Origin of the sequence: Rhizobium sp. S163 (genome assembly GCF_030380805.1) — a bacterium.
Taxonomy (GTDB): Bacteria; Pseudomonadota; Alphaproteobacteria; order Rhizobiales; family Rhizobiaceae; genus Rhizobium.
In genome coordinates, this window is the sequence record NZ_JAUDSA010000012.1 from 461,152 (window position 1) to 673,375 (window position 212,224).

The 212,224-nt window shown below is 61.1% G+C and carries 189 protein-coding genes and 1 riboswitch; of the genes, 133 read left to right on the forward strand and 56 right to left on the reverse strand.

Translation table 11 applies throughout. From position 1 onward, the window contains the following. Positions 1–21 precede the first annotated feature (21 nt). Positions 22–930, reverse strand: coding sequence for a LysR family transcriptional regulator (locus QTL96_RS11845; RefSeq protein ID WP_113198454.1), 909 nt, complete (start codon positions 928–930; stop codon positions 22–24). Positions 931–1,149: 219 nt separating this feature from the next. On the opposite strand from QTL96_RS11845, the gene QTL96_RS11850 reads away from it, so the two are divergent. From QTL96_RS11850 to QTL96_RS11870, 5 genes are all read left to right on the forward strand, one after another. Beyond that, on the forward strand, positions 1,150–3,555 hold the full coding sequence (locus QTL96_RS11850) for a membrane-bound PQQ-dependent dehydrogenase, glucose/quinate/shikimate family (protein WP_113198453.1): 2,406 nt from the start codon (positions 1,150–1,152) through the stop codon (positions 3,553–3,555). Positions 3,556–4,032: 477 nt separating this feature from the next. Next, complete coding sequence (gene repA, locus QTL96_RS11855; protein WP_162725020.1) at positions 4,033–5,256, forward strand: plasmid partitioning protein RepA; 1,224 nt, start codon at positions 4,033–4,035, stop codon at positions 5,254–5,256. Then, a complete protein-coding gene (gene repB, locus QTL96_RS11860; protein WP_289727821.1) occupies positions 5,253–6,290 on the forward strand; it encodes a plasmid partitioning protein RepB in 1,038 nt (345 codons plus the stop codon). The genes repA and repB overlap by 4 nt, the downstream gene beginning before the upstream one ends. A gap of 191 nt (positions 6,291–6,481) precedes the next feature. After that, a complete protein-coding gene (repC, locus tag QTL96_RS11865) occupies positions 6,482–7,693 on the forward strand; it encodes a plasmid replication protein RepC (protein ID WP_289727822.1) in 1,212 nt (403 codons plus the stop codon). Between the two features lie 1,168 nt (positions 7,694–8,861). Further along, positions 8,862–9,995 (forward strand): RHE_PE00001 family protein, encoded by a 1,134-nt coding sequence (locus tag QTL96_RS11870; protein WP_289727823.1) that lies wholly within the window; start codon positions 8,862–8,864, stop codon positions 9,993–9,995. Positions 9,996–10,013: 18 nt separating this feature from the next. Here the strand turns inward: QTL96_RS11870 and QTL96_RS11875 are convergent, their stop codons facing one another. After that, complete coding sequence (locus QTL96_RS11875) at positions 10,014–10,916, reverse strand: LysR family transcriptional regulator (protein ID WP_210297120.1); 903 nt, start codon at positions 10,914–10,916, stop codon at positions 10,014–10,016. A gap of 126 nt (positions 10,917–11,042) precedes the next feature. Here QTL96_RS11875 and QTL96_RS11880 point away from each other — a divergent pair, with 126 nt between their 5' ends. Both QTL96_RS11880 and QTL96_RS11885 read left to right on the forward strand, forming a co-directional pair. After that, complete coding sequence (locus QTL96_RS11880; protein ID WP_112943448.1) at positions 11,043–11,795, forward strand: glucose 1-dehydrogenase; 753 nt, start codon at positions 11,043–11,045, stop codon at positions 11,793–11,795. Positions 11,796–11,819: 24 nt separating this feature from the next. Then, on the forward strand, positions 11,820–12,197 hold the full coding sequence (locus QTL96_RS11885) for a nuclear transport factor 2 family protein (RefSeq protein WP_113168287.1): 378 nt from the start codon (positions 11,820–11,822) through the stop codon (positions 12,195–12,197). On the opposite strand, the gene QTL96_RS11890 is transcribed toward QTL96_RS11885, so the two are convergent. Continuing rightward, positions 12,177–12,491: a hypothetical protein gene (locus tag QTL96_RS11890; protein WP_289727824.1), complete on the reverse strand. Its 315-nt coding sequence runs from the start codon at positions 12,489–12,491 to the stop codon at positions 12,177–12,179. The two genes, QTL96_RS11885 and QTL96_RS11890, sit on opposite strands and share 21 nt — an antisense overlap. Here QTL96_RS11890 and QTL96_RS11895 point away from each other — a divergent pair. The 14 genes from QTL96_RS11895 to QTL96_RS11960 all read left to right on the forward strand — a co-directional run bounded on the left by QTL96_RS11895 (position 12,472) and on the right by QTL96_RS11960 (position 24,089). Further along, positions 12,472–13,308 (forward strand): alpha/beta hydrolase, encoded by an 837-nt coding sequence (locus QTL96_RS11895; protein ID WP_289727825.1) that lies wholly within the window; start codon positions 12,472–12,474, stop codon positions 13,306–13,308. The genes QTL96_RS11890 and QTL96_RS11895 overlap by 20 nt on opposite strands. Before the next feature lie 78 nt (positions 13,309–13,386). After that, the gene (locus tag QTL96_RS11900; RefSeq protein ID WP_113168364.1) at positions 13,387–14,064 is read left to right on the forward strand and encodes a gamma-glutamylcyclotransferase; all 678 of its coding nucleotides are present in this window, start codon (positions 13,387–13,389) and stop codon (positions 14,062–14,064) included. A gap of 105 nt (positions 14,065–14,169) precedes the next feature. Further along, positions 14,170–15,333, forward strand: coding sequence for an isovaleryl-CoA dehydrogenase (locus QTL96_RS11905; protein WP_112943451.1), 1,164 nt, complete (start codon positions 14,170–14,172; stop codon positions 15,331–15,333). Further along, positions 15,333–16,928: a carboxyl transferase domain-containing protein gene (locus tag QTL96_RS11910; RefSeq protein ID WP_112943452.1), complete on the forward strand. Its 1,596-nt coding sequence runs from the start codon at positions 15,333–15,335 to the stop codon at positions 16,926–16,928. The genes QTL96_RS11905 and QTL96_RS11910 overlap by 1 nt, the downstream gene beginning before the upstream one ends. A 26-nt stretch (positions 16,929–16,954) precedes the next feature. Then, the gene (locus tag QTL96_RS11915; protein ID WP_289727826.1) at positions 16,955–18,811 is read left to right on the forward strand and encodes a biotin carboxylase N-terminal domain-containing protein; all 1,857 of its coding nucleotides are present in this window, start codon (positions 16,955–16,957) and stop codon (positions 18,809–18,811) included. Further along, complete coding sequence (locus QTL96_RS11920) at positions 18,811–19,263, forward strand: MaoC family dehydratase (protein WP_112818866.1); 453 nt, start codon at positions 18,811–18,813, stop codon at positions 19,261–19,263. Before QTL96_RS11915 ends, QTL96_RS11920 begins: the two co-directional genes overlap by 1 nt. Then, positions 19,260–20,102, forward strand: a complete 843-nt coding sequence (locus QTL96_RS11925; protein WP_112943455.1) for a CoA ester lyase — start codon at positions 19,260–19,262, stop codon at positions 20,100–20,102. Before QTL96_RS11920 ends, QTL96_RS11925 begins: the two co-directional genes overlap by 4 nt. A 255-nt stretch (positions 20,103–20,357) precedes the next feature. After that, positions 20,358–21,083: a hypothetical protein gene (locus tag QTL96_RS11930; protein WP_289727827.1), complete on the forward strand. Its 726-nt coding sequence runs from the start codon at positions 20,358–20,360 to the stop codon at positions 21,081–21,083. A 161-nt stretch (positions 21,084–21,244) separates the two neighbouring features. Next, complete coding sequence (locus tag QTL96_RS11935) at positions 21,245–21,643, forward strand: DUF1236 domain-containing protein (protein ID WP_112943457.1); 399 nt, start codon at positions 21,245–21,247, stop codon at positions 21,641–21,643. Between the two features lie 111 nt (positions 21,644–21,754). After that, positions 21,755–22,351, forward strand: a complete 597-nt coding sequence (locus tag QTL96_RS11940; RefSeq protein WP_289727828.1) for a BA14K family protein — start codon at positions 21,755–21,757, stop codon at positions 22,349–22,351. 80 nt (positions 22,352–22,431) lie between these two features. After that, a complete protein-coding gene (locus QTL96_RS11945; RefSeq protein ID WP_112434214.1) occupies positions 22,432–22,749 on the forward strand; it encodes a hypothetical protein in 318 nt (105 codons plus the stop codon). A gap of 8 nt (positions 22,750–22,757) precedes the next feature. Beyond that, positions 22,758–23,183, forward strand: a complete 426-nt coding sequence (locus QTL96_RS11950) for a response regulator (protein WP_112943460.1) — start codon at positions 22,758–22,760, stop codon at positions 23,181–23,183. Beyond that, on the forward strand, positions 23,180–23,467 hold the full coding sequence (locus tag QTL96_RS11955) for a hypothetical protein (RefSeq protein ID WP_112943461.1): 288 nt from the start codon (positions 23,180–23,182) through the stop codon (positions 23,465–23,467). Before QTL96_RS11950 ends, QTL96_RS11955 begins: the two co-directional genes overlap by 4 nt. A gap of 79 nt (positions 23,468–23,546) precedes the next feature. Further along, positions 23,547–24,089, forward strand: coding sequence for a hypothetical protein (locus tag QTL96_RS11960; RefSeq protein ID WP_112943612.1), 543 nt, complete (start codon positions 23,547–23,549; stop codon positions 24,087–24,089). 12 nt (positions 24,090–24,101) lie between these two features. Here the strand turns inward: QTL96_RS11960 and QTL96_RS11965 are convergent, their stop codons facing one another. The 9 genes from QTL96_RS11965 to QTL96_RS12005 all read right to left on the reverse strand — a co-directional run bounded on the left by QTL96_RS11965 (position 24,102) and on the right by QTL96_RS12005 (position 32,879). Further along, the gene (locus tag QTL96_RS11965; protein WP_289727829.1) at positions 24,102–24,722 is read right to left on the reverse strand and encodes a response regulator transcription factor; all 621 of its coding nucleotides are present in this window, start codon (positions 24,720–24,722) and stop codon (positions 24,102–24,104) included. After that, complete coding sequence (locus tag QTL96_RS11970) at positions 24,719–26,113, reverse strand: sensor histidine kinase (RefSeq protein ID WP_112943463.1); 1,395 nt, start codon at positions 26,111–26,113, stop codon at positions 24,719–24,721. Before QTL96_RS11970 ends, QTL96_RS11965 begins: the two co-directional genes overlap by 4 nt. A 91-nt stretch (positions 26,114–26,204) precedes the next feature. Then, the gene (locus tag QTL96_RS11975; RefSeq protein WP_289727830.1) at positions 26,205–26,507 is read right to left on the reverse strand and encodes a BA14K family protein; all 303 of its coding nucleotides are present in this window, start codon (positions 26,505–26,507) and stop codon (positions 26,205–26,207) included. Positions 26,508–26,675: 168 nt separating this feature from the next. Further along, on the reverse strand, positions 26,676–28,109 hold the full coding sequence (locus QTL96_RS11980; protein ID WP_113198447.1) for an NAD(P)(+) transhydrogenase (Re/Si-specific) subunit beta: 1,434 nt from the start codon (positions 28,107–28,109) through the stop codon (positions 26,676–26,678). Between the two features lie 30 nt (positions 28,110–28,139). Further along, positions 28,140–29,714, reverse strand: a complete 1,575-nt coding sequence (locus tag QTL96_RS11985; protein ID WP_289727897.1) for a Re/Si-specific NAD(P)(+) transhydrogenase subunit alpha — start codon at positions 29,712–29,714, stop codon at positions 28,140–28,142. A gap of 62 nt (positions 29,715–29,776) precedes the next feature. After that, a complete protein-coding gene (locus tag QTL96_RS11990; protein WP_162735102.1) occupies positions 29,777–30,052 on the reverse strand; it encodes a hypothetical protein in 276 nt (91 codons plus the stop codon). A gap of 44 nt (positions 30,053–30,096) precedes the next feature. Beyond that, the gene (locus tag QTL96_RS11995) at positions 30,097–31,236 is read right to left on the reverse strand and encodes a mandelate racemase/muconate lactonizing enzyme family protein (RefSeq protein ID WP_112943466.1); all 1,140 of its coding nucleotides are present in this window, start codon (positions 31,234–31,236) and stop codon (positions 30,097–30,099) included. Between the two features lie 10 nt (positions 31,237–31,246). After that, complete coding sequence (locus tag QTL96_RS12000) at positions 31,247–32,155, reverse strand: dihydrodipicolinate synthase family protein (protein ID WP_112943614.1); 909 nt, start codon at positions 32,153–32,155, stop codon at positions 31,247–31,249. Positions 32,156–32,168: 13 nt separating this feature from the next. Then, the gene (locus QTL96_RS12005) at positions 32,169–32,879 is read right to left on the reverse strand and encodes a GntR family transcriptional regulator (RefSeq protein ID WP_289727831.1); all 711 of its coding nucleotides are present in this window, start codon (positions 32,877–32,879) and stop codon (positions 32,169–32,171) included. A gap of 128 nt (positions 32,880–33,007) precedes the next feature. On the opposite strand from QTL96_RS12005, the gene QTL96_RS12010 reads away from it, so the two are divergent. From QTL96_RS12010 to QTL96_RS12070, 13 genes are all read left to right on the forward strand, one after another. Then, entirely contained in the window at positions 33,008–34,603 is a 1,596-nt protein-coding gene (locus QTL96_RS12010) for an ABC transporter substrate-binding protein (protein ID WP_112943468.1), read from the forward strand. 84 nt (positions 34,604–34,687) lie between these two features. Then, entirely contained in the window at positions 34,688–35,689 is a 1,002-nt protein-coding gene (locus QTL96_RS12015; protein WP_245206549.1) for an ABC transporter permease, read from the forward strand. A gap of 4 nt (positions 35,690–35,693) precedes the next feature. Then, entirely contained in the window at positions 35,694–36,605 is a 912-nt protein-coding gene (locus QTL96_RS12020) for an ABC transporter permease (RefSeq protein ID WP_047511480.1), read from the forward strand. Continuing rightward, the gene (locus QTL96_RS12025) at positions 36,598–37,446 is read left to right on the forward strand and encodes an ABC transporter ATP-binding protein (protein ID WP_112943470.1); all 849 of its coding nucleotides are present in this window, start codon (positions 36,598–36,600) and stop codon (positions 37,444–37,446) included. The genes QTL96_RS12020 and QTL96_RS12025 overlap by 8 nt, the downstream gene beginning before the upstream one ends. Before the next feature lies 1 nt (position 37,447). Then, entirely contained in the window at positions 37,448–38,218 is a 771-nt protein-coding gene (locus QTL96_RS12030) for an ABC transporter ATP-binding protein (protein WP_112943471.1), read from the forward strand. 89 nt (positions 38,219–38,307) lie between these two features. Then, a complete protein-coding gene (locus QTL96_RS12035) occupies positions 38,308–39,672 on the forward strand; it encodes an FAD/NAD(P)-binding protein (protein WP_183794328.1) in 1,365 nt (454 codons plus the stop codon). Positions 39,673–39,798: 126 nt separating this feature from the next. Next, positions 39,799–41,433 (forward strand): TIGR04028 family ABC transporter substrate-binding protein, encoded by a 1,635-nt coding sequence (locus QTL96_RS12040; protein ID WP_112943472.1) that lies wholly within the window; start codon positions 39,799–39,801, stop codon positions 41,431–41,433. 50 nt (positions 41,434–41,483) lie between these two features. Then, entirely contained in the window at positions 41,484–42,428 is a 945-nt protein-coding gene (locus QTL96_RS12045) for an ABC transporter permease (protein WP_112943473.1), read from the forward strand. Continuing rightward, positions 42,425–43,309 (forward strand): ABC transporter permease, encoded by an 885-nt coding sequence (locus QTL96_RS12050; RefSeq protein WP_112943474.1) that lies wholly within the window; start codon positions 42,425–42,427, stop codon positions 43,307–43,309. Before QTL96_RS12045 ends, QTL96_RS12050 begins: the two co-directional genes overlap by 4 nt. After that, positions 43,306–44,994: an ABC transporter ATP-binding protein gene (locus QTL96_RS12055; protein ID WP_112943475.1), complete on the forward strand. Its 1,689-nt coding sequence runs from the start codon at positions 43,306–43,308 to the stop codon at positions 44,992–44,994. The genes QTL96_RS12050 and QTL96_RS12055 overlap by 4 nt, the downstream gene beginning before the upstream one ends. Then, complete coding sequence (locus QTL96_RS12060) at positions 44,994–46,055, forward strand: putative FMN-dependent luciferase-like monooxygenase (RefSeq protein ID WP_289727832.1); 1,062 nt, start codon at positions 44,994–44,996, stop codon at positions 46,053–46,055. Before QTL96_RS12055 ends, QTL96_RS12060 begins: the two co-directional genes overlap by 1 nt. A 24-nt stretch (positions 46,056–46,079) precedes the next feature. Then, on the forward strand, positions 46,080–46,712 hold the full coding sequence (locus QTL96_RS12065; RefSeq protein ID WP_289727833.1) for a CMD domain protein: 633 nt from the start codon (positions 46,080–46,082) through the stop codon (positions 46,710–46,712). 9 nt (positions 46,713–46,721) lie between these two features. Then, positions 46,722–47,327, forward strand: a complete 606-nt coding sequence (locus QTL96_RS12070) for an alkylhydroperoxidase domain protein (protein ID WP_113168299.1) — start codon at positions 46,722–46,724, stop codon at positions 47,325–47,327. 33 nt (positions 47,328–47,360) lie between these two features. Here the strand turns inward: QTL96_RS12070 and QTL96_RS12075 are convergent, their stop codons facing one another. Continuing rightward, on the reverse strand, positions 47,361–48,215 hold the full coding sequence (locus QTL96_RS12075; protein WP_162725019.1) for a D-amino-acid transaminase: 855 nt from the start codon (positions 48,213–48,215) through the stop codon (positions 47,361–47,363). Between the two features lie 196 nt (positions 48,216–48,411). Then, a complete protein-coding gene (locus tag QTL96_RS12080; protein ID WP_162725018.1) occupies positions 48,412–48,741 on the reverse strand; it encodes a hypothetical protein in 330 nt (109 codons plus the stop codon). A gap of 11 nt (positions 48,742–48,752) precedes the next feature. On the opposite strand from QTL96_RS12080, the gene QTL96_RS12085 reads away from it, so the two are divergent. The 9 genes from QTL96_RS12085 (at position 48,753) to QTL96_RS12125 (ending at position 64,443) form a co-directional block, all read left to right on the forward strand. Continuing rightward, positions 48,753–50,699, forward strand: a complete 1,947-nt coding sequence (locus QTL96_RS12085; protein WP_289727834.1) for a methyl-accepting chemotaxis protein — start codon at positions 48,753–48,755, stop codon at positions 50,697–50,699. Positions 50,700–50,951: 252 nt separating this feature from the next. Next, positions 50,952–52,457 carry a L,D-transpeptidase family protein gene (locus QTL96_RS12090; RefSeq protein ID WP_289727835.1) on the forward strand — a complete coding sequence of 502 codons (1,506 nt, stop codon included), beginning with the start codon at positions 50,952–50,954 and terminating at the stop codon, positions 52,455–52,457. Positions 52,458–52,659: 202 nt separating this feature from the next. Further along, a complete protein-coding gene (locus QTL96_RS12095) occupies positions 52,660–53,685 on the forward strand; it encodes a glyceraldehyde 3-phosphate dehydrogenase NAD-binding domain-containing protein (protein WP_289727836.1) in 1,026 nt (341 codons plus the stop codon). Between the two features lie 44 nt (positions 53,686–53,729). Beyond that, complete coding sequence (locus QTL96_RS12100; protein ID WP_112818840.1) at positions 53,730–54,629, forward strand: hypothetical protein; 900 nt, start codon at positions 53,730–53,732, stop codon at positions 54,627–54,629. 67 nt (positions 54,630–54,696) lie between these two features. After that, positions 54,697–55,668 (forward strand): quinolinate synthase NadA, encoded by a 972-nt coding sequence (nadA, locus tag QTL96_RS12105; RefSeq protein ID WP_113168301.1) that lies wholly within the window; start codon positions 54,697–54,699, stop codon positions 55,666–55,668. Beyond that, positions 55,665–57,203: an L-aspartate oxidase gene (locus tag QTL96_RS12110; RefSeq protein WP_289727837.1), complete on the forward strand. Its 1,539-nt coding sequence runs from the start codon at positions 55,665–55,667 to the stop codon at positions 57,201–57,203. Before nadA ends, QTL96_RS12110 begins: the two co-directional genes overlap by 4 nt. Before the next feature lies 1 nt (position 57,204). Continuing rightward, entirely contained in the window at positions 57,205–58,056 is an 852-nt protein-coding gene (gene nadC, locus QTL96_RS12115; RefSeq protein WP_289727838.1) for a carboxylating nicotinate-nucleotide diphosphorylase, read from the forward strand. A gap of 111 nt (positions 58,057–58,167) precedes the next feature. Beyond that, positions 58,168–60,321, forward strand: coding sequence for a methylmalonyl-CoA mutase (gene scpA / locus QTL96_RS12120; protein WP_289727839.1), 2,154 nt, complete (start codon positions 58,168–58,170; stop codon positions 60,319–60,321). Positions 60,322–60,444: 123 nt separating this feature from the next. Then, the gene (locus QTL96_RS12125) at positions 60,445–64,443 is read left to right on the forward strand and encodes a PAS domain S-box protein (protein WP_289727840.1); all 3,999 of its coding nucleotides are present in this window, start codon (positions 60,445–60,447) and stop codon (positions 64,441–64,443) included. Between the two features lie 64 nt (positions 64,444–64,507). Here the strand turns inward: QTL96_RS12125 and QTL96_RS12130 are convergent, their stop codons facing one another. The 4 genes from QTL96_RS12130 to QTL96_RS12145 form a co-directional block, all read right to left on the reverse strand. Beyond that, on the reverse strand, positions 64,508–65,347 hold the full coding sequence (locus QTL96_RS12130) for a sugar phosphate isomerase/epimerase family protein (protein ID WP_162726862.1): 840 nt from the start codon (positions 65,345–65,347) through the stop codon (positions 64,508–64,510). A gap of 23 nt (positions 65,348–65,370) precedes the next feature. Next, positions 65,371–66,150 carry an ATP-binding cassette domain-containing protein gene (locus tag QTL96_RS12135; RefSeq protein WP_112943488.1) on the reverse strand — a complete coding sequence of 260 codons (780 nt, stop codon included), beginning with the start codon at positions 66,148–66,150 and terminating at the stop codon, positions 65,371–65,373. Then, positions 66,147–67,223: an ABC transporter permease gene (locus QTL96_RS12140; RefSeq protein WP_112943489.1), complete on the reverse strand. Its 1,077-nt coding sequence runs from the start codon at positions 67,221–67,223 to the stop codon at positions 66,147–66,149. Before QTL96_RS12140 ends, QTL96_RS12135 begins: the two co-directional genes overlap by 4 nt. 138 nt (positions 67,224–67,361) lie before the next feature. Next, positions 67,362–68,384: a substrate-binding domain-containing protein gene (locus QTL96_RS12145; protein ID WP_113008933.1), complete on the reverse strand. Its 1,023-nt coding sequence runs from the start codon at positions 68,382–68,384 to the stop codon at positions 67,362–67,364. Between the two features lie 378 nt (positions 68,385–68,762). On the opposite strand from QTL96_RS12145, the gene QTL96_RS12150 reads away from it, so the two are divergent. The 4 genes from QTL96_RS12150 (at position 68,763) to QTL96_RS12165 (ending at position 72,498) form a co-directional block, all read left to right on the forward strand. Next, positions 68,763–69,989, forward strand: a complete 1,227-nt coding sequence (locus QTL96_RS12150; RefSeq protein WP_289727898.1) for an ROK family transcriptional regulator — start codon at positions 68,763–68,765, stop codon at positions 69,987–69,989. A 50-nt stretch (positions 69,990–70,039) separates the two neighbouring features. Further along, positions 70,040–70,936, forward strand: a complete 897-nt coding sequence (locus tag QTL96_RS12155) for an ROK family protein (protein ID WP_113008931.1) — start codon at positions 70,040–70,042, stop codon at positions 70,934–70,936. A 29-nt stretch (positions 70,937–70,965) separates the two neighbouring features. Continuing rightward, positions 70,966–71,754: an inositol monophosphatase gene (locus tag QTL96_RS12160; RefSeq protein ID WP_162735100.1), complete on the forward strand. Its 789-nt coding sequence runs from the start codon at positions 70,966–70,968 to the stop codon at positions 71,752–71,754. Between the two features lie 75 nt (positions 71,755–71,829). After that, positions 71,830–72,498, forward strand: coding sequence for an HAD-IA family hydrolase (locus QTL96_RS12165; protein ID WP_289727841.1), 669 nt, complete (start codon positions 71,830–71,832; stop codon positions 72,496–72,498). An 88-nt stretch (positions 72,499–72,586) separates the two neighbouring features. Here the strand turns inward: QTL96_RS12165 and QTL96_RS12170 are convergent, their stop codons facing one another. From QTL96_RS12170 to QTL96_RS12190, 5 genes are all read right to left on the reverse strand, one after another. Continuing rightward, positions 72,587–74,668: a carboxy terminal-processing peptidase gene (locus QTL96_RS12170; RefSeq protein WP_289727842.1), complete on the reverse strand. Its 2,082-nt coding sequence runs from the start codon at positions 74,666–74,668 to the stop codon at positions 72,587–72,589. A 171-nt stretch (positions 74,669–74,839) separates the two neighbouring features. Further along, a complete protein-coding gene (locus tag QTL96_RS12175; protein ID WP_112973042.1) occupies positions 74,840–75,622 on the reverse strand; it encodes a 3-methyl-2-oxobutanoate hydroxymethyltransferase in 783 nt (260 codons plus the stop codon). Next, positions 75,619–76,647 carry a sterol desaturase family protein gene (locus QTL96_RS12180; protein WP_112943496.1) on the reverse strand — a complete coding sequence of 343 codons (1,029 nt, stop codon included), beginning with the start codon at positions 76,645–76,647 and terminating at the stop codon, positions 75,619–75,621. The genes QTL96_RS12175 and QTL96_RS12180 overlap by 4 nt, the downstream gene beginning before the upstream one ends. A gap of 67 nt (positions 76,648–76,714) precedes the next feature. Further along, a complete protein-coding gene (locus QTL96_RS12185) occupies positions 76,715–77,941 on the reverse strand; it encodes an FAD-dependent oxidoreductase (RefSeq protein ID WP_112943497.1) in 1,227 nt (408 codons plus the stop codon). 31 nt (positions 77,942–77,972) lie between these two features. Further along, positions 77,973–78,287 carry a MocE family 2Fe-2S type ferredoxin gene (locus tag QTL96_RS12190; RefSeq protein ID WP_112943619.1) on the reverse strand — a complete coding sequence of 105 codons (315 nt, stop codon included), beginning with the start codon at positions 78,285–78,287 and terminating at the stop codon, positions 77,973–77,975. Between the two features lie 145 nt (positions 78,288–78,432). Between QTL96_RS12190 and QTL96_RS12195 the strand changes: the two genes are divergently transcribed. The 7 genes from QTL96_RS12195 to ugpC (QTL96_RS12225) all read left to right on the forward strand — a co-directional run bounded on the left by QTL96_RS12195 (position 78,433) and on the right by ugpC (QTL96_RS12225) (position 86,757). Further along, positions 78,433–79,434: a LacI family DNA-binding transcriptional regulator gene (locus QTL96_RS12195; RefSeq protein ID WP_289727843.1), complete on the forward strand. Its 1,002-nt coding sequence runs from the start codon at positions 78,433–78,435 to the stop codon at positions 79,432–79,434. A gap of 145 nt (positions 79,435–79,579) precedes the next feature. Continuing rightward, positions 79,580–80,590, forward strand: coding sequence for a LacI family DNA-binding transcriptional regulator (locus QTL96_RS12200; RefSeq protein WP_112943499.1), 1,011 nt, complete (start codon positions 79,580–79,582; stop codon positions 80,588–80,590). 41 nt (positions 80,591–80,631) lie between these two features. Next, on the forward strand, positions 80,632–81,870 hold the full coding sequence (locus QTL96_RS12205) for a sugar ABC transporter substrate-binding protein (protein ID WP_113198433.1): 1,239 nt from the start codon (positions 80,632–80,634) through the stop codon (positions 81,868–81,870). 82 nt (positions 81,871–81,952) lie between these two features. Further along, complete coding sequence (locus tag QTL96_RS12210) at positions 81,953–82,867, forward strand: sugar ABC transporter permease (protein ID WP_113198432.1); 915 nt, start codon at positions 81,953–81,955, stop codon at positions 82,865–82,867. After that, positions 82,864–83,727: a carbohydrate ABC transporter permease gene (locus QTL96_RS12215; protein ID WP_113238465.1), complete on the forward strand. Its 864-nt coding sequence runs from the start codon at positions 82,864–82,866 to the stop codon at positions 83,725–83,727. Before QTL96_RS12210 ends, QTL96_RS12215 begins: the two co-directional genes overlap by 4 nt. 20 nt (positions 83,728–83,747) lie before the next feature. Beyond that, positions 83,748–85,667 carry a glycoside hydrolase family 127 protein gene (locus QTL96_RS12220; protein ID WP_289727844.1) on the forward strand — a complete coding sequence of 640 codons (1,920 nt, stop codon included), beginning with the start codon at positions 83,748–83,750 and terminating at the stop codon, positions 85,665–85,667. 13 nt (positions 85,668–85,680) lie between these two features. Beyond that, the gene (gene ugpC / locus QTL96_RS12225) at positions 85,681–86,757 is read left to right on the forward strand and encodes a sn-glycerol-3-phosphate ABC transporter ATP-binding protein UgpC (protein ID WP_289727899.1); all 1,077 of its coding nucleotides are present in this window, start codon (positions 85,681–85,683) and stop codon (positions 86,755–86,757) included. Here the strand turns inward: ugpC (QTL96_RS12225) and tehA are convergent. Then, positions 86,754–87,758: a dicarboxylate transporter/tellurite-resistance protein TehA gene (tehA, locus tag QTL96_RS12230; protein ID WP_289727845.1), complete on the reverse strand. Its 1,005-nt coding sequence runs from the start codon at positions 87,756–87,758 to the stop codon at positions 86,754–86,756. The two genes, ugpC (QTL96_RS12225) and tehA, sit on opposite strands and share 4 nt — an antisense overlap. 189 nt (positions 87,759–87,947) lie before the next feature. After that, positions 87,948–88,847, reverse strand: coding sequence for a LysR family transcriptional regulator (locus QTL96_RS12235; protein WP_289727846.1), 900 nt, complete (start codon positions 88,845–88,847; stop codon positions 87,948–87,950). Between the two features lie 119 nt (positions 88,848–88,966). Between QTL96_RS12235 and QTL96_RS12240 the strand changes: the two genes are divergently transcribed. From QTL96_RS12240 to QTL96_RS12265, 6 genes are all read left to right on the forward strand, one after another. Continuing rightward, complete coding sequence (locus QTL96_RS12240; protein ID WP_112943505.1) at positions 88,967–89,899, forward strand: VOC family protein; 933 nt, start codon at positions 88,967–88,969, stop codon at positions 89,897–89,899. Between the two features lie 142 nt (positions 89,900–90,041). After that, positions 90,042–90,731: a hydrolase gene (locus QTL96_RS12245; protein ID WP_111560831.1), complete on the forward strand. Its 690-nt coding sequence runs from the start codon at positions 90,042–90,044 to the stop codon at positions 90,729–90,731. A gap of 79 nt (positions 90,732–90,810) precedes the next feature. Then, a complete protein-coding gene (locus QTL96_RS12250; protein WP_112435380.1) occupies positions 90,811–91,098 on the forward strand; it encodes a XapX domain-containing protein in 288 nt (95 codons plus the stop codon). Positions 91,099–91,197: 99 nt separating this feature from the next. Further along, positions 91,198–93,075 carry an amidohydrolase gene (locus QTL96_RS12255; protein WP_289727847.1) on the forward strand — a complete coding sequence of 626 codons (1,878 nt, stop codon included), beginning with the start codon at positions 91,198–91,200 and terminating at the stop codon, positions 93,073–93,075. Between the two features lie 220 nt (positions 93,076–93,295). Next, on the forward strand, positions 93,296–93,733 hold the full coding sequence (locus QTL96_RS12260; protein WP_112943507.1) for a DoxX family protein: 438 nt from the start codon (positions 93,296–93,298) through the stop codon (positions 93,731–93,733). Continuing rightward, positions 93,730–95,328: an MFS transporter gene (locus QTL96_RS12265; RefSeq protein ID WP_112943508.1), complete on the forward strand. Its 1,599-nt coding sequence runs from the start codon at positions 93,730–93,732 to the stop codon at positions 95,326–95,328. Before QTL96_RS12260 ends, QTL96_RS12265 begins: the two co-directional genes overlap by 4 nt. A gap of 75 nt (positions 95,329–95,403) precedes the next feature. Here QTL96_RS12265 and QTL96_RS12270 read toward each other — a convergent pair whose 3' ends face one another. Next, positions 95,404–95,886: an Lrp/AsnC family transcriptional regulator gene (locus QTL96_RS12270; RefSeq protein ID WP_026282647.1), complete on the reverse strand. Its 483-nt coding sequence runs from the start codon at positions 95,884–95,886 to the stop codon at positions 95,404–95,406. 328 nt (positions 95,887–96,214) lie between these two features. Here QTL96_RS12270 and QTL96_RS12275 point away from each other — a divergent pair, with 328 nt between their 5' ends. The 5 genes from QTL96_RS12275 to ugpC (QTL96_RS12295) all read left to right on the forward strand — a co-directional run bounded on the left by QTL96_RS12275 (position 96,215) and on the right by ugpC (QTL96_RS12295) (position 101,616). Beyond that, entirely contained in the window at positions 96,215–97,372 is a 1,158-nt protein-coding gene (locus tag QTL96_RS12275; RefSeq protein ID WP_112943509.1) for a Gfo/Idh/MocA family oxidoreductase, read from the forward strand. A 13-nt stretch (positions 97,373–97,385) separates the two neighbouring features. Further along, positions 97,386–98,270: a sugar ABC transporter permease gene (locus QTL96_RS12280; RefSeq protein ID WP_289727848.1), complete on the forward strand. Its 885-nt coding sequence runs from the start codon at positions 97,386–97,388 to the stop codon at positions 98,268–98,270. After that, positions 98,267–99,124, forward strand: a complete 858-nt coding sequence (locus tag QTL96_RS12285; RefSeq protein ID WP_018896582.1) for a carbohydrate ABC transporter permease — start codon at positions 98,267–98,269, stop codon at positions 99,122–99,124. The genes QTL96_RS12280 and QTL96_RS12285 overlap by 4 nt, the downstream gene beginning before the upstream one ends. 59 nt (positions 99,125–99,183) lie before the next feature. Next, positions 99,184–100,389 (forward strand): extracellular solute-binding protein, encoded by a 1,206-nt coding sequence (locus QTL96_RS12290; protein WP_162705034.1) that lies wholly within the window; start codon positions 99,184–99,186, stop codon positions 100,387–100,389. A gap of 90 nt (positions 100,390–100,479) precedes the next feature. Continuing rightward, positions 100,480–101,616, forward strand: coding sequence for a sn-glycerol-3-phosphate ABC transporter ATP-binding protein UgpC (gene ugpC / locus QTL96_RS12295; RefSeq protein WP_112943510.1), 1,137 nt, complete (start codon positions 100,480–100,482; stop codon positions 101,614–101,616). Between the two features lie 20 nt (positions 101,617–101,636). Here the strand turns inward: ugpC (QTL96_RS12295) and QTL96_RS12300 are convergent, their stop codons facing one another. The 4 genes from QTL96_RS12300 to QTL96_RS12315 all read right to left on the reverse strand — a co-directional run bounded on the left by QTL96_RS12300 (position 101,637) and on the right by QTL96_RS12315 (position 105,150). Next, positions 101,637–101,939 (reverse strand): hypothetical protein, encoded by a 303-nt coding sequence (locus tag QTL96_RS12300; protein WP_112818818.1) that lies wholly within the window; start codon positions 101,937–101,939, stop codon positions 101,637–101,639. 127 nt (positions 101,940–102,066) lie between these two features. Further along, positions 102,067–103,167: a D-TA family PLP-dependent enzyme gene (locus tag QTL96_RS12305; RefSeq protein ID WP_112818817.1), complete on the reverse strand. Its 1,101-nt coding sequence runs from the start codon at positions 103,165–103,167 to the stop codon at positions 102,067–102,069. A gap of 16 nt (positions 103,168–103,183) precedes the next feature. Continuing rightward, positions 103,184–104,644, reverse strand: coding sequence for a M81 family metallopeptidase (locus tag QTL96_RS12310; RefSeq protein ID WP_289727849.1), 1,461 nt, complete (start codon positions 104,642–104,644; stop codon positions 103,184–103,186). A gap of 20 nt (positions 104,645–104,664) precedes the next feature. After that, positions 104,665–105,150: a hypothetical protein gene (locus tag QTL96_RS12315; RefSeq protein WP_289727900.1), complete on the reverse strand. Its 486-nt coding sequence runs from the start codon at positions 105,148–105,150 to the stop codon at positions 104,665–104,667. Between the two features lie 110 nt (positions 105,151–105,260). Between QTL96_RS12315 and QTL96_RS12320 the strand changes: the two genes are divergently transcribed. The 7 genes from QTL96_RS12320 to yghX all read left to right on the forward strand — a co-directional run bounded on the left by QTL96_RS12320 (position 105,261) and on the right by yghX (position 113,009). Then, positions 105,261–105,650, forward strand: a complete 390-nt coding sequence (locus QTL96_RS12320) for a Rid family hydrolase (RefSeq protein WP_112424839.1) — start codon at positions 105,261–105,263, stop codon at positions 105,648–105,650. A gap of 25 nt (positions 105,651–105,675) precedes the next feature. Continuing rightward, positions 105,676–106,536, forward strand: coding sequence for a MurR/RpiR family transcriptional regulator (locus QTL96_RS12325; protein WP_112943513.1), 861 nt, complete (start codon positions 105,676–105,678; stop codon positions 106,534–106,536). A gap of 27 nt (positions 106,537–106,563) precedes the next feature. Beyond that, positions 106,564–107,340 carry an SDR family oxidoreductase gene (locus QTL96_RS12330; RefSeq protein ID WP_289727850.1) on the forward strand — a complete coding sequence of 259 codons (777 nt, stop codon included), beginning with the start codon at positions 106,564–106,566 and terminating at the stop codon, positions 107,338–107,340. A 29-nt stretch (positions 107,341–107,369) separates the two neighbouring features. Continuing rightward, the gene (locus QTL96_RS12335) at positions 107,370–109,289 is read left to right on the forward strand and encodes a beta-N-acetylhexosaminidase (protein ID WP_289727851.1); all 1,920 of its coding nucleotides are present in this window, start codon (positions 107,370–107,372) and stop codon (positions 109,287–109,289) included. Between the two features lie 10 nt (positions 109,290–109,299). Next, positions 109,300–110,736 carry a M81 family metallopeptidase gene (locus tag QTL96_RS12340; protein ID WP_289727852.1) on the forward strand — a complete coding sequence of 479 codons (1,437 nt, stop codon included), beginning with the start codon at positions 109,300–109,302 and terminating at the stop codon, positions 110,734–110,736. Positions 110,737–110,746: 10 nt separating this feature from the next. Further along, on the forward strand, positions 110,747–112,036 hold the full coding sequence (locus tag QTL96_RS12345) for an MFS transporter (protein WP_354669131.1): 1,290 nt from the start codon (positions 110,747–110,749) through the stop codon (positions 112,034–112,036). Between the two features lie 85 nt (positions 112,037–112,121). Further along, positions 112,122–113,009 (forward strand): YghX family hydrolase, encoded by an 888-nt coding sequence (gene yghX, locus QTL96_RS12350; RefSeq protein ID WP_289727855.1) that lies wholly within the window; start codon positions 112,122–112,124, stop codon positions 113,007–113,009. Between the two features lie 58 nt (positions 113,010–113,067). Here the strand turns inward: yghX and QTL96_RS12355 are convergent, their stop codons facing one another. Beyond that, a complete protein-coding gene (locus QTL96_RS12355; RefSeq protein ID WP_112973054.1) occupies positions 113,068–114,795 on the reverse strand; it encodes a penicillin-binding protein 2 in 1,728 nt (575 codons plus the stop codon). A 218-nt stretch (positions 114,796–115,013) separates the two neighbouring features. After that, the gene (gene putA, locus QTL96_RS12360; RefSeq protein WP_289727856.1) at positions 115,014–118,724 is read right to left on the reverse strand and encodes a trifunctional transcriptional regulator/proline dehydrogenase/L-glutamate gamma-semialdehyde dehydrogenase; all 3,711 of its coding nucleotides are present in this window, start codon (positions 118,722–118,724) and stop codon (positions 115,014–115,016) included. 120 nt (positions 118,725–118,844) lie between these two features. On the opposite strand from putA, the gene QTL96_RS12365 reads away from it, so the two are divergent. The 5 genes from QTL96_RS12365 to QTL96_RS12385 all read left to right on the forward strand — a co-directional run bounded on the left by QTL96_RS12365 (position 118,845) and on the right by QTL96_RS12385 (position 122,551). Next, the gene (locus QTL96_RS12365) at positions 118,845–119,315 is read left to right on the forward strand and encodes an Lrp/AsnC ligand binding domain-containing protein (protein WP_112818942.1); all 471 of its coding nucleotides are present in this window, start codon (positions 118,845–118,847) and stop codon (positions 119,313–119,315) included. Positions 119,316–119,392: 77 nt separating this feature from the next. Beyond that, positions 119,393–119,488: riboswitch (TPP riboswitch) on the forward strand. A gap of 48 nt (positions 119,489–119,536) precedes the next feature. Continuing rightward, positions 119,537–120,340, forward strand: coding sequence for a hydroxyethylthiazole kinase (gene thiM, locus QTL96_RS12370; protein WP_289727857.1), 804 nt, complete (start codon positions 119,537–119,539; stop codon positions 120,338–120,340). Beyond that, positions 120,337–120,972, forward strand: coding sequence for a thiamine phosphate synthase (gene thiE / locus QTL96_RS12375; RefSeq protein ID WP_289727858.1), 636 nt, complete (start codon positions 120,337–120,339; stop codon positions 120,970–120,972). The genes thiM and thiE overlap by 4 nt, the downstream gene beginning before the upstream one ends. Continuing rightward, entirely contained in the window at positions 120,969–121,790 is an 822-nt protein-coding gene (gene thiD, locus QTL96_RS12380; protein ID WP_112818800.1) for a bifunctional hydroxymethylpyrimidine kinase/phosphomethylpyrimidine kinase, read from the forward strand. The genes thiE and thiD overlap by 4 nt, the downstream gene beginning before the upstream one ends. Further along, positions 121,787–122,551 (forward strand): 3-oxoacyl-ACP reductase, encoded by a 765-nt coding sequence (locus tag QTL96_RS12385; protein ID WP_289727859.1) that lies wholly within the window; start codon positions 121,787–121,789, stop codon positions 122,549–122,551. The genes thiD and QTL96_RS12385 overlap by 4 nt, the downstream gene beginning before the upstream one ends. A 17-nt stretch (positions 122,552–122,568) precedes the next feature. Here the strand turns inward: QTL96_RS12385 and QTL96_RS12390 are convergent, their stop codons facing one another. The 3 genes from QTL96_RS12390 to QTL96_RS12400 all read right to left on the reverse strand — a co-directional run bounded on the left by QTL96_RS12390 (position 122,569) and on the right by QTL96_RS12400 (position 125,728). Beyond that, complete coding sequence (locus tag QTL96_RS12390) at positions 122,569–123,417, reverse strand: carbohydrate ABC transporter permease (protein WP_018896552.1); 849 nt, start codon at positions 123,415–123,417, stop codon at positions 122,569–122,571. After that, positions 123,410–124,351, reverse strand: coding sequence for a sugar ABC transporter permease (locus QTL96_RS12395; protein WP_289727860.1), 942 nt, complete (start codon positions 124,349–124,351; stop codon positions 123,410–123,412). Before QTL96_RS12395 ends, QTL96_RS12390 begins: the two co-directional genes overlap by 8 nt. 66 nt (positions 124,352–124,417) lie before the next feature. Next, the gene (locus QTL96_RS12400; protein ID WP_112943524.1) at positions 124,418–125,728 is read right to left on the reverse strand and encodes an extracellular solute-binding protein; all 1,311 of its coding nucleotides are present in this window, start codon (positions 125,726–125,728) and stop codon (positions 124,418–124,420) included. Positions 125,729–125,938: 210 nt separating this feature from the next. Here QTL96_RS12400 and QTL96_RS12405 point away from each other — a divergent pair, with 210 nt between their 5' ends. From QTL96_RS12405 to QTL96_RS12425, 5 genes are all read left to right on the forward strand, one after another. Next, positions 125,939–127,138 carry an ROK family transcriptional regulator gene (locus QTL96_RS12405; RefSeq protein ID WP_112818796.1) on the forward strand — a complete coding sequence of 400 codons (1,200 nt, stop codon included), beginning with the start codon at positions 125,939–125,941 and terminating at the stop codon, positions 127,136–127,138. Between the two features lie 33 nt (positions 127,139–127,171). Continuing rightward, positions 127,172–128,272 carry a Gfo/Idh/MocA family oxidoreductase gene (locus QTL96_RS12410; protein ID WP_112943525.1) on the forward strand — a complete coding sequence of 367 codons (1,101 nt, stop codon included), beginning with the start codon at positions 127,172–127,174 and terminating at the stop codon, positions 128,270–128,272. 19 nt (positions 128,273–128,291) lie between these two features. Further along, positions 128,292–128,933 carry a ThuA domain-containing protein gene (locus QTL96_RS12415; protein WP_112818794.1) on the forward strand — a complete coding sequence of 214 codons (642 nt, stop codon included), beginning with the start codon at positions 128,292–128,294 and terminating at the stop codon, positions 128,931–128,933. 90 nt (positions 128,934–129,023) lie between these two features. Beyond that, entirely contained in the window at positions 129,024–129,311 is a 288-nt protein-coding gene (locus QTL96_RS12420; protein ID WP_113198413.1) for a hypothetical protein, read from the forward strand. Between the two features lie 91 nt (positions 129,312–129,402). Continuing rightward, on the forward strand, positions 129,403–130,077 hold the full coding sequence (locus QTL96_RS12425) for a hypothetical protein (protein WP_112973059.1): 675 nt from the start codon (positions 129,403–129,405) through the stop codon (positions 130,075–130,077). Between the two features lies 1 nt (position 130,078). Here QTL96_RS12425 and QTL96_RS12430 read toward each other — a convergent pair whose 3' ends face one another. Genes QTL96_RS12430 through QTL96_RS12440 form a run of 3 tightly spaced genes read right to left on the reverse strand, consistent with a single transcriptional unit; the run spans position 130,079 to position 133,179 of the window. Next, complete coding sequence (locus tag QTL96_RS12430; protein WP_289727861.1) at positions 130,079–130,876, reverse strand: aldolase/citrate lyase family protein; 798 nt, start codon at positions 130,874–130,876, stop codon at positions 130,079–130,081. A 19-nt stretch (positions 130,877–130,895) separates the two neighbouring features. Then, on the reverse strand, positions 130,896–131,753 hold the full coding sequence (locus tag QTL96_RS12435; protein ID WP_112973076.1) for a TIM barrel protein: 858 nt from the start codon (positions 131,751–131,753) through the stop codon (positions 130,896–130,898). A gap of 52 nt (positions 131,754–131,805) precedes the next feature. Continuing rightward, on the reverse strand, positions 131,806–133,179 hold the full coding sequence (locus tag QTL96_RS12440) for an amidase (RefSeq protein ID WP_289727862.1): 1,374 nt from the start codon (positions 133,177–133,179) through the stop codon (positions 131,806–131,808). Between the two features lie 223 nt (positions 133,180–133,402). On the opposite strand from QTL96_RS12440, the gene QTL96_RS12445 reads away from it, so the two are divergent. Then, a complete protein-coding gene (locus QTL96_RS12445) occupies positions 133,403–133,714 on the forward strand; it encodes a hypothetical protein (protein WP_112973062.1) in 312 nt (103 codons plus the stop codon). An 86-nt stretch (positions 133,715–133,800) separates the two neighbouring features. Further along, on the forward strand, positions 133,801–134,238 hold the full coding sequence (locus tag QTL96_RS12450; RefSeq protein ID WP_112973063.1) for a DUF1810 domain-containing protein: 438 nt from the start codon (positions 133,801–133,803) through the stop codon (positions 134,236–134,238). Between the two features lie 9 nt (positions 134,239–134,247). On the opposite strand, the gene QTL96_RS12455 is transcribed toward QTL96_RS12450, so the two are convergent. Together QTL96_RS12455 and QTL96_RS12460 are read right to left on the reverse strand one after the other, a co-directional pair. Further along, positions 134,248–134,436 carry a hypothetical protein gene (locus QTL96_RS12455; protein WP_047505429.1) on the reverse strand — a complete coding sequence of 63 codons (189 nt, stop codon included), beginning with the start codon at positions 134,434–134,436 and terminating at the stop codon, positions 134,248–134,250. Between the two features lie 78 nt (positions 134,437–134,514). Continuing rightward, positions 134,515–135,138 carry a TetR/AcrR family transcriptional regulator gene (locus tag QTL96_RS12460; RefSeq protein WP_113198409.1) on the reverse strand — a complete coding sequence of 208 codons (624 nt, stop codon included), beginning with the start codon at positions 135,136–135,138 and terminating at the stop codon, positions 134,515–134,517. Between the two features lie 131 nt (positions 135,139–135,269). Here QTL96_RS12460 and QTL96_RS12465 point away from each other — a divergent pair, with 131 nt between their 5' ends. Next, positions 135,270–135,479 (forward strand): hypothetical protein, encoded by a 210-nt coding sequence (locus QTL96_RS12465; RefSeq protein ID WP_112943534.1) that lies wholly within the window; start codon positions 135,270–135,272, stop codon positions 135,477–135,479. 137 nt (positions 135,480–135,616) lie between these two features. On the opposite strand, the gene QTL96_RS12470 is transcribed toward QTL96_RS12465, so the two are convergent. Further along, entirely contained in the window at positions 135,617–137,560 is a 1,944-nt protein-coding gene (locus QTL96_RS12470) for a methyl-accepting chemotaxis protein (RefSeq protein ID WP_289727863.1), read from the reverse strand. A gap of 470 nt (positions 137,561–138,030) precedes the next feature. Between QTL96_RS12470 and QTL96_RS12475 the strand changes: the two genes are divergently transcribed. Next, the gene (locus QTL96_RS12475) at positions 138,031–139,074 is read left to right on the forward strand and encodes an SMP-30/gluconolactonase/LRE family protein (protein ID WP_289727864.1); all 1,044 of its coding nucleotides are present in this window, start codon (positions 138,031–138,033) and stop codon (positions 139,072–139,074) included. Between the two features lie 52 nt (positions 139,075–139,126). On the opposite strand, the gene rhaI is transcribed toward QTL96_RS12475, so the two are convergent. Beyond that, the gene (rhaI, locus tag QTL96_RS12480) at positions 139,127–140,419 is read right to left on the reverse strand and encodes an L-rhamnose catabolism isomerase (protein ID WP_112943537.1); all 1,293 of its coding nucleotides are present in this window, start codon (positions 140,417–140,419) and stop codon (positions 139,127–139,129) included. An 84-nt stretch (positions 140,420–140,503) separates the two neighbouring features. Here rhaI and QTL96_RS12485 point away from each other — a divergent pair, with 84 nt between their 5' ends. Then, entirely contained in the window at positions 140,504–140,662 is a 159-nt protein-coding gene (locus tag QTL96_RS12485) for a YqaE/Pmp3 family membrane protein (protein ID WP_018896533.1), read from the forward strand. 3 nt (positions 140,663–140,665) lie between these two features. Here QTL96_RS12485 and QTL96_RS12490 read toward each other — a convergent pair whose 3' ends face one another. Then, positions 140,666–142,762, reverse strand: coding sequence for a bifunctional rhamnulose-1-phosphate aldolase/short-chain dehydrogenase (locus QTL96_RS12490; protein ID WP_289727865.1), 2,097 nt, complete (start codon positions 142,760–142,762; stop codon positions 140,666–140,668). A gap of 198 nt (positions 142,763–142,960) precedes the next feature. Between QTL96_RS12490 and QTL96_RS12495 the strand changes: the two genes are divergently transcribed. The 9 genes from QTL96_RS12495 (at position 142,961) to QTL96_RS12535 (ending at position 151,601) form a co-directional block, all read left to right on the forward strand. Continuing rightward, the gene (locus tag QTL96_RS12495) at positions 142,961–143,770 is read left to right on the forward strand and encodes a DeoR/GlpR family DNA-binding transcription regulator (RefSeq protein ID WP_289727866.1); all 810 of its coding nucleotides are present in this window, start codon (positions 142,961–142,963) and stop codon (positions 143,768–143,770) included. Between the two features lie 50 nt (positions 143,771–143,820). Continuing rightward, positions 143,821–144,816 carry a rhamnose ABC transporter substrate-binding protein gene (gene rhaS / locus QTL96_RS12500; protein WP_112943540.1) on the forward strand — a complete coding sequence of 332 codons (996 nt, stop codon included), beginning with the start codon at positions 143,821–143,823 and terminating at the stop codon, positions 144,814–144,816. Positions 144,817–144,887: 71 nt separating this feature from the next. Continuing rightward, complete coding sequence (locus tag QTL96_RS12505) at positions 144,888–146,423, forward strand: sugar ABC transporter ATP-binding protein (RefSeq protein WP_289727867.1); 1,536 nt, start codon at positions 144,888–144,890, stop codon at positions 146,421–146,423. Between the two features lie 9 nt (positions 146,424–146,432). After that, positions 146,433–147,434, forward strand: a complete 1,002-nt coding sequence (locus QTL96_RS12510) for an ABC transporter permease (protein ID WP_112973070.1) — start codon at positions 146,433–146,435, stop codon at positions 147,432–147,434. Beyond that, positions 147,431–148,444 (forward strand): ABC transporter permease, encoded by a 1,014-nt coding sequence (locus tag QTL96_RS12515; protein ID WP_112943543.1) that lies wholly within the window; start codon positions 147,431–147,433, stop codon positions 148,442–148,444. Before QTL96_RS12510 ends, QTL96_RS12515 begins: the two co-directional genes overlap by 4 nt. Continuing rightward, complete coding sequence (gene rhaM / locus QTL96_RS12520; RefSeq protein WP_113198401.1) at positions 148,441–148,761, forward strand: L-rhamnose mutarotase; 321 nt, start codon at positions 148,441–148,443, stop codon at positions 148,759–148,761. The genes QTL96_RS12515 and rhaM overlap by 4 nt, the downstream gene beginning before the upstream one ends. Further along, entirely contained in the window at positions 148,758–150,140 is a 1,383-nt protein-coding gene (locus QTL96_RS12525; RefSeq protein WP_289727868.1) for an FGGY-family carbohydrate kinase, read from the forward strand. Before rhaM ends, QTL96_RS12525 begins: the two co-directional genes overlap by 4 nt. Positions 150,141–150,225: 85 nt before the next feature. After that, positions 150,226–150,993 carry a 2-keto-4-pentenoate hydratase gene (locus QTL96_RS12530; RefSeq protein WP_113198399.1) on the forward strand — a complete coding sequence of 256 codons (768 nt, stop codon included), beginning with the start codon at positions 150,226–150,228 and terminating at the stop codon, positions 150,991–150,993. A gap of 104 nt (positions 150,994–151,097) precedes the next feature. Then, positions 151,098–151,601: a hypothetical protein gene (locus QTL96_RS12535; protein WP_112818775.1), complete on the forward strand. Its 504-nt coding sequence runs from the start codon at positions 151,098–151,100 to the stop codon at positions 151,599–151,601. 39 nt (positions 151,602–151,640) lie between these two features. Here QTL96_RS12535 and QTL96_RS12540 read toward each other — a convergent pair whose 3' ends face one another. Together QTL96_RS12540 and QTL96_RS12545 are read right to left on the reverse strand one after the other, a co-directional pair. After that, complete coding sequence (locus tag QTL96_RS12540; RefSeq protein ID WP_112943547.1) at positions 151,641–152,426, reverse strand: CpsD/CapB family tyrosine-protein kinase; 786 nt, start codon at positions 152,424–152,426, stop codon at positions 151,641–151,643. A gap of 56 nt (positions 152,427–152,482) precedes the next feature. Beyond that, on the reverse strand, positions 152,483–154,018 hold the full coding sequence (locus tag QTL96_RS12545; RefSeq protein ID WP_113008907.1) for a Wzz/FepE/Etk N-terminal domain-containing protein: 1,536 nt from the start codon (positions 154,016–154,018) through the stop codon (positions 152,483–152,485). Positions 154,019–154,502: 484 nt separating this feature from the next. Here QTL96_RS12545 and QTL96_RS12550 point away from each other — a divergent pair, with 484 nt between their 5' ends. The 7 genes from QTL96_RS12550 to QTL96_RS12580 all read left to right on the forward strand — a co-directional run bounded on the left by QTL96_RS12550 (position 154,503) and on the right by QTL96_RS12580 (position 160,625). Further along, the gene (locus QTL96_RS12550) at positions 154,503–155,816 is read left to right on the forward strand and encodes a polysaccharide biosynthesis/export family protein (RefSeq protein WP_289727869.1); all 1,314 of its coding nucleotides are present in this window, start codon (positions 154,503–154,505) and stop codon (positions 155,814–155,816) included. Positions 155,817–155,907: 91 nt separating this feature from the next. Continuing rightward, complete coding sequence (locus tag QTL96_RS12555; protein ID WP_113168311.1) at positions 155,908–157,449, forward strand: O-antigen translocase; 1,542 nt, start codon at positions 155,908–155,910, stop codon at positions 157,447–157,449. Positions 157,450–157,551: 102 nt separating this feature from the next. Further along, on the forward strand, positions 157,552–157,956 hold the full coding sequence (locus tag QTL96_RS12560; RefSeq protein WP_289727870.1) for a hypothetical protein: 405 nt from the start codon (positions 157,552–157,554) through the stop codon (positions 157,954–157,956). Between the two features lie 139 nt (positions 157,957–158,095). After that, positions 158,096–158,599 carry a copper chaperone PCu(A)C gene (locus tag QTL96_RS12565; protein ID WP_112818936.1) on the forward strand — a complete coding sequence of 168 codons (504 nt, stop codon included), beginning with the start codon at positions 158,096–158,098 and terminating at the stop codon, positions 158,597–158,599. A gap of 56 nt (positions 158,600–158,655) precedes the next feature. Then, the gene (gene copC, locus QTL96_RS12570) at positions 158,656–159,024 is read left to right on the forward strand and encodes a copper homeostasis periplasmic binding protein CopC (protein WP_112818769.1); all 369 of its coding nucleotides are present in this window, start codon (positions 158,656–158,658) and stop codon (positions 159,022–159,024) included. Then, a complete protein-coding gene (gene copD / locus QTL96_RS12575) occupies positions 159,021–159,899 on the forward strand; it encodes a copper homeostasis membrane protein CopD (RefSeq protein WP_289727871.1) in 879 nt (292 codons plus the stop codon). The genes copC and copD overlap by 4 nt, the downstream gene beginning before the upstream one ends. A gap of 123 nt (positions 159,900–160,022) precedes the next feature. Continuing rightward, positions 160,023–160,625: a HupE/UreJ family protein gene (locus QTL96_RS12580; protein ID WP_112818935.1), complete on the forward strand. Its 603-nt coding sequence runs from the start codon at positions 160,023–160,025 to the stop codon at positions 160,623–160,625. 73 nt (positions 160,626–160,698) lie between these two features. On the opposite strand, the gene QTL96_RS12585 is transcribed toward QTL96_RS12580, so the two are convergent. Continuing rightward, the gene (locus QTL96_RS12585; RefSeq protein ID WP_113198392.1) at positions 160,699–161,106 is read right to left on the reverse strand and encodes a response regulator; all 408 of its coding nucleotides are present in this window, start codon (positions 161,104–161,106) and stop codon (positions 160,699–160,701) included. A 292-nt stretch (positions 161,107–161,398) separates the two neighbouring features. Here QTL96_RS12585 and QTL96_RS12590 point away from each other — a divergent pair, with 292 nt between their 5' ends. The 12 genes from QTL96_RS12590 (at position 161,399) to QTL96_RS12645 (ending at position 178,728) form a co-directional block, all read left to right on the forward strand. Next, entirely contained in the window at positions 161,399–166,873 is a 5,475-nt protein-coding gene (locus tag QTL96_RS12590) for an alpha-2-macroglobulin family protein (protein WP_289727872.1), read from the forward strand. Further along, complete coding sequence (pbpC, locus tag QTL96_RS12595) at positions 166,870–168,960, forward strand: penicillin-binding protein 1C (RefSeq protein WP_289727873.1); 2,091 nt, start codon at positions 166,870–166,872, stop codon at positions 168,958–168,960. The genes QTL96_RS12590 and pbpC overlap by 4 nt, the downstream gene beginning before the upstream one ends. Before the next feature lie 105 nt (positions 168,961–169,065). Further along, on the forward strand, positions 169,066–171,561 hold the full coding sequence (locus QTL96_RS12600; protein ID WP_289727874.1) for a heavy metal translocating P-type ATPase: 2,496 nt from the start codon (positions 169,066–169,068) through the stop codon (positions 171,559–171,561). Between the two features lie 9 nt (positions 171,562–171,570). After that, entirely contained in the window at positions 171,571–171,966 is a 396-nt protein-coding gene (gene cueR / locus QTL96_RS12605) for a Cu(I)-responsive transcriptional regulator (protein ID WP_018896509.1), read from the forward strand. 161 nt (positions 171,967–172,127) lie between these two features. Next, positions 172,128–172,667 (forward strand): sigma-70 family RNA polymerase sigma factor, encoded by a 540-nt coding sequence (locus QTL96_RS12610; RefSeq protein ID WP_018896508.1) that lies wholly within the window; start codon positions 172,128–172,130, stop codon positions 172,665–172,667. Then, on the forward strand, positions 172,654–173,418 hold the full coding sequence (locus QTL96_RS12615) for an anti-sigma factor (RefSeq protein WP_112818763.1): 765 nt from the start codon (positions 172,654–172,656) through the stop codon (positions 173,416–173,418). The genes QTL96_RS12610 and QTL96_RS12615 overlap by 14 nt, the downstream gene beginning before the upstream one ends. Before the next feature lie 19 nt (positions 173,419–173,437). Then, the gene (locus QTL96_RS12620; protein ID WP_018896506.1) at positions 173,438–174,151 is read left to right on the forward strand and encodes a Bax inhibitor-1/YccA family protein; all 714 of its coding nucleotides are present in this window, start codon (positions 173,438–173,440) and stop codon (positions 174,149–174,151) included. 255 nt (positions 174,152–174,406) lie between these two features. After that, the gene (cobF, locus tag QTL96_RS12625) at positions 174,407–175,174 is read left to right on the forward strand and encodes a precorrin-6A synthase (deacetylating) (RefSeq protein WP_112818934.1); all 768 of its coding nucleotides are present in this window, start codon (positions 174,407–174,409) and stop codon (positions 175,172–175,174) included. A 65-nt stretch (positions 175,175–175,239) separates the two neighbouring features. Beyond that, entirely contained in the window at positions 175,240–176,601 is a 1,362-nt protein-coding gene (cobG, locus tag QTL96_RS12630; protein ID WP_289727875.1) for a precorrin-3B synthase, read from the forward strand. Between the two features lie 2 nt (positions 176,602–176,603). After that, positions 176,604–177,236: a precorrin-8X methylmutase gene (locus QTL96_RS12635; protein WP_289727876.1), complete on the forward strand. Its 633-nt coding sequence runs from the start codon at positions 176,604–176,606 to the stop codon at positions 177,234–177,236. Continuing rightward, complete coding sequence (locus QTL96_RS12640; RefSeq protein WP_289727877.1) at positions 177,233–177,964, forward strand: precorrin-2 C(20)-methyltransferase; 732 nt, start codon at positions 177,233–177,235, stop codon at positions 177,962–177,964. Before QTL96_RS12635 ends, QTL96_RS12640 begins: the two co-directional genes overlap by 4 nt. Continuing rightward, on the forward strand, positions 177,961–178,728 hold the full coding sequence (locus tag QTL96_RS12645) for a precorrin-3B C(17)-methyltransferase (RefSeq protein ID WP_113198384.1): 768 nt from the start codon (positions 177,961–177,963) through the stop codon (positions 178,726–178,728). Before QTL96_RS12640 ends, QTL96_RS12645 begins: the two co-directional genes overlap by 4 nt. Here the strand turns inward: QTL96_RS12645 and QTL96_RS12650 are convergent. After that, positions 178,703–179,458 (reverse strand): cobalt-precorrin-6A reductase, encoded by a 756-nt coding sequence (locus tag QTL96_RS12650; protein ID WP_289727878.1) that lies wholly within the window; start codon positions 179,456–179,458, stop codon positions 178,703–178,705. The genes QTL96_RS12645 and QTL96_RS12650 overlap by 26 nt on opposite strands. On the opposite strand from QTL96_RS12650, the gene cbiE reads away from it, so the two are divergent. From cbiE to QTL96_RS12665, 3 genes are all read left to right on the forward strand, one after another. Further along, positions 179,457–180,689: a precorrin-6y C5,15-methyltransferase (decarboxylating) subunit CbiE gene (gene cbiE / locus QTL96_RS12655; RefSeq protein WP_289727879.1), complete on the forward strand. Its 1,233-nt coding sequence runs from the start codon at positions 179,457–179,459 to the stop codon at positions 180,687–180,689. The two genes, QTL96_RS12650 and cbiE, sit on opposite strands and share 2 nt — an antisense overlap. A 10-nt stretch (positions 180,690–180,699) precedes the next feature. Then, positions 180,700–181,458, forward strand: coding sequence for a precorrin-4 C(11)-methyltransferase (cobM, locus tag QTL96_RS12660; RefSeq protein ID WP_112943565.1), 759 nt, complete (start codon positions 180,700–180,702; stop codon positions 181,456–181,458). A gap of 622 nt (positions 181,459–182,080) precedes the next feature. Beyond that, complete coding sequence (locus QTL96_RS12665) at positions 182,081–182,869, forward strand: response regulator transcription factor (RefSeq protein WP_112943566.1); 789 nt, start codon at positions 182,081–182,083, stop codon at positions 182,867–182,869. A 6-nt stretch (positions 182,870–182,875) separates the two neighbouring features. Here the strand turns inward: QTL96_RS12665 and QTL96_RS12670 are convergent, their stop codons facing one another. After that, the gene (locus QTL96_RS12670) at positions 182,876–183,886 is read right to left on the reverse strand and encodes a sterol desaturase family protein (RefSeq protein ID WP_113198381.1); all 1,011 of its coding nucleotides are present in this window, start codon (positions 183,884–183,886) and stop codon (positions 182,876–182,878) included. A gap of 1,411 nt (positions 183,887–185,297) precedes the next feature. Between QTL96_RS12670 and QTL96_RS12675 the strand changes: the two genes are divergently transcribed. The 14 genes from QTL96_RS12675 to QTL96_RS12740 all read left to right on the forward strand — a co-directional run bounded on the left by QTL96_RS12675 (position 185,298) and on the right by QTL96_RS12740 (position 199,842). Further along, positions 185,298–185,585, forward strand: a complete 288-nt coding sequence (locus QTL96_RS12675; RefSeq protein WP_289727880.1) for a hypothetical protein — start codon at positions 185,298–185,300, stop codon at positions 185,583–185,585. Positions 185,586–186,056: 471 nt separating this feature from the next. Then, complete coding sequence (locus tag QTL96_RS12680) at positions 186,057–187,496, forward strand: exopolysaccharide biosynthesis polyprenyl glycosylphosphotransferase (protein ID WP_112943570.1); 1,440 nt, start codon at positions 186,057–186,059, stop codon at positions 187,494–187,496. A 50-nt stretch (positions 187,497–187,546) separates the two neighbouring features. Next, positions 187,547–188,596 (forward strand): dTDP-glucose 4,6-dehydratase, encoded by a 1,050-nt coding sequence (gene rfbB / locus QTL96_RS12685; protein ID WP_113168324.1) that lies wholly within the window; start codon positions 187,547–187,549, stop codon positions 188,594–188,596. After that, positions 188,593–189,489, forward strand: a complete 897-nt coding sequence (gene rfbD / locus QTL96_RS12690) for a dTDP-4-dehydrorhamnose reductase (protein ID WP_289727881.1) — start codon at positions 188,593–188,595, stop codon at positions 189,487–189,489. Before rfbB ends, rfbD begins: the two co-directional genes overlap by 4 nt. Beyond that, complete coding sequence (gene rfbA / locus QTL96_RS12695) at positions 189,486–190,364, forward strand: glucose-1-phosphate thymidylyltransferase RfbA (RefSeq protein ID WP_112943624.1); 879 nt, start codon at positions 189,486–189,488, stop codon at positions 190,362–190,364. The genes rfbD and rfbA overlap by 4 nt, the downstream gene beginning before the upstream one ends. Positions 190,365–190,367: 3 nt before the next feature. Further along, complete coding sequence (gene rfbC / locus QTL96_RS12700; RefSeq protein ID WP_112943573.1) at positions 190,368–190,913, forward strand: dTDP-4-dehydrorhamnose 3,5-epimerase; 546 nt, start codon at positions 190,368–190,370, stop codon at positions 190,911–190,913. A gap of 184 nt (positions 190,914–191,097) precedes the next feature. Then, positions 191,098–192,135, forward strand: coding sequence for a substrate-binding domain-containing protein (locus QTL96_RS12705; protein WP_113168326.1), 1,038 nt, complete (start codon positions 191,098–191,100; stop codon positions 192,133–192,135). A 20-nt stretch (positions 192,136–192,155) separates the two neighbouring features. After that, entirely contained in the window at positions 192,156–193,409 is a 1,254-nt protein-coding gene (locus tag QTL96_RS12710; RefSeq protein ID WP_289727882.1) for a glycerate kinase, read from the forward strand. Positions 193,410–193,656: 247 nt separating this feature from the next. Then, positions 193,657–194,691 carry a Gfo/Idh/MocA family oxidoreductase gene (locus tag QTL96_RS12715; protein ID WP_112943575.1) on the forward strand — a complete coding sequence of 345 codons (1,035 nt, stop codon included), beginning with the start codon at positions 193,657–193,659 and terminating at the stop codon, positions 194,689–194,691. Positions 194,692–194,702: 11 nt separating this feature from the next. Further along, positions 194,703–195,605 carry a sugar phosphate isomerase/epimerase gene (locus QTL96_RS12720; RefSeq protein ID WP_018896483.1) on the forward strand — a complete coding sequence of 301 codons (903 nt, stop codon included), beginning with the start codon at positions 194,703–194,705 and terminating at the stop codon, positions 195,603–195,605. A gap of 67 nt (positions 195,606–195,672) precedes the next feature. Continuing rightward, a complete protein-coding gene (locus tag QTL96_RS12725) occupies positions 195,673–196,905 on the forward strand; it encodes a sugar ABC transporter substrate-binding protein (RefSeq protein WP_112943576.1) in 1,233 nt (410 codons plus the stop codon). Between the two features lie 143 nt (positions 196,906–197,048). Next, complete coding sequence (locus QTL96_RS12730; protein ID WP_018896481.1) at positions 197,049–197,951, forward strand: sugar ABC transporter permease; 903 nt, start codon at positions 197,049–197,051, stop codon at positions 197,949–197,951. Then, complete coding sequence (locus QTL96_RS12735; protein ID WP_112818745.1) at positions 197,948–198,775, forward strand: carbohydrate ABC transporter permease; 828 nt, start codon at positions 197,948–197,950, stop codon at positions 198,773–198,775. The genes QTL96_RS12730 and QTL96_RS12735 overlap by 4 nt, the downstream gene beginning before the upstream one ends. Then, entirely contained in the window at positions 198,772–199,842 is a 1,071-nt protein-coding gene (locus QTL96_RS12740) for an ABC transporter ATP-binding protein (RefSeq protein ID WP_112818744.1), read from the forward strand. Before QTL96_RS12735 ends, QTL96_RS12740 begins: the two co-directional genes overlap by 4 nt. A 43-nt stretch (positions 199,843–199,885) precedes the next feature. On the opposite strand, the gene QTL96_RS12745 is transcribed toward QTL96_RS12740, so the two are convergent. The 8 genes from QTL96_RS12745 to QTL96_RS12780 form a co-directional block, all read right to left on the reverse strand. After that, on the reverse strand, positions 199,886–200,917 hold the full coding sequence (locus tag QTL96_RS12745) for an aldo/keto reductase (RefSeq protein ID WP_112943577.1): 1,032 nt from the start codon (positions 200,915–200,917) through the stop codon (positions 199,886–199,888). A gap of 50 nt (positions 200,918–200,967) precedes the next feature. Continuing rightward, a complete protein-coding gene (locus QTL96_RS12750) occupies positions 200,968–202,866 on the reverse strand; it encodes an ABC transporter ATP-binding protein (protein ID WP_112943578.1) in 1,899 nt (632 codons plus the stop codon). Positions 202,867–202,876: 10 nt separating this feature from the next. Then, positions 202,877–204,685 (reverse strand): ABC transporter ATP-binding protein, encoded by a 1,809-nt coding sequence (locus QTL96_RS12755; protein WP_289727901.1) that lies wholly within the window; start codon positions 204,683–204,685, stop codon positions 202,877–202,879. Positions 204,686–204,959: 274 nt separating this feature from the next. Beyond that, positions 204,960–205,919 (reverse strand): bile acid:sodium symporter family protein, encoded by a 960-nt coding sequence (locus QTL96_RS12760; protein ID WP_112943626.1) that lies wholly within the window; start codon positions 205,917–205,919, stop codon positions 204,960–204,962. A gap of 299 nt (positions 205,920–206,218) precedes the next feature. After that, on the reverse strand, positions 206,219–206,452 hold the full coding sequence (locus QTL96_RS12765; RefSeq protein ID WP_112943580.1) for a BrnA antitoxin family protein: 234 nt from the start codon (positions 206,450–206,452) through the stop codon (positions 206,219–206,221). 47 nt (positions 206,453–206,499) lie between these two features. Beyond that, positions 206,500–206,742, reverse strand: a complete 243-nt coding sequence (locus tag QTL96_RS12770) for a DUF2188 domain-containing protein (protein ID WP_112943581.1) — start codon at positions 206,740–206,742, stop codon at positions 206,500–206,502. A gap of 114 nt (positions 206,743–206,856) precedes the next feature. Continuing rightward, the gene (locus QTL96_RS12775) at positions 206,857–210,330 is read right to left on the reverse strand and encodes an AAA family ATPase (RefSeq protein ID WP_113200439.1); all 3,474 of its coding nucleotides are present in this window, start codon (positions 210,328–210,330) and stop codon (positions 206,857–206,859) included. Further along, on the reverse strand, positions 210,330–211,595 hold the full coding sequence (locus tag QTL96_RS12780) for a DNA repair exonuclease (protein WP_113012377.1): 1,266 nt from the start codon (positions 211,593–211,595) through the stop codon (positions 210,330–210,332). Before QTL96_RS12780 ends, QTL96_RS12775 begins: the two co-directional genes overlap by 1 nt. Before the next feature lie 10 nt (positions 211,596–211,605). Here QTL96_RS12780 and QTL96_RS12785 point away from each other — a divergent pair, with 10 nt between their 5' ends. Next, positions 211,606–211,803 (forward strand): hypothetical protein, encoded by a 198-nt coding sequence (locus tag QTL96_RS12785; protein ID WP_289727883.1) that lies wholly within the window; start codon positions 211,606–211,608, stop codon positions 211,801–211,803. Positions 211,804–212,224: the final 421 nt, after the last annotated feature.

Consider the following 212,224-nt stretch of genomic DNA (forward strand, 5'->3'; position numbering starts at 1 on the left):
GCGGTAGGCGCCTCGTTCAGCCTAGAACGTTGCGTTCTGAACTAGGCCATCGTCCCCAGTTCTGCATCGGTCACGAATAAGTTTAGCGACGTTCAACGCGCGAGGACGGCGAGTTGCATTGTCAGTCACGTGCAGGAATGTGAGGTCTTGAACGACCGGTTGCGTGCCCGGTGGGGCACAGATTGCGAGCTCACCCCGTGCGATTTGTGGCGACAAGAGCCTCAGAGCTTCAAGACCGACACCGCCGCCTTTGATAAGCGTTGGGACAATGTAGCTGATCCGGTTGTAACTGAGCCGTCGAATGCTCGCATCATCGAAGCCGTTGAAATCGAACCAATGCTTCCAAGTCACCGCGTTCGTCTCATTGGCCAGAAGCAAATGTGACTTGAGGTCGGCAATCGTCCTGATATGTTCTGCGAGATGCGTGGCGCAAACCGGTACAAAAGTATCCGGACCCAACGGTTCGATATCGGGAATTGCCCGCGCGCCCGCGCCATAGACAATTGCGACATCAAAGCCGCGATAAGACTGAAAGTCGGGTGTTTCATCTGCCGTAATTCTAATGTCAGTCGCTTGTTCGCTCATCAAATCCACAAGAGCGGGGCCGAGCAGTTGCGCGGCTATACCCGGTGGGCTGGAGAAGGATAACGGGCGCCCACTGTCCGGAGTGATCGCGTTCAAGCCGTGCCTAATGTGATCGAAGCCATCCTCAATGTGTCGAAGCAAGAGCCTGCCTGCGGGCGTCAGAGCCAGTCTATTGTTGGATCTCAAAAACAACTGGCAATCCAGACGATCCTCCAGCTTGCGAATCGACTGGCTGACAGCGCTGGTCGTCAAAGCCAGATTGTCGGCCGCCAGCTTAAACGAGCTCAGCCTGCCCGCTTCGGCAAAGACTTCAAGATTGGCTAAGGGCACGGAAAGGCGCGGCATTGGTTTAGACTAGCTTCATCACGATTTAGAACCTATTGTTTGTATGCGGCGGAATGCCCCATTAATCAAGCTGCGTAAGTGGCAGTTGGGGCAGCCACTTTCCTTGTTCCTTTCTCACGGCATCCCAATCCAGTAGACGGGTAACTCATTTAGCGCAGCTATACTGAGCGATGCATCCCTGTCGCTTGCGTGCCGTGTGCCAGGGGCATTTCCTCCCAAATGTGCCCCAGGAGCGAGAACTTGACGTCTGAATTTAAACCACGATCCGTGGGCGTCTCATTGGCGACGCGGATAGCATCTTGGCTTGTTGCCCTGATACTCTTTGCGATCGGCGCATATTTCATCTACGGTGGGAGCGAACTCCTCAAGGTTGGCGGCTCGCCTTATTACGTCGCCGCCGGTATTGTCTTGCTGGTCACGGCTTTCCTGCTGGTCAGGTTGCGCGTTCAGGCAGCCTATCTTTACGCGGCCTTCTTCCTTGCCACAGCGCTTTGGTCTTTCTGGGAAGTCGGCTTTAAGTTTTGGCCGCTTGCCGCGCGCCTCGGAATGTTCGCCGTTGGCGGTCTGTTGATCGCGCTGGTCGTTCCTCGCTTCCCGAAGACGTCGGGTGCCTTCCGCAAGGCATCTTATCTGTTGGCAGGGATTTCCGCCGTGGGGTTGGCTGCTGCCTTTATCAGCGCTTTCTTCCCCATCTGGATCGTAAAACCCGACCACAGCCCGGAGATTGCAGCCGACTACAAATCGTCCACCGAGCCTACCAACTCGGTTGGCTTTGGTCGTACACCATCGGGTGAACAGTTCGCGCCCTATGACCAGATTACCCGCGAGAACGTCGGCAAGCTTCAGGTGGCCTGGACTTTCCGCAGCGGCGACGTCACCGGAAACGGCCGGGAAAATCAAAATACGCCGCTTCAGATCGGCAATACGCTCTACGCCTGCACGCCTACCAACCAGGTATTTGCGTTGCGTGGTGATACCGGAGAAGAACTCTGGCACTACAACCCGGAAGTGACAGTCAAGGATACAGCCAACTGGAGCCGCTGCCGCTCGCTGGCCTATCTTGAGGTGCCGGCACTCCCGGCTGACGCCATTGGAAAGAAGCGCATCTACCTGACAACTGGCACCATGCGCCTCATTGCATTGGATGCGAATACCGGCAAGCCGGTTCCAGGCTTTGGCGAGAACGGTATAGTTTCCCTCGCTGAAGGGATGGGCAAGGTCGATCCCGGCTTCTACAATCCGACATCGGGGCCGCTGCTTGCCGGAGGCAATCTCATTGTCGGCGGCTGGGTTATGGACAATCAGTCCACGGATGAACCCTCCGGCGTAGTGCGCGCGTTCGACGCCGTAACAGGCAAGTTCTCATGGGCATGGGATGTCGGCCGCCCGGGTCAACCGAACCCGCCGGCGGAAGGCGAACATTATACCCGCGGCACTCCGAACACCTGGGCAACACCTAGCTATGACGCGGCGCTAAACATGGTCTACCTGCCTACGGGCAATGGCACGCCGGATCTTTTCGGCGGAATGCGCTCGCCCGAGACGGAGCGGGTCAGCTCGTCGGTTGTCGCGGTCGATGCGACGACCGGTGAACAGAAGTGGAGCTACCAGTTCGTTCATCATGACGTCTGGGACTACGACATGCCGTCGAAGCCAGTGCTCTATGACATGCCAGATGGCAAGGGCGGACGTATACCTGCTCTGATCCAGGCCGGCAAGAACGGCGAGATCTATGTGCTGGACCGTCGCACTGGAAAGCCACTCACTGCGGTAGAGGAACGCTCTGTTCCGACCGAAGGGGTCAATGGTGAGTTTCTTTCCAAGACGCAGCCTTACTCTGTGGGCATGCCTTCGATGCGCGACGCGGTTCTCACTGAAGCTTCGATGTGGGGTATCACACCCATCGACCAGCTCAATTGCCGCATCCAGTTCAAGGAACTCTACTACAAGGGCGATTACACGCCACCGCAATTGCAATGGTATCTTCAGAACCCGTCCTGGTACGGCACCACCAATTGGGGTGGCCAGTCCATCGACAAGCAGCACGACATCATGATCGTCAACGATATGCGTGTTGCAATGAGGGGACGCCTTCTCAAGCGTGAAGACGAAATCCGCCGCACTGCCGAAACCGGCAAGACGCAAGCCGGCGTCGGCGGTGTCGTGCCTCTCAGCAACACGCCCTACGGCGCAGAGCGCGGCATGGTGCAGTCCTTCCTCGGCGTTCCCTGCACGACACCGCCTTTCGGAACCATCGGCGCAATCGATATGCGCACGAAAAAAATGCTTTGGCACCGCTCCATCGGCACGCCGGAGCAGTTTGGACCGCTCGGCATGAAAACGCATCTCCCGATCGAGCTGGGGATGCCGTCATTGGGTGGCACGGTCCCGACGGCTTCTGGATTGGTCTTCTTCTCCGCCACGTCTGATTATTATCTCCGCGCTCTCGACGTATTAACGGGTGAAGTCGTGTGGAAAAGCCCGCTTCCAGTCGGCGGGGGCTCGACGCCTCTTATTTATCTTTCGCCAGAAGATGGACGCCAGTATGTTGTTGTTACCGCGGGTGGCGCACGGTCCTCCCCGGACTACGGTGACTACATCATCGCCTTTGCCTTGCCGAAATGACAATGGCGGGCCCCGTTCAGGCGGGGCCTACCACCCGTTCGAGTGGTTTCACTTGCTCAAATCGCCCTCCCTTTGCCAAACAGCCGGATCTTTATTGCGCGTGCGCGTCTGAGCTGGCTGGGGTTGCAATCAAGAGAAACATCGCGTCGACTGGGCGCAGTTTTCTATCATCCGCGCACGGATTTGATCGCCTAGATCGCCGCGTTGATCCCGCGTTAGGTAGCTGGTTAAAAGATATCAAGGATACGGCTGTCGGCGGCTCGGGCTTCGCGCGCTGGCGAGCCAAAACGGTGGTGAGAAATCTCGGCAGCGAGAAGTTCGAGCGATTTCGTTGTGTTAGCCTTGATTGAGTGAACCCTGCCCCTCCCTCCTTAAGCTTTCGTTAACCCTATAGTTCTGGACGATTTTCGAGAATCGTGGTCTACCATTTGGCGGGCAATGGCCGGTAAATCGGCTTGGAGCCGCCAAGAGGGTAAAATGGCAATAGCACAACGGACGGAATCGGTGGTCGCTTCGAAGGAAGATGCTGGCAGCAAGATCTTGCGCCACGCAAGTCTTCTCTCTGGGCAGCTCCAGCAACTGCGTATGCGGATGTACCCGCCCAAATCTGAAAAGATGCTTCGTCAGTTCCTGACCAACGAGGTCTCCAAGCTCACTTCAATCCCTGATTCGACATTGAAGCTGATGTCGAGTGAAGGGCGTGGTCCGGTGCCCAGCAGGCTCGAGAACAATCACCGCGTCTATACGCTCTCCCAGATCAATGAGTTGCGCGAGCTTTTCGCGGAACAGAAACCGGCGGATGCGCTGCGCTTTCTTCCTCGCCGGCGGAAAGGCGAGCATCTTCAGGTTCTGGCGATCGCCAACTTCAAGGGCGGCAGCGCCAAGACCACCACCTGCGTTCATCTTGCGCATTATCTCGCCATGCACGGCTACCGCGTCCTGGCTCTAGACCTGGACCCGCAGGCTTCTCTGTCGGCGCTTTTCGGCGCCCAGCCTGAGATGGATGTCGGTGCCAACGAGACTATTTATGCAGCACTCCGATACGACGAAGCGGAGCGCCGGCCCATTCGCGATATCATTCGCAAGACCTATTTCGATGGTGTCGATCTTATTCCAGGCAACTTGGAGGTCATGGAATACGAGCACGAAACGCCTCGTGTTCTTGCCAACCGCTCCGGATCGGGCGCTATATTCTTCGAACGCCTGAAGCTTGCCCTTGCCGAGGTCGAGAACGACTACGATGTCGTCATTCTCGATACGCCACCATCGCTCGGCTTTCTAACGCTGAGCGCGATCTATGCCGCGACGAGCATGATTATCACCGTTCACCCGGCCATGCTCGATGTCGCCTCGATGAGCCAGTTCCTTCTCATGATGGGTGACCTGATCAGCGTGTTGAACGAAAGCGGTGCCAAGCTGGACCAGGACTTCATTCGCTACCTCGTGACCCGCCACAATCCGAACGATGCACCACAGTCGCAGGTCGTGGCAATGATGCGCCACCTGTTCGGTCCCGACGTCCTTTTGCCCACGGCCATCGAGAGCACCGCAGTGGAGGCAGCCGGCCTGGCTAAGCGCTCCATTTATGAGCTCGAAATGGGCCAACTCGGACGCGACACCCACAAGCGTGCGCGCGAAGCGGTTGACGCGGTCAATGAGGCGATTGTCGGGCTTCTCAACAAGAGCTGGGGGCGTCCATGAGCAAGTCTCCGCGCAAATCCATTGTCGCGAGTTTCGGCCTTCTTTCTGCCGAACTGGAAAGCGGCAAGACGACCGACGTCAGCCATGAAGCCCCCCCTGCCCCGTCGCCCGCGACGGGCAATCGTGTTGGTGCAGGCGTCATCGGCGCCGCGCATCGCGCGATCGATGACATTCGTACGGAACGCGATCGCCTGAAGGCACTTGTGGAATCGGGCGGAGCGACCGTGCGTGACGTGGATGCGTCTTTGATCGACCCATCGCCCTACCCTGACCGTCTCCCTGACGACGATGCCGCGAGCTTTGACGCGTTCAAGCGCTCGATCGAGACCGATGGGCAGAAGGTTCCTATCCAGATCCGGAAGCATCCCTCCGATCAGGGGCGTTTTCAGATTGTCTACGGACATCGGCGCTGGCGTGCAGCCAAGGAGCTCAACAAGTCCGTCAGGGCTGTCGAAGTCGATATGTCCGACCTCGATCTCGTCGTGGCCCAAGGCATCGAGAATGCCAGCAGGCAAGACCTGACCTGGATCGAGCGCGCATTGTTTGCATCACGCATGGACGATGCCGGTATCAAGGCGCGCGAGATCTATGCCGCCTTGTCGATCGAGGCGGCCGAGCTTGCGCGCATGCGTAGCGTCTATCGCGCCGTGCCTGCCGACATTATCGAAGCAATCGGCCGTGCCCCCAAGATCGGCCGGCCACGATGGCTGGACCTGGCGAAGCTGATTTCCGGTGAGCCTGGATCTTTGGAGATCGCCAGAGAGACGCTGGCGCTCAAGGGTGATCCTGCGGAGTTCTCTGACCAGAGGTTCCAGCGTGTATTGGTCAGCCTGAAGCCCAGTGCTGAACCGCGACCGACACCAACGCCGATCGTCGACAGCAATGGCACGCGTCACGGTACGTACGTGGTCACTCCGAAGGAAATCCGGCTTGTGGCCGAGAATGCCCGCGAGCGGGACTTTTTGAAATTCATTGGAACGGAGCTGCCGGCGCTTGTCGAGCGGTTTGCGGCCATGCGGGAAACAAAGCTCTGATCGCTATCAAAGCTGTCAGCTGATGCAGGAAAGGACAACTAGCAAAAGAAAAAGGCCCCCAAACGTTGCCGTCGTGGAAGCCTCTCTCTCTGTGTAGCAACTAGAGAATCGCATTTCCCCGAATCACAGTCAAGACACTTTGGCACCTAATTTGGTGGACAGCTTTCTTTTGCCTTTTGAAAGGTGAAAAAATGCATGTTCGAGATATAACGACGCCCTTTGGGCGGCGGCCAATGACGCTTGCGTTGATGAAACGTCAGGCCGCATCGGCAAAAATCGAATCGGGATCATCCGTCGATAAGTGGAAAGTGTTCCGCGATGCATCCGAGGCCAGGAATTTGCTTGGCATTCAGGACAGAGCACTCGCGGTTTTGAATGCACTTCTGACATTCTATCCCGAGAGCGAGTTGGCTTCGGACCGCGCGATGATCGTGTTCCCGTCCAATGCGCAGCTTTCAATCCGCGCTCACGGCATTACGGGCACCACTTTGCGTCGTCATCTTGCAGCGCTCGTTGATGCGGGACTGATCCTGCGCAGGGATAGTGCGAATGGAAAGCGTTATGCTCGAAAGGATCGCGCGGGCGATATTGAGCAGGCCTACGGTTTTGACTTGTCGCCTTTGCTTGCCCGCTCATCGGAATTGGCCGTGCTATCGGACCGAATTGCGACCGAGCGAGCGCTGTTTCGGCGAACGAAAGAGACCTTGTCGATCTGCCGTCGCGATGTGCGCAAGCTGATTTCGGCCGCCATCGTCGAAGACGTTTCCGGCGATTGGGAGGCCATTGAATTGCGCTACGTGGAACTCGTCGGCGCCATTCCGCGTACGCCGTCGCTTCATGATCTTCAGAACAGCCTCGAAAGTATAGAGGCCCTTCGTCAAACCGTGCTTAATCTTTTGGAAAATAAGTTGAATTCCGAAAATATGGGCACCGATGACATCGGATTTGGCTGCCACATACAGAATTCAAATACAGAATCCATTATTGAAATTGAACCACGCGGCGAAGAGCAAGATGCAAATGTTGTGGTTCGCGCTGAGGGGCAGCATGAGCCAACAAGAACCTTTCCGCTGAGCATGGTGCTGCGGGCCTGCCCGGAGATAAGGAGCTATGGACCAGGTGGTGCGGTTTCTACGTGGCGAGAGCTCATGGAGGCTGCGGTACTTGTTCGGTCAATGCTCGGCGTGACGCCTGGCGCTTATCGAAACGCCTGTGAGATCATGGGGCCAGAGAACGCCGCCGTGATGATGGCCTGCATCTTGCAGCGGGCTGGGCATATCAATTCGGCGGGCGGCTACCTCAGGGATTTGACGGCAAGGGCGCAAAGACAACAGTTTTCGCTCGGCCCGGTTTTGATGGCTCTCCTGCGGGCAAATGGCGGAACGGAGAAGGAGGCGTCGTGAGACGGGCGAAAGGAATATTGCCAGCTGTCAAGGTTTTGAGATTTGCGTGAGCTTGGATAGGGCGAGTGCCTGGTTCGTTTAATGGATGGCAGATGTTCAGCATGCTTCATCGCAATTGTTCTGAGAGTAGCCGATCTAGGCAGGTATGGTGGGGACTGGTCCGGGGCCCGGGCTATCAGGCTTAGGACACCGAGTGAGCGTCAGGAATGTTGACAGCTGTCAATGTTTTGGAATGGAGTTTGATGGTCTACAAACAGAGGCGCCCGTTTCTAGCTGTGTCGATGCTCAGCGGCAAAGTTGAGACTAAGCGCACGGTTGATGATGCCAAGTAGGTGAGAACAGGGCGCCAGATACCGCGTCGTAGATTATCTGTAAGGAGCGAGCCTCGGAGTGGCTTTCATCCAGGCCAAAAACGGGGGAGGGGATAGTAGATCGAACCTGCACTCAGTTGAAACCGAGTGCAGGTTCGATTGCCGCGATCGCGTCGAACTCGGCTCTGCTCTGCTCGATAAGAAGACGGAGAGGGCGCTAGAGGTTCGTATCGTGGCTCGTCCCGATATCGTTGAGTGACGAAGAAAGCTGGCTGGGTGCTTCCTGGTTTCGACGTCTGGAAGGGAAATCTCGCCGACATGTTCTGATGAACTCAGTTGCTAGACGCCATGATGAGTGCCCGCGATTACGCCAGACGCAATTGCGCTGTGCTCGGCGAAATGGTTCAGACAAGCAAGACGTAGGCTTTGGGTTCGTCAATACCGACTCGCCGACAAAGTGTTCGGCGAGCCTCCTGTAGAAAGAGCGGTGCCCGCTCACTTGCACGCTCGATCAGATAGGTACGGTCCGAAGTGTCCCGGGCAAGCGTCGAGCGAAGACCCGCAGTAGTCTGGTTCACGGCGCTTAGGCCGTCTGACCACATCCGCCATTGGTACTCTCGTCGTAGAAACTCTGTCATTTCGCCGAGATCCCTGGGGCTTGTGCGACGATGATCACATGCTTTTACATCTGTTGATTTCTCCGCTCGGCTGCGGAAAATCGCGGCAAACATCGAGAGAATCGTGTAAGATTCTTTAGTAGCAGCGGCCCACTATATGAGTTCGCAATGCTGCTTCGTCCCCATACGCAGTGAGGAACGCTAACTCCGATATGGAGTTCCTTAAGGAAATCATTTACCATGATTTCAATGCGTTACGATTCCACTAAATTATCCATCCAGAGCCTGCTCAGACCGGTTTCAGAAGCAGGCATTGGCTTGGCGCGGCTGGATGAACGGATCGGGCGATCGCCGGTTGGACAAGGCTGGATCGAACGCTCCCATTTCACTGACGCTTGTGCCTCTCTATGGATCGATGGTGAGCTTGTTCATCTGGAGGATCTCGTACTCCACGACGCCGGACAAGATATTCGCGCACCGAGCCACGAACTGACCATCGCGCGCGACGTATTGCGTACGCGCAGAAGGATTGCGTCGCAATCGCCCGCCTGGGCGTTAAGTCCCGAAGGGATGCGCAGCTTGCGCGGTGCTAGTCCAATGAAGGGCAATGCCTATTCTCAGGATCGCCACGAAGCCGAAAACGACCCGATGCCTCCCTTGGAAACGAAGGGAAATGACAACGGTGCCTTCTCCAACGCGTTCGACGCGGAGCTCGCCGAGATCGACGCCGTGCTGGCACGAAGCGAAGCGGTGTTGGCGAATGTAACAGGTCCGGCACGCTCATCCGCCCGCGAGCGCGAATCGTTGGCCTATGATCTCGATTGGAATGAGGACGAGCGGCTCGATGAATGGAGGGGCGTCTTGCGGCAGAACCACAATCTGCCGCCGGTGCTGCAAGCGTTGATCGCGTTGGATGCTTGGACAGAGCTCGCCGTCTTGCAACATGCCCCGTGGCTCGGCCGGTTGCTGGCCGCGTCGATCCTGCGAGAAGAGGGCGTGACCGCCGCGGCTCATCTCGTGGCCTTCAATCTCGGCCTCAAATCCATAGCCGTTGATCGTCGACGGCATCGGGACCGGGAGACGCGATTGTTGGCCAGTGCCCAGGGGCTGATCGCGGCTACGGAAACAGGACTAAAGGAACACGATCGGCTGGCGTTGGCGCGGCAGATGATGGAGCGGAAACTCGTTGGCCGTCGATCGTCCTCAAAACTTCCCGAGCTTGTTGAACTCGTCGTCGCGAAGCCGATCGTCTCATCGGGCATGGTGAGCAAGATCTTGGGTGTCACACCCCAGGCCGCGCGGCGCATCCTCGCGGAACTCGGCCTTCGCGAGATGACGGGCCGGGGAAGATTTCAGGCGTGGGGTATCATCTAGCCGTAACCACGTGGCCGGCTATTCCGCAAGTGCGTCCTTCGGAAAGCTGGCGGCCAGAGCGTTGATGAAGTTGCGTACCGCCGGAGGCAGTCCTCGGCGCGTCGTGAAGACGATATGTACCAGTCCCCGCATTCCCCGCCATGCCGGCAAGACGCGCACGAGTTTTCCGTCCTGCAGCGCCTGCTTGCAGGTGTGATCAGGCAACAGCGCGACCCCCAACCCGGCGAGCGCTGCGGTCCTTACCGCGGTGAAGTCGGCGCAGCCGATCCTCGGTTCGTGTCGAACCGTTTGCCTTTGGCCGTCGTCAGTTTCAAGAAGCCAGTTCACTTCACTCTGATCGTCTGTTGTCGACAGCGTCGGATGGTTGGCTAGGTCGTTGATGCTGCCGATACGGCTGGCAAGCTGGGGGGTCGCGACGAGGATGCGAATGGAATTCCCGAGCGAGCGCATCGTCAGCGATGCGTCACCCTCCAGCGCGGTGCGCACACGAAGCGCCACATCGATCCGCTCTTCGATGAGATCGACAGGGCGATCCACGGCAACGAGCTGAAGCCGCACTCGCGGATACTGGGCCAGGAACTTGGTCACGAGAGCTGAGATAGGTTCAACCAGCCCGGTTGGGCAGCTCATGCGAATAAGACCGTGCGGTTCCGACTGCGCTTCCGCGACCAGTGCTTCCGCCCGTTCCGCTTCGGCGACCATCGCCTTGCAGCGTTCATAGAAGGCCTGGCCGACATCGGTCACCCTGAAGCGTCGGCTGGAGCGCTCGATCAGACGAACCCCAAGCCGAGCTTCCAGCCCCGCGACGCGACGACTAAGCTTCGACTTCGGCTCGCGCAACGCTCGTCCCGCTGCCGCAAAGCCACCGTGGGCCACCACTCCGGCAAAATAGACGAGGTCGTTCAGGTCAGACTGCATCATCGTTCTCCATATGGAACGATGGGTAGCATTTTTGCCGACTATTTGCATCAGCGTTCTGATGGCATGTTCTTCTCAACGGCAACGGGCCGCGAAACACAGGGCCAAACACAGAGAAGGGCAAAGACAATGAGCAAGACATTCGAAAACAAGGTCGTCGTGGTCACCGGCGGTACCAGCGGCATCGGACTGGCCACCGCAAAGGCCTTCTCGAACGAAGGCGCTTCGGTCTTCATCACCGGCCGCCGCAAGGATGCGCTCGATGCAGCCGTCAAGGAAATCGGCGGCCGGGTGACAGGCGTTCAGGGAGACATGGCCAAGCTCGTGGATATCGACCGCCTTTATGATGCCGTCCAGCAGAAGCACTCGCAAATCGACGTGGTCTTCGCCAATGCCGGCGGCGGTGAATTCGCACCGCTCGGTGCCATCACCGAGGAGCACTACGAGAAGACCTTCGACACGAACGTGAAGGGCGTGCTGTTCACGGTTCAGAAGGCGCTGCCTCTGCTGCGCGATGGCGCTTCGATCGTGCTGACCTCGTCGACCACGAGCATCTCGGGAACGCCAGCACTCAGCGTCTACTCGGCGACAAAGGCGGCGGTCCGCAATTTCGCACGCAACTGGATCCTCGATCTCAAGGATCGCCATATCCGCGTCAATGCCGTCAGCCCGGGCGTTACCGAGACGGCTGGCTTGAACGAGCTCTTCGGTAACGGCGACAACGCCGAAAACACGAAGAACTATCTCGCCGGCCTGATCCCGGCCGGTCGGATCGGACAGCCGGAGGAAATTGCCAAGGCAGTTCTCTTCCTGGCATCGGATCAAGCCTCTTTCGTCAACGGCGTCGAATTGTTTGTCGATGGCGGTCAGGTTCAGATCTAAGGATCGGTCTCAAGGAGAAAAGTCATGGCAGACATTGCAACGCTGTTGGAGCGGAACCTGCACGAGATCTTCGGGGAGGGCGATGCCGTCCTCCGCCAGAAGGCCGCGGAGGAGATCCTCCACGAGGACGCCGTCTTCACAGAGCCGCACGGCATCTATCGGGGCCGGGAGGAGATCGTTCGCATCGCCGGCGTGATCCGCGCCATGCACCCGGATTTCAAATATACGCCGATCGCACCGGCAGAGGTTCTTCAAGATCAGGCCGGCCGGCTCAGATGGTCCGCCGGTGCACCGGGCCAGCCACCGGCCTATGCCGGCACCGATTTCATTGTGGCGCGGGATGGCAAGATTGCAGCCATCTATCTCTTCTTCGATGGGTCTCTAGACACGACGCATCAATAATTGCGGGAAGTGCAATAAACTAGAAATTATTGATGCAATTGTTGGCGCGAGTGTTTCGCGGCAATATCTCCCCATCAGCCGAGCAACAGCGTCGTCTGACGCTTGAAACGACAAAATTGCAGGATATGACATGACCGAGAATTTTTCTTCCATGACGCGCCGCAGCGCACTGCTCTCCGCTGGTGCAGCCGCAGCGACCATGGCAATTTCACCCGCCTTTACCTTTGCGGCAAACGCTGCATCCACAAGCTCTACAAAAGAAGGAAATACTGAAATGTCTACAATCACCACCAAGGACGGCGTCGAAATCTTCTACAAGGATTGGGGTTCGAAGGACGCGCAGCCGATCGTCTTCCACCACGGCTGGCCGCTGTCGTCGGATGACTGGGATGCGCAGATGCTGTTCTTCCTCTCGAAGGGCTATCGCGTCGTTGCCCACGACCGCCGTGGCCACGGCCGTTCGGCCCAGGTCGCCGACGGTCATGATATGGACCACTATGCCGCTGACGCTTTTGCCGTCGTCGAAGCACTGGACCTGAAGAATGCCGTGCACATCGGCCATTCCACCGGTGGCGGCGAAGTTGCCCGCTACGTTGCCAAGTTCGGCCAGCCGGCCGGCCGTGTCGCCAAGGCCGTTCTGGTGTCGGCGGTTCCGCCGCTGATGCTGAAGACCGAAAACAACCCCGAGGGCCTGCCGATCGAAGTGTTCGATGGCTTCCGTGCAGCGCTCGCCGCCAACCGCGCGCAGTTCTTCCGCGATGTCCCAGCCGGCCCCTTCTACGGTTTCAACCGTGATGGCGCGAAGGTTCAGGAAGGCGTGATCCAGAATTGGTGGCGCCAGGGCATGATGGGCGGCGCCAAGGCACACTATGACGGCATCAAGGCCTTCTCCGAAACGGACCAGACGGAAGACTTGAAGGCGATCACCGTTCCGACGCTTGTCCTGCACGGCGAAGACGACCAGATCGTGCCGATCGCGGACTCCGCACTGAAGTCGGCCAAGCTTCTGAAGAGCGGCTCGCTGAAGACCTACCCGGGCTTCTCGCACGGCATGCTGACTGTCAATGCCGACGTGCTGAACGCCGACCTGCTCGCTTTCGTGCAGTCCTAACGAAAAGATCTGGCCGTGGCAGACATCTGCCGCGGCCAGTTACTCCATTTCCTTGACCTGATACAGATCGATACCACCATGCAGCTGACGCCCGAACTTGTTGCCCTGACCATCCGAGATGTCCGTGATGATGGACCGGAGCCGGGCTGGACGCCGCTTTCGGAAGCTGAGCTTGACGATCTCGTCGACAGGATCGAACGTGAAGCGGCAGGTGAGCCTCTTCTGGTCTTTGCCTATGGCTCCCTGATCTGGAACCCGGAGTTCGAACCAGCCAGCCGCGAGCGCGCGACTGCATTCGGCTGGCACAGGTCTTTCTCACTGAAAATCCAGCGCTGGCGCGCAACCAGCGACCAGCCCGGGCTGATGATGGCGCTTGAGCGCGGCGGCCAGTGCGATGGTATCGTCTTCGAGCTTTCAGCCGATCGCCGCCGCCAGGATCTGCGTGCTCTCGTCGCGCGCGAGATCAAGTATAGCGAAGTGATCGACATGGTGCGGTGGCTTCCGGTGAGAACCGAAAGCGGCGTCAGAAAAGCGCTGACATTCTGGGCCAGCACCAAGCGGGCCGGACTGACAAAACAATTGCCCGCAGCGGAAGCGTCTTCGCTGATCGCGGCGGCGTGCGGTGAGGGCGGCTCCTGCGCCGAGTATCTGCACAATACGATCGTCGATCTTCAAGCCGAGGGCATCCGCGACCGCAACCTGTGGCGCCTGCAGGCGCTGGTCGCGACCGAGATCTTGGCGCGCCAGAAGGCGTAGCCCATCGTGCTCCCCGGCGATCTGCCGGAAGACCATAGCGTTGATACGATTTTACTAATCGCATTCGTCGCGGTAGCATGATCGCAGTCTGGGAGGACTGGCGACATGCTGGAGTTGGATTTCGGGTTATCCGAAATGGCGGAGGCGATCCGTGAGACGACGCATCGGTTTGCGACAGATCGTATTGCCCCGCTTGCCGCGAGGATAGACGAAGAAGACTGGTTCCCGGTCGAGATCTGGCCCGAGATGGGAGCGCTTGGCCTTCATGGCGTGACCGTACCCGAAGACTCTGGCGGGCTTGGGCTGGGTTATGTCGAACATGTCATCGCCTGCGAGGAAATCAGCCGCGCCTCGGCATCGGTCGGCCTGTCCTACGGCGCGCACTCCAATCTCTGCATCAACCAAATCTCGCGCTGGGGATCGGCCGAACAGAAGCAGCGATACCTTCCTTCTTTAATATCGGGCGCGCATGTCGGCAGCCTTGCCATGTCGGAAGTCGGAGCGGGATCTGATGTTGTCTCGATGCGCCTGCGCGCCGATAGGGTCGATGGCGGTTATCGCCTGAACGGCACCAAATTCTGGATCACCAACGCGCCCTACGCCGAGACGCTGGTCGTCTATGCCAAGACCGTGCCAGATGGCGGCTCGAAAGGCATTACCGCCTTTCTGGTTGAGAAGGGCTTTCCGGGCTTCTCGATCGGTCAGAAGATCAACAAGGTCGGCATGCGGGGCTCGCCGACGGCGGAACTGGTCTTCGATGATTGCTTCGTTCCGGAAGAAAACATCATGGGCCAGCTGAACGGCGGCGTTAAAGTGCTGATGTCCGGGCTCGACTACGAGCGAGTGGTGCTTTCCGGCATCCAGCTCGGCATCATGCAGGCCTGCCTGGATGTGGTGCTACCTTATGTCAGGGAGCGCAAGCAGTTCGGTGCGCCGATCGGCAGTTTCCAGCTGATCCAGGCAAAGGTGGCGGACATGGTCGTGGCGCTGAATTCGGCTCGCGCCTATGTCTATGCGGTGGCGAGAGCCTGCGATGCCGGCAAGACGACGCGGCATGATGCGGCCGGGGCCATTCTCTACGCGTCGGAGAGTGCGGTCAAAGTGGCCGAGCAGGCGATCCAGGCGCTGGGCGGCGCGGGATATACGAAAGACTGGCCGGTCGAGCGCTACTGGCGGGATTCCAAGCTGCTCGACATCGGCGCCGGCACCAACGAAGTGCGCCGCATGCTGATCGGTCGCGAAGTCATAGGCGCTGAGGGGAGGGGCTGATGCCGGCGCTGCAGACGATGGTCGATCCCAGCTCGCAAGCGTTCGCGGCCAATCAAGCGCACAATCTGGCTCTGGTGGAGGCACTTCGATCCAAGGCGGCGCAGGCAGCTTTGGGCGGCTCTGCGAAACATCGCGAGCGGCATGTCGAACGTGGCAAGCTTCTTCCGCGTGACCGCGTCCAGCGCCTTCTCGACCCCGGCTCGCCGTTTCTTGAGATCGGACAGCTTGCCGCCAATGGCATGTATGACGACGAGGCGCCCGGCGCGGGCATGATCGCCGGCATCGGCCGTGTCTCAGGCGTCGAATGCATGATCGTGGCGCACGACCCGACCGTGAAGGGTGGCGCCTATTTTCCGATGACGGTGAAGAAGCACCTGCGGGCGCAGGAAATAGCCTCGGAGAACCGGCTGCCCTGTATCTATCTCGTGGACTCTGGCGGTGCCAACCTGCCGCATCAGGCGGAAGTCTTTCCGGATCGCGATCATTTCGGGCGCATCTTCTACAATCAGGCGCAGATGTCGGCGGCGGGCATCGCCCAGATCGCCTGCGTCATGGGCAGTTGCACCGCGGGTGGCGCTTACGTACCCGCGATGTCCGATGAAACCGTCATCGTGCGCAACCAGGGAACGATCTTCCTCGCCGGCCCGCCGCTGGTGAAAGCGGCGACGGGTGAGATCATATCCGCCGAGGAACTCGGCGGCGCCGATACGCACGGCCGGAAATCCGGCGTCGTCGACCATGTCGCCGAGAACGACGAGCATGCGCTTCTGATCGTTCGCGACATCGTCGCCACGCTCAATCGGCAGAAGCGGGTTGATATCGAGGTGGCCGAGCCACAGCCGCCGAAGCTCGATCCGCAGGAGCTATACGGCATCGTTCCGCGCGATGTTCGCACGCCCTATGACGTCCGCGAGGTCATCGCCCGTATCGTCGACGGTTCGGAGCTGCAGGAATTCAAGGCACTCTACGGCACCACGCTGGTCTGCGGCTTTGCGCGGATCTGGGGCATACCCGTTGCCATTCTCGCCAATAATGGCGTGCTCTTCTCCGAGAGCGCGCTGAAGGGCGCCCATTTCATCGAGCTTGCCTGCCAGCGGCGCATCCCGCTGCTCTTCCTGCAGAACATCTCGGGCTTCATGGTCGGCGGGAAGTATGAGGCCGAGGGGATCGCCAAGAACGGCGCGAAACTGGTGACGGCGGTGGCGACGGCATCGGTGCCGAAGGTAACAGTTTTGATCGGCGGCAGCTTCGGCGCCGGCAATTACGGCATGTGCGGCCGCGCCTATCAGCCGCGCTTTCTGTTCACATGGCCGAATGCGCGCATCTCCGTCATGGGCGGCGAGCAAGCCGCCTCGGTGCTGGCGACCGTGCATCGTGATGCAGAGAGCTGGAGCGTCGAAGAGGCCGAAGCCTTCAAGGCGCCGATCAGGCAGAAATACGAGGACGAGGGCAACCCCTACTACGCAACCGCGCGGCTATGGGACGATGGCATCATCGACCCCGCGCAGACACGCGATGTGCTCGGCCTCGCCTTTGCGGCGACGCTGAATGCGTCGATACCGGAGCGCGCCCAGTTCGGGCTGTTTCGCATGTAGCCGTAAGGGCAGGGAGAGGAGAGACCGTGATAGACAGCCTGCTGATCGCCAATCGCGGCGAGATCGCGAGGAGGATCATTAGAACGGTGAAACGGCTCGGGATCCGCACCATCGCCGTCCATTCCGAGATCGATGGCGACATGCCCTTCGTTCGCGAGGCGGATGAGGCGGTGTGCATCGGGCCGGCATCGGCCAAGGACAGCTATCTCAACGTCGACAGGATTATCGAGGCCGCGATGCGGACCGGCGCGAAGGCGATCCATCCGGGCTACGGCTTTCTGTCGGAAAATGCCGAATTCGCAGAACGGGTCACGGCCTCCGGCTTGATCTGGGTCGGGGCGCCTGCGGCTTCGATACGGGCCATGGGCCTCAAGGATGCGGCCAAGAAACGGATGATCGCGGCGGGCGTCCCGGTCACGCCAGGCTATCTCGGAGAGGACCAGGCGGACGAGCGGTTGCAGCGGGAAGCGGATGCGATCGGTTATCCTGTTCTCATCAAGGCCGTCGCCGGTGGTGGTGGCAAGGGGATGCGTCGGGTCGGTAGCACCGCGGAATTTCCGGCCGCGCTCGCCAGCTGCCGGCGTGAAGCCGTTGCCGCCTTTGGCGATGACCGGGTGCTGCTGGAGAAATATATCCTGGCGCCCCGTCACATCGAGGTCCAGGTGTTCGGCGACAAACACGGAAACGTCGTCCACCTGTTCGAGCGCGATTGTTCGCTGCAGCGTCGCCACCAAAAGGTCATCGAGGAAGCGCCGGCGCCGGGCATGGATACGTCGACGCGAGAGGCGGTCTGCCAGGCCGCGGTTCAGGCGGCGCGCGCGGTCGATTATGTCGGCGCGGGGACGATCGAGTTCATCGCGGATGCGTCAGACAGGCTTCGCGCCGATCGTATCTGGTTCATGGAGATGAATACCCGGCTGCAGGTCGAACATCCTGTGACCGAGGCCATCACCGGTCAGGATCTGGTCGAATGGCAAATCCTGGTCGCATCCGGCGAGCCGCTGCCTCTGCGGCAGGATGAACTGTCCATTAACGGATGGGCGATGGAGGCGAGGCTCTACGCCGAGAACCCGTCCACCGGCTTTCTTCCATCGACCGGGTGGCTGAACCATCTCAAGTTTCCGATGGGCGTCAGGGTCGACAGCGGTGTCGAAGAGGGCAACGAGATCAGCGCCTATTACGATCCGATGATCGCCAAGCTGATCAGCCACGGCGCAACGCGACAGGACGCGGCGCGGCGATTGGCCCAGGCGGCAGCTGACGTCGAGATCTGGCCCGTGCGCACCAACGCCGCCTTTCTCGCGCGCACGCTCAATCACCCCGATTTTCGCGCCGGCACGGTCGACACCGGCTTCATCGAAAGGCACGCGACCGATCTCATCCCGCCGGCCGAGCCCAGCGAGCGCGTGTTGCAAGCAGCCGCGCGGGCGATCCTGCCGAAACCGGGCGGCGACATATGGACTGCGGTAAGTGGATTCCGGTTGAACGCACCGCCGTCGCGGGAGGTCGGTGTCGAGATCGGCGGTGCAGCCTATCGCGTGGAACTGCGCGATGGCGGCGATCCGGCCGTGACCGATGCTGGCGTACTCTTTGTGGATGGCGAAGCCTGGGCTTATGGGCCGCTACGCGCAGGCCATGCCGGCGGAAGCGCCGGCCATTCCGACGGCGCGATTATCGCGCCGATGCCGGGCAGGGTGATCGCGCTCATGGTCGCCAAGGGAGATCGGGTGACCAGAGGGCAACCTCTTGTCGTCATCGAGGCAATGAAGATGGAGCAGACGCTGAGCGCGCCCTTCAATGGTGTCGTTTCGGAGATGAAGGTCCTTGCCGAGGCACAAGTCGTCGAAGGCAGTGTCCTCATGCAGCTGGAAGGAGACCCATGATGGCTGGCCGTCATTTCGAGGACTGGACCATCGGCGACAGGGTTGTGCACGAAATCCGTCGCACGGTCACCGAAACAGACAACCTCCTCTTCTCCGCCATGACCCACAATCCGCAGCCGCTGCACATCGATGCGGAAGCGGCAAAGGCAAGCGAATTCGGCCAGATACTCGTCAACGGCACCTTCACTTTCGCGCTGATGGTCGGGCTCTCGGTCGGCGATACGACTATGGGGACGCTGGTCGCGAATTTGGGCTACGACAAGCTGGTCATGCCGAAACCGGTCTTTATCGGCGATACGATGCGTGCAGAAACCGAGATCGCCGATCTAAGGGAGAGCCGATCGAGGCCGACGGCCGGCATCGTCACCTTCCAGCACGAATTGATCAATCAGCGCAGCGAAGTGGTTTGCCGGTGCCTGCGTAGTGCACTGGTACAAAGGAGGTCGGCATGAGACTGCGCTCACTGCTCTTTGTGCCAGGAGATCGTCCAGATCGGATGCAGAAGGCGCTCGGGCTTTCCGCTGATGCCCTGATTCTCGATCTGGAAGATGCCGTTGCGCTTGCCGAGAAGCCAGCAGCGAGAGAGGCTGTCGCTAATTTCCTGCGATCGGCCGAACGGCGGGCCAAACTGTTCGTGCGGGTCAACGCGCTTGAGGGTGGCCTCCTGGAACAGGATCTCGCGATCATTCTCGATGCCCGGCCTGACGCACTTGTCTTGCCGAAGGCCGAGGGCGGCGCAAGTGTCGAGGCCTTGGCGGCGCTCGCCCCCGGTGTGCCGATCATGCCGATCGCGACGGAAACGCCTGCCGCAATCTTTCAGCTCGGAAGCTATGCGGCCGTTCGCCACCTGATGCTGGGATTGACCTGGGGGGCAGAGGACCTTCCGGCGGCAATCGGCGCGGCAAGTTCGCGGAATGAGGATGGCAGCTATACCCATCCTTATGAAATGGTGCGTTCGCTGACATTGTTTGCCGGTCACGCTGCCGGTGCCGCTGTTATCGAGACGGTCTACCCGGCATTCGGTGACCTTGAGGGCTTGCGACGCTATGCAAGCCGGGCGCGCAGCGATGGCTTTACGGGAATGATGGCAATTCATCCATCACAGGTGTCCGTCATCAACGAGGCCTTCTCGCCAACGGAAGCGGAAATCGAGAGAGCTCAGGCCATCGTCGCTGCATTCGAAGCTAACCCGGAAAAAGGTGTGCTTCAACTTGACGGCCAGATGATCGACGCCCCGCATCTGCGGCATGCCCGCCGCATATTGGGGCTCGCGGACGCACACTTTACATGACGCTGTTTCACGGTCTCGAGCTTCGAGCGGCGGGTTTTCTGCGTTAGCTTACTTGCGCGGCACGTAGGAGAACCAGAAGCTGTATTCTCATCAACATTAAATACTGCTAATATAGCAAATCGGCGTGACGGTGTTCGGGGTTGGGTCCGCCTGATGCTTCAGCGGCACAACAGATTTGTTACTGAGAGGGAGGGAGCAATGCGAAGTTTGCAGGCCTTTTTCACAGCCCGTTTAGATGTGAGCTTGATCCCGGCAATGACGAACATCTCGGTTGTCGGGTTCCTTTCGGTGCTATGCCTCGCTGCCGGCGCGCAGGCGCAGCAGCCGACCGATGCGCAGCGCAATGCAGTTCGATCCGCCTGCCGGTCGGATTTCATCGCGCAATGCTCCGGTGTGACGCCGGGGGGCATGGAAGCCCTGACCTGCCTTCAGCAGCACAATGCTTCGCTGTCAAAGCCGTGTCGCGAAGCGATCTCGAACCTTGAAGGACCGAAGAAGAGTTCGAACGAGGCCCCGCCGCAATCGGATGTGACACCGCCGACAACGACGGCAGCCGCTGCACAGAAACAGCCGACCGCCGCGCAGCGCGATGCCGTCAAATCGTCCTGCCGATCTGACTTCATGACGCAATGCTCGGGCGTAACACCTGGGGGAACGCAGGCACTTGCCTGTCTGCAGCAACACAGCGCAACGCTCTCGCCATCATGCCAGGCCGCGGTCGGCGCGCTTGGTGGAGACGGGGCAGCCCACGTGACTAATCCTGCCAAGCCGCCTGCCGGCGGTGGGGCGGCGGTTGCTACGCCGATGGCGTCTTTCACGCCGCGAGAAGAGCTGGTCGTCGTGCGCCGCAGCTGCGGTCCAGATTTCCGGGCGCTCTGTCACTCCGTGCCGCTTGGTGGCGGTCGCGGCATCAATTGTCTGCGCGATAACTTCGCGCGCCTGGCGCCCGCATGCCAGCGGGTGCTCAGCAACGGTCTTTAGTGGCGCCGACGGATTGCATTTCAGGTTCTCGGCACTACAGGTTCAAGCCGTATCAGACCAAGGTCTGACGTGTCTCCGACTGAGGTCCGACCCCGGAACCTGCAGCAATTACAGCCGTTTGTCTCCCAGCGACAGAGCGTCGCAAAGAAGAGGAGATGAAAATGTCTTTCAAACTTGCAGCGACTGCAATCGCAGCCATCACCCTCATGTCCGGCGTCGCCATGGCACAGTCGGGTACCGTTAATGGCGCGGCTGGCGGAGCCGTTACCGGTGCCATCGTCGGTGGTCCCGTTGGTGCGGCTGTTGGCGGCGTCACGGGCGCCGTGGTCGGTACCATCATCGATCCGCCGCCGGCAAAGGTCGTCACCTACGTTCGCGAAGCGCCGGCTCCGGCAGCGCCTGTTGTCGTGCAGGAAAAGGTCGTCGTCGGCCATGCCTTGCCGGAAACAGTCGTCGTCACGCCGATTCCCGAAAACCCGGAATACGGCTACGCGATCGTCAACAACGAGCGGGTCATCATCGAACCTTCGTCCCGCAAGGTGATCCAGGTCATCAATTGATCGCGCTCGGTTGGGCGGCTTGGCGCATGCCGTGCCGCCTGACCCATCGATCCGGCGCCGACGATATGACGGCAGACGAATGTCCCCACACAATAACAACGGATGACGACAATGAACGGGCTCGCAAGCGTTGCGTTTGGAATAGCCACGGTCGTGGGCACGGTTACGCTCGCCGCATCCGTGGCCTCGATCGGCATGGCGGAGAACACGGAGCACGGCTTGCGCGGTCTGAGGGACGCCGATCTCTGGACGGCAGAGCCCACGCGTGTCGATCCCGCGCTTCAAACCTATGAGCGGTTGCCTCCCGCACTTTCGACATATGCGATGGCTGACAACCGGAGGGTCGCCGCAAAGCGACCGGCCGCGGCCGCACCTGTGGTCGCCGATATCCCGCCGCCAGCAATTGAAATTTCGGCCGAACATCTAAATTGGTGCGCGTCGCACTACCGGTCGTTTGACCCGGCGACGAACTCCTATCGCTCATTCCAGGGCCAAGTTCGCGTCTGCCAGCCCCCATCGGAAACGAGCGGTGCCGCCATGACGTCCACGTCATCAACTGCCGCCGACCCATTGGCAAACGCTGCGATGTGGTGTGCCAATCGCTACAAATCCTATCGCGCGGACGACAATACCTATCAGCCCTACGATGGCCCCCGTATCAAGTGCACGCCGCCGGCTGAAGCCCAGACGGTCGCCGCAAACGAATAGTCGAGCCATCTGGGACCAAAGCCCGTGTTGTCGGCTGGTTCGTCGTGGTTAGCTTCATCGATACGACAGGAGGGCGGGTTATGCCGTCGAGAATGACAGCCGAGATTCGGCAAGCCCGAAACGGCCTGCAGTGGATGGGTCACGATGAGCGCATTGAACTGGTGTCTCGCATTCTGTCTGAGTTGCGAGATATCAGGAAGGACGTGCTGGGCCGTATCCGAGCGGACAAATGCGTCTGGCTAGACACGCTGATCGCGCGGGCGTCTTCGGAGCTTATCCAGATCGCTGCCATGGATGATGTGGAATTTCAGCTGGTGCTGATTGAGTTCGAGAAACTGCTCGGAATTTTTGACGCGCCGGACCCCGACCTTCGCCATTTGTCACCGACGATACATTAGGAGCGATCATGCGTGTTCTGATTGTCGAGGACGAGCCGGCTTTTGCGCTGATGGTGGAAGACATCGCGATGGCCGAAGGTTTCGAAATCGCGGGTATCGCCCGAAACACCGCCGAAGCGATGGAGTTGGCTCCCGAGGCCGATATCGCCATTCTGGACGTGCGCCTCGCCGATGGGCTGACAGGGCCGGAAATCGCAAGGCATCTGGTCGAGCATTTCAACGTCGGCATCGTCTACCTGACCGGCAATCCTGATCTTGTTGGAGACCGGGACGGGGTGCACGTCGTCGTCAAACCACCGAGTGTACCGAGCGTTGTCGATGGCTTGCGCCAGGCCGCAGCGTGGCACAGCCGCCGCGCGCGGCAACAGAATGCACAAGACGGCGCGGGAAATGTCACGCCAAACCGCAACAGCACTGACAGGAGCATATCGTGACAAACATTCGAGCCAGGCACGCTGGCGGTTTGGTCGCCGAGATCATGTTGGCGGACCGGACGTCGTTGCGGACCAGTTCGCCTGATACCAACGACGCATCCGCCGAACTCGAACGTGGCTTCGACCTGCTGTTCTTCCTCCGGGAGATGGACATCCTGGCCGATGAGCTCGCCAAGCTTGCCCCATCGATGGATAGAACCGCACTTGAACTCCGGCTGGCGCAGATGCGGCAGGTGTTTGAATTTCGCCACAAGCAGCGGACCGATCAGCCGGAGGTCGAATAAACGACGCGAAAGATCGGTGCCGCGCAGATCCATGCGCCGTCATCTGCGTAGACAAGGGCACAAGGCCGGAAGGGGCGCAATCATGCTTTCAAGGCGCTGCCTGTTGAAATTGGGATGCGGGGCGACTGTCGCCCTTGTTATCTCGGTGATGCCACTGACGCTGAGCTTCGGGCCGTTTCAAGCGCCGACGACGAATGCCGCGCATGCGAAGGATGGCAATAACGGCAACGGCGGCGGAAACGGCAATGGGGGCAACAATGGACACGGTTCCAGTAATGGGAACGGCAACGGCTCAAGCAACGGAAATGGCGCGGGCAGCGCCGGAAACAGCTCCGGTAACGCGGGTGGCAACGGAAACGGCAATGGCAACGGAGGTGCAGGCGCAAGCGGCAACTCTGCCAGGGCAGGCAGTTCTTCGCCGTCGTCTCCCTCCGCATCATCAGCCTCAGGCGTTAAGGCCACGGAACGTTCAGACGGCAGTGTCGATGTCCGCCACGGCAATGGCATAACCGAAACGCTGCGGCGCGGTCGCTACATCATGCGCGATTCGAAAGGCCGCACCATCGTTGACAGGCAGGCGACAGCCAACGATGTTCGGCGGCTGAACCGGTTCGTTCGCTAGAGCGTGTAGACCCTAACCCTTCCCGCGCCAGCGCAGAGCTGCCTCGGTTCGATTGGAAACGCCTAATTTCGTCAGGATTTGCGTCATGTGGTGCTTGACGGTCTTTTCCTGCAGATCAAGCCGCAGGCCGATATGCTTGTTGGAGAGGCCTTCGCCCACAAGGTCCATCACCTCGCGTTCGCGCGGCGTCAGGCTGTTCTTGGATGGCTCCTTGTCCAGCGAGACATCCACCACCTTCGCGGACATGGCTGGTGACACATAGCGAGCTCCCTTGAGGATCATCCTGATCGCCTCTGCGAGCCCCCTGGAGCCGACGCCCTTTAGAACATATCCCATCGCGCCCCTCTGAAGCGCGCCCAGCAGCGTGTCGATCTCCTCCGACGCGGTCAGCATCAACACCTTCGTCGATGGGCTGTGTTGCAATATCTCGCCTATCGCGCTCAAGCCGCCGCCCGGCATGGACACATCGACCAGCATGACATCGGGATGTTTGTCGGCTGCGATCATCGCCGCGTCGTCGCTGGTTGCGCCTTCTCCCACCACCAGGAAGTCCTTGATTTCGGAAAGGCTTCGCGTCACACCTTCGCGAAATAGCGGATGGTCATCCACGATCCCAACAGTAATGGACGTCATCTCTGCTCTCCCGTTTCCATCGGTTCGAAGGTCATGGTCAGGATCGTGCCCTTGTCCCCGGTCTTCACTTCAAACGTTCCGCCAAGACTATCGACCCGCTCGCGGAGCCCGACAAGCCCGAGGCTCGATGGCCTGACATGGTTCGGATCGAAGCCCTCGCCTCGATCACTGACCTCAATCGTGACATGCCCGCGATGAAGGGTGGCCCAAACGGCCTGCTGAATGCCGCCGGCGTGGCGATGGGCGTTGTTCAAGGCTTCCTGAATAAACCGGTAGATGCAGATCTTGACCGCCGCTACCGGCTCTGAGCCGTCCTGCTCGATCACCGTGTTGACGGTCGTGTCGGTTCTCATTTGGTGGGCCTCGGTGACGCGGTTGACGATTTCGGCAAACGAAGCCTTTTCGATCTCCGGAAGCACCAGTCCCTTGCAGATATCCCGGATCTCGGTCATCGCCTCGGCGAGGCTGGAGCGGATCCAGGTGAGCTCCTTCTCACGCTCGTCGGGCAGCGTTTCCGCGCTGATCAGCAATTCGCTATCCAGCCGCAGCGAGGCATAGGCGATGTGTTGTGCAGGCCCGTCGTGGAGATCGGCGCCTATGCTGCGCAGATATGTCTCGTTCAGCGATGCGGCGCGTTGGGATGCGCGCTGTAGCCTACCCTGCAGCCCCTTGTTCTCGGCGAGCAATGCGGAGAGTTCCGCAACGCGTTTGGCGAGATCCCTTTGCTGGTCCTCGATCGTTCGACTCCCGCGAAAAACCAGTCCTGACAGGACGGCGAAGAATACGGATGTGAGACCTGCGACGCCAAACCAGCTCCACAATCTCGCCCGCGTCAGGCTTTCACCCAGCCCTTCGGCCGTCTCGTAAAATTCGAGAACCGCAACAGCTTGGCCCGACCAGGGCTGGAGCACGGGGTTGTAAATCTCCATCAATGGCTTGCCGAGAGAACGTTCGGTGGTGCTTTCGGGGTCGTCGGCGATCTCATAGCGCGCAACCAGCGTTCCGGCGAATGCCTGGCGAAGCTTGTCGTTGACGGCAAACTGCTTTCCGACAAGCGCCTTGTCGTTGGAGTAGAGAATTGTCCCGTCCGCGCGCCACAGCTTGAACGACACCAATCGCTTTCCAAGCGCTCCTTGCCCAAGCGTCTCATCGAGCGCCAGCGCGCTCGCCTCGTCGAGCAGTGCAGCCCTCTGCATGTCGGGAAGGAGCGGAGCAACGACACTGTCGACATAAAGGGCGGTCGCGGCGCCGGAATTATGAATCACGGCATCTTCGATGACCTTCGACACCAGATAGCCGACGATGAACATCGCCGCCAAACTGACAAGTCCACCAACCACGACAAATCGCAGGGCGAGAGAGCGGGCCGTCCAGCGGGAAATCCAGTTCATGATCAACCAGTTGTAATGTGACCCCCGATACCTATCGCGCATTAAGAGTTTTTCTAGGCGTTCACTATGCCATGCGCATATGGATATGCCCTCAAGGGGAAACACAGGCCGAGCGCTTGCCGGCCGAGCTCTCGTAGGTGTTGTCGGTCGCGTGATAGGAGAGATAGCGCTCGGCGCACCAGCGGATATGGCTGATTTCGGCGGGTGACAGGACGGAATTGTCTCCATCCCCGACGGCACCTTCTTGGGTATACGCAGCAACGGCGCCTTGCGAGCGAGCCTGCATTCCATCGGCGGCACCGGCCATGCTGAAGGCGTAGGCCGTTCCAATGGACGACGCGACCAACACAGCGGTCGCAACAAGAGGTGCTACTATTTTAAAGGTTATGGCCATCGCCGCCTCCGGAATATATCTCGGGGTAACAACGATAGGCGTTAACTTTTGTTCCGTGCGGCCTGTCTAACCGGGAAACACGTACGGGTTACCAGGGTAACGTTGTCTGTGGTCTTGCTGCTATTCTGCCAGCGGACGAGTAAGCCGCCCGCTGGCTTCTTGGATAGACTATTGGATTTGGGAGACGAGCTCTGTCACCGACTTCTTCGCATCGCCGTAGAACATGCGTGTGTTCTCCTTATAGAAGAGCGGGTTTTCGATGCCGGAATAACCGGTGCCCTGTCCACGCTTGGAGACGAAGACCTGCTTGGCCTTCCAGACTTCGAGAACCGGCATGCCCGCGATCGGCGAGTTCGGATCTTCCTGGGCAGCCGGATTGACGATGTCGTTGGAGCCGATGACGATGACGACGTCGGTCTCGGGGAAGTCGTCGTTGATCTCGTCCATTTCGAGCACGATGTCGTAAGGCACCTTGGCTTCGGCAAGCAGCACGTTCATATGGCCCGGCAGACGGCCGGCGACCGGATGGATCGCGAAGCGAACCGTCTTGCCGGTAGCCCTGAGCTTGCGGGTTAGCTCGGAGACGGCCTGCTGCGCCTGCGCCACCGCCATGCCGTAGCCGGGCACGATGACGACGCTATCGGCATCGTTGAGCGCGGATGCGACGCCCTCGGCATCGACGGCGATCTGCTCGCCTTCGATTTCCATCGCGGGACCCGTGGTGCCGCCGAAGCCGCCCAAGATGACGGAGACAAACGAGCGGTTCATCGCCTTACACATGATGTAGGATAAGATCGCGCCCGAGGAGCCGACCAGCGCGCCGGTGACGATCAGGAGATCGTTGCCGAGCGTGAAGCCGATGGCGGCGGCCGCCCAGCCGGAATAGCTGTTCAGCATCGAAACCACGACCGGCATGTCGGCGCCGCCGATGCCCATGATCAGATGGTAGCCGATGAAGAAGGCGAGCAGCGTCATCAGGATCAGCGTCCAGACGCCAGCATCGTTGGCGTACATCAGGAGCAGGATCAGCGACAGGATCGCGGCGGCGGCATTGAGAAAATGCCCGCCCGGCAGCTTCTTCGCCTTGCCGTCGACCTTGCCGGCCAGCTTGCCGAAGGCGACGACCGAGCCGGTGAAGGTGATCGCACCGATGAAGACGCCGAGGAAGACCTCGACCTTCATGATCGCGAGCTCGACCGGGGTCTTGTGCGCGAGAATACCGGCGAAGCCATCGAGTGCAGCGCGTGCCGCCTCATCCATGCCGGCAACGCGCCATGCTTCGATGTGGGCGTTGTAGCCGATGAAGACGGCGGCGAGGCCGACGAAGGAGTGAAGTGCCGCCACGAGCTGCGGCATCTCGGTCATCTGCACGCGGTTGGCCACGTAGTAGCCGGCGATGGAGCCGGCCAGGATCATCGGAAGAATGATGAACCAGTTGCTCACACCGGGGCCGAAGATGGTCGCGACAATGGCAAGCGCCATGCCGACGATGCCGTACCAGGCGGCGCGCTTGGCGCTTTCCTGGCCCGACAGGCCGCCGAGCGAGAGGATGAAAAGCACAGCCGCGGAGATATAGGCGGCCGAAACGATACCAATCGTCATATTGAAAATCCCTTGATATCCCTGGCCCGATCAGGACTTCTGGAACATGGCGAGCATGCGCCGCGTGACAAGAAAACCGCCCACGATGTTGATCGTCGCGACCAGAACCGACAGAGCGGCCAGGATGACGACCAGCCAGTTGCCCGAACCGACCTGCAGCAGCGCGCCGAGAATGACGATGCCCGAGATCGCGTTGGTCACCGCCATCAGCGGCGTATGCAGCGAGTGCGAGACGTTCCAGATCACTTGGAAACCGATGAAGCAGGCGAGCATGAAGACCACGAAATGGTTCATGAAGCTTGCCGGGGCATAAGCGCCGACCAGGAGCAGCAGCGCGGTGCCGATCAAAAGCAGGAAGCCCTGGCTCTTGGTCTGCGCCTTGAAGGCGGCCGCCTCGCGGGCCTTCTTTTCCTCAGCCGTCGGCTCCTTGTTCTTTTCCCTTGGCTTCTGGGCGGCGATCGCCTGGATCTTCGGCGGCGGTGGTGGATAGGTCACGGCGCCCTCGAAGGCTACGGTTGCGCCACGGATGACGTCGTCTTCCATGTTGTGGACGAGCTTGCCATCCTTGGCGGGCGTCAGGTCCGTCATCATGTGGCGGATGTTGGTGGCGTAGAGCGTGGAGGACTGCGCGGCCATGCGGCTCGGGAAATCGGTATAGCCGATGACGATCACGCCGTTGTCGGAGACGAACTTTTGGTCGGCGACCGTCAGGTCACAGTTGCCGCCACGCTCCGCCGCGAGGTCGACGATAACAGAACCCGGCTTCATCAGCGCCACCATGTCTGACAGCCACAGCTTTGGCGCATCGCGGCCGGGGATCAGCGCCGTGGTGATGACGATATCGATCTCGGGCGCCAGCTCGCGGAACTTCTCCAGCTGCTTTTCGCGAAACTCCGGAGACGACGGGGCTGCATAGCCACCGGTGGCGGCGCCATCCTGCTGGCTCTCCTTGAAATCCAGGAAGACGAACTCGGCACCCATGGATTCGATCTGTTCGGCGACTTCGGGGCGAACGTCGAAGGCATAGGTGATGGCGCCGAGCGAGGTCGCGGTGCCGATGGCGGCAAGACCAGCAACGCCGGCGCCGATGACGAGCACCTTGGCAGGCGGCACCTTACCGGCGGCCGTGACCTGGCCAGTGAAGAAGCGGCCGAAATTGTTGCCTGCCTCGATGACGGCGCGATAGCCGGCGATGTTGGCCATCGACGACAGGGCGTCCATCTTCTGCGCGCGGCTGATGCGCGGCACCATGTCCATGGCGATGACATTGGCGCCGGTCGCCTTCACCTTTTCCAGCAGAGCGGCGTTCTGGCCGGGATAGAAGAAGGCGATCAGTGTCTTGCCGGTCGACAGCAGACGCGCCTCGGCATCAGTCGGCGGGCGGACCTTGACGATCACGTTGGCCGACGACCAGAGGGCATCCGCCGATGGAGCGATCTCGACGCCTGCGGCGCGGTAGGCGTCGTCGGAAAAGCCGGCACCGACCCCGGCGCCTGTCTCAACCAGACAGCGGTAACCCAACTTGTGCAACTGCTCGGCCGAAGACGGCGTCAACGCCACCCGACTTTCCCCAGAGAAGAGCTCCTTCGGACTGCCGATAATCACTGTCATCTTTACTTCATCCCTCATGGCGGATCGAACCTTAAGCCGGAAACCTGCGTAGCCGGCTATGATGGGGGTTGATGAACCAAAGAGATCGGGAACTGTCCAGTACCGAAAAGTGCTAATCCAGCCAGTTCTGCCGCGTTGGAAAGACTGCTAATCGATTTTAATTTTGAGATTGCTTTGTCAGGCGCGGCTAACATCCAGCCACCGTTTTCTTTGACGGTATGATCGGCCTGAGCTGATTGTTTCAATAAATGCCGCCGATAAGGCGGCTGCTTGCTCAAAGAGATCCCGCGCAAGGCAGGAAAAAGGGGGCGGTATTTCGAGGTGGACGGCATTAGCGCCGTCTACCTCGTCAATCGCGTGTGGGCGTGCCGAGAGATTAGGGGTAGGCGGTCGCTCCGTCGGGCTTACGCGTGATCTTCCGCTCCCAGTGAATGTAGTCCTCCGTCTGCAGCGCTTTCTCGTCGATTTCCAGACCCCAACCGGGGCGATCCGGCCGAAGCTCCATGTGGCCATCGACGGGCATGTAGGGATCGGCTGCCCACGGCGCGTGAACGTGTGGCTTGAATTCCAGCACCTTGAAGTTCGGCTGGGCCGCGCAGAAGTGGATGTTGACAGCAGTTGCGAGCGGACCCATCGGGTTATGCGGCGCGACCGTCACATAGTGCGCCTCGGCGATCGCCGCGATACGCCGCATCTCGCTGACGCCACCGACTACGCAGATATCGGGCTGGATGATATCGGCGCCACGGGCAGACAGTAGCGACAGGAACTCAAAGCGCGAATAGAGCGATTCACCGGTTGCGAGCGGAACGGTCACCTTCGACTTCAGCTCCGTCCATGCCGGGATGTGTTCCGGCCGGATCGGCTCTTCGTAGAAAAGCGGATCGTTTGGCGCGATGGCGGCTGCAAGCTGGACGGCCTGATACGGTTCGAAAATCTTCGCATGAGCGTCGAACGCGTAGTCAAAATGCGATGGCGTGATCTCGCGGATCTTGCCGAACCAGTCGCCCGTCTCCTTGACGAGTTCGCCCCAGCGGCCGGTATGAAGATCGCGGCGATAGGGGCTGAGCTTGAAGGCGGTGTAGCCGTATTTCTCGTTCAGCTCGAGCGACTGGTCGCGCGCGGCTTCCGGGTCCGGCGCCGTATAGACGCCGCAATAGACCTTGACGCGATCGCGCACATTGCCGCCGAGCAGCATGTAAACGGGCAGGCCGGCGGCCTTGCCGGCGATATCCCAGAGCGCGTGATCGATCGCCGAAATTGCCGCGAGGCCAAGTGCACCCGGCGGGAATCGGCATTGCTGGTTGAGCTTGAGGACGAGGAATTCCACGCGGCGCGGATCTTCGCCCTCAATCTGGTGAAAGAGGTAGTCGAGAAGCGGCGGCAGCGCCCAGTCCGGGCCGTGGTTGTAGCATTCGCCCCAGCCGGAGATGCCTTCGCTGGTTTCGATCTTGAGAAGCAGGCGAGGGCGGTCGTCCACGCGCTGCATGTAGGTCTTGATGCCGGTGATATGCATGGGATCTTCCTCAGGCCGCGCGGCTCTTTTCGGCGACATTGTCGACGATGGCGCGCAGGTCCGCGCGTTCGGCTTCGGTCAGGCTCTCGACGCCGGGCACGCGCACGGGGCCAACCTCGGTTCCAAGCATGCCAAGCGCTTCCTTGACGACGGTGACATTGGCGCCGTTGAGATATTTGGTGCGCAGCGCCTCGAAGCCGGCGATATCGTCGATGAGCGCGCGTGCGGCCGTGTAGTCACCGGTCTCCAGCGCCTGGTGGATGGCGTGCGAGCGTTCCGGGAAGACATTGACGAGGCCGGAAGTGAAGCCACGGGCGCCCATCGCGTAAAAGGCCGGCGCCCAACCTTCCGCCAGGCCGCAAACCCAGATCGCCGGCGCATCCTTGGTCGCGCGGATCACTTCGGCGAGCAGCATGAGATTACCGGATGCAAACTTGATGCCGGCGATATTCGGGTGCAGCGCCAGCTTGCGGAAATCGGTGACGGAGAAAGTGTCGCTGCGCACATAGGCGATGACGGGAACAGTGCTGGCGTCGGCAAGCTCCAGGAAGTAGCGCGCCTGGTAGCTTGGGCCGGCGAAGGGGTCCATCGGGTGATGGCCCATGATCGCATCGGCGCCTTCTGCGATGGCATCGCGGGCAAGCGCCTTTGCTTCGGTCAGCGAACGACCGACAGCTGCGCTAACCAGCGATTTGCCGCCGGCGGCCTTGATCGTCGCGACGTGGACAGCGCGCACTTCGTCCATGGTGAGGGTGAAGAACTCACCGGTGTTGCCGGCCGCCATTAGATTGTGGACCCGCGCATGAGCGAGGCCGGTGATCAGAGCCGAGAGCTTGGCGATATCGACGCTGCCATCTGCTTTGTAGGGGGTCACGGGCACGCCCGATATGCCCGTCAGGGCCTTGCGGATCTTTTCCATTGCCTCGGTCACGTCAGATGTCCTCCTTCTTCTTGAACACGATGTTGAGGTAGGTTTCGCCGGAGCGGACGACGTGGTCGCGCATCACGCGTTCGGCCTTGTCGCTGTCGCTGGAGATGATGGCGGCGGCGATCGCGGCATGTTCGGCCAGCGCCTTGCCGCGCTCGAGCGGATCGGAATGGATGACGCGGCGGATGCTGCCGTCGTAGAATTGCTGCCGTTCGATCATCCGCGAGAGATACTGGCATCGCGAGGCGATGTGGATCTGCTCATGAAACGTCTCGTTGAGCGAAATCAGGTCGTCTGCCACGCCGTCCTGGGTCGCCTTGCGCATCAGATTGACGATGTCTTCCAGCTTGGCTGCTTCGGCCTTCTCGATGCGCTTGGCGGCAAGGTGGGCGATCATCGATTCCAGCGCGGCGCGCGCCAGGATCATCTCTTCGGCCCAGCCTGCGTTGAAACGGATCAGCACGCCGCGGCGCGGCAGTGTTTCGACGAGACCCTCGGTCTCAAGCTGACGCAGGGCTTCCTTGATGGGTGTCGTACTGACACCGAGCTGCTCGGCCAGCTGCCGCTCGTTGACGCGCTCATCCGGTGCAAAGCGGCCGGAGAGGATCGCGGTGCGCAGCGTCTTGTGCACGTGGTCGCGCAATGTCGTCAGAAGGCGCGGGTCGATCTTCTCGATGCGGTCTGCGCCAGGCTGCGTCGATGCCTCTTTTTGCATGTCCCGAAAATTCCCCCGTTGACGACAAAATCGTTTTGTGAGATCTGATATACCAGATTTCAGATCGATGTCGATATGAAAATTCGCGCTCGGGGCGAGGTCCGGCGCACCAGGGAGGAGATAGGACGATGAAAAGACGCAGTTTTCTGATGGCATCGGCTATGGTGGCGTCGACGCTCGCCATGCCGCTCGCAGTGCAGGCGGCAACGCCCAAGGACCAGCTGGTGATCGCCACCAACATGTCCTCGATGCGCGGTCTGGATCCGAACGAGCTCAACCAGCTGGAATCGGCGGAAATCGTCGCCAACCTTTACGAGCGCCTGATCGTGCTCGCCGCCGATGACATTACCAAGCCGCAGCCGGGCATTGCGGAGAGCTGGACAGTATCCGAAGACGGCAAGACCTTCACCTTCAAGATCCGCTCCGGGGTTACCTTCCATTCCGGCAACGCGCTGACCGCCAAGGATGTCGAGTGGTCGCTGCGCCGCCTGGTGAAGCTCGGGCTGGCGCCCTCCGTCGATCTTCGCCAGTGGGGCATTACCGACAAGAATGTCGATGAGCTGATCAAGGCGACGGATGATTCAACTGTCGTGCTGCAGACGCCCGAGGTCTGGAACCCGAACCTGATCCTTTTCTCGCTCGCCAGCTTCTCGACCTCGATCCTGGATAGCCAGCTTCTCGCCAAGAACGAGAAGAACGGCGACATGGGCCGCGAATTTCTGCAGACCAACGATGCCGGGTCCGGTCCCTATTCGCTGCGGACCTGGCGCGTCAACGACCTTTTGATCGCCGAGGCCTTCAAGGATTACTGGCAGGGCGCGCCGAAGATGCGCCGGGTTATCCTTCGCCATATGCCGGAATCGTCAGGCCAGCGACTGCAGCTGGAAGCCGGCGACGTCGATGTCGCGACGCGTCTTTCCTCCACCGATCTGGCGGCGATCGAGGCCGGCGGCAAGGCCGATATCCAGAAGACGCCGGGCTTCGGCTTCTACTATCTGGCGCTCAATCAGAAGGATGAAATCCTCTCCAAGCCGAAGGTCCGCGAGGCTTTCCGTTATCTCATCGATTATGACGGCCTCGCCAACACCGTCATGAAATACTACGGCATCAAGCAGCAGACGATCATTCCGGGCGGTCTGCCAGGTGCCAGCACCGAGAACCCGTACAAGCTCGATATCGACAAGGCCAAGCAGTTGCTTGCGGAAGCCGGCTATCCCGATGGCTTCTCCAAGGTCTATTACGCAACGCCCGTGACGCCGGAGTATGAAGTTGCCCAGTCGCTGCAAGCCAATGCAGCCAAGGCCGGCATCAAGCTCGACCTGCAGGGCGGCGATCATATCGGCAAGTTCCGCAACCGCGAATTCGAAATCTTCTCGGCGCGCACCGGCGAACGCCTGCCCGACCCGCATGCGGTTCTGGCGTCCTATGCGACGAACCCGAACAATGCCGACGATGCGAAACTCTCCGGCCTGATCGCCTGGCGCTCTGCCTGGGAGGTTCCGAAGGACATCCAGGAAATGGTCACGGCGGCCGCGCACGAGACCGACCAGCAGAAGCGCGCCGATCTCTACGCCAAGATCAACAAGGCCTATCTGGATGCTTCACCGGCCCTGATCACCTCCTTCCAGCGCACGGACGCGAAGGCGGTCAGAAAAGAAGTCAAGGGCTATGTCGGCCATTCGACCTGGCTCACCCGTTGGGACACCGTCTCGAAGGGCGAATAAGCCCTTCCTGTCGAGGAGAATGACGTGAGTATCTCACAGACATCTGGAAACGCGCCGGCAGGCGCACGGGCGGCTCTTGGCGCACTGCGCAAGGTGACGGCATCCTTTGCCGTCATCCTGACAACGCTGCTCGGCCTGCTCGTGATCACCTTCGTTGTCGGCCGCATGGTTCCCGCCGATCCTGTCATCGCCGTGATCGGCGATCAGGCCGATCACGAGACCTACGAGCGCGTCTACAAGGAAATGGGGCTCGATCAGCCGCTCTACGTGCAGTTCGCCACCTATCTCGGCAATGTCGCGCACCTGGATTTCGGCCAGTCGCATGTGACGAAAAACCCCGTCGCCAGCGATCTCGCCCGCGTCTTCCCGGCGACGCTTGAACTCGCCACGCTCGCAACGATCATCGGCGCCGGCTTCGGCATCCCGCTCGGCATCATCTCCGCTGTGCGCAAAGGCACCTGGGTCGATCACCTTGCGCGTGTCGTCGGCCTGCTGGGCCACTCGACGCCGATTTTCTGGCTGGGCACGATTGTCATCCTCGTGTTCTATGCAAAGTTCGGCCTCATACCAGGCAGCGGCCGCCTCGATGTCTATAATGAAGGGCTGGTCGAAGGGCCGACCAACTCCATCCTCGTCGACGCGATCCTTGCCGGCGAGTGGGAAGTCTTCCGGGATGCGCTGCTGCATGTTGCGGCTCCCGCACTGATCCTCGGCTATGCCGCGATGGCCTATCTAAGCCGCATGAGCCGCAGCTTCATGCTTGAGCAGCTGCGTCAGGAATATGTGCTGACCGCCAAGGCCAAGGGCCTCGGTCAGCGGGCGATCGTCTGGCGACACGCGTTTCGCAACATTCGCGTGCAACTGCTGACGATCGTGGCTCTCGCCTATTGCGGCCTGCTCGACGGAACGGTCCTGATCGAGACGGTTTTCGCGTGGCCCGGCCTTGGCCAGTATCTCACGTCGGCGCTGTTCTTCGCTGACATGAACGCGGTGCTTGGCAGCGTGCTCCTCATCGGCATCATCTCGATTGCCATCAATCTCCTGTCGGACCTGACCTATCGGTTCCTCGATCCGCGTACCCGGTGACATCATGGCGACACGTTACTTCAACGACCTGCACAATTGGCTGATCAACGAGGAGTTTTCCTCGACGCGTCAGGCGCGGCTCCACAAGGCCTATGTCCTGTGGCTGAACCTGATCGCCAATCCGTTGGCATTCGCCGGCTTCGTCGTCGTGCTGATGCTCGTCTTGATCGCGACCTTCGCGCCGCTGCTCGCCAACCATGATCCGATCCTCCAGGATTTGACCATGGCGCTAAAGCCGCCGTCATCCGCCAACTGGTTCGGCACCGACGAATTCGGCCGGGACGTCTATTCGCGCCTCGTCTATGGCGCGCGTACGACGCTCTATATCAGCATCCTGGTCACGGTCATCGTGGCGCCCATCGGCTTTGCGATCGGCGCGACCGCCGGCTATCTCGGCGGCTGGGTCGATGTGGTCCTGATGCGCATCACCGATATCTTCCTGTCCTTCCCAAGCCTCGTTCTGGCGCTTGCCTTCTCCGCAGCGCTTGGTCCGGGGATCGAGAATGCCGTCATCGCCATCGCGCTCACCGTCTGGCCGCCGATCGCGCGTCTGGCGCGCGCCGAAACGCTGACGTTCCGTGCCGCAGATTTCGTCGTCGCAGCCGAGTTGCAGGGCGCGGGCATGGGGCGCATTCTGTTTCGCCATATCGTGCCGCTCTGCGCGCCGTCGATCATCATCCGCCTGACGCTCAACATGTCGAGCGTCATCCTGACGGCTGCCGGTCTTGGCTTCCTCGGTCTCGGTGCCCAGCCGCCGATGCCGGAATGGGGCGCCATGGCGGCCTCCGGTCGTCAATATCTTCTCGATGCCTGGTGGCTGACGACGGTTCCCGGCATCGCCATTCTTCTGGTCAGTCTCGCCTTCAACCTGCTTGGCGACGGACTGCGCGACATCATGGATCCCCGCAATGCCTGAACAGTCAAAACCGATCCTCTCGGTCAAGAACATGTCGGTGCAGTTTCCGACGCTGTCCGGCGTGGTCAACGCCGTCAAGAATGTAAGCTTCGATGTCGGCCGCGAGAAAGTGGGCATCATCGGCGAATCCGGTTCCGGCAAGAGCACGACCGGGCGCGCGATCATGCGCCTGCAGCCGGGCACGGCTCAAGTCGTCGCCGATGAGTTGCGCTTCGAGGACGTCGATCTCCTCGCCGCCAGCGAGGCGGACATGCGCGCAATCCGTGGCAGCCGGATTTCGATGATCTTGCAGGACCCGAAGTATTCGCTCAATCCCGTCATGACCGTCGGAGAGCAGATTGCCGAAACCGTCATCCTGCATGAGCGCCTTGGAAAGAAGGCGGCGCGCGAGCGCACGCTCGCCATGCTGGAAAGGGTGAATATCCGCGATCCGCAGCGCGTCTTCAATCTCTACCCTCATGAGGTGTCGGGCGGCATGGGCCAGCGCATCATGATCTCGATGATGCTGATCTCGTCGCCCTCGCTGATCATCGCCGACGAACCGACCTCGGCACTCGATGTGACCGTGCGCCAGCAGGTGCTGTCGATCCTCGACGACCTGATTACCGAACGCAACATCGGCCTGATCTTCATCTCTCACGACCTCAACCTCGTGAAGAGCTTCTGCGACCGCGTCATCATCATGTATGCGGGCCGGGTCGTGGAAACGATCGAAGCCTCAAGGCTCGACGAAGCAACCCATCCCTACACACGCGGCCTGCTTGAGGCGCTGCCCAGTCTCGATCATCCCAGGGATCGGCTGGAAGTGCTGAAGCGTCAGGCAAGCTGGGCGGAGGCGTGACATGTCCATCATATCGGTAAACGATCTCGCCGTGTCCTTCGGCAGCGGCAATGATTTCAAGCAGGTCGTCAAAAGCGTCGCCTTCGAGGTCGCGCCGGGCGAGACATTCGGCCTTGTCGGCGAGAGCGGATGCGGCAAGTCGACGGTGCTCGGCGCGCTGGCGGGGCGTATCAAAGAGTGGAGCGGTTCGGTTTCGATCGATGGCGACGTGGTCGGCCCCAAGCGGTCGCGCGCGCAACTCGCCAAGCAGCAGATGGTGTTTCAGGATCCTTTCGGCTCCCTGCATCCGCGCCACACGATCGGGCGCACGCTCCTGGAGCCTCTCGAGATCCATGGGCTGGATCGCAGGCAGGAGCGTGTCGAGCAGGTGTTGCGCGACGTCGGCCTGCCGCCCGGCTTCCGCCATCGCTTCCCGCACCAGCTCTCGGGCGGGCAGCGGCAGCGCGTGGCGATTGCTCGCGCGCTTATCCTTGAGCCGAAGATTCTCTTGCTCGACGAGCCGACATCGGCGCTCGATGTTTCGATCCAGGCGGAAATTCTCAATCTCCTGAAGGATCTGCGTGAACGCTCGAAGCTGACTTATATCCTCGTCAGCCACGACATGGCTGTCATCGCGCATCTCTGCAACCGCGTGGCTGTCATGCAGGACGGCGTTTTCGTCGAGATCGCAACGCGTGAACAGTTGCTGGAGGGCAGCGTCCAGCATCCCTATACGAAAACGCTGCTGGATGGGAGCAGGGGATACATCAGCGCGCGTAGGGCGGTGGCGTAGACGGAATCACTAGCCGCGCCGCGCAAGTCTATTGAAGTCGGCCTTGAAACTCTCGACGCGCGAACCACGTCATTGCTTGAATGCAGGGGATGCGGATGAGCTATGACGTAGTGGTAGTGGGGGCAGGCTTTTCGGCGATTGCCACGGTCTGCAACCTGATCGAACTGCTTCCTCCGTCCGCGAAGATCGCCGTGGTGGGGGATGATCCGGGTTTTGGTCGCGGAACGGCCTATCGTTCCGAACTCTATCTCCACAGGCTGAACGTCCCGGCCGGCCGGATGAGCCTGTTTCCGGACAGGCCGGATGCGTTTGTCAGCTGGCTCACGGAGCGCAAACGCCCATTGAGAGACGGCGATTTCGCCTCGCGTCAGGATTACGGCCTCTATGTTCGCGATACGCTCGCCGCGTTGCTGCGGGACAAGCGACCACGCTGCAAGGTCGATTTCATCCGTGCGAAGGCGACCGGTTGCGTGGAGCGCTACAGCGCGACGCTCGGCTTTCTGCTTGATAATGGTGATGAGATTGTCGGGCGTCATGTCGTGCTTTGCCTGGGCGTGGGGAACGCGCCGCTTCCGGTCGATCTTTCCAGACTTCCGGCCGAGGCGCGCGACAGGACAATCGAAAACCCATGGCGCCTGTCCTGGCTTCGCCGCGTGGAGGCGTCCGACAGGGTCTGTATCCTTGGTTCCGGCCTCACCATGATCGATCAGGTGCTGGCGCTGTTCGCGCAAGGATTTCGAGGCAAGATCGATGTGCTGTCGCGCCGCGGCCTTGTTCCGCACGGGCACGCAAGAGCGCCGAAGCCTCCCGCCGATTTCGATCCCGCCGATCTTCCTGATAGGATGAGCGAAATCTTGCGTCAGTTGCGCAGTGAAAGTCGGCGCGCCGGTGATTGGCGCAGCGTCATGGACACATTGCGGCCGAGAACCCAGGCGCTCTGGCAGCGCCTGCCGCAAGCCGAACGCATGCGGTTTCTGCGCCACGGGCTGCCATGGTGGAACATCCACCGCCACCGTGTGGCGCCTGATGTCAACGATCGCTTCCGTGAGATGGTCGCAAGCGGTCAGGTTTCGATCCATGCGGGTTATCTTCAGGACGTTTCGCAAGTCGATAACCAGCTGATGCTGCACTACCGTAAGCGCGCAGCCAATGACGTTGCAACGATCGAATGCGACTGGCTGGTCAATTGCACCGGTGTGGAGCGAGCAGGCATCGGGCACTCACCGCTCTTGCAGCAGATGATGCGCCAAGGGGTGATCAAAGCGGATACGCTGGGCCTCGGCATCGGCGTAGACGCCGCTTCGGCCGTCCTGCACGACAATCCGGGGGCTCCGGCGCTTTACGCGGTGGGTGCTTTGACGGCCGGTCAGTTCTGGGAGATCACAGCGGTTCCGGATATTCGCACGCAGGCTCGCGCTGTTGCGAAGCGGATCTCCGATGGCGTGTTGGGGTAAAATTCCAAAGGTTTGCGCTGACCGCATCGGAGAATTTCCCCGTAGTTTGGCGATTATAGAATACTAATTCTATATACTATATGCCTATCCAATTATCGTTTCTCATCTGTTTCAGAGGGAAAATCGATGAGCTTCACGACGACGTTAAAGAGCCTTCTTCTTGCCGGCACGATCGCGGCAACCGCTGCACACGCCTGGGCCGAGGAACCCGTCAAGCCCGTGGAAGGTGGCACGTTGATCTATCTGGAGCAACAGCCCCACACCAACCTCTATCCACCGGCCGGGGGCTTTTATCCGAACGGTGGGGTACTGAACCAGATCACCGACAAGCTGACCTATCAGAACCCGAAGACGCTCGAGATCGAACCGTGGATCGCCGAATCCTGGACGGTGAACGAAAACGCCACCGAGTATACGTTCAAGCTGCGCAAGGGCGTGACCTTCTCGGACGGCTCGCCGCTCGATGCCAACGCGGTCGCCAAGAATTTCGATACCTTCGGTCTTGGCAACAAGGAGCTGAAACAGCCGGTATCGGAAGTGATCAACAATTATGATCGTTCCGAGGTCATCGATCCGCTGACGGTGAAGTTCTATTTCAAGAAGCCATCTCCGGGCTTCCTGCAGGGTACGTCGGTCATTGGATCCGGCCTTGTGTCGCTGAAGACGCTTGCCCTGCCGTTTGATCAGCTCGGCGATGCGACCAAGATAGTCGGTTCGGGTCCCTTCGTCGTTGACAGCGAGACGCTCGGCAAGGAGCTTAGCCTGAAGGTACGCACCGATTACGGCTGGGGCCCGACAAAGCTCGAACATCAGGGGCGCGCTTATCTCGACGGCATCAAATACATCATCACCGGCGAAGACAGCGTGCGGATCGGCGCACTGCTGTCGGGACAGGCGGACTTCATCCGCCAGGTTCAGGCCTATGACGAAGAACAGGTCGAAAGCCAGGGCTACAAGATCTACGCCGCTTCGACGCGCGGCGTGAACAACAGCGTCGTGTTCCGGCCAGACAATCCGCTTGTCTCGGATATCAGGGTGCGCCAGGCACTGCTTCACGGGACCAACAGCGCCGAAATTATCTCGACATTGTTCTCGGCAAACTATCCGCAAGCGAAATCGATCATAGCCTCCACTGCGCAAGGCTATGTCGATCTGTCGCCCAAGCTCGCCTATGACGGTGACAAGGCTGCCAAACTTCTCGACGAAGCCGGCTGGAAACCTGGCGCTAACGGCGTTCGCGAAAAGGATGGGCAGCCGCTGGTGTTGACCGCTTATGAATCGCCACCCCAACCGCAAAACAAGGCGACGCTTCAGCTCGTCGCCGAACAGTGGGCAAAGCTTGGCGTGACGCTCAATGTCCTTGCGGGCGACGCTGGCAGCAAGACCGTCGATGACCTGGATCCCGCAAAGACGCCGGTCTCTCCTGCTATGGTCGGCCGCGCCGATCCTGACGTCATCAAGAGCCAATACTATCCGAAGAACCGGGACGTTCTTCGCCAGAAAGGCGGGCCCAGCGACAAGGTCAAATCCTTCGTCGACGACAAGCTGAACGGGTTGCTTGAGAAACTGTCCTCGGAGCCTGATCGCGCCAAGCGGTTGGCGATCGCCGGCGATGTCCAGAACTACGTTATCGACCAGGCTTACGCGATCCCGATCTTCGAGGAGCCGCAAGCCTTCGCTGGCGCTCCTTACGTCAATGGCGTCGCTTTCGAAGCCGTCGGTCGCCCGAGCTTTTACGGCACCTGGATTGCCGCGCACTGAACGATGTGCCCGGCGTTCGCCGGGCACGCCCCTGACGCGAAGGGATCGGTATGGCCCGCTACATTACGTCACGCATAGGTCAGGCACTGCTGGTGCTGTGGGCCGCATTCACGATCTCTTTCGTCCTTTTGCAGGCGATGCCTGGAGATGCCGTGCTGATCAAATTCCAGAACCCGGAATATGGCCTGAGCCCCGAGCAACTGGCCGACATTCGCGCGGCATACGCAGCTGACGGCACCGTGTTGACGCAGTATCTGCACACCGCTGGACGGTTCCTGGTCGGCGACTTCGGCTACTCGCTGCAGGCAGGCGTGGCCGTCAGCGCACAGCTTGCGACGAACCTGCCTCCCACGGTCCGCCTCGCCGGCTTTGCTTTCGTCGTTGCCGTCGCGATTGCCGTCCTCTTGGCCATCCTCGCCAACATCCAGGGCTTTGGCAGGCTGCGCGGCATCATTCAGTCGGTGCCCTCGCTATTCGTGTCCGTGCCGACCTTCTGGCTCGGGATCATGTTGATCCAGATTTTCTCGTTTCGCCTGCGGTTGGTTCCTGTGATCAATCCGGGACCGTGGGAAGGCTTGATATTGCCCGTGCTTGCCATCGCCGTTCCCATTTCCGCGCCGCTGGCACAGATCCTTCTCCGAAACATCGACCAGGTCAAAACGCGGCCTTTTGTTGCCGTGGCGCGCGCCAAGGGAGCATCGCATGCCGGGGTTCTGTGGCGGCACGTCGCGAAGAACGCGGTTCTGCCCGTGCTGACCGTCGGCGGCGTGTTGTTCGGTGAACTCCTTGCCGGCGCCGTGATCACTGAAACCGTCTTCGGCCTCAACGGCATTGGCAGCCTCACCGAGCAGGCGGTCAATTTCCAGGACGTGGCGGTGTTGCAGGCGATCGTCGTGCTGTCGGCCGCTGCTTTCGTCACCGTCAATCTTCTGGTCGATCTTCTCTACCCCATTCTCGATCCGCGGCTCAAAGCCAAGCCGGAGACTGCACGATGACGAGCCTTGATGTCGCCGAACGCCCACTCGAAATCGCTAATGCCGACAGCGTCGGCAATCCGGCATCGGCCAATGCGCCACGCAGGCAGCGTGTCGATGTCAGCCTCGTGCTCGCAGTCGTCGTGCTTGTGATCGTCCTCTTGTGGGCCGTCGTTCCGTTGCTGTTTACATCCTACGATCCGATCAAGGGACTTCCCGGCCAGCAGCTGAAAGCGCCGAGCCTGACGCATATCCTTGGAACGGATGCACTTGGGCGCGATCTCTTCGCACGCCTCGTGCATGGCTCCGTGCATTCGCTATCCGGAGCCCTGGCGGCCGTCGGGATCGGGCTTGCTCTCGGAACCACGCTTGGCGTGCTTGCCGGTTCGCTCGGAGGCCGCACGGAAACCGTGATCATGCGGCTGGTGGATGTCCTGCTGTCGATCCCTGTCCTGCTGCTCTCCCTCAGCATCATCATCCTTCTCGGCTTCGGTACGCTCAACGCCGCGATCGCTGTCGGCATTACCTCGGTCGCGAGCTTCGCCCGCATCGTGCGCTCCGAAGTCGTGACGGTCCGGCGCAGCGAGTATGTCGAAGCGGCCTTCGGCAGCGGCGGCAGGTTTCTGAGCGTCCTTTGGCGCCATATCCTGCCCAATTCGCTGACCTCTGTCATCGCCTTCGCAGCGCTACAGGTGGGATCGGCAATCCTGCAATTGTCGACGCTCGGCTTCCTCGGATACGGCGCGCCGCCACCGACGCCGGAATGGGGGCTCCTGATCGCCGAGGGTCGCAATTACATCGCGACCGCGTGGTGGCTGACAGCAGCGCCGGGCGTCGTCGTTGTTCTCGTGGTGCTTTGCGTCAACCGCATCAGCCAGGCAATCGGAGGAGGAGACAGATGACGATAAGACCGAACGATCTGCCAAGGGACCCATTCCAGCCATCGCCAGTGCTCGATGTTGCAGGACTTACGGTTAGCTATGAAGGCCGCGGCGGAAGCCGGACTGCCGTTCACGGAATAGATTTCCGTGTCAATCCCGGCGAGGTCGTCGCGCTGGTCGGTGAATCCGGCTCGGGCAAGAGCTCGACGGCGCAGGCGATCATCGGCCTCCTGCCTGACAACGGCAGGCTTGAAGCTGGCAGCATCCGATTGAACGGCGAGGAGATCGCCGGCTGGCCGCAACGGCGGCTCGACGGCGTTCGCGGCGCGGTCATCAGCCTTGTGCCGCAGGACCCTGGCAATTCGCTCAATCCCGTCAAGACGATCGGCAAGCAGGTGGCCGAAATTCTCGCCATACATGGCAAGGCATCGGGTCCGGTTGCCTATGCGCAGGCTGTCGAGCTTCTGGAACGGGTCGGTCTCAGCGAGCCGAGGCTGCGCGCGCAGCAATATCCACACGAGCTCTCCGGTGGCATGAAGCAACGCGTGCTGATCGCCATCGCCATCGCGTTGAAGCCTGCGCTCATCATCGCCGACGAGCCGACAAGCGCGCTCGACGTGACGGTGCAGAAACACATTCTCGATCTGATCGATGAGCTTCGCCGGGAATATGGTACCGCGATCCTTCTCGTTACACATGATCTTGGCGTGGCGGTTGACCGATCGGATCGGCTGATCGTGCTTAAGAACGGTCGTATCCAGGAGGAAGGTCGCACCGCGGATGTGGTTGCCGCCCCCAAGAGCGCCTATACGCGCCAGCTCCTGTTGGACGCGCCATCACTCAACCAACGCCCGCGTATCGTGACAACGTCGCCGCTGGATCAACGAAGCGACGACATCATTGTCGTCGAAAACCTGGTCAAGGATTTCGGCATCGGCGGTGACGGGCGCTTCTGTGCGGTCGACGACATATCGTTTTCCGTTCGGCGGGGCACGACGCACGCCCTCGTCGGCGAATCCGGCTCGGGCAAGACGACGAGCATCCGCATCATCTCGGCCTTCGAAAAGCCGACGTCGGGTCGGGTGCTCGTCGATGGCCTGCCGCTTTCGGAGTTGCGCGGCGAGACGTTGCGGCTCTTCCGCAAGACGATACAGCTCGTTTACCAGAACCCCTTCGGCTCGCTCGATCCGCGTCAGACGATCCGGCGCATCGTCGAGGAGCCGCTTTTGAACTTCGAGCCGGTGGCGCGAGGCGAGCGAATGGCGCGGGTTGATGCGATCATCGCCAAGGTCGGGCTTCCGGATGATGTGCTGGACAGGCGGCCACAGGCGCTTTCAGGCGGGCAGAGGCAACGCGTCGCCATTGCCCGCGCCTTGATATTGAAGCCGAAAATCCTGGTGCTTGATGAGGCCGTCTCCGCTCTCGACGTGACGGTGCAGGCGCAGATTCTGGCTCTGCTCGGCGATCTTCAGCGCGAGCTCGGCCTGACCTATCTCTTCGTCTCACACGACCTCGCCGTCGTTCGCCAGATCGCCGACACGGTCTCGGTGCTCAACGGCGGAAAACTGGTCGACAGCGGCCCGGTCGATCAGGTCTTCGGCAACCCGGCAAGCGATTATACGCGCGATCTCATCGCCGCAATTCCGGGCAAGACATTCACCCCTGCACGGGGATCATCCACCTTGACGAATACGGGAAGCAAATGATGACGAAGGCAATCTCGCCGAAGCGCCTGGGCTTTTTCAGTCGCGTGCTCGATCAGGTCGATGCGGCCACGCGCTACCGGCTGGTTGCCGAGCAGATCGTTCATGCCGAGAAACTTGGCTTCGACAGCGCCTGGGTGGCGCAGCATCATTTTGATGGTGACGAAGGCGGTCTCCCGTCGCCGCTGATCTTCCTGGCGGAGCTCGCGGCTCGGACTTCGCGGATCAGGCTCGGGACCGGCGTGATCACGCTGCCGATGGAAAGCGCGGTGCGTGTGGCCGAAGATACCGCCGTACTCGACATTCTCTCGAACAATCGTCTCGAAATCGGCTTCGGAACGGGTGGAACGCCGACGTCCTTCCTGCCTTTCGGCTTGGAGAGCAGTGGTCGCGCAGCTGTCTATGCCAAAAGCCTGGCAACCGTCCGCGACGCTTGGGCGGGACGGCCGCTTGCCGGTGACAGCCGGCTCTATCCCACCGCGCCGCATCTTCTGGACCGGGTCTGGCAGGCAACATTTTCGGTCGGCGGCGGCGAGCGGGCAGGGCGCGATGGTGATGGGCTGATGCTGTCGCGCACACAGCCGCGCTCAGCGGATGCACCCGACACGCGGCTCTGGGAGCTGCAAAATCCGATCATCGACGCCTATCTCGAAAACCTGCCGCAGGGCAGGGCGCCGCGTATCCTCGGATCAAGAAGCCTGTTCGTGGCCGACGATCGCCAGCAGGCACTTCACTTCGCAGAAATAGGGCTTCGCCGCAGCGCGGAGCGTTTCATTGCCAGCGGCCACAAGGTGGCAAGCACCAGGACTGAAGATCTCATCCGGGCGTTCGATGTCCATGTTGGCACGCCTGAGGATGTGGTCGCCTCCTTGAAAGCCGACACGGCGCTTGAGCGCGTTACCGATCTCGTCTTCCAGGTCCATTCCGTCGATCCGCCGCACGAGTACATCCTGCGATCGCTGGAACTGATCGCCGGCGAAGTCGCGCCCGCGCTTGGCTGGAACCCAAACACTTCAAGGCCGGCGAACGCGAAAACACAGGAACGACGCTTGGCCACGGCTTAGGCTGCCACCAGGAAAGGAACCCATATGAGTACGCAGTCACCCGACATCATCGACCTTCTGGCGGCCATCGAGCCAGGCTCGTTTCTTGATCGCATCCGCAACCAGCGCCCGGAAACCCGCATCAACGCCCAGAAGAGCTATCTCGCGCTCTTCGAGCCCGTGAACGAGACGGACGTCACGCGCGCCGAGCGGCTTGTGCTTGCGGCTTTCGTCGCCGGCCTTCACCAAGCGGCTGGCGCCACAGAGTTCTACGTGGCCGGTCTAAGCGAAGCGAGCGGCGGCGCGTCCCTTGCGGCTGCGGTGAGGACGGAACTTATCAAGGCTGTAACCGAGGGGCCCTATGGGCACTACCCGACGGGTCCGTTGTCGGTCGAAGACAGGCCTGGGCCGGTCTACAGCGTATCGGATTTTGGTCGTGCCGTTTTTGGCGCCAAACTGTCGGCGGCCCTGGAGCATGCGCATCTCCTTGTTTTTCGTCCGCGCGAAGCGAGCCCGGATGCGTTGCAGAAGCTGCTTAACGCCAGCTGGACAACAACCGCCATCGTCACCCTCTCGCAGCTCGTTGCCTTTCTCTCTTTCCAGATCCGTGTCGTTGCCGCGCTTTCTGCGCTCGGCACCGCAGTGCAGGCGCGCGCTCCACGCGCCGCCGCGGAATAAGGAGCCGTCATGACCGATATTGTCATCCATCCTCAGATTGAAAATCGTCCGACTGCCTTCACGCAAGCTGAAATCGGCTGGACGCCCTGGCTCGAACCGCTTTCAGAGGGAGAGCTCACCGAACGGCACTGGACCGGCCTCGTCGACGCCTCGCGGGCGAAGTCCCCATATTTCATGCTGCTTGCACGCGATCCGGAGATTCTCGAAGCCCGCACCAAGACGGACAAGGACATCTTCTACAACACCGAGGCCGGTTTGCCGCGCGCCGAGCGTGAGCTGTCGGCGACGGCCGCATCACGCAGCAATGGATGCATCTTCTGCGCCTCCGTGCATTCCCGCTTTGCCTCGCACCACTCTAAGCGCACCGAAGAGGTTCAGAAGCTTCTCGACGAAGGCACCGATGCCGATCTTTCCAGCCGTCGCTGGAAAGCCGTGGTCGAAGCATCGGTCGCCTTGACGGCGACGCCCTCGGCATTCGGAGCGGAGCAGATCGACCGGCTGCACAAAGAGGGTCTCGACGATCTCGAGATCGCCGATGTCATTCACGGCGCCGCCTTCTTCAACTGGGCGAACCGCCTGATGCTCTCGCTTGGCGAGCCCACCCCGGCGAAATAGCGGCTTTCGCCCGCAAATGGACGACGGGAAGGATCAGATCGCGTTCGCCAGTTTGTTTTCGATATAAAGCTGGCGAAGCTTCAGCGTTTCAGGCCCCGGCTTGCCATCGCCGATCGGTTGCCCGTCGATCGAGGTGACAGGTAGAACGAAACTCGTCGCCGAGGTGATGAAGGCCTCGGCGGCATTCCTTGCTTCGTCAGGCGTGAAAGCGCGCTCCTCGACGGCAAGTCCGGCGCAGCGGGCGATGTCGAGAACGCTGAGGCGCGTTATGCCATGCAGGATCGCGTTCGACAGGCCGCGCGTGATCAGTGTCCCGTCCTTGCTGATGATGTGTGCGGTTGCTGAACTTGCTTCGGTGACGAAGCCGTCTTCAACCAGCCAGGCGTCGTCGGCGCCGACGGATGCGGCCTGCATCTTCGCCATCGACGGATAAAGCAGTTGGACCGTCTTGATGTCGCGCCGAACCCAGCGCTGATCGGGAACCAACGCCACCGAAATCCCGGTCTTCACCTTCGGATTGTCGAGCACGGCCTTGGCCTGGGTGAACAGGACCAATGTCGGCGTAGCGTCGGTTGGGAAGGCAAAGTCGCGATCGGCGGCGCCGCGCGAAATCTGCAGATAGATGAGGCCCTCCTGAAGGTCGTTCCTGCGGACGATCTCGCGATGAACGGCAAGCAACTCCTCTTCCGTCAGCGGGCAGGTAATCCCGAGTTCGGCCGTGGATCGCCGAAGGCGGGCCGCGTGACCGGCATATTCAAGCAGCTTGCCGCCGACAACGCCGGTGACCTCGTAGATCGCGTCGGCGAACAGGAAGCCGCGGTCGAATACGGAGACTTTTGCGTCGGCCTCGGCGAGCCAGCTGCCGTTCAGATATACGGTACGGGTCAAGATTGTTCCTCGTTCAGATTTCAGCGTGGGAAGGACCTTGGTCGATTCCATCGGCGGCGAGTTTGTCACGCAACATGCGCGCCGTCACTGCCGCACTTGCCGTGTCTGCGTCAATGCGGCCCTCCCCGCCATATACTTTAATTTTTATGAAAACTGATTCCAGCAAAGACTGATTGTGGCGCGACGTCGATCCAATTTACAAATAGCCTTGGAATGCAACCGCTTGACCAGTCGGCCCGTGGGGACTGTGCTGACTGGTGTCCCGCAAGGCGACCTGCTTTTCGATCATACTTACTGAAAAATCCTTTACCTCGGGCCGAGTTTCGTAACTGGTAGAATCCGCCCGAGCCGCCATGATGGCCACGATCTCTGCCATGTCGATATCACCTATCCGATCGATGAATTGATTGGCGGCTAGAACCATTGGATTGTCGGTCTCATTCGTTGACGCGACACCGATGCTCGGCGCCGTATTGGCGAGTGAGGTATTGCGACCTCGCGACAGTCGATCATCGATCCCTGTCACGTAGAGGTCATATGTCGTTTCTGAAAAATGCGCTTATTCGTACCAAAGTTCTTTCCCTGATTATTCCGATCTGTGTCGTGGGCATCGGCGCCACGCTCTTCATGTCCGACAGATTCAAAACGGTGGATTCCACCTACTCCGAGTTCATTTCCGATGACTATCAGGCGGAAGTGGATCTTGTTGCCTCCACGAGAAGCTTGGTTTCCGTCGGCTATGCTGCCTACCAGACACTGGCCTACGACGTGCAGGATCCGGGCTCCAAAGTCGCGAACGATTTTTACAAGGAGAACACCGCAAGCCTGATCAGCCGATTGGAGCAATCCAAGGGTGGCCGCCCCGAGGATACTGCCGCGATCGACGATTTCATCGCAAGGTCGAAGAACCTCACCGCTCAAATGGACGATGCGGTGAAACTGGGCGCGGAAGGGCGCGATGCCGAGGCGAAGAGCGCCCTGGCTCGCGCCGATCTGCTCATCAAGCCTTTGCTGGCAGATATGCGGGACCTAACCACATTGATGAAGAAAAACATCAATACCCGAGCCAGCGCGCTGACCGAGCAGACACGATCGACCATTTTGATCTCGCTCGTTGTCCTAACCATCGTGTTCGCGGCGAGCACAGGCATGGCCCTCTTCGTCTCTTCGCGCGGCATCACCGCGCCGATCGCGAAATTGCGCGAACGAATGATATCGCTTGCCCGCGGCGATGCCGAAGGCGGTGTCGATGGCCAGGATCGGCGTGACGAGGTCGGCCAGATGGCAAGAGCCGTCTCCGTGTTCCGCGATAACGCCCTCGAGCGAATCCGTCTTGAAAACGAGGCGGAGGCAAATCGCAGTCTCTCGGACCAGGAACGGGCGGCGCGTGACGCGCAAAAAGCCAGGGACGAAGCCGACACCAAGTTCGCCGTCGATCAGCTGGGTGACGCACTCGGGCGGTTGGCGCAGGGCGACGTCGCCTATCGCATCGACACGCCGTTCGTCGCCCATCTCGATGCGTTGAGGAAGAACTTCAACGAATCCGCCGGGAACCTCAGCGAGGCGCTGCGCGCAGTCGGTCGCAACGCGCGGGGCATCGATGCCAGCGCCAATGAAATCCGTTCTGCGGCCGACGATCTTTCGAGACGCACCGAACAGCAGGCCGCTTCCGTCGAGGAGACGGCTGCAGCGTTGGAAGAGATCACCACCACTGTGAAGGACGCCACCAAGCGGGCGGAAGATGCGGGCAATCTCGTTGCGCAGGCGCGCACCGGAGCCGAAAAGTCCGGACTGGTCGTCCGCGACGCCGTCGTGGCGATGAAGGAAATCGAACGCTCCTCGGGCGAGATCACCAACATCATCAGCGTCATCGACGAGATCGCCTTCCAGACGAACCTGTTGGCGCTCAACGCAGGCGTCGAGGCCGCCCGTGCCGGCGATGCCGGCAAGGGTTTCGCGGTCGTTGCCCAGGAAGTGCGCGAACTCGCCCAACGATCGGCTCAGGCGGCCAAGGAGATCAAGGCGCTGATCATCATGTCCGGCGACCATGTCCGTTCAGGTGTTGAGCTGGTCGGAAACACGGGAACGGCGCTGGAGGTCATCGTTGCCGAGGTCCAGGAGATCAATCGCCATGTGGACGCGATCGTGAAGTCGGCGCGCGAGCAGTCGATCGGTCTGCAGGAAATTAATACGGCCGTGAATGCCATGGACCAGGGCACCCAGCAGAACGCTGCGATGGTGGAGCAGTCGACCGCGGCAAGCCACAGCCTTGCCAGAGACGCGGCTTCGCTCAACCAGTTGCTCGCGCGCTTCAATCTTGATGAAGAGGCTCAGCGCCCGGCGGTCGTTGCAGGCGTGGTGCGGGAGGCGTCACCCACGAGCCCCGGCGTTGCATCGCCCGCGCGGGCGCTCGGGCGAAAGATTGCGACGGCCTTTGGTGGCCGAGCGTCGGCGGTCGCGGAGAAGGCCTGGGAAGACTTCTGATTATCGTGAGCCGGCACCCGGGCGTTGTCCGACGCTCGGGTGCCGCCTCCGCGACTTCAGTTTGTGCGACATTTTCGCTACACGTCGCTTTTTGCAGAAAGCGGCGCTCGCCCGAAGTATCGTTTTCAACCTCTCGTGATCTGCATCCGCCAAGGTTCTGCCTGAATGTTGCCGCTTCTAGTCCGTGGTAAAGGATCGCGAAGACATGTGCCATCTCGCATGGTTTTGCGCGTTAAGTGTTGGGGATATTCAATGGCAGACATGTCGGCTTCACGCCTGAAGCTAACTCTGGTGAGCATGCTGGCGCTTGTGGCGAGCGGGATCGGTGCGCACGCCGAGCCGCAGTCGGTGGCTCCGGCAACGCAGGCTTCCGTGGCGCAAGGCTATGCCGTGCCGGACCGCCGCTTGGTTCACATCACGCGGGCAGGCGATGATTCCGTCCTTTCAACGCTGTTCGACGGCGGCGCGGGCAACCCCGCGAAGATCATGCGGGAGATGGGCGGTCTGTCTCTGCAGATGAACAGCGACATAGCCGCATCGCTAGAAGCTTATTATAGCCAGCCAAAAGCCAAGCTGATCTGGGTAGACGCAAAGGGTCCGAACGCTAGAGCCCGCCAGGCGCTGGCGCTCCTAAAGCAAGCGGACGACTGGGGACTGACCGCAGCCGACTACGCCATTGCGGAAGCGCTGGGTCAGGGTCGGCAAAATTCTGCCGATCAATCGAAGGCTCTGGCAACATTCGAGCTCTCCCTGTCGAACAAGATGCTGATGTTCCTCCAGGACAATTTCCGGGGCCGCATCGATCCGAACAAGCTTTCGAACTATTACGATTTCAAGCGCAAGCCAGTCGATTTGCAGGCGACGCTTGCCCGATTGGCAGCCGCCCCCTACCTGATGTCGGCCGTCGATCGTTTCATGCCCAGCAGTCCGAAATTCGCGCAGCTTGCGGCGGAACTGCACTGGCTGCGAAGCTCCGGCCAGGGTGGCGATACGACGGTCAACATCAACAAGGTGACCGTGGCGATGGAAGAACTGCGCTGGATGCCGCAGGAGTTTCCGGACCGCTATGTATTCATCAATCAACCCGCCTACATGGCCTACTACACCGAAAACGGTGATGTCACGCTCTCGATGAAAGCGGTTATCGGGCAGCAGGACCATCAGACGAATTTCTTCGATGCGACGATCAAGACGGTCGAGTTCAATCCGGATTGGGGTGTCCCACAGTCGATCATTAAGAACGAGATGCTTCCGCACTTGAAGAAGGATCCGTCCTATCTCGACCGCGAGGGCTACAAGGTCGCCGTCAACGGCAAGCCGATGCCCTCGGCGAAGGTCGACTGGACACAGCCGCTGGAGAATATCGCCGTCGTGCAGCCGCCAGGTGCCGATAATGCTCTTGGCCAGTTGAAAATCCTATTTCCAAATCCGCATGCCATCTACATGCATGACACGCCGGCACGTGGGAAGTTTGCCTCGCAGGACCGGATGTTCAGCCACGGCTGCGTCCGTCTGGAAAACCCGCGCGCCATGGCGGCGGCCGTGCTGAAAACGTCGGTGGATTCGGTTAATCAGGAGATTGCGGCTGGTGACAAGAAGGACGTTCCGGTTCCTGAGGAAATTCCGGTCTATGTCTCCTATTTCACCGCGTGGCCGACCGCTGACGGCATCATCCATTATTACGATGATATCTACGGTCGCGATGCGCAGACGCTGAGTGCGATAAGGGCCACGTCGGCAAGTCGCGCCGCGCTTTAAGTGCCCTCTTAGCGGTTCGCTTCTGATCTCTGCTCGTGAAACCCGTCCGCCCGGCCGGGCTAGCGCTATCGTATTGCTTGAATGCTCCTGCGACATCGTGGTGGTTGCCTATGCGGCGCGCGCCTGCAACAGATCGTCATGCGGAGCACACGGTCATGTTGCGAAATCGACGTGACCGGCGTACCGAGCAGGGAGAAGCAATGTGAGCCTCGCGCCGATGACAAAGCAGAAGACGAAAATAGCCATCAATGGTTTCGGTCGCATCGGCCGAACGGTGTTGCGTATCCTGCTGAGCAAAGGTGGGGACTTCGAGCTCGTCCTGATCAACGATGTCGCCGCGCCGGAAAGCTGCGCCTACCTCTTCCAGTACGACAGTGTTTTCGGCCCCTGGCCGGAAGAGGTCGTGGCCCGCGAACAGGCGCTGCAGGTGGGCGACAGGCTGATTGCCTTCCACAATGTTCGCGATGTCCGCGAGCTTGATCTGTCCGGTGTCGACGTCTTTCTCGAGTGCACGGGCCAACCCTATACACGCGAGTTCATTTCCCGTGCGCTGGAAGCCGGTGCGAAACGCGTCTTGATCTCAGGGCCCGCCGAGGCCGCCGACGTGACCGTGGTTCTGGGGGCCAACGAGGAAATGCTCGGGGATCACCTTATCGTCTCCAACGCCTCCTGCACGACCAATGCGCTCGCTCCCTTGCTGAAGGTTATCGACGATGCCTGGGGCGTGGTGGGCGGCCAGATGACCACTGTCCATTGCTACACGGGCAGCCAGCCCACGGTCGACCAGCCGCGTGACGATTTCGCGAGAAGCCGCGCCGCCGCGCTCTCAATGGTTCCGACAACCACCAGCGCGCACAAGCTTCTCGGCAAGGTCTTGCCGTCGCTCGCTGGAGCGATCGAGGCGCGCGCCATTAGGGTGCCGACGGCGAGCGTTTCGGCGATCGATCTCACGGTCTCCTTGACAGACACCCCGTCGCTTGCCGATGCGCGTGCGCAGATGCAAAAGGCCGTCGCCGCGTCGCGTGTCCTTGGGTGGACGGAGAAGCCGGTGGTTTCGGTGGACATGCGGGCGCGCCAGGAATCATTGATCATCTCCGGTCCGGAGACATCGATCGCGCCGGGTGGGCTGCTTCGCGTGTTCGGCTGGTACGACAACGAATTCGGCTTTGCGAACCGGATGCTCGACGTTGCAGGCCTCTTGGGGCAAAAGGTTGCAGGCAGGCGGTAAAGCGGCCAGCGTGCAATTATGTTGCTAAATTCAGGGAGAATTGCTTGACGATCGGGCTTGCCCACGCGGAACTCATGGCTGTTGTGGCAGCCGTCACCAGCAACGAGCCACGTGTGATGACGGTGCGTTCCGGCGAAGCCTTGCCGTCCGGCCCTTTCGAGCTTGGACATCGCACGCTGCAGAGCGGCTTGCGCGAATGGATCCAGGAGCAGACCGGCCACCCGATCGGCTATCTTGAACAGCTCTACACATTCGCCGACCGGGATCGTAACAACGACATCCGCGGCGGACGGACGATCTCGATCAGCTATCTCGGGCTGGTACTCGAACAGGATGCGCCCGGCGCGGGCCGTCCGGCATGGCACGGATGGTACGAATATCTACCGTGGGAGGATCACCGCCAGGGACGGCCCAAAGTTCTGGATGCGATCATCGAGAAGCTCAGGGTTTGGGCCGATGCCGATCCAAGGCGTCGCGCTGAGCGTCATCAGCGCGCCGACTTCACCTTCGGCCTCGATCACGGTGGCTGGAACGAGGATCTGACGTTGCAGCGATACGAGCTGCTATACGAAGCCGGGCTGGTGGCGGAAGCAGGTGATGTGAGCGATAATTTCGGCCGGCCAATGTTTGCCGACCATCGCAGGATCCTGGCGACCGGCATAGCGCGGCTGCGTGCGAAGATAAAATACCGCCCGGTCGTCTTCGAGCTAATGCCAAGCGCTTTCACCTTGCTGCAGTTGCAGCGAACGGTCGAGGCGTTGGCGGGCCTTTGCCTCCACAAGCAGAATTTCCGCCGGCTTATCGAGCAGCAGGAGCTTGTCGAGGAAACAGGCGGCATCGCCAGCGAAACCGGCGGCCGCCCCGCCAAGCTCTTCCGCTTCCGGCAGACGGTTGTCGAAGAACGCGCTCTGTCAGGGACAAAGCTGCCTCTCGTCCGCAATTGACATATGCTCATTGTGAGAATATCTATTTCTCCCGAATATACTCAAATTGAGTATAACGGAGGATGATATGAATACCGCAGTGTCTGCCGCGTCGCTTTACAATCGTGTCAGCCGGGTCATTCCTAAGGCGGAGTGGATGAGCTTCGAAGAGGATGTCGAGGCAATCCTGGAGTTGAAGCGCAAACGCAACGCGGTCATCCTCGCGCATAACTATCAAACGCCGGAAATCTTCCACGGCGTCGCGGATATCGTCGGCGACAGTCTGGCGCTTGCACGCAAGGCAATCGATGTCGATGCCGAGGTTATCCTGCTCGCGGGTGTGCACTTCATGGCCGAGACGGCCAAGCTGCTGAACCCGAAGAAGACAGTGTTGATCCCTGACACCGGGGCGGGCTGTTCGCTGGCAGATTCCATCACGCCCGAGGACGTCGCCCTGCTGCGCAAGGCTTACCCCGGTGTTCCCGTGATCACCTACGTCAACACATCTGCGGCGGTGAAGGCAGCCTCGGATATCTGCTGCACATCGGGCAATGCCAAGCAGATCGTGGAAGCGCTCGGTGTTCCCCGGGTTCTGATGATCCCCGACGAATACTTGGCACGCAACGTCGCCAAGGAAACGAACGTTGAAATCATCGCCTGGCACGGGCACTGCGAAGTGCATGAACTGTTCTCTGCCGAGGATGTTCGCCAGCTTCGGGAGAACCATCCCGGCGTCACCGTGCTCGCCCATCCCGAATGCCCGCCCGATGTCGTGGCGGAAGCTGACTTTGCAGGCTCGACGGCGGTCATGTCCGACTATGTCGGAGAGAAGAAGCCCGCCCGCGTCGTGCTTCTGACCGAGTGCTCGATGAGCGACAACGTCGCGGTGCATCATCCCGATGTCGAGTTCATTCGCCCCTGCAATCTCTGCCCGCACATGAAGCGCATCACCTTGCGCAACATTCGAACCGCGCTCGAGGAAAACCAGCACGAAGTCGTCGTCGACGCCAATGTCGCGGTCGCGGCTCGTCGTGCTGTCGAAAGGATGCTGGCGATATGACCGAGATCCTCAAGAACCTAGCGGATCGCCCGGTTATTGTCGGAAGCGGGCTTGCCGGGCTGATCGCGGCGTTGACGCTTTCTCCCGAACCCTGCGTGCTCGTCACCCGCGCACATCTCGGCGCCGAGAGCTCGAGCGGATGGGCGCAAGGCGGCATTGCGGCATGCATCGGTGCGGACGACAGTGTGGACCTGCATCTGGCCGATACCCTCGGTGCCGGCGATGGCCTTTGCGATGCAACTGCGGCCGCCGAAATCATAGCAGAGGCGCCGGCCGTGATTGCCGCCCTACAGCGCCTCGGCGTCTCCTTCGATCAAGATGGCAATGGGAGCCTGGCGCTCGGCCTCGAGGCTGCCCATTCGCGCCGCCGCATCGTGCATGCCGGCGGCGATGGATCGGGCGCCGCGATCATCGCTGCCCTCACAAGGGCGGTCCATGACGATCCGGCAATCACTGTCATCGAAGGGGTGGAGGCGCGGCGGATACTGACGACTGAAGGCGTTCTCTCCGGGCTGCTCTGCGCCAATTCTCGTGGGGGGATGGTCTTGCCGTCGCCGCGCATTCTTCTTGCCACCGGCGGCATTGGCGGCCTCTACGAGGCGACGACCAATCCGGCCGGCAACTTCGGCCAAGGGATTGCACTCGCGGCCCGCGCGGGTGCTGTGCTCGCCGATATGGAATTCGTCCAGTTCCATCCGACGGCACTCGACGGCAATCGGCGCCCGCTGGCCCTGATCAGCGAGGCGGTGAGGGGCGAGGGGGCCGAACTGATCAACGAGCGCGGCGAGCGTTTCATGAGGTATGTACCCGGCGCCGAACTTGCGCCGCGCGATGTTGTCGCGCGTGCAATCAGTGCCGAGATCGCCCGCGGCGGCCGTGTCTTTCTCGATGCGCGCCGCGCGATCGGCGCGCGCTTCCCCTTGCGCTTTCCGACGATCCATGCCGCTTGCCGCTCGGTTGGGATCGATCCCGCAGAGCAGCCGATCCCCGTTCGCCCGGCCGCGCATTACCACATGGGCGGCGTTGCGACGGATCGGGCCGGGCGAAGCACAGTGCCTGGTCTTTGGGTCGCGGGTGAAGCCGCCTCGACCGGATTGCATGGCGCCAACAGGCTCGCCAGCAATTCGCTGCTGGAAGCCGCTGTCATGGGCATGCGCGCGGCCAATGACATGAGATCGAAGCTGGCGGCGGTTCCTCTCGGAAAAACCCCGCCCATGCCAAGCGCGCCCGAAACGAGGGCCGTGCGCCCGATCGTCTCCCGAAACCTTGGTGTTCTGCGTAACGCGGCCGGCATCCAGCAGGCGATCGGGGAGCTGTTGCCGATGGCTGAAGGCAACGACTTCGGGGGTGATCCCGCAATCGTGGCTTTGTTGGTCGCCGTTTCCGCCAGCCTGCGCACGGAATCGCGCGGGGCGCATGCGCGAACCGACTATCCGCTGAAGCACCCGGTTGCGCAGCGTAGCCGGATAACGCTTGAGCATGCATTGGAGATCGCCCGTGCCGCAAGCCCATCAAACTTTGCAAGGAGTGCATGAAATGCACGTTACATCCCTTCCACGTCTCGTCATCGAACCTGCGGTCAGGACAGCGCTTGCCGAAGATCTGGGGATGGCCGGTGACGTCACCTCTGCTGCGGTCATTCCTGAAGATCATATGTCGACCGTCGTCATGGCAGCGCGTCAGCCCGGCGTTGTCGCCGGATTGGATGCGGCCACCCTTGCATTCGAGCTGGTCGATCCCGCGATATCAGTCTCCCGACATATCCGCGAGGGAGCCCCGGTCGGGCCCGGTGACGTGATCGCCACCATCAGCGGACCGTCCAGAGGGATATTGACCGGTGAGCGCACAGCGCTCAACTTCCTCAGCCATCTTTCAGGGATCGCAACGGTGACGGGATCGATCGTCGAAGCGGTCGTCGGAAGCGGTGCGGCCGTCGCTTGCACCCGCAAGACGACGCCGGGACTGAGGGCGCTCGAAAAATACGCGGTTCGCGCCGGCGGAGGTATGAACCACCGCTTCGCGTTAAATGACGCGATGCTGATCAAGGACAACCACATCGTCGTCGCTGGCAGTGTTCGCGAGGCCTTGCGCCGCGCCAAGGCTGCAGCAGGGCATATGCTGAAAATCGAGATAGAAGTGGACACGCTGGAGCAGCTCCGGGAGGTCATGGACGAGGGGGTGGATGCGGTTCTGCTCGACAATATGAACCCGCATCAGCTGCGGGAAGCAGTCGGCATCGTGGCCGGGCGTGCGATCACGGAGGCCTCCGGACGCATCACGCCTCAAACCGCACGCGATATCGCGGGATCGGGGGTCGATCTGATCTCGGTCGGCTGGATCACGCATAGCGCGCCGATCCTCGATATCGGTCTCGACTACCGCGATTGAACCTCGCGCGCTTGAGGTCGCAAGCAACCACCACATTATCGCGTGATCGCGCTCGCATCCTGCGCGGATAAAATGCTAGCCTGCCGCAAAAGAAGAATGCGGAGGCTTGAGATGACGAAGAAGACGCTTGGGGAGAGGACATTCGAGGATTGGCAGGCGCTTGCCGAAAAGGAGCTTCGCGCCTCGCCGGATACGCTCGTGTGGAAGACGCCCGAGGGAATAGACGTCAAGCCGCTCTACACAGAGGCCGATCTGGACGCTGTCTTGCAGCCGGACTCGCTTCCTGGCTTCGCACCCTTCACCCGCGGTCCGCGCGCCACCATGTATGCGGGCCGGCCCTGGACGATCCGGCAATATGCCGGCTTCTCGACCGCCGAGGCATCCAACGCGTTTTATCGCAAGGCGCTGGCATCAGGCCAGCAGGGCGTCTCCGTTGCCTTCGATCTCGCCACGCATCGCGGCTACGATAGCGACCATCCGCGCGTCGAGGGCGATGTCGGCAAGGCGGGTGTCGCGATCGACAGCGTCGAGGACATGAAGATCCTCTTCGACGGCATTCCGCTGGAGAAGGTCTCGGTGTCGATGACGATGAACGGCGCGGTCATCCCGATCCTTGCGAATTTCATCGTTTCAGGCGAGGAGCAGGGCGTGTCGCGGGCAGCCCTTTCCGGCACCATCCAGAACGACATCCTCAAGGAGTTCATGGTCCGCAACACCTACATCTACCCGCCCGAGCCCTCGATGCGGATCGTCGCCGATATCATCGAGTACACCTCCAGGGAGATGCCGCGCTTCAACTCCATCTCGATTTCCGGCTATCACATGCAGGAAGCAGGCGCGACGCTGGTGCAGGAGCTTGCCTTCACGCTGGCCGACGGGCGCGAATATGTGCGGGCAGCAATCAAAAAGGGGCTCGATGTCGACGAGTTCGCCGGCCGCCTGTCCTTCTTCTTCGCGATCGGCATGAACTTCTTCATGGAGGCCGCCAAGCTGCGCGCCGCGCGTCTGCTTTGGACTCGGATCATGGAAGAGTTCACGCCGAAGAAGGCGTCGTCGCTGATGCTGCGCACGCACTGCCAAACATCGGGCGTGTCGCTGCAGGAGCAGGACCCCTATAATAACATCATTCGCACCGCCTTCGAGGCGATGTCGGCGGTGCTCGGCGGCACGCAATCGCTGCACACCAATTCCTTCGACGAGGCGATCGCGCTGCCCACCGAATTCTCGTCGCGCATCGCCCGCAACACCCAGCTGATCCTCCAGGACGAGACGGGCGTGACCAAGGTGGTTGATCCGTTGGCCGGATCCTACTATGTCGAAAGCTTGACGAACGAGCTTGCCGAAAAGGCCTGGGCGCTGATCGACGAGGTCGAAGCGCTCGGCGGCATGACGAAGGCTGTGAACGACGGGCTGCCGAAGCGGCTGATCGAGGAAGCCGCAACGCGGCGGCAGGCGGCGGTCGACAAGGGCGACGAGATCATCGTCGGCGTCAACAAGTACCGGCTGGAAAACGAAGAACCGATCGACATTCTCGATATCGACAACAGCGCCGTGCGGGCCTCGCAGATCAAGCGTCTGGAAGAGACGCGGCGTCGCCGCGACCCAGCCAAGGTGGCGGAAACGCTGAAGCGGCTGCGCGAGGTCGCTGAGAGCGGGAAGGGAAATCTGCTGGAGGCTGCGGTGGAAGCGGCGCGGGCGCGCGCCAGCGTCGGTGAGATCTCGGATGCGATGCGCAGCGTTTTCGGCGATCACACGGCGGAGCCCGAGGTCGTGAAAAACGTCTATGGCAATGCCTATAGCGATGAGCCGGAGCTGCAGCAGTTGCGGACGCGGATGACAGCGATTTCCGAAGCACTGGGTGGAGCGCCGAAAATCATGGTCGCGAAGCTCGGACAGGATGGACACGATCGCGGCGCCAAAGTCATCGCCTCAGCGTTTGGGGATATCGGCTTCGATGTCTTGGCGGGGCCGCTGTTCCAAACGCCGGAGGAAGCCGCGAATCTCGCGATTGCAAGCAAGGTGCATGTGGTTGGCATGTCGTCGCTGGCCGCCGGCCACAAGACGCTGGCGCCGCAGCTGATCGATACGCTGAAGACGAAGGGCGCCGAGCACATCATCGTCGTGGTCGGCGGGGTCATCCCCCGACAGGACTATGCCTTTCTGACCGAGCATGGCGTGGCGGCGGTGTTCGGCCCCGGAACCAACATCATGGACGCCGCCAATTCCGTGCTCGACCTCCTTGAAGGCAAGCGCCGCAACCAGTGAGTTGGTCGTCTAACCGGTCTCCCCAGTTCGGCCGCTAATATAAAGCGCTGGCTTGCGCTCCGCCCCACTTCCCCAAGTCGATGTTTCCGCTACATAACTGGCGGGAGCAACCGGTCGACGTCCATGAAACCTGATGAATTTGATTTTCTCGCCCATGACGGCGAGCTCGCCCGGCTTATCCGCGGCTTCAACTGGGTGAAGACCTCTCTCGGTCCACCTTCGCTTTGGCCGAACGCCGTGAAGGTCACGACCTCGACCATTCTGCAGTCGCCGGTGCCGATCGTAACGCTCTGGGGCGAAGACGGCGTCATGATCTATAATGATGCCTATTCGGTCTTTGCTGGTGGCCGGCATCCGCAACTTCTGGGCTCGAAGGTGCGCGAGGGCTGGCCCGAGGTCGCCGACTTCAACGACAATGTCATGAAGGTGGGATTGGCCGGCAAGACGCTCGCCTATCAGGATCAGGAGCTGACGCTCTTCCGGACAGGCAAGCCCGAACAGGTCTTCATGAACCTCGACTATTCGCCTGTCATGGATGAGGACGGCCGTCCGTGCGGGGTGATCGCGATCGTGGTCGAGACGACCGCCAAGGTGGCGGCCGAGCGCTGGCGCAACGGCGAGCAGGAGCGGCTGCGGCGCATGTTCGAGCAAGCGCCCGGCTTCGTCGCGATGATGCACGGCCCCCACCATGTCTTCGAGCTGACTAACGCGGCCTATAACCAGCTTGTCGGCGGGCGTAATGTTATCGGCATGTCGGTGCGCGATGCGCTGCCGGAGCTGCACGGACAGGGCTATTACGAACTACTCGATCAGGTCTATACGTCGGGCGTCGCCTATGAGGGGCGGGCGCTGCCGGTCGATCTGCAGGTCTCCTCCGATGATCCGGTCGAACGCAAATATGTCGACCTCGTCTATCAACCGGTAACGGAACCGGATGGCAGCATCGTCGGCGTTTTCGTGCAAGGGTCCGATGTCACCGACCGCGTCGCGGCGGAGGAGGGGCTTCGGGCAGCCGAGCGGCAGAGCCGTCAGATCATGGACGGGGCCATCGACTACGCCATTCTCGCTCTCGATCTGGATGGGATCATCCTGCGCTGGAACGAGGGCGCACGCCGCATCTTCGGATGGACCGAAGACGAGGTCGCCGGCAAGCATTGGCAACTGCTCTTCACGCCCGAGGATCGCGCGGCCGACAAGGCGAGCGAGGCGATGGCGGCGGCACTGAGGCAAGGCAACGCCCATCACGACCGGTGGCATCTTCGCAAATCCGGCGAACGTTTTTGGGCCAACGGAGAAATCCGCCCCATCCGCGACGAGGACGGAACGCCCGTCGGTTTGGTGAAAGTTCTGCGTGACCGCACGGAGGAGCATCTGACGGCGCAGGCGCTTAGCGAAGCCGAAGCGCGGCTGCGCCGGGCGCAGGAGGCCGGTGGCGTCGGCGTTTTTTCGCTCGATCTCGAAACCAATATCCTCAACGCCACGCCGGAATTCTGCAAGATCTACGGATATGAAGATGCCGGCGATGTCCGCATCGAAACGCTGGAAGGCCTGATTGTCGAGGAAGACCGCGAGATCAGCTCCAATGGCAGGACGCGGGCGGAGGGCGCCTCGCCCTTGAACGTCGAGTACCGCATCCGCCGCGCCGACAATGGCCAGAAGCGCGTCATCGCCCGCAAGGGAGAGTTCGAGCGCGACGCCAGCGGCAAGCCACTGCGCTTCGTCGGCGTCGTCCAGGACGTGACCGACCGGCGCAAGGCGCAACGCGAACTGAGAGAAAGCGAGGCCCGCTTCCGCGCGCTCGCCCAGGCGATCCCCAATCACGTCTGGACCGCGCGGCCCGATGGCCAGCTCGATTGGTTCAACGAGCGCGTCTATGAATATGCCGGTGCGGCACCGGGCGAACTCGACGGTGGCGCCTGGACCAAGATCGTCCACCCCGACGATTTCACCGCCATGGCTGACCGCTGGCGGTCCGCCTTGTCGTCGGGTGAGGCCTATGAAACCGACCTCAGGCTGAGGCGCGCCGATGGTTCCTATCGATGGCACATCGCACGCGCGGTGCCGTCGCGCGACGAGGATGGCCGCGTTTTCCGCTGGATCGGCACCAATACCGATATCGAGGACCAGCGCGAGACGCGCGCGAAGCTTGAGGCCCTGAACGAAACGCTCGAGCAGCGCGTTGCCGAGCGCACCGCCGATCGCGACCGGATGTGGCGGCTGTCGACAGATATCATGCTGGTCGCCGACTTCGAGGCCAAGATAACGGCTGTCAATCCGGCATGGAAGACGGTCTTCGACTGGGAGGAAAGCGAGCTCATCAACCGGTCGTTCCTCGATTTCATCCATCCCGAGGATATCGCCACTACACTTACCGAAATCGGCAAGCTCAGCGAGGGCGCGACGACCTTCTCCTTCGAAAATCGTTACCAGGCTAAAGATAAAAGCTACCGCACCATTTCCTGGACCGCGGTTCCCTATGACGCGTCAATCCATGCGGTCGGCCGCGACGTGACGGAAGAGCGCGAGGCGGCTATCGCGCTCCGCAACACCGAGCTTGCCCTACAGCAGGCCCAGAAGATGGAGGCCATCGGCAATTTGACCGGCGGCGTCGCGCATGACTTCAACAATTTGTTGCAAGTGGTGGCGGGCAATCTCCAACTGCTGTCGCGCGACGTTATCGGCAACGACAAGGCGCAGCGCAAGATCACCAACGCGCTGGCCGGCGTGGAACGCGGCGCCAAGCTTGCGGCCCAGCTCCTCGCCTTCGGCCGCAGACAGGCGCTCGATCCCCGCGTCGTCAATGCCGGCCGGTTGATCCGCGGCATGGACGAGATGATCCGGCGCACGATCGGCGAAGGCGTCGAGGTGGAGACGGTTGTCTCGGGCGGCTTGTGGAACACGCTGGTCGACCCGATGCAGATCGAAAACGCGCTGCTTAATCTCGCGATCAATGCCCGCGACGCGATGGAGGGCTTCGGCAATCTGACGATCGAGGCCGGCAACGCCTATGTCGACGACGCCTATGCAAGGCAGCACCAGGATGTCGTGCCCGGCCAGTACGTGTCGATCTCGGTGACCGACACCGGCGCGGGTATCTCTCCCGACCTCTTGGATAAGGTGTTCGAGCCGTTCTACTCGACGAAGCCGGAGGGGAAGGGCACAGGTCTCGGCCTCTCCATGGTCTATGGTTTCGTTCGCCAGTCGGGCGGACATGTGAAGATTTACAGCGAGGTCGGACACGGAACGACGGTGAAGATGTATCTGCCGCGTTCGCTACAACAGGAAGACCTGCAGGTCATCGATCCGCATGCTCCTGTCGAAGGCGGACCTGAGACCATTCTCGTCGCCGAGGATGATGAGGGCGTGCGCACCACCGTGGTCGAAATGCTGCAGGAACTCGGCTACCGGGTTCTGAAGGCAGGCGATGCGGCGGCCGCTCTTTCGGTCATCGAAAGCGGTATCCACATCGACATGCTCTTCACCGATGTCGTCATGCCAGGACCGCTGAAAAGCAGCGAGATGGCGAAGAAGGCGAAGGAGCGGTTACCTAGCCTCGCCGTGCTCTTCACCTCGGGCTACACAGAAAACTCGATCGTTCACGGTGGCCGGCTCGATCCCGGCGTGCAGCTTTTGTCGAAGCCTTACACGCGCGAGGCGCTCGCCCGCAAGATCCGGCATGTCATCGACGAAACGCAGAAGAACGTCGAGCGCAGAAAAGACACGTCCATCGCAGCCATAGCCGCGCCCATATCGCCGGCGGTATCAAAGACACTCCGGGTCCTCCTGGTCGAGGACAACGCGCTGATTCGGATGGCGACCGCCGACATGCTGGCTGAACTCGGTCACGAGGTGCTTGAGGCCGAATCCGCCGAGGAGGCACTTCCGCTCTTTGGAAGCGAGCCGATCGATGTGCTGGTGACTGATCTCGGTCTTCCAGGCATGTCCGGAGACGATTTCTGTCGCGAGGTGCGTAAGCGCTGGCCTGAGATCGGCATCGTCTTTGCGACGGGTTCGGAGAAGAAGCCCGAGATGGACGACAGTTCCAGGACGGTCCTGCTGCTCAAGCCACATGGGCTGAATGAGCTGAAGAATGCGTTGGACGCTGTCGGGCGAACGGAGTGAACGCCGCGACAAACTTCAAGGCTTCGATGCCGCGGAGCACGTGAACCGCGGTATCGGCATAGTCTCAAGCACCGATGGCAGCAAGCCGGTCTCGAACGAACGAGCGGCTCGTTTTAGCGACGTCGATGGGATCGACGTCGCGGGAGCCGAAGCCTGTCTCCACGGTGAAGTAGCCCTGGTAATCCGCGGACACCAGCGCGCCAAGAAGGTCATCCCAATCCATATTGCCCTTGCCGATCGCCTTGCGGTCGGTATCGGCAGCATGCAGGTGAACCAGATTGGGGCCCATGTCGGTCACATAGGACGACAGCGGACGGCCCTCATAGGCGATATGGCAAGTGTCGAACATCAGGCCGACATTGGCGCATTCCGCCTCGACCATCATCCGCCGTGCATCGGCGGCCGTGTCGATGAGATTGGTATCCGCCGTCGTCGGCTCAATAGCGATGGTGATGCCGCGTTCGGCGGCATGGGCGGCCACCTTGCGCAGGCAATCCAGGCTATGCGCCCAGGCCTGTTCGCGCGACATCTCTTCGGCCCGCCAGCCGCCGATGAAGAGCACCATCCCGGCGCCGAGATCGTGCGCGAGATCGACGATATCGGTGTAGTGGCCGATCGTGGACAGCCGCTCGGCATGCAGGATTGAGCAGGGATTGCAGCCAAAGCCGCCGCCGATGGCGGGCAGAAGGCTGCTGATCGCGATGCCCTCGCCGTCGGCCAATGCCCGGATCTCCGCCCGGCGCGTCTTGGACAGATGCGCCGGCCAGGCGTGGGGTGCGCAGCAGCCGATCTCCACCGCATCATAGCCGATGCCGGCAAGGGTGCGGATCGTATTGGGCAGCGAGTAGGTCGGAAGAAAGGTTGGAAAGCTGCTGAAGGGGAAGGTGTTGAATGCTAATTTCATCATGGGTTCCTTACGCGCCTGCCTCAGGCCGCCAGTGGTGGCGCCATCGCACCGGTCATGATCGCGACCGCGTCCGACATCGAATAGTCCGACGGCTTGATGATCGCTGCGCGGCGGCCCAGGCGGTGGATGTGGATCCGATCGGCCACCTCGAACACATGCGGCATGTTGTGGCTGATCAGGACGATCGGTACGCCGCGCGCGCGAACCTTGAGAATGAGGTCGAGCACCTTGCGCGACTCCTTCACGCCGAGCGCCGCCGTCGGCTCGTCCATGATGATCACCTTGCTGCCGAAGGCGGCAGCGCGGGCAACGGCCACTCCCTGGCGCTGGCCACCCGACAGCGTTTCCACCGCTTGCTGGATATTCTGGATGGTGAGCAGGCCGAGGTCTGAGAGTTTTTCGCGAGCAATGCGGTCCATGGCTGGCCGGTCCAGCTGACGCAGGAGCCGGCCGAGGATGTTGTTGCTGTAGATCTCGCGGCCGAGAAAGAGATTGTCGCTGATCGACAGCGCCGGAGAAAGCGCCAGCGTCTGGTAGACAGTCTCGATCCCGGCCTTCCTCGCCTCAATCGGCGAACCGAAGGTGATGGGCGCGCCATCAAGCAATATCTCGCCGGCATCGGGCCGCACCGCGCCCGACAGAGCCTTGATCAGGCTCGACTTGCCGGCGCCGTTGTCACCGATGACCCCCAGGATCTCTCCCGGCATCAGATCGAAATCGGCATGATCGATGGCCACGACGCGACCGTATTTCTTGACAAGGCCCTTGGCCTGCAGAACGGGTTTTGACATCTCGATCATGCAGATACCTTTCTGATCCACTGGTCGATCGCGACCGCAATGAGAATGAGCCAGCCGATGGCAAAGAGCTGCCAGAGCACATCGACGCCGGCGATGCGCAGGCCTGATTGGAATACGCCGACGATCAGTGCGCCGATCAGCGGCCCGAGGATGGAACCTCTTCCACCGAACAGCGAGATGCCTCCGATGACGACAGCCGTGATGGACTGGAGATTGCCTTCGAAGAAGCTGGTGGGGGAGACGGCCCCGACACGGCCGATCGCGGACCAGCCGGCGAGCGCGCAGATCAGGCCGGCCACCGCATAGACCGAGATCAGGACCCGGTCGGTCCGAATGCCCGCGAGTTCTGCGGCTTCCCGGTCATCGCCGACAGCATAGATATGACGGCCCCAGGCGGTTCGCGTCAGGGCATACCAGAGCACGAGGAAGACGATAACGAAGAGAATGGAGCCGTAGCTGACCTCGGTGCCGAAGACGGAGAAGTTCTCGCCGAAGAATTTCAGCGTCGGCGCTGCGGCATCGATCTCGCTGCCGCGGATCGATTGCGCACCCGAGAAATAAAGGTTCAGCGCGTAAAAGACGTTCCAGGTGCCGAGCGTCGCGATGAAGGGCGGCAGCTTGATCTTGGTGACGAGAAAGCCGTTGAAGAGCCCGATCCCGGTGCCGACGGCAAACGCGACAAGGAGTGCTGCAGGTGTCGGCCAGCCGAGCTTTACGGCGAGATTGCCCGCGATCACCGAGCTCAGGACAAGGGTTGCGGCAACCGAAAGGTCGATACCGGCCGTCAGGATGACGAGGCTCTGGGCCACCGCCAATACACCGATGATCGATACCTGCTGGACGATCAGCGACATGTTGTAGGGCGAGAAGAATTTGCTTCCGGCAAACAGGCCGAAGCCGATCAGCGACAGGATCAGCACGATCAGAGGGATGATGGTCGGGTAGGCGTGCAGGAAGCGCTGCACTTTGCCGATGATGCCGATATCGTCCACGTCGAACCTGGCGTAGGCATCTCCGGCGCTCTTGGCTTCAATGCCGTCGGCATGCGGCACTTGTCCTTCGGTGTTGGTCATTGATAATCCCTTATTCCTGGGAGCGCCGTAAGGCGTTTGCGCGCGGGCACGGCGGTGGCATCGGGATGCGCGCCGTCACGCGCATCCCTGCTTCGTCCTTGGGAGGACCGTGTCAGGGGTTGGCTTAGCGCGGCAGGATCAGCCCCAGCACTTCTTCAAGGCTTCGTCCGAAGTCATCGACTTCAGGCCTTCGACCGGATGGTCGGTCACCAGCTCGACGCCGGTATTGAAGAAATCGAGACCGGGGGTCGGCTCCGGCTTCTTGCCGCTGTCGGCAAAGGCCTTGATCGCCTCGATGCCCATCGACGCCATCATCAGTGGGAACTGCATCGAGGTGGCGCCGATCACGCCGGCCTTGACGTTCTGGACGCCGGGGCATCCGCCATCGATCGACACCACGGTGACTTTGTCCTTGCGACCGGCAGCCTTGATCGCCTCGAATGCGCCGGCAGCAGTCGGTTCGTTGATCGTGTAGACGAGGTTGATCTCGGGATCGACCTGCAGCAGGCTTTCCATACCGGTGCGCCCACCATCTTCGTTGGCGTTTGTGACAGCATTGCCGATGATGCGCTTGTCGTCTTCGTCGCCGATACGCTGCGGGTTCTTCACGTCGACACCGAAGCCGGTGAGGAAGCCCTGGTTGCGCATGTAGTCGACGGTGATCTGCTGGGCATTGAGGTTGAGAAGCGCGATCTTCGCATCTTTGCTCTTGTCACCAAGGGTACCGGCGGCCCACTTGCCAACGAGTTCGCCGGCCTTGAAGTTGTCGGTCGCAAAGGTTGCGTCAGCGGCATTGGCAGGATCGAGCGGCGTGTCGAGCGCGATCGTCAGCAAGCCGGCCTTGCGGGCCTCGGCGATGACGGGCACCAGGGCGCTGGAATCGTTCGGCGTCAACAGAATTCCCTTGGCGCCGCTGCCGATGCAGGATTCGATCGCGGCAATCTGCGTATCAGCGTCGCCGTCCTGCTTGCCCGCGAAAGTGAGCAACGTGATGCCCAGTTCCTTCGCCTTGGCGGACGCGCCTTCCTTCATCTTTACGAAGAACGGATTGACCTCCGTCTTGGTGACCAGGCACGCAGTAATGTCTTCCGCATGCGCCGGAGCGCTCAAGGCTAGGGTAATCGCAATTCCCGAGACCGCGCCAGCAATAAGATTTCGCATGTGTTCCTCCCTATGCCCAAAAGGCCGTTGGCTCTCTCAACCCGTGAATGTCTGGTGTCATTGGCTCCTCACCGCCGACCTTCATAAGCAAACACCAAAGGAAACATCTGTCAATAGATAAGCCGGTATGATTTATTAATGACGTAGATACATCAACAAAATGCTCGCTTTTCGGCAATTTACGGCGCGCAGGCAGCATGCTTCTCCAGGTTCACATCGATAAAAAATCATCCGGTATGATTTATCTATTGACGATTGTACGTTTCTTTTCGATAGTGCAGACATCGATGAGCACTTGCCCAGCAGCGCGATCGGCGCTTTGCTATGGCTGCGCTAGAATGAGGGCGTGTCTTGGTGGAGGGGACGAGCTTGCTTGAAATGGAACGGGCCGATCAAGGTCAGCCAAGCCTGGGCGATCCAAGCCGCGGCACCAATCAGACCGGGATCAAGCTCTATAACGAGCGGCTGGTGCTGTCGCTGGTGCGTGCGCATGGTTCGCTGTCGAAAGTCGAGATCTCGCGGCTGACGGGGCTTTCCACGCAGGCAAGTTCCGTGATCATGAAACAGCTTGAGGGTGAGGGCCTGCTGATCAAGGGCACGCCGCAGCGCGGCAAGGTCGGCCAGCCGTCCGTGCCCATGTCGCTCAATCCCGAGGGTGCCTTCTCAATTGGCCTGAAGCTCGGGCGCCGCACCGCCGAACTGGTGCTGATGGACCTGTCGGGCGCCGTGCGCCGCTTCATCAGCACGACATACCGCTATCCGACGCCGAGCCTCCTGCTTGCCTTCCTGAAACAAGGCGTCAACGAGATTATCGACAACATGACGCGGCTGCAATTTTCCCGCATGCGCGGGATCGGCATTGCCGCTCCGTCGGAAATGTGGAGCTGGGAGGAAGAGGTCGGCGCGCCGCATGAGGTGGTCGAATCCTGGAAGCAGTTCGACCTGAAAGCCGAACTGGAACAGATGTTCGCTCTCCCTGTTCATTCCTATAACGATGCCACCGCCGCCTGCGCCGCCGAACTCGCCTTCGGCGAGGGCCGCAAATATCCGGACTTCCTCTATATCTTCTTCGCCACGCTGATCGGCGGCGGCGTCGTGCTTGACGGATCGCTGTATCCGGGGCGGCGCGGCTATGCAGGCTCTATCGGCTCGGCGCCCGTCCCCTCGATGACGCCGGGCGGCCAGCCCAAGCGCCTCATCCAGTGCGCGTCGATCTATCTCTTGGAGCGAATGATCGTCGCCGAGGGCGGAGATCCGAGCCTCATCTGGCACAAATCGGACAACTGGGCGCATATCGGAGAAGTGCTCGACCGCTGGATCGAACAGACCACGGACAGTCTCGCGCTGGCGATCGGATCGTTCATCTCGGTCATCGATTTCCATCACGTCGTCATCGACGGCGGCTTCCCGCCGCATGTCCGATCCGTCGTCGTCGAGAAGACCAGGGAGAAACTCGAGCGTCTGGAAATGCAGGGCGTTGCACCGGTGGAAGTTGTCGAAGGCAAGATAGGCAGTGACGCCCGCGTGCTCGGGGCAGCCAGCCTTCCGCTTCTGGCGGACTACGCACGCGACCGCGACGTGCTCTTCAGCTCGGCCGCATCGTAATCGATATCACTACGCAATAGGGCTTTCCCAAGGAGCCCGGGAGGAAAATCGTGCTTATAGGAATAGACTGGGGTGGCACCAAGATCGAAGGTGTGGCCATGACGCATCAGGGTGAGGAGCTGCTGCGGCTGCGCGAGAATACGCCTCGCCACGACTATTTCGGCTGCATCGCGATGATCAAATCGATGATCGATGCACTAGAAGCAAAGACAGGACAGAAAGGCTCGCTCGGCATCGGCATTCCCGGTTCGCTCGAACCGGTCAGCCGGCTGGGTAAGGGCGCAAGCTCCACCTGGCTGCTCGGGCGGCCGGTCGAAAAAGACCTGCACGACGCCATCCAGCGCGATATCCGGGTGGAAAATGACGCCGATTGTTTCGCCGCTTCAGAAGCGGTGGATGGCGCCGGCGTCGGGCACAATGTCGTGTTCGCCGTTATCCTTGGCTCCGGCGCCGGCGCGGGCATCGCTGTCGGCGGCAAGGCGCATCACGGACCCAACAACAGCGGCGGGGAATGGGGTCATAACCCCCTGCCGTTCCCCGATACCACCGAAATCCCCGGCCGTCCCTGCTATTGCGGTCGTCATGGCTGCATGGAGACCTGGGTCGCCGGGCGCGCTTTTGAGGCCGAATACACCCGGCACACGAATGAAGAGCTGAAAGCGCGTGAGATCATCGAAAAGAAGCGCAATGGCGATCGTCTTTGCGGGCTTTTGTGGGATCGCTATGTCGATCGCGTCGCAAGAGGCCTGGCGACCGTCGTCAACACACTCGACCCGGATATTCTGGTGATGGGCGGCGGGATGTCGAATGTCGAGGAACTCTACATCGACCTGCCGCCGGCGCTTGCGAAACGAACCTTCTCCACCGTATTCAACACGCCGATCCGCAAGGCCGTGCATGGCGATTCCAGCGGGGTTCGCGGCGCCGCATGGCTTTGGAAAGACTGATTTCGCCGCCCCTTAAAGGACAAAGATCCATGACTGCTCAATCCGATATCAACGCGCGCTTTTCGTTCGCGCTCAACCTCATCCGCCAGGCCGGCGATCTCGCCGATGGCTATTTCAAGAACCGCGACAGCCTCACCATCAAGGCCAAGGGCCTGCAGGATATGGCAAGCGAAGCCGATCTCAACACCGAACTGCTGATCCGGGGCCAGCTCGAGAAACACTTCCCCGAAGACGCCTTTCTCGGCGAAGAGACCGGCCTCTCGAAATTCGCGGAAGGCCAGGGCATATGGGTTGTCGATCCAATCGACGGCACTCAGCCTTTCATTTCAGGCATGTCGAGCTGGTGCGTTTCGATCGCCTTCGTCCAGGATAACATCCTGAAGTTCGGCATGGTCTATGCGCCAGAGCGCAACGAACTTTTCGCCGGCGGCATCGACTTCCCCGCAACGCTTAACGGCGCGCCGGTCGGCAAGCATCCCGGCACCACCATTCGCGACGGCATCGTCGGTGTCGGCTATTCGCCGCGCGTGACGCCGGACGAATTCCTGCCGATGTTCGACCGCTTCTTGAAGAATGGCGGCATGTTCTATCGCGACGGATCGGGCGCGCTGACGCTCTGCTACATCGCTAGCGGTCGCCTGCTTGGCTACATCGAGCCCCACATCAATTCCTGGGATTGCCTCGGCGCCATCGCCGTCATCCGCGCTGCCGGCCTGAAAACCAATGACTTTCTGGCAGATGACGGTCTGCGCAAGGGTAACCGGGTCATTGCTGGCAACGAGACGATCTATCAGGCGCTCGTTGAAATCTACGGCTGAGGACGCCGCGTTTGAGTGCTGACCGGCGTCGCAGGGGAGCGGCGCCGGTCGGCCTGTCGTTTGAAAGGGGGGCTTGTGCCAGACGACATTATTTTCAATAGAGGCTTTTCAGCACTGCTGTTCGACATGGACGGCACGCTGCTTGATTCAACCGCCGTGGTCGAGAGGATCTGGGGCCGATGGGCGATCGATCACGGGATCGAACCCGGGCCGCTGATCCGCACGATCCACGGGATCAGGGCCGTGGACGTTCTCAAACGTCTCAACCTCACAGGCGTCGACCCCGTCGACGAGGCACGGCGCATCGAGGCCCAGGAGATGGAGGATGTCGAGGGCATAGTGCCGGTCGCCGGCGCGATACCGTTACTTAACAGCCTGCCACCGAAGCAGTGGGCGATCGTCACCTCGGCGCCGATTGAGCTGGCAAGGAAACGGCTTGCTGCCGCGGGTATCCCGATGCCTGAGGTGATCGTCAGCGGCGAGGATGTTGCGCGCGGCAAGCCGCATCCGGATTGCTATCTCCTGGGGGCGAAGCGGCTGGGGTTCGAACCCGGTGCGTGTCTGGCATTCGAGGATGCGCCCGCAGGCACCCGCGCTGCAGAAGCGGCGGGCTGCCCCGTCGTGCTGGTCACGGCAACCCACAGCACGCTCCACCCTTTGGGTCACATTGCCGTTCGAGATTACCTCGGGCTGAGATGTTCCCGAGATGACGGCAAGATAAGCGTCTGGTTCAAGACGAACTAATCGAAACGCCGGCCTCAAACGAGACCGGTGCTAACGTTTCATCTTCGGCGCACTGTATCGCGACGCGCCGACGTCTGTCATGGCAGACCTATCGAGCGCCCGCTTGCAAGCCGGCCGCGTCGGAAAGGATCGCGGTGGCTTCGTTTAAGAGAACGTCTTTCGCCTTCTTGCGGGCATTTTCCAGCGCGATGTCGGCCGTGAGGCTACGCTCGTTGGATTGCAGGCCGTCGTCGTTGGTGGTGTCGACGCCATCGTCCAACTGGGCGCGAGACTTCAGCCGATTTTCGCGCGCTGTCAGCTCTTTGCGGCGGTCGGCTTCGTTGAGCGAGATCACGCCCTTGTCGCGCTGCGCCTTCAATTCGGCAACGTCTTCGATAAGACGCTGGAAGTCCGGGTCGCTTTCCACGCGCTTGTCGTGAAGGGCCTGCAGCTTAGGCAGCTCGATCTTGAGGTTGCCAGCCTGCTTGTAGCGGGCGGGCTTGATCTGCGTCCAGGGGAGCGCGTTGTCGTAGCTGGTTTCGCCGAAGGTCTTCGGGTCGGAGAGGCCGGGCAGGGCGATGTCGGGGGTCACGCCGCGCAGCTGCGTCGTGCCGCCGTTGACGCGGAAGAACTGGGCGATCGTCAGCTTCAGCTCGCCGAATTTCGGTTTGTCGTTGCGCGCCACCTGGTCGAGGTTGACCACGGTCTGCACGGTGCCCTTGCCGAAGCTCGGCTCGCCGATGATCACGCCACGGCCATAGTCCTGGATGGCGGCCGCGAAGATCTCGGAAGCGGAGGCTGAGCCGCGATTGATCAGAACGCCGACGGGGCCGGTCCATGCCGGTGTCGGCAGATCGTCGCTTTGAACCTCGACCTTGCCATCGGCGCCGCGCTGCTGAACCACCGGGCCCTTGCCGACGAACAGGCCGGTGAGGTCGATCGCTTCGGCAAGCGAACCGCCGCCATTGTTGCGCAGGTCGATCAGCACGCCGTCGACATTGTCCTGCTTGAGCTCGGTCAGCAGCTTGGCGACGTCGCGGCTGGCGCTTCTGTAGTCCTTGTCGCCCTTGCGGCGGGCTTCGAAGTCTTCGTAGAAGGCCGGCAGCGTGATCACGCCGATCTTGCGGGTGACGTCGCCATCCTTGACCGGGAGAACGGTCTTCTTGGCCGCCTGCTTTTCGAGGCTGATCTTGTCGCGCACGAGACTGATGACGCGATGACCGCCATCGGCGCCGGCATCGGCGGGCAGGATATCCAGGCGGACGATCGAATCCTTCTCGCCGCGGATCAACTGCACGACTTCATCGAGGCGCGTGCCCATCACTTCCTTGATCGGGCCGTCGGCGCCCTGGCCGACACCGGTGATACGGTCGCCGACCGCGAGCTTGCCGGAAAGCTGCGCCGGGCCACCCGGAACGAGTTCGCGGATCGTCGTGTAATCGTCGCGCTCCTGCAGCACCGCGCCGATGCCAACCAGCGAGAGCTTCATCGAGATATCGAAATCGGCCGATGCGGTGGCGCCGAAGTAATCGGTATGCGGATCGATCGACGTCGAATAAGCGTCCATGAAGGACTGGAAGACGTCGTCGCTCTTGTACTTATAGGCGCGCTCGAGCGCGTTCTTGTAACGCTTGTCGAGCGTGTCGCGAATAGTGGCTTCGGTCTGGCCTCCGAGCTTCAGCCGGAGCCAATCGGCTTTCACCCGCTTGCGCCAGAGATCGTTGCTCTCGGCCTCGGATTGCGGCCAGGGTTTGTCGTCGCGCACCAGCGCGTAGTCTTCCTGCGCGGTGAAATCGAAGCCCTTTTTCAGGAGATCGCGGGCATAGGTCATGCGATCGACAATGCGCTGCTCGTAGACATTGAAGATCGAAAAGGGAAGCTTGAGGTCTTCTTTCTTGATGGCGTCGTCGATCTTGGTGCTATCGGCCATGAAGGTGTTAATGTCCGACTGCAGGAAAATCATCCGATCCGGATCGAGCGACTTGATGAAGCGATCCATGATCTTGACGGAGAGGCTATCGTCGAGCGCGACCGGCCGATAGCTGTAGCGCGTCAGAAACTGCGCGCTCAGCTGCGCTGCCTGCTCCTGCTGCTTTTGCGGCGCCAGAACCGGCACCGGTCCCATGTCCAGTGCATGGGCCGTGGGCGCAATCGCCAGGAAAATGCCGAGGAAACCGTATTTAATGCGCATCAAGCTGTGATCCAATTCCGACTGCTCGCGTTTGTCTACATTCTAGGTGGAGCAATTATGGTTTTTTAGCAACCGGGTTGATTGGACGGATAAACGCTGACGCCGATATCATCTACAACTTTTGGTGAGATCGGTTGTGAAGGCAGACGGTGTTCACGCCGGCCGGCCGCCTCAAACGAGCGTCTTGGCGGCTACCAGGACCTCTTTATCCACATGAACCTCATGGCGGGTCTCGGGATATTTTCGGTCACGAACATCCTCGGCGAATGTCCGGAAAGCGTTCACGCGCAGATCCTGCAGGCGCGCCTCTTCCGCCGCCAGATCGGCATATTGCTTGGCATGGCGCGGCACGCGGCTGATGCCTGTACCTAGCACGTCGCAGGAGAACAGATATTGGGCGTCGCAGACCGCGCCGCAGCCCATTCCAATCGTGATCAGCGGCGTCGAGCGCGTGATCCACTCGGCTATCGCCACGGGGACAACCTCCATCTCGACCGCCCAGGCGCCGGCCTGCTCATAGTCCTTCACGCGACGATAGATCGATGCCGCCTCCTCAGGCGTCTTGCCGATCGAGCGGAAATTCGTCCACGTGGCCCAGCGCGGCACGAGACCGACATGGCCGCTGACGGGAATGCCCTCCTTGGCCATCGCTTCCAGCAGGCGCAGCGAGCCGGCGAAGTAGAGGCAGCTGGCGCCTAGATCGAGCGCGCGAAAGCCTTCGCGGATGGCGCTCGATTCGTCATGAATGGCGCCCTGCACATGGGCTGCCTGGATGAAGGCGGTGGGGGCTGCCTTGCGTATCCGGGGAAGCTGCTCGTCCACCTCGCAGGTGAACATCTCGATGCCGGCCTCGGCGGCTGCCGCTGCCTCCGCCGGGCTATCGACATGCATGGTTAGGAATTGACGCTTGCCCTTGAGCGCGCGCAGATCGGCTACGGTCAATGCACGGGTCATGCCTTGTTGCCTTCCTGCGCTTCCTTGCGAGCGTTCTCGCGTTGCAGCTTCTTCTGCCAGCGCGCGTTCATCGCTTCGTCGCCATCCTTGGTGCCGTCGTGCCAGGTGCCGAACCACTTGTCGAACGGGATCAGGCCGTCGGCATAGTTCACCTCGAAATACTTGTGGTGGAGGTAGTGGGCATAGGCGTGGGTATCGAGCCCGCCTTCCTCGCCCGCCTCGATCTTGTCGAAGCCGACATGGCCGACCACCGCGCCGAGCGCCAGCGAATGCAGATTGTAGATGGCGACCAGTGGATGCGAGAAGATCACCAGATGGATCAGTGCTTCACCGAAGAAGAGCAGGTGCTCGACCGGGTGCATGGCAAGCGATGACCAGGGAGACGGATTGACCGAATTGTGGTGCACCGAATGCACGAATTTGTAGAGTGCTGGAATGTGCAGCGCGCGGTGGATCGCGAAGAAGTAGGCTTCGTGGAACACTGGCACGAAGAGCACGATGCAGGCAAGCCAAACCGGATTGTCCTGGAACGTCGCCATCGGCACGTAGTTGTTGGCGAATGCCCAGAGCGTCACGACCTCGATCGCGGTCCAGATCGTGACACCGGTGCCGACGCCGCGAATGATGCTGTCATAGGCCTGCGAGCCGAATAGAAAGACGGTGTTCTTCTTGTCGGCCGGGAAATTCGGATTGTACTTGAAGCGGTTTTCCTGGCGGCGAAGCTTGTAGAGCCGCAGCTCGATCACGCCGTAGAACAGGAAGAATGCCGCGAGGTTGCGCGCGAAGATGAGCGCGATCCAGCCGACGGAGAAGGTCTTCGTCGTCTCTGTCCCCGGCGTCAGGAAAAACCAGAAGATCGCCGCGGTGACCATGAAGAAGGCGTTCCACGGAAAGAAGTAGTTCGGCAGCCACTTCAGGAATTTCAGTGGGTTTGGCGGCAGCACGAAGACCGGCGCCGGCGTCAGCACGCCATCAGGCGTCCAATGGCCTCTCTTGTCTCTCTTGCCGAATTTTGAATCGTCCATGACTTGCCTCCCGCATGCGTCATTGATGTTTCGAATGCTTTATCTGCCGGCATCGGTCGCGCTGCGATCAGGCTGCCAGCAGCGACTTCAGCTTGACGTCGGCCTGCGCGAGCGCCGCCGGATCGACGGTCTTGCCCGAGGCGATCAGCATTTCCGCCAACCGGATGTCGCGGGCGATGCCATTGCCTGGACCGATTCCGCTCGCCGAAAGCAATCGCCCGTCGGCACCGATCTGGAAGATGATGAAGGCGCCCCCGCCAACCTCTCGCCGAACCGAGGTGACGGCCCCTTCTGCAAGGCCGGTCACCTGAAGCGTCAGCTCGTATTGATCCGACCAGAACCACGGCACGGCGGTGATCCGCTCGTCCGCACCCATGAGATTGGCCGCCGCGAGCATCGCCTGCTCCTGGGCGCTCCGCCAGGATTCGAGCCGAACGCGCCTTCCGCCATAAACGGGAATGGGGAAGGAGCAGCAGTCACCGGCGGCGAAAATGTCGGGGTCGGAGGTCCTGAGGTGACCATCCACCATGATGCCGTTTTCGATCGCCAGCCCCGCTTTTTCCGCGAGCTCGACATTCGGGATCGAGCCGATGCCGATCACCGCAATGTCGGCGCCGATCGTTCGCCCGCCGGCCAGGCCAATCGAGACGCCGTCGGCACCGATCTCGAAGGTCTCGATCCGGCTCGCGCACAGGATTTCCACGCCCGCCGCCTCGTGGCGCGAGGCGACCGCGTGGGCGATATCCTCGGGCACGCCGCGCGAGAGGATGCGTGGCAGGCCCTCGATCAGGGTGACGGTGGCGCCAAGGCCGCGAGCGATGGCCGCGAGCTCGAGGCCGATGAAGCCGCCGCCGACGATGGCGAGCCGGCTGCCCTCATGCAGATGCCGTTTGATCGCCAATGCATCGGCATGGGTGCGAAGCGTCAGTACGCGCTCGGAGCGTTCGGCGATGCCGGGGAGCGGACGTGGCCGCGCGCCGGTCGCAAGCAGCAGCTTGTCATAGGCGAGCGTCGTTCCGTCCGAGAGTTCGACGGTCTTGTTCGAACGATCGATCCCGATCGCGTCGGCGCCCAGGCGAACGTCGATACCGCGTTCCTTGTAGCCATCGGCATCCATGATGAACTTCGGATCGGCGCCCTTGAGGATCCCGTTCTTCGACAGCGGCGGCCGCTCGTAAGGGTGGAGTGCTTCCGCGCCCACTAGCATGATCGCGCCGTCGAAATTGCGCTCGCGCAGCTGCAGCGCGGCACGTCCGCCGCATTCGCCACCGCCGATGATAACGATAGAGGACATGGCTGTCTCCATACTACCGGTTCGCTGGGTGTCAGGCGGGGATGGCGAGCAGGACTTCGCCCGCTTCGATCTTCGCCTGGTAGGTGTTGAGGCTTTTGCAGGCCGGCGGCCGGCGCGGCGTGCCGGTGCGATAGTCGAAGGCCCCCGAATGCTTGGGACATTCGATCTCGTAGTCCATTACTAGCCCGTCGGCGAGGTGGATGGCCTCGTGCGAGCAAAGGCCGTCGGTGCAGAACACCTCGTCCTCGGGAGAACGATAAACCGCGTAAGTGCGACCGCCATGGTCGAAGCGTATGACGCCTTCCTGCTCGATGTCGTCAAGACGACAGGCTGATACCCAGCTCATGATGTGCCTCCCTTCACTCCTCCAGACATCACTAAATATCGGTCCGCGCCCACCACGGCGCAACGCCGATATTGACGCAAATGCATCATTCACTAAGCTCACGAATGAGGAGCAAGGGAGGATGTTCGTGGCGAGAAAGCCGAGCATGGATGACGTAGCGGCGGCGGCCGGCGTCAGCCGCATCACTGTCGACCGTGTGCTGAATGGCCGCGGCGGCGTCAAGCCGAAGACCGAGCAGCTGGTCATCGAGACGGCGAGGGCGCTCGGCGTCGACCGCGCGCTCACGATGATGCCGACGCGCATCCTCCGCATCGGCGTGGTGCTGCAGAACAATGTGAATTCCTATTACGTGAAGCTGCGCGAAGGCTTCATCCGTTCGGCGCAGCAATACAAGCGCTACAACATCCGCATCACCTTCTGGTATTTCGAGCAGATCAAGGCTGAAGCCGCAATCAAGACGCTGGCGAAGGCCGCAGCCGAATGTGACGGCCTCGTCGTCATCCTGTTCGATGACCCTGATGTGACCGCGATGGTGGATCAGCTGTCGCGCAAGCTCCCCATCGTGACCGTCGCCTCCGACCTGCCGGGCACCGGCCGGATCGGCTATGTCGGCTCGAACGCCGTTCAGGAGGGGCGCACGGCGGGCGCGCTTATGGGGCGTTTTCTCGGTGATACCGGCGGCGACGTGGTCGTCATCGTCGGCCTTTACCAACTGCTGGAGCACGACCAGCGCGAAATGGGCTTCCGCGACATCTTGGGCCGGGACTATCCGAACTGCCGGGTGGTCGAGACGTTTCAGAGCTACGAACAGGAGAACATCCGCAAGGATTTCCGCACGCTCCTGCGCCGCCACGCCGCGCTGCGAGGCGTCTACAACATGTCGGTGGGCAACCCTGTGCTCGCCGAAGAACTGAAGGCGATCGGTAAGGACCAGTCCGTCTGTGTGATCACCCATACGGTGACGCCGGAGCGGGTGGAGTTGATGGATGACGGTGTCGTCGATGCGATCATCGACCGTGAACCTTTTCTGGAGGCGCGGCGCGCAATCGAAATCCAGCTCCACAACGCCGGCCGTTTTGCCGAAGACGACATAACGCCGCCGCAGCGGCCGCGGATTTTCCTGCGCGAGAATGTCCGCTTCGAGTAATCGTATCGCGAGATCGCCGGTGGTTCCCCAAGTGTCAAGCGCTGCCTGAGCGCCGAAATCAGGAAAATGATGAGAAAACGTTTTCTCACGTTGACTTTGCATTTGGGAAACGCTTTTCTCACTTCCGAGAGAAGGAGGAGATTGCGTGGTCGCTCGGAGCAACCGTGTCACAATTCATGACGTCGCCAAGGCTGCGGGCGTCAGCGTTTCGACTGTATCGAAGGCGCTGAACGATACCGGCCGGATGGCGCTGGAGACACGCGAGAAGATCAAGTCGATCGCGGCCGACGTCGGCTTCCGGCCGAATGCACTGGCCCGCAGCCTGCTATTCAACAGAAGCTTCACCGTGGGGCTGCTCACCAACGATACCTATGGTCGCTTTACCCTGCCGCTGATGTCGGGGATTTCGGAGGCGCTGGTCGATCATGGTGTCTCGGTCTTTCTCTGCGCGATCGAGGATGATCCAGCACTCGCCAAGGTTCATGTCGACGCCATGCTGGACAAGCAGGTGGATGGCATCATCGCGACGGGCAAGCGGGTCGACAGGTCTCTCCCGGTCGATCTCGCTGGCCTGCCGGTGCCCGTCGTTTATGCTTTCACCGAGGGCGTGCCGGGAAGCGTGATCCTGACGGCGGATGATTCCGACGGCGCGCGGCTCGCCGTCGAGAGGCTTCGCGAGGTCGGCCGCAAAAGCATCGTCCATGTGACCGGTCCCGACAGTTTCGTCTCGGCCGTGGAGCGAGCCGATGCCTTTCGCCAGGCCGTCGCTCCGGATGCGCTCGTCATGCACGGAACGTGGACGGAGGCCTGGGGGCATGAGGCCGTCGCCATTCTTTGGGGTGGCGACAACGAAACGCCGGACGGCATCTTCTGCGGCAACGACCAGATCGCGAGAGGCGTGGTGGATGCCTTGCGCGAACGAGGCGTCCGTGTGCCCGAGGATGTGTCGATCATCGGTTTCGACAACTGGGAGATCTTCGCCGACCAGACGCGGCCGGCGCTGACGACGGTCGACATGAATTTGAAGGAGCTCGGTCGAACGGCCGGTCTGACGATCTTGGATCTTGCCGAAGGACGGGCTGTGGAGGCCGGACTGCGCAAGCTTCCATGCAAGCTGGTTGTTCGCCAGTCCTGTGGTGGAGACCGGGAAATCTAACGGGAGGCGGGGCGCGTTTGCCCCATGATTTGGAGGAAATCATGCATAAGAGAATGCTTGCAGCGACGGCTTTGCTGTCAATATGCCTTTGCTCGGCGGCATCGGCCGAAACCGTCAGCATGTGGGTGCGTTCGGGCAGCGGCGGCGGCGCCTTCAAGGCGGTCATCGACGCCTATAACGCGGCCAATCCCGACAAGGTCGAACTCACCGAAATCCCGTCGGACCAGATGGTCCAGAAATATGCGACGGCGGTTGCCGGCGGTCAGGCGCCCGACGCGATCTCGCTTGACCTGATCTACACTCCGTCCTTTGCGTCCGCCGGCCAGCTCGAAGACTTGACCGATTTCGCCAAGTCGCTCAACTATTTCAACGCGCTGGCCCCCGCTCACGTCAAACAGGGTACCTATGAAGGCAAGGTCTACGGCTTGCCGCTCTTGGTCGAGACCTCCGTCTTCGCATGGAACAAGGGCCTCTACAAGAAGGCCGGGCTCGACCCCGAGAAGGCGCCGACGTCATGGGAAGAGATCACCGCCAATGCCGAGAAAATCCGCAAGCTCGGTGGCGATGACTACGGTTTCTATTTCTCGGGCGGTGGCTGTGGCGGCTGCATGATCTTCACCTTCGCGCCCCTCGTTTGGGGTGCGGGCGCGGATATCCTGTCTGAGGATGGAAAGACCGCGGCACTGGATACTCCCCAGATGCGAAAGGCCGTCGACGACTATCGTGCGATCGTCAAGTCGGGCGCCGTACCTGCCAGTGCCGCGACCGATAACGGCGTGGACTTCCTGAAGTTCCTCGGTGGCAAGATCGGCCAGCAGAGCCTTGGTGCGTTTGCCATCGGCACGATGATCACGCAGCATCCGGAGCTCGACTTCGGCGTGACGATGATCCCCGGCGTCGACGGCAAGCCGTCCTCCTTTGCCGGCGGCGACAATATCGTCGTCACCAAGGGCACGCCGCATGTCAGTCAGATCCAGACGTTCCTGCAGTTCGTCTATTCCGAAGAGGGACAGACGATCATGGCCAAAAATGGCAGCCTGCCGACGCGCACCGATATCGCCGAGCAGGTCCTGAAGGGACAGGATCCGCGCCTCCTCGTGGCAGCCGATGCGATCAAGGTCGCCAAAACGCCCTATACGCTGCAGTTCAACGATCTGATCAACAGCCCGAACAGCCCGTGGTCGCAGTTCATCAATGCCGCCATGTTCAGCGATGACGTCGACGGCGCCTTCGCTAACGGTCAGGCCGACATGCAGTCGATCATCGACAGCGCGCAATGATCTCAAGGGTCGGGATCGCCCGGCGCTCCCGACCCGACACATCGCAATCGCTCGCCATTTCACAAACTGAACGAGATCAAAGATGACGACTGAAATCATCTCCGTCTCTCCGAAGCGCAGGCGGCGGCGGAGAGGGGGCTGGCGGGGCGTTGCCTATATCGCGCCCGCGATCGCCCTGGTGACCGTGTTCTTCGTGCTGCCGCTCCTCTTCACCGTGTGGATGAGCCTGCACCGCTGGCCGCTCATGGGATCGTCGCGCTGGATCGGCATCGGCAATTACACGCGCATGTTCAACGACCCGCGTTTTTGGACATCGCTTGGCTTCACCGCTCAATACACGCTGGTGGTCACGATCGCGATTTTCGCGCTGGCGTTTCCGCTTGCCTTCTTCGTCGACAAGCCGCGCCGCTTCGTGTCGGGCTATCGCACCATCATCTTCCTCCCCGTCGTCATCGGCCTTGCATCGGCATCGCTTCTGTGGGTCTGGCTCGCCAATGTCGATAGCGGCCTGTTCTCGCCCGTCTTCGAAATGCTTGGCCTCACGCAAGGGCGACGCAACCTGCTTGCGACCTTCGACAGCGCCTTCCTGACGATCATCGTCATGGTCGTGTGGAAGGTCGCCGGCTTCACGATGATCATTCTTCTGACCGGGCTGCAGGGCATTCCGTCGGAGCTGACGGAGGCCGCGCGCATCGATGGCGCCGGCGCCTGGCAGCGCTTTCGCCACCTGACGCTGCCCTTGATGCGCAGAACCATGGCGCTCGCGCTCATCCTGTCAGTCACCGGTTCGATACTCGCCTTCGACCAGTTCTACATCATGACATCAGGTGGACCGCAAAACCGCATGATCTCGATCGTCTACTACATCTTCAACCAGTCCTTCGTGTCGTTCAATCTCGGTTATGGCGCGGCTCTTTCCATCGCGCTGCTCGTCATCCTGGTGGCGCTTAGCATCGTGCAGCTCTGGCTGCTCAAGGTTGGGGAGGATCGTCCATGACCGGTCGCACAGCCCTTCGCGCCCGCCGCAATGCAAGGCGGGCCACGAGCTATCACGTCGCCGGTGCCGCGATCGTGGTCTTCTTCCTGGCGCCGTTTGCGATCATGCTCATGTCATCGTTCCGCCCGCGAAGCGAAACCGCTCTGCCGCCATGGCCGCTCACCGGCATCAGCGAATTCAGCGTCGATGCCTACAGGACGCTCGATACGTTCGGTGCCGGCATCTGGCATCACATGTTCAACTCGCTGATCGTGTCCGTCGCGACGGTGGTGCTGACGGTGGCGATCAGTCTGCTCGCTGGCTACGGCTTCTCGCGCTACCGGTTCCCGTTCAAGAACGTGCTGTTCATCCTAATCATCGCGACCTTGATGATCCCGTTCCAGTCGATCCTGACGCCGCTCTTCATCATCCTCTCGCGGCTAGGGCTCAACAATTCGCTGCTCGGGCTGACGCTCGTCTACGTCACGCTACAGCTGCCATTCTCCGTCTTCATGATGCGCAATGCGTTCGACGCGGTGCCCAAGGAGATCGAGGAGGCGGCCCGTATAGATGGCGCTCGCGATCTCGGCCTGCTCGCCCGCGTGCTGTTTCCGCTGGTGCTGCCCGGTGTCGTCACGGTCGCGATCTTCGCCTTCCTCAATGCCTGGAACGAGTTCTTCGCGGCACTCGTGCTTTTGTCCAGCAACGAGAAGTTCACGCTGCCGGTGCTGATGACCGCCGTGCGCTCTTCCAGAATGGGCGCCATCGATTGGGGCGCGGTGCAAGCCGGCGTCGTCGTCATGGTCATCCCCTGCCTGCTCGTCTTCCTGCTTCTGCAACGCTTCTACATGCGCGGCCTGATGGCCGGCGCCGTCAAGTAATTCAAAGGAGAATTTGAGAAATGACTACCGAAAACAAGAGCCAGTTCCGCCCGGTCGCCGTTCCCGATGTCGAGCTCAACGGCTTCTGGGGCAAGTGGCAGGATGCGGTGTGCGATTCCACGGCGGCGATCCTGCTCGATCGCTGCGAAAAAGCCGGCATGATCCAGGCGATCGACGTGAACCAGCCGAGCCCCGGCGTCGTCATACCGATCGACGAGAAGTGGACCGGCTCGACGCAGATGTTCTGGGATTCCGATCTCGGCAAGTCGATCGAGACCATCGCCTATTCGCTCTACCGCAGGCCGAATGCCGAGCTTGAGGCGCGCGCCGACGCCATCATCGACATGTATGAAAAGCTGCAGCAGGAAGATGGCTATGTGAACGCCTGGTTCCAGCGCGTGCAGCCCGGCAAGCGCTGGACCAACCTGCGCGATCACCACGAACTCTATTGCGCCGGCCATCTCATGGAAGCCGCCGTCGCCTATTACCAGGCAACCGGCAAGCGCAAGCTGCTCGACATCATGTGCCGCTATGCCGACCACATGATCACGGTCTTCGGCCATGGCGAAGGCCAGATACCCGGCTATTGCGGCCACCAGGAAGTGGAGCTCGCGCTGGTGAAGATGGCGCGCGTCACGGGCGAGCAGAAATACCTCGACCTCTCCAAGTTCTTCATCGACGAGCGCGGCAAAGAGCCCCACTTCTTCACCACTGAGGCCATCCGCGGAGGCCGCGATCCGAAAGACTATGTGCACAAGACCTACGAATACAGCCAGGCGCATGAACCCGTGCGCGAGCAGGAGAAGGTCGTCGGCCACGCCGTGCGTGCCATGTACCAGTATTCCGGCATGGCCGACATCGCCACCGAATACCATGACGATACGCTGACCAATGCGCTGGAGACGCTGTGGGACGACCTGACGGTCAAGCAGATGTACGTCACCGGCGGCATCGGCCCGGCGGCGAGCAACGAGGGCTTCACCGACTATTACGACCTGCCCAACGACACCGCCTATGCCGAAACATGCGCCTCCGTCGGCCTTGTCTTCTGGGCAAGCCGCATGCTTGGCCGAGGCCCGAACCGCCGCTACGCTGACGTCATGGAACAAGCGCTCTATAACGGCGCGCTGACTGGGCTTGCGCTCGACGGCAAGACCTTCTTCTACGACAACCCGCTCGAGAGTACCGGCAAGCACCACCGCTGGGTCTGGCACCGTTGCCCCTGCTGCCCGCCGAACATCGCCCGCCTCGTTGCCTCCGTCGGCTCCTACATGTATGCGGTTGCCGACAACGAGATCGCCGTTCATCTCTATGGTGAGAGCAGCGTCAAGGCGAAGCTCAAGGGCGGCAACGTCAAGCTGACGCAGCACACCGATTATCCATGGAATGGCGATATCCGCATCGACGTCGATGTCGACGGCACGGCCGAATTCGGCCTCGCGCTGCGCATTCCCGAATGGGCCGAGGGCGCCTCGTTGAAGGTGAATGGCGAGACGGTCGATCTGGCCTCGTCGGTCATCGACGGCTATGCGCGGCTCAACCGCGCCTGGAAGAAGGGCGATGTCATCGCGCTCGATCTTCCGCTGGAGCTTCGCCCGCAGTACGCCTCGCCGAAAGTCCGCCAGGACGTCGGCCGCGTCGCGCTCGCCCGCGGCCCACTAATCTACTGCGTCGAGGAAACCGACAACGGCCACGATCTCAACGCCTTCGTCGTTCCGCAGAAGCTCGCCGGTCACCGGACGAAGTCGATTGAAGGGCTGAACGGCGCGGTTGCGGTCGAGCTCGACGTCTCCAGGGAAGATGCCAGCGGCTGGAACGGTTCGCTCTATCGCACCCGTCCGGCCGAGCAGGTGCCGGCAACCGTCACGCTCGTGCCCTATCATCTCTGGGACAATCGCGAGCCGGGCGCCATGCTGGTCTGGCTCCAGACTGGGAAGTAGGCCGATGGTCCCGATGGAAACAGCGAGCGTCTCGCTCAAGGACGTGCGAAAATCCTACGGCAGCCTGCCTGTCGTGCACGGCATCGATCTCGACATCAAGGAGGGGGACTTCGTCGTTTTCGTCGGCCCCTCCGGCTGCGGAAAATCGACGCTGCTCAGGATGATCGCCGGTCTCGAGGAGGTGACCGATGGCGAGATCAGCATCAAGGGGCGGGATGTCACCGATCTCGACCCGTCCGATCGCGGCATCGCCATGGTCTTCCAGTCCTACGCGCTTTATCCGCATATGTCGGTGCGCGAAAACCTGGCATTCGGCTTGAAGATGGCGAAGACAGACGCGGCGGAAATCAAGCGCCGCGTCGACGAAGCGGCCGGCATCCTGAAGATCGACCATCTTCTCGATCGCCGTCCGGGCCAGCTCTCCGGCGGCCAGCGGCAGCGCGTGGCCATCGGCCGCGCGATCGTGCGCGAGCCCGATGTCTTCCTGTTTGACGAGCCGCTGTCGAACCTCGACGCGGAGCTGCGCGTCTCGATGCGTATCGAGATCGCCAGGCTCCATCGCGAGCTCGGCAACACCATGATCTATGTGACGCACGACCAGACCGAGGCGATGACGCTGGCCGACCAGATCGTCGTGCTTCGAAACGGGAGGGTCGAGCAATCGGGATCGCCACGGGAGATCTACGAAAACCCGTCCAACATGTTCGTCGCCGGCTTCATCGGCTCGCCACGGATGAATTTCCTGAAGGCGGTCGCCCAGGGGAGCGGACGTTTCGACATCGCAGCGAAAAGCTTCGAGGATAAGGGGCGGCCGGCGAGCCTTCAGCGTGGGACGGAGTTCATGATCGGCATTCGGCCGGAGCATATCGTGATCGGCGAGGTCGGCGATCGGTCGATCGCCGCGCGCGTCGAGTTCTTCGAATATCTCGGCGGCACGCGATACATCTATTGTGCGCTCGAAGACGGGCAGAACCTCGTCGTCGAGCAGAGGGCCGGGCTGGATATTGAGCCGGGCGCGGTGATTGCACTCGATCTGTCGTCCAGCCAGCGTCTGTTCTTCGATGCCGAGGGAGGGCGGTTGCGCGCTTAAAGAGCTCGGGCGAGCGGGAACAGTTTCCCTCGAAAAAGGAGCACGATCGTTCCCGCCGCCAACAGGGCGATTGCTGCGGTCACCAGCCAGAGCAAGGGCATGGCGAGCGTCGACAGGATGCCCTGTTCGCCGCGGGCGACCATGCGGATCAGATCGGTGGCGAGCGCGGTCAGACCGAAGGAAAAGGCCCAATAGGACGCCGCGAATGGTTGCTTCATGACCCATGGAAAAAGGCGAAGCGCCAGAAGCAGCTGCAGCATGGCGTAGCCCACCATGGCATGGGCCAGCAGATCCGGCGCTCCGTTCGTCACGCTCAGATAGGCGGCAGCGCCGACTGCTGGCGGTGCGAGCTGGATGCCGATCGTTGGACGCAGGGGCTCGGCCAGTTCCGCTGCATTCAAGAGCCGGTTCAGGATGACGGATTCCATCGCCAGCCACGAGAAGAAACCCGCACCGAAAGCCAGTTGCGCCAGATCGGAATAGCCGAGTGCCGCGCCGACGATTGCCGCGACATAGCATCCGGCAACCGTCGGGAGATACAAGACCGGCGTCGTCGTGGTCGGATCGCGTCCGCCCTGCCACAAGGCACCCGTCCGCCATATCGCGAAGACGAGTGTCCAGAGCAGGCCGATCCAATAGAATGCCAGCGCCAGCGCGCCGGAAAACGGCGCGACCATCGCTGCGCAAAGCATGGTGGCGACGCCGATGAGGCCGATGAAGCAGCACTGCACGGGATGCACGATCTCCTTGCGCGCTTCCTCCGCGAAGAGGATCCACTTCAATCCGTAGAGACAAACGAGCACGAACCAGACAGCAAGCGCGAGAAGCGCAATGCCATCTCCGACAGTGGTAGGAAGCGCGAAATGACCGGCCGCTGCCCGCCAGGCGTTGGAAAGGCCCGCTATGCCGAGCACGATGCCGAAGGCCGATGCAGGAACGACAGGCAGTCGCTTTCGACCGGCTGCGGACGACTCGTCTAGTTGCGATTGCGTTGCGGTCATGGGGGCTCCGACGCTGGAAACGAATGGCTGCGAATGCGATCTTGCGTAAGACGATGCCCTCGCCGCTGTTCCGGCTTTGGCCAACGCATAAAGAGCCTGTTGCATCGGTATTGCAACAAACGGCGCGGCGAATTCGTCAGAATTCCTCATGCGCGACCGCCCGCGACGGCGTCCATGCGCGCAAGCCTGCTAGTCGAGCATGACCATATGCGCCGGAAGCTGCTCCTCGAAAAACTTCGAGAACGTCGCGATACGCGGCGGAAGCGTCTGGTAGGGCGGGTAGTAGAGCGTCAGCCAAAGCTCCTGCGGCGCCCAGCCCGGCAGCACGTGAACCAGCCGGCCGGTGCGGATATGCTCGGCGATGTGAAAGCCCGGCAGCATGGCGACGCCGACCCCATCGGCCGCCATATCCGCGAGCACTTCGCCATTGTTGGCGCTGAACGCGCGTCCAGCCGCGATCGAGATGCTCGATCCGCCGTCCGAAAGGGCCCAGTTCTCACGCCGGCTCTCGCCGCTGTAGGCGAGGCAATCGTCGGGCGTCAGTTCGTTAGGATGCTGCATCATCGTGAAGCGGCTGCCCGGCGCCGCAACCAGGATCCTCGGCACCGCCCGGATCTTGCGCCAGATGGTGAATTTGTCCGAAGGCGCGGATGAAATGCGGATCGCGAGGTCGTAGTCGTCGTCGATGATGTTGACCAAGCCGTCCGACAGCGAAACCTCGAAGCTCATCTTCGGATAGCGCTCCCGGAAGCCCGACAGAATCGGCGTGAGGATCGTCTTGCCAAGCCAGGTCGGCGCGCTGATCCGCAGCCGCCCCTGGTCGGACTTGTGCGCGTTCTTGACGTCCTTGCGCGCGTTCTCAAGCGCTTCGACAGCCGGCTGGATCTGCGCCGCGAAGACGGCGCCATCAGTGGTCAGCGACACCTGGCGCGTCGTGCGCACGAAAAGCTGAACGCCGAGATCGTCCTCGAGTGCCGCGATCGCACGGGTGACGGCCGCGGGTGTCATGTCGAGCTCGCGGGCGACCTGGGCGAAGTTGCGCTTTTCGGCGGCGAGCAGGAAGGTTTTCAGGGCTTTATAGTCGTTCATCTCAATTATTTCAAAAATCGCAATTCATTCGAGAGAAATATTGCAATTCCGCAATGCAATCAACCCGGTTACATCTCTGGTCATCGAAACGGCAACGCCCACAGAGAAAGGCAACGGCCATGATCAAGGAAATCAAGGGACTGCACCACGTCACTTCGATGGCGTCGGATGCCCAGCAAAACAACCGGTTCTTCACCAACGCACTTGGCCTGCGCCGCGTGAAGAAGACCGTCAACTTCGACGACCCGAGCGTCTACCACCTCTACTACGGCGATGAAAACGGCACGCCCGGCACGGTCATGACCTACTTTCCTTTCCCGCACATGATGACCGGCCGCCCCGGCGTCGGTGAAGTCAGCGAGACGCAGTTCTCCATCCCGAAGGGATCGCTGGCTTTCTGGAAAGACCGCCTGACGGCCCAGGGTGTGGTCGGTCTGAAGACCGACACTGTCTTCGGCGCCAACCGCCTGCGCTTCGCCGGCCCTGATGGCGACGGACTGGCGCTGATCGAAACCGCCGAAGACGTCCGCGCCCCATGGCTCGCCGAAGGCATCTCGGAAGACAATGCGATCCGCGGCTTCTCCGGTGCGCGCTTCGACCTGCACGACACCGCCGCCACATCGGAACTGCTGCAGTTCATGGGCTATGAGCGTGCCGAGGTCGAAGGTGATGTAACGCGGTTCATCATTCCCGGTGGCAATGGTGCCGACACCATCGACATCGCGTCGCTGCCGAAAACGCCGTTTGCCCGCCAGGGCGCCGGTTCTGTCCACCACATCGCCTTTGCCGTCGAGAACCGCGAAAAGCAGCTCGAAGTGCGCAAGGCACTGATGGACACGGGCTACCAGGTGACGCCGGTTATCGACCGCGATTACTTCTGGGCGATCTACTTCAGAACGCCGGGTGGAATCCTGTTCGAAATCGCAACCAACGAACCCGGTTTCGATCGCGACGAAGATACCGCTCACCTCGGCGAAGCCTTGAAGCTGCCGACCCGGTATGAAGCCTATCGCGGCCAGATCGAAGAGAACCTCGTTCCGCTCGCAGCATAACCCCGCACGGCAAACTGCCGTGCACCCCTAACGCCAACAATTTCCGCCTTCGAACGGCTGCCTGAGGCAGGCAGCCGACCGCCGGAGGCATCCCAATCCTTAACCGCCAAATTGGCAATCAAAATCTAAACGGAGAAATCAAATGTCCAAGCTCGAAGTCCTGACCCCTGCAAACAGCCAGCTCATCTTCATCGACCAGCAGCCGCAGATGGCTTTCGGTGTCCAGTCGATTGACCGCCAGACGCTGAAGAACAATGTCGTCGGTCTCGCCAAGGCTGCCAAGATCTTCAACATCCCGACCACGATCACGACGGTCGAGACGGAAAGCTTCTCCGGCAACACCTTCCCGGAACTGCTCGGCGTGTTCCCTGAGAACGACATTCTGGAACGCACGTCGATGAACTCGTGGGACGACCAGAACGTTCGTGATGCCCTTGCCAAGAACGCCGCCGGCGGCCGCAAGAAGATCGTCGTCTCCGGCCTCTGGACGGAAGTGTGCAACACCACCTTCGCGCTCTCCGCCCTCCATGATGTCCCCGACTACGAAATCTATATGGTCGCCGATGCATCCGGCGGCACCTCGGTCGACGCCCACAAGTATGCGATGGACCGCATGGTACAGGCCGGCGTCATCCCCGTGACCTGGCAGCAGGTCATGCTCGAATGGCAGCGCGACTGGGCCCGCAAGGAAACCTACAACGCCGTCACCTCGCTGGTGAAGGAACATTCCGGCGCCTACGGCATGGGCATCGACTATGCGGTCACGCATGTCCACGGCGGTGCCGAGCGCGTCAGCCACGGCAAGCGCATCGGCCCGAACCCAGCCAAGTAATCACCCGTGACCGCCGCTTCCGCAGGATCGAATGTTCCAGATGCGGAAGCGGCTTTCATCTAGAGTCGAGGATGGCCCCATGAAACTCTACCTTCTTTCCATCGGCGCAGGTCTTCTGGTCGGTATCGTCTACAGCCTGCTCAATGTTCGCTCTCCCGCGCCACCGATCGTGGCTCTTGTCGGCCTGCTCGGCATTCTGGTCGGCGAGCAGCTCATCCCCTTCGCCAAGACACTGATCGCCAGGGAGCCGGCGGCCGTCTCCTGGATCAACCAGATCAAGCCGCACATGTTCGGCCATATGCCGAAGGGCGAGAGCCGCAATGACGTCGTCGTGTCTCGCCAGGATCAGCACAAGTCTGATAGCTGACACCGCAAGAGGAGATTCGCTTGCGGTGGGGCCGACGCCCAGTCAATCCGGCGCAAAGCGTTGAAATCAATCTTAATAATGAAGCCAGGAGCATTTCCCATGTTCGCCGACCTCATCCTTCACCACGGTTTGATCACCACGCTCGATCGCACCAATCCAACCGCCAGCGCCGCCGCCATCAAGGACGGCGCCTTTCTCGAAGTCGGCACCGATGCCGAGATCATGGCGCTCGCCGGCCCGGATACCAAGATCGTCGACCTCAAGGGCAAGCGCGTCCTGCCCGGCCTGATCGACAACCATACCCACGTCGTGCGCGGCGGCCTGAACTACAACATGGAACTGCGCTGGGACGGCGTCCGTTCGCTCGCGGATGCGATGGACATGCTGAAGCGCCAGGTGGCGATCACGCCGGCCCCGCAATGGGTTCGCGTCGTCGGCGGCTTCACCGAACACCAGTTCGCCGAAAAGCGCCTGCCGACGATCGAGGAGATCAATGCGGTTGCACCGGATACCCCCGTCTTCCTGCTTCATCTCTATGACCGCGCGCTTTTGAACGGTGCAGCGCTCCGCGCCGTCGGTTACACCCGCGATACGCCCAACCCGCCCGGCGGCGAGATCACCCGCGACGCCAACGGCAACCCGACGGGCATGTTGCTTGCCAAGCCGAACGCCGGCATTCTCTACTCGACGCTCGCCAAGGGCCCGAAGCTGCCCTTCGATTACCAGGTCAATTCCACCCGCCACTTCATGCGCGAGCTCAATCGTCTCGGCGTTACCGGTGTAATCGATGCAGGCGGCGGCAACCAGAACTATCCCGATGACTACGAGGTCATCCAGAAGCTCTCCGACGAAAACCAACTCACCGTTCGACTAGCCTATAACCTTTTCACGCAGAAGCCGAAGGCCGAGAAAGAGGATTTTCTCAACTGGACGTCTTCGGTCAAGTACAAGCAGGGCAACGACTACTTCCGCCACAACGGCGCCGGCGAGATGCTGGTCTTCTCCGCCGCCGACTTCGAGGACTTCCGCCAGCCGCGCCCGGAAATGGCGCCGGAGATGGAAGGCGAACTCGAGGAAGTCGTGCGGGTTCTGGCCGAAAACCGGTGGCCCTGGCGCATGCATGCTACCTATGACGAAACCATCTCGCGTTCGCTCGATGTCTTCGAGAAGGTCAACAAGGATATTCCGCTCGAGGGCCTCAACTGGTTCTTCGACCACGCCGAGACCATCTCGGAGCGTTCGATCGACCGGATCGCGGCGCTCGGCGGCGGCATCGCCACACAGCATCGCATGGCTTATCAGGGCGAATACTTCGTCGAGCGCTACGGCCACGGCGTTGCCGAAGCCACGCCGCCGATCAAGCGCATGCTCGACAAGGGCGTCAATGTCTCGGCCGGCACCGACGCCACCCGCGTCGCCTCCTATAATCCATGGGTGTCGCTCTCCTGGATGGTCACGGGCAAGACGGTCGGTGGCATGCAGCTTTATCCGCGCGCCAATTGCCTCGACCGCGAGACCGCATTGCGCATGTGGACGGAGAAGGTCACCTGGTTCTCCAACGAAGAAGGCAAGAAGGGCCGCATCGAGAAGGGCCAGTTCGCCGATCTCGTGGTCCCCAGCAAAGACTTCTTCGCCTGCGCCGAGGACGAGATCTCGTTCCTCACCTCCGATCTCACGATGGTCGGCGGCAAGATTGTCTACGGCTCGGGTGACTTCGCCAAATACGACGAAAGCAACATCCCGCCCGCCATGCCGGACTGGTCTCCGGTGCGCAAGTTCGGCGGCTACGCCGCCTGGGGCGAGCCCGATGGCGCCGGTGCCCGCTCGCTGCGCCGCACGGCCATTTCGACCTGCGGCTGCGCCAGCGATTGCGGCGTCCACGGCCACGACCACGCCGGTGCCTGGACCTCGAAGCTACCGATTGCCGATCTCAAGGGCTTCTTCGGCGCACTCGGTTGCTCCTGCTGGGCCGTTTGAGGCTGACGCGATAATCGAACGACGTATCGGCCTGGGCAGCGGGAGACCGCTGCCCAGGCTTGTTTTGCAGGAGTGGAAGGCTCCGCTGAATAATTGCAGATAACGCAATTAAATCGAAACTATTGATGCAATTGTTGGCGGCAATAGTTCCCGCCAATATGGCTCCATCAGACGAACACAGCGCCGCTCGAACCGACCGGCCAAGATCGCAGGAGCAACGATGACCAGCCACTCTCCTTCAACACCGCGCAGGCTTCTGGCCGACGTCGTTTCGGCGCCCGCCGTGCGAACGGCCGCGCTGCTCGCGCTTTGCGCCGCCTATATCCAGGGCCCGCTCACCAAGATCTTCGATTTCGGCGGCGCGATCGGCGAGATGGAGCATTTCGGCCTTTCCCCGGCGCCCGTCTTCGCCGTCGTCGTCATTGCATTCGAGCTGACCGCCTCGGCCATGGTGGTGTCGGGCAAGCTGCGCTGGCTGGGCGCTCTCGCGCTCGCCGGCTTCACTGTTCTCGCGACCTTCATCGCGCTTCGTTTCTGGGAACTGCCCGCCGGCATGGAGCGGATGATGGCGACCAACGCCTTCTTCGAACATCTCGGCCTCGCGGGCGCCTTCATCCTCGTCACCATTTTCGACATCACCAAGGGAGCTGAAAAATGAGCACCGCAAAATCCTCCGGGGGCAGCTTCGCTCCACTCGCTCAACCCGTCTTCGCCGTCCTCTGGGCGGCCACCGTTCTCGGCAATACCGGCAGCTTCATGCGCGATGTCGCGAGCTCCTGGCTGATGACCGATCTCTCGGCCTCGCCGGCCGCAGTCGCCATGGTTCAGGCGGCGGGCACGCTGCCGATCTTTCTTCTCGCCATTCCGGCCGGCGTACTGACCGATATTCTCGATCGCCGCAAGTTCCTGATTGCAGTGCAGCTGCTGCTCGCCTCCGTCAGCATCAGCCTCATGGTTCTCGCCCAGACGGGCATGCTCTCGGTCAGCGCTCTGATCGGTCTCACCTTCCTCGGCGGCATCGGCGCAGCACTCATGGGGCCGACCTGGCAGGCGATCGTGCCTGAGCTCGTCAAGCGCGAGGACGTCAAGAGCGCGGTGGCGCTGAATTCGCTCGGCATCAATATCGCCCGTTCGATCGGCCCGGCGGCCGGCGGTCTTCTGCTTGCGGCGTTCGGCGCGGGTCTCACCTATGGTGCCGACGTTGCGAGCTATATCATCGTCATCGCAGCACTTGTCTGGTGGCCGCGTGCCAAGAACGCCAATGATGCCCTGCAGGAGAATTTCCTCGGCGCCTTCCGGGCGGGCCTTCGCTACACCCGTGCCAGCCGCCCGCTGCATGTCGTGCTTCTGCGCGCCGCGATCTTCTTCGCCTTCGCCAGTGCCGTCTGGGCCCTGCTGCCGCTCGTCGCCCGCCAGCTTCTCGGCGGTGATGCAAGCTTCTACGGTATCCTGCTCGGTGCGGTTGGCGCTGGTGCGATTGCCGGAGCGCTCGTCATGCCGAAGCTGCGTGAACGCTTCAGCGCCGATGGTCTCCTGCTCGGTGCGGCCATCATCACCGCTGTCGTCATGGCTATCCTGTCGCTTGCTCCGCCGAAGGCTGTTGCCATCGTCGCTCTGCTCTTCCTCGGCGGCGCATGGATCACCGCTCTGACGACGCTCAATGGTGCGGCTCAGGCTGTCCTTCCGAACTGGGTGCGCGGTCGCGGTCTTGCTGTTTACCTCACCGTCTTCAATGGCGCGATGACGGCTGGCAGCCTTGGCTGGGGTGCAGTCGGTACGGCCGTCGGAATTCAGGCTACACTCATTATCGGTGCTGTCGGCCTTCTTGTTGCCGGTCTCATCATGCACCGTGTGAAACTGCCTGCCGGCGATACCGATCTGGTTCCGTCGAGCCACTGGCCGGAACCGCTTGTCGCCGAGCCTGTCGCCCACGATCGTGGACCGGTCCTCATCCTGATCGAGTACAACGTCGAAAAGCACAACCGTTCGGCCTTCCTTCGTGCGCTGAACGACATGTCGAACGAACGCCGCCGCGATGGCGCCTATGGCTGGGGCGTGACGGAAGACTCTGCGGATCCGCAGAAGATCGTCGAGTGGTTCATGGTGGAAAGCTGGGCAGAGCATCTTCGGCAGCACAAGAGGGTATCGAACGCCGATGCCGATCTGCAAGGGAAGGTGCTTGCCTACCACTCGGGCCCGGAGAAGCCCGTCGTCCGGCACTTCCTGACGATCAACCGCCCAGGCAAGGCCTGAAAGTCTGGACATAGAAGGGGGCTGGGAGGTCCCCTTCATTTGTCATAACAGCCGGGGTCTTCCTCGCTTCTTTCGTCAGCGCAGTCGCGTCAGATCGACCGGGCGGTTATTGATGATGGCCTCCATCGAGAAGAAGCCTGTCACCGTAGCGAGATCGAAATTCGTGATGAGCTTCTGGTAGAAGGCGTCGTAGCCGGACATGCCTTTTGTTACGACCTTGATCAAGTAATCCCAGTCGCCGCCGATGCGATAGAAGTCGATCACCTCGGGTAACCGTTCGACGTGTGCCCGAAAACCCTCGCTCCATTCCTTCGAATGATGGCGCGTGCGGATCATGACGAAGACTGTTAGATCGAAACCCAGCGCCTTGAGGTCGATGTCGCTATGCGATCCCCTGATAAGGCCAAGGGAATGCAACCGTTGTAGCCGACGCCAGCAGGCGTTTTGTGATAGGCCGATCTTTTCAGCCAGGTCGCGCTGCGACAAGGTCGCGTCATTCTGCATTGCGCTGAGAATCTTCATGTCAAACGCATCGATTTTAGCGGTAGAATCGTTCATTTGACACGCCTCGCAATCGATGTTGGAATGGTTTACTCGAACTTGTGAGAGACGGCACGATATCTGTCAATGCTCACAGTGCACGTGCTTCAAAGACAGGCGGAACTTCCGGCTGATTGCCCTTTGAAGCCAAGGGTGGGGACGGCTCAGGCCGCAGATTTGGCGTTCGGCGCTCGCTGTGCCCAGGATGAAAATCAAAATGCCTGTCAAACAAGCGTTATGAAAATTAATTTCACAGTTCCAACTTTTTCCGTGTTTCGTGTTGACGAGATCGAATTTTTGTCTCAACTTGACGAAAATAAATTACGTAAATGGGAACGAGAGCAGCATGAAAGTGGGAATTATCGGGCTAGGTTTCCGGCTCGGCTATCTGGGCTACGTCTTCAAGTCGATTGATGAAAGCTTCGAGATCGTCGGCTATGTCGATCCCGAGCCCGCGGGCCTGCCGGGTCTCGTCGAAAAGGGCGTTTCCGTCGGCAAATCCTATGCGACGCCGCAGGAGCTGATCGCCAACGAAAAGCTCGATCTCCTGATGATCGGCTCGCCCAATCTCTTCCATCTCGAGCATATCCGCATCGGCCTCGAAGCCGGTCTGAAGGTGTTCTGCGAAAAGCCGATCGTCACTACGATCGCCGAAAGCATCGAGCTTGCGCGTCTGATGGCCAAGTTCGGTCACGAGCGGTTGATGGTCGGCCTCGTGCTGCGTTACTCGCCGCTTTATCGCGACCTGCAGGCGGTCCAGGCTGCCGGCAATCTCGGTCAGATCGTCTCGATCGAGGCGTCCGAGCATATCGAACCCTATCACGGCGCATTCTTCATGCGCGACTGGCGCCGCTACGAGCGTTATTCCGGCAGTTTCATGCTGGAGAAGTGCTGCCACGATCTCGACCTTTATAATGGCATCGCCGGCGCGCGGCCCGAGCGGGTCGCAAGCTTCGGCGGCCGCAAGAGCTTTACGCCGGCAAACGATCCCGCTCGCGAAGGAATCAATGACCTCGAGCTGTTCCATCGCAAGCCGAGTGGCTGGAAGGGCACCGACAAGGTGTTCGACAGCGATGCCGATATCATCGACTACCAGGTCGCCATCGTCGAATATGCCAATGGCGTGGGCATGAACTTCCATACCAACCTCAACGTTCCTGACCAGTTCCGCCGCTTTGCGATCATGGGCTCGCGCGGGATGGCCGAGGGCGACTTCGTGCGCGGCTATCTCGATGTGCATGAGCAGCTGACCGGCAAGAAGGTCGTTGAGAACAAATATGCGGCCACCGAACTCTCGCAGCACTATGGTGCCGACGAACAGATGGCGGCCGACATTCTCGACAGCGTTCGCACCGGTACGGTGCTGCCCGTCTCGACCCTGAATGCCCTTGAAGCCGGTATTCTGGCACTCTCCATGGACGAGGCCCGCATCAAGAAGACGGTTGTCGACCTGCGTCCCGTATGGGACAAGTTCGACGAGGCGCTCCACGCCAGAGCGGCTTGAGGAGGGCGGCAGGATGAACGTTCAAAAAAGCAACCTCATCTTCGCCTGGATCCTTCTCCTTCCGGCAGTCCTCTATGTTGCGGTCATCGTCGCTTACCCGCTCGTCGATACGTTCATTCTGTCCTTCACCGATGCGTCGCTCAGAAAAGTGACCAATTGGGTGGGCTGGGCGAACTATGAGAAGATCTTCAACGCGACCTTCGCAGACGTGATCGTCCGCACCTTCATCTGGACCTTCTTCTCGGTCTCGCTGAAGATGATCATTGGCACCTTCGGCGCATCGCTGCTGAACAGCGCGGTGCCCGGTCGCTCACTGTTTCGTCTGCTGACCATGCCGCCATGGGTGGTGCCGATGGCGATCGGCATCTTCATGTGGGGCTGGATGTATAACGGCCAGTTCGGGATGATCTCGGGCATACTGCAGCGCATCGGCTTCGTGGACGGCCCGGTGGCCTTTCTCGCCTATGGCAACACGGCATTCTGGGCAACGATCATCACCGACGTGTGGATCGGCGTGCCGATGGTCACCATCTATTTCCTGGCAGCCATCCAGTCGATCCCGAAGGATCTCTACGAGGCGGCCTGGACGGATGGCGCGGGGCGTTTCTATCGCTTCCGCCGCATCACCTTGCCGCTGATGGTGCCGTCGATCATCACAATGTCGATGCTATCGCTCATTGCCACGTTCAACTCCTTCGATATCATCTGGATCCTGACACAGGGCGGCCCCAGCGGACAGACCACGACGATGATCATCGATACCTACCAGACGGCCATCGGCTCGAAGAAATATGGTGAGGGTGCGGCCCGCGCGGTGCTGATCTGCATCTTCCTCTCGGCATTCTGCTTTGCCTATTTCCGTGTCACCCGTCGGCTCAACCCGGAGAAGCGCGCATGAAGAACGCGGCCATGATCGATCGCTACAGCTGGTGGGAAATCCTGCTGATCTACCTTGGTGTCTTGGTGTTCCTCACCTTCGTGCTGGCGCCCTTCGTCGAAGGCTTCCTGGTGTCGCTGAAGCCGCTCAGCCAGCTATTCTCGTCGCCGTACCGCTTTTGGCCGGAGAACGGCTCGTTCGAGGCCTATCGCACCATGTGGATCAGCGTTCCGGGCTTCGGGCGCTATATCTTCAACTCATTCTTCATCTCGATTATCGTCACCGTGATCGTGCTGGCGCTCGTCATCCCGGCCTCCTACGCCTTCGCGAAGTTCGAATTTCGCGGCATGGGCCTGCTGCTTGGCGCGTTCCTGACGGTCAACATGTTCTCTGGCGCCGTGCTGCTCATTCCGCTTTTCCGACTGATGCGCACGCTCGGCGTGCTCAACACCTATTTCGCGATGATCGTGCCTGGCGTGGCGTTCCTCATTCCTTCGGCGATCTGGCTGCTGCGGACCTACATGATCCGCATCCCGCAGGAGCTGAACGAGGCCGCCTATATGGATGGAGCCAGTCACTTCTATACGTTGCGCCGCGTGATCCTGCCGATTGCCATGCCGGGGATCATCGTCGTCGCCATCACCACTTTCATCGGCGCCTACGCGCAGCAATTCATCTTCGCGCTGACCTTCAACTCGAAGACCGAATACATGCCGTTGCCGGTGGGGCTCTTTGCTTACTTCGGTAAGCAGGAGGTTATCTGGAACGAGCTGATGGCAGCCTCCTTCGTCGGCATTCTGCCCGCGATGGTCATCATCTTCTTCCTGCAACGATATCTCGTCGGCGGTCTGACTGCCGGTGCGGTAAAACAATAACAAGTGAACAGCTAACTAACGGGAGTATTGACGTGAGCATCGCTTTCAAAACTAGCCTTATGGCACTGGCCTTGCTCGGCTCGACGGCGCTTGGCGCCATGACGGCCGAAGCTGCCGACAAGGAAATCAGCTGGATCTATTGCGGCGACAAGATCGACCCGATCCACGAGAAGTACATCAAGGAATGGGAAGGCAAGAATCCCGGCTGGAAGGTTGCGCCTGAAGTCGTTGGCTGGGCACAGTGCCAGGACAAGGCAACCACGCTCGCCGCCGCCGGCACGCCAGTCGCGATGGCTTACGTCGGCTCGCGCACGCTCAAGGAATTCGCCCAGAACGACCTGATCGTTCCGGTTCCAATGACCGACGACGAGAAGAAGGGTTACTACCCGCATATCGTCGACACGGTAACCTTCGAGGGCAACCAGTGGGGCGTGCCGATCGCATTCTCCACCAAGGCGCTCTACTGGAACAAGGATCTGTTCAAGCAGGCCGGCCTCGACCCCGAGAAGCCACCGACAACCTGGGCTGAAGAAATCGCTGCTGCAAAGACCATCAAGGAAAAGACGGGCATCCCGGGCTACGGCCTGTCCGCCAAGACCTTCGACAACACTATGCACCAGTTCATGCACTGGGTTTACACCAACAACGCGACCGTCATCGACGCCGATGGCAAGATCACGCTGGATAGCCCCGGTGTTCTGGCCGCTCTCCAGGCCTACAAGGACATCACGCCTTACTCCGAAGAAGGCCCGACCGCTTACGAGCAGAACGAAGTTCGTGCAATCTTCCTCGACGGCAAGGTCGGCATGATCCAGGCGGGTTCCGGCGCTGCCGCCCGCCTCAAGGACACGAAGATCAACTGGGGTGTGACGACGCTGCCGCTCGGTCCGGACGCCAAGGGCCCAGGCACGCTGCTCATCACCGACAGCCTGGCGATCTTCAAGGGTTCTGGTGTCGAGGACAAGGCGATCGAGTTCGCCAAGTACATCACCTCTCCCGAGCCGCAGGGCGAATACGAACTCCAGGGCGGCGCTGGCCTTACACCTCTGCGTCCGTCGGCAAAGGTCGATGAATTCATCAAGGCCGATGCTTCCTGGAAGCCGTTCATCGACGGTATCGCCTATGGTGGTCCCGAGCCGCTCTTCACCGATTACAAGGGTTTCCAGAACTCCATGATCGAAATGGTCCAGTCCGTCGTGACAGGCAAGGCCGAACCGGCTGACGCCATCAAGAAGGCCGCTGGCGAGATCGAAGCGTTCAAGTAAGCCTTTGTTGGGGATCGCGGGCGCGCAACACCCGCGATCCCTTCGCTATCGAGAGTAAGCGCCGCGCGTGGCGGTGACCGGAGACAGGTTTTGGGACAGTTATTTCTCAACAAGGTTCAGAAATTTTACGGCGACTTCGAGGTTCTGAAGAGCGTTCAGCTCGAGGTGAACAATGGCGAGTTCGTCGTGTTCGTCGGCCCCTCCGGCTGCGGCAAATCCACATTGCTTCGCATGATCGCCGGCCTGGACGCGACGTCGGCGGGTGACATCGTGATCGATGGCCTGAGGGTCAACGATCTGCCGCCGGTCAAGCGCGGCATCGCGATGGTGTTCCAGTCCTACGCGCTCTATCCGCATATGAGCGTTTTCGAGAATATTGCCTTTCCGCTGCGCGTCGAAAAGATGGAAGAGGAAAAGCTCAAGGCCAAGGTCGAAAACGCGGCCCGCATCCTGCACCTCGACCAGCGCCTGCAGCAGAAGCCGGGCATGCTCTCCGGTGGTCAGCGCCAGCGCGTGGCGATCGGCCGCGCGATCGTGCGCGAGCCGAAGATCTTCCTGTTCGACGAGCCGCTCTCCAACCTCGACGCCGCGCTGCGCTCCGACATGCGCATCGAGCTTGCGAAACTGCACCGCCAGCTCAAGGCGACGATGATCTACGTCACCCACGACCAGGTCGAGGCGATGACGATGGCGGACCGCATCGTGGTGCTCAACGCCGGCGAGATCGCTCAGACGGGGGCCCCGCTCGAGCTCTACCACAAGCCTGCCAACATCTTCGTGGCCGGGTTCATCGGCAATCCGAAGATGAACTTCCTGCCGGTCACCTGCACCGCCGTAGGCGACAAGAGCGTGACCGTAGAATACAAGGGCCAGTCGCTCACCGTGCCGGTCACGCCGCGCGAAGGCGTCGTCGGCCAGACGCTGACCCTGGGCGTACGCCCCGAGCATATCCAGCTTGCATCCGGCGATATCTCGCTCACCATCACGCCAAGCGTCATCGAGCGTCTCGGCGCGCAGACTGTCGCTTACGCAGCGCTAAATGGTGAGGGCGAGAACTTCTGCGCCACGCTGTCAGGCAGCGTCGGCGTGCGACCGGAGCAACCGATGCTCGTCGGCATCAATGCGGTGGATTGCCACCTCTTCGATGAATCTGGAATCGCGTTCGAACGCCATGTGGCGTTGACCGATATCGATCTCAATCTGCTGAACCCGACTGCGCTCGCCTGATCGCGAGCGCAGTCGCGCCATCAGCGATCGAGGAAATTGTAGAATAACGCGTTGGCCGGGTACGAGTAGGAGCCCCTGTCGACGATTCCGTGGCGGTACATACAATTGCGCAGTGCCGTCACGTGCCACAGGCTGTTCACGTCGGTCGAGCCGCGGCGAAACGCTTCCTGCTCGCAATAGGGATAGGTGTGATCGAAGCGGGCCAGAGTGGTCGGATCGGAATCGACACGGACACCGGAATAGGTCTGCCATTGCGACGGCGCCTGCGCGGCTGAAATGCACGCCAGGCTCCCTGCGACTCCCAATGCAATCAAAGCTCTCATGAATGATCTCCCATGACGTCGCCGGAATACTGGCGCATCAATAAGATGCGCCGGATATGGCAAACTTCAAGGAGGACTATCCAACGGCGTTACCGGCCTGTGAACGGCCGCCAACCCGATGCTGCGACTACCAGACAAGCCCGCGAGCGGCGACGTCCTCGATGCGGGTGACGACGCCGTCGCGATGGAAGACCATGGTGTCAAAGAGGTTCGAGACCACGCAGGTGTGGTTCGGGATGATCAGAAGCTTGTCGCCGATCTGCGGCCGAGCCCCCTCGCATTTCGAGAGGTCGATCACGCCGTGCTCTTCCGAGAGACCGGTGATCGACGCCTGCGGATAGCCGACCACCTGGCCATAATCCGTGAAGCCGAGCAGGTCGGAGGTCAGTGCTTTCGAGCCCGCATCGATAACGGCGCGATCCCCCGTCGGGCGGGAAACGACAGTGACGAGAATATGCATGGCGCAGTCGTCCACTGTGCAATGTCCGGCGCGGACCATGGAGCGGTCATTATAGATGTAGGTGCCGGCCCGGTGTTCTGTGGCGGCGGGAACCAGATGGGCATCGAACAGGCTCGGCGAGCCGCCATTGCTGACGATAGGGCAGGCGATGCCTTCGGCCTCAAGCAAGCTCAGCGTTTGCGCAAGAAAGGCCTGGACCTCGGTGGCGGCGCCCGGCTTCGGATAATTCAGCAGCCCGCCAAAGGTGAGGCCCGCTGCAGCGTCGATGTGCTTGGCGAGCGCCACGGCTTGCGCGGGCTTCTGCACGCCGCAGCGCCCAGCGCCGGTATCGCACTCGACCAGCACCACAAGCGGCTTGCGCGCAGCAAAATAGGTAGCCAGACCGTCGACGGTGTAGGCGCTATCCGCGACCACCTTCAGCCCGGATATCCGCTCGTTCAGCGCCGCGAGACGCTCGAGTTTCGCGCTGCCGATGATGTTGAAGGTGATGAGGATGTCCACGAAGCCCGCGTCGGCGAAAACTTCGGCCTCGGTGACCTTTTGGCAATTGATGCCCTTGGCGCCCGCCGCCACCTGCTGGGCAGCCAGCGCTGGGATCTTGTGCGTCTTGATGTGCGGACGAAAGTCGATGCCGTGCGCGTCCATGTAGGCCTGCGTGCGGGCGATATTGGCCGTCATCCGGTCTTCGTCGATAATCGGCCGAGGTGTCGAGAGTTCCGCGACCTTGTCGCCGGGCTTGGCGACGACGGCAAATGGGCTGTTGTGCATCTGAGGCTACTCCATGTTAAGCGCCGTGGGGATCGGCAATCATGGGCCAGATATCCTTGCGCGCCCGCCGATACGGCGTCTTCGCCGGATTGTTAGGATAAGGCGTGCCGGCAGCGCAATAGATGATTTCGGACGCTATCTTCGAGAATGAGGCGTAGAAGTGGTTCGTCGACTTGATGACGAGGATCTTCTTCTGCCTCGGATCGATGCCCATGACCGAGAACAGGCTCGGATCGAAGCTTTGAGCACGCGTCGAGTTCAAAATGATATCGATTCCATCGAGCACGATGTGTGCCGCATCGCCGAAGGGCGCGAAGCTTTCGCCAAAGCGCATCTCGGCATTCGGCACTATTTTTATGACCTTGACCAGACCGTCGATCGGGTTGCCGGTGCCCGGCGCGGACTTGGCACCGAAGCGCAACGGAATCTCAGCGCCTTCGCCGGCCGCCATGCATATCTGCACGGCCATCGGGTCCCAGATCGTGCCGATCGCCACATCGGTGACGCCGCGCGCCAGGAGTTCGCCCAGCACCACTGTCGCGTCGCCGGCTGTTCCGCCGCCGGGGTTGTCCCACATATCGGCGATCACGACGGGCCATGCGGTCGCCGCCAGCGCCTGCGACACAGCCTCTTTCTCGTCGATCTGCGGCATCATGAAGGTGCCGCGTTTCGAAAAGAGTTCCATGCCCAGTTCGCGCGCCAGCGCATCGCCCTTGGCCTTGCGGTCATTGGTGACGACCAGCAGCTTGGTGCCCATCTCAGGTACGTCGCCGGCCATGAAGCCGTGGACCACGGAGATGGAGAGAACGTCGGGGTCGTCTTTCTCGATCTGCATGATCTTGTCGACGAAGGAGCGCATCGGATCGCGCGAGGTCGGAAACACGTCGATCATCTGGCAATCGAAGACGGACATGTCCGGTTTTACACGGCCCTCCAGCGTGTCGACGGCGATGCGCCACAGATCCTCGGCACGATCGACAAAGTCCGTGTGCGGGAACTCCTTGAAGTAGACGAAAGCATTGGCGGCGGCGAAACGCTTGGCCGTCAGATGGCTGTGCGGATCGAGCTCGGCGAAAACGGGAATATCGGGCCCGACAATTTCGCGAATGCGCGTCAGCGTATCGCCTTCCGTATCCTCGTAACCGGCGGCGACCATGGCGCCATGCAGGCCGAGCACGACGGCATCGACGGGCATCGCCGCGCGAAGTTGTCCGAGGATTTCGTCGCGCAGGCCTTCATAGGTCGCGCGGTTGACGAGACCGGCCGGATCCGCCCAGGTCGCGGTGCCCTCGATCAGCGTCCAGCCCTTCTCCGTGCAGACGCGCCGGCCGACGGTGATCGGCGCGGAGCAGAGCGTCGGCGTTTCGGGATGTTCGCCCGGCGGCGCATAGAGCGACGCCTCGAAAGCGCGCCGATCGACGCAAATGGGGGAGAAGGTATTGGTCTCGGTTGCGAGAGCCGCCGTGAAAATCCGCAATGTATCGGCCCTTGTGTTGATCAACCCATCGGGTTCGGAAGATAGCCGGTGAAACCGGAGATCTTCCAACGCCCCTCGTGCAGGCGGCAGTAATAAAGGGTCTGCCACTGCATGATGTCGCGGTTGCCGTCGGTCTTGGCGATGCCACCGTCGAACTTCTTGCGTACCAGCGCCATCTCGCCCTCAATCTCGATATCCTCGAGCGTGGTCGTGGTGAAAATGGCGGTGCGGGTGTCTTCTGCAAAGGATTGCGTCGAAAAATCCTTGGCCTGGCGAACCCATTCGTCGCGATAGGCGGCAAGCGTCGGGAAGGCGAGGCGCCACTTGTCGGGGCTCACTTCCTTGCGACCGTCAATGCCGATGAAGCCGTCCTCGACGAAATCGTGCTCGACCATCGACCAATCGGCGGCCAGGAAAGCGTCGATATCGCGGTGAACGAGCATCTCCCAGATTGAGTGCCGGGCAATGTCGGAGGCGGGGAAGGGGTTCTTGAAAGGATCGCGCATGGTGTTCCCGATTGAAATTCTTTTCATGAATGACGTTTTTCTCTGGCCAAATTCCGCTTAATATGGTCACTTGTCAACTTATCACGAAAATAATTTGCAAGGATCGGTCAATGTCCATCAAGCGTTATGGCACTGTTCAGACCGGCGCAGGCGGAAAGCCGCTGCCGTTTGCCCGTGCGGTCGAAGCCGACGGCTGGCTCTATGTGTCGGGCCAGGTCGCCATGGAAAATGGCGAGATCATCGACGGCAATATCGTCGCGCAGACGCACAAGACGATCCAGAACGTGATCGCGATCCTTGAAGAGGCCGGCTACGGCCTTGAGCATGTTGTGCGCTGCGGCGTGTGGCTCGACGATCCCCGCGATTTCTGGACCTTCAACGGCATCTACCAACAGTATTTCGGCGAGCATCCGCCGGCACGCGCCTGTGTGCAATCGTCGATGATGGTCGATTGCAAGGTCGAAATCGATTGCGTCGCGTATAAAGCGAAAGACAAATAGCGCGATAGACCTAAGGGAGCCGGGCGTGGATATTTTCTCGACATTGCAGGAAGAGAAGGCCCGGCTTTCGCCGTCGGAAACCCGTATCGCGGATATTCTGCTCAACGACTTTGAATTCGCCGTCAACGCCTCGATCATCGAGCTGGCGGAGAAGGCGGATGTCTCGCCGCCGACGGTAACCCGCTTCTGTCGCCGTGTCGGCTGCGAAAGCTTTTCCGATTTCAAGGTTCAGCTTGCGCGCACGGCCTATGTCGGGATGCGCTATCTCAGGCCCGAGCCGAAGAGCCGCGATCCCGGTGACGTCGCCCAGGACATCATCACCAAGGCGCAAAATGCGTTGTTTCTGCTGCATCGCTCGCTTGACCTTGCCGCCATCGAGCAGGCCGCAGAGAAGATCGCCAAGGCCGGGATGATCTATGCCTTCGGCTCGGGCGGCAATTCGTCGATGATTGCCAGCGAGCTGCAGAACCGCCTTTTTCGTTTCGGCCTACATGTGACCGCGAGCTCCGATCACGGCATGCAGCTGATGCTGGCGGCAGCGGCGAAGTCGACGCATGTCATCGTCGGCTCGTCGTTTTCGGGTCGCAACACCGAACTGGTCCGCTCCTTCACGCTCGCCCGCGAGACCGGCGTCACGACCATCGCCCTGACGCAGGCCGATAGCCTCGTCGCCAAGGCCGCGGACATCGTCATCCCGATCGATCTTGCCGAAGGCAACAACATCTTCCGGCCGACCTCGACGCGCATCGCCTATCTGGCCGCTGTCGACATCCTGGCCAGTCTCGTCGCCTACAACATCCCGCAGGCGGCGGTCACCCTTCGACGCATCAAACAACAACTCGTTGCCCACCGTGACGGCGATGACCGTCAGCTGCTCGGGGACTGAGGATTTCATGTCAGGAAAGGACTTGAAATGACAAAATCGGTAGCGATCGTGACCGGCGCTGCGGGCGATATCGGCCGTGCCATCGCCAACCGGCTCGCGGATGACCACGACGTCGTCCTGCTTGTCGACATTGACGGCGCCGCCGCCGAAAAGGCCGCGCGTGCGCTGGGTTCGGCTGAGCGCTTCGTCGCCGTCAGCTGCGATGTGACTTGCGAGCATAGCGTTGCCGAAATGGCGAAGACCGCCGCGTCGCTCGGTGCGCTGAAGACGCTGGTCAACAATGCGGGTGCCGCGCGCGCCGTCAGCCTGCAGTCGACGAAGCCGGAGGATTGGCGCGCAGATAATGCGCTCAACCTCGAAGCGCCGTTCCTCTGCTTCAGCGCCGTCGCCGATCTCCTGAAGGTGACGCAGGGCTCGGTGGTCAACATCGCCTCCGTCAACGGCATGCACGTCTTCGGCCATCCGGCCTATAGTGCCGCCAAGGCCGGCCTTTTGCATTTCACCAAGCTGGTCGCCGTCGAATACGGCAAGTTCGGCATCCGTTCGAACGCGATTGCGCCGGGCACGGTGCGCACGCAGGCCTGGGAAGCCCGCGCCGCCGCCAATCCCAATGTCTTCGAGGAAGCCCGCCGCTGGTATCCGCTGCAGCGCGTCGTCGATCCGAAAGACGTCGCCAATGCGGTCGGCTTCCTGGCAAGCGCGCAGGCCAATGGCATCACCGGTGTTTGCCTGCCCGTCGATTGCGGCCTTACCGCGGGCCAAGCGGAGCTTGCCCGCACCTTCTCCCAATCCGCTGACTACTGATCAAAAAAAGAATACTGAGAGGAACAGTTATGGACACGGCCCCTTATCGTCTGGAGAGCTGCTGGCAGCCGGACGGCGGTCCAAATGGTCGCTTCACCTTTACCCTTTTCAATCTGTCGGATGCGCCGCTTACGGATTTCAAGATCGTCTATACGTCGCTGACACGGGTGATTGACAAGAAGGCTTGCGAGAACGCGACCTTCCTGCGCCGCAACGCCAATTTCCACGAGTTCGCGCCACCAACAGGCCTTTCCATCGCGCCGGGTGTAGGCTGGACCTTTACCGTGAGCGGTCTGCACCGCCCGGCCAAGCACTGCACCGATGGCGCCAAGTCGGCCTACGTGACGCTTGCCGATGGCAGCCACGTCGCGGTCGCCGTGTCCGATCTCCTCCTGGAGGGCCGCGTCAGCGAGCCGCCGCCGGTGCTGCTGCCGCAAGGCAAGCTCGACCTGCCTTTCGCGCTCCAGCCGTGGCCGGCCGAAATCGACGCCAAGCCCGGCGATGGCTTTCCAGTCGTGCTCTATCCCGCGGCCGGCGCTTCCTCGGATGATCTGCGCGCCATGTCCACGGTCACCTCGCTGGTACGTCGCCTCTTCGAAAGCGCGCATGCCCCGTTCAATCTGCAGCCGTCGCCGCAGGGCCGCGCGCTGCGTTTCGCCGCCGATGCCGCGATTCCTGCCGAGGGCTACAAGCTCACCTTCTCGGCCGACGAAATCACGCTTGCCTATGCGGACGCCGCCGGTCGCCAGTATGGCCTGACGTCGCTTGCGCAGCTGCTCGAGGGCGCGCGCAGCCGCCCCGGTACATTCCGTTTCCCGATCTCGGGCACCATCGTCGACAAGCCGCGCTATAGCTGGCGCGGCTGCCATCTCGACGTCTCGCGACAGTTCTATCCGGCAGCCGATATCAAGCGGCTTGTCGACATTCTGGCATGGCTGAAACTCAATATCTTCCATTGGCACCTGACCGATGACGAAGCCTGGCGCCTGGAGATCAAGGCCTATCCGGAGCTCACGACCACTGGCGTGCTGCGCGGACCGGACGCACCGCTTCTGCCGCAGCTCGGCAATGGCGCGGAGCCGGTCGGCGGTTTCTATTCGCAGAACGATGTCCGCGAGATCGTCGCGCAAGCACTGGCGTTGAGCGTCGAGGTCGTTCCCGAGATCGATATCCCTGGCCACAGCACGGCGACGCTCGTGGCGCTGCCGGAGCTGACCGACGGACAGGAAGCACCGGACAGCTATCACTCGGTTCAGGGCTATCCGAACAACGCGCTGAACCCGGCCATTCCGTTGACCTACACCTTCCTCGAAAAGGTGCTTGACGAGATGGTCGAGCTCTTCCCGTCGAAGTATCTGCATATTGGCGGCGACGAGGTAGCGAACGGTTCCTGGCTGGCGTCGCCGCTTGCCAAGAAACTGATGGAGCAGGAAGGCATCGAGGGCACCTTCGCGCTGCAATCCTACTTCCTGAAGCGCGTCAAGGAGATGCTGACGGCGCGAGGGCGCAAGCTTGCGGGCTGGAACGAGGTCGCCCATGGCGGCGGCGTCGCGGCCAAGGATACGCTGCTGATGGCCTGGGAGAACCCGCAGGTTGGCATCGAGCTCGCCAAGGAAGGCTACGAGGTGGTCATGACCCCCGGCCAGGCCTATTATCTTGATATGGTGCAGGCCGAGGCCTTCCAGGAACCCGGCGCCAGCTGGGCGGGCACGGTGCCGCCGGCCCACACCTATGGTTATGAAGCCGAAGGCGATTTCCCCGAAGAGCTGAAGGACAGGATGAAGGGCGTTCAGGCCTGCATCTGGTCCGAGCACTTCCTGTCGCGCGGCTATTTCAACCGTCTCGTCTTCCCGCGCCTGCCGGCCATTGCCGAGGCCGCCTGGACACCGAAGGCGAAGAAGAACTGGGATCGCTTCTCGGCCATCGTGCCGCTGAGCCCGAAACTTTAAGGAGCTGACGATGCGGATCGCTGTTGGCGGAATTCATACGGAGTGCAGCACCTATTCGCCGGTGCTGATGGCCGTCGAGGATTTTCGCGTCCTCAAGGGTGCGGACCTTCTGGGGGCCGAGTATTTCAACTTTCTGAAGGCCGATGGCATCGAGCACCTGCCGCTTCTGCATGCGCGCGCCGTGCCTGGAGGCCCGGTCTCACGCGCCGCCTACGAAGCCTTCAAGAGCGAGTTCCTCGCCCTTCTGAAGGCGGCCTCGCCGGTCGATGGGCTCTATCTCGCCATGCATGGCGCGATGAATGTAGAGGGCATGGACGACGCCGAGGGCGATTGGATCTCGGCTGCTCGCGCGGTTGTCGGGCCCGATGTCGTCGTCGCGGCGAGCTATGACCTGCATGGCAATGTCAGCCAGAAGATCATCGATCAGCTCGATATCTTCGCCGGCTACAGGACCGCGCCGCATATCGATGTGCGCGAGACCATGGTGCGGGCGTGGTCGATGCTGGTCGATGCCTTGAAGAGCGGCACGCGTCCCGGCGTTGCCTGGGCTCCGGTGCCGGTTCTCTGGCCTGGCGAGCGCACATCGACGGAAGACCAGCCGGCGAAGGCGCTTTATGAGGCGCTGCCGGTCTTCGACCAGCGCGCCGGCGTTCTCGATGCCAACCTGATGGTCGGCTATGTCTGGGCCGACGAGCCGCGCGCGACCGCCTGCGCGGTCATCACCGCGACCAGCAAGGGTGCCGCGGCCAAGGCTGCGGAAGAGATCGCACTCTCCTATTGGAACGCACGCGAGGAATTCCGCTTCGGTCCCGTCACCGGGCCGTTGGCGGAGATGCTCGATATCGCTGAGAAGGCCGAGACGTCGCCCGTGATCCTCGCCGACTCCGCCGACAACCCGACGGGTGGCGGCGTCGGTGATCGTGCCGACGTGCTGAACGCGCTGATTACGCGTGGCTTTGCCGGCGCGCTGATCGCGGGGATTACGGATCGTCCCGCCGTCGAGGCATGCTTTGCCGCCGGCAAGGGCGCCACGCTCGCGGTGACCATCGGTGGTAGCCTCGATGGATCGAGCACGCCGGCCAAGGTGCAGGCGGAGGTCTTGCTGGTCTCCGATACCGGCGTGGCAGCCGAGCGCCAGGCGGTCGTGCGCATCGGCGGGATCACCGTCGTGCTCGCCGCGCGCCGCCGGCCGTATCACAACATCGCCGATTTCACCCTGCTCGGGCTTGATCCGAAGGCCGTCCGCCTTCTGGTCGTCAAATCCGGCTACCTCTCACCGGAACTCGCGCCGATCGCCAATCCGAACCTGATGGCGCTGACACAGGGCGTGGTGAACCAGGATATCGAGGGGCTCACCAGTAACCGCCGCGCGCGACCTGCATTCCCCTTCGATCGCGATTTCAGCTACATCCCGCAAGCGCGCTTCTCGGCGCGATGGACCGATTGATAGAAAATAACTGACAGCCTGGCGGTCTCGGTTTTATACCAGACCCGCCAGGCCGCGTTCGCCCAAGACGGCGTCCGCCGCCACCGCCACGAATTCGAACATGACCCGCTTCCTTCCCGCCGTCTTCCGCGACCCGACCATCCGGGTAAGCATGCTCGCCCTCTTTATGTTCGGCGTCGCGAGTGCCGCCACCTCTCCCTATCAATCCGTCGTCGGCATCCGCGAACTGGGCTTGAGCAACGGGCTCTACTCCGCGCTGATTTTCTCGGCCGCTGCCGTCAACGTTACCGTCAGCATCCTGCTCGGCAATCTGGCGGACCGGCTTGGCGAATATCGCACCATGATGCTGGCGACCGCGCTTTTCGGCGTGCTCGGCTATGGTGCGATCTACACTCTGCCGCATCAGGCGACCTTCGTGGTCAGCGCACTGCTGCTCCTGCCGGTCTATGGCTCGCTGAATTCGCTGCTCTTCGGCAATGTCCGCCGAAGGACAACCGGCATGTCGCGCGATGACGTCGCCAGGGTCAATTCCGGTGTGCGCGCGATGATGTCTCTATCGTGGGTCTTGGTGCCCGGCCTGACCGGCGTGTTGCTCGCCCGGTCGCCGAGCATGCTGCCGGCCTATCTGTTTGCCGGCATCGCCTGCGCCGCCTGCTTTGGCCTCATCGCCATCTTCCTGCCACGCCAGACGGGGACCGACAAGGCCGCTAGCCGCCATCTCTCCTATCTGGCGGCGCTCGGCGAGGTCGTTTCGCCGCCGGTGCTCGTCCGGGTCATCGCCATCGCGCTGATCAGCTCCACGCTGCATGTCAACGGCGCCATCCTGCCGCTGATCGTCACCGGCGCCGCGCATGGGACGGTCGCCGACCTCGGCGTCCTCATCGGCATCGTCGCCTTCCTCGAAGTCGTCTTCATCATCGTGTGGGGTCGGGCGCAGAGGATCATGAGCCACGTGACGGCGCTCGCGATTGGCGCGAGCATTTATGTCGTCTATCTCACGCTGCTCGGCTTCGCGTCAACGCCCTGGCATGTCTACGCGCTCACCTTGATCAGCGGCATTGGGGCGGCTGCGCTGATCAGCATCCCGATCACCTATCTGCAGGACCTTATCGCGGAGCGACCGGGATTGGGCAGCGCGCTCATTTCCGTCAACATCTTCATCAGCGCCGGCCTCAGCGCATTGCTCTTTGCCATTGGTACCGCGGTCAGCAGCTATTCCGGCACGGCCTTCATCGGCGCGCTTGCCGGTGTGATCGGGCTGGCGATGCTCCTGTATTTCGACCGGCTAAGGCGTCGTTGAGCACTGCTGGTAGCGTAATGTTGAACTGACGAGGGAAAACGGTCGTGTAGTATTGCAACTGAGACGGATGGATGGAGGATCAATCATGAATCGGCTGACCGCGAAGGACTTCCCCCAGGAACTGCTTGAACTCTACGATTATTACGCGCATGGCAGGATCACCAAGCGTGAGTTCCTCGACCGGGCGAGCAAGTTCGCCGTCGGCGGCCTGACCGCCGCTGCAATTCTATCCTCGATGAGCCCGAACTATGCGCTGGCGACGCAGGTGGAGTTCACTGACCCTGATATCATCGCTGAATACATCACCTATCCCTCGCCCAACGGAAATGGCGACGTGCGCGGCTATCTCGTTCGGCCGGCGAAGGCCGACGGGAAGGTGCCGGGCGTTGTTGTCGTGCATGAAAACCGGGGGCTCAACCCCTATATCGAAGACGTTGCGCGCCGCGTTGCCAAGGCCGGCTTCATTGCGCTGGCCCCTGATGGCCTGACGTCGGTTGGTGGCTATCCGGGGAATGATGAGAAGGGCCGCGAACTGCAGCAGACGGTCGATCAGCAGAAGCTGATGAACGACTTCTTTGCCGCGATCGAGTTTCTGATGAAGAGCGACCTGACCACAGGCAAGGTCGGCATTACCGGCTTCTGCTACGGTGGCGGCGTCGCCAATGCCGCAGCCGTTGCCTATCCGGAACTTGGTGCCGCCGTGCCGTTTTACGGCCGTCAGCCAACTGCCGACAGCGTCGCGCGCATCAAGGCGCCGCTGCTTCTCCACTACGCCGAACTCGACAAGGGCATCACCGACGGCTGGCCGGCCTATGAGGCGGCGCTCAAGGCGGACAAGAAAGTCTACGAGGCCTATGTCTATCCCGGTGTGAACCACGGCTTTCACAACGACTCGACCCCGCGCTACGACGAAGCCGCCGCCAAGCTCGCCTGGGAACGGACTGTGGCCTGGTTCAAGAAATATCTGGTCTAGGCGCTGCCAAAGAGGCTTCCGACCACCCATACTGGCGGTCGGAGCGTAGTGCATCCGATCAGTAGCCGACCAACAGGTTCTGTCCGAAATCCGGCTGAACGCCCAGTATCGGCCCGACCCGCTTGACGATATCGGCCACCATCGGTGCTGCGGTTTGGGCGGCGAAGTTGAGGTTTTGCAAGCCCGTCAGCGGTTGATCGACGAATGACAAAACCACGTATCGCGGGTTTTGCATCGGGAAACCCGCGAGGAAAGAGTTGAAGCTCAGCTTGTGTGAATAGACGCCGTGGATAACCTTGTTGGCCGTCCCGGTCTTGCCGCCGACATGGAAGCCGGGGACATCGGCGGTTCGCCCTGTGCCCTGCTCGCCGTTCAGCTTGAAGAGATATCGGATGGTGTCGCTGGTGCTCTTCTTGACGACGGCTTGCTCGGTCTTCGCAGCCTCTTCGCGCGTGCGCGGCAGGAAGGTCGGCTCGATCAGTTCGCCGCCATCCAGAAGAGCCGCGCCGGCGACTGCCGTCTGCATCGGCGTCGTGGCAACGCCGTGGCCGAAGGCGGCGGTGAGGGAGTTGATCTTCTTCCAGACCCTCGGCTGGCTCGGCGCTTTTACTTCCGGCAGCTCCGTCTGCATCTTCGAGAGCAGGCCGAAGCGGGTCAGATAGTCTTTCTGAATATCCATGCCGACGACATCCATCATCTTGGCGGTGCCGACGTTTGACGAGTAACGGAAGATTTCGGGGATCGACAACACGCGCCGCGGCACGTCGCGGTCGTCGTGGATCGTGAAGCCGCCGTAATGGAGAGGTGTGCTGGCGTCGAACGTATCGGACAGCTTGATCTTCCCAGTGTCGATCGCCATTGCGATCGAGAAGGTCTTGAAGACGGAGCCCATCTCGTCGGTACCATTCGACATCCGGTTGAGCCAGCCTTTGTCGCCATCTGCTTGCGGATCGTTCGGATCGAAGTCCGGCGCCGAAGCCATGGCGAGCACCTCGCCGGTGTAGATATCAAGGATAACGGCTCCGGCCGATTGCGCCTGATACCGGCCGATCGCATCGGCCACCACGTCGTGCACGGCGTTCTGCGCGCGGATATCGATGGAGAGCTTCACCGGTTCCAGGCTGCCGGCGATTGTGAGGCCCGTCGAGGCGAGTGCGGAGAGGCCCTGGTCGTCGAGATATTTCTCCATGCCGCTGACGCCGTGATTGTCGATATCGACATAGCCGAGGATATGCGCGGCGGTGCGGCCGCCCGGATAGAAGCGCTTTACTTCGGGGCGGAAGCCGATGGCGGGAATGCCGAGCTTCAGCACTTCGCTCTGCTGCTTGGGGCTCAGCTGGCGCTTCAGCCAAGCGAAGTGCGAATGACGGTTGGAGAGTTTTTGAAATGTCGAGCGCTTGTCGAGATCGGGAAAAACGGTGGCGAGCTTTTCGACGGCATCATCGACGTCGACGATCTTGATCGGTTCGGCGAACATCGACACGGTGCGGATATCGGTCGCAAGCAGCTCTCCGTTGCGATCCAGGATATCGGGGCGCGATGCGACCGACGAAGGCTTGGGCAGGATGGCGGAGGTGGAGTTGTCGCCGTGCACGCCGTAATAGATGAGCTTGCCGCCGATGACGCCGTAGGCAAGCACAAGCACGGTGCCCAATATCGCCAGGCGCGATCTCGGCGTGGGCGCCTTACGGCGTGGCTTTACCAGGCGCTTGCCACCATCGCGAGAGCCGAATTCCAGGCTGACGAGCCGCCCGCTTCTGGATGCTAGAGTTTGAAGAATGGACATCGGATCCAGCTTGCCAGATAGCGCGCATACGAATTGTTAGTACGCATCAGCTAGCGCCGAGATCGTTAATGCGGTGTTAACGAATTGCCTCGGCTTGGCTCATTTCACAAAGAAGTCATTCCAAGGTCGCCACCTTTCTACTGAAGGTGGCGACGTCGCGAGGGCCAGTGCTGCTATTGCTTGTCCAGCGCCCTGTTTCCACAGAACGCCGCTGCGTATCAGCCGATCGACATGAGGCTTGCATTGCCGCCGGCAGCGGCGGTGTTGATCGAGGTGGAAACCTCTTCCAACAGCCAGTTGAGGCAATAGGCCTCCGGATTGCGCTCCAATTCGGCCGTCGAGGCGGCCTGCGTCAGGAGCAGCGGGCCGGACATGGCAGCGATTTCCTGCTGCATCGAGGCGATGCGGGCGCTGTCGCCTTCGATGAGAGCGCCTGAGAGAATCTCGCTCGTGCTCCTGCCGTTGCCAAAGTGGATACGCTGGGAGACGCTCAATGGAAGGTCCTTCAGGCTGCTGCGAAGGCTGTCGCTGCATTCGATGAATGCCTTGTTGCCTGTTGCCAGGGCCGATGAGATCTGGCGATGCAGGCCGACTTCGGAGACCGGTGCGCAGAAGATCGTTCCGCGCGCGTGCAGCGCGTAGATGTTGCGCTCGCCGACGGGGCCGGTGAGCTCGCTCTCCAGTCCGAGCGCCGACTGACTGCCGAGATTGCGGGCCATCTCGGCTTCTTCATGCAGTTCGCGCTCGTCGAGCCACTTGGCGAAATCCGAAAGCGCCGGATCGCTATAGACCGAGCTGTGCTGAGGCGGGATCGGCGGTGTATTCACCAGGCGGCCGAGATAGAGCGGTCCGCCGGCCTTCGGGCCAGTTCCGGAAAGCCCGCGCCCGCCGAAGGGCTGAACGCCGACCACGGCGCCGATGACGTTGCGGTTGACGTAAACGTTGCCGACCGCGATGCGGGAGGTCACGCGGGCGATCGTCTCGTCGAGGCGCGTGTGCAGGCCGAAGGTCAGGCCATAGCCCGTGGCGTTGATCTCATCGACCAGCCGGTCCAGATCCTGCCGGCGCCAGCGGATGACATGCAGCACCGGCCCGAACACTTCGCGCTTCAGTTCAACGATGTTGTTGAGCTCCACGATCGTCGGGGCGACGAATGTGCCATGCTGTGTCTCTGTCGGCAGCTCGATGCGTTCCACCTGGCGGCCAAGCGCCTGCATCGATTTTACGTGGGTCTCGATGATTTCCTTCGCGTCGGCCGTAATGACGGGGCCGATATCGGCGGAGAGGCGATTGGTGTTGGCGATCGTCAGTTCGCGCAGCGCGCCCTTCAGCATCGTCAGCGTGCGGTCGGCGACGTCGTCCTGCAGGCAAAGAATGCGCAGCGCCGAGCAACGCTGGCCGGCGCTGTCGAAGGCCGATGCGATGACATCGCCCACGACCTGTTCGGCAAGCGCCGAGGAATCGACGATCATCGCGTTCTGGCCGCCGGTTTCCGCGATGAGCGGGATCGGCTTACCGTCGGCCGACAGGCGCTTGACGAGTTCGGCCTGGATCAGCCGGGCAACTTCGGTCGAGCCGGTGAACATGACGGCTGCTGTCTCCGGCGCCGCGACAAGGGCCGCACCGACGCTACCTTCGCCCGGAACCAGCTGCACGACATCCTTCGGAATGCCCGCCTCATGCAGGATCCTGACGGCCTCGGCGGCAATCAGCGGCGTTTCCTCGGCGGGCTTCGCGAGAACTGGGTTGCCGGCAACGAGGGCGGCCGCGACCTGGCCGCTGAAGATCGCCAGCGGGAAGTTCCATGGGCTGATGCAGACGACGGGCCCCAGCGGCGCGTGTGACGGCCCCAGCGTGCGGCGCGCCTGTTCGGCGTAGTAGCGCAGGAAGTCGATCGCCTCGCGCACTTCGGCAATGGCGTTTTGCACCGACTTTCCGGCTTCGCGGATGATGAGGCCGAGGAGCGTCTCCATGCGCGTCTGCACGATATCGGCCGCGCTGTCGAGCAACGCCGCACGGTCTGCGGGCGAGACGACGGCCCAGGATGCGGCTGCCGCCTTCGCCGCCTGCATTGCTGCTGCGACTTCGGATGGCGTTGCCTCACGAACCTGGCCTACCGCGTCCCTATGGTCGGCGGGGTTGAGTACGTCGCGGGCGCCGTTGATGTCGGTCGCTTGGCTGGGCAGCGCGCGCCAGCCCTTGGTGGCGCTTTCGCCCAGCAGATGGGACAGGCGGTTGAGCACCGTTTCGCTGGAGAGATCGAGGCCGGCGGAGTTGACGCGGCTTCCGTAGAGTTCGCCGGGGAGCGAGATCTTGTCGTGCTTCTGGCCGACGATCGGCATCTTCGAGACGATCTCGGCCGGGTCGGCGATCAGTTCGTCGATGGAGACGTTTGGATCGGCGATCCGGTTGACGAAGGAGGAGTTGGCGCCGTTCTCCAGCAGGCGACGCACGAGATAGGCAAGCAGCGTTTCGTGGGTGCCGACGGGTGCGTAGATGCGGCAGGGGCGGTTCAGGTTTTGCCGGCCGACCACCTCGTCATAAAGCGGCTCGCCCATGCCATGCAGGCACTGGAACTCGTATTTGCCGACATAATAATCCGAGCCGGCCATCTGGTAGATGGTTGCCAGCGTTTGAGCGTTGTGGGTCGCGAATTGCGGGAAGACGGCATCGGTCGCCGCCAGAAGCTTCCTGGCGCAGGCGACATAGGAAACGTCGGTGTAGATCTTGCGGGTGAAAACAGGGAAGTCCGCGAGGCCATCGACCTGCGCCCGCTTGATCTCCGCATCCCAGTAGGCGCCCTTGACGAGGCGCACCATGATCCGACGGCCGGCGCGGCGCGCGAGGTCGATGATGAAATCAAGCACGAACGGGCAGCGTTTGCCATAGGCCTGGACGACAAAGCCCATGCCGTTCCAGCCTTCCAGCTCGGGGTCGAGGCAGAGCGCTTCCAGAAGGTCGAGCGACAGTTCGAGGCGGTCGGCCTCCTCGGCGTCGATGTTGAGGCCGATGTCGTAGGACTTGGCGATCAGCGCCAGCGCCTTAACCCTCGGCAGTAACTCGTCCATGACGCGGGCGCTCTGCGTGCGTGCGTAGCGCGGATGCAGCGCCGAAAGCTTGATCGAGATGCCCGGGCCTTCATAGATGCCGCGCCGATCAGACGCCTTGCCGATGGCGTGGATCGCGGTCTCGTAATCCTTGTAGTAGCGTTTCGCGTCCGCGCCCGTGGTCGCGGCTTCGCCCAGCATGTCGTAGGAGTAGCGGAAGCCGCGCTGCTCGAGCGGCTTTGCCCGCTGCAGCGCCTCGTCGATGGTCTCGCCGGTAACGAACTGCTCGCCCATCATCCGCATCGCCATGTCGACGCCGCGGCGGATCACCGGCTCGCCGCAGCGGGCGATCAATCGGGTCAGAGCCGCAGAAAGGCTGCGATCGGCGACCGTCGATGTCAGCTTGCCTGTCACGACGAGACCCCAGGTCGCGGCGTTGACGAAGAGCGAGCGGCCGCCGCCGAGATGCGCCTTCCAGTCGCCCTCGGAAATCTTGTCGCGGATAAGCGCGTCGCGCGTGGCCGTGTCGGGGATACGCAGCAGCGCCTCGGCCAGGCACATCAGCGCGATGCCCTCCTGGCTGGAGAGCAAATATTCATGCACCAATCCCTCGACGCCAGTTCCCTTGTGCTTGGCGCGCAGGGCCTCGATCAGCTTGCGGGCGGTGTCGGCAGCGGCTTTCCTGACGTGATCGGGGAGGGCGGCTGCTTCAACCAGGCGTGGCACGCAGATCGTCTCCGGCGTGCGGTAGGCAGCCGTGATGGCGCGGCGTAGATCGCTCTGTTCTCGGATCGGAGGGGCAAATCCATCAAAGGGATTTGCAGAGCCGTTGCCCTGCTCTACTGTGACTTCGACTGCTGCCGCGTCGGTGGTGATTGCCATGCTGGGCTCCTGATCCGCTGATGTCGCGAAGCTAGCAGATTTCGAGAAGTCAATTTCACTTGATTTGGAACGTTCTAGTCTTTAGTTCGCTATTCAATATTCATATTGGAGGAAATTATTGTGGCGAGCGCGGGAAATGTCAGGGAAATCGACCAATTCGATCAGCGCATCCTCGACGCGCTCGTCGCCGATGGCAGGATGTCTGTGACCGACCTCGCCAAACGCGTGGGTCTGTCCAACACGCCCTGCCAGGTCAGGCTCAAGCGGCTGATCGAGGATGGCTACATTCTCGGCTTCCGCGCCATCATCGACGTCAACAAGCTCGGCCGCAACCATGTGGCGTTTACCGAGGTGAAACTCTCCGACACCAGGGAGAACGCGCTGAACGCATTCAACGTCGCGGTTCGCAAGCTGCAGGAGGTGGAGGAGTGCCACATGATCGCGGGCGCATTCGACTACCTCCTGAAAATACGCACGTCCGATATCGCCAATTATCGCCTCGTTCTAGGCGAGAAGATCTCCAGCCTTCCCTTCGTCGCCAACACATCGACCTTTGTTGCGATGGAAGCGATCAAGGAGAACGGCGCCTGATCGGCGGCTGATTGCCAGCTCCGGGCTCCTGTCATTTTGCGCGTGACAGCGGTCGGCTTCTCTGACAAAACAGACCCATTGAGAGACAGGGGCGTTTGCCGACGGCAGACTGAGAAGTACCCTTTGAACCTGAACCAGATAATGCTGGCGGAGGGAGTCGCTCGGACCCTTCGGCAGTGCTATCAGGGTCCCCGCGTCTTGCCCCGCCCGAAAGGGGCATGATGAAAGACGACAGATCTCCCGGTTCGATGCTCGATGCCATGCGCGCGCAAAGGCCGCTCGTTCAGTGCATCACCAATTTCGTTGCGATGAACATCGCCGCCAACGTGCTGCTCGCAGCCGGCGGTTCGCCTGCCATGGTGCATGCAGAGGAAGAGGCCGGCGAGTTCGCGGCGATCTCCGGCGCGCTGACTGTTAACATCGGCACGCTCTCGTCGAGTTGGTTGAACGGCATGCGTGCCGCTGCCAGATCGGCGGGCGAAAACGCCAAGCCATGGGTCCTCGACCCTGTCGCCCATTATGCGACCGCCTTTCGCAGACAGGCCGTCGCGGAGCTGCTGGCGCTTCGCCCGACCATCATTCGCGGCAACGCGTCCGAGATCATCGCGCTCGCCGGTGGCGAAAGCCGGGGGCAGGGCGTCGATAGCCGCGACCCCGTGGAGCAGGCGGAAGCTGCCGCCAGCCATATCGCAGACAAGCATCAGGCCGTGGTGGCGGTGACCGGCGAGGTCGATTTCGTCACCGACGGCGCGCGCGCCTGCCGCATCGAGGGCGGCTCTTCGCTGATGCCGCAGGTGACGGCGCTCGGTTGTTCGCTGACATGCCTCGTCGGTGCCTTCGCCGCCGCAAGGCCCGGTGCTCCGTTCGAAGCGACGATATCGGCACTCGCCATGTTCGCCGTCGCCGGCGAAGAGGCGGCGCGGGTCACTGACGGACCGGGGTCATTTTCGTGGCGGTTCCTCGATGCCCTAGCGGCGATAGACGGCGCCGCGATCGACAACAATGCGCGGGTGCGGATGCTATGAGCGGGATCGATCTCTCGCTCTATCTCGTCCTCGATCCCGAGCTCTGCGCCGGCATCGGCATGGTCGAAACCGCAAGGCGCGCCGCCGCCGGTGGCGCCACTGTCGTGCAGCTCCGCGATAAGCACGCCTCCACGGCGCGCATGATAGACACCGGCCTTGCCCTGAAGGAAGCGCTCGCCGGGACGGGCGCGCTGCTTGTCGTCAACGATGATGTCGAGGCGGCCGTCGCGATCGGCGCCGATGGTCTGCATGTCGGCCAGGACGATATGGTCGTGCGTGCCGCGCGCGAGCGGGTCGGGCGCGACATGATCCTTGGCCTGTCGGTGGAGACAGAGGCGTTGGCGAGGGCTGTCGATCCGGCATTGGTCGACTATGCCGGCATCGGCCCGGTCTTCGCGACGCCGACCAAGCCGGATCACAAACAGCCGATCGGCTTCGACGGCCTTGCACGTCTCGTCGCTGTCTGCCCGGTTCCATCCGTTGCGATCGGCGGGCTGAAGCTGGCGCATGTCGGCGGTGTTTTTGCTGCCGGTTCCGACGGGATCGCCGTCGTCTCGGCGATCTGCGGCACATCAGATCCTCGCGCCGCCGCCCGCGAGCTTTCAGAGGCTATTCAAGGGAGATCACGATGATCCGCAACGTTCTCTCCATCGCCGGATCCGATCCATCGGGCGGCGCGGGCATCCAGGCGGACCTCAAGGCCTTTGCCGCGCGCGGCGTCTATGGCATGGCGGCGCTCACCGCGTTGACAGCGCAGAATACGCAAGGCGTATCCGGCGTTCACCTCGTGCCAGCAGGTTTCGTCGCCGATCAGATCAAGGCCGTGTTTGCCGATGTCCGGGTCGATGCCGTGAAGATCGGCATGATCGCCAATGCTGAAATCGCCGATGCCGTCGCCGGCGTTCTCAAGCTTCATCCCGGCATCCCGATCGTGCTCGATCCCGTCATGGTGGCCAAGGGTGGGGCGAAGCTTCTCGACCCCGCTGCGGTCGATGTGCTTCTGCGCCGGCTGCTGCCGCTTGCGACTCTGCTAACGCCCAATCTGCCTGAGGCAGCCGCGTTGCTCCACACCGATGTGGCCGAGAGCCGCCGGGAGATGGGCGAGCAGGCCGAAGCGCTGCGCGCTTTGGGACCCGCTGCCGTGCTTGTCAAAGGCGGCCATCTCGAGGGCGACCAGAGCCCCGACGTGCTGGCAACGGAAGACGGCCTCGCCTGGTTCGAGGCCGCCAGGATTCCGACCGCAAACACCCACGGCACCGGCTGCACGCTTTCGAGCGCGCTGGCGGCCGAGCTCGCCAAAGGCGCGACGCTGCCAGATGCGGTGGCCGCCGCAAAGAGCTATCTCGCCGGCGCGGTGGCTGCGGCCGGCACGCTCGACGTCGGCTCGGGACATGGCCCGGTCCAGCACTTTCACGAACTTTGGACGACAGAGGAAGGAGACGCGAAATGACATTGCCGATCAGTGAGCAGACGGTGATCGTAACGGGCGCCGCGCGCGGGCTCGGCGCGGCGATCACCAGGGCTTTTGCCCGCGAGGGCGCGAAGGTGGCGATCAACTATCGCAACAGCCGCGAGCAAGCCGAGGCGCTGGCGAAGAGCCTCGGCGAGCGGACGCATGCTTTTCAGGCCGATATCCGCGACGGCGCGGCCGTGCGCGAACTGGTGGCGGATGTCACGCGCACGCTGGGGGCACCGACGACTGTGGTGCACAATGCGCTCGCCGATTTCAGCTTCAACGGCGATGCACGCCCGAAGCTCGGCGAGCTCAGCTGGGAGGAGATAACCAAGCAGCTTGATACGGCGGTGAAGGGTGCTCTGAACCTCATGCAGGCAACCCGCCCGGCCATGGCCGCTGCCGGCTTCGGGCGCGTTGTCACGATCGGCACCAATCTCTTCCAGAAACCGGTCGTGCCATATCATGACTACACGGCGGCGAAGGGTGCGTTGTTGTCGCTGACCCGCACGGCCGCGGCCGAACTCGGACCTGATGGCATCACCGTGAACATGGTCTCAGGTGGATTGCTGCGGACCACCGATGCCAGCGCCGGAACGCCCGAGGCGGTGTTCAACCTCATCGCTGGCAGCACACCGCTGCGCCGTGTGACGACGCCGGAGGAAGTCGCCGACGCCGTACTGTTTTTCGCCAGCCCCTGGGCGCGGGCGGTTACCGGCCAGAACCTGATCGTCGACGGCGGTCTCGTGTTTGGCTGAACGTCATCGCGATATCATCACGACTTGACCGCGCCTGCGGTCAAGCCGGCGATGATGTGCTTCTGCGCGAGGAAGAAGACGATGACGGTCGGCATGATTGTCAGCGTGATGAAGGCGAGCACCAGCTGCCAAGCGGTGCCGAATTCGCCGCGATAGACCATGATGCCGAGCGGCCAGGGGTACATCTTCTCCGAGTTCAGCATGATCAGTGGCAGGATGTAGCTGTTCCAGCTGCCGACGAAGGAGATGATGCTGACCGTCGCAATGATCGGTCGAGAAAGCGGAAGGCAGATATGCCAGAAGAAGCGCATGTAGCCGCAGCCATCGACGACGGCCGCCTGGAACAATTCCTCCGGAAGGTTGCGAAAATAGTTCCGGAACAGGAGTATGCTCATGCCGAGCCCGAAGGCCACCTGCGGCAGCACCACGCCCCAGTAGGTGTTGAGCAGCCCGAGATCGCGGATGCGGATGAAGAGCGGCAGAATGGCGGTCGCGGCCGGAAACATCAGCCCGATCAGGAAGTAATTCAGCAGGAAGTCTGCGCCGAAGAAGCGGACATGCGCGAAGGTGAAGGCCGCCATCGCCGATACCGATACGGTAAGGAAAACGGTCAGCGCCGCGATGAGCAGCGAGTTGACCATCTGTCGCCAATAGCGATCGCCGAACAGGATGTCGGTGTAATTTTCGACATGCCACTCCACCGGCAGGCCGAACGGATTGGTGCGCAGGTCGCCCAGATCCTTGAAGCCGCCAAGCGCTGTGGTGACCAGCGGGATCAGGACGATGGCCGATATGATGACCAGCGACGTGTAGAGATAGGCTTTGGTGCCGGCATTGAGCCGGTCGGATGAAACGACGTCAGTCATGGCGCATGAATATCCGTTTGTAGCTGAAGGCGAGCGTTACGCAGATCAGGAAAAGCACGACGCCGACGGCGCTTCCGAGCCCGACCTGCATGCGGGCCACGCCGAAGTTGAAGAGGAAGGTCACCATCGTCTGCGTGGCATTGAACGGACCGCCGCCCGTCAGAGGCATGATGAGGTCGAACAGCTGCAGCGAGCCGACGACGGCGAAGAAGACCGAGAGGCGCACCGTCGATCCAAGCAGCGGCAGGGTGATATAGCGGAACCGCTGCCAGCCGCTGGCACCATCGATTTCGGCGGCCTCCAGCACGCTCTTGTCGAGCGATTGCAGTCCGGCGATGAACAGCATCATGTGGAAGCCGAAGTATTTCCAGACGATCACGCCGAGTACCGCGTACATCGCCAGATCCTTGTCGGCCAGCACATAGGGTGTCTCGACGCCGAGCAGATGAGCGATCGAGGCGAAGAGCCCATAGTCGCCGTCGTAGACGAAGCGCCAGATCAGGCCGGCCGCGACATCAGCGAGCACGTAGGGCAGGAAAAAGATCAGCCGGAAGACGACCACGCCGGCGATGCGGTGCGCCAGCATCATCGCCAACCAGATGGCCAGCGGAATCTGGATCGCGATCGAGATCACCATGATCAACGCGTTGTTCTTCAGCGCGGTGAGGAAGGCGCCGTTCTTGAACAGGAGTTCGAAGTTGCGCATGCCGACATATTGCGTCGGCAAGCCATAGCCGTCCCATTTGTAAAGACTGTACCAGGCGGCCTCGCCCATCGGCAGGATCACGAAAATCGAGAACAACAGAAGCGCCGGCGGCAGGAAGAGCAGCAGCACGGGCAGGCGGCCTGCAACGGCCGGATGTTTGCGCCGGGCGGACTGGGTGGCCGGTATGCGCGCGGGTCTGATTGCGGTGGCGGCGCTGACATTGGCCATGGGGACCTCACATTCCAGACATCAAATTGCGGCGCGAGAGCGTGCCTCGCGCCGCGATGGTCTTGATCAGAACTGATCCTGCTCGAAGGCATCCTGGATCTGCTGGGCGCCATCGGTAGGCGTCATCTGTCCGGAGACGATAGCGACCGACACGTCGTTGACGACGCGACCGACCGAGGGGCCGAGATCCTGGTCGAAGAAGTTCTGGTGCCATGTGGAATGTGCCAGCTGTTCGGCCGATTCGTGCAGCAGCGGGTTGGTCACGCCATCCTCTGCGCCGACCGCGACCGGGATGATCATGCCGGCCTTGGCCATGGTGCGCTCGTTCTCGGCATTGGTGAGGTAGGCGAGGAAGTCGAGCGTTTCCGGCGGCGCCTTCTTGGTGACGGCCCAACCGTTCAGGCCGCCCAGCGTGTCGGTGACAGCACCGGCGCCGCCAGTAACGGCGGGGAAGGCGAAGCGGCCGATATTGTCGGGGTTCAGGCCCTTCTTGTCGCCGGCATTGGTGCGCTGGTTGGCCTCGGTGTTCTGGAAGCCGAGGATCATCGCCGCCTTGCCGTCGCCGAAGACGCCGAGCGTCTGCGGCCACGTGGCCCCGAGGTAGCCGGGCTGGAATGGCTCGAGCTTGCCGAGTTCGGCGAGCTGCTCGCCGGCCTTGATCATCGCCGGATCGTTGAAGCCTTCACCCTGGCCGTTCTTGGCGGCATCGAAGACCTGCTGGCCGCCGTTGCGCATAACGAGATAGCTCCAGTAGAAGTGGATCGGCCACTTCTCGCCGCCACCGCCTGCGATCGGCACGATGCCGGCGTCCTTGATCTTCTTCACTGCGGCCAGATAGTCGTCCCAGGTCTTGATCGTGGTGGCATCGACGCCGGCCTTCGCGAACAATTCCTTGTTGTAGAAGAAGGATACGGTGCCGACCGCATAAGGGACCGCGCCGATCTTGCCGTCATAGCTCAGGCCCTTGACGGAGGCCGGGTTGTAGGTTTTCACCCACGCGCCATCCTTGGCGTTCATCGCTTCGCTGAGATCGAGCAGGGCGCCAGTCGCGAGCTGCTGTTTCAGGACGCCGCCGCCCCAGCTGTAGAAGAGATCAGGCGCATCGCTGGACTGCAGAAGCGTCGGCAGCTTCGCCTTGAAGGCCTCGTTTTCGAGGAACTGCATCTCCACCTTCGTGCCCGGATGCTCGGCCTCGTAATTCTTGACGATTTGCTGCCAGACGCCGAGATAGGTCGGGTCGATTTCGAGATGCATCCACTTGATTGTCGTGTCGGCAGCGGCAGTGCCGGCGGCAATCAGAAGCGCGAGCGCAGTCGCGGTCGAGCGGGTAAAGGCGCGACTATTGAACAGGGCTTTCGCCCTTTGATGATTGAACATAAGGTCTCCTCCTCAAGGGAAAATCGTCCTCTACAATTTTATCCCTTATGCGGATTAAATGATCGGCAGCTTTGCCAGAATGTCAACTCCCTTGGCTGAATTTGGCAGATTAGCCTTGACAGAGGGCTGAATCTCCACGCTATTTAATTCGCATTCCGACAAAAATACCGACCTGCTTCGGCGGTCGCCACAAGAGCCGTGCACGAATAGATGAAGACCGCAGACCCGGAATTGATGCGCGCGATCAATCGCCTGAACGTGCTCGACACGGTGCGCCGACATGGGCCGATCGCGCGCGTCGAGATCAGCGAGCGCACGCAGCTGTCGACCACCACGGTGTCGGCCATCACCGCCTCGCTGCTGGATGATGGCCTCATCCTGCCGCGCCACGAAGGCGATATCCGCAACGAAGCGGCGCGCGGCCGGCCACGTGTCATGTTGGAGCTCAATCCGGATGCGGCGCGTGTCGTGGGTGCCAAGATCGCAGCCAGCCGCATGGTCTTCGTCGTCACCGATTTTCGCGGCGACGTGCTCTCGAATCTCACCCTGCCGATCCGGATCGATCGCCAGCCGATCGCGGTTATCGCCGACCTCGTCGAGGATGGCGTGCGGCGTTGCGTCGTCGATGCCGGCCTGTCGCTGGAGGATGTCGATACCGTCTGCCTTAGCCTGCCGGGTGTCATCGAGCATCGAACAGGGCATATCCGCAGCAGCCCCATCTTTCGGGACGTCAATGTCGATTTCGCCGCTGAGATGACGACGCGGCTGAACACCTCGACCATTGTCGAAAGCGACGCGCATGCCATCACGCTGGCGCATCACTGGTTCGGCAAGGCGCGCGATTTGGAAGACATGGTCCTGATCTCGCTGGAACAGACGCTGGGGCTCGGCGTGCTCCATGGCAACCAGCTGTTTCGCGGCGCCGGCGGCCTCAGCCACAATCTCGGCGATCTAGTGCTTGGCATGGGACCGCGCGGCATCGTGCGGCTGTCGAGCCAGGCGGGCGAAAGCGAAATTCTGGGCGAGCAGCCGGCGGGTGGGCGATTTGCCGAGGCGATCCGGCTCGGGCGCGGCATGGCGCATGCGCAGGCCTTGATCAAGGCAGAAGACAACGCGCTGATCAGCGCGGCGATCCGGGCGGGGGAGGCCGTCGGCGTCGCGGTTGCCAATATCGTGACCATCTTCGCGCCGCCGCGCGTCATCCTGGTGGGCTCCAGCCTGGCGCTTGGAGAGCCTTTCCTGGAGAGCCTTCGAAATGCCTACGCGCTGGCCATCCCACCATCGCTCAGGGGCGTCGCGGAACTCGTCTTCGACGATTCCAGCGACGACTTCTGGGCACAGGGGGCTGCGGCCGTCGCCCTTTACGAACTCTACGAGTCGCCGTGGAACACCACGGGCCCGGCGCTCTGACGCTTTCAGAACCAAAATCTATGGGAGGAAATCATGGATAAAGTCGGCATAGGCATCATCGGATGCGGCAACATATCGGGCGCGTACCTGAAGGCCATGGCGTCTTTCCCCATTCTCGACATCAGGGGTTTGGCGGATCTGAACAGCGAGCTCGCGCAGGCAAAGGCGGCTGAGTTCAACGTGCCGGCCAGAAGCGTCGACGAACTCTTCGCCGATCCCTCGATCGAGATCATCGTCAATCTGACCATTCCGAAGGCGCACGTCGCTGTCGGCCTGCAGGCGCTTGCCGCCGGCAAGCACACCTATTCGGAAAAGCCGCTCGGGATCAACTTCGCCGAAGGCAAGCAGCTCGCCGAAGCGGCCAAGGCGAAGGGCCTCCGCATTGGTGCGGCACCCGATACTTTCCTCGGCGGCGGCCACCAGACGGCCCGCGCGCTGATCGATCAGGGCGTGATCGGCCAGCCGGTGGGCGGTACGGCCACCTTCATGTGCCCCGGCCACGAGCGCTGGCACCCCAATCCCGCCTTCTACTATGAAGTCGGCGGCGGGCCGATGCTGGATATGGGGCCGTATTACATCACCGATCTCGTCAATCTCTTCGGGCCCGTGGCGCAGGTGGCGGGCTTCGCGGTGACGCCGCGCAAGGAGCGCGTCATCACCAGCGAGCCGCGAAACGGCGAGCATATCCCCGTGCATGTGCCGACCCATGTGTCCGGCCTGATGGCCTTTGCCAACGGCGCCGTCGTGCAGATCGGCATGAGCTTCGATGTCGCCGGTCACAAGCACGTACCGCTCGAGGTCTACGGAACCGAGGGAACGCTGATCGTGCCCGATCCCAATCACTTCGGCGGTGAAGTCGAGCTCCTACGCAAGGGCGGCTCGTTCGAAAGCCAGCCGCTGACCGCGCCCTATGCCGACGGAAACTACCGATCGATCGGTGTCGCCGATCTCGCCTATGCGATCCGTCAGAGCCGGCCGCATCGCGCGAACGGCAGCCTGGCGCTGCACGTGCTGGAGGTCATGGAAGCGTTCCAGACCGCATCGGACACCGGCCGCACCGTGGCGATCACCACGCAGACGGAAAGACCGGCGCCGATGTCGGAATCCCTCGTCGACGGACGTCTGGGCAAGTAATTATTGAGGAGGAAGTTTAATGCGTGAAGCACTGATCGTTTGGGGCGGATGGAGCGGCCACGAGCCGCAGGAATGCGCCGCCATCGTCAAGGACATACTCGAGGAAGACGGCTTCAAGGTCTATGTCGAGCATACCACCGAGGCTTTCGCCGACCCTTCAGTTCACGACCTTTCGCTCGTCGTGCCGATCGTGACCATGTCGAAGATCGAGAAGGAAGAAATCAAGAACCTTGCGGCCGCGATCGAAGGCGGTGTCGGTCTGGCCGGCTATCATGGCGGAGCCGGCGACAGTTTCCGCGAATGCGTGGAATACCAGTTCATCGTTGGCGGTCAGTGGGTCGCGCATCCCGGCAACATCATCGACTACCGGGTCAACATTACCCGCCCCGATGACCCTGTCATGGAAGGCATTGCCGATTTCGACTACACGTCGGAGCAGTACTACATGCATGTCGACCCCTCCAACGAGGTGCTGGCGACGACGACCTTTACCGGCGATCACGCCTATTGGATCGATGGCGTGGTGATGCCGGTCGCCTGGAAGCGGAAATACGGAAAGGGACGCGTCTTTTATTCCTCGCTCGGCCATCAGGCCAAGGAGTTTTCCGTGCCGGAAATGCGCACTATTTTCCGCCGGGGCGCCAACTGGGCCGCGCGCTGAGCTCGCGCAAAATAGGTATTAGCACGCGGTTGGAACATTACCGGCCGCGCGCTATTTCTTCATGGTATTCAACGTGAAGGAGTTTCCAGCATGCGCAAGCTTCTCGCAGTCACCTCAATCGTCATCATGGGCTTTGCCGGCAGTGCATTCGCGCAGATGAACATGGGCACGGACAGCAGCGGTCGGTTTGATGGCTCGCCTCCACTCGGAACCGGCCCGCAGGACGAACAGTCTAGCGGCCTTTCCATTCCGCTCGATTCACTTGAGACGGGAAGCACCGCAGGCAGTGCCCCGGTCCAGTGGACGCGCTGCCCGCCGCACCAACGCAATGCTGCCAATCGCAAGTCGACCAATCCGGCGTGCATCGACGGACAATGACCTGACGGAGCGTTGCTGTGCAGCCTCGTGTTTGCGTTTCGTTGGCGCGATCTTTTGTGCTAGTGGGGCGTCTCAACGCGAGGCCTAAGACATGCTGCCCTGGATTCAGCTCGATTCCGCTCAAATTCCCGGCGAGGCTGGCGAACTGCGCCTGAAGCAGCGCGGCAGCGAATTCTCGATCATGCTCGGATCGAACGAGCTGATGAACAGCCGCCTCTCCGGCTCCGAGGAAGCACTCGCGACGCTCTCCTATGACAAGCTCAAGGGCCGGCCGCGCCCGAGCATCCTGATCGGCGGTCTCGGCATGGGCTTCACGCTTCGCGCGGCGCTGGCCGTCGTGCCCAACGATGCGACCGTTGTCGTCGCCGAACTGGTACCCGCCGTCGTCAGCTGGGCGCGGGGGCCGATGGCGGAAGTCTTCAAGGGATGCCTTGATGATCCCCGCGTTGGCATTTATCAGGGGGATGTGTCCGAACTCATCCGTTCGAGCCGGGCTAAATTCGACGCCATCCTGCTTGATGTCGATAATGGGCCGGATGGACTGACCCGTCAATCGAACGACGGGCTCTACGACTTCGCCGGGCTGAAGGCCGCACGCGAGGCCCTGCGTCTCGGTGGCGTGCTGGCCGTCTGGTCATCCGGCCCCGACGCCAGCTTCACGCGCCGGGTGCGCGACAGTGGTTTTGCGGTCGAGGCCGTCAATTCGCGCGCTAACGGAAAACGTGGCGGCGCGCGCCACGTCATCTGGCTGGCACAGAAGAAATAGCCTAGCCGGTCTGCCCGTTGCGGGCCGTGGCGATGGCGTTCGCGGCGCCGGCGCGAAGCTGCTGCGTGTCCGCGCCGGCAATGACGAGATCAAAGCCCATCTTCAGCAGCTGCCCGGCGCGCTCGCCGTTGCTGCCGAAGATGCATGCGAACTTGCCATACGCGCGGCAACGGGCGAGCAGCTGCTTCAGCACGACATCCATTTCAGCCGTGTCGGGAGCTAGATGCGCACCGTTCGATAGTGCGATGGAAAGGTCCGATGGGCCGATAAAGACGCCGTCGATACCGTCAACGCCGAGAATGTCATCGGCGGCATCGAGCGCTGCCCGGGTCTCGATCATGGCGATCGCGACAGTCTCCATATTCGCCGTCGCCAAATAGTTCGTGGCGGCGAGGCCGGTGTGGTTCATCGCCAGCGTCGGTCCCCAGCTACGCTCGCCGAGCGGCGGGTACTTGGTCGCCTTGACCAGGGCATGCGCATCCGCGATCGAATTGATCATCGGCGCGATAATTCCAGACGCGCCAGCATCGAGCAGCCGCGAGGCCGTCGAGAAATCGCCGACGGGAATACGCGCCATCACAGGCTTGCCGGCCAATCGACCCTGCCCGATGCCATTGGCGGCCGACACCATGTCCCAGACGCCGTGCTGCATATCGAGCACGACGGCATCGAAGGCTTCCTGCGAGAGATGATTGACGAACAGCGGATCGGGTATGCCGATCCACGCCGAAATCAGACCACCGCTTTCGCCCGACCTGAGGCGTTTTGAAAAGTCGTTGATTGCAGTTGAACCAGGCATACTAGTCTCCTTCCGCAGCTCAGCCCGTGGCGCGCTGCTCATCTTGATGGAATTGTTCGATAAAGGCCTTCTGAAGAAGGATGCCGTCCCATTCGTCGGGGAAGAACGGCGAATCGTAGATAAGCGTGTAGGGACCGGCATATCCGGCCTGTCGGCATGCCTCCAGGCACTTGCCGTAGTCCTCGGCATCCATGCCTGATGCGGTATAATTGGCCTTGGCGTGGCAAATCTCGGCGCGGCGCATGATGTCCGAAAGGCCGGCATATTTGTCCGGCGCCGACCAGTTGCCGAGATCGCCGTTGAGGCCGACCTTGCCGCCGAGATCGTCAAGCAGCCAGTTCATTTCTCGCGGCGACGGCAGGAGGTCGAACCAGTTCTCGGTGACGACGCGGATGCCGCTCTCCTCGGCCTGCTCCGCCAGCCACGAGAGATGTCCCGACGAGCGAGCGAGGTTCTCGTCGCTCGGCTGCTGTTTCCCCGCGATGACGCGCATGTTTCTCGCGCCAAGCGCGGTTGCGATCTCGATCCAGCCGGCGACCCAGCGGATATCGCGCTCGGCCGTTGCGGGATTGCTCGGGTCGCCGTCCTCGACCAGCAAGGTCTGAAGCAGGACGCCGGACTGATCGAGGGCTGCGCGCAGCCGCCGTAGATAGTCCGCGTCGAGGCTCGGCAGATGGAAGGAGCAGATCTCCAGCCTGTGGATGCCGCGATCGGCAAGCTGGCGCGGAACGTCGATCAGTTCGACGCTGCCGGGGCCGTAAGGCTCCTGCGGTGCCCCGCTCTTGGCCGGATCGGGGCTATAGGGATGGACCGCGCCTAGCGCCCGGTGCAGCGACCATGTGGAGACGGCGAACCGTCCGTTCTCGATATCCTCGATCATTGCATTCCTCCTCGTTCCCACCCTATCTAGGCAACAACGCCTTGGAATTTCAAACGGAATCTCCGGTGAACACAGCTTCCGCCGAAAGGCTGGCGGCAAGCAGCGCCTCGTCGCGGCCGGCGGTTGCCGAAAGCAGCAGGCCGACCGGCATATCCGCGTCGCCGGTCCCGCAGGGGATCGACACGCCGCACCAGTCGAGGAAATTGCCGAGCATGGTGTTGCGCAAGGTCTTGCCGTTGGTCGCGAAGAAAAGATCGTCGTTTGCTTCCAGGGCGGCGATCGGTGGCGCGACATGGGCGACTGACGGGTAGGCGATAATGCTATCGCCGACCATGCGGTCGACCTCCGCTATCAGTCGCTCGCGCGCTTCGAGAATGGCGATGTAGTCAGGCATCGTGATCGTCTGGCCAAGTCGGGTGCGTTGCACGACGCGGTGGTCCATCTGATCGGCCTCCTGCCCGGCAAGGCGCTCGCGATGAAGCGCGAAGGCTTCCGCAGTCACCAGGCTGCCGTACTTGCCCATGAGGGCGAGGATTTCGTCGAAGGCCGGGATGGTGACGCGGGTGACCGAAGCACCTTCCGCGATCAGCCACTCCACGCTTTGCTCGAAGGCTGCGACGACGCCGGCCTCGGCGCCATCGAACACGACATTATCAGGAATGACCACATCCAGCGCGCGGAGCGAGCTCGGGGTGATGGCGGGCGCGGCGGTCAGGCCGCGCATGGCCGCGTCGACCCAGATTGCGTCCTGAACGGTGCGGCAAAGGGGGCCGAGCGAATCCAGGCTTCGCGCCAGCGGAAAGACCCCGCCCATGGGGTAGCGCCCGCGTGTTGCCTTGTAGCCGACGACGCCATTGAAGGCGGCGGGGATGCGGACCGATCCGCCTGTGTCGGTGCCGATCGCCACGGGGACGAGACCTGCGGCCACCACGGCACCGGCGCCCGAGGAGGAGCCGCCGGGAATACGTGGCTCATCCTTGCCGCGCGGATTGTGCGGTGTGCCGTAATGCGGGTTTATGCCGAGGCCGGAAAAAGCGAATTCGCTCATGTTGGTGCAGCCGACGGCGACCATGCCGGCCTGCGCAAGCGCGCTTACGACCGCTGCATCGTCTTCTGCCACGGGGGCGTCCCGCAGGACCTTGGAGCCGGCCGTCGTCGCGCGCCCCTTGATATCGAACAGGTCTTTCCAGGCAACGGGAATGCCCTCAAGCAAGCCGCGCGACCGGCCGGCCTTCAGCCGCGCCGAGGACGCCTTGGCCTCTTCAAGCGCGCGGTCGGCCAGCAATTCGGTGAGGATCGACTGATCGGGGTGCACCTTGATGTCCTCAAGCACGGTCTCGGTGACCTCCACCGGGTCGGCGGCGCCGTTCTGGATAAGAACGGAAAGTTGTGCGATCGACATCGCACCAAATGATTTCGTCATGTCAGTGTCCGTGGTCTGGATGAATACCCGACCTAAGCCGAGTTTCCTCGAAGTGCCAAGCCCTTGAAGCCAGATCAAACCGATTGGTTCGATTTTATGAACACTGAGTTTGCGTATCCGGCCTTCAACCGTGGCGGTTGCCACCACATATCGGGAATGCGCGAAAGACGCCACGGGTCGAGGGATGTTATAGGCACCTCGCGCGGATTTCAGGAGCAAGACAATGAGAGATGTAGACAGCTGGAGCGCCCCTCGCGGCGACACGGTCCATCATCATGCAACGGACGAAGAGTTGGACGGTATGGGCGAGCGCGAATACGTGGAACACATCAAGGCAACCAGCCGACCATCGGTATCGGAACGGTTTCTGATCGTTGGAGCCCTGCTGGTTCTTGGCGCGGCGGGATATGTCGCGCATATGAACACCTCGACGGCATCGGCTGTCGATCTCGCCCCTGTCGGAGCGATCTCGGATTCCGGCCCGTCGCTGGATTATTGCCGGGAGCATAGCCCCTATCCGGACAAGTCCTGCTGAGGACTTGTCGGCTTAAACTTGAGGACTTGTCGGCTTAAACTGGAGAAACGGGCGACCGTGACCTAGTTCTAGTCGGGGAGGGCATCATGTCCGCTGATATCGACTACGATCTCGATCGCTTCATCGAAGCTCAAAATGGTGTCTATGATCGCGCGCTTGCGGAGCTCAGGAATGGCCGCAAGCGCTCGCACTGGATGTGGTTCATCTTTCCGCAGATGGCAGGTCTCGGCACGTCGTCAATGGCCGAGAAATATGCCATCCGCTCGGCCGGCGAAGCCTCGGCCTATCTGGCAGATCCCATCCTCGGCGCCCGCCTTGTGCGCTGCGTCGACGCAGTATTGTCGATCAATGCAAAATCCGCGCATGAGGTGTTTGGCTCTCCCGATGATCATAAGCTCCGATCGTCAATGACGCTGTTCGCGGCGGTCAGCGATCACGGATCACCTTTCCATCAAGTGATAGATCATTTCTACGATGGAGCGTTCGACCATCACACGATCGAACTGCTCGATGCAGGCCGATAACTCACGGCACTAGCCAACGCGAGAATGTTCGAGCGTATCGATTTCCGCCGAGATTTCCTCGATGCGAGAACGCAACTCACGATCAGTGCCGTCGTTGACATCCTCGTCACCGAAGCAATCGCGCGCATCATAGAGTTCAAGCTTGGCTTCAAGCTCCGCCCGTTTGGCATACAGGCGATGGAGATAAATGTAGTTCATCTTCCCGCTCAACCGTGTTTCCACATCTGGTTGAAAACGAGTTTCCCCCACGAAAGTTCCAAGCGCAGAAACCGGCGCTCAGGCAAACGCCGCGATAGCAGCGTTGCACGCCTTGGAGAAGTGGCCGCAACAGTTGTCCTTGCCCATCGATTGACGGGTGACGCGGGCGCCTTCCAGAAGCAGGGTCAGTGTGTCTGCCAGCAGCTGCGGTTCGCGCGCGCCGGCGGCGAGACAGAGCGCCTCAAGCCTGTCGCGCTGCTCCGCCTTATGGCGTTCGATGACGCTGTAGGCCGGGTGGCCTTCACCCTTGAGTTCGATCGCGGCGTTCGCCAGATCGCAGCCGACCTGATCGCCGCAAAGGCTCTGGGTCCTGAGTTCGATCCAGGCAAGCAGCTGGGCGCGCGCATCATCGGGATGCGTGGCTTCCAGCTCGCGCCAGATCGCCTCGGCCTTATCGGAGGCGCGGCGCAGCGTTTCGCACACCAGCTCGTCCTTCGAGCCGAAGTGCCGATAGAGCGTCATCTTGTTGGTGAGAGCGCCTTCGGCGATGGCATCAACGCCGATGCCACGGATCCCGTGCTCACGAAACAGCTCCGCCGCGGTCGAGACGATACGTTCCCTAGGAGGGATCTTTTCATCAGTGCCTGCAGGCAGAATAGCTGTCCAAGTTTTTGATTTTTCTGCGGACAATGTCCTTGACATCCATGTGACCGATCGGTAACAAATGCATTGTTACTTACCGGTAACACCACTTTTCGCGGAAGTCAATTGCCGAGAGGGCAGCGCGGCCGAAGTGGAACACGGGCGACCGCCCACGAAAGGAGGACTGAGCCATGAGAAAGACCAGAGACGACCTGACGATATCCGAAGCCCTTCGCGACCCCCTGATCGCCATGGTGATGCGCGCCGACGGCGTGAAGCTTGAAGATTTCAAGCGGCTCCTGGAGACTGCGGCGGTGAAGCGCGAACAGCGCGCCAATCCGGTCAAGAAATTCATCGACGTGATCAAGAGCAATCCGGCTGCTGTCTGCAACTATTGCTAACGCCTTGGGCTTCCCTGCCCCCCGAAAGCCGTCGCCACATTGGCGGCGGCTTTTTTTGTTTGTGGCGAGCAACGCTGTACGCTGCGCAGTCATGAAAAGACGGAGCCTCTTAGGCTCCGTTTCCTAAGCAATATGGCTCAGAATTCCGACCATTCCGGCTCTTGCTTGAGCGCGGCGTTTCCGCGAAACGCATTGGTCAACTTCTGGCCCAGTTGCCGTGCTGGCGAGGCGACGGGGCCGTGGCTGGCGGTCGTCGCCGCAGGCTTGGCGAAGCTCGGCCGCCCCTGGTTGGCAACGGCGCCGTCCAGCTTGAACTGGGACATCAGCTGCGCCAGCGCCATGGCTTCATGCGCGAGGCTGTGGCTGGCCGCGGTCGTTTCCTCGACCATTGCGGCATTCTTCTGCGTGCCTTCGTCCATGGTGTTCACGGCCGTGTTAATCTCCTGCAGGCCAAGCGACTGCTCGCGCGAGGCTTCAGCGATCGCGTGAACATGGCGATTGATCTCTTGAACTTCGGCGACGATCGCATCCAGCGCCTTGCCGGCTTCACCGACCAGTTCCACGCCGGACTCGACCTGCGAACCCGAGGCGGTGATCAGCGCCTTGATCTCCTTGGCCGCGCGCGCCGAGCGCTGTGCCAGTTCGCGCACTTCCTGGGCAACGACGGCAAAGCCCTTGCCGGCATCTCCCGCCCGGGCTGCTTCGACGCCGGCGTTGAGAGCGAGAAGGTTGGTCTGGAATGCGATGTCGTCGATCACGCCGATGATGTTGCTGATCTCGTTCGAGGACTGCTCGATCAGGTGCATCGCGGTGACCGCGTTACGGACGACCTCGCCGGAGCGTTCGGCGGCTTCGCGCGTCTTGGCGACCAGCTGGCTGGCGTCGCTTGCGCGGCTGGCAGCATCCTTGACTGTCGTCGTGATCTCTTCCAGCGCGGCGGCCGTTTCTTCAACGGAAGCGGCCTGTTGTTCGGTGCGCTTGGAAAGGTCGTCGGCGGAAGCGCGGATCTGGCTTGAGCCTGCGCTGATGGCGCTCGCATTGGCGCCAACAGCCTGCAGCGCGTTGTGCAGCTTGGAGACCGCCGCGTTGAAATCCTGGCGAAGCGTGTCGAGGTCACCGGTAAACGGCGTGTCGATCTGGCAGTTCAGATCGCCATCGGCAAGATTTCCGAGGGCGCCGCCGAGAGCCTTGATCGCGCGATGCAGATTTGCGGCTTCGTTGGCCTTCTCTGCCTCGCGCTCAAGGCGCTCGCTCTCGCTCATCGAGCGGGCTGCTTCGGCTTGCTGCTCGATGCGCATGCGGTCGATCGCATTGGTCCGGAAGACCGCAACAGCTGCAGCCATCTGGCCGATCTCGTCACGGCGGTCGAGGCCATGAACCTCTTCGCCGGTCTCGCCGGACGCCAGCGTTTCCATGCGTTCGCGCAGCTTGGCCATCGGCGTCGTCACACCCTTCTGGGCGATGACCATGGCAATGGCGATTGCCGCAATGACGCCAAGGGTTAGGCCGACAAGGGTATAGAAGATGGTGGAGGAAACGGAGGCAGACAGCTGGCTGCCGCCCTGTTCCAGAAGGTCTGCCATTGCCTTGTTGTTGGCGCCGAACTTGGGCGACAGACCGACGATCATGTCATCAAGCTTTGCAGAAAGCTGTTGGGTCTGCTCGGTGTTTCCGGTGCCATGCGCCGCGAGAAGCTCGTCGCCCAGAGATTTCAAACCGTCGGCTCCGGCAAGCAATTCGTCGATTGCCCCCTTGCGGCTCGGCACCAATTCCGAGACTTGCGACAGTCGCTTGCGCGCGCCATCGAACTCTGTGGCGAAACGCTTGGAGATATCGTTGAAGGCAGGGGTGCCGGGCTCCTGCGCGACGGCACGGCTAAGCCATGTCGTGGACGTCCAGATGCCAGCTGCCGCGCGCGCGCTGAAGGTCGCTGCCTGGCTCTCGTTCTGGAGGAAGCCGGTGTACTGCTGGTTGGCCGCGCTAAACTTGTTGGTGAGGTAAAGCAAGCCCGCCATGGAAACGAGGCCCAGCATGGCGATAGCAATAAGGAATTTGGTTTGTATCTTCAGGTTTTTCAACATGAGGCACCTTGGAAATCGTGGTGAAATGGCATCAGGCCGCCTGCGGAGGAGCGGAACTCGTTCGCAAGAAAAAGTGACATTGGAAGCTGTGGGACAACGCATCATGCGCAAAACACCGAGGGGGCATCCCGATATCTTGGTTTCAACCTAGGCGCTTATCCTTAAAGAAATCTGACCTCGATAAGGCAAGCGAACGGAATCGGCAGTGGAGTTGCTTTTGATCAAAGCATGTCGAGACGAACGAATAAGCTTATATTTATGCTGGCTAATTTTCTTCGATCTTCTTCTTGGCGGCGTTTACGAAGCTGACGCTGATGTGGTCATGGCTGGTTAACCAGTTGGGAAAACGATCCAAGAGTATCATTGCGGCACACGGATAGGTCGATCTACATGGGCCCGCGGTCACTGTTTTGATCGTAACCCGCGATGTCGTGGGGCCTATTTGAGACAAATCATATTGAGGATGCCTAGTGGTTTACACACGCCGTAACGTCATTGCCATGTCTGGAGCCGCACTGGCGGGTGCCGTTCTGCCGAAGGTCGCAGCCGCACAGTCGATCGGCTTCACGCCCTCGCCCATCTATCCGGATCCGGCTATCCAGATTCTCGACCCAAGCTTTGCCAAGTATCGCGTCGCGAGTTCCTCCTTGGAACAGGTCGCCACCGGCGCCCGCTGGCTGGAAGGCCCGGTCTGGTTCGGCGACGGTCGCTATCTTCTCGTCAGCGACGTGCCGAACAATCGGGTTATGAAATATGACGAGACAAACGAGACCTGGAGTGTCTTCAACCCGAATTCGAACTATTCGAACGGCCATGCCCGCGACATGCAGGGCCGGCTTTTGTCGTGCGAGCACCTGACCCGCCGCGTCACCCGCACCGAGTATGACGGCTCGATCACGGTTCTGGCTGACAACTACAAGGGCAAGAAACTCAACTCGCCGAACGACATCGTCTGCAAGTCGGACGGTTCGATCTGGTTCACCGACCCGACCTTCGGCATTGCCGGCGGATGGGAAGGCGACAAGGCCGAACCGGAGCTGCCGCATTCGGTCTATCGCATCTCGCCGGATGGAAAGCTGAACCTCGTCACCGACGAGCTGAAGGGTCCGAACGGCCTTGCCTTCTCTGAAGACGAGAAGAAGATTTATATAGTCGAAGGCCGCGCGCAGCCCTATCGGATCATCTGGTCCTACGATGTCGGCAAGGACGGTTTCTCGCTGTTTAACAAGAAGGCGTTGATCACCGCCGACGACAATGGCGGCCTCGACGGCTTCCGCGTCGATGTCGATGGCAATCTGTGGTGCGGATGGGGCTCTTCGGGTGCTGCCGGCGCAAAGCCGGAAGACCTCAACGGCGTGAAGATCTTCAACAAGGACGGTAAGGCGATCGGCTTCATCAAGCTGCCGGAACGCTGCCCCAACCTCGTCTTCGGCGGGCCGAAGAAGAACCGCCTCTATATGGCGTCCAGCCATTCGGTCTATGCGCTCTATGTCGAGACGCGCGGAGCAGTCTGATTAAGAATCGAGCCGCCACGATTGTCGCGGCGGCTCGAGCAATTCTTCGACCTCAGACAATGCCGCCGCTGCCGCCCACGGAAGCCGGGCGCTCCGCGGCAACCTTCTTGCGATAGCCGCTGGCGCGGTAGGTGGCGACCGGATCGACCGCGCCACCGGCGCGACGGCGGGCTTCGGCAAGGATCGGCTCGACATCGGTGCGATAGCCGCGCTTCAGCGTTTCCGTTGCCATCAGCGCGTCGTTCTCATCCTGGAAACCTGCCAGCGCCTTGCGGTCGACGATCAGCGCCTGCGCATAGGCGCGGCGGATTTCGTTGGCGCTGTTGATCAGGCTTTCGATTGGATCGGTCACATTGTGCGACTGATCGATCATGTGGGCCGGGTTGAAGTCGTTGACGCCGCGCTGCTCGGCCTCGACCAGCTCGTTGAAGACGAGGAACAGACGGTAGGGCTCGATCGAACCGGCGTCGAGGTCGTCATCGCCGTACTTCGAGTCGTTGAAGTGGAAGCCGCCGAGCTTGCCGAACTGGATCAGGCGGGCGACGATCATTTCGATGTTGGTGTTCGGCGCATGGTGGCCGAGGTCGACGAGGCAATGCGCCTTCGGCCCGAGGGTCTGGGCGATCAGGTAATTCGTGCCCCAGTCCTGCACGACGGTCGAATAGAAGGCCGGCTCGTACATCTTGTGTTCGGAAAACAGCTTCCAGTCGTCAGGCAGCGCCTTGTAGATGTCGGCCATCGAGGCGAGGTAGCGTTCGAAGGAGCGGGTGAAATTGCTCTGGCCCGGGAAGTTCGAGCCGTCGCCAACCCAGACGGTCAGCGCCTTGGAGCCGATCGCCTTGCCGATCTCGATGCATTCAATGTTGTGCTCGACGGCCTGCGCGCGCGTTGCCGCGTCCGTGTGGCTGAGCGATCCGTACTTGTAGGAATGGGCCTGGCCGGGCGCGTCTGAAAAGGTGTTGGAATTCATGGCGTCGAAGCCGAGGCCGAGCTGATCGCCCTTCGCCTTCAATTCCTTGACGTCGGTCTTGTCCCACGGAATGTGGAGCGAGACGTTCGGCGTGGCGCGGGTCAGTTCGTTGATGACGGAGCAATCGTCGAGCTTGTCGAAGATCCCGCGCGGCTCGCCGGTGCCGGGGAAGCGGGCGAAGCGCGTGCCTCCGGTGCCGACGCCCCAGGATGGAACGGCGACGAAGAATTCGGAGACGCGGCGCGTGATCGCCTCAATGTCCACGCCACGGCGCGACAGGTTGGCGCCCAAGGCTTCGTAATCGGATTTGAGCGCGGCTGCGCGCTTTTCGTTTTCTTGCGCAATCACATCCTGCGCGATTTTGGTTTCGGCCATGAATTCCTCCCGTGTGGCATCGAACCAACCGGCTCCTGTCCGCGTTTCGATGCATGAAATACTCAAATCAGTAATGAGGCGACCTTGGACATCATACGCATTCTTTTCGCGATCATCCTGCCACCTGTCGGTGTATTCCTGCAGGTCGGAATCGGCCTGCAGTTCTGGCTCAATATACTGCTGACGCTGTGCGGCTACGTGCCGGGGATCATCCATGCGGTTTGGGTGATCCTCCGGCGATAGCGATCAGCGCGGGAAGCTCTGCGCGTTGCCGGCATCGACATTGATGATGTTGCCGGTGGACTTTGCCGAGAGATCGGACGCCAGGAAGTAGATCGCTTCGGCGATGTCTTCAGGGAAGACGTTAAGCTTCAGCATGGAGCGCTTGCGGTAGTGTTCCTCCAGCTCGTTGATCTCGATCTTCGACGATGCCGCGCGCTGCTCGCGCCACTCGCCGTTCCAGATTTTCGATCCACGCAGAACCGCATCCGGGTTGACGGTGTTGACGCGAATGCCCGCTTCCGCGCCTTCGAGCGCCAAGCAACGGGCGAGATGGATCTCGGCAGCCTTGGCCGTGCAGTAGGCAGCAGCGTTCGGCGACGACGCTAGGCCGTTCTTGGAGGCGACGAAGACGACGTTGCCGCCGAGGTTCTGCTTGCGGAATAGGCGGAAGGCTTCGCGCGAAACCAGGAAGTAGCCGGTCGCCAGGATGTCGATGTTCTTGTTCCACATCGAAAGCTCAGTGTTTTCGATCGGCGCGGACGATGCAATGCCGGCGTTCGAAACCAGGATGTCGACGCCGCCGAATTCGACACAGGCTTCCGCGAAGGACGAGATCACGCCGTCTTCCTTGGTCACATCAAGCTTGACGCCGCGAACGGCATCGGCGCCGAACTGCTTGGCGAAATCGGCCTTCGTGCTGTCGAGCGCTTCCTGGTCGATATCGGCCAGCACCACGCAGGCACCTTCGCCGATCAGGCGGGCCGCCGTCGCGCGGCCGATGCCGCCGGCACCGCCAGTGACGAAGGCAACCTTGCCAGCCAGGCTCTTCGGCTTCGGCATGCGCTGAAGCTTGGCCTCCTCGAGCAGCCAGTATTCGATATCGAAGGCTTCCTGCTCAGGTAGGCCCTGGTACTCGGAGACGGTCGACGCGCCGCGCATGACGTTGATGGCGTTGACGTAGAACTCGCTGGCAATACGTGCCGTTGCCTTGTCGCGGGCAAAAGACAGCATGCCGACGCCGGGAATGAGGAAGATGACCGGGTTCGCGTCGCGCATAGCGGGCGAATTGTCATGCTTGCAGTCGTTGTAGTAGCGCGCGTAGTCGGCGCGGTAGTCTTCGAGCGCCTTATCAAGACCGGCAACGATCGCATCCACATCCGGCTTCGCCGGGTCGAAATCGATGATTAGCGGGCGGATCTTGGTGCGTAGGAAGTGGTCGGGGCAGCTGGTGCCGAGCGCGCCGAGCGGTGCCAAGTTCTTCGAGTTGACGAATTCAAGGACTGCGTCCTGATCATCGAAGTGGCCGAGCTTGCGTTCCGCCTTGCCGATGCGACCGCGGATTTCAGGCATCAGGCGGGCGGCGATGACGCGGCGCTGTTCGACGGCCAAGCTCTCAGTGGCGTTGCCACCGAAGATCGTCTTGCCTTCAGTCTTCTCGGCAAACCAGACGATCGCCTTGTTGATAATGTCGAGCGTCAGTTCGTAGCAAGCCTTGGCATCGTTGGCCCAGGTGAAGAGACCATGGCTTTCGAGCACGACACCCTTGGAATTCGGGTTCGCCTCGACGTAGGCCTCGAGGTCGAGGCCGAGCTGGAAGCCCGGGCGGCGCCACGGCAGCCAGCCGATGTCAGCACCAAAGATCTGCTGCGTCAACTCCTTGGAATTCTTCGAAGCGGCGATCGCGATGATCGCGTCAGGATGCATGTGGTCGACATGCGTGAAGCGCACGAAACCATGCAGCGGCGTGTCGATCGAGGCGGCGCGGCTGTTGAGGTTGTAGGTGCAATGAGGAAGGAAGCTGACCATCCGGTCTTCGTCTTCAACGCCCTTGTAGATGCCCTTCAGCGAATCCAGCTTGTCCTGATAGAGGGTGGCAAAGCCGTCGAGCTTGATGGTGCCGACGTCGCCGCCGGAACCCTTGACCCAGAGAACCTTGACTTTTTCGCCGGTCAGCGGGTCGGTTTCCATGACCTTGGCAGACGTGTTGCCGCCGCCATAGTTGGTGATACGCTTGTCAGCACCCAGCAGGTTCGAGCGATAGAGTAGCTTTCCAGGCTCATCCAGGCCTGCAGCGTACGAGTCATCCCAACGGTTATCCAGAAGCCGGACGGTTGCCGCCATGTCATCCTCCCATGTAGAATTCTTCAGAACGCGAAATGAGAAATGCGTCCTTTGCGTGGACGGTATCGCTCATCAAAAGCAGCGTTGTCAATCGAAAACGATCAAAATCGATTATGTTGCAACGCAATATGTAAAAATATGATCGTTTGTGATTGACACATTGTCACAACTGCGAAATAAACGATGCAGGAGGAACCCATGCACGAACGCGAACGCCATCGCATTATATTGAGCGCCGTACAGGAAAAATCGGTCGTGACGGTTCAGGATATTTCTGAGCTGACCGAGGCTTCCGAGGCGACGATCCGGCGCGATATCGCGGCGCTTCACGTGCAGGGAAAGATCCGGCGCGTGCGTGGTGGGGCAGAAGCCGTGCATCCGCCGCAGCTCGGCAATCTCGCCGGCAGGCCTTTCCGAGTGTCAGAATCTGTCAATTCCGATAAAAAACGCGCAATTGCGCGCGCGGCCGTCGATCTCTGCGATCCTGGTGACGCCATCATCATAAACGGCGGAACGACCACCTTCCAGATGGTGCATTTCATGGCGGCGCATCGCATGCAGGTGATGACCAATTCGTTCGCGATCGCCGAACATCTGGTTAAGCACTCGAAGAACACGGTGACGGTTCCCGGCGGTGTGATCTATCGCGAGCAGAGCCTGATCCTGTCGCCTTTCGACAATGACGCGATCCGCAATTTCTATGCGCGGCGCTTTTTCATCGGTGCGCAGGGCGTGGGTCCGCTCGGCATCATGGAAGCGGACGCGCAGATCATTCAGAGCGAGCAGAAGTTGATGCATCAGGCTGACGAGCTGATCGTCATGGTCGATTCCAGCAAGTTTCATCGCCGCTCGAGCCTCATTTTATGCGGGCTCGATCGCGTCACGACCGTGATCACGGACGAGGTCGTGTCCGATGAGGCTGTGCGGATGATCGAGGATGCGGGCGTCAAGCTCGTGGTTGCGAGCGTGGTCTCGCAGGCAAAGGAGGATTCCTCGTCGGTTGCCTGAACGGCGCCGGCAGGATGTGGTCAAGTCAATCAACGTGGGAGGAAGAAAGCATGAAACTCGCAAAGACACTGGCGGTGGGCGTCGCCTTTGCCGTCGCATTGATGGCTGGTGCAGCAAGCGCCAAGGACGTCAAGATTGGCCTCGTGGTCAAGTCGCTCGGCAACGGCTTCTTTGAAGCCGCCAACAAGGGCGCACAGGAAGCAGCCAAGGAACTCGGCGGCGTAGAAGTGATCTACACCGGCCCGACCTCGACGACGGCCGAAGGCCAGATCGAAGTCATCAACTCGCTGATCGCGCAGGGCGTCGACGCCATTGCGATCTCCGCCAACGACCCCGACGCTGTCGTACCGGCCCTAAAGAAGGCCAAGCAGCGTGGCATCAAGGTCATCTCCTGGGATTCCGGTGTCAACAAGGACGGCCGTATCCTGCAGCTGAACCCGTCGTCGAACGAACTGATCGGCAAGATGTGCCTGACGCTCGTCAAGGATCACCTCGAAGGCGGCAAGGGTGACTTCGCGATCCTGTCTGCAACCACCACCTCGACGAACCAGAACATCTGGATTGACCAGATGAAGAAGCAGCTGAAGGACTTCGACGGTCTGAACCTCGTCACCACCGTTTATGGCGACGACCTCTCCGACAAGTCTTACCGCGAAGCCGAAGGCCTCCTGAAGTCGAACCCGAACGTCAAGGTCATCGTTGCTCCGACGACGGTCGGCGTTCTGGCCGCTTCCAAGGTCGTCGAAGACAAGGGTCTCGTCGGCAAGGTTTATGTCACGGGTCTCGGCCTGCCGTCCGAAATGGCCGGTGCGATCAAGTCGGGTGCGACGAAGGAATTCGCGATCTGGAACCCGATCGACCTCGGCTACTCCGCAACGCAGATCGCCTATCACCTCGTAAAGGGTGACGCGACCGGAGCGCCGGGCACCGAAATCGAAGCCGGCCGCATGGGCAAGATCAAGGTGGACGACAAGGGCGAAGCCGCAATGGCCGATCCGTTCATCTACAATGCGTCGAACATCGATCAGTTCTCGAAGGTTTTCTAAGCCTTTCGCGGACAGACAAAACCCGGCGGTATTGCCGCCGGGCCCTTCCCAATGAACACTGGTAAGCGCTGATGAACAACGCCCTTCAACAACCTGTTGCTAGCGTCGCGACGAACGACGTACCCGCAATTCTCGAGATGCGTGGCATCTCCCAGATCTTCCCTGGCGTGAAGGCGCTCGATAACGTCAGCATCGCGCTCTACCCAGGCAAGGTAACCGCGCTCATCGGCGAAAACGGTGCAGGCAAGTCCACGCTCGTCAAGATCCTGACCGGCATCTACCGTCCGAACGAAGGCGAAATCCTCATCGATGGTAAGCCGACGACGTTTGCCAATGCGCAGGCAGCGATCGATGTTGGCGTCACCGCGATCCATCAGGAAACCGTGCTCTTCGACGAGCTGACGGTTGCCGAAAACATCTTCCTCGGCCATGCGCCACGCACGCGTTTGCGCACCATCGACTGGAAGTTGATGAACAGCCGCGCCAAGGCGCTGCTCACCTCGCTTGAAAGCAATATCGATCCGACGATCCGTCTGAAGGACCTCTCGATCGCGCAACGCCACCTCGTGGCCATCGCGCGCGCACTATCGATCGAGGCCCGCATCGTCATCATGGATGAGCCGACCGCCGCCCTGTCGCGCAAGGAGATCGACGATCTCTTCCGTATCGTCGAAGGCCTGAAGGCGCAGGGCAAAGCCATCCTTTTCATCAGCCACAAGTTCGACGAGCTTTACGAGATCGCTGACAACTTCGCTGTCTTCCGTGACGGGCGCGCCGTCGGCCACGGCAATTTGAAGGCCACACCGCAGGACGAGATCGTTCGCATGATGGTCGGCCGCGACGTCGAGAACGCGTTCCCGAAGATCGACGTCGCGATCGGCGGACCGGTGATGCAGGTCGAGAAATACTGTCACCAGACAGAGTTCCGCGATATCTCGCTGACGCTTCGCAAGGGCGAAATTCTCGGCATTTACGGCCTGATCGGCGCCGGCCGTTCCGAACTCTGTCAGTCCCTGTTCGGCATCACCAAGCCGTTGTCGGGTAAGCTCACGCTTGATGGCCGGGAGATCAGCATCAACTCGCCGCTCGATGCGATCAGGGCGGGCATCGTCTATGTACCGGAAGAGCGCGGCCGCCACGGCCTGGCGTTGCCGATGCCGATCTACCAGAACATGACGCTGCCATCGCTGGGGCGCACCTCGCGCAAAGGCTTCCTGAAGGCGGCCAATGAATTCGCGCTGGCGCGCAAGTATGCCGAGCGGCTCGATCTGCGCGCGGCGGCACTCTCGGTTCCAGTTGGAACTCTGTCCGGCGGCAACCAGCAGAAGGTGGTCATCGGCAAATGGCTGGCGACTATGCCCAAGGTCATCATTCTCGACGAACCGACCAAGGGCATCGACATCGGCTCGAAGGCGGCCGTGCACGGCTTTATCAGCGAGCTCGCCGCCGAGGGCCTCTCCATCATCATGATCTCATCGGAGCTGCCGGAGATCATCGGAATGTCCGATCGGGTGCTTGTCATGAAGGAGGGCCTGTCGGCCGGCCTTTTCGAGCGCAAGGACCTGACGCCGGAAACGCTGGTGCGCGCTGCCACCGGTAACGCTTGAGGATAGCTGATGTCCAGACTCTTGAGAAAACGCGAAACGCTGCTCTTCATCATCATCGCGGTGATGATCGCCGCCTTTTCGAGCCGCGCTGACGGCTTTGCAACGCCTGGAAACCTTGCCGGCATCTTCAACGACACGTCGATCCTGATCATCCTGGCGCTGGCGCAGATGACGGTTATCCTGACGAAGTCGATCGACCTGTCCGTTGCCGCCAACCTCGCCTTCACCGGCATGGCGATTGCGATGCTGAACGCCGCGCATCCGGATCTGCCGCTGATCGTCCTGATCCTCGCCGCGATCCTCATTGGCGCCTGCCTCGGCGCCATCAATGGCTTCCTCGTCTGGGCACTCGAGATCCCGCCGATCGTCGTCACATTGGGAACGCTCACCATCTATCGCGGCATGGCATTCGTGCTCTCCGGCGGCGAGTGGGTCAATGCGCATCAGATGACGCCGACCTTCCTCAACGTTCCCCGCACCGTCGTTCTCGGCATGCCGGTGCTGAGCTGGGCCGCGATCATCATCGTCGCGCTGATCTATATCGTACTGAGATACACCCAGTTCGGCCGCTCTACCTATGCCGCCGGCGGCAATCCGACAGCGGCGGTCTATGCCGGTATCGATGTCGGCTGGACCAAGTTCCTTGCCTTCGTTCTGTCGGGCGCGCTTGCCGGTCTTGCGAGCTACCTCTGGGTGTCGCGCTATGCGGTCGCATATGTCGATATCGCCAACGGCTTCGAGCTCGATAGCGTGGCTGCCTGCGTCATCGGCGGCATATCGATCGCCGGCGGCGTCGGATCGGTGCTTGGCACCGTGCTCGGCGCGCTTTTCCTCGGCGTCATCAAGAACGCCCTTCCCGTCATCGGCATCTCGCCCTTCACGCAGATGGCGATCTCGGGCACCGTCATCATTCTCGCAGTCGTCTTCAACGCAAGGCGCGAGCGCAATCGCGGCCGCATCATCTTGCGCGACAAGGCCGCCGCGGAAACTCCAGCAGAGGTGGCAGCATGAGCACCGTCGTTTCCACGCCCACCGACAAACGGGTCATCCCGGATCGCCTGGGAACGCCATTCAAGCGGATCATGTCCAGCTGGGAAGTACTGCTCTTCGGCGTGGCCGTCGTCATCTTCATCTTCAATTCGCTGGCATCGCCCTACTTCCTCGACGCCTGGAACCTCTCGGACGCGACCTTCAACTTTACCGAGAAAGCGATGATCGCGTTTGCCATGGCGCTGCTCGTCATATCCGGCGAGATTGACCTGTCGGTTGCCGCCATCATCGCGCTGGCCTCGACCGCCATGGGGGCCGCGGCGCAGGCGGGTGTCGGTGCGCCGGGTCTTGTCGCCATCGGCGTCGGCGTTGGCCTGCTCTGCGGGATGTTCAACGGCTTCCTCGTCTCCGTGATGAAACTGCCGTCCATCGTCGTCACCATCGGCACGATGAGCCTGTTTCGCGGTATCTCCTATATCGTGCTGGGCGATCAGGCCTACGGCAACTATCCCGAGGAATTCGCCTTCTTTGGCCAGGGATATGTCGTCTGGGTCTTCTCCTTCGAGTTCGTGCTCTTCATCGTGTTGGCGATCCTGTTCGCCATCCTGCTGCACGCTACCAATTTCGGCCGCCAAGTTTACACGATCGGCAACAACGATTTCGCCGCGCGCTTTTCCGGCATCCCCGTCGAGAGAGTGAAGTTCATCCTCTTCATGCTGACGGGCGTGATGAGCGGCATCGCCTCGGTCTGCCTGACCTCGCGGCTTGGCTCGACGCGCCCGTCGATCGCGCAGGGCTGGGAGCTCGAGGTTGTGACCATGGTCGTTCTCGGCGGCGTTTCGATCCTCGGCGGTTCCGGCAAGATCGGTGGCGTCGTCATCGCCGCCTTCGTCATGGGCCTCGTCACCTTCGGCCTTGGCCTGCTCAACGTTCCCGGCATCGTCATGTCGATCTTCATCGGCCTGCTGCTGATCATCACCATCGCGATCCCGATCATCGCTCGCCGCATCAAAGCCATGAGTCCGAAATGACGCTGGAAATACACGCCTTCAAGATGACGCTCAATCCCGGCATGGAAGCCGAGTACATCAAGCGCCACGACGAAATCTGGCCGGAACTGGTCGAGCTGCTGCACCAGTCCGGCGCCAGCGATTACTCGATTCATCTCGACCGCGAGACGAACACGCTGTTCGGCGTGTTGACGCGCACCAGCGACAACACCCTGTCGAGCCTGCCGGAGCACCCGGTGATGAAGCGGTGGTGGGCGCATATGCGCGATATCATGGCCACCAATCCGGATAATTCGCCTGTCCAGACCGACCTCGTCACCGTCTTTCATATGCCATGACATCAAGTCAGATCTACGCCCGCGTCGCGGTTCTCGATATCGGCAAGACGAATGCCAAGGTCGTTGTGCTCGACAGCGCCACCGGCGCTGAGGTTGCGGTCGTCAAGACGCCGAACGTGGTGGTCAAATCCGGTCTCTATCCGCATTACGATGTGGAGGCGCTGTGGGCCTTTGCGCTAGACGCGCTGAAGCAATTTGCCGTGTCGCCCGGTTTCGATGCGATCTCGATCACCACGCATGGTGCCAGCGCCGCTCTGCTTGCTGCGGATGGTACGCTCGCCATGCCGGTGCTCGATTATGAGCAAGAATATCCACGCGAGATTATCGACGCCTATACGGCGCTGCGCCCATCATTCGACGAAACCTATTCGCCGCGCCAGTCGATGGGCCTGAACATCGGAGCGCAGCTGCACTATCAGCAGTCGGCCTTTCCGGCGGCGTTCGCCAATGTCGCCACCATCGTCACCTACGCCCAATACTGGGCGGCGCGGCTGACTGGTATCGCGGCCAACGAGGTAACATCGCTTGGTTGTCATACGGATCTGTGGAACCCGCGCGAATCGAGCTACTCCAGCCTCGTCGACACGCTTGATATAAGACCGCTGATGGCGCCGATCCGCTCGGCCTTCGACGCGCTCGGCCCGGTGCTCCCTGAGATCTCGGAAGAGATCGGCCTCTCAAAACCAGTTCCCGTCTATTGCGGCATCCACGATTCCAACGCTTCGCTGCTGCCGCATTTGGTCAGTCGGCAAGCCCCGTTTGCTGTCGTCTCGACAGGCACGTGGGTGGTCAACTTCGGCGTGGGTGGCGATCTCGACCATCTCGATCCGAAGCGCGATACGCTTGCCAATGTCGATGCCTACGGTCGGGCGGTCCCGTCGTCGCGCTTCATGGGCGGTCGCGAATTTGAAATCCTGTCGGCTAAGATCGGGCCCGTGTCTATCGAGGAAGCGGTCGCGGCCATGCCTGATGTCATCGAAAAAAGCATGATGCTCTTGCCGAATGTGGCGCCCGGGTCCGGTCCATTCCAAGGCAAGGAGCGGCGCTGGGTCAACGCCGAAGCGGCGAGCGCTGGCGAACATTACGCGGCGGTTTGCCTCTATCTGGCGCTGATGACCGAAGCGTGCCTGGGCTTGATCGGCGCCGGCGGTCCCGTTGTCGTCGAGGGGCCGTTTTCGCTGAATGAGACCTATCTCGATGTGGTCGCTGCGCTCACCGGCCGGGATGTGTTCGCCGTTCCCGGCTCGACGGGCACGAGCGCAGGTGCCGCACTTCTCACCGGAATTGCTCCGATGACAGGTACAGAGAAGCATTTTCCTCCGCGCGAGATCTTTCACTTGCCGGAGTATCGGCGATGCTGGTACGCCGCGCTAGCATAAGACTCTTTCCGGATCGCCTCTTTGCGCCATCTATGAATGCCGGTAGAGTTGAAGCGCATTTCATACTAGGTGAGGAAAGTACGACATGACAGTTTCATCCGGCGAGGGTTTCGATCCGCGGGCGCTGGCCGCGCGATTGAGTGGCCTTGAAAAGGCAGGCGAAAAAGCGCCGACGGCGGATTTCGCATTGCCCGCGACTTTACGCGAAGCGATGGATGCGCAGAATTTTCTTGCCGCCGAAGAGCGCATCTCGACACACGCATGGAAGGTCGCCATGTCGCCCTCGGGTGAGCCTGTCCTCGCGCCCTTGCATCCTTATTTTGAGGCCGTTTCAGGCGCGTCGATTTCCTGGCGTCCGGGCATGAAATTCGAGGCGGAAGTCGCGGTCCGCCTGGGCCAGGATCTTCCGGTCCGCCAGAGCGGTGACTATACACGCGATGAGATCGTCGCGGCGATCGCGGACTGCCATCTTGGCGCAGAGCTTTTGGCCAGCAGCATTGTGGAGAGCGGACAGGTGTCGTTCCTGCTCTATCTGGCCGAACGCATCGGCAATAAGGGCTATGTTCTCGGTCCTACGCTTCCGAAATGCATCGTCGACACCATCGGCAATACCTCACTTAAGGTGACGCATGGTGAACAGGTGATCTATGACGGCATCGCGCGCCATCCGAAGGACGACGTGCTGGTATGGCTGATGGCCTACGCGAATGAAAAGCTGCGCCCGCACACCTCGCTGAAGAAGGGCGCCCTGATCACCACCGGTACGCTCTGCGGAGCCATCGAGCTGACGTCGCGCGGCCCGATCGACATCGTTCTCGGCAACGAAACGCGTCTCAGCCTTTCCATCGTCTGATCGATGAGTGCGTTCTTCCCCGCCTTCGCATAGGCGGCGCAGAAAAAACGCGGAACATTGATGGTCTTCATGCATTCTCCCGGATTGGACTTCGGGAGGATGTCATGGGGATATATCGTCTCGCCTTATGCGCGCTCATTGTCTGCACTGCTGGAGGTGCAACCGCGAACGAGGCACCGTTTCTCAAGTCGCTTGCCGGCAGTTGGACCGGCGGCGGGATGATGAAGCGCACAACGGCCTCATCCCCGATCAATTTAAACTGTAGTTTTCAGTCGAAAGCCAATGGTGAAGCGTTGTCGATGGATGGCAAGTGCACCGGTATGTTGGTCGTTTCGCGCGCGGTGTCCGCGCAGCTTACGGCTACCGGCGGCAGCTACTCCGGCCGTTATATTGGTCCCTCAGGTAGGGTTTCGTCACTCAACGGCGCAAGGCGAGGCGATGCCATCGAGCTCGCGGTCACTTGGTCGAGGATCGTCAACGGCGATCGTGCTGCGACCATGACGATCCGGCACTCCGGCGCGAACGCACTGAGGATCAGAACGGTCGACAAGGACCCCGCATCCGGTAAGCAGGTCGTGACCAGTGAGATCAACCTGCAGCGAAATTAGCCGGCTGGCTTTTTGATGCGTGGCATCGAACTGGTTCGATCAGTAGCCATACTTTTCGGCACTGAACTTGCACTTGTTCAGCACGACGCCGAGGACGCTTGTCTTTTCGGCAAGCGTCTGTTCGCAAATGTCGATTTCGCTGAGCGTACTCTGCTCAGCGGCAGCAACCAGAATTACGCAATCGACATTCGGCAGAAACGCCAGAACGTCGTCCGTCGAAAGCATCGGCGGAAGGTCGTAAATGACGACATCGGGGCGCATCCGTTCACGCATGTCCTGCAGCGCCTGGGTCGACGCGGCGCTTTGTAGCAGTTCGGCGGAAAACTGGACGGCCTGTTTATTGGCGGCTATGGCGAGATTGCCTCCGTGGCGCCGAAAGATGTCGTCGGCCTGTAGCTCGCCTCGCAGGAACGATTCCATCGATGCGGCATCGCGAATTCCAAGCGTCTTGCCGACCTGGGGACGTTTCATGTCGAGATCCAGCAGTGCAGTGCGGCAGTCTTTCTGGTTCGCCAGACTGAACGCAAGGTTGAGTGCGCTAAAGGTCTTGCCGCAACCGGGTGTTGGCGATGTAATAGCCACTGATGTCCAATTGTTCTCCCGCATGTTCTGCAGGATCTTGGTGCGCATCATGTCGAAGGCGGTGTGCGCGGTGTCTGAGCGATTGACCGTCACGATACGGTTTTTCGCAACGAGACTCGCATCCGGGGTAAACGGCTGAAGCTTTTCCCAGGCTAGGTCGCTGATTTCCCGCGAAGGCGCTGGGGACATGTTACTCTTCTCCTGGAGCGCTTGCGAAAATGACGATACCACGGTCTGTTCCATTGGGTTTGCCTTAACTCTCTTGTTCGATGTAGCCGGCCATTCTCAGCGGTTTCGTGTTACATCGAACCGGGCTTCATGAAGCCGGATAGCAGCCTTTGAAAAGCGCTCGCCAACGGCGCATAGAAGTAGTGGATGATCAGGAGGAAGGCGGGGATGATGCTCGCCGAGACGGCTGCTGCCGCAAACCTCTTGTTGTAGAAGCCGCCGGTCGTCTCGCTCGGTGACCCGATGTACGGAATGACGCCAAGCGGCTGACGCTGTAGGAGCTGGCTCAGTTCCGATGGTCTGCGGATCGTGCGGTTCATCATTTCGAGTAGGAACGTAAGCCCTAAGCCAAGAGCGATCCCGCCAACGGCGCCTGCAAGAATGACTATTCGACGCTTCGACTTCACCGGCGTTTCTGGCGGCTTGGCTGCCTCCAACAAGGAGAAGCGTCCGCCGTCCGAGCGGGCCTCGATCTGGGTGCCCAGCGATGCTTCAGCCCGCCGTGCAATTGCCGTGTTGTACTGTGTCTGGATATTGCCGAGATCGCGCTCGATGACGTTCAGCGCCGTTTGGGTTGCGGGGGTTTCGCTTACGGATTTCGTGATGTCGGCGATGCTCTTTGTCAGCGATGTGCGATCGCGGTCGATCGCCTCCAGACGCTTGTCGATATCCGCCAACTGTAGATCGAGAGCCGACACGCCCTGTTTGCCGGCCTGACCGGTTGCCTTTGCCGCACCCTTGCCGCGCAGCGTCGCAATGCGCGATCGCAGGCTTATAATATTGGGGCTGTCTTCGGAGAAGATCGCAAGCTGTTCGGCCAGGGCCTTGTTCAAATCCAAGAGCATCTGCTGCTCCGTGCTAAGCGGACCGACATTGCCTGTCGTGAAGGCATTTTCCGCAAACAAGCTTCTCCGCGCGCGGAGGTCCGCTTCTTCACGTTCCAGCGCCACCAGTCGCTCCTGCTGGCTCGCCTGTTGCTGCCGACGGAACTCCAAGCTCTCTGGAAGAGTATCCCTGTGATCGGTCTTGAATTTAAGAAGCTCGGCCTCGATTCGATTCAGCTCGGCATCCAGCCGCTTCACTTCTTCGTTGAAAAATTGCAACGTATCGCCGGCTCGGTCAGTACGCTGTCGTTGATTGCCCAGCAGGATCGAAGAAGCGAGTTCGTTGGCGGCCTTCGCCGCGAATTCCGGCGTTCCAGCTTCGAAGATGATGCTGAAAACCGTCGTTGCTCCGTCGCCAAGTGGTAGTTGATCAAAGGTGATGCGGGAACGCATGTCCTTGATTACTGCATCCGTCGATAGCTCCTGCCTTTCGCTACCGTAGACATCCAACTTGTCGGCGAGCTGGACCAGATTGTCGCCCGTCGTCATCTGCTGCTGAAGGATCAACAGCTGTTCAAGAGAGCTGGTAGGGACTGTCGACTTCACGAGATTTGTCGGAATCTGTGGAGCCTCGACGAGGATCTTTGCCGTTGACTGGTAGGACTTTGGCATCAGCAGAGCAATCGCCAGTGCAAGCGCTGTCGTGACGACGGTGAGAGCGATGATGTGCGGCAGTCGCCTTAGCAGGATCGACAAGTAGAAACGAAAATCAATATCACCCATTACAAGTTCGCCTGACTGATCCTGAGAATCTGAACGTGCTTTATCTTGCGTTCATTTTCGGTCAGTTCCCCAGCCGAGGGTAGTTCATCGATAGTGGATGCCGCGCTCGGGTTGCTAGTACCTTTGGTCAGGGTGTCGCTTACTGGCAATTTGACTGCATGATAAGTTTGTAATTGATGATTTTATAGTTCGGAGTCGTGCGTATTTATGTCGTCACCGGCATATATTTCTGATTCATTCAGTTATTTAGTTATCGATGCGAATTAAATATTCTTTCTGTCGCCAAGAGAATGAGACGAAACTAGTCTATATTGGTAGAGCGGGCATATTGATCTCTCGCAGTAATACAATGAATGTTAATTCTACGAAATTCAATGAACCCTGCGTCCCTGGGCGAGATATTGCTGGGTGCGCGATAAGGAATTACTCGGCGAGGTGCGCAGTATGTTGAGCGTTTTCGCATTACGGTGAGGAATGATCGAGCATGGTCATGCAACGTAAGTGTTTTTCGACAGGTCGTCATCATCCAAAGCGGCTGGGTTGGTTGCCAACCCTGCTTGCGCTGGGAACGGCGATGTTTGCCGGCGTCGCCGCTAGCGCTCCGCTTCCGCCTCATACGAAGATCAGGTTGAGCGTTGTTCAATGGATGCCGACCAAGGGCGTCTATGAACAATGGGGCTCGATCGGAGGCGATTTCACCATTTCGGATGCGGGCACGGTGTCTGTCCCGGTGCTGGGCAGCATTGCCGTTGGTAATCTCGACGACGACGGTCTGGCCGCTGAAATCGCCAACCGTTTGAAGGAAAAGATCGGACTGGTCGATGCGCCGGCAACGACCGTCCAGATACTTGAATATTCACCTGTGTATGTCGTTGGGGATGTATCCAAACCCGGTGAGTACAAATTTAGCTCGGGGTTGACTGTATTGCAGGCGCTTGCTTTGGGCGGCGGCGAGTATCGCGCGCCTCTGGCGCTTGAAGGCGCTGGCGAAGTGACGCGGTTGGCCGGTAGCTTGAAGGAGCTGGACGACGCTATCACCCGCAGCAACGCCAAAATTGTCCGCTTGGAAGCGGAGATGGCCGGCGCGACCTCGGTCAATTTCTCGCAGCAGCCCGACAAGGCTGATCCGTTCGCCGCGGCTGTCTATAATCAGGAGAAAGTGATTTTCGAAGCCAGGGCGAACGCGGTTGATCGGAAAGCCAAGTCGTTCGCCGAGCTGCGGGATCTCCTCAACGAAGAAATCGGCGTTCTCGAACAGAAGACGAAAAGTACTGACGAGAATATCAAATCCATCCAGCAGCAGGTCGATAGCACCGCGATGCTCGTTGCCAAGGGCGCCGTGGTCGCGACTCGGCAGGGTGAGGTCGAGCGTGCACTGAGAAGCTATCAAGACACCCGGCTGGACATCAGCACGGCGATTATGCGAGCCCGCCAAAGCATCAGCCAGACGACGAGGGATCTGCAAGCGCTTTACGACGAGCGAAAGACGGAAGTCGCATCAGATCTCCAGTCTGAACGAGCCGCACTCGTTCAGCTTAAGCTCAAGCGCGAGACCAGCCAGAAACTGGTGTTGGACAGTCTGTCGTCTCTCGGCGGAGCCGTAAAGCAGGATGAGAAGCCCGTCTTGGGTTTCGTTATCGTGCGCAGGGAAAACGGGACGATAAACGAAATCTCCGCATCGGAGACTTCTGCACTCATGCCCGGCGATGTCGTCAAGGTAACTCGACCTTCCCTGCAAGCAGTGAAGCCGGTCGAGCAGGTTTCTGCGATTCCCGGGGCGGATCAGGCAAGCCGATGAACAGGCTCTCGTCGCGCAACAGCCACGGCCGTATCGCGGGTTCGCTCGCGCGGTATGCCGAACGCGCGCCATTAGAGGGTAGCGTGCCTTGATGGCCAGGGATGCAAACGCGACTGGACGACAAAGCTACACGCAGATCCTAAAATCCACGGTTCTGATCGGCGGGTCCTCCGTTGTGAGTATCGGTTTTTCGATTATTCGCAACAAGGCGATGGCGCTCCTGCTGGGACCTGAAGGCGTGGGTCTGATTGGCCTTTACAACGCGACGATCGACATCGTTCATGCCATAGCGGGCTTCGGGATGAACGCCAGCGGTGTCCGCCAAATTGCCGAATCCGTCGGCAGCAACGACCCGGATCGGATTGCCAGAACAGCGACTGCCCTGAGGCGTATCTCGGTCGTGCTTGGGCTGCTCGGAACGCTTGTCATGGCGCTGCTTGCCGCGCCGATCGCCAGATGGACATTTGGCGACGACCAGCATGCGACGGCGATGCGGCTGCTGTCCATCGTGATCGTGTTTCAGGTCATGTCGGGAGGGCAGGCGGCCCTTGTTCAGGGTGTGCGCGACATCGCCAGCCTTGCACGCCTCGGCATATTGGGTGCTTTCTACAGTACGGTGATCAGCATACCCATCATCTACTTCTACGGTGAAGAGGGTATCGTTGCGTCGCTTGTCTGCATCGCTGCGGCGACGCTCGCCACGTCATGGTGGTACAGCCGCAAGATAGAAATCAACCCGTGCCGCCTGTCGTTCAAGGATCTGCGCTTCGAAGCCGCCGGCCTGTTCAAGCTCGGCTTCATCTTCATGATCACCGGCTTCCTGACCTTCGGCAGCGCCTACGCCATCCGCATCATGGTCTTGGATGAGGCAGGCATCGTCGCGGCGGGGCTATATCAAGCCGCGTGGTCGCTGGGTGGATTATATGCAGGCTTCATCCTGCAGGCGATGGGAACGGACTTTTATCCGCGGCTGACGGGTGTCGCCAATGACAACGCCCAATGCAATCGTCTGGTCAACGAACAGACGCAGGTGAGCGTGCTCCTTGCCGGTCCCGGATTGCTTGCCACGCTCACGCTCGCTCCACTGATCATGCATGTCTTCTACTCGCCCGCCTTTTATGCGGCCGTGGATCTCTTGCGGTGGATCTGCCTGGGGATGATGCTTCGCATCGTGGCCTGGCCCATCGGTTTCATCATTCTGGCAAAAGGCGCCCAGCGGATATTCTTCTGGACTGAGGTTGCGGCCACGGTCGTTCATGTCGGTCTCGCCTGGATCTGCATCAAGGCCTTCGGAACGATGGGTGCCGGTATCGCCTTCTTTGGCCTCTATGTGTGGCACAGTATTCTCGTCTACTGGATCGCGCGGCGCTATACCGGCTTTCGCTACTCGGCGATCAATCGTATCCTCGTCATGGTCTACCTTCCTATGTCGGGCCTGATATTTCTCGCTTTCCAGTTCCTGCCGACTTGGCTGGCCGCATCGATGGGCTGCGCCGCCACCGCCGCCACGGGGCTCTACTCGCTCAAGACATTGGCCGAACTGTTGCCGCCGGAAGCGCTGCCGCGCGTGGTCAGAACGAGGCTCGGCCGCGCTGCATTGTCCTGGTCAGGTTCCGTGCGCCAAGTCCCGTGATCCGCTGAAAGATACAGATACGCCTGCCAATTGCTCAAACTGTCGCATTGAGGTTTGCCGGTATTTTGCGTAAACACGATGCAGTGAGCGGCGAGGACTTAGTTGAAAGCGGCGGAAGCAGGCATAGTTCGATGGCTGGTACGTATCAGTTGCGCCGTTGCGCTGGCCCTCGTCGGCTTCGCGCATCAGGTGCCGGCCTTTGCCAATGGCGCTTTCATTTCCAATGAGCTTTCCGAATACATTCTACCTGACGGAACCGCGCCGGTTATTTGCACGGTTGACAAGACGCATACGGAGCACGACGGCGGCAAGCTTCATGCACATGGCTGCGAGGCCTGCCGGATCAGCGCGTCGACTGTGTTGGCCGCTCCCGTTTTCGTCGCATGGCCAAGCGCTTCGATCCCCACCTATCTTGGCCCGAGCCTTAGCGCCGAGGCTACCGGAAACCGGCCTTTATTCCCCGGTGGCGGTCCAAGGGGCCCACCGTTGATGGCCGCTCTCATTTGAGCTGCTATGCGGTCTTCCGTAGCCGGTGATCCCGCATAGAAATCCCACTGTCCCACTCATCCGTCCGCTGCCGATGCCGCACGACACATTTGTCATGCGAGTTCAGCAAACAGCGGTCGCTCTGGCAGGAACAATCATCATGAAGAAGTTTAAAGTCCTTCTGGCTAGTCTGGTTCTCGCAGGGCCTTTCGGCGCACCTGCCGGCGCACAGATCGTCACTGCAGGCGACATCGAGATTTCCAATCCGCAAGCCCGCGCCATGGTGCCCGGTGCGAAAGTCGGTGGCGGCTATCTCAGCATCACCAACAAGGGGAATGCCGACGACAAGCTCGTCGGCATCACCTCGACGCGTGCCAAATCGTCGGAAATCCACCAGATGAACGTCGACAACGGCGTCATGACCATGCGCCTCGTCGCCGGCGGCCTTGTTATTCCTGCGGGGCAGACAGTCGAGCTCACGCCGGGCGGCTACCACGTCATGTTCAAGGACGTCACCGAGCCCTTCAAGCAAGGCGAAACGGTCAGGGCGACACTGACCTTCGAAAAGGCCGGGCAGGTCGCTGTCGAATTCGCGGTAGGCGGCGCTAGCGCCATGAAGATGGATGGTCATTCCGGGATGAGCGGTATGTCCAAGCCGCAATAGTCGGCAGGTATTAGACTGTCATCGACAATCAGAAAATCATTACAGTGAGCAATCCTATGTCTAGAACGAGCAAATTCCTTATCGCGTCCTTCGTTGCCACTCTTGTTGCCGCAGGGCAGGCGAGCGCCCATGCGCACCTCACGTCAAGTGTTCCCGCCGATAAGGCCACGGTACAGGTGTCCCCCACAGCGGTGGAACTGCATTTCTCCGAGGAGCTTAACCTCCGCTTCTCGGGCGCGACGATTGCCGGTGCCGGTGACAAGCAGGTTCCGACCGGCGACGCCAAGCTGTCGGATGACGGAAAGACGCTGACGGTGCCCGTTTCGGGGAGCCTTGATGCCGGCGGATATGTCGTCGATTGGCATGTCCTGTCGACGGATGGCCACAAGACCAATGGTAGCTATGGCTTCACGGTCAAGCCGTGACGCCGGATACGGCCCTCGTTTTTTGCCGTCTTCTCTTCGATGCTGCAGTCATCCTGATCTGGGGTAGCTCCGCCTATCTCTGCGCGCTCGTTTCGCCCGAACTGGCACGTGTCGTCGGCGACCGGCTGCGGTGGTTGAGCGTGGCTGCAATCGCAGTCGCGTTCGCGTCCACCGTTGCCATGCTGCCGCTCCGCACGGCGATCATCGGCGACGGGTGGTCCGATATGCTGACGCCGGAGATGCTCGGCGCCGTGCTGACCCAGACGGATGTCGGGAAGGCCTGGATGGTCCAGGCCGCCGGCGTGGTCCTGCTTGGCGCGACGGTGTTTCTTCCGTACAGGTATCGGCAAATGGGACGAGCCGTATTCGCTGCACTCCTGCTGCTCAGCCTGACGCTGAGCGGCCACGCAGCGATGAACAGCGGTTGGCTTAGGGTGCTCCACCGCATCAATGACGGTGCGCATCTTTTGTCCGGCGGTGCATGGCTGGGTGCGCTCGTGCCGGTCCTCTTGATCTTGTCGATGCTTGGACGCGGCACGCTGCAGGCCGATGCGCGCGTCGCGGTCATGCGGTTTTCGACCGCGGGGCATGTCGCAGTTGCGCTCGTGCTTCTCTCAGGCGCCGCGAACACGCTGCTTATCCTAGGGGGCGTGCCGTCGGATTGGTCGTTCAGCTATCAGCGTCTGCTGAGCGCAAAGATCGCGGTGGTGGCGGCAATGGTGTTGATTGCGGTCATCAACCGCTATGTCTTCGTGCCGAAGTTTGCTCGAGATCACTCTCTTCTTCAGCTGAAGATCTGCGTCATCACCGAGGTCGTGCTGGGGCTCGTGGTCGTGGCCCTCGTCGCCTGGTTCGGTACGCTGCAGCCACGCTAGACGCGAAAACAGTAGCACGACCCACCTACGTCAAATAACGGTGCAGCCTGTTTTTTCGCTTTGAAGCCTTGATTCTCCATGTCATTTTCGGCGCAACACTGCACACCGATAATGGGGACGATCATGTTTTCAAAAAGCATCAAATTCAACGCCGCGCTTGCCGCCCTCGTGCTCGCGCCATCGCTTGCATTCGCCCATCCGGGCGCCGGCCAGGCGGTCGGCTTTGCGCATGGCTTTAGCCACCCCATGTCCGGGCTCGACCATATCCTGGCCATGATCATGGTCGGCGTTGTTGCTTGGCAGCTTGGCGGCCGTGCCGTCTGGATGGTGCCGGCCACCTTCGTCGCCGTTATGGGCCTGGGCGGAGCGCTCGGCATGATGGGTATCTCGATCCCCTTCGTTGAGGCCGGGATCGCGCTTTCCGTGATCGTTCTCGGCGCGGTCATCGCGCTCAACGTTCGTGCGCCTGTTGCCGTTGCCGCCGGTCTGGTTGGTCTGTTCGCCATTTTCCATGGTCACGCGCATGGTTCCGAAATGCCGGCTGCCGCCGCAGGCATGTCTTACGCCGCCGGCTTCATGATCGCGACGGCCACGCTGCACGCCATCGGTCTTGCTATGGGATTTGCGATTGCACGGGCCGGTGATGCTCAAGGCGCTTTCGTAACGCGCTCCGCCGGCGGTGTCGCGGCGCTGGCCGGGGTCGGCCTGCTGACCGGTCTTATCTGATCGCTCTGTGCTCCGGGATGAGGTACCTTCATCGGCTCCTCATCCCATGTTTCGCGGAGGCAACTCGGCCTTTCTAATTCAAGCCGCGGCGAAGTTCCGCTGCTTTTCTCAGCGTTCGTTGCACGGTCGAGGGCATGGCCGGCTTGGTGACGACACCAAGCGCGCCGTTTAGCTTGTCCGCCACGGCCTCGGGATTGCCGGTCATGAACACCACCGTCACCCCGAATTCCTCCACCAGACGGCGGCAGATTTCAGGGCCGGTCGGCCCATCCGAGAGGTTGACGTCGACGAAGGCGATATCGGCGTCACGTGCAAGCTGCAGCGCCTGATCGCGGCCATTCGCCAGACCGGCGACATCGAAGCCCATCTCTTTTATCGTTTCCTCGAGATCAAGGGCTATAAAAAGCTCGTCCTCGACGATCAGGACGCGCTGCTTGGTGCTATTTTCAGTCTGTGAACTGTACTCAACGCCGGTGCCCATACTTGGCCCCCTGTTACTCATTTTCACCAGAACTCGGACGGAAAACGGCTCGGCAACAGATATGTTCCGGCGCGGGACAGCTTTATTTTCAGTTAAGGTATTGTTAGTATTAACAAAATGCTAATTTCGGCCTCTCGTGACGAATGCTCTCTCAGAGATCCACAGCCGGTCTTGATGGTGTTGTTACATGATTGAGATTTACTGCAGGGCGACGCTCCATCCGAGTTGACAACAGGGATGCGAGTGGGGAGAGTTGCCGCCAAATGAGGCGCCAGCATATTGGGGGGAACCTATGTTCGCACGCGCGTTCTTGACAGCCGTAACCGTTGTTCTTTCGACCGCTCTAATTGGTTCACCCGCCTTTTCCGCGGACAGCAAGCGCCAGATACAAACCGTGCGTGATGCCGACTATTTCGGCTTTGATCTGCGCAGCGAGCAGAATGTCACGCTCGACCAGTGCAAGGCCTCGTGCATTGGCGACAAGTCGTGCAAGGCCTTCACCTATAACCCCAAGGCTAGCTGGTGCTTCCTGAAATCCGACTTCAAGACGATGAATGCCTTCCCGGGCGCCATCGCCGGCAAGATCGTCGAGACAGCGGGCAGTCAGGAGCCGGACCTCGGGGCAGCACCTCGCATCGGCTTCCTCTCGGGCGATGTGCTGCAACAGGCGCGCGACGACAAAGCCAATCTCGAGCTCGCCGATGACCAGCAGGGCCAATCCGCCGACAGTCTCATCGCCAACGCGCGGATCGATCTCACGGCCAACAATGTCGTCGATGCCCTGAAATCCTTCCGGGGCGCGCTCGCGCTCACGCCCGATAATGCGGATCTGTGGCTGGAAACGGCGCGCGCGGGCGACAGCTTCGTCAAGACCGACGACAACAATGGCAGCGAGATCTATGCCCAGGCCGTGCTCGCCGCCATCAATGGCTACGACCTGACGCGGACGACGACCAGCCGCGCCGATGCGCTTGCGGTTCTGGCGGTGGCGCTGGAGAAGAACGCGAACTACCGGGCCGCGCTGAACGCCTATAAGGCAAGCCTGGCGCTGGTGAATTCAAAGGAAGTCCAGGCCGCCTACCTGCAGCTGAAGTCGACGCAGGGCTTCCGTATCACGGATCACACCGTCGATGCCGACAGCGCCACCCCGCGCGCATGCGTCACCTTCTCGGAATCGTTGGTCAAGACCACCGACTATACCCCTTTCGTGACGCTCAATGGCGCCTCGCCGAAGGCGCTCGAAACCAAGGACAGGCAGATCTGCGTCGAGGGCCTGACGCACGGCGAGAACTACAAGATCTCTTTCCGCACCGGTCTTCCCTCGTCGGTCGACGAGGTTTTGGAGGCGCCCGTCAGCCTTGATATCTACGTCAAGGACCGCACCGCAAGCGTCCGCTTCACCGGCGACAGCTTCGTGCTGCCATCGACGGCGCGCCGCGGCATCCCGATCGTCTCGGTCAACATGGCCTCGGCCAACCTCAAGCTCTACCGCATCGGCGATCGTGGCATCGCGCCGTTGCTGACCAGCTCGCAGTTCCTCACCCAGCTCGATGGCTATAGCGCCCAGCGGATCGAGGACGAAAGCGGCGAGCTTGTCTGGCAGGGTGCGATCGACATCGCCAATGACCTGAACAAGGATGTCGTCACCAGCTTCCCCGTCGATGAGGCGCTGCCGGAGCGCAAGCCCGGCGTCTATGTGCTGACCGCGACATCGCCGACCGGGCCGGACCAGGAATGGAATTCGCAGGCCACCCAGTGGTTCGTGGTCTCCGATATCGGCGTGACGACCTATGCCGGGACCGACGGCCTCAACGTCTTCGCCCGTTCGCTTGCATCAGCCAAGCCGATGGCTGGTGTCGCGCTGCAGTTGCTTGCCAAGAATAACGAGGTGCTTGGTACCGCCACGACCGACGACAATGGCCGCGCCACCTTCACCGCCGGCTTGATCCGCGGCACATCGGCGCTGACGCCTGCCGTGATCACGGCGAAGAACGGGACGTCGGACTACGTCTTCCTCGACATGACACGAGCCGGTTTCGACCTCTCCGATCGCGGCGTCACCGGGCGCGCATCGCCGGGCGCAATCGACGTGCTGACATTCACCGAGCGCGGCATCTACCGCGTCGGCGAAACGGTCCACGCGTCTGCGCTGGCGCGCGATACGGATGGCAAGGCAATCGAGAATCTGCCGCTGACCTTCATCTTCATGCGCCCTGATGGCGTCGAAGACCGCCGCATCGTCAGCCAGACCAGCAATCTCGGCGGCTACAATGTCGATTTCGCCGTGCAGGACAATGCCATGCGCGGCACCTGGACGATGAACATCCATACCGACCCGAAGGGTTCGCCGATCGCCAGCAAGAGTTTCCTGGTCGACGATTTCGTGCCTGATCGTACCGACATGGAGCTGAAGACCGAGGCGAAGGTGATTGGACCGGACACGCCGGCAACGATCAATATCTCTGGCAAGTATCTCTATGGCGCGCCCGCCGCCGGGCTGACGCTGGAAGGCGATGTCGTCATCAAGCCGACACACCAGGCGGATGCATTTCCGGGCTATTTCTTCGGCCTTGCCGATGAAGAGGCGAGCGAGGATTCGCGCCAGTCGATCGAGGGATTGCCGGACCTCGACGAAAAGGGCGAAGGCGTTACCGATCTGACGGTCGGCGAGCTGCCCGCAACGACGCAGCTTCTGAACGCGACCGTCTATATTCGAATGCAGGAAGCCGGCGGACGCGCGATCGAGCGCTCGCTTGTGCTGCCGGTGCAGAACCAGGGGCCGATGATCGGCATCAAGCCGGAATTCTCGGGCGATCTCGGCGAGAACTCGATCGCCAACTTCACCGTCATCGGCGTCAACGCCGATGGTGCGAAGGAGGAGATGAAGGGGCTCCGCTGGAAGCTCTTCAAGCTCAACCGCGACTATCAATGGTATCGCGACGGCACGGCCTGGAAATACGAGCCGGTCTATACCGCCGAGCAGGTGGGCAACGGCAGTGTCGATGCCGGCATCGATGGCGCCAAGATCGCCTCGCCCGTGCAGTGGGGCCGTTATCGCCTCGAGGTCGAGAGCACCGACGCCGATGGCCCGACCTCCAGCGTCGAATTCGACGCCGGCTGGTTCGTGCAGGCAACATCCACGGAAACGCCCGATGGGCTGGAGATCGCGCTCGACAAGGATAGCTACAAGGTCGGCGAGACCGCGAAGCTGAAGGTCTCCTCGCGCTATGCAGGCGAACTGATGATCGCCGCCGGTACCGAAACCCTGGTTGCCGCGCAGAACGCGGCGATCGGCGAGACGGGTGGCGAGGTGGATATCCCCGTTACCGCCGATTGGGGCGCCGGCGCCTATGTGACCGCGACGCTGTTCCGTCCGGGCGATGCCCAGGACAGCCACATGCCGATGCGCGCCATCGGCGTGAAATGGCTGAAGGTCGATCCTGAGGATCGGGCCTTGCAGGTCAAGATCGAGGCACCTGAGAAGATGCTGCCGCGCGGCCCGCTGCCGATCACGCTCGCCGTTGCGGGTGCCGGCGCAAACGAGGACGCTTATGTCACCGTTGCCGCTGTCGATGTCGGCATTCTCAACCTGACGCGCTACGAGCCGCCGAGCCCGGAAGAATGGTATTTCGGTCAGCGCCAGCTTGGTCTCGAGATCCGCGACCTTTATGGCCGCTTGATCGACGGCTCGCTCGGCGCCACCGGCAAACTGCGCACCGGCGGCGATGGCGGCGCGATCGCGCTGCAGGCAAGCCCTCCGACGCAGAAACTCGTCGCCTTCTTCTCCGGCCCGGTGAAGCTGGATGCCGAAGGTAAGGCGCATGTCAGCTTCGATATTCCTCAGTTCAACGGCACGGCGCGCCTGATGGCGGTCGCCTGGTCCAAGTCCGGTGTCGGCCATGCGACGCAGGACGTGATCATTCGTGATCCTGTCGTCGTCACCGCCAGCCTGCCACGTTTCCTGGCGCCGGGGGACAAGTCTGAACTGCGCCTTGATATCGCCAATACCGATGCGCCCGCAGGCGACTACAAGCTGGCAGTCACAGGCAATGACGCTGTCGGTATCGATAAGGCCACGCAGACGATCCGTTTGGATGCCGGTGCGAAGCAGGCGGTGACGCTGGCGGTGACCGGCTTGCAGCCGGGCAACGGCGTCGTTTCGATTAACCTCTCGGATGCATCCGGCCTGTCGCTCGACCAGAGCCTCGATGTCCCCGTTCGGCCGGCGGTATTGCCGGTCACGGAGCGTCGTGTGCTGGCGCTGAAGCCGGGCGCGAAGCTGACGATCGACAAGGCGCTGTTGGCGGATAGCGTTCTTCCGGGCGCATCGGTCAGCGTCAACGTCACGCGCTCGGCTGCCTTCGACATCCCGGCCTTGCTGATGTCGCTCGATCGCTATCCTTTCGGCTGCGCCGAGCAGACGACCAGCCGAGCTCTGCCGCTGCTCTATCTGAGCGAGCTTGCCGAGCAGGTCGGTCTCGATGGCGATGCCGATATCAAGAAGCGCGTGCAGGATGCCATCTATCGTGTCCTGTCCTACCAGGCATCCGCCGGCAGCTTCGGTCTTTGGGGACCGGATAGCGGTGATCTCTGGCTCGATTCCTACGTCACCGACTTCCTGACGCGGGCCCGCGAGCAGAAATACGATGTGCCGGATCGTGCGCTCGCACAGGCGCTGGAGAACCTGCAGAACGCCTTGAGCTATGACGTTAATGTCAAGGATCAGGGCGATCAGATCGCCTATGCGCTATATGTGCTCGCGCGCAACAAGAAGGCCGCGATCAGCGATCTGCGCTACTATGCGGACACGATGATCAACGACTTCCCGACACCGCTCGCCAAGGCCCATATCGCGGCCGCGCTGGCGCTCTACGGCGATGCGACGCGGTCGAAGAACATCTTCGTCGACGCGCTGCAGATGTCGGCCCAGTCGATGGTCACCAAGGTCAACCTGTCGCGCACCGACTATGGCTCGGTGCTTAGAGACGGCGCCGCCATCCTCGCGCTCGCCGCCGAAAGCCGGCCGGTGCCGCCGATCGTGCCGGAACTGGCGAAGGCAGTGGCCAAGGAGTGGGAGCGCAGCAAGTACACCAGCACCCAGGAACAGGCCTGGATGCTGCTCGCCGCCCGCGCGATCCAGGGCGGCGACGAGTCGCTGAAGATCGACGTCAACGGCGCGCTCCACAACGGTGCCTACATGGCGCGGATGAATGGCGAGGCGCTGGCCGATCACGCGCTGACCCTGACTAACCAGACGAGCGATGCCGTTTCGGCTGTTGTCACGACCGTTGCAGCACCGGTGACGCCGCTGCCGGCTGGTGGCGATGGCTTTGCCATCGAGCGCAGCTACTACACGCTGGATGGCGAGGAAGCGAATGTCTCGGAGGCAAAGCAGAACGAGCGCTATGTCGTCGTGCTGCATGTCACCGAGAGCAACAAATGGCCGTCGCGCATCGTCATCACCGATCTCTTGCCAGCCGGTTTCCAGATCGACAATCCGAGCCTGGTCGACAGCGCGCAGCTGACCAACTTTGACTGGATCGGCGATGTGACGGCCGCGCATACCGAGTTCCGCAACGATCGTTTCGTCGCTGCTTTCAACCGCAGCGCCGATGACAACCGGGAGATCAACGTCGCATACGTCGTGCGCGCCGTGACACCCGGCGTCTACGACCACCCGGCGGCGAACGTAGAGGACATGTACCGGCCGCAGCTTTCGGCGCGGACGGCAACCGGCAAGATGGAGGTCGTGGCGGCACAGCCATGAGACTGAGGCGGAAAATCGCGATCGGCCTTGTGGCGGCGATGGCAATCGCCGGCGCCGGGCTGATCGGGCTCGACGCGGCGGACAAGGCATTTCCGCCGCCGCTCGACAAGGCGCGCGTATCCGCCGAGGTGCTGGATGCCGACGGAGAGCTTCTGCGCGCCTTCGCGACGCCGGAGGGGCGCTGGCGTCTAAAGACGACCGTTGGCGATGTTGATCCGCAATTCCTGCGTATGCTGGTCGCCTATGAGGATCGGCGCTTTTACGAGCATCGCGGCATCGACATGCGTGCGATCGGCCGCGCCGCCTTCCAGCTCGTCACCAACGGCCGCATCGTTTCGGGGGCCTCTACGCTCTCGATGCAGGTTGCCCGGCTGATCGAGCCGCGCCAGGGCCGATCGCTTTCGGCCAAGCTATTGCAGGTCGCACGTGCGCTCCAGCTCGAGCGACGCCTGTCCAAGGATGAAATCCTCGATTTCTATCTGACGCATGCGCCATATGGCGGCAATCTGGAAGGCGTCAGAGCCGCAAGTCTTGCCTATTTCGGCAAGGAGCCGAAGCGTCTGACGGTGGCGCAGGCAGCGTTGCTCGTGGCATTGCCGCAGCTTCCCGAAAAGCGCCGCCCCGATCGCAACCTCAAGGCCGCCGAAGCGGCGCGCAAGCGCGTGCTGGAGCGCGTCGCGGTCGTAGACGCGATCGGGGAAGGGGAGGCGGAGCGCGCCGAGGCGACGCTTGTGCCGGCAAAACGCATGCAACTGCCGGCGCTCGCGGCACATGTCGGCGAAGCCGCGCTGCGTATGGCGCCGGATGCGTCGCCGTACCGGACCACGCTGAAGAAGCGGGTGCAGGAGGGGCTGGAGGCTGTCGCCAAGGCGGCCGCGCTGAAGCTAGGTCCCAAGCTGTCGCTGGCAATGGTGATGGCGGATGCGCAGACTGGGGATATCGTCGGCGAAGTCGGCTCTGCCGATTATTTCGACGCCAGCCGATCCGGCTGGATCGACATGACGCGCGTCCCGCGTTCGCCGGGATCCACGCTAAAGCCGTTCATCTATGGCCTCGCCTTTGCAGAGGGATTGGTTAGCCAGGAGACGATTATCGAGGATCGGCCGGCGGATTTCTTCGGTTACCGGCCGCGCAATTTCGATATGAGCTACCAGGGAGACGTGACAGTGCGCGATGCGCTGCAACTCTCTCTCAACGTGCCTGCAGTCAAGCTGCTCGATGCCGTCAACCCGGCCAAGCTCCTCATCCGCTTCCGCCGCGCCGAAGTGCGCCCGCTGCTGCCGCCCAACGAAACGCCGGGGCTGGCGATCGGGCTTGGTGGCGTCGGCCTCACGCTCAAGGATCTGGTGCAGCTTTATACGGCGCTCGCCAATCGAGGGCAGGCGGTCAGGATCGGGGACGGCATATCCGGCCAGCCCGGAGAGATCGAAGGCGAGGCGTTGCTTGAACCGGTCGCGGTGTGGAATGTCGCCGATATCCTCTCGGGCGTCATACCGCCCGCCGGTGCGCCGCAGCGTGGCATCGCCTACAAGACCGGCACGAGCTACGGATACCGCGACGCCTGGTCGGTGGGCTATGACGGTCGCTATGTCCTCGGCGTTTGGGTCGGTCGTCCGGATAGCGGCGCCTCGCCCGGCCTGACCGGATATGGCACGGCCGCGCCGATCCTGTTCGAGGGTTTTGCCAAGTCGGGCATCTCAACGACGCCGCTGCCGCGCCCGCCATCGGGCGCCGTGCGCATCGCGCAGGCGCAGCTGCCGATCAGCCAGCGCCGGTTTGCGATCAATCCCAGCGGATTGCTCGCGACATCCGGCCGCGAGCCGGCGCCGCAGATCGTCTATCCGCCTGAAGGAGCGCATGTCGATCTCGGGGCCCAGGGTCTGGCAAAGGGCGGCGAACTCTCGCCGTTGATGCTGAAGCTCCAGGGTGGCCGAGCGCCCTTTCGATGGCTCGCCAACGGCAAGCCGTTACCCGACCTGTCGCGGCGGCGCACCAACCAGTGGACGCCCGATGGCGGCGGCTATTCCAAGCTGACCGTCATCGATGCGATGGGTCGCGCCGCAAGCGTCGGCGTGTTCATCGATTGAGGCGGTTTTGACCGTCGTCAAAACAAGCGCATTTTGCGCTTGACCTTCCAGTTGCTGGAAGGTTGATAAGTATCTCCACTGCCTTGTCAGGCACAGGAGATACTCATGGATAACACCCACGCACATCACCACGGCCACAGCGACCACCATCATCATCCGGCGGATGACGTCGTGGTCCGCGACCCCGTCTGCGGCATGACGGTCGATCCCGCTGCCGGCAAGCCGTCGTTCGAGCATCAAGGGCGGCGCTATTTATTCTGCTGCGAGGGCTGCCGCACCAAATTCGAAGCTGCGCCGCAGGATTATCTGACAGCAAGGGACCCGGTCTGCGGCATGAGCGTCGACCGTGCGACCGCGAAGCACTTCCTGCGGCATGAGGGCGAGAAGCACTATTTCTGCTCGGCCGGCTGCAGGACGAAGTTCGAAGCGGCGCCGGCGGATTATCGCAATGGCAGAAAGCCGCAGCCGAAACCTGCTCCGAAGGGGACGCAATATACCTGCCCGATGCATCCCGAGGTGATCAGCGATCATCCCGGCGATTGCCCCAAATGCGGCATGGCGCTTGAACCAATGGGCATCCCGCCCATGGATGAAGGCCCCAATCCCGAGCTGATCGATTTCACCCGCCGTCTCTGGATCAGCGGCATTCTCTCGGTTCCGCTGCTTGTCATAACGATGGGGCCGATGATCGGCCTTCCTGTGCGCGATTGGCTCGGCGAGCCGCTTGCGACCTGGGCCGAACTTGTTCTAGCCACGCCCGTGGTGCTCTGGGCAGCACTCCCGTTCTTCCGCCGCGCCAGGGCGTCGCTCGTCAATCGCAGCCCGAATATGTGGACGCTGATTGGCCTCGGTGTCGGGACGGCTTACATCTATAGTCTGGCCGCCACGCTGGCGCCGGGCATCTTTCCGCATACGTTCCGTGGACATGGCGGCGCCGTGCCCGTTTATTTCGAGGCGGCGGCCGTTATCGTGGCCCTGGTTTTCGTCGGGCAGGTGCTTGAGTTGAAGGCACGCGAGCGGACCGGCTCGGCTATTCGCGCACTGCTCGATCTCGCGCCGAAGACCGCGCGGCGTATTGGCCGCGATGGCAGCGAGGCCGATGTGCCGGTCGACGATATCGTTGTTGGAGATCGCCTGCGCGTTCGGCCGGGCGAGCGGGTTCCTGTCGATGGCACGGTCAGCGAGGGGCAATCGACGATCGACGTATCCATGCTGACAGGCGAACCGATGCCCGTCGAAAAGAGTGTTGGCGATACGCTGACGGGCGGTACCATCAACAAGAACGGCATGCTGGTGATGACGGCCGAAAAGGTCGGTGCGGAGACAACGCTGTCGCGCATCGTTGACATGGTCGCCACGGCACAGCGCTCGCGCGCGCCGATCCAGGGCGCCGTCGATCGCGTCTCTGCTTTCTTCGTCCCGGCCGTTGTCGCCGCCGCGATCGCCGCTTTCGCGATCTGGGCTCTCGTCGGTCCCGAGCCGCGCATGGTTCACGCGCTGCTCGCCGCCGTCTCCGTCCTAATCATCGCCTGCCCCTGCGCGCTGGGTCTTGCCACACCAATGTCGATCATGATCGGCACCGGTCGCGGCGCCCATGAGGGCGTGCTGATCAAGGATGCGGAAGCGCTGGATCGTTTTTCGACGGTCGATACGCTGATCGTCGACAAGACGGGCACGCTCACCGAAGGAAAGCCCCGGCTGACAAATGTTGTGGCACTCGGTGACGTGGCAGAAGACCAACTGCTGCAACTCGCCGCCAGCCTGGAGCGAGGATCGGAGCATCCGCTGGCGGCCGCTATCGTGTCGGGCGCGGAAGAGCGCGGGATCGCCTTGGCCGATATCACGGGCTTTGAGGCGGCAACGGGCAAAGGCGTGCGCGGGAATATCGGCGAGGCGGCCGTGGCGCTTGGCAACGCAGCGATGATGGCCGATCTCGGCATCGACGTCGCCGCCCATGGGGAGCAGCTGCAATCATTGCGGGACGAAGGCAAGACCGTGATGTTCGTCGTCGTCGACCAGCGCCTCGCCGGGCTGGTGGCTGTCGCCGACCGTATCAAGCCGACAACGGCCGCCGCGATCAAGGCGCTGCATGCGAGCGGCCTCAAGATTATCATGGCGACTGGCGACAATGAGCGCACGGCGCGCTCGGTCGCCAGAAGCCTGGGGATCGACGATGTGCGCGCCGACATCCTGCCCGAGGTCAAGAAGGCGCTGATCGACGAGCTGCATGCCATGGGGGCGGTGGTCGCCATGGCCGGCGACGGCGTTAACGATGCACCGGCGCTGGCCGCGGCCGATGTCGGCATCGCCATGGGCACGGGGGCCGATGTCGCGATGGAGAGCGCCGGCATCACCCTGGTCAAGGGCGATCTCAACGGCGTTGTCAGGGCGCGGCGTCTGGCCGAGGCGACGATGCACAATATTCGCCAGAACCTCGGCTTCGCCTTCGGCTACAACGCGCTCGGCGTGCCGCTCGCCGCCGGCGTTCTCTATCCCGTCTTCGGTCTGTTGCTTTCGCCGATGATTGCGGCGGCGGCGATGAGCCTGTCATCCGTTTCGGTCATCGGCAATGCGCTGCGGCTGCGCGCCGCCAAGCTTTAGGAGGCTGCGATGAATATCGGTGAAGCATCGGCACGGTCCGGCCTGCCATCGAAGACGATAAGATATTACGAGGATATCGGCCTCATCCGCCCCGATAGAAACGACAACGGCTACCGCGACTACGCGGTTGCCGATGTTCACAAACTGCGCTTTTTGCAGAAGTCGCGAGGGCTCGGTTTTTCAGTCGAGGAGTGCCGGCAGCTGCTGGCGCTTTACGAAGACAAGAGCCGGGCCAGCGCCGATGTGAAGGAGTTGACCCAGGCCAAGCTCACCGAGATCGACCGCAAGATCCGCGAGCTCAGCGAACTCCGGCACACGCTTGAGCACCTGGTCCACGCCTGTCACGGCAATGACCGACCGGACTGTCCCATCCTCGAGGAATTGTCGGACGAGCAGCATGCCTGACAATTTGCGTGCATTTGTGGCATCTCCGAGCGATGCTTAAAGTATTGATTTTAATTTGATATTCTTCATGAGTTTGGCCGTTTCGGTCGCTGGACGATGAGAAAGCAGAAAAAATCGCGGCCGCGGGGAATAAAACAATGCGCGGCTTCGTATACTCAATTATGGAACGGAAAGAACGCCCATTCGATGTCATCGGTCAGCTCGCAGCGCTTCGGCGCTACGCGCGCTCCCTGGTGCGCAACTCGGATGACGCCGAAGATCTGGTCCATGATGCCTTGGTCCGGGCATACGAGAAGAAGCAGAGCTTCCGCAGTGGCGGTAACTTGCGTACGTGGTTGCTCTCGATTGTGCATAACGCTCACATCGACCGCGTCCGACAGGGGCGATCGCTGACACGACGGCACGATGAGGCCGCCGTAGAGGCCGAGCAGTCCTTGCCAGCCGCGCAGGAACATGCCGTGCGTCTGCAGCAGGTGCGCAATGCATTCTTCCGTTTGCCGGAAGAGCAGCGCGAGGCCCTCCATCTCGTGGCGATTGAAGACCTCTCCTATCAGGAAGCTGCTGCAGCGCTCGGCGTTCCGATTGGTACATTGATGTCGCGCATTTCGCGCGCCCGCGCCCACCTGCGCGAAATCGAGGAAGCGACACCGCGTGCACCACATTTGAGGTTAATCGAAGGAGGCGGAAATGAAAGCAGTTGATCCCATTATCGACGCCGATCTCGATGCCTATGTCGATGGCGAACTCGATGTGACCCGCCGCATCCAGGTGGAATCCTATCTTTCCGAGAATCCCGAAACGGCCGCGAAGGTCATGGCCGATCTGAGTATGCGCGGCGAACTGCGCCTGGCGCTCGCTCATGAAGGCGCCTCGGGCCGGGCGGAAACGCGCGATCTTGCGCGCCGTCTCGAGCGCGGACTTGCTTACGGTCGTATCTTCCACGCCATGCAGCGCGTTGCTGCCGTCGGCGTCATGGTGGCGGCCGGCTGGGTAGCGCACACCTCGTTCGGTGCCTTTACCGCAACTGAAGTGGCTGCATCCGTCCCGGCGCCCGCCTATGTCGAGGACGCCGTTCAGGCCTACAAGACAGCCCTGGTGCGCCAGTCCGTCTCGTCGCAGCCGGCGGAAGGCTATAAGCCGGATGAAATTCGCGCTGCAACCGGCATCGTCATGCCGCAGCTTCCGGGTGGCTGGACGATCTCGGACGTACAGATATTCCCGTCCGAATTCGGCCCGAGCGTCGAAATGTCGATCACGGCCGACAAGAAGCAGCTGTCGCTGTTTGCCGTTCGTCCGGGCGTTTTCTCCGTTCAGTCGGTCAACCATATCGCGCTCGATGGCGCCGAGGCAGCCTATTGGCAGATCGGTGACGTCGCCTATGCGCTGGTGACCGCGGATCGCTCCATCTCACTGGATCAGGCAGCCGATGGGCTTGCCCGTACCCTTTACTAGTTCACTCGAGGAGATCTCAATGAACCCAATCAATCAGCAGCGTTACGGTGCGGCCGTTGGCTCGCAAGCCATGTTCGACGAGGGTCTTCGCCAGCACATGCTGCGCGTCTACAACTACATGGGCATCGGTCTTGTCATCACCGGCATCGTCGCGTTCATCGTTGGCTCGACGCCGGCGCTTTATGTGCCGATCTTCCAGTCGCCGCTCAAGTGGGTGGTCATGCTGGCGCCGCTCGCCTTCGTCTTCTTCTTCTCGTTCAAGATCCAGACGATGTCGGCAAGCGCCGCGCAGATGACTTTCTGGGCCTTTTGTGCCGTCATGGGCCTGTCGATGGCTTCGGTGTTCCTGGTCTTCACCGGCACCAGCATCGCACGCACCTTCTTCATCGCCGCCACGATGTTCGGCTCGACCAGCCTCTATGGCTATGTGACCAAGCGTGACCTGTCCCGCATGGGCTCGTTCCTGATGATGGGTCTGATCGGCGTGGTGATCGCCAGCGTGGTCAACATCTTCCTTGGATCGAGCGCTCTGCAGTTTGCGATCTCGGTCATCGGTATCGTTGTCTTCGTCGGCCTGACCGCCTACGACACGCAGAACATCAAGGAGCAGTATTCGGAGAATTACGATCAGGAATCGAACCAGAAGCTTGCCGTCTTCGGCGCTCTGTCGCTCTACCTGAACTTCGTGAACATCTTCCAGTTGCTGCTCAACTTCACGGGCGAGCGCGAATAGTCGAGTTATGGCGCTTCTGGGGGCAAAGGAAGCGCCAGAACGCCCGATCCGCACTCTGTGACAGGATCGTGGATTGGGTGTTCACCATAGGGAAGCGGCCGGGCGCAAGTCCGGCCGCTTTTCTGTTTTGCGCACGGGTGCTGTTGGGCACATCGGCGGGCGTTGCCGCCTGTTGGACTTGGCCATTTGATCCATGCCCTTGCAGCGCCGAACCATGTGCGTCAAAAGCAGGGAGAATTGATCGGGAGAGCCGGCGTGCGCCACATTTATGTCATCGGTATCGGAACGGGAAATCCCGAACACGTCACCATCCAGGCCATCGGCAAGATGAACGCCGCCGACATGATCTTCCTGCCGACGAAAGGCGAGGAGAAGGAGAAGCTTGCTTCCGTTCGCCGCGAGATTTGCGAGCGCTTCGTCGCCAATCCGAAGACCCGGATTGTCGAGTTCGCGATTCCGCACCGCAAGACGGCAGACCGCAGCTATGTCGAAAGCGTCGATGACTGGCATGCGGCACTGGCGCAGATTTTTGTGCGCCTGATCAACGATCTCCCCGACGGCGGCGCTGGCGCCTTTCTCGTCTGGGGCGATCCGAGCCTTTATGATAGCGTGATCCGCATTATCGAGCGGGCAAGGGAACTCGGGACCGTTGATTTCGACTTCAGCGTCATCCCGGGGATCACCAGCATCCAGGCGCTGGCGGCAAGCCACCGCATTCCGATTAACATGGTAGGAAAGCCGGTCGAGATCACGACGGGGCGCCGGCTTGTCGAGCATGGGAACCGGGCGAATAGCACCGTGGTCATGCTAGATGGAGAGCAGGCCTTCTCCAAGATCGAGGATCCGGATGCCGAGATCTTCTGGGGCGCCTATCTCGGTACGGACGATGAGATCGTGCGTTCGGGACGGCTTGGCGATGTCGCCGCGGATATCGTGAAGTTGCGCGCCGAAGCGCGGGCGCGACACGGGTGGATCATGGATATCTACCTGCTGCGCAAGGGTCGCGATTTCGACGATCTGTGACACTGGCAATGGCTTTGCCCCGTGCGTCGCGATCATGCAGGCGCCGGGCGGAAGGAAATGACGAGATGGCACTCGACGAGCGCATCAAGACGGACATTGCAGGCGAAGCCGCGCAAGCCTATGCGCGGCGCGGTGCCTGTCCGACTCTCGCGCGGCCGATGCCGACGGGCGATGGCCTGCTCGCTCGCCTGCGTCCGCAGGGTGGCGTCCTGACGGTTCATCAGTGCGCGCAACTGGCACAAGCCGCCTTGCTGCATGGTAACGGTTTGCTCGAGATCACGGCGCGGGGCAGCCTCCAGATCAGAGGACTTCGGCCGGAGACGGTCGAGCCGTTCGCCGAAGCGGTGTATGCGGCCGGCATCATCGTGTCGCCCAATCCCGTGATCGAGTTGCCGCCGCTGAATGGTGCTGAATTCGGTGACGTCGCGGATGCTGCCGCGATGGAATTGCTGCTGCGGGATCGGCTCGCCGAATATCTGCAGTCGCCGGGGCTTGCGCCGAAGCTGTCGATCATCGTCGATGGCGGTGGGCGCTTTGATTTGGCTGATGTCACGGCGGATGTCAGGCTGTTGGCCCTTTCGGCGGAAGAGTGGCTGGTCGCCATTGCTGGGTATGGTGCCAGCGCTCGTCCGGTTGCCGTCGGCACTGCCGATGAAGCGATCGAGGCGGTCGGTGATGTCCTCAAGCTGCTGCTTTCGATCGGCTGGCAGAAACGTTGCCGCGATATCGATCCGGAGCGATTGGTATCTGTCTTCCCGGATATGCACGCCATTTCGCGCCATCCGCGCGCGGGCGAGACGCCATCGGTTGGCATCCCTGCAATGGAAAACTGTACGGCGGTGATCGGTCTCAAGCCGCGTTTCGGGCAAATACACGCGAACGACCTTCTGGCGTTTCTGACGTTCGTCGAAAGCCATGATGTGACGAACATCCGACCGGCGCCCGATCGCGGCCTTTTCATAACAGGATTGAACAAAGAGAGCGCGGCGGCAGTGCGGCTATCGGCGAAGCGCTTCGGTCTATCCGCCGATAGCGACGATCTCTCATCGCGCATCGCCACTTGTGCCGGTGCAGGCGCTTGCGCGTCGAGCTTCTACGCCACCAAGGCATTAGCGGAGACGCTGATCGAGCGGTGTCCGGAGGCGTTGGATGGCTCGCTCGACCTGCATTTGTCCGGCTGCGCCAAGGGCTGCGCCCACCCACGCCGTGCTCTGACCATCTCGGGAGCCGCAGACGGCTACCATCTTGTCCTCGATGGCCTAGCGTCGGATGCGCCTGATGCACAGATTGCTGGTAGTGACATCAATTCCGCTATAGAGAGGCTTTCCCGTCTCATCAAAAGTGAAAGACAAGCTGGCGAATCTGCTAGGGCCTGTCTCGACAGGGTGGGGACGGCCACGATTACGCGAGCACTGCGACAGGACTAGGAATGCCAGACTACGATTACATCCACAGCGGTGACGCCATCTATGAACGGTCGTTCGCGATTATCCGCAGCGAGGCCGATTTGTCGCGGTTCTCCGCCGAGGAGGCCGACGTTGCCGTGCGCATGATCCATGCCTGTGGATTGGTTGAAGCCGCCGAGCATTTCGTGTTCGCGCCGCATTTCGTCAGCGCCGCGCGCGCGGCGCTCCATGCCGGCGCGCCGATCTTCTGCGACGCCGAAATGGTGGCGCACGGCGTGACCCGCACCAGGCTTCCCGCAAAGAACGATGTCCTCTGCACCTTGCACGATCCGCGCACCGCAGAATTGGCGAAGGAAACGGGAAACACACGTTCGGCCGCCGCCCTTCATCTCTGGAAGGATCGTCTTGCCGGCAGTGTCGTTGCCATCGGCAATGCGCCGACTGCGCTCTTCCACTTGCTTGAGTTCATGCGCGATGGCGCGCCGAAGCCGGCGGCGATCATCGGCATGCCTGTCGGCTTCGTTGGTGCGGCGGAATCCAAGGATGCCTTGGCTGAGAATTCCTACGGCGTTCCCTATGCGATCGTGCGCGGACGGCTTGGTGGCAGCGCCATGACGGCAGCGGCCGTCAACGCCTTGGCGAGGCCTGGTCTATGAGCTGCGCCGGTCGTCTAATCGGCGTTGGCACTGGTCCCGGCGATCCGGAACTGCTCACCGTCAAGGCCGTCAAGGCAATCGAAGCGGCCGATGTGATTGCCTATTTCGCCAAGCGCGGCAGAAGCGGCAACGGCAGGGCGATCGTCGAGCACCTGATCGGGCAGGACGCGGTTATGCTGCCGCTCTACTATCCGGTGACCACCGAGATCGAAAAGAACGAAACCGAATACCGGCGACAGATCACCGATTTCTACGAGGAGTCGGCGGCGGCTGTCGCCGCGCATCTCGACGCTGGCCGAACCGTGGCCGTCCTCAGCGAGGGCGATCCGCTGTTTTATGGCTCCTACATGCACCTGCATGTACGCCTCGCCAACCGCTATCCTACCGAGGTCATCCCCGGCATCAGTGCGATGTCCGGCTGTTGGTCTCTCGCCGGCATCCCGATCGTGCAGGGCGACGACGTATTGTCGGTTCTGCCCGGGACGATGGCCGAGCAGGAGCTCGAGCGCCGTCTATCCGATACGCAAGCCGCGGTAATCATGAAGGTGGGGCGCAACCTACCAAAGATCCGCCGCGCGCTGCAGGCATCGGGAAGGCTTGCCGAAGCGGTCTACGTCGAGCGCGGCACCATGGCCAACGCGGCAATAGTCAAGCTCGCCGACCGGCCGGAAGGCGATGCGCCTTACTTTTCGTTGGTCCTCGTTCCCGGATGGGAGAGCAACCGATGAGCGGGCAGCTTTTCGTTATTGGCACCGGTCCGGGGAATCCAGATCAAATGACGCCGGAGGCGCATGCAGCCGTTTCGAAGGCCACGGTCTTTTTCGGCTACGGCCCCTATCTCGATCGCCTGAATTTGCGGGCCGACCAGACGCGTCAAGCCTCGGACAATCGCGAGGAACTGGATCGCGCGAGCGCCGCGTTGCGGGCCGCGTCCGAGGGCGCGGTCGTCTGCGTTGTCTCTGGTGGCGATCCTGGCGTATTCGCCATGGCGGCTGCGGTCTGCGAGGCGGTCGACAATGGTCCAGACGCGTGGCGGGATGTCGATCTCGTTATCCTCCCGGGTATCACCGCTATGCTGGCAGTCGCCGCCCGTGTCGGCGCCCCGCTTGGCCATGATTTTTGCGCGATCTCGCTCTCCGATAATCTGAAGCCCTGGGCGACGATCGAAAAGCGTCTGACCGCAGCAGCCGAAGGCGGCTTTGTGATCGCGCTTTATAATCCGATCAGCAAGGCGCGCCCCTGGCAGCTCGGCAAGGCGTTCGAATTGCTGCGCGAAAAGCTGCCCCGCTCGACACCAGTTATCTTCGGCCGCGCCGCTGGACGGCCCGATGAGCGTATTTCCGTTCAGCCGCTCGATGTCGCGGATGCCGCGACGGCCGATATGGCGACATGCGTGATCATTGGGTCGGCGGAGACGAAGATCATCGAACGCAAGGGCCGGGCTGATCTCATCTATACCCCTCGCTTCAGCCCGGGGGCAGCAGGTGATTGATCATCGACAAGGCCTCGTCGACAGTGGCGACCGTGGAGATGGCGGGCGCTTCTGCGCGGCCGATCATGATCACCTCGATACCGAGCGCGCGCGCCGCGGCGATCTTGGCATAGGTGGCCGAGCCGCCGCTGTTCTTGGTGATGACGACATCGATGCGGTGCTCCCGCAGCAGCGCGACCTCGCGTTCGACATCGAAGGGTCCGCGATCGAGAAGATAATGTGCATGGGGAAGCTGGGGTTGCAGATCGACCGGGTCGACGCTTCGGATAAGATAGTGGTGCTGCGGGGCGGCATCCGCCCTATGCGCTTCCTGACGACCGATGGCGAGAAACGCGCGGCGCGGCGCACTGCCGATTTGCGCGATCGCGTCCTGGACACTCGCGGCATGCCGCCAGCGGTCGCCCGCCTCGGCCTGCCAGGGCGCGCGACGAAGGCAGAAGGCTGGAAGACCGCTTATTGCGGCAGCTTCCGCGGCGTTTTGCGAGATGCGCGCGGCAAAGGGATGCGTGGCATCGATCAGCAGGTCGAATTTTTCGTCACGCAGAAAGCTCGCGAGCCCCTCCGCGCCGCCAAATCCGCCGACGCGGGTGGGCAGGGACTGCGGAGCGGGTTTTTCGGTCCTGCCAGCGAGAGACAGCAGGGCATCGTAGCGCGGTTGAGCGGCAAAAGCCTTGGCGAGCGCGCTTGCCTCGGTCGTGCCGCCAAGCATCAGAATGCGGATTTTGCTCATGGCTGATATGTCTTCCGCTCCCGGCCAACCTTGGCTGACTATTATCGGCATCGGCGAGGATGGTCCAGCAGGGCTCGGCGATGAAGCCAAGCGGCTGATCGCCGCTGCCTCCGTCGTCTTCGGCGGCGCTCGCCATCAAGCGCTGGTGGCCGGTCTCATTCAGGGCGAATGCCTTACGTGGGAAAGCCCGTTCGAGCGTTCGGTGGCTGCGATCATCGCGCGACGTGGCTCGCCTGTCGTCGTGCTCGCCTCGGGTGATCCGTTTCTCTATGGTGTCGGCGCCACACTGTCGCGGAGCGTTGATGCCACGGAGATGCGTACGATACCGGCGCCGTCATCCTTCAGCCTTGCTGCTTCGCGGTTGGGTTGGCCATTGCAGGAAGTTTCTAGCGTTTCGCTGCATGGGCGTTCGCTCGATCTCATACGTCCTCATCTGCATCACGGCCGGCGCATCATCGCGCTGACCTCGGATCAGGAGACGCCGACGCAGCTCGCGGCTTTGCTCGTGGCCAATGGTTTTGGCCGGTCGCGGCTGCATGTGCTGGAAGCGCTTGGCGGCGCGCGTGAACGCGTCAGGACCTGCCAAGCCGATGCATTTGACATTAAGGACATCGATCCGCTGAACGTCTGCGCCATCGATATCGTGGCCGGCAAGGGTGCGCGCGTGTTGGCCTTTGCGCCCGGCCTCGACGATGCGCTCTTCGAGCATGATGGCCAGATTACCAAGCGCGAGATCCGGGCATTGACGCTGTCGACGCTGGCGCCTCGCCATGGCGAACTGCTGTGGGATATCGGCGCCGGCTCCGGCTCGATCGGCATCGAGTGGATGCTGTGTGACCCGTCGCTTCGGGCCATTGCCATCGAGCAATCTAGCGAGCGGGCGCAGCGCATTGCGCGCAATGCGGCCGCCTTTGGCGTGCCGGGGCTTGCGGTCGTGCAAGGCGCAGCACCACAGGCGTTGCAGTCGCTGCCCGAACCCGACGTCGTCTTCGTCGGTGGCGGGGGAAGCGAGGATGGGGTAATGGAGGAGGCGATCGCGACGCTGAAAAGCGGCGGCCGACTGGTCGCCAATGCCGTGACGCTCGAGATGGATGCGAAATTGCTGGCTTTGCGCGCCAGCCTAGGCGGGTCGTTGACCCGCATCGATATTTCCCGCGCCGGTGCGATCGGCGCGATGACGGGCTGGCGCCCGGCAATGCCCGTCACGCAGTGGCACTGGGTCAAGAATTGAGGACAAGGATATGACCGTTCATTTCATCGGCGCTGGCCCGGGTGCCGCGGATCTCATCACCGTGCGCGGCCGCGACCTCATCGGAAAATGCCGCGTTTGCCTCTATGCGGGTTCGATCGTTTCGCCAGATCTTCTCGCCTATTGCCCGCCGGGAGCGCGGATCGTCGATACCGCCCCCATGTCGCTCGATGAGATTGAGGCCGAATATCTGCGTGCCGCCAATGCTGGCGAGGATGTTGCGCGCCTGCATTCGGGCGACCTCTCGGTCTGGAGTGCAGTCGCCGAACAGGTCCGCCGCCTTGAGAAGCATGGCATTGCCTACACGATGACACCAGGCGTGCCGTCCTTTGCCGCAGCGGCGGCCGCGCTCGGGCGCGAACTCACCATCCCCGAGGTCGCGCAGAGCCTGGTTCTGACCCGCGTATCGGGGAGGGCGTCGCCGATGCCTGATGGCGAGACCCTGACGCGGTTTGGCGCCACAGGCGCTACGCTTGCCATCCACCTCGCCATTCATGCTTTGGACCGGGTTGTCAGCGATCTTTCGCCGCTCTACGGGGCCGAATGCCCCGTCGCCATCGTCGTAAAGGCGAGCTGGCAGGATGAGCGGATCGTGCGCGGGACGCTCGGCGATATCGAGGCCAAGGTGGCCGCGCAGCCGATCGAGCGGACGGCGATCATCTTTGTCGGCCCATCCTTGTCATCGACCGATTTTCGCGAAAGCTCTCTTTATGATGCGACCTATCAGCGTCGCTTCAGAGGCCGACAGTAAAAAAACCGCGAGACTTAGGCGTTCGAGCCGCGCAATTGCCCGGCCGTGTGTCTGCGCGTCCGATGATCGGCGCGCGGCGAGGCGTAATGTTATCCACAGCGCCCAATATCGTCGAAGATCGCCCTGACATCCGCGCCTCAAGGGTAAACGAGGGATTAACCAATTGGATTAGCTTAGTTTCGTGATCCCGTTACAGAGGAGTTGCTACAGTATTTACTAGGGATGATGTTGCTTCGTCTATGTCAGAACAGTACGGACTTTGGCACTATACCCTGAGGCGAAAACACAAACGATTATTATCGTTAAGAAACGGTATTTCTAAAGAATAAATGCCGTACGCTTCTTGGTTGAGGTTTTTGCTTCGGAGTAAAAAATAATTCCTGTTTTCATCTTTTGGCGGTACAAATTTATATACTGCGCATTTTTAATCTAACGCTGACGAAATATTTTGTATTGATTGTCACTACTGATGTATGTAGGTTCTTAATAAAGTAGAAACCACACGCGATAAGTGATCCAAAACGGATAAACTACTTTACTGACTTAATACACGCCGATGTCCCCCGAGTATTGCATTTCGTTGCGAATGGTCACCTCTAACACTATTGAGTATGAGGCTAGTATGAATTACGTACCTTCGGAATTTGAAAGCGGACGCACGCCTGTCAACAGACTTCAGGCCGTTGCCGTGGCACCCAGAGCTCTCAGCGAACTGGGCGAAGTAAAGGTTATCGGCGAGGACCGGTGCTTGCTGATTATCGACGGCAGAACACTCGAGCGCGAATGCCTCGCGACGACGTTGACGCAGAACGGTCTTGGCATGAAGGCCTGCGCGGTGGGCTCGGTGGCGGAATGGCGGCGAAAGAAAGATGCAACGCAGCGCGTCAAGGCGGTCCTGCTGAACATCACCGGCCGTGCGTCGAGCGATGGCGCTCTTTATGAAGAGATCGCCAGCATCGCAACCGAACTCGCACCGGCGCCGTTGGTTATCCTTGCGGATGGCGACGATCTCAACCAGACGCTCCGGGCGATCGAGCACGGTGCTCGTGGCTTCATTCCCACCTCTGTGGGTATCGAAGTCTGTGTGGAAGCCATTGGGCTCGCCGTCGCCGGCGGCACCTTCATCGTCGCGGGCAAGACCTTCACGTCGTCGGCTCCTGTCGACAACGCGCCGCGCCAGAAAGAGCTGTCACGCATGTTCACGCTGCGCCAGGCCGAAGTCGTCCAGGCGTTGCGCAAGGGCAAGGCGAACAAAATCATCGCCTATGAACTAAATCTGCGCGAAAGCACCGTCAAAGTTCACATTCGCAACATCATGAAGAAGCTGAAGGCAACCAACCGTACTGAGGTCGCCTACAAGCTGAACGATCTGTTCCAGTCCGACTCGCGCTGGAACGCATCGGCGGACTAAGCCAGGCTAGGCGGTGCCATCCGTGCTGAGCGGATCGTTCTCGCTGATGGCGCCTGACGGGTTCCGCGATCCTTCATCACCTGTTCTTATCTCTTGGCCGTCGGGGTGTACCCGGCGGCCAAGAATTTGTCGGTAGCCCTTCTTCGAAAAGGGCTGGAACAGCTGGCCAATAAAGTTGTCGGCGACACGACCGCTGATGCCGATATCCGTTGGCGGGCGACGGTCGGGATTGAAATAGGTGCCGAACAGTTGATCCCACAAAACCAGGTTCTCGCCGTAGTTCGTATTGCCCTCTGCCAATACGCGCGAGTGATGCCAGCGATGCAGGCCCGGCGTACTGAAGACCAGGTCGAGCGGGCCCGTCCGCACGTCGATATTGCAGTGGGTGAGAAGGCCGATGAAGGCCGTCACGGCGCCAATCCATAAAAACACCGGCAGCGGCGCGCCCAGGAGATAGAGCGGAAGCTGGCTGAGTGCGATCTTGAACAGCGAGTCCATGAAATGGAACCGGCCGGTATTCACGACCCACAGTCGCTCGACACTGTGATGAAGGGCATGAAAGCGCCATAGCGACAGGATCTCGTGCGCTGCGCGGTGGGCCACGTATAGTCCGAGCTCGGCGATCGCCAATCCAAGAACCACCTGAAGAGCCAGCGGCAAGCTGCCGGGCCACACATCGGGTAAGCTCATGAACAAAGGATGGGCGACGGTCGCGACAGCCATCGGCGCGGTCGCACCCAGCGCGGCGGCCAGCTGAACGCCGCCCTTGCTCAGCAGCGTGTGCGCGACGTCATTAAATGTCTGGCCGTCCCGCTGCAACCATTCCTTTTCGAAAGGAATCACGCGCTCGAAGAGGGCGATCAAGCAGACGATCGCCAGATAGACCGCGTTGAACCACAGCAGCGGCGCTGTGCTCCGAAAGGCGAAACCGGCTCCGACCAGTCCCGCTGAAAACAGCGCTGGCCACAGTATCCATGAAAGCAGAGCATAGGGAATTGATGTGCTCTTGTCGGTCACGTGTTCTCTCCGCCAAAGTTCAATGCTGTTCATTGATACACTACGACTGTGCCTCCTATGCAATATCGCGCGTCTAGGCAACCTCGCGTGCACAGGTCGCGTGGAGCGCGCCCGTACCTTGAGCGTTTGCCGAAGAGAATACCGGTCTTTGTTCCCCGTGCAGCTTCACGGGCTTTGCCGGCGTCATTATCGCCACCGATCCTGACAACTCGCCTAGCCTTGTGCCGACAGTCATCATGGTGTTGGCTGGCTTATGCAGGGCGTGAAGCACAGTGCTTGTTCGTCCGTCAGTCGCGCCAATAGCGCCTACGATCAGATGATGGCGACCGGCTTCCTTCTCGTCATCGTTTGCAGTGTCAATGCAGCGGCCTCGTCTGGACACTTCGACTTGCTATTCATCTGGTCTGAGATCTCGACGGTCAACCTCGTTATCGGCGCGGTCGTTACTGGTTACCCCAGTTTACGCTTGTGGCGGAAGCGCTGTGCGGTTTGCTGGTCGGCGTCTAATTGCCTGATCAGTTCTCACAGAGAACCGTCACCACCCGTCGCCCTATGCGAGCCGATAGAACAGCTTCAAGAACACTTCCGGTTGATATGCTTACGGAATTCTTTATTCAAAGTAATTTCATTGTATTTGCCTGTATATCAAAAGTGATGATGCGACAATACAAATATACCTACCCCTGATATTTGCGCTTGTGCTAGCGATATTGCCGTTGCCGCTTGCGTCAGTCTTCACTGTTTCCGTAATGAATTTTGACTATTGCATCGGTGAATTTTTGCGCTTAGCATCGTACCAAGTTAATAATAAAGTGAACGAGAGCAATATCGTCGAGTGCGGCTTCCTTAGAGTCTAAGTATTGTGTCCGGAAAAATCTTTTTCGGAGGTGTTGTTTGCGTGCTTTCCGGGGGGAGATATGCGAAAGACAATGAGAATCGCCACCTCTCTCGATGGGGGATCAGACGAAAAACGTTATCGCTCACGCTCCGATAGCCCCTTCGTCATCGCGTCTGCCTCCGCTCACGTTACAGTTGAGCTCGCGCTGCCGCTACTCAGCAGCGGATCGGCGGATGGAGTTGCTCGTCGGCGACATTCCATTCTGAGAAAATCTCACCGATCGCGTGCTTCTTCGCGGGGTGCTGCCGCCACGCGGCGGGACGATATCCGAGCGCGCAAGCCGCTCTTCATCGCGACATGAGTGAGATGACATTTGAGGCGCACGCTGATGACAGATGAACTTAGGGAGATCATGCGCGTTGGCGCGAGACACGCAATCCCGGGTCGGAAAGCCACGATCGCATACCGGCTGCTGCCTACAGCGCCGGTTGCTTTTCGATCGATCCATCAGGCGCCCGATGGGGGAAGGCGGCAGTTCTGCGTTTGTGGCATCGATAACCGAGGTCGATGACGATGGCGTGGAAGAGCGCACGCAAGCGCAGCGTTACATTTCGCAAGCGCCAACAGCGGGATGAGCCCTTCGCTTGGAGCATGCAGCCCTATCGGGAGACCGGACCGCGCGTGATGACCTGCATGGCTCTTGTCATGCCCGAAAATGGATCCGGCAGCGGCCGTGCGCATAACTGGATCGTTCTGATCAGCAACGAGATAAAGTCACGTGCCTATCAGCATAGTTTTGCCGAAATGCAGGCCCGGTCATTTGGTTCTGATGACGATGACGACGATCAGTTCGAAGAGTGATGGCGCAGTGGAATGGGCCGTCTCAACCCTAGTTTCGAATAAATCTGAAGTATAAGTTTGAAGTATTAATACTAAATGAGCAATGCAGGTCGGTCCCGACACTGGGCGCGCTTACAGCGCATGAACGGCCTGCCTTTCATTGTAAGCATCGCTGTCTGGCCCGAGGTTGTAAGGCCGTTCGTGGCGTGGCTTGTCGCTAGCCAATCGTTGGCTCGATTACGCGTCCTCCCGCTCAGGGTCCATGCCACATCAGACATATACTACCAGTACGGTCGAAATTTGTTGGCGTATAAATCGCCTACTCTTGGTTTGTGTTTTCGAGAGTTACTCCCACGCTAAGTAGTATGTTCGACGAAACATCGGAGAAAAACATACTCTGGCTGCGAAATACTAAATAAGGAGTATTGCTGGGCGAATTGTTGGGCGTATTAATCTTGTGTTAACTAGACTGGCGGGTTGAGGATAAACGTTATGACCATGCCAGTGGAACACAGCTGGAACGCGCGGCTTTCAGCCAGAAATGATCGACTGTGGTTCAGCTTCAATGCCGTCGCGACGACCTATGTCGCGGCTGTTCTTGATTTCGCGGCGCTATTCTTTGCAAGCGCCGGTGGGTACATGTTGTACGAGCAAGTATTCTTGGGGATGGATGGCGACTTGTCGCGATTTGCGGGCATCGGCCTGCTTGTCGCCACGGTTTTCGTCTTGGCTATGGGCGGCGCTCATGCTTACCGTCCTGCCGGGCTGTTGTCGTTTCGCCGGCAGATGGCTATTATCTGCACGTTCTTACCAGCGGTCGTTGCGTTTCTTCTTGCGATTGTTTTCTTCCTCAAGATTGGAACAACGGTGTCGCGCGGCGCCATCCTATCGGCCGCCGTTCTATCTTTTGGCACGCTGACGACCCTGAGGCTCGCTTGGTATTCCTACCTGAACCGCGCGGTTGCCCATGCATCTTTCCCGACCCGGCGCGTCTTACTAATATGCCCAGACTCGACGCCGGTTGATCCTTTCATCCACAAGGCTGCGCTGGGCGGGCTATCCATCAAGCATACTATGCACCTTCGCGCTGCCGACGAGGCTCCAAGCCTGCTACAAGAGCGACTTCAGAAGAATGGCATAGCCGAGGTCGATGAGGTCCTGATCGTCTGGGGCGATTATGCCAATGCCGCCGTTCTAGAAGAGTGCCTGTCGGCATTGCGTGAGTTCTGCGTTCCTGTCAGCGTCATGTTTTCGGGCCTGGTCGGCGATATCGCCCAGGGTTTCGCTCAGGATATCGGCGAGAGCCGCGCATTTCAGATCCACCGGCCTCCGCTTGGCTTGGTCGAGCGTATCGTGAAGCGACTGTTCGATATTGCCTTTTCCATGGGCGCGATGATCGTTACCCTTCCGCTGTGCTTGCTGGTGGCGATGGCGATCAAGTTAGATAGTCGTGGCCCTGTCTTCTTCATGCAGTGCCGCAAAGGACACAACGGTAAGCCGTTCCGGATTCTGAAGTTCCGCAGCATGAGCGTGATGGAAGATTCCGGCGTTATCCGCCAGGCGACACGCAACGATGCGCGCGTAACCCGTGTCGGTGCCTTCATACGCTCGACTAGCATCGACGAGCTACCGCAGTTCTGGAACGTTTTGCGCGGCGAGATGTCCGTGGTCGGCCCGCGTCCACATGCGTTGGCCCATGACGATCTCTATGGAACACTGATCGCCCAATACGCTTCTCGCCGGCATGTGAAGCCGGGCCTGACGGGCTGGGCGCAGATCAATGGGCACAGGGGCGAGACGCCGACCGTCGACAGGATGGCTGACCGCGTGCGGCATGATATTTGGTACATCAACAACTGGTCGTTGTGGCTTGATCTCAGGATCGTCGTGATGACGGCGATCGGCTTGCGGGATCGGAGCAACGTCTACTGAGATTTCGTCGTCAATCCTGGTGTTTGCGTTGGTTGAGAGGTGCGTAGGCGATGATACTTGTCACTGGGGGAGCCGGATTCATTGGCTCGAACTTCGTATTGGATTGGCTGGTGCAACACGACGAGCCGATCGTCAATCTCGATGCGCTGACATATGCCGGAAATTTGAATAACTTGCGGTCTGTGGAGAAGGATCCGCGCCATATCTTCGTGCATGGCAACATCGGCGACGCAGCGCTTCTGAGCGATCTCTTCACGCGATACAAGCCAAGCGCGGTTGTAAACTTCGCCGCGGAAAGCCATGTGGATCGCTCGATCCACGGCCCGGAAGATTTTATTCAGACAAACATTCTGGGCACGTTTCGTCTGCTGGAAGCCGCGCGCGCCTATTGGACTGGCCTTGAGACCAAATCCGATTTCCGCTTTCTGCACGTTTCGACCGACGAGGTCTTTGGGACGCTCGATGCTGACGATCCTGCTTTCAACGAAGAAACGAGTTACCGGCCCAACAGCCCTTACTCCGCTAGCAAGGCGGCAAGCGACCATCTGGTTCGCGCCTACTTCCATACTTATGGGCTTCCTGTCGTCACCACCAACTGCTCCAACAATTATGGCCCGCTGCACTTCCCGGAAAAGCTCATTCCGTTAGTGATCCACAACGCGCTCCAAGGCCGTTCTCTGCCGATCTATGGCGATGGTTTGCAGATCCGTGATTGGCTCTACGTGAAGGATCATTGCAGCGCGATCCGGCGTGTGCTGGAAGCCGGACGTCTTGGCGAAACCTATAATATCGGCGGCTGGAACGAGCGCGCCAACCTTCATGTCGTCACAACTCTCTGTGCGGTACTTGACGAGTTGCAGCCGCGAGCCGATGGCAAAAAGTATAGTGAGCAGATCGCCTTCGTCACCGATCGCCCCGGGCACGACCGGCGCTACGCGATCGATGCGCGCAAGATCGAGGCCGAACTCGGCTGGCGTCCGACTGAGACCTTCGAGAGCGGAATTCGCAAGACTGTCCAGTGGTATCTCGACAATGCCGACTGGGTCGAGAACGTAACCTCAGGCAGCTACCGCAACTGGGTGGAGAAGCAATACGCATGACCGTGCTTCTTCTCGGAAAGAATGGTCAACTTGGACGCGGGCTTCAGCGCGCGCTGCTCCCATTCGGTAATCTCGTCGCCTTCGCGCGCGACGAACTCGATCTCGATAAGCCGGAAGTCATCGCCGAGCGTCTTAATGCGGTTCGCCCTGATATCATCGTTAACGCGGCGGCTTATACGCAGGTCGATCTTGCCGAGACGAATGCCGATGCGGCGTTTCGCGTCAACCACAAGGCCGTGAAGGAATTGGCGGATTACGCCCGCCGGAGCGACGCGCTGCTGGTGCATTATTCGACGGACTACGTTTTCGATGGTCGCCAGGAAACGCCTTATTGCGAGAGCGACGAGACGCATCCGTTGAATATCTACGGCCAGTCGAAACGTGCCGGCGAGTTGGCGATTGTCGAGTCCGGCTGTCGGCATCTGCTGTTTCGCACGAGTTGGGTTGTCTCTGCTGATGGCACGAACTTCGTGAAAACCATTCTGCGCCTGGCGCGGGAGCGTCCGAACCTGCGAATCGTCGCGGACCAGTTTGGCGCGCCGACGGCCGTCGAGGTGCTCGCTGATGTCACCGTGCTTGCAATTGCCGCGCATCGGCGCTGCGGCATTGCCGACGGAACCTATCATCTGACTGCGTCCGGACGAACAAGCTGGCACGGACTTGCCCAGCATATTGTCCAAAAGGCGATCGAGCACGGCTTCGTCTCGGCTGTCGATCCGGCCAATATCGAGGCGATTACGACCGAAGAGTTTCCACGGCCGGCCGCACGGCCGCGAAATTCGTCGCTCAACACGAATGCTTTGAGTTCCGCCCTCGGGTTCACCTTGCCTGAATGGACGGTGCATGTCGATCGCGTACTTGATCAATTGAAGGAACGGGGGTGGGCGCTGTGACCCGAAAAGGCATCATTCTCGCCGGTGGATCCGGCACTCGTCTTCATCCGGCGACACTTGCCATGAGCAAGCAGTTGCTGCCTGTCTTCGACAAGCCGATGATCTATTATCCACTCAGCACGCTGATGCTGGCCGGCATCCGCGACATCCTGATCATCTCCACGTCGTTGGATATTCCTCGCTTCGAGCAGCTGCTGGGCGATGGCAGCGCTTGGGGCGTCAAGTTCTCCTACGCCGAACAGCCATCGCCCGATGGTCTGGCGCAGGCCTTCATCATCGGTGAGACGTTTCTCGATGGAGCGCCGTCGGCGCTCGTGCTCGGCGACAACATCTTCTACGGCCATGACCTGCCGATCCTTTTGGCAAGCGGCATGTCGGTCGATCGAGGCGCAACGGTGTTCGCCTATCACGTGCTCGATCCGGAGCGATATGGCGTCGTGGAGTTCGACAAGCGCTTCAGGGCGGTCTCGATCGAGGAGAAACCGGCGGAGCCGAAATCGAACTACGCGGTGACGGGACTCTATTTCTACGACGAACGCGCCGTTGAATTCGCCAAGTCGCTGCGTCCTTCGCCGCGCGGCGAGCTCGAGATCACGGACTTGAACCGGCGTTATCTGGAAGACGGCAGCCTGACCGTCGAAATCATGGGCCGCGGCTACGCCTGGCTCGATACAGGAACGCATGATTCATTGCTTGACGCCGGGCAATTCATCTCGACGCTGGAGCGACGTCAAGGGCTGAAAGTGTCGTGTCCGGAGGAGATCGCGTTTCGCAACGGCTGGATCACCGGCCGACAGCTGGAGCAACTGGCGGCGCCGCTCTGCAAGAACGGATACGGGAAATACCTGATGCGACTGCTGACGGAGGCAGGTTGACCGATGAAAGTCTCTTCACTGGCAATTCCCGAGGTCCTGCTGATCGAGCCCACCGTCTACGGTGATGAACGCGGCTTCTTTTTCGAAAGCTTCAATCAGGCCCGCTTCAACGAAGCGGTCGGAGCTGAGGTTTCATTCGTTCAGGACAATCACTCCAAGTCGGCCAAGGGCGTGCTACGCGGGCTGCACTACCAGATCAGCCAAGCTCAGGGAAAACTGGTTCGGGTGGTCGAAGGCGAGGTCTTCGATGTGTCCGTGGACCTGCGGCGGTCCTCTCCAACCTTCGGGCAGTGGGTTGGCGAAATCCTGTCGGCGAACAACAGACGCCAGCTCTACATCCCGCCGGGCTTTGCGCATGGCTTCGTGGTTCTGTCTGAAACCGCGCAGTTTCTCTACAAGACGACAGATTTCTACTCGCCGCAACACGAGCGTGCCATCATCTGGAACGACGCGACGGTCAACATCGCCTGGCCGATCGCGACAACACCCATCCTTTCATCCAAGGACGCGCAGGCGCCGCTGATGAGAGATGCGGATCTTTTTCCGTAACGGCGTTTCGCGACCATCGCCACATCGGTAGTAGGCAGAGCTCAGACGAGGCGCGAAAGTTGGCGATCGTCGGCCCGCCGTCTTTGGCTCCACTACATATCGTTGCCCTTGGTCCTTTCCGGATCGGTTTTGGTGTGTCACATAAGGTCGGCTAGCCATCGCCACTGGGAGGACGATTGTCGGAATGAGGGGAATTCGCCAACTGGCCAAGCATCTCGATATCTCGATCGGGACCGTGTCGCGGGCGCTCAATGGCAAACCTGATGTGAATGAGGAGACTCGCAAGCGAGTGCTGGCGGCGGCCGAAGAGCTTGGCTATGTGGCGAACCAGTCGGGCCGAAGCCTGCGGCAGGGAACCACAAACGTCATCGGCCTGATGATCGAGTCCAGCAAGGAAACGGTCGAAAACGCCGACAACTTTTTCCTCGGCCTGACCGGCGGTCTGCAAAGCGTGTTTTCACGCCACAAGCTCGATCTCATCATGCTGCCCTGCCCGAGTGACGAGGACCCGCAGGAGTATCTGAAGCGCATGGTGGCGCGTCGTGTGGTCGATGCACTGATCATTTCCGCCACGCAACGCGTCGACAAGCGCATCGACTTCCTGGCCAAGGCAAAAATACCCTTCGTTGCGCTCGGCCGTAGCTCGTCCGGCGGCAATTATAGCTGGATCGACCTCGATTTCGAAGGCGTCGCAGCCTGCGCCGTCGATCGGCTCGTTGCCAAGGGGCATCGACGGATCGCGATCGCGGTGCCATCAACAGACGTCAATCTCGGCTACATTTTTCTCGATGCTTATCGTAGCGCGCTGGAACGTCACGACATTGCCTTTGATCCCGAACTCGTCATTCGCGCGAAGTCGAGTGAGCAAGGTGGATATCAGGCCGGTGACGAACTCATCCGCCTTGATCCTCGGCCTACGGCGATTATTCTGATCTACGAACTGATGGCGATCGGGCTTTACCGACGCATGGTCGAGGCGGGCATCGTCCCCGGTCGAGATCTCGCCGTCATCGGTTTTCGCGAAGAGCCGCGTGCCCGGTTCCTGCAGCCGACACTCACCTGTTTCAGGATGTCGTTGCGCGATCTCGGCGCCGAGCTTGCGGAAACGCTGCTCGCGACCATGCCTGCCTATGCGGATTTCTATCCTGATGGCGCACGCAACACGATTTGGCCGCTTGAGCTCGTTGCGGGCGAAAGCGATGCCTTCAGCCTCGACAGTTGAATTTTCTCGAAAGCCAGCCCATGCAACCGCGCGATTTCCTAAAAGATCTCTTCTCCACCGCTGTTAGGGCGGCCGACCCGCTCACGGGCCTCACCGCCCATCTTCCTGCCAAGCCGAAGGGGCGAACGGTCGTGATCGGCGCCGGCAAGGGCGCTGCACAGATGGCGCAGGCGCTCGAGAGTGTCTGGGACGGTCCCCTCGAGGGTGTCGTGGTGACGCGTTACGGCTATAGCTGCGAGACCCGAAACATTGAGATCCTTGAAGCTTCGCATCCTGTGCCGGATAACGCCGGTCTCGTCGCTTCGAAGCGGCTGATGGATGCGGTGAGCGGGCTTGGTGAGGACGATCTCGTCATCGCGCTGATTTGCGGGGGAGGGTCCGCCCTGCTGCCTTCGCCGCCTGAGGGGCTGACGCTCGAAGACGAGATTGCCATGAACGAGATCCTACTCGCCTCGGGCGCGCCGATCTCCGCGATGAACGTGGTGCGAAAGCATCTCTCCATGATCAAGGGCGGCAGGCTGGCGGCGGCGACCAAGGCGCGTGTTGTCAGCATGGTTGTGTCGGACATCCCCGGCGACAATCCTGCTTATGTTGCTTCCGGCCCCACCGTTCCGGATCGCTCGACGCGGCACGATGCGCTTGACATCATCGCGCAGTACAAGATGTCGCTTCCGCAAGCCGCGCTCGATTTCCTTGCCACGCCGACTGCCGATGCGCCGAGCCCGGATGATCCGGTTTTCGGCCGCCACGAACATCATGTGATTGCCTCGGCCGGCGTCTCGCTGGAGGCGGCAGCCGCGCTTGCCAGATCGCTCGGGGTGGAAGCCGCCATCCTGTCGGATGCTATCGAGGGAGAATCGCGCGATGTCGCTTCGGTACATGCGGCGATCGCTCGCGAAGTGCTTGCCAAAGATCGGCCATTCCAAAAGCCGGTCGTTATTCTTTCCGGTGGGGAAACGACCGTGACGCTCCGAGGCAAGGGCGGAAAGGGCGGCCGCAACGGCGAGTTCGCGCTCGCGATGGCGCTAGCGATCCAGGGTCACGACATGCATTTGCTTGCCGCTGACACCGATGGTATCGATGGGTCCGAAGACAACGCGGGTGCCTTCGCGGATGGGAAAACCGTCGAACGATTGCGCGCCGCCGGTTTCGATCCGCGCCGACTTCTCGATGGCAACGACAGCTATAGCGGCTTCGCTGCGATCGGCGACCTGTTCGAGACCGGCCCGACGGGAACCAATGTCAACGACTTCCGCGCGATCCTGATCCGCTAACCGAAGAATCGCAATCTGATCCGGTCACCTGTGTTCCCGACGGAACGCGGTGCAAAACAGTGCGAAATTTTTTCGTGCTGCGCTGCGGCGCAGCCGGTGTTAAGGCCCCGCATTTGCAGATGTTTTTCGCAGCATTTTTTGTCTGATCGAGTGGGATTGACAGCGAGAAACGTTTCCGCTTAGTATCGTAAACGTTTACGGGGCAAGTTTCGGGAGGAAAGCCGGAAACTGTCCACGGGAGGAAATCGTGACATTGAATGCCGTTCTCTGCGGTTGCGGAGCCATGTCCAAGGGGTGGTTGCGCGCCATCAAGGAAACCCCGGCTCTCGCAGCCGAGATCGAGGTCAAGGGCCTCGTCGACGTCAATCCTGCGGCGGCTGAAAAGCTTGCCGAGGAGTTTGGTTTGAGCGGTGCCGTGATTGGCACGGATCTCGCCGACGTCATCGCAAAATCAAAAGCCGACATCGTCTTCGACGTGGTCATCCCGAGCGCGCGCTTCAACGTGGTGTCAACGGCGTTGAAGGCCGGCTGCCATGTGCTGAGCGAAAAGCCGATGGCGACTTCGCTAGCCGAAGGGGCTGCTCTTATCGATCTCGCCGCCGAGACCGGCAAGGTCCATGCCATCATTCAGAACCGCCGCTTCATCTCGGGCGTTCGCCGCATGCGCCGTTTCGTCGAAAGCGGTGCGATCGGCGATATCACAGGCATCCATTGCGATTTCTTCCTGGCGCCGCATTTCGGCGGTTTCCGCGAAGAGATGCAGAACGTGCTGCTGCTCGACATGGCGATCCACACTTTCGACGCCGCGCGCTTCGTCGCCGACAAGAAGCCGCTTGCCGTTTACTGCGTCGAGCGCAATCCCAAGGGTTCCTGGTATCGGCACGGCGCTTCCGCCAATGCGACCTTCGAATTCGCCGATGATGTCGTCTTCACCTATCGCGGTTCCTGGTGCGCGGAAGGCGAGCGTACGAGCTGGGAAAGCCAGTGGCGCCTCGTCGGCTCCAACGGAATGCTGACCTGGGATGGCGAAGAGGGCTTCAAGGCCGCAACCGCTGGCCAGGTCCCGGGGCTGCTGCACGGCTTCACGCCGGTCGAGGTCCCCGCACCCGAACATGACGAAGAGACGCACGGCCACGCTAGCGTGATTGCGAGCTTCGTCGAGGCGATCAAGACGGGCAAGCGCCCGGAAACGGCAAGTTCCGACAATATCAGAAGCCTCGCCATGGTTTTCGGCGCGATCGAAAGCGCGAAGACCGGCAAGCGTATCGAAATTTCAGCATAAGGATTGAGATTGTGAGCAACCCCGCCAAGTCCATTCGCATCGGAACTATGGTCAGCGCGTCGAAGGGCGGCGCCGACAAGCGGATCGGCCAGATCGCCGATATGGGTTTCGAAAGCTTCGAACCCTTCTTCTGGCAGACGACCAACGGCCAGAACCTTGCCGAACTCGGAAAGCGCTGCGTCGACGCCATCGGCGACCGTGATATCACCATCTCGACGCTCGGCATGTTTGGCAATCCGCTCGAAACCACCGATATCGATCTCGACACGCTCCAGGGCTGGAAGGATTGCATCGACAATGCGCATCACTTCGGCGCCACCTGCGTCGCCGGCTTTACCGGCCGTATCCGTGGCAAGGTGCTGACCGACAGCCTGCCGCGCTACAAGGAAATCTGGAGCGAGCTTGCCAAGCGCGCTGCCGACAAGGGCGTGAAGATCGCCTTCGAAAACTGCGCGATGGACGGCAACTGGCAGACGGGCGACTGGAACATCGCGCACAATCCGGATGCCTGGGAGCTGATCTTCAACGAGACGCCTGATGACAACATCGGCATCGAATGGGAACCGTGCCATCAGATGGTCTATCTGATCGAGCCGCTGCCGCAGATCCGCAAGTGGGCGTCGAAAATTTTCCACGTTCACGGTAAGGATGCAACGATCCGCTGGGATGTCATCAAGGAGCATGGCATCTTCGGTAAGGAGAAGTTCGTGTTCATGCGCACGCCGGGCTTTGGCGACAGCAACTGGACGGACATCATTTCGGAACTGCGCCTCGCCGGCTGGTCGGGATCCATCGACATTGAAGGCTGGCACGATCCTGTTTATCGCGACGCGCTCGAGATGACCGGCCAAGTTCATGCGCTGAACCATTTGAAGCATGCCCGGGGCGGCGACTTCGTCGTCGATCCGGTTTGATGATATCGCGGCCGGCAAGGAGGAATTGCCGGCCTTCGATCTAGGATAACCACAAAGGAGGAGAACCATGGCTATCCGTAAATTTGCAATGATCGGCGCACTTGCGCTGGCGGGCGTGTCGCTCTTCGGCCTAGCCGCCAAGGCCGAAGACGTCACCCTGACCCTCTGGTCGCTTGACCGCGACATTCAGCCGGCGCCGAACCTGATCAAGGAATTCAACGATCAGAACAACGGCATCAAGATCGAATATCGCCAGATCCAATTCGACGACGTCGTCAGTGAATCGATGCGCGCGTTTTCGACCGGCAAGGCGCCCGATATCATTGCCATCGACAACCCGAACCACGCGATGTTCGCTGCCCGCAAGGCCTTCCTCGACCTGACCGACATGATCGCCAAGTCGACCGTGATCAAGCCCGAGAACTACTTCCCCGGACCGCTGAAGTCCGCCACCTGGGACGGCAAGCTCTACGGCGTGCCGAAGGCGACGAACACGATCGCGCTCTACTATAACAAGGACATGTTCAAGGCCGCTGGCCTCGATCCTGAGAAGCCGCCGCAGACCTGGGACGAGCTCGTTGCGGACGCCAAGAAGCTTACCGATCCGTCGAAGAACGTCTACGGCCTGACCTTCTCGGCAAAGGCCAACGAGGAAGGCACCTTCCAGTTCCTGCCTTGGGCGCAGATGGGCGGTGCGACCTACAAGACGATCAACGCAGACGGTGCCGTCAAGGCGCTGACGGTCTGGAAGCAGATCATGGACGAGAAGCTTGCTTCTCCTGATACGCTGACTCGCAGCCAGTGGGACGCGACCGCCACCTTCAACGCCGGCAATGCGGCCATGGCCATCTCCGGTCCGTGGGAAATCGACCGCATGCTGACGGACGCCAAGTTCGACTGGGGCACTGCGCTGTTGCCGGTTCCGCAAGAAGGCGCGACGCGGTCTTCGGCCATGGGCGATTACAACTGGGCGATCTTCTCCAGTTCCAAGCATCCGGCGGAAGCCTTCAAGGCGCTCGAGTTCTTCGCCTCGAAGGATGACACGATGTACCAGAAGTTCGGCCAGCTGCCGGCTCGCTCCGACATCGCCATCCCGCCGACTGGCAACAAGCTGAAGGACGATGCGCTGAAGACCTTCGTCGAGCAGCTGAAATATGCTCAGCCGCGCGGTCCGTCGCCGGAATGGCCGAAGATCTCCAAGGCAATCCAGGATGCGATCCAGGCCGCACTGACCGGCCAGATGTCGCCGAAGGATGCGCTTGATCAGGCCGCCGAGAAGATCAAGGCCGTCGAAGAGTGACATATCAGGGCAAGCGGAGCGTGCGCGACGCGCTCCGCCTGTCCGACCCCAATGGCGTTTTCGCCATCCCACCGTTTCCTCCCGGCAGGGGCTGTCTTCCGCGCAAGCGCCAGGCAGCCCCGTTCGGAGCTTAAGGGGTATCCATGAAGAGGCTATTTTCCAGCATCACCGATGGCCGCGGGTTCGATATCACGCTTGTCACCCTGCCGCTCATCTTCCTGTTCGTGCTCGCGGGCCTGCCGCTCGTCTATAACATCGTCATGAGTTTCCAGGAGGTCGACATGTTCAGCCTCGGGACCTTCGTGCGCCCCTTCGTCGGTTTCAAGAACTATGTCGATCTGTTCAAGCAGCCCGAAACGCTGCCGATCATCTATAACACTGTGCTGTTCGTCGTCGGCTCCATTGCCGGCCAATTCCTGATTGGCTTCGGCCTGGCGCTGTTCTTCTGGGTGAACTTCCCGGGCGCCTCTTGGCTGCGAGGTCTGTTCCTCGTTTCCTGGGTCATGCCCGGCCTTGTCGTCGGCGCGATCTGGAACTGGGTGCTATCGGGCGACTTCGGCGTCTTGAATTTCATCCTGCGCGAAAGCGGGTTAATCAGCTCCAACATCTTCTGGCGCTCGGACCCCAATTTCTCGCTCTGGGCCGTCGTCATCGCCAATATATGGCTTGGCACGTCGTTCAACATGATCCTGCTCTCGGTCGGCCTGTCTTCCATCCCTGGCGATCTCTATGAAGCAGCCGAACTCGACGGCGCCAATGCCTGGCAGCGCTTCTGGACGATTACGCTGCCGATGATGCGCTCGACCATCGGTGCCATTGTCTCGCTGGGTCTGATCTTCACGCTACAGCAATTCGACCTGTTCGCGGCCATCACCGATGGCGGGCCGAACAATTCGTCCAACGTCACGCAGTACTGGGCCTGGGACCTGTCCTTCCGGCAATACGACTTCGGCAAGGGCGCCACGATCTCCGTCATCATGATCGTCTTCGTGATGTTCGCCTCGATCGTCTATGTCCGGTCGACAAAACATGAGGTGCGCGGATGAGCGATACCAACCGCAACCGCCTGATGCTTTTCATCGCGATCGTTCTGGCGGCAATCTATCTCTTTCCGCTCTACTGGATGTATATCACGGCGCTGAAAAGTGGCTCGGAGATGTTCGCCAATCCGCCGAGCTTCTGGCCATCCTCACCGCAATGGGGAACCTACACCTATGTGTGGGAAAGCCGGAACATGGGGCGCTATCTCTGGAACTCTGTCGTCATCGCCTTCGGTTCCGTGGCGCTGATCACGGTGCTCGGCGTCGGCTGTGCTTATGTGTTGGCGCGCTATCGCAACATGTGGGTGGATATCGGCCTGTTCCTCATCCTCATGCTTCAGGTCCTGCCGGCATCGCTGATGATCACGCCGATTTTCGTGGGCTTCTCGCAATTCGGCTTGCTCGACTATCCGCGCTTCGCCGTGATCCTGGCGATCGCCGCGAAAAGCATGCCGTTCTTCGTGGTCCTGGTGCGTGCGACCTTCATGGCCGTGCCGATGGAGCTTGAGGAAGCAGCGCTTGTCGACGGCAACTCCCGTTTCGGCGCCTTCTTCAATATCGTACTGCCGCTGGCCCGCAACGGCATTCTCGTCAGTGCGATCCTGATCTTCATGCAGGCCTTTGGTGAGTTCGTCTATTCGAAGTCGATGATCCAGGAAGCCGAGCTTCAGCCAGCCAGCGTCGGTCTCAACTCCTTCATGGGACCGAACACCAGCGAGTGGAACAATATCATGGCCTACGCCACGATGTATGTGACGCCCGTTCTCGCCATCTTCGTTCTCTTGCAGCGCCGCATCGTATCCGGCCTCACCTCTGGAGCCCTCAAATGACCAATCAGATCGAGCTCAGCGGCGTCAACAAGCATTATGGCGCCTTCCATGCGCTGAAGAACATCAACCTTGAGATCACCAAGGGCAGCTTCGTGGCGCTCGTCGGTCCATCGGGCTGTGGGAAGTCCACCCTGCTGCGCTCGCTGGCAGGCCTGGAGAGCATCTCCGAAGGTGACCTGAAGATCGCCGGCGAGCTGATGAACAACGTGCCGCCGCGCAAGCGCGACGTTGCCATGGTGTTCCAGTCCTACGCGCTTTATCCGCACATGACGGTCGAGGAAAACCTGACCTATAGCCTGCGCATTCGCGGTGTCGCCAAGGCCGAAGCAAAGAAGGCCGCGGCCGATGTGGCGGCGACCACCGGTCTCTCCAACCTACTGAAGCGATATCCGCGGGAATTATCGGGCGGTCAGCGGCAGCGCGTGGCGATGAGCCGCGCCATCATCCGTCACCCCAAGGCGTTCCTGTTCGACGAGCCGTTGTCGAACCTCGATGCGGCGTTACGCGTTCACATGCGCAAGGAAATCCGGGCGCTGCACGATCGGCTCGGCGCGACCTCGGTCTACGTCACCCATGACCAGATCGAGGCGATGACCATGGCTGACCACGTCGTCGTCATGCGCGAGGGCGTCATCGAGCAGCAGGGCAAGCCGCTCGAGCTCTACGACACGCCGGCCAACAAGTTCGTGGCCGGCTTCATCGGTTCGCCGGCGATGAATTTCATTCCTGGTGTCGTGCAGGCGGACGGAAGCGGCCTGGCGATAGATCTCGGAACGGTCAAGCACACGCTGCTGAGCAATCGCCAGCTCCAGCCGGGCCGCAAGGTCACTGTCGGAATCCGTCCGGAGCATATCGGCATCACAGCGACAGGGCAGGGGACATTCGACATCCCCGTTGACGTCGTCGAATCCACGGGTTCGGCAACCTTCATCACCGCGGCGACTACACCGGAACTCACGATCGTTGAAACGGGCCGCAGCACGGCCCGCGGCGGCGAGACGATCGGCGTTACCATCGATCCGGCACAGGTGCATCTGTTCGACGACGCGACTGGCGTCCGTATCTGAAGGTACAAGGCAGCGGCGGTATATGCCGCCGCTGACTAATGATTTACCGCCCGCCCTCGAGCTTGCGGTGGCGCTGGTTCGTTCCACCGACCCCGTAGGGATAGTCGAAGGGGTGCGGCGCGCTGATCTCGGTGAGGCGGCGCATCTCCTCGTCGGAGAGGCTGATCTTGGCCGCGCCGAGGTTCTCCGCCAGTTGCTCCGTCGTGCGGGCGCCAAGGATGACAGACGTCACGGCCGGCCGCGCCACGGTCCAGGCGAGCGCCACTTGCGCCATGCTGCAGCCCTTGGACTTTGCGATGTCTTCCACTGCGCCGATGATGTCCCAAGTCCTCTCCTGGGCGTTGCGCTGGTCGTAAGATTCCATGCCGCGCTTCGGATTTTCGCCAAGCCGAGTCGCGCCCGTCGGCATGTGGTCACGGCGGTATTTGCCCGTCAGCCAGCCGCCGCCGAGAGGCGACCAAGGCAGCAGGCCCATGCCCGCATCCTGGCAAGCCGGCACGACCTCGAGTTCGATATCGCGCACAAGCAGGCTGTATTGCGGCTGCAGCGTCACCGGCCGGGTGTAGCCGCGCGCCTTGGCGATTTCGGCCGCCTTGGCGATATGCCAGCCGACGTAATTGGAAAAGCCGTAATAGCCGATCTTGCCGCTGGAGACGGCATCATCGAGGAAACGCAGCGTCTCCTCGATTGGCGTCAGGGCGTCCCATGCATGCATCTGGTAGAGATCGATGTGTTCGACGCCGAGACGTCTAAGCGAGTCGTCGAGCGCGACGTTCAAATGCCGCCGCGACAGCCCGATATCATTCGGGCCGTTTCCCATCGGAAACCGTCCCTTCGTTGCGATCACCGCCTGGCGGGCCTCGGTCGGCCGCTCCTTAAGCCAACGACCGATAATCTCTTCCGAAACGCCGGCGCTATAAACGTCGGCGGTGTCGATGAAATTGCCGCCCCATTTGAAATAGTCGTCGAGTATCTTGTGCGAGGTGGCTTCGTCGGCCTCCGCGCCGAAGGTCATCGTTCCCAGGCAGTATGGCGCGACGATTGTCCCGCTTGGTCCAAGCTTTCGATAATCCATTGAACATCCTCCGTGTCGAAATCGTTTCTCTGTTTGGATCGCCGATAAGGCTAGGTCGCCGGTCCGCTTGCTGCCGTCTCTTCCAGAACTGTTTCCGGAATATCGTCAAATGACGCGTAGTTGAGGTCGTATAGCCGCGCGTAAAGCTTGCGGTTCGCCATGAGCTGCTGGTGGCTGCCACTCTCGACCAACTCGCCGTTCTGCAGAACGATGATCCGGTCGGCTTCGCGAATGGTCGCCAGCCTGTGGGCGATCACCAGTCCGGTGCGGCCTTCCAGCAATTTGACCAGCGCCTTCTGGATCAGCATCTCCGTATAGCTGTCGATATTCGCCGTCGCCTCGTCCAACACCAGGATTTTCGCGTCGGCCACCAGCGCACGCGCGAAGGACAGAAGCTGGCGCTGCCCGAGCGAGAGATTGCCGCCGCGCTCGCCCAGTATGCTGTCGTATCCCTCGGGCAGCCGCATGATGAAATCATGCGCGCCGACTGCCTTGGCTGCTTCGATAACCTTCTCCCGCGTCGCGTCGTGCTTGTGATAACGGATGTTTTCGAACACGGTTCCGGTGAAGAGAAACGGCTCCTGCAGCACCATGGCGATCTGGTCGCCGAGCGAATCCTGAGTAAGCGCGCGGACATCGTGGCCACCGACGAGCACTTGCCCCTGCTGCACGTCATAGAAGCGGTGGATCAGCGACATGCAGCTCGACTTGCCCGAGCCGGTCGGGCCGACAAGAGCGACCGTTTCGCCCGGGTTGACCTTGAAGCTCACATCCTTGAGCACCGGATGCTTCGGATTATATCCGAAGACCACGTCGCGGAACTCGACTGAGCCGTCCATGTCCTTGGAGAGAACCACCGCATCGGCTGCGTCCTTGATGTCGATCGGTACATCGAGCACTTCGGTCAACCGCTGGCCGGATGCCATGGCGCGCTGCATGACGGAGTATTGGAGCGTAAGAGAACGGATCGGGTCGAAGAAGCGCTGGATGTAGAAGAGGAATGCCACGAGCACGCCGACATCCAGCGCCTGGTTGAGCACGCGCGCGCCGCCGACGACGATGACAAGCGCCATGGCGACGCCCGTCAGTGAATCGACGATCGGCACCATCACCTGCGCGTAACGCGCTGCGGTGAGATGCGTCAGAAGGTTTGCCTTCGCCTTGTCGTCGTAAAGCGTGAAGTTGACGCCCTGCCGGTCCATGCTCTGCACCGCGCGCACGCCATGGATCGCCTCAGCCAAGGCGCCGTTCGCCACCGAATTGGTCTCATGCGCTGCCATGAAGGATTTGCGGGCAAGCGGCAACCAGAACAGGCGGACGATGAACAGGATCGGCAGAACCGAAAGCGTCAGCAGGCCGAGTTTCGGATCGAGATAAAGCATGACGCCGACGATACCGACGAGCAGCGTCATATCGCCGACCGAGAGAACCGATGTTTCCAGGAATTCCTGCATCGAATTGACGTCGCCCTGCAGGCGCGACATCAGCCGGCCGACCTCGGTCTTGTCCATGAAGGACAGCGAGACGCGCTGCAGATGCGAGAACATCTGCCGGCGAATATCGAAAAGCACGTTCTCCGCCACGCCGCCGACAAGAGTCTCCTGTGCGTAGCTCGCCCCGTAATTGATCATGATCGCGACGAGGAAGACCACGACGGCCCATGTCAGCGCCGAATGGCTGCCATCCTGCTGCATGCCATGGTCGATCGCATAGCGGATAATCAGCGGAATCATCAGCTGCATCAGCGTGAACGTCAGCACCGCGCAGACCGAAAGCACGACGTCGCGCCGATAGGGGCGAACGAAGGCCCATATCCGCTTGATGACGTTGCCGTCAAAGGCCTTGCCGAACATCTCCTCTTCGACGCGCTGCGATCCCACCACCGCGCGCGGCGGCCGGCGTCCGTCCTCGCGAACGTCGGAGCGTTCAGTTTCCATTTCCTCGGCCATGTCTTCCTCCCTAGGCGCTCACAGCTTCATCGCCGGGACGCACCTGCAGATCGTAAAGCGCCTTGTAGCGCCCGTTCGCGGCCAGCAGCTCCTCGTGTGTGCCGCGCTCGACGATCTCGCCTTCTTCGATGAACAATATCTGGTCCGCATGCATCAGCGAGCTCAGCCGGTGGGCGACGATGATCGTTACCCGGTCGGCGGCGTATTTGCGCATCGCGGAGCGGATGCGCTGCTCGGTCGCGGCATCGATCGCGGCCGTGGAATCGTCGAAGACCATCACCGCGGGCTTCAGCATCAGGGCTCGGGCGATCGACAGGCGCTGGCGCTGACCGCCGGAGAGCGACACGCCGCGTTCGCCAACGACGGTGTCGTAGCCCGTCGGCAGCCCGAGCACGTAGTTGTGCAGCTGCGCGCTTTCACTGGCGCCGGCGATGCGGCTTTCCTTTGCCCATGGGTCGCCATAGGCGATATTGTTCTCGATCGATGTCGTGAACAGGAAAGAATCCTGCTGCACGATGGAGACGGAGCGGCGCAACGACTGAAGAGTCGCCTTGCGGACATCCTGGCCGTCGATTGTGACGCGGCCGCCGGTGACATCGTAGAAGCGCGGGATGAGATGCGCGAGCGTCGACTTGCCGCTACCGGGTGGGCCGACGATGCCGATTGTCTCGCCGCGTTTCGCCTCGAAGGAGACGCCGCGCAGCGCCTGTTGTGTTGGCGTGCTTGGATAGCTGAAGCTTACATGCTCGAACCGAAGCGTACCCTCGGTGATCTTCATCTCCTTCGCATCTGGCGCATCGCGAACGGCGATCTCGAGATCGAGCAGCTCGAACAGTCGGGTGCCGCAGGTCGAAGCGCGGGCGAAGGCGTTGACCATCAGGCCGAGTTGGCGCACCGGCATCTGCAGGATGGTCATGAAGGTGAGGAAGGATGCGAGCGTCCCGACCGTGATTTCGCCCGATATCACCTTGCCGCCGCCAACCCAGAGCACGAGGCCCATGGCGGCGAAAAAGGAAAAGGTCATGGCGCTCGTATTGATGACGCGGATCCCGACGCGTTGATGCGCGAGCTCCAGCGCGCTTTTGGACGCCGCTTCGAATTTCGACATCTCATAGGCGTGGGATGCGAAGGCGCGGACGACGCGAATGCCGCCGAGGTTTTCTTCCATAATCCGGGTCAGGACCGAAAGCCGCTCCTGCAGCACCAACCATGTGGCGCGCAACCGCAGCTGGGTCACCGATGAACGCCAGCCGACGAAGGGAACGAAGCTCAGCGCCAGGAGGCCGAGCACCACGTCGGTCGACAGAAGCATGTAGGCGCCGATGCCTATCAGCATGGTCAGCAGCACCATGCGCACCAACGCCGTCGAGAAATACATGCGCACGCCTTCCAGATCGAGCAGGCCGATGGTGATCAGGTCGCCCGAGTGCACGCTGTCGTGGAAGCTGAAGGAGAGCCGCTGGATCTTTTCGTAGCAGGCAATGCGAAGCTCGTAGCCCATGTGGTGGCCGACGCTTTCGCTGTAGTAGTTCTGCACCATGGTGAAGACGCCGCGCATGACGCTGGCGCCGAGCAACAACAAGGCGGTCGTCAGCAGCGCATCCTGGGCGACAAGGCCAGCAGCGCCGCCCTCGACGACCGCCTGGGTGTGATCCACCGCGTGCCCGAGCAAACGCGGGATCATCAGCTGGAACGAAGAGGCGATCAGGGTGGCGCCGATCGCAAGGCCGGACTGCCATGGGTGGCGCAAGGCCATGACGGTGATGCGGACCAACGTGGAGAGGCCCTTGCCCCATCCTGCCGCAGTCGCCTTTGCCATCGAAGCCGACGGCTTCGCTACACGGTTCAAAGCATCGCTGCTCACGGTATCATTCCAAAATAGAGGTGTATCGGCGCGGGTCCGCAAGGGACGGCAAATCGATGACGGGATTGGTTAGCGCGCTTACTTTTGACGATTCGAACCGGCCGTTCAAGTAAACAATTCACCAACTGGTTATTTTATCGTGAGGCCCTGCCGGGCGGGTGACGGAAAATGAAAATGGCCCGCTTTCGGCGGGCCATTCGATCGATTGTGTGGCGTTTGCGGTGAGAGATCAGGATGCCTCGAGCGGCTTGTTTTCCGCGGCGTCATCGGTCCGACTGGAGAAGTAGTTCGCCAGAAGCGCGCCGGAGATATTGTGCCAGACGCTGAAGATGGCGCTGGGCACGGCTGCCACCGGCGAGAAATATGCGGTAGCGAGCGCGGCGCCAAGGCCACTGTTCTGCATGCCGACTTCGATGGCCAGCGCCTTGCGCTTGTAGAGATTGAGCCCGAACGCCTTGGCGGCGAAGAAGCCGAGCAGGTACCCGAGGCCGTTGTGCAGGACAACGACGGCGAAGATCAAAAGGCCGGACTGCGCGATTGCGCCCTTGCTGGCGCCGACAACGGCCGCGACGATCAGCACGATACCGACGACGCTTACGAGCGGCAGGGCAGGCACGGTCTTTTCGACCAGGCGCGGCAGCACCTTCTGTGCCAGGAAGCCCAGCGCCAGTGGCAGGATGATGACCTGCAGAATGCTCATGAACATCGCCATGGCGTTTACGGGCAGGTATTGGCTTGCGAACATCCAGACGAGGAAGGGCGTGACTATCGGAGCTGCCAAGGTGGTGACGCTGGTGCAGGCGACGCTCAGCGCCACGTCGCCCTTGGCGAGATAGGTCATCACGTTGCTCGATGTGCCGCCGGGGCAGCAGCCGACGAGAATGACGCCGGCGGCAACTTCCGGCGGCATCGGGATGAGCACGGTCAAGAGCAGAGCGAGCGCCGGCATGATGACGAAATGCGCGACGACGCCGATCGCGACCTCGACCGGGCGGTGGCTCAGTTCGCGGAAGTCATCGACGGAGATGGTCAGGCCCATGCCGAACATTATGATGCCGAGCAGCGTGACGATATAGGGCGTCACATGCTTGAACACATCCGGCAGCAGGAAGCCGAGCACGGCGAACAGGATGACCCAGAGGGCGAATGTCTTGCCGACAAACGCGGAGAGTGACGTGAGGAGTTTCATGCCGATAACCTTAAGCAAACATATGCCCCGGCTTTTGAGCGCAAGGCTTTTGCTGTCAAGGTCGTTAGCGCTGCTTTCGGTTCCGATCGCTACGGATCGGCGCGTTTCGATAAGAAAGTGTCCGTACCAAGGGATATTCGATCCGATATATTTCCTTTTACGTACACGTCATATTCATGCCCAAATTCCCCCGTTGAAGGCGAGCGCTAGTCTGAGTTTGCCGCGCAGCACGTATCGCCGTGGCCCCCTGCCAAGCATCTCGGCTAGCACCACGGCAACGCGCACCGCTCGTCCGGCAATCAGCGGCCAGCCTTCATCGCAGCGCGCAGGCAGTCATTGATCCGCTCCTGCCAGCCGGGGCCGTCTTCCTGGAAAAACGCCAGCACGTCGCTGTCGATCTTGATCGACACCATTTCCTTCGCATTCGGGATTGCCGGCCGCTCGACGGCAGCGGCCGGCTGCTTCTTGGCGGGTCTGAACAAGGCTTCCGCCGCGTCCATTGCATTGACGGGGCGTCGGGGTGTCGTGGCCATTCTATGTTCCTGTGTCGGAGAAGTTCTGGCGAAAGGTCGCCCAGCGTTCAGCGATCGTCAATAACCTCTGTATCGGGGCGATCGCCGCCGCTGGCATGTTCCGTATGCCACGAACCATCAGCGGTCTGATACTGGATTTCGGCATCGCGGCCTTCGACATGCTGTCGGCTCGCGGCGGCCTTTGCCGCGGCAAGTGCTGCGCTATGCGTGGGAAATGTTTCGGACCAGACATCGCCAAGGCGATATCCATAGCCACCATCGTGCTGTCCGACGTGATAGGTAATCTGCATCGTGCTATCTCCTGCTGCGCCCATGCCATTCGGATGGGCTCAACGATACCTGGGAAGCACTTGGCTTGAGGTCAAGCGCGGTGGTGCAAGATGCACCGCAGTACGCTCGAGCGCTCAGCTCAACTGGTGGATCTTCACCTGGGGAACGACGGATTTGGCGATCTCGCACAGGTGCAGATGGTGCGTGAGATAGATCACTTGGCCGACTTTCGCCATCTCGCCGAGAAGGCGGAACACCTCTTCGGAGCGCGGATTGTCGAAGCTCTCCATGATATCGTCGGCGACGAAGGGTACGGCCGGCCGAACGGCTGCGAACTCCTCGTAACCGGCCAGCCGGAGCGCCAGATAGAGCTGGAACTGCGTTCCGGTCGACATGGAATCTGCGAGTTTCGATCCACCATCGCGCGATACGCCGATCAGGATCTCCTTGTCCTTGTCCGGCTGCGTCGCGAGGCCAGAGTAATTGCCGCCGGTGATTGTCTGAAACGCCCGTGAAGCACGGTTCATCATCGAGCTGCGATGCTTGTCGCGATAGAGATGCAGCGCCTGTTCGGCCGCCAGCGTGCCGGTTCGAACCGTCAGGTAGCGGATGGCGAGCGCCTCGATATCGAGTAGCAGTGTGCGCCGCTTCGCCTCGATACGGGCAACCGCGTCGTCGCCGCCCACGGCATCGAGCTTGTCCTTGGCGCGGGTCATGTCGGCGTAAAGCTCCCGCGCGCGCTCCGTCAGATCCTCGATACGGGCGGCAAGATTGAGCGCGCTGTGTTCGACCTCTACAGCGTCAGTCTCCGATAACAGCCTTGCAGCATCCTCAAAGGTCCTGGTGCGCAGCCCCTGCGCAATCTGCTCGCGAAGCTCCGCCATGCGCTTCTCGATCCGGTTCCTTTCCTTGGCCGCCTCGAGGTAGTTTTCGACAGCCGCCAGCGTGTCGGCGCCGAAATAGCTCGTCAACTCCGCCTTGCGGGCGTTGTGAACGGCAAGCTCCGCGTCGAGTGCCTCGCGATCGGTCTGCAGCTTTTCGAGCGTGGCCTGTCTGTCCGCGCGGTGCTGCTGATCGCGCAAGGCGGTGTTGTAGCGTTCGACAAGCGCATTGGCGGCGGCAAGCACATCGGCTGAATGAATGTCGGCCTCTGGTTGCCCAAGGATGTTGGCCAATTCGGTCCGAAACTGCGTCTGGTCATTCTCCATTGCCGACACGCGCTGCGCCAGATCGTGACGTTCCTTCAAGACGCCGGGCAGGCTTGAAAGGGTAGAGAGAATAGCACTGACGGCGGCGACTGATGTGACCTTGTCGGCAAACCATGTGACTGACAGCGCCTCCGACCAGGCATCACGCCATGCATCCGCGATCAGGACAGCCTGCTGATGGTCACGTTCCCGCTCGGCGATATCGCGCGTCAGCCCGCTCATTGCCTTCCGGTGGTTGGCGCGCACCTCCTCCCGCCTCCTGCTGTCGGCCAGCAGTCTCGCCGCCCCTCGCGTCAGGTCTGCGATCGGCATGTCGCCATCAAACCGCGCGCCGGCTTCGGTGAGGGCTGCCCCAAGCTCTGTGCTATGCCGCCCGAGTTCGGAGCGGAGCGCCTCGAGTTCATATTCGCTTTTCCTCAAATCGTCCCGGGCCGAAAGCGTAGTATTTCGCCTGCCGGCCCAGCTCTCAAGCGCAACCAGCCGCTCCAGTGCATCCGGCCCGGCCTCAATGGCATCGGGCAAAAAAGTGCCGATCTTGTCCGCCAAGGCATCGTGATCCGCCAGCCCTTCCGCAAGCAGCTCCTGCTGCCGATCGATGGCGGCCGCGCTGGCAGCGGCTGCGAGCTTCAGCTGCCGGAGTTCGGCCAAATCCTTGGCGCGGGCCAACCGATTGTCCGTTGCGGCATCGTCCTGCCGCATGGCCCGTTCGAATGTCGAAGCGGTGGCGCTGTCCAGCGTGGCAAGATGGCTCTGCCAAGCCGCATCGCGCGCGCTACGCAGGGCCTGCGCCGCGCTGTCGTCGACGGTGCCCTCGCTCGCAAACGCAGCGATCCGCGCCAAAGTCGCGGCTCGTTCGCCGGTGAGGTCGCGAAGCTTGCCGCGATGCTCGCTCACGCGCTTTTCGATCGACGCCGCGTGTGATCGCCACATATCTAGTTGCCGTGTGTCAGCCGCCTTCGTCAAAGCTAGCTCGTCTAGATCGCCCGACCAAGGCACCAGCAGCGCAATGCGATCGTCGAGATTGCGGCACACCTGGCGATAGGAGCGCTCCTCGACGGCGAGACGCGAGAGAAGGTCTGTATCCGTCAGTCTCGCCAGCGCATTCTCGATGCGCGATTGCGTATCCGGTTCCAGCTCGGTTTCACCGTCAAATTCGGCCGTGTCTTCCTTCAAGCGATTGAGCGTATCGTTGGCCCGCTTGAGCTCGCGCTCCGTGGAAGCGATCTCGGCGTCGATCCCAGAGCGTTTCTCCATTAAGTCGCGGATGGCGCCAATGGATGGTGCTGGTAGCAACAACCTCTCGGGATTTGCATGTCCCGCTTGGTCGAGATCGAACAGCGACCGCGACAGGATGCCCTCCTGCTCGGCGACGGCGATTCTGCGCTTTGGCAGATCGTCCGCAGCCGCCCGATAGCGCGCTCGTCCGATCTCGAGTGTCTCCATAACCGCGGCGATCGATAGTGCCTGCTCATCCACAACCATGCCGTCGATCTCATCCGACAATTGGCGAATCGAGCGTTCGGCCGTTTCCGCGAGCGCCTGCAACCGCGTCTCATCACGCGAAAGCTGCGGCAGCAGCAAGAACCAATCGGCCGGTGGGCGCGGTAGTTCGCCGAGACCGGCGAACTCCGCCGCAAGGCGATCGAGTTCTGAGGTCAGCGGCAGCGTCGCGAGAATACGGTTCAGCTCCGCCTGCCGGAGCTTGGCCTCAACCAACTCCGCGTTAGCCGCATCGTAGGATGCGCTGGCCTGCGTCAAGGTTGTCGCGAGCACGGAGTAGGCGGTCGCGAAGGTGTCGATGGCATTGCGCTCGTTCTTCAGCGCCTCAAGTGCTCGCTTCAGCTCGGCGAGTTTGGTGCTCGACGAACGCTTGCGATGAATGGCCGCCGCATCCTCCGCCGCCATGACCAGCGACCTGTTGAGGCCAGCCAACCCCGAGCTCGCCGAAAACAGCAATTCGCCCAACTCGCCCTTGCTCTGGATGATCGCCTGGCCGCCCTCTTTCAGGGAGTGGTCGTCGAGCGAGAACATTGTCCTGTAGGCATCGCGCCCGATCCCGCCGAGTGCTGCCGACAGCATGCCCTCGTTAACCGGCTGGCCGTTGTTGTCGACGAGACTGCCGGTCCGACGCTTCAGCCGGACGAGTTCGTGGTCGCCGCCGTCGAACTCCAGCCGTGCGCCGATCTGCATGGTGTTATAGGGATGAATGAAGTCGTATTTGCTAGTGGCCCCGAACCCGAAAAGCAGATCGAGAAAGGCATCGAATGTCGTCGATTTTCCGGCCTCGTTCAGGCCGTATATAATGTGCAGGTCCGGCTTGCCCTCGAGAGTCTGGCCGAAGTCGATCGAATGATCGGTGAATTTCCCGTAGCGGGTCAGGTCGAGACGGCGAAGGCGCATCAGTTCTCTCCGTGATCCCAGGTCTTCATCCGCGCGGTGATGTCGTCGGCGCCGTCAAGCATCAACTCATCGATGAAGCGTTCGAAGCTCGCTGGGTCGTCGCCGGCAAATCGACGGCTCTCCGGCGGCAGGTCCGCCAGCAGGTCCTTGACCATCTCGCCGATCTCGTCGCGAAAACCCGCGCTCGCGATGACCCGGTCGCGCATAAGCTGGCCGAGCTCAATGACGGGATCGGCAGTTGCCTTGCCAACCTCCTCGGGTGTGTGCACGGCAAGCTCCAGCTTCTCGATCCAGGTCTGACCGATACGATCACCGCGCTCCTCGGCCTCGGTGCGCAAAAGATCGATATCGCGATGAAGCCGCCACGATAGCGGCGTCTGCCCGTTGAGCCGCAAGCGAGTGACGAGGTGGGGCGAGGCAGTCTTCTCGCGTTGTCGCGCAAGCGCCAGCTCGATGGCGCCCGCCGCCTCGCGCCATTCGGAGATGCCGGTAAAATCGACGCTCACCCGCTCGAACTGAGCAACGCTGGTCAGGCGCTCCTCGATGGTGATCGTCCGGTCATCCGCGATCGTCACCAGCGACACGGTCTTCGCGCCGGCCTCGTTGATGTCGCGGCCCTGCGGCATGCCGGGCATGATCACCGTGCGCGCGCCGTGATGGTGTGCCCGCTGATGAATATGCCCAAGCGCCCAGTAATCGAAACCAGAGGCATGCAGTTCCGAGACACTGCAGGGAGCGTAGACGTCGTGCCCCTGCGCGCCGGCGAGGCTCGTATGCATGATGCCGATATTGATCGCGCCCACGACCGGTGCCTTGAATCTCGGCAGCAGCGATTCCGGCGCTTGCGGTTTGGCGAAGCTCAAGCCGTGGATTGCGATATCGAGACCACCCTTGACCCGATCGACGGCTTCGGCGCGCCCGCCGAACACCTTGACGTTTTCAGGGAGTACGAGCTCCTGGGTGATCTTAGAAAGCGCGTCGTGGTTGCCGCGTATCTTGTAGACCGCGATCCCTGCCGCATTTAGTCGCTGCATCTGGCTGGCCAGAAAACGCGCCGTCTTCATAGACGTCTGATCGCCATCATAGAGGTCGCCGGCAATGATCAATGCGTCGACCTGTTCTCCCAGGCAGAGGTCGATGATCGAAACGAAAGCCGCCCTCGTGGCGTTGCCGATCAGTTCGGCCAGCGCTTCATCGCGCAGCGCGAGCGAGCGCAAGGGAGAGTCCAGGTGAATATCGGCGGTATGTATGAAGCGAAACGGCATCAGAACCTCAATGGTGCGCGTCACTATATGGCAGATCGATCCTGCTCATGCCACCGTCAGCCGGCGTCTGGTCTTTGAGCAGGCCGGGGGAGGGGATAACCTCGACGGCTTCAACGCCGTTTCCTACACCCAAACAAGACCCCTGGAAATTCCCTATCAAATTCAGTCGCTTGCCAGAAACTGCGTTTTTTTGAAAAAGGCTTGTTGACTTGTTTGGGTGAGGAGCCTTATAAGCCGCTTCACAGAACGAGGGCGGCGGCGCTGCTGGCGACGGTGACTTTCGCTCTGGATTTCTTTGATTGGCTGCGATGCTGATTGGTCCCGGGCTTAGGGTTTGGGACGGGGAATTTCGACTGGTTTGACTGGTCTGTTATTTGACAATTGAAGATGAGAAGAAAGAGAAACGTGGGCGGCGGAGTTCGCGGATCGGGTAGAGATACTTGATCTTTGAAAGAGACTTTGGCGGTCACGTTTATCAAGAGAAGTTACACTGGTCTTTGGTGTTTGGGTTTCGGCCTAGATGCTTAGAGGACAGGTGTGAAGTTCTCGTCGATTCAGAACGTGACGTAAATGCCAATGATTGAATTCTCAACATGAGAGTTTGATCCTGGCTCAGAACGAACGCTGGC

What these genes read in the sequence shown, in the direction of transcription:
- QTL96_RS12020 (WP_047511480.1), top strand. Translation starts at nt 35,694, where the DNA reads ATGGCGACACGTTACTTCAACGACCTGCACAATTGGCTGATCAACGAG.
- QTL96_RS12340 (WP_289727852.1), top strand. Translation starts at nt 109,300, where the DNA reads ATGCGGATCGCTGTTGGCGGAATTCATACGGAGTGCAGCACCTATTCG.
- QTL96_RS12775 (WP_113200439.1), bottom strand. Translation starts at nt 210,330, where the DNA reads ATGCGCCTTCGCCGTCTCGACCTGACCCGCTACGGGAAATTCACCGAT.
- cueR (WP_018896509.1), top strand. Translation starts at nt 171,571, where the DNA reads ATGAATATCGGTGAAGCATCGGCACGGTCCGGCCTGCCATCGAAGACG.
- QTL96_RS12525 (WP_289727868.1), top strand. Translation starts at nt 148,758, where the DNA reads ATGACATCAAGTCAGATCTACGCCCGCGTCGCGGTTCTCGATATCGGC.
- QTL96_RS12425 (WP_112973059.1), top strand. Translation starts at nt 129,403, where the DNA reads ATGCTGCCCTGGATTCAGCTCGATTCCGCTCAAATTCCCGGCGAGGCT.
- QTL96_RS12535 (WP_112818775.1), top strand. Translation starts at nt 151,098, where the DNA reads ATGGGGATATATCGTCTCGCCTTATGCGCGCTCATTGTCTGCACTGCT.
- QTL96_RS11895 (WP_289727825.1), top strand. Translation starts at nt 12,472, where the DNA reads ATGTCTACAATCACCACCAAGGACGGCGTCGAAATCTTCTACAAGGAT.
- QTL96_RS12140 (WP_112943489.1), bottom strand. Translation starts at nt 67,223, where the DNA reads ATGACCAACACCGAAGGACAAGTGCCGCATGCCGACGGCATTGAAGCC.
- tehA (WP_289727845.1), bottom strand. Translation starts at nt 87,758, where the DNA reads ATGACCGCAACGCAATCGCAACTAGACGAGTCGTCCGCAGCCGGTCGA.
- scpA (WP_289727839.1), top strand. Translation starts at nt 58,168, where the DNA reads ATGACGAAGAAGACGCTTGGGGAGAGGACATTCGAGGATTGGCAGGCG.
- QTL96_RS12650 (WP_289727878.1), bottom strand. Translation starts at nt 179,458, where the DNA reads ATGAGCAAAATCCGCATTCTGATGCTTGGCGGCACGACCGAGGCAAGC.
- QTL96_RS12275 (WP_112943509.1), top strand. Translation starts at nt 96,215, where the DNA reads ATGAAAGTGGGAATTATCGGGCTAGGTTTCCGGCTCGGCTATCTGGGC.
- QTL96_RS11995 (WP_112943466.1), bottom strand. Translation starts at nt 31,236, where the DNA reads ATGCATATCACCGGCATCAAGACCTACATGCAGCGCGTGGACGACCGC.
- QTL96_RS12455 (WP_047505429.1), bottom strand. Translation starts at nt 134,436, where the DNA reads ATGAACTACATTTATCTCCATCGCCTGTATGCCAAACGGGCGGAGCTT.
- QTL96_RS12730 (WP_018896481.1), top strand. Translation starts at nt 197,049, where the DNA reads ATGAAGAGGCTATTTTCCAGCATCACCGATGGCCGCGGGTTCGATATC.
- QTL96_RS12735 (WP_112818745.1), top strand. Translation starts at nt 197,948, where the DNA reads ATGAGCGATACCAACCGCAACCGCCTGATGCTTTTCATCGCGATCGTT.
- cbiE (WP_289727879.1), top strand. Translation starts at nt 179,457, where the DNA reads ATGGCTGATATGTCTTCCGCTCCCGGCCAACCTTGGCTGACTATTATC.
- QTL96_RS12290 (WP_162705034.1), top strand. Translation starts at nt 99,184, where the DNA reads ATGGCACTGGCCTTGCTCGGCTCGACGGCGCTTGGCGCCATGACGGCC.
- QTL96_RS12385 (WP_289727859.1), top strand. Translation starts at nt 121,787, where the DNA reads ATGACATTGCCGATCAGTGAGCAGACGGTGATCGTAACGGGCGCCGCG.
- QTL96_RS12780 (WP_113012377.1), bottom strand. Translation starts at nt 211,595, where the DNA reads ATGCCGTTTCGCTTCATACATACCGCCGATATTCACCTGGACTCTCCC.
- QTL96_RS12490 (WP_289727865.1), bottom strand. Translation starts at nt 142,762, where the DNA reads ATGGCGGCAACCGTCCGGCTTCTGGATAACCGTTGGGATGACTCGTAC.
- cobG (WP_289727875.1), top strand. Translation starts at nt 175,240, where the DNA reads ATGGCACTCGACGAGCGCATCAAGACGGACATTGCAGGCGAAGCCGCG.
- QTL96_RS11920 (WP_112818866.1), top strand. Translation starts at nt 18,811, where the DNA reads ATGGCTGGCCGTCATTTCGAGGACTGGACCATCGGCGACAGGGTTGTG.
- QTL96_RS12705 (WP_113168326.1), top strand. Translation starts at nt 191,098, where the DNA reads ATGAGGGGAATTCGCCAACTGGCCAAGCATCTCGATATCTCGATCGGG.
- QTL96_RS11845 (WP_113198454.1), bottom strand. Translation starts at nt 930, where the DNA reads ATGCCGCGCCTTTCCGTGCCCTTAGCCAATCTTGAAGTCTTTGCCGAA.
- QTL96_RS12265 (WP_112943508.1), top strand. Translation starts at nt 93,730, where the DNA reads ATGAGCACCGCAAAATCCTCCGGGGGCAGCTTCGCTCCACTCGCTCAA.
- QTL96_RS12300 (WP_112818818.1), bottom strand. Translation starts at nt 101,939, where the DNA reads ATGAGAGCTTTGATTGCATTGGGAGTCGCAGGGAGCCTGGCGTGCATT.
- QTL96_RS12600 (WP_289727874.1), top strand. Translation starts at nt 169,066, where the DNA reads ATGGATAACACCCACGCACATCACCACGGCCACAGCGACCACCATCAT.
- QTL96_RS12055 (WP_112943475.1), top strand. Translation starts at nt 43,306, where the DNA reads ATGACGATAAGACCGAACGATCTGCCAAGGGACCCATTCCAGCCATCG.
- nadA (WP_113168301.1), top strand. Translation starts at nt 54,697, where the DNA reads ATGAATACCGCAGTGTCTGCCGCGTCGCTTTACAATCGTGTCAGCCGG.
- QTL96_RS12615 (WP_112818763.1), top strand. Translation starts at nt 172,654, where the DNA reads ATGAAAGCAGTTGATCCCATTATCGACGCCGATCTCGATGCCTATGTC.
- QTL96_RS12110 (WP_289727837.1), top strand. Translation starts at nt 55,665, where the DNA reads ATGACCGAGATCCTCAAGAACCTAGCGGATCGCCCGGTTATTGTCGGA.
- pbpC (WP_289727873.1), top strand. Translation starts at nt 166,870, where the DNA reads ATGAGACTGAGGCGGAAAATCGCGATCGGCCTTGTGGCGGCGATGGCA.
- QTL96_RS12030 (WP_112943471.1), top strand. Translation starts at nt 37,448, where the DNA reads ATGTCCATCATATCGGTAAACGATCTCGCCGTGTCCTTCGGCAGCGGC.
- QTL96_RS12355 (WP_112973054.1), bottom strand. Translation starts at nt 114,795, where the DNA reads ATGTCCATTCTTCAAACTCTAGCATCCAGAAGCGGGCGGCTCGTCAGC.
- QTL96_RS12745 (WP_112943577.1), bottom strand. Translation starts at nt 200,917, where the DNA reads ATGGATTATCGAAAGCTTGGACCAAGCGGGACAATCGTCGCGCCATAC.
- QTL96_RS11970 (WP_112943463.1), bottom strand. Translation starts at nt 26,113, where the DNA reads ATGAACTGGATTTCCCGCTGGACGGCCCGCTCTCTCGCCCTGCGATTT.
- QTL96_RS12175 (WP_112973042.1), bottom strand. Translation starts at nt 75,622, where the DNA reads ATGACCCGTGCATTGACCGTAGCCGATCTGCGCGCGCTCAAGGGCAAG.
- QTL96_RS11910 (WP_112943452.1), top strand. Translation starts at nt 15,333, where the DNA reads ATGCCGGCGCTGCAGACGATGGTCGATCCCAGCTCGCAAGCGTTCGCG.
- QTL96_RS12235 (WP_289727846.1), bottom strand. Translation starts at nt 88,847, where the DNA reads ATGAACGACTATAAAGCCCTGAAAACCTTCCTGCTCGCCGCCGAAAAG.
- putA (WP_289727856.1), bottom strand. Translation starts at nt 118,724, where the DNA reads ATGGCAATCACCACCGACGCGGCAGCAGTCGAAGTCACAGTAGAGCAG.
- QTL96_RS12250 (WP_112435380.1), top strand. Translation starts at nt 90,811, where the DNA reads ATGAAACTCTACCTTCTTTCCATCGGCGCAGGTCTTCTGGTCGGTATC.
- QTL96_RS11885 (WP_113168287.1), top strand. Translation starts at nt 11,820, where the DNA reads ATGGCAGACATTGCAACGCTGTTGGAGCGGAACCTGCACGAGATCTTC.
- QTL96_RS12710 (WP_289727882.1), top strand. Translation starts at nt 192,156, where the DNA reads ATGCAACCGCGCGATTTCCTAAAAGATCTCTTCTCCACCGCTGTTAGG.
- QTL96_RS12195 (WP_289727843.1), top strand. Translation starts at nt 78,433, where the DNA reads ATGGATGACGTAGCGGCGGCGGCCGGCGTCAGCCGCATCACTGTCGAC.
- QTL96_RS11990 (WP_162735102.1), bottom strand. Translation starts at nt 30,052, where the DNA reads ATGCCGTCCACCTCGAAATACCGCCCCCTTTTTCCTGCCTTGCGCGGG.
- QTL96_RS11965 (WP_289727829.1), bottom strand. Translation starts at nt 24,722, where the DNA reads ATGACGTCCATTACTGTTGGGATCGTGGATGACCATCCGCTATTTCGC.
- QTL96_RS11945 (WP_112434214.1), top strand. Translation starts at nt 22,432, where the DNA reads ATGCCGTCGAGAATGACAGCCGAGATTCGGCAAGCCCGAAACGGCCTG.
- QTL96_RS12025 (WP_112943470.1), top strand. Translation starts at nt 36,598, where the DNA reads ATGCCTGAACAGTCAAAACCGATCCTCTCGGTCAAGAACATGTCGGTG.
- QTL96_RS12040 (WP_112943472.1), top strand. Translation starts at nt 39,799, where the DNA reads ATGAGCTTCACGACGACGTTAAAGAGCCTTCTTCTTGCCGGCACGATC.
- QTL96_RS12410 (WP_112943525.1), top strand. Translation starts at nt 127,172, where the DNA reads ATGGATAAAGTCGGCATAGGCATCATCGGATGCGGCAACATATCGGGC.
- QTL96_RS12645 (WP_113198384.1), top strand. Translation starts at nt 177,961, where the DNA reads ATGAGCGGGCAGCTTTTCGTTATTGGCACCGGTCCGGGGAATCCAGAT.
- QTL96_RS12440 (WP_289727862.1), bottom strand. Translation starts at nt 133,179, where the DNA reads ATGACGAAATCATTTGGTGCGATGTCGATCGCACAACTTTCCGTTCTT.
- QTL96_RS12540 (WP_112943547.1), bottom strand. Translation starts at nt 152,426, where the DNA reads ATGGAACAGACCGTGGTATCGTCATTTTCGCAAGCGCTCCAGGAGAAG.
- QTL96_RS11930 (WP_289727827.1), top strand. Translation starts at nt 20,358, where the DNA reads ATGACGAACATCTCGGTTGTCGGGTTCCTTTCGGTGCTATGCCTCGCT.
- ugpC (WP_289727899.1), top strand. Translation starts at nt 85,681, where the DNA reads ATGGAAACAGCGAGCGTCTCGCTCAAGGACGTGCGAAAATCCTACGGC.
- QTL96_RS12395 (WP_289727860.1), bottom strand. Translation starts at nt 124,351, where the DNA reads ATGGCCAATGTCAGCGCCGCCACCGCAATCAGACCCGCGCGCATACCG.
- rfbD (WP_289727881.1), top strand. Translation starts at nt 188,593, where the DNA reads ATGACCGTGCTTCTTCTCGGAAAGAATGGTCAACTTGGACGCGGGCTT.
- QTL96_RS12400 (WP_112943524.1), bottom strand. Translation starts at nt 125,728, where the DNA reads ATGTTCAATCATCAAAGGGCGAAAGCCCTGTTCAATAGTCGCGCCTTT.
- QTL96_RS12150 (WP_289727898.1), top strand. Translation starts at nt 68,763, where the DNA reads ATGGAACGGGCCGATCAAGGTCAGCCAAGCCTGGGCGATCCAAGCCGC.
- QTL96_RS12555 (WP_113168311.1), top strand. Translation starts at nt 155,908, where the DNA reads ATGGCCAGGGATGCAAACGCGACTGGACGACAAAGCTACACGCAGATC.
- QTL96_RS12505 (WP_289727867.1), top strand. Translation starts at nt 144,888, where the DNA reads ATGAACAACGCCCTTCAACAACCTGTTGCTAGCGTCGCGACGAACGAC.
- QTL96_RS12065 (WP_289727833.1), top strand. Translation starts at nt 46,080, where the DNA reads ATGAGTACGCAGTCACCCGACATCATCGACCTTCTGGCGGCCATCGAG.
- QTL96_RS11905 (WP_112943451.1), top strand. Translation starts at nt 14,170, where the DNA reads ATGCTGGAGTTGGATTTCGGGTTATCCGAAATGGCGGAGGCGATCCGT.
- QTL96_RS12785 (WP_289727883.1), top strand. Translation starts at nt 211,606, where the DNA reads ATGGTGCGCGTCACTATATGGCAGATCGATCCTGCTCATGCCACCGTC.
- QTL96_RS12545 (WP_113008907.1), bottom strand. Translation starts at nt 154,018, where the DNA reads ATGGGTGATATTGATTTTCGTTTCTACTTGTCGATCCTGCTAAGGCGA.
- QTL96_RS12550 (WP_289727869.1), top strand. Translation starts at nt 154,503, where the DNA reads ATGGTCATGCAACGTAAGTGTTTTTCGACAGGTCGTCATCATCCAAAG.
- QTL96_RS12460 (WP_113198409.1), bottom strand. Translation starts at nt 135,138, where the DNA reads ATGTCAAGGACATTGTCCGCAGAAAAATCAAAAACTTGGACAGCTATT.
- QTL96_RS12495 (WP_289727866.1), top strand. Translation starts at nt 142,961, where the DNA reads ATGCACGAACGCGAACGCCATCGCATTATATTGAGCGCCGTACAGGAA.
- QTL96_RS11875 (WP_210297120.1), bottom strand. Translation starts at nt 10,916, where the DNA reads ATGATGCAGTCTGACCTGAACGACCTCGTCTATTTTGCCGGAGTGGTG.
- cobM (WP_112943565.1), top strand. Translation starts at nt 180,700, where the DNA reads ATGACCGTTCATTTCATCGGCGCTGGCCCGGGTGCCGCGGATCTCATC.
- QTL96_RS12240 (WP_112943505.1), top strand. Translation starts at nt 88,967, where the DNA reads ATGATCAAGGAAATCAAGGGACTGCACCACGTCACTTCGATGGCGTCG.
- QTL96_RS12430 (WP_289727861.1), bottom strand. Translation starts at nt 130,876, where the DNA reads ATGCCTGGTTCAACTGCAATCAACGACTTTTCAAAACGCCTCAGGTCG.
- QTL96_RS11880 (WP_112943448.1), top strand. Translation starts at nt 11,043, where the DNA reads ATGAGCAAGACATTCGAAAACAAGGTCGTCGTGGTCACCGGCGGTACC.
- QTL96_RS12035 (WP_183794328.1), top strand. Translation starts at nt 38,308, where the DNA reads ATGCGGATGAGCTATGACGTAGTGGTAGTGGGGGCAGGCTTTTCGGCG.
- QTL96_RS12770 (WP_112943581.1), bottom strand. Translation starts at nt 206,742, where the DNA reads ATGCAGATTACCTATCACGTCGGACAGCACGATGGTGGCTATGGATAT.
- QTL96_RS12245 (WP_111560831.1), top strand. Translation starts at nt 90,042, where the DNA reads ATGTCCAAGCTCGAAGTCCTGACCCCTGCAAACAGCCAGCTCATCTTC.
- QTL96_RS11975 (WP_289727830.1), bottom strand. Translation starts at nt 26,507, where the DNA reads ATGGCCATAACCTTTAAAATAGTAGCACCTCTTGTTGCGACCGCTGTG.
- rfbC (WP_112943573.1), top strand. Translation starts at nt 190,368, where the DNA reads ATGAAAGTCTCTTCACTGGCAATTCCCGAGGTCCTGCTGATCGAGCCC.
- QTL96_RS12160 (WP_162735100.1), top strand. Translation starts at nt 70,966, where the DNA reads ATGACTGCTCAATCCGATATCAACGCGCGCTTTTCGTTCGCGCTCAAC.
- QTL96_RS12255 (WP_289727847.1), top strand. Translation starts at nt 91,198, where the DNA reads ATGTTCGCCGACCTCATCCTTCACCACGGTTTGATCACCACGCTCGAT.
- QTL96_RS12070 (WP_113168299.1), top strand. Translation starts at nt 46,722, where the DNA reads ATGACCGATATTGTCATCCATCCTCAGATTGAAAATCGTCCGACTGCC.
- QTL96_RS12050 (WP_112943474.1), top strand. Translation starts at nt 42,425, where the DNA reads ATGACGAGCCTTGATGTCGCCGAACGCCCACTCGAAATCGCTAATGCC.
- QTL96_RS12185 (WP_112943497.1), bottom strand. Translation starts at nt 77,941, where the DNA reads ATGTCCTCTATCGTTATCATCGGCGGTGGCGAATGCGGCGGACGTGCC.
- QTL96_RS12285 (WP_018896582.1), top strand. Translation starts at nt 98,267, where the DNA reads ATGAAGAACGCGGCCATGATCGATCGCTACAGCTGGTGGGAAATCCTG.
- QTL96_RS11980 (WP_113198447.1), bottom strand. Translation starts at nt 28,109, where the DNA reads ATGACGATTGGTATCGTTTCGGCCGCCTATATCTCCGCGGCTGTGCTT.
- QTL96_RS12000 (WP_112943614.1), bottom strand. Translation starts at nt 32,155, where the DNA reads ATGGAAAAGATCCGCAAGGCCCTGACGGGCATATCGGGCGTGCCCGTG.
- QTL96_RS11925 (WP_112943455.1), top strand. Translation starts at nt 19,260, where the DNA reads ATGAGACTGCGCTCACTGCTCTTTGTGCCAGGAGATCGTCCAGATCGG.
- QTL96_RS11940 (WP_289727828.1), top strand. Translation starts at nt 21,755, where the DNA reads ATGAACGGGCTCGCAAGCGTTGCGTTTGGAATAGCCACGGTCGTGGGC.
- QTL96_RS12420 (WP_113198413.1), top strand. Translation starts at nt 129,024, where the DNA reads ATGCGCAAGCTTCTCGCAGTCACCTCAATCGTCATCATGGGCTTTGCC.
- QTL96_RS12465 (WP_112943534.1), top strand. Translation starts at nt 135,270, where the DNA reads ATGAGAAAGACCAGAGACGACCTGACGATATCCGAAGCCCTTCGCGAC.
- QTL96_RS12755 (WP_289727901.1), bottom strand. Translation starts at nt 204,685, where the DNA reads ATGGCAAAGGCGACTGCGGCAGGATGGGGCAAGGGCCTCTCCACGTTG.
- QTL96_RS12725 (WP_112943576.1), top strand. Translation starts at nt 195,673, where the DNA reads ATGGCTATCCGTAAATTTGCAATGATCGGCGCACTTGCGCTGGCGGGC.
- QTL96_RS12335 (WP_289727851.1), top strand. Translation starts at nt 107,370, where the DNA reads ATGGACACGGCCCCTTATCGTCTGGAGAGCTGCTGGCAGCCGGACGGC.
- QTL96_RS12220 (WP_289727844.1), top strand. Translation starts at nt 83,748, where the DNA reads ATGACTACCGAAAACAAGAGCCAGTTCCGCCCGGTCGCCGTTCCCGAT.
- QTL96_RS12210 (WP_113198432.1), top strand. Translation starts at nt 81,953, where the DNA reads ATGACGACTGAAATCATCTCCGTCTCTCCGAAGCGCAGGCGGCGGCGG.
- QTL96_RS12740 (WP_112818744.1), top strand. Translation starts at nt 198,772, where the DNA reads ATGACCAATCAGATCGAGCTCAGCGGCGTCAACAAGCATTATGGCGCC.
- QTL96_RS12180 (WP_112943496.1), bottom strand. Translation starts at nt 76,647, where the DNA reads ATGGACGATTCAAAATTCGGCAAGAGAGACAAGAGAGGCCATTGGACG.
- QTL96_RS11935 (WP_112943457.1), top strand. Translation starts at nt 21,245, where the DNA reads ATGTCTTTCAAACTTGCAGCGACTGCAATCGCAGCCATCACCCTCATG.
- QTL96_RS12130 (WP_162726862.1), bottom strand. Translation starts at nt 65,347, where the DNA reads ATGAAATTAGCATTCAACACCTTCCCCTTCAGCAGCTTTCCAACCTTT.
- QTL96_RS12590 (WP_289727872.1), top strand. Translation starts at nt 161,399, where the DNA reads ATGTTCGCACGCGCGTTCTTGACAGCCGTAACCGTTGTTCTTTCGACC.
- QTL96_RS12665 (WP_112943566.1), top strand. Translation starts at nt 182,081, where the DNA reads ATGAATTACGTACCTTCGGAATTTGAAAGCGGACGCACGCCTGTCAAC.
- QTL96_RS12415 (WP_112818794.1), top strand. Translation starts at nt 128,292, where the DNA reads ATGCGTGAAGCACTGATCGTTTGGGGCGGATGGAGCGGCCACGAGCCG.
- QTL96_RS12135 (WP_112943488.1), bottom strand. Translation starts at nt 66,150, where the DNA reads ATGATCGAGATGTCAAAACCCGTTCTGCAGGCCAAGGGCCTTGTCAAG.
- rfbB (WP_113168324.1), top strand. Translation starts at nt 187,547, where the DNA reads ATGATACTTGTCACTGGGGGAGCCGGATTCATTGGCTCGAACTTCGTA.
- QTL96_RS12330 (WP_289727850.1), top strand. Translation starts at nt 106,564, where the DNA reads ATGACAAAATCGGTAGCGATCGTGACCGGCGCTGCGGGCGATATCGGC.
- QTL96_RS12680 (WP_112943570.1), top strand. Translation starts at nt 186,057, where the DNA reads ATGACCATGCCAGTGGAACACAGCTGGAACGCGCGGCTTTCAGCCAGA.
- QTL96_RS12765 (WP_112943580.1), bottom strand. Translation starts at nt 206,452, where the DNA reads ATGGCCACGACACCCCGACGCCCCGTCAATGCAATGGACGCGGCGGAA.
- QTL96_RS12635 (WP_289727876.1), top strand. Translation starts at nt 176,604, where the DNA reads ATGCCAGACTACGATTACATCCACAGCGGTGACGCCATCTATGAACGG.
- rhaI (WP_112943537.1), bottom strand. Translation starts at nt 140,419, where the DNA reads ATGGCCGAAACCAAAATCGCGCAGGATGTGATTGCGCAAGAAAACGAA.
- QTL96_RS11850 (WP_113198453.1), top strand. Translation starts at nt 1,150, where the DNA reads ATGTGCCCCAGGAGCGAGAACTTGACGTCTGAATTTAAACCACGATCC.
- copC (WP_112818769.1), top strand. Translation starts at nt 158,656, where the DNA reads ATGTCTAGAACGAGCAAATTCCTTATCGCGTCCTTCGTTGCCACTCTT.
- QTL96_RS12405 (WP_112818796.1), top strand. Translation starts at nt 125,939, where the DNA reads ATGAAGACCGCAGACCCGGAATTGATGCGCGCGATCAATCGCCTGAAC.
- QTL96_RS12530 (WP_113198399.1), top strand. Translation starts at nt 150,226, where the DNA reads ATGACAGTTTCATCCGGCGAGGGTTTCGATCCGCGGGCGCTGGCCGCG.
- repC (WP_289727822.1), top strand. Translation starts at nt 6,482, where the DNA reads ATGCATGTTCGAGATATAACGACGCCCTTTGGGCGGCGGCCAATGACG.
- QTL96_RS12640 (WP_289727877.1), top strand. Translation starts at nt 177,233, where the DNA reads ATGAGCTGCGCCGGTCGTCTAATCGGCGTTGGCACTGGTCCCGGCGAT.
- thiM (WP_289727857.1), top strand. Translation starts at nt 119,537, where the DNA reads ATGAAAGACGACAGATCTCCCGGTTCGATGCTCGATGCCATGCGCGCG.
- QTL96_RS12585 (WP_113198392.1), bottom strand. Translation starts at nt 161,106, where the DNA reads ATGGGCACCGGCGTTGAGTACAGTTCACAGACTGAAAATAGCACCAAG.
- QTL96_RS12445 (WP_112973062.1), top strand. Translation starts at nt 133,403, where the DNA reads ATGAGAGATGTAGACAGCTGGAGCGCCCCTCGCGGCGACACGGTCCAT.
- repB (WP_289727821.1), top strand. Translation starts at nt 5,253, where the DNA reads ATGAGCAAGTCTCCGCGCAAATCCATTGTCGCGAGTTTCGGCCTTCTT.
- QTL96_RS12085 (WP_289727834.1), top strand. Translation starts at nt 48,753, where the DNA reads ATGTCGTTTCTGAAAAATGCGCTTATTCGTACCAAAGTTCTTTCCCTG.
- QTL96_RS12450 (WP_112973063.1), top strand. Translation starts at nt 133,801, where the DNA reads ATGTCCGCTGATATCGACTACGATCTCGATCGCTTCATCGAAGCTCAA.
- QTL96_RS12270 (WP_026282647.1), bottom strand. Translation starts at nt 95,886, where the DNA reads ATGAACGATTCTACCGCTAAAATCGATGCGTTTGACATGAAGATTCTC.
- QTL96_RS12515 (WP_112943543.1), top strand. Translation starts at nt 147,431, where the DNA reads ATGAGCACCGTCGTTTCCACGCCCACCGACAAACGGGTCATCCCGGAT.
- QTL96_RS12390 (WP_018896552.1), bottom strand. Translation starts at nt 123,417, where the DNA reads ATGACTGACGTCGTTTCATCCGACCGGCTCAATGCCGGCACCAAAGCC.
- QTL96_RS12280 (WP_289727848.1), top strand. Translation starts at nt 97,386, where the DNA reads ATGAACGTTCAAAAAAGCAACCTCATCTTCGCCTGGATCCTTCTCCTT.
- QTL96_RS12750 (WP_112943578.1), bottom strand. Translation starts at nt 202,866, where the DNA reads ATGGCCGAGGAAATGGAAACTGAACGCTCCGACGTTCGCGAGGACGGA.
- QTL96_RS12045 (WP_112943473.1), top strand. Translation starts at nt 41,484, where the DNA reads ATGGCCCGCTACATTACGTCACGCATAGGTCAGGCACTGCTGGTGCTG.
- repA (WP_162725020.1), top strand. Translation starts at nt 4,033, where the DNA reads ATGGCAATAGCACAACGGACGGAATCGGTGGTCGCTTCGAAGGAAGAT.
- QTL96_RS12675 (WP_289727880.1), top strand. Translation starts at nt 185,298, where the DNA reads ATGGCGTGGAAGAGCGCACGCAAGCGCAGCGTTACATTTCGCAAGCGC.
- QTL96_RS12305 (WP_112818817.1), bottom strand. Translation starts at nt 103,167, where the DNA reads ATGCACAACAGCCCATTTGCCGTCGTCGCCAAGCCCGGCGACAAGGTC.
- QTL96_RS11950 (WP_112943460.1), top strand. Translation starts at nt 22,758, where the DNA reads ATGCGTGTTCTGATTGTCGAGGACGAGCCGGCTTTTGCGCTGATGGTG.
- QTL96_RS12620 (WP_018896506.1), top strand. Translation starts at nt 173,438, where the DNA reads ATGAACCCAATCAATCAGCAGCGTTACGGTGCGGCCGTTGGCTCGCAA.
- thiD (WP_112818800.1), top strand. Translation starts at nt 120,969, where the DNA reads ATGATCCGCAACGTTCTCTCCATCGCCGGATCCGATCCATCGGGCGGC.
- QTL96_RS12580 (WP_112818935.1), top strand. Translation starts at nt 160,023, where the DNA reads ATGTTTTCAAAAAGCATCAAATTCAACGCCGCGCTTGCCGCCCTCGTG.
- QTL96_RS12470 (WP_289727863.1), bottom strand. Translation starts at nt 137,560, where the DNA reads ATGTTGAAAAACCTGAAGATACAAACCAAATTCCTTATTGCTATCGCC.
- QTL96_RS12145 (WP_113008933.1), bottom strand. Translation starts at nt 68,384, where the DNA reads ATGCGAAATCTTATTGCTGGCGCGGTCTCGGGAATTGCGATTACCCTA.
- thiE (WP_289727858.1), top strand. Translation starts at nt 120,337, where the DNA reads ATGAGCGGGATCGATCTCTCGCTCTATCTCGTCCTCGATCCCGAGCTC.
- rhaS (WP_112943540.1), top strand. Translation starts at nt 143,821, where the DNA reads ATGAAACTCGCAAAGACACTGGCGGTGGGCGTCGCCTTTGCCGTCGCA.
- QTL96_RS12205 (WP_113198433.1), top strand. Translation starts at nt 80,632, where the DNA reads ATGCATAAGAGAATGCTTGCAGCGACGGCTTTGCTGTCAATATGCCTT.
- QTL96_RS12060 (WP_289727832.1), top strand. Translation starts at nt 44,994, where the DNA reads ATGACGAAGGCAATCTCGCCGAAGCGCCTGGGCTTTTTCAGTCGCGTG.
- nadC (WP_289727838.1), top strand. Translation starts at nt 57,205, where the DNA reads ATGCACGTTACATCCCTTCCACGTCTCGTCATCGAACCTGCGGTCAGG.
- QTL96_RS12170 (WP_289727842.1), bottom strand. Translation starts at nt 74,668, where the DNA reads ATGCGCATTAAATACGGTTTCCTCGGCATTTTCCTGGCGATTGCGCCC.
- QTL96_RS12125 (WP_289727840.1), top strand. Translation starts at nt 60,445, where the DNA reads ATGAAACCTGATGAATTTGATTTTCTCGCCCATGACGGCGAGCTCGCC.
- QTL96_RS12565 (WP_112818936.1), top strand. Translation starts at nt 158,096, where the DNA reads ATGAAGAAGTTTAAAGTCCTTCTGGCTAGTCTGGTTCTCGCAGGGCCT.
- QTL96_RS12760 (WP_112943626.1), bottom strand. Translation starts at nt 205,919, where the DNA reads ATGAAACTCCTCACGTCACTCTCCGCGTTTGTCGGCAAGACATTCGCC.
- QTL96_RS12215 (WP_113238465.1), top strand. Translation starts at nt 82,864, where the DNA reads ATGACCGGTCGCACAGCCCTTCGCGCCCGCCGCAATGCAAGGCGGGCC.
- QTL96_RS12260 (WP_112943507.1), top strand. Translation starts at nt 93,296, where the DNA reads ATGACCAGCCACTCTCCTTCAACACCGCGCAGGCTTCTGGCCGACGTC.
- QTL96_RS12005 (WP_289727831.1), bottom strand. Translation starts at nt 32,879, where the DNA reads ATGCAAAAAGAGGCATCGACGCAGCCTGGCGCAGACCGCATCGAGAAG.
- QTL96_RS12320 (WP_112424839.1), top strand. Translation starts at nt 105,261, where the DNA reads ATGTCCATCAAGCGTTATGGCACTGTTCAGACCGGCGCAGGCGGAAAG.
- QTL96_RS12510 (WP_112973070.1), top strand. Translation starts at nt 146,433, where the DNA reads ATGTCCAGACTCTTGAGAAAACGCGAAACGCTGCTCTTCATCATCATC.
- QTL96_RS12090 (WP_289727835.1), top strand. Translation starts at nt 50,952, where the DNA reads ATGGCAGACATGTCGGCTTCACGCCTGAAGCTAACTCTGGTGAGCATG.
- rhaM (WP_113198401.1), top strand. Translation starts at nt 148,441, where the DNA reads ATGACGCTGGAAATACACGCCTTCAAGATGACGCTCAATCCCGGCATG.
- QTL96_RS12190 (WP_112943619.1), bottom strand. Translation starts at nt 78,287, where the DNA reads ATGAGCTGGGTATCAGCCTGTCGTCTTGACGACATCGAGCAGGAAGGC.
- yghX (WP_289727855.1), top strand. Translation starts at nt 112,122, where the DNA reads ATGAATCGGCTGACCGCGAAGGACTTCCCCCAGGAACTGCTTGAACTC.
- QTL96_RS12610 (WP_018896508.1), top strand. Translation starts at nt 172,128, where the DNA reads ATGGAACGGAAAGAACGCCCATTCGATGTCATCGGTCAGCTCGCAGCG.
- QTL96_RS11870 (WP_289727823.1), top strand. Translation starts at nt 8,862, where the DNA reads ATGATTTCAATGCGTTACGATTCCACTAAATTATCCATCCAGAGCCTG.
- QTL96_RS12010 (WP_112943468.1), top strand. Translation starts at nt 33,008, where the DNA reads ATGAAAAGACGCAGTTTTCTGATGGCATCGGCTATGGTGGCGTCGACG.
- QTL96_RS12315 (WP_289727900.1), bottom strand. Translation starts at nt 105,150, where the DNA reads ATGCGCGATCCTTTCAAGAACCCCTTCCCCGCCTCCGACATTGCCCGG.
- QTL96_RS11900 (WP_113168364.1), top strand. Translation starts at nt 13,387, where the DNA reads ATGCAGCTGACGCCCGAACTTGTTGCCCTGACCATCCGAGATGTCCGT.